This window comes from Aequorivita sublithincola DSM 14238 (genome assembly GCF_000265385.1).
Lineage (GTDB): Bacteria > Bacteroidota > Bacteroidia > Flavobacteriales > Flavobacteriaceae > Aequorivita > Aequorivita sublithincola.
The window spans coordinates 275,001-505,686 of the sequence record NC_018013.1; the positions used below are offsets into that span (position 1 = coordinate 275,001).

General features: G+C 36.3%; 233 protein-coding genes, 5 tRNA genes and 2 rRNA genes (2 of these 240 only partly in view). 132 read left to right on the forward strand and 108 right to left on the reverse strand.

Annotation, left to right across the window (positions count from 1 at the left end):
* From AEQSU_RS01305 to AEQSU_RS01320, 4 genes are all read right to left on the reverse strand, one after another.
* A 23S ribosomal RNA gene (locus AEQSU_RS01305) occupies nt 1-210 on the reverse strand; it reaches 2,626 nt to the left of the window's first position.
* A 230-nt stretch (nt 211-440) separates the two neighbouring features.
* Nucleotides 441-517 (reverse strand) — tRNA-Ala (locus AEQSU_RS01310).
* A gap of 179 nt (nt 518-696) precedes the next feature.
* A tRNA-Ile gene (locus AEQSU_RS01315) sits at nt 697-770 on the reverse strand.
* Nucleotides 771-934: 164 nt separating this feature from the next.
* Nucleotides 935-2,458, reverse strand: a 16S ribosomal RNA gene (locus AEQSU_RS01320).
* Together the 16S and 23S rRNA genes with 2 tRNA genes alongside form the textbook arrangement of a ribosomal RNA operon.
* 728 nt (nt 2,459-3,186) lie before the next feature.
* Between AEQSU_RS01320 and thrS the strand changes: the two genes are divergently transcribed.
* The 5 genes from thrS to AEQSU_RS16040 all read left to right on the forward strand — a co-directional run bounded on the left by thrS (nt 3,187) and on the right by AEQSU_RS16040 (nt 7,563).
* A complete protein-coding gene (thrS, locus tag AEQSU_RS01325) occupies nt 3,187-5,133 on the forward strand; it encodes a threonine--tRNA ligase (RefSeq protein WP_014781049.1) in 1,947 nt (648 codons plus the stop codon).
* A 58-nt stretch (nt 5,134-5,191) separates the two neighbouring features.
* The gene (gene infC, locus AEQSU_RS01330; RefSeq protein ID WP_083834425.1) at nt 5,192-5,704 is read left to right on the forward strand and encodes a translation initiation factor IF-3; all 513 of its coding nucleotides are present in this window, start codon (nt 5,192-5,194) and stop codon (nt 5,702-5,704) included.
* Between the two features lie 139 nt (nt 5,705-5,843).
* A complete protein-coding gene (gene rpmI, locus AEQSU_RS01335) occupies nt 5,844-6,041 on the forward strand; it encodes a 50S ribosomal protein L35 (RefSeq protein ID WP_014781051.1) in 198 nt (65 codons plus the stop codon).
* 120 nt (nt 6,042-6,161) lie between these two features.
* Nucleotides 6,162-6,506, forward strand: a complete 345-nt coding sequence (rplT, locus tag AEQSU_RS01340) for a 50S ribosomal protein L20 (RefSeq protein ID WP_014781052.1) — start codon at nt 6,162-6,164, stop codon at nt 6,504-6,506.
* 109 nt (nt 6,507-6,615) lie between these two features.
* Nucleotides 6,616-7,563 (forward strand): OmpA family protein, encoded by a 948-nt coding sequence (locus AEQSU_RS16040; RefSeq protein WP_014781053.1) that lies wholly within the window; start codon nt 6,616-6,618, stop codon nt 7,561-7,563.
* On the opposite strand, the gene AEQSU_RS01355 is transcribed toward AEQSU_RS16040, so the two are convergent.
* From AEQSU_RS01355 to tgt, 6 genes are all read right to left on the reverse strand, one after another.
* On the reverse strand, nt 7,560-8,819 hold the full coding sequence (locus AEQSU_RS01355; protein WP_014781054.1) for a hypothetical protein: 1,260 nt from the start codon (nt 8,817-8,819) through the stop codon (nt 7,560-7,562). The two genes, AEQSU_RS16040 and AEQSU_RS01355, sit on opposite strands and share 4 nt — an antisense overlap.
* 46 nt (nt 8,820-8,865) lie before the next feature.
* A complete protein-coding gene (dnaB, locus tag AEQSU_RS01360) occupies nt 8,866-10,422 on the reverse strand; it encodes a replicative DNA helicase (RefSeq protein ID WP_014781055.1) in 1,557 nt (518 codons plus the stop codon).
* Nucleotides 10,423-10,590: 168 nt separating this feature from the next.
* Nucleotides 10,591-11,544, reverse strand: a complete 954-nt coding sequence (locus AEQSU_RS01365) for an acetyl-CoA carboxylase carboxyltransferase subunit alpha (protein ID WP_014781056.1) — start codon at nt 11,542-11,544, stop codon at nt 10,591-10,593.
* A gap of 51 nt (nt 11,545-11,595) precedes the next feature.
* Complete coding sequence (locus AEQSU_RS01370) at nt 11,596-12,498, reverse strand: DMT family transporter (RefSeq protein WP_014781057.1); 903 nt, start codon at nt 12,496-12,498, stop codon at nt 11,596-11,598.
* Nucleotides 12,485-13,564 (reverse strand): LptF/LptG family permease, encoded by a 1,080-nt coding sequence (locus AEQSU_RS01375; RefSeq protein WP_014781058.1) that lies wholly within the window; start codon nt 13,562-13,564, stop codon nt 12,485-12,487. The genes AEQSU_RS01370 and AEQSU_RS01375 overlap by 14 nt, the downstream gene beginning before the upstream one ends.
* Nucleotides 13,565-13,566: 2 nt before the next feature.
* Entirely contained in the window at nt 13,567-14,697 is a 1,131-nt protein-coding gene (gene tgt, locus AEQSU_RS01380) for a tRNA guanosine(34) transglycosylase Tgt (RefSeq protein ID WP_014781059.1), read from the reverse strand.
* Nucleotides 14,698-14,939: 242 nt separating this feature from the next.
* Between tgt and AEQSU_RS01385 the strand changes: the two genes are divergently transcribed.
* Entirely contained in the window at nt 14,940-15,785 is an 846-nt protein-coding gene (locus tag AEQSU_RS01385) for a transketolase (RefSeq protein WP_014781060.1), read from the forward strand.
* A gap of 17 nt (nt 15,786-15,802) precedes the next feature.
* Nucleotides 15,803-16,756 carry a transketolase family protein gene (locus AEQSU_RS01390; RefSeq protein ID WP_014781061.1) on the forward strand — a complete coding sequence of 318 codons (954 nt, stop codon included), beginning with the start codon at nt 15,803-15,805 and terminating at the stop codon, nt 16,754-16,756.
* 84 nt (nt 16,757-16,840) lie between these two features.
* On the opposite strand, the gene AEQSU_RS01395 is transcribed toward AEQSU_RS01390, so the two are convergent.
* Nucleotides 16,841-17,758 (reverse strand): FKBP-type peptidyl-prolyl cis-trans isomerase, encoded by a 918-nt coding sequence (locus tag AEQSU_RS01395; RefSeq protein ID WP_245529099.1) that lies wholly within the window; start codon nt 17,756-17,758, stop codon nt 16,841-16,843.
* A gap of 76 nt (nt 17,759-17,834) precedes the next feature.
* Here AEQSU_RS01395 and AEQSU_RS01400 point away from each other — a divergent pair, with 76 nt between their 5' ends.
* The gene (locus AEQSU_RS01400) at nt 17,835-18,221 is read left to right on the forward strand and encodes an RNA-binding S4 domain-containing protein (RefSeq protein WP_014781063.1); all 387 of its coding nucleotides are present in this window, start codon (nt 17,835-17,837) and stop codon (nt 18,219-18,221) included.
* Nucleotides 18,222-18,248: 27 nt separating this feature from the next.
* The gene (locus tag AEQSU_RS01405) at nt 18,249-18,752 is read left to right on the forward strand and encodes a phosphoribosyltransferase family protein (RefSeq protein WP_014781064.1); all 504 of its coding nucleotides are present in this window, start codon (nt 18,249-18,251) and stop codon (nt 18,750-18,752) included.
* On the opposite strand, the gene AEQSU_RS01410 is transcribed toward AEQSU_RS01405, so the two are convergent.
* On the reverse strand, nt 18,744-19,265 hold the full coding sequence (locus tag AEQSU_RS01410; protein WP_014781065.1) for a shikimate kinase: 522 nt from the start codon (nt 19,263-19,265) through the stop codon (nt 18,744-18,746). The genes AEQSU_RS01405 and AEQSU_RS01410 overlap by 9 nt on opposite strands.
* 226 nt (nt 19,266-19,491) lie before the next feature.
* Between AEQSU_RS01410 and AEQSU_RS01415 the strand changes: the two genes are divergently transcribed.
* From AEQSU_RS01415 to AEQSU_RS16045, 8 genes are all read left to right on the forward strand, one after another.
* Nucleotides 19,492-19,564: transfer RNA gene (locus tag AEQSU_RS01415), tRNA-Lys, on the forward strand.
* An 82-nt stretch (nt 19,565-19,646) separates the two neighbouring features.
* Nucleotides 19,647-19,729, forward strand: a tRNA-Leu gene (locus tag AEQSU_RS01420).
* A gap of 116 nt (nt 19,730-19,845) precedes the next feature.
* Nucleotides 19,846-20,748: a MerR family transcriptional regulator gene (locus AEQSU_RS01425; protein ID WP_014781066.1), complete on the forward strand. Its 903-nt coding sequence runs from the start codon at nt 19,846-19,848 to the stop codon at nt 20,746-20,748.
* A 143-nt stretch (nt 20,749-20,891) separates the two neighbouring features.
* Entirely contained in the window at nt 20,892-22,358 is a 1,467-nt protein-coding gene (locus tag AEQSU_RS01430; RefSeq protein WP_014781067.1) for a phytoene desaturase family protein, read from the forward strand.
* Complete coding sequence (locus AEQSU_RS01435) at nt 22,355-23,197, forward strand: phytoene/squalene synthase family protein (RefSeq protein WP_014781068.1); 843 nt, start codon at nt 22,355-22,357, stop codon at nt 23,195-23,197. Before AEQSU_RS01430 ends, AEQSU_RS01435 begins: the two co-directional genes overlap by 4 nt.
* Before the next feature lie 99 nt (nt 23,198-23,296).
* Nucleotides 23,297-23,746, forward strand: a complete 450-nt coding sequence (locus tag AEQSU_RS01440) for a sterol desaturase family protein (protein WP_014781069.1) — start codon at nt 23,297-23,299, stop codon at nt 23,744-23,746.
* Nucleotides 23,747-23,749: 3 nt separating this feature from the next.
* Nucleotides 23,750-24,445, forward strand: coding sequence for a lycopene cyclase domain-containing protein (locus AEQSU_RS01445; protein WP_014781070.1), 696 nt, complete (start codon nt 23,750-23,752; stop codon nt 24,443-24,445).
* Nucleotides 24,446-24,495: 50 nt separating this feature from the next.
* A complete protein-coding gene (locus tag AEQSU_RS16045; protein WP_014781071.1) occupies nt 24,496-24,990 on the forward strand; it encodes a hypothetical protein in 495 nt (164 codons plus the stop codon).
* Nucleotides 24,991-25,041: 51 nt separating this feature from the next.
* Here the strand turns inward: AEQSU_RS16045 and AEQSU_RS01455 are convergent, their stop codons facing one another.
* From AEQSU_RS01455 to AEQSU_RS01480, 6 genes are all read right to left on the reverse strand, one after another.
* Complete coding sequence (locus AEQSU_RS01455) at nt 25,042-25,602, reverse strand: TlpA family protein disulfide reductase (protein WP_014781072.1); 561 nt, start codon at nt 25,600-25,602, stop codon at nt 25,042-25,044.
* A 91-nt stretch (nt 25,603-25,693) separates the two neighbouring features.
* Nucleotides 25,694-27,958, reverse strand: coding sequence for an aconitate hydratase (locus AEQSU_RS01460; protein WP_014781073.1), 2,265 nt, complete (start codon nt 27,956-27,958; stop codon nt 25,694-25,696).
* Between the two features lie 211 nt (nt 27,959-28,169).
* Nucleotides 28,170-29,123, reverse strand: a complete 954-nt coding sequence (locus tag AEQSU_RS01465; RefSeq protein WP_014781074.1) for an AAA family ATPase — start codon at nt 29,121-29,123, stop codon at nt 28,170-28,172.
* 13 nt (nt 29,124-29,136) lie between these two features.
* On the reverse strand, nt 29,137-30,573 hold the full coding sequence (locus AEQSU_RS01470; protein WP_245529101.1) for a peptidylprolyl isomerase: 1,437 nt from the start codon (nt 30,571-30,573) through the stop codon (nt 29,137-29,139).
* The gene (locus AEQSU_RS01475) at nt 30,566-31,423 is read right to left on the reverse strand and encodes a hypothetical protein (protein WP_014781076.1); all 858 of its coding nucleotides are present in this window, start codon (nt 31,421-31,423) and stop codon (nt 30,566-30,568) included. The genes AEQSU_RS01470 and AEQSU_RS01475 overlap by 8 nt, the downstream gene beginning before the upstream one ends.
* On the reverse strand, nt 31,420-33,375 hold the full coding sequence (locus tag AEQSU_RS01480; protein ID WP_014781077.1) for a peptidylprolyl isomerase: 1,956 nt from the start codon (nt 33,373-33,375) through the stop codon (nt 31,420-31,422). The genes AEQSU_RS01475 and AEQSU_RS01480 overlap by 4 nt, the downstream gene beginning before the upstream one ends.
* A 209-nt stretch (nt 33,376-33,584) precedes the next feature.
* On the opposite strand from AEQSU_RS01480, the gene AEQSU_RS01485 reads away from it, so the two are divergent.
* The 3 genes from AEQSU_RS01485 to AEQSU_RS01495 all read left to right on the forward strand — a co-directional run bounded on the left by AEQSU_RS01485 (nt 33,585) and on the right by AEQSU_RS01495 (nt 34,993).
* Nucleotides 33,585-33,827, forward strand: coding sequence for a hypothetical protein (locus tag AEQSU_RS01485; RefSeq protein ID WP_014781078.1), 243 nt, complete (start codon nt 33,585-33,587; stop codon nt 33,825-33,827).
* Nucleotides 33,828-33,917: 90 nt separating this feature from the next.
* Nucleotides 33,918-34,433: an OmpH/Skp family outer membrane protein gene (locus AEQSU_RS01490; protein ID WP_014781079.1), complete on the forward strand. Its 516-nt coding sequence runs from the start codon at nt 33,918-33,920 to the stop codon at nt 34,431-34,433.
* Nucleotides 34,434-34,579: 146 nt separating this feature from the next.
* Nucleotides 34,580-34,993, forward strand: a complete 414-nt coding sequence (locus AEQSU_RS01495) for a hypothetical protein (protein ID WP_014781080.1) — start codon at nt 34,580-34,582, stop codon at nt 34,991-34,993.
* An 80-nt stretch (nt 34,994-35,073) separates the two neighbouring features.
* On the opposite strand, the gene guaB is transcribed toward AEQSU_RS01495, so the two are convergent.
* The 6 genes from guaB to AEQSU_RS01525 all read right to left on the reverse strand — a co-directional run bounded on the left by guaB (nt 35,074) and on the right by AEQSU_RS01525 (nt 41,390).
* Entirely contained in the window at nt 35,074-36,546 is a 1,473-nt protein-coding gene (guaB, locus tag AEQSU_RS01500) for an IMP dehydrogenase (protein ID WP_014781081.1), read from the reverse strand.
* A gap of 121 nt (nt 36,547-36,667) precedes the next feature.
* Complete coding sequence (locus AEQSU_RS01505) at nt 36,668-37,150, reverse strand: heme-binding domain-containing protein (protein ID WP_157429238.1); 483 nt, start codon at nt 37,148-37,150, stop codon at nt 36,668-36,670.
* Complete coding sequence (locus AEQSU_RS01510; protein ID WP_014781083.1) at nt 37,150-38,688, reverse strand: bifunctional metallophosphatase/5'-nucleotidase; 1,539 nt, start codon at nt 38,686-38,688, stop codon at nt 37,150-37,152. The genes AEQSU_RS01505 and AEQSU_RS01510 overlap by 1 nt, the downstream gene beginning before the upstream one ends.
* Nucleotides 38,689-39,552: a hydroxymethylglutaryl-CoA lyase gene (locus AEQSU_RS01515; RefSeq protein WP_014781084.1), complete on the reverse strand. Its 864-nt coding sequence runs from the start codon at nt 39,550-39,552 to the stop codon at nt 38,689-38,691.
* Nucleotides 39,553-39,613: 61 nt separating this feature from the next.
* Nucleotides 39,614-40,228, reverse strand: a complete 615-nt coding sequence (locus AEQSU_RS01520) for a LysE family translocator (RefSeq protein WP_014781085.1) — start codon at nt 40,226-40,228, stop codon at nt 39,614-39,616.
* A 106-nt stretch (nt 40,229-40,334) separates the two neighbouring features.
* A complete protein-coding gene (locus tag AEQSU_RS01525) occupies nt 40,335-41,390 on the reverse strand; it encodes a quinone-dependent dihydroorotate dehydrogenase (RefSeq protein WP_014781086.1) in 1,056 nt (351 codons plus the stop codon).
* Between the two features lie 167 nt (nt 41,391-41,557).
* Between AEQSU_RS01525 and AEQSU_RS01530 the strand changes: the two genes are divergently transcribed.
* The 4 genes from AEQSU_RS01530 (at nt 41,558) to pepT (ending at nt 43,410) form a co-directional block, all read left to right on the forward strand.
* On the forward strand, nt 41,558-41,824 hold the full coding sequence (locus tag AEQSU_RS01530; protein WP_280956334.1) for a nucleotidyltransferase family protein: 267 nt from the start codon (nt 41,558-41,560) through the stop codon (nt 41,822-41,824).
* Nucleotides 41,814-41,987: a HepT-like ribonuclease domain-containing protein gene (locus AEQSU_RS16975; RefSeq protein WP_014781088.1), complete on the forward strand. Its 174-nt coding sequence runs from the start codon at nt 41,814-41,816 to the stop codon at nt 41,985-41,987. Before AEQSU_RS01530 ends, AEQSU_RS16975 begins: the two co-directional genes overlap by 11 nt.
* Before the next feature lie 77 nt (nt 41,988-42,064).
* Nucleotides 42,065-42,151 (forward strand): ribonuclease HepT family protein, encoded by an 87-nt coding sequence (locus AEQSU_RS16980; protein ID WP_280956335.1) that lies wholly within the window; start codon nt 42,065-42,067, stop codon nt 42,149-42,151.
* Nucleotides 42,148-43,410 (forward strand): peptidase T, encoded by a 1,263-nt coding sequence (pepT, locus tag AEQSU_RS01535; RefSeq protein WP_014781089.1) that lies wholly within the window; start codon nt 42,148-42,150, stop codon nt 43,408-43,410. The genes AEQSU_RS16980 and pepT overlap by 4 nt, the downstream gene beginning before the upstream one ends.
* A gap of 101 nt (nt 43,411-43,511) precedes the next feature.
* Here the strand turns inward: pepT and yajC are convergent, their stop codons facing one another.
* The 4 genes from yajC to AEQSU_RS01555 all read right to left on the reverse strand — a co-directional run bounded on the left by yajC (nt 43,512) and on the right by AEQSU_RS01555 (nt 46,495).
* Nucleotides 43,512-43,802, reverse strand: a complete 291-nt coding sequence (gene yajC, locus AEQSU_RS01540; RefSeq protein WP_014781090.1) for a preprotein translocase subunit YajC — start codon at nt 43,800-43,802, stop codon at nt 43,512-43,514.
* A gap of 45 nt (nt 43,803-43,847) precedes the next feature.
* Nucleotides 43,848-44,312 carry a DUF1573 domain-containing protein gene (locus AEQSU_RS01545; RefSeq protein ID WP_014781091.1) on the reverse strand — a complete coding sequence of 155 codons (465 nt, stop codon included), beginning with the start codon at nt 44,310-44,312 and terminating at the stop codon, nt 43,848-43,850.
* Between the two features lie 53 nt (nt 44,313-44,365).
* The gene (nusB, locus tag AEQSU_RS01550) at nt 44,366-45,310 is read right to left on the reverse strand and encodes a transcription antitermination factor NusB (protein ID WP_014781092.1); all 945 of its coding nucleotides are present in this window, start codon (nt 45,308-45,310) and stop codon (nt 44,366-44,368) included.
* An 87-nt stretch (nt 45,311-45,397) separates the two neighbouring features.
* Nucleotides 45,398-46,495: a Glu/Leu/Phe/Val family dehydrogenase gene (locus AEQSU_RS01555; protein WP_014781093.1), complete on the reverse strand. Its 1,098-nt coding sequence runs from the start codon at nt 46,493-46,495 to the stop codon at nt 45,398-45,400.
* Between the two features lie 250 nt (nt 46,496-46,745).
* On the opposite strand from AEQSU_RS01555, the gene AEQSU_RS01565 reads away from it, so the two are divergent.
* From AEQSU_RS01565 to AEQSU_RS01590, 6 genes are all read left to right on the forward strand, one after another.
* Nucleotides 46,746-48,503 carry an ABC transporter ATP-binding protein gene (locus tag AEQSU_RS01565; protein ID WP_014781095.1) on the forward strand — a complete coding sequence of 586 codons (1,758 nt, stop codon included), beginning with the start codon at nt 46,746-46,748 and terminating at the stop codon, nt 48,501-48,503.
* A gap of 65 nt (nt 48,504-48,568) precedes the next feature.
* Nucleotides 48,569-48,964, forward strand: coding sequence for a PUR family DNA/RNA-binding protein (locus tag AEQSU_RS01570; protein ID WP_014781096.1), 396 nt, complete (start codon nt 48,569-48,571; stop codon nt 48,962-48,964).
* A gap of 182 nt (nt 48,965-49,146) precedes the next feature.
* Nucleotides 49,147-50,739: a phytoene desaturase family protein gene (locus tag AEQSU_RS01575; protein ID WP_014781097.1), complete on the forward strand. Its 1,593-nt coding sequence runs from the start codon at nt 49,147-49,149 to the stop codon at nt 50,737-50,739.
* A gap of 145 nt (nt 50,740-50,884) precedes the next feature.
* A complete protein-coding gene (locus AEQSU_RS01580; protein ID WP_014781098.1) occupies nt 50,885-53,290 on the forward strand; it encodes a DUF2339 domain-containing protein in 2,406 nt (801 codons plus the stop codon).
* Nucleotides 53,274-54,503 carry a DUF3999 family protein gene (locus tag AEQSU_RS01585; RefSeq protein WP_014781099.1) on the forward strand — a complete coding sequence of 410 codons (1,230 nt, stop codon included), beginning with the start codon at nt 53,274-53,276 and terminating at the stop codon, nt 54,501-54,503. Before AEQSU_RS01580 ends, AEQSU_RS01585 begins: the two co-directional genes overlap by 17 nt.
* Before the next feature lie 261 nt (nt 54,504-54,764).
* Nucleotides 54,765-56,381 (forward strand): SulP family inorganic anion transporter, encoded by a 1,617-nt coding sequence (locus AEQSU_RS01590; RefSeq protein WP_014781100.1) that lies wholly within the window; start codon nt 54,765-54,767, stop codon nt 56,379-56,381.
* 3 nt (nt 56,382-56,384) lie between these two features.
* Here the strand turns inward: AEQSU_RS01590 and AEQSU_RS01595 are convergent, their stop codons facing one another.
* From AEQSU_RS01595 to AEQSU_RS01605, 3 genes are all read right to left on the reverse strand, one after another.
* Nucleotides 56,385-56,894, reverse strand: a complete 510-nt coding sequence (locus tag AEQSU_RS01595) for a DUF6265 family protein (protein ID WP_052309008.1) — start codon at nt 56,892-56,894, stop codon at nt 56,385-56,387.
* A gap of 186 nt (nt 56,895-57,080) precedes the next feature.
* Nucleotides 57,081-57,419 (reverse strand): tRNA-binding protein, encoded by a 339-nt coding sequence (locus tag AEQSU_RS01600; RefSeq protein WP_014781102.1) that lies wholly within the window; start codon nt 57,417-57,419, stop codon nt 57,081-57,083.
* A complete protein-coding gene (locus AEQSU_RS01605; RefSeq protein ID WP_014781103.1) occupies nt 57,409-57,720 on the reverse strand; it encodes a hypothetical protein in 312 nt (103 codons plus the stop codon). The genes AEQSU_RS01600 and AEQSU_RS01605 overlap by 11 nt, the downstream gene beginning before the upstream one ends.
* A 176-nt stretch (nt 57,721-57,896) precedes the next feature.
* On the opposite strand from AEQSU_RS01605, the gene AEQSU_RS01610 reads away from it, so the two are divergent.
* A complete protein-coding gene (locus tag AEQSU_RS01610; protein ID WP_014781104.1) occupies nt 57,897-58,454 on the forward strand; it encodes a thioredoxin family protein in 558 nt (185 codons plus the stop codon).
* Between the two features lie 61 nt (nt 58,455-58,515).
* Here the strand turns inward: AEQSU_RS01610 and AEQSU_RS01615 are convergent, their stop codons facing one another.
* Nucleotides 58,516-59,052, reverse strand: coding sequence for a YfiT family bacillithiol transferase (locus AEQSU_RS01615; protein WP_014781105.1), 537 nt, complete (start codon nt 59,050-59,052; stop codon nt 58,516-58,518).
* 89 nt (nt 59,053-59,141) lie between these two features.
* Nucleotides 59,142-60,074: a peptidylprolyl isomerase gene (locus AEQSU_RS01620; protein WP_014781106.1), complete on the reverse strand. Its 933-nt coding sequence runs from the start codon at nt 60,072-60,074 to the stop codon at nt 59,142-59,144.
* Nucleotides 60,075-60,344: 270 nt separating this feature from the next.
* Between AEQSU_RS01620 and AEQSU_RS01625 the strand changes: the two genes are divergently transcribed.
* The 20 genes from AEQSU_RS01625 (at nt 60,345) to rlmF (ending at nt 80,304) form a co-directional block, all read left to right on the forward strand.
* On the forward strand, nt 60,345-61,301 hold the full coding sequence (locus AEQSU_RS01625) for a DUF6602 domain-containing protein (RefSeq protein WP_014781107.1): 957 nt from the start codon (nt 60,345-60,347) through the stop codon (nt 61,299-61,301).
* Nucleotides 61,302-61,400: 99 nt separating this feature from the next.
* A complete protein-coding gene (locus tag AEQSU_RS01630) occupies nt 61,401-61,721 on the forward strand; it encodes a hypothetical protein (RefSeq protein WP_014781108.1) in 321 nt (106 codons plus the stop codon).
* A gap of 46 nt (nt 61,722-61,767) precedes the next feature.
* Nucleotides 61,768-62,283 (forward strand): hypothetical protein, encoded by a 516-nt coding sequence (locus AEQSU_RS01635; RefSeq protein ID WP_014781109.1) that lies wholly within the window; start codon nt 61,768-61,770, stop codon nt 62,281-62,283.
* Between the two features lie 293 nt (nt 62,284-62,576).
* The gene (locus AEQSU_RS01640) at nt 62,577-63,011 is read left to right on the forward strand and encodes an SRPBCC family protein (protein ID WP_014781110.1); all 435 of its coding nucleotides are present in this window, start codon (nt 62,577-62,579) and stop codon (nt 63,009-63,011) included.
* A 187-nt stretch (nt 63,012-63,198) separates the two neighbouring features.
* Entirely contained in the window at nt 63,199-64,095 is an 897-nt protein-coding gene (locus AEQSU_RS01645) for an ABC transporter ATP-binding protein (protein WP_014781111.1), read from the forward strand.
* A 5-nt stretch (nt 64,096-64,100) separates the two neighbouring features.
* Nucleotides 64,101-64,937, forward strand: coding sequence for an ABC transporter permease (locus tag AEQSU_RS01650; RefSeq protein WP_014781112.1), 837 nt, complete (start codon nt 64,101-64,103; stop codon nt 64,935-64,937).
* A 227-nt stretch (nt 64,938-65,164) separates the two neighbouring features.
* Nucleotides 65,165-67,588, forward strand: coding sequence for a T9SS type B sorting domain-containing protein (locus AEQSU_RS16050; protein WP_157429239.1), 2,424 nt, complete (start codon nt 65,165-65,167; stop codon nt 67,586-67,588).
* Nucleotides 67,589-67,742: 154 nt separating this feature from the next.
* The gene (locus AEQSU_RS01665) at nt 67,743-69,581 is read left to right on the forward strand and encodes an ABC transporter ATP-binding protein (protein WP_014781114.1); all 1,839 of its coding nucleotides are present in this window, start codon (nt 67,743-67,745) and stop codon (nt 69,579-69,581) included.
* Between the two features lie 61 nt (nt 69,582-69,642).
* Nucleotides 69,643-70,461, forward strand: a complete 819-nt coding sequence (locus AEQSU_RS01670) for a GTPase (protein ID WP_014781115.1) — start codon at nt 69,643-69,645, stop codon at nt 70,459-70,461.
* Nucleotides 70,458-70,910: a hypothetical protein gene (locus AEQSU_RS01675; RefSeq protein ID WP_014781116.1), complete on the forward strand. Its 453-nt coding sequence runs from the start codon at nt 70,458-70,460 to the stop codon at nt 70,908-70,910. The genes AEQSU_RS01670 and AEQSU_RS01675 overlap by 4 nt, the downstream gene beginning before the upstream one ends.
* A gap of 196 nt (nt 70,911-71,106) precedes the next feature.
* On the forward strand, nt 71,107-71,601 hold the full coding sequence (locus AEQSU_RS01680) for a hypothetical protein (protein ID WP_014781117.1): 495 nt from the start codon (nt 71,107-71,109) through the stop codon (nt 71,599-71,601).
* A 307-nt stretch (nt 71,602-71,908) separates the two neighbouring features.
* Nucleotides 71,909-72,652: a 5'-methylthioadenosine/adenosylhomocysteine nucleosidase gene (locus tag AEQSU_RS01685; protein ID WP_014781118.1), complete on the forward strand. Its 744-nt coding sequence runs from the start codon at nt 71,909-71,911 to the stop codon at nt 72,650-72,652.
* 129 nt (nt 72,653-72,781) lie between these two features.
* Nucleotides 72,782-73,288 carry a cupin domain-containing protein gene (locus tag AEQSU_RS01690; RefSeq protein ID WP_014781119.1) on the forward strand — a complete coding sequence of 169 codons (507 nt, stop codon included), beginning with the start codon at nt 72,782-72,784 and terminating at the stop codon, nt 73,286-73,288.
* Between the two features lie 147 nt (nt 73,289-73,435).
* Nucleotides 73,436-73,774 (forward strand): type II toxin-antitoxin system RelE/ParE family toxin, encoded by a 339-nt coding sequence (locus AEQSU_RS01695; RefSeq protein ID WP_014781120.1) that lies wholly within the window; start codon nt 73,436-73,438, stop codon nt 73,772-73,774.
* Nucleotides 73,774-74,064, forward strand: a complete 291-nt coding sequence (locus AEQSU_RS01700; RefSeq protein ID WP_014781121.1) for a helix-turn-helix domain-containing protein — start codon at nt 73,774-73,776, stop codon at nt 74,062-74,064. The genes AEQSU_RS01695 and AEQSU_RS01700 overlap by 1 nt, the downstream gene beginning before the upstream one ends.
* Nucleotides 74,065-74,156: 92 nt before the next feature.
* Nucleotides 74,157-74,789, forward strand: coding sequence for a class I SAM-dependent DNA methyltransferase (locus AEQSU_RS01705; RefSeq protein WP_014781122.1), 633 nt, complete (start codon nt 74,157-74,159; stop codon nt 74,787-74,789).
* A gap of 114 nt (nt 74,790-74,903) precedes the next feature.
* On the forward strand, nt 74,904-76,013 hold the full coding sequence (locus tag AEQSU_RS01710) for a helix-turn-helix domain-containing protein (protein ID WP_014781123.1): 1,110 nt from the start codon (nt 74,904-74,906) through the stop codon (nt 76,011-76,013).
* Between the two features lie 142 nt (nt 76,014-76,155).
* The gene (locus AEQSU_RS01715) at nt 76,156-78,537 is read left to right on the forward strand and encodes a TonB-dependent receptor domain-containing protein (RefSeq protein ID WP_014781124.1); all 2,382 of its coding nucleotides are present in this window, start codon (nt 76,156-76,158) and stop codon (nt 78,535-78,537) included.
* A gap of 122 nt (nt 78,538-78,659) precedes the next feature.
* Complete coding sequence (locus AEQSU_RS01720; protein WP_014781125.1) at nt 78,660-79,400, forward strand: AAA family ATPase; 741 nt, start codon at nt 78,660-78,662, stop codon at nt 79,398-79,400.
* 58 nt (nt 79,401-79,458) lie between these two features.
* Nucleotides 79,459-80,304: a 23S rRNA (adenine(1618)-N(6))-methyltransferase RlmF gene (rlmF, locus tag AEQSU_RS01725; protein WP_014781126.1), complete on the forward strand. Its 846-nt coding sequence runs from the start codon at nt 79,459-79,461 to the stop codon at nt 80,302-80,304.
* 26 nt (nt 80,305-80,330) lie between these two features.
* Here the strand turns inward: rlmF and AEQSU_RS01730 are convergent, their stop codons facing one another.
* The gene (locus AEQSU_RS01730) at nt 80,331-80,663 is read right to left on the reverse strand and encodes a hypothetical protein (RefSeq protein ID WP_014781127.1); all 333 of its coding nucleotides are present in this window, start codon (nt 80,661-80,663) and stop codon (nt 80,331-80,333) included.
* A 108-nt stretch (nt 80,664-80,771) separates the two neighbouring features.
* Here AEQSU_RS01730 and AEQSU_RS01735 point away from each other — a divergent pair, with 108 nt between their 5' ends.
* Nucleotides 80,772-81,578, forward strand: coding sequence for a DUF1853 family protein (locus AEQSU_RS01735; RefSeq protein ID WP_014781128.1), 807 nt, complete (start codon nt 80,772-80,774; stop codon nt 81,576-81,578).
* A 102-nt stretch (nt 81,579-81,680) separates the two neighbouring features.
* On the opposite strand, the gene AEQSU_RS01740 is transcribed toward AEQSU_RS01735, so the two are convergent.
* The 8 genes from AEQSU_RS01740 to AEQSU_RS01775 all read right to left on the reverse strand — a co-directional run bounded on the left by AEQSU_RS01740 (nt 81,681) and on the right by AEQSU_RS01775 (nt 90,531).
* Nucleotides 81,681-83,072: a M20/M25/M40 family metallo-hydrolase gene (locus AEQSU_RS01740; protein ID WP_014781129.1), complete on the reverse strand. Its 1,392-nt coding sequence runs from the start codon at nt 83,070-83,072 to the stop codon at nt 81,681-81,683.
* A gap of 50 nt (nt 83,073-83,122) precedes the next feature.
* On the reverse strand, nt 83,123-84,001 hold the full coding sequence (locus AEQSU_RS01745; RefSeq protein WP_014781130.1) for a PPK2 family polyphosphate kinase: 879 nt from the start codon (nt 83,999-84,001) through the stop codon (nt 83,123-83,125).
* 85 nt (nt 84,002-84,086) lie between these two features.
* Nucleotides 84,087-85,250, reverse strand: coding sequence for a sigma-54-dependent transcriptional regulator (locus AEQSU_RS01750; RefSeq protein WP_014781131.1), 1,164 nt, complete (start codon nt 85,248-85,250; stop codon nt 84,087-84,089).
* Nucleotides 85,251-86,168 (reverse strand): hypothetical protein, encoded by a 918-nt coding sequence (locus AEQSU_RS01755; protein ID WP_245529105.1) that lies wholly within the window; start codon nt 86,166-86,168, stop codon nt 85,251-85,253.
* A 64-nt stretch (nt 86,169-86,232) separates the two neighbouring features.
* Entirely contained in the window at nt 86,233-87,540 is a 1,308-nt protein-coding gene (locus AEQSU_RS01760; RefSeq protein WP_014781133.1) for an ABC transporter permease, read from the reverse strand.
* Nucleotides 87,541-87,546: 6 nt separating this feature from the next.
* Complete coding sequence (locus AEQSU_RS01765; RefSeq protein ID WP_014781134.1) at nt 87,547-88,473, reverse strand: ABC transporter ATP-binding protein; 927 nt, start codon at nt 88,471-88,473, stop codon at nt 87,547-87,549.
* A gap of 339 nt (nt 88,474-88,812) precedes the next feature.
* Nucleotides 88,813-89,934 carry a molecular chaperone DnaJ gene (gene dnaJ / locus AEQSU_RS01770; RefSeq protein WP_014781135.1) on the reverse strand — a complete coding sequence of 374 codons (1,122 nt, stop codon included), beginning with the start codon at nt 89,932-89,934 and terminating at the stop codon, nt 88,813-88,815.
* Nucleotides 89,935-89,937: 3 nt separating this feature from the next.
* On the reverse strand, nt 89,938-90,531 hold the full coding sequence (locus AEQSU_RS01775) for a nucleotide exchange factor GrpE (RefSeq protein WP_014781136.1): 594 nt from the start codon (nt 90,529-90,531) through the stop codon (nt 89,938-89,940).
* Nucleotides 90,532-90,636: 105 nt separating this feature from the next.
* On the opposite strand from AEQSU_RS01775, the gene AEQSU_RS01780 reads away from it, so the two are divergent.
* Nucleotides 90,637-91,290: a YceI family protein gene (locus tag AEQSU_RS01780; protein ID WP_042491547.1), complete on the forward strand. Its 654-nt coding sequence runs from the start codon at nt 90,637-90,639 to the stop codon at nt 91,288-91,290.
* A 51-nt stretch (nt 91,291-91,341) separates the two neighbouring features.
* Here AEQSU_RS01780 and AEQSU_RS01785 read toward each other — a convergent pair whose 3' ends face one another.
* From AEQSU_RS01785 to AEQSU_RS01795, 3 genes are all read right to left on the reverse strand, one after another.
* Entirely contained in the window at nt 91,342-92,250 is a 909-nt protein-coding gene (locus AEQSU_RS01785) for a TIGR01777 family oxidoreductase (RefSeq protein ID WP_014781138.1), read from the reverse strand.
* Nucleotides 92,251-92,454: 204 nt separating this feature from the next.
* Nucleotides 92,455-93,126 (reverse strand): tRNA (5-methylaminomethyl-2-thiouridine)(34)-methyltransferase MnmC2, encoded by a 672-nt coding sequence (gene mnmC2 / locus AEQSU_RS01790; RefSeq protein ID WP_014781139.1) that lies wholly within the window; start codon nt 93,124-93,126, stop codon nt 92,455-92,457.
* 6 nt (nt 93,127-93,132) lie between these two features.
* Complete coding sequence (locus AEQSU_RS01795) at nt 93,133-93,648, reverse strand: DUF4920 domain-containing protein (protein WP_014781140.1); 516 nt, start codon at nt 93,646-93,648, stop codon at nt 93,133-93,135.
* Between the two features lie 112 nt (nt 93,649-93,760).
* On the opposite strand from AEQSU_RS01795, the gene AEQSU_RS01800 reads away from it, so the two are divergent.
* Nucleotides 93,761-94,831 (forward strand): branched-chain amino acid aminotransferase, encoded by a 1,071-nt coding sequence (locus tag AEQSU_RS01800; protein WP_014781141.1) that lies wholly within the window; start codon nt 93,761-93,763, stop codon nt 94,829-94,831.
* A gap of 89 nt (nt 94,832-94,920) precedes the next feature.
* On the opposite strand, the gene AEQSU_RS01805 is transcribed toward AEQSU_RS01800, so the two are convergent.
* Nucleotides 94,921-95,307 carry a pyrophosphohydrolase domain-containing protein gene (locus AEQSU_RS01805; RefSeq protein ID WP_014781142.1) on the reverse strand — a complete coding sequence of 129 codons (387 nt, stop codon included), beginning with the start codon at nt 95,305-95,307 and terminating at the stop codon, nt 94,921-94,923.
* 142 nt (nt 95,308-95,449) lie between these two features.
* Here AEQSU_RS01805 and AEQSU_RS01810 point away from each other — a divergent pair, with 142 nt between their 5' ends.
* The 11 genes from AEQSU_RS01810 (at nt 95,450) to AEQSU_RS01860 (ending at nt 105,100) form a co-directional block, all read left to right on the forward strand.
* Nucleotides 95,450-95,638 (forward strand): hypothetical protein, encoded by a 189-nt coding sequence (locus AEQSU_RS01810; protein WP_014781143.1) that lies wholly within the window; start codon nt 95,450-95,452, stop codon nt 95,636-95,638.
* An 824-nt stretch (nt 95,639-96,462) separates the two neighbouring features.
* Nucleotides 96,463-96,687, forward strand: a complete 225-nt coding sequence (locus AEQSU_RS01815; protein WP_052309010.1) for a response regulator transcription factor — start codon at nt 96,463-96,465, stop codon at nt 96,685-96,687.
* 319 nt (nt 96,688-97,006) lie between these two features.
* On the forward strand, nt 97,007-97,390 hold the full coding sequence (locus tag AEQSU_RS01820; protein WP_014781144.1) for a response regulator transcription factor: 384 nt from the start codon (nt 97,007-97,009) through the stop codon (nt 97,388-97,390).
* A gap of 77 nt (nt 97,391-97,467) precedes the next feature.
* Nucleotides 97,468-98,181, forward strand: coding sequence for a hypothetical protein (locus tag AEQSU_RS01825; RefSeq protein ID WP_014781145.1), 714 nt, complete (start codon nt 97,468-97,470; stop codon nt 98,179-98,181).
* A 19-nt stretch (nt 98,182-98,200) separates the two neighbouring features.
* Nucleotides 98,201-98,857, forward strand: a complete 657-nt coding sequence (locus AEQSU_RS01830) for a hypothetical protein (RefSeq protein ID WP_014781146.1) — start codon at nt 98,201-98,203, stop codon at nt 98,855-98,857.
* A gap of 12 nt (nt 98,858-98,869) precedes the next feature.
* The gene (locus AEQSU_RS01835) at nt 98,870-100,324 is read left to right on the forward strand and encodes a C1 family peptidase (RefSeq protein ID WP_014781147.1); all 1,455 of its coding nucleotides are present in this window, start codon (nt 98,870-98,872) and stop codon (nt 100,322-100,324) included.
* Entirely contained in the window at nt 100,324-100,848 is a 525-nt protein-coding gene (locus AEQSU_RS01840) for a hypothetical protein (RefSeq protein ID WP_014781148.1), read from the forward strand. The genes AEQSU_RS01835 and AEQSU_RS01840 overlap by 1 nt, the downstream gene beginning before the upstream one ends.
* A gap of 10 nt (nt 100,849-100,858) precedes the next feature.
* Entirely contained in the window at nt 100,859-102,427 is a 1,569-nt protein-coding gene (locus AEQSU_RS01845; RefSeq protein WP_014781149.1) for a sel1 repeat family protein, read from the forward strand.
* A gap of 27 nt (nt 102,428-102,454) precedes the next feature.
* Entirely contained in the window at nt 102,455-103,174 is a 720-nt protein-coding gene (locus tag AEQSU_RS01850) for an ion transporter (RefSeq protein ID WP_245529108.1), read from the forward strand.
* On the forward strand, nt 103,164-104,339 hold the full coding sequence (locus tag AEQSU_RS01855; protein WP_014781151.1) for a CHASE2 domain-containing protein: 1,176 nt from the start codon (nt 103,164-103,166) through the stop codon (nt 104,337-104,339). The genes AEQSU_RS01850 and AEQSU_RS01855 overlap by 11 nt, the downstream gene beginning before the upstream one ends.
* Nucleotides 104,312-105,100: a hypothetical protein gene (locus AEQSU_RS01860; protein WP_014781152.1), complete on the forward strand. Its 789-nt coding sequence runs from the start codon at nt 104,312-104,314 to the stop codon at nt 105,098-105,100. Before AEQSU_RS01855 ends, AEQSU_RS01860 begins: the two co-directional genes overlap by 28 nt.
* A 75-nt stretch (nt 105,101-105,175) precedes the next feature.
* On the opposite strand, the gene AEQSU_RS01865 is transcribed toward AEQSU_RS01860, so the two are convergent.
* On the reverse strand, nt 105,176-107,215 hold the full coding sequence (locus AEQSU_RS01865) for a dipeptidyl-peptidase 3 family protein (RefSeq protein WP_014781153.1): 2,040 nt from the start codon (nt 107,213-107,215) through the stop codon (nt 105,176-105,178).
* 153 nt (nt 107,216-107,368) lie between these two features.
* Between AEQSU_RS01865 and AEQSU_RS01870 the strand changes: the two genes are divergently transcribed.
* Complete coding sequence (locus tag AEQSU_RS01870; RefSeq protein WP_014781154.1) at nt 107,369-108,424, forward strand: SRPBCC family protein; 1,056 nt, start codon at nt 107,369-107,371, stop codon at nt 108,422-108,424.
* Nucleotides 108,425-108,796, forward strand: coding sequence for a fluoride efflux transporter CrcB (gene crcB / locus AEQSU_RS01875; RefSeq protein ID WP_014781155.1), 372 nt, complete (start codon nt 108,425-108,427; stop codon nt 108,794-108,796).
* Here the strand turns inward: crcB and AEQSU_RS01880 are convergent.
* The gene (locus AEQSU_RS01880; RefSeq protein WP_014781156.1) at nt 108,793-109,398 is read right to left on the reverse strand and encodes a DUF1684 domain-containing protein; all 606 of its coding nucleotides are present in this window, start codon (nt 109,396-109,398) and stop codon (nt 108,793-108,795) included. The genes crcB and AEQSU_RS01880 overlap by 4 nt on opposite strands.
* A 74-nt stretch (nt 109,399-109,472) precedes the next feature.
* On the opposite strand from AEQSU_RS01880, the gene AEQSU_RS16055 reads away from it, so the two are divergent.
* Nucleotides 109,473-110,183: a hypothetical protein gene (locus AEQSU_RS16055; protein ID WP_014781157.1), complete on the forward strand. Its 711-nt coding sequence runs from the start codon at nt 109,473-109,475 to the stop codon at nt 110,181-110,183.
* A 214-nt stretch (nt 110,184-110,397) separates the two neighbouring features.
* A complete protein-coding gene (locus AEQSU_RS01890) occupies nt 110,398-111,627 on the forward strand; it encodes an MDR family MFS transporter (protein ID WP_014781158.1) in 1,230 nt (409 codons plus the stop codon).
* A gap of 295 nt (nt 111,628-111,922) precedes the next feature.
* Here the strand turns inward: AEQSU_RS01890 and AEQSU_RS01900 are convergent, their stop codons facing one another.
* Nucleotides 111,923-112,366, reverse strand: a complete 444-nt coding sequence (locus tag AEQSU_RS01900; RefSeq protein WP_014781160.1) for an Lrp/AsnC family transcriptional regulator — start codon at nt 112,364-112,366, stop codon at nt 111,923-111,925.
* Between the two features lie 118 nt (nt 112,367-112,484).
* Here AEQSU_RS01900 and AEQSU_RS01905 point away from each other — a divergent pair, with 118 nt between their 5' ends.
* Both AEQSU_RS01905 and AEQSU_RS01910 read left to right on the forward strand, forming a co-directional pair.
* The gene (locus AEQSU_RS01905; protein ID WP_014781161.1) at nt 112,485-112,880 is read left to right on the forward strand and encodes a hypothetical protein; all 396 of its coding nucleotides are present in this window, start codon (nt 112,485-112,487) and stop codon (nt 112,878-112,880) included.
* Nucleotides 112,881-112,953: 73 nt separating this feature from the next.
* A complete protein-coding gene (locus tag AEQSU_RS01910) occupies nt 112,954-113,565 on the forward strand; it encodes a hypothetical protein (RefSeq protein WP_014781162.1) in 612 nt (203 codons plus the stop codon).
* Here AEQSU_RS01910 and AEQSU_RS01915 read toward each other — a convergent pair whose 3' ends face one another.
* The 3 genes from AEQSU_RS01915 to AEQSU_RS01925 form a co-directional block, all read right to left on the reverse strand.
* Nucleotides 113,566-114,024 carry an RES family NAD+ phosphorylase gene (locus AEQSU_RS01915; protein ID WP_014781163.1) on the reverse strand — a complete coding sequence of 153 codons (459 nt, stop codon included), beginning with the start codon at nt 114,022-114,024 and terminating at the stop codon, nt 113,566-113,568.
* 2 nt (nt 114,025-114,026) lie between these two features.
* The gene (gene parS, locus AEQSU_RS01920) at nt 114,027-114,530 is read right to left on the reverse strand and encodes a type II RES/Xre toxin-antitoxin system antitoxin (RefSeq protein ID WP_014781164.1); all 504 of its coding nucleotides are present in this window, start codon (nt 114,528-114,530) and stop codon (nt 114,027-114,029) included.
* Nucleotides 114,531-114,591: 61 nt separating this feature from the next.
* Entirely contained in the window at nt 114,592-118,014 is a 3,423-nt protein-coding gene (locus tag AEQSU_RS01925; RefSeq protein ID WP_014781165.1) for a methylmalonyl-CoA mutase family protein, read from the reverse strand.
* Nucleotides 118,015-118,178: 164 nt separating this feature from the next.
* Here AEQSU_RS01925 and AEQSU_RS01930 point away from each other — a divergent pair, with 164 nt between their 5' ends.
* The 5 genes from AEQSU_RS01930 (at nt 118,179) to AEQSU_RS17060 (ending at nt 122,592) form a co-directional block, all read left to right on the forward strand.
* Nucleotides 118,179-119,114, forward strand: a complete 936-nt coding sequence (locus tag AEQSU_RS01930) for a T9SS type A sorting domain-containing protein (protein ID WP_014781166.1) — start codon at nt 118,179-118,181, stop codon at nt 119,112-119,114.
* Nucleotides 119,115-119,388: 274 nt separating this feature from the next.
* Complete coding sequence (locus tag AEQSU_RS01935; protein ID WP_014781167.1) at nt 119,389-120,336, forward strand: T9SS type A sorting domain-containing protein; 948 nt, start codon at nt 119,389-119,391, stop codon at nt 120,334-120,336.
* A gap of 214 nt (nt 120,337-120,550) precedes the next feature.
* Nucleotides 120,551-121,480, forward strand: a complete 930-nt coding sequence (locus AEQSU_RS01940) for a T9SS type A sorting domain-containing protein (protein ID WP_014781168.1) — start codon at nt 120,551-120,553, stop codon at nt 121,478-121,480.
* A gap of 85 nt (nt 121,481-121,565) precedes the next feature.
* Nucleotides 121,566-122,285 (forward strand): DUF4197 domain-containing protein, encoded by a 720-nt coding sequence (locus AEQSU_RS01945; RefSeq protein ID WP_014781169.1) that lies wholly within the window; start codon nt 121,566-121,568, stop codon nt 122,283-122,285.
* Between the two features lie 124 nt (nt 122,286-122,409).
* Complete coding sequence (locus tag AEQSU_RS17060) at nt 122,410-122,592, forward strand: Lacal_2735 family protein (RefSeq protein WP_014781170.1); 183 nt, start codon at nt 122,410-122,412, stop codon at nt 122,590-122,592.
* 4 nt (nt 122,593-122,596) lie between these two features.
* Here AEQSU_RS17060 and AEQSU_RS01955 read toward each other — a convergent pair whose 3' ends face one another.
* The 12 genes from AEQSU_RS01955 to AEQSU_RS02010 all read right to left on the reverse strand — a co-directional run bounded on the left by AEQSU_RS01955 (nt 122,597) and on the right by AEQSU_RS02010 (nt 136,883).
* The gene (locus AEQSU_RS01955; RefSeq protein ID WP_014781171.1) at nt 122,597-123,370 is read right to left on the reverse strand and encodes an ABC transporter substrate-binding protein; all 774 of its coding nucleotides are present in this window, start codon (nt 123,368-123,370) and stop codon (nt 122,597-122,599) included.
* Nucleotides 123,357-124,178, reverse strand: a complete 822-nt coding sequence (gene pyrF / locus AEQSU_RS01960) for an orotidine-5'-phosphate decarboxylase (protein WP_014781172.1) — start codon at nt 124,176-124,178, stop codon at nt 123,357-123,359. Before pyrF ends, AEQSU_RS01955 begins: the two co-directional genes overlap by 14 nt.
* 147 nt (nt 124,179-124,325) lie before the next feature.
* Nucleotides 124,326-125,402: a peptide chain release factor 1 gene (prfA, locus tag AEQSU_RS01965; protein ID WP_014781173.1), complete on the reverse strand. Its 1,077-nt coding sequence runs from the start codon at nt 125,400-125,402 to the stop codon at nt 124,326-124,328.
* Nucleotides 125,403-125,473: 71 nt separating this feature from the next.
* A complete protein-coding gene (locus AEQSU_RS01970) occupies nt 125,474-126,652 on the reverse strand; it encodes an AIR synthase related protein (protein WP_014781174.1) in 1,179 nt (392 codons plus the stop codon).
* 80 nt (nt 126,653-126,732) lie between these two features.
* Nucleotides 126,733-128,262: a carboxypeptidase regulatory-like domain-containing protein gene (locus AEQSU_RS01975; protein ID WP_014781175.1), complete on the reverse strand. Its 1,530-nt coding sequence runs from the start codon at nt 128,260-128,262 to the stop codon at nt 126,733-126,735.
* Nucleotides 128,263-128,277: 15 nt separating this feature from the next.
* Nucleotides 128,278-129,660 (reverse strand): CsgG/HfaB family protein, encoded by a 1,383-nt coding sequence (locus AEQSU_RS01980; protein WP_014781176.1) that lies wholly within the window; start codon nt 129,658-129,660, stop codon nt 128,278-128,280.
* Nucleotides 129,661-129,669: 9 nt separating this feature from the next.
* A complete protein-coding gene (locus AEQSU_RS01985) occupies nt 129,670-130,080 on the reverse strand; it encodes a curli production assembly/transport component CsgF (protein ID WP_014781177.1) in 411 nt (136 codons plus the stop codon).
* Between the two features lies 1 nt (nt 130,081).
* Nucleotides 130,082-130,882, reverse strand: coding sequence for a CsgE family curli-type amyloid fiber assembly protein (locus AEQSU_RS01990; protein ID WP_014781178.1), 801 nt, complete (start codon nt 130,880-130,882; stop codon nt 130,082-130,084).
* A complete protein-coding gene (locus AEQSU_RS01995; RefSeq protein WP_014781179.1) occupies nt 130,883-131,428 on the reverse strand; it encodes a hypothetical protein in 546 nt (181 codons plus the stop codon).
* Nucleotides 131,429-131,633: 205 nt separating this feature from the next.
* A complete protein-coding gene (locus AEQSU_RS02000) occupies nt 131,634-132,863 on the reverse strand; it encodes a curlin associated repeat-containing protein (RefSeq protein WP_014781181.1) in 1,230 nt (409 codons plus the stop codon).
* Between the two features lie 746 nt (nt 132,864-133,609).
* Nucleotides 133,610-135,796, reverse strand: coding sequence for a glutamine synthetase III family protein (locus AEQSU_RS02005; RefSeq protein ID WP_014781182.1), 2,187 nt, complete (start codon nt 135,794-135,796; stop codon nt 133,610-133,612).
* A gap of 133 nt (nt 135,797-135,929) precedes the next feature.
* On the reverse strand, nt 135,930-136,883 hold the full coding sequence (locus AEQSU_RS02010; protein WP_014781183.1) for a calcium/sodium antiporter: 954 nt from the start codon (nt 136,881-136,883) through the stop codon (nt 135,930-135,932).
* A gap of 144 nt (nt 136,884-137,027) precedes the next feature.
* Between AEQSU_RS02010 and AEQSU_RS02015 the strand changes: the two genes are divergently transcribed.
* Both AEQSU_RS02015 and AEQSU_RS02020 read left to right on the forward strand, forming a co-directional pair.
* Nucleotides 137,028-137,909: a hypothetical protein gene (locus AEQSU_RS02015; protein WP_014781184.1), complete on the forward strand. Its 882-nt coding sequence runs from the start codon at nt 137,028-137,030 to the stop codon at nt 137,907-137,909.
* Between the two features lie 66 nt (nt 137,910-137,975).
* On the forward strand, nt 137,976-138,128 hold the full coding sequence (locus tag AEQSU_RS02020; RefSeq protein WP_014781185.1) for a hypothetical protein: 153 nt from the start codon (nt 137,976-137,978) through the stop codon (nt 138,126-138,128).
* Here AEQSU_RS02020 and AEQSU_RS02025 read toward each other — a convergent pair.
* Entirely contained in the window at nt 138,125-138,637 is a 513-nt protein-coding gene (locus tag AEQSU_RS02025; RefSeq protein WP_014781186.1) for an adenine phosphoribosyltransferase, read from the reverse strand. The genes AEQSU_RS02020 and AEQSU_RS02025 overlap by 4 nt on opposite strands.
* Before the next feature lie 72 nt (nt 138,638-138,709).
* On the opposite strand from AEQSU_RS02025, the gene AEQSU_RS02030 reads away from it, so the two are divergent.
* Both AEQSU_RS02030 and AEQSU_RS16755 read left to right on the forward strand, forming a co-directional pair.
* A tRNA-Arg gene (locus AEQSU_RS02030) sits at nt 138,710-138,783 on the forward strand.
* A 100-nt stretch (nt 138,784-138,883) separates the two neighbouring features.
* Nucleotides 138,884-139,042 (forward strand): hypothetical protein, encoded by a 159-nt coding sequence (locus AEQSU_RS16755; protein WP_014781187.1) that lies wholly within the window; start codon nt 138,884-138,886, stop codon nt 139,040-139,042.
* Here the strand turns inward: AEQSU_RS16755 and AEQSU_RS02035 are convergent.
* The 7 genes from AEQSU_RS02035 to AEQSU_RS02065 form a co-directional block, all read right to left on the reverse strand.
* Entirely contained in the window at nt 139,039-139,314 is a 276-nt protein-coding gene (locus tag AEQSU_RS02035) for an ATP-dependent Clp protease adaptor ClpS (protein WP_014781188.1), read from the reverse strand. The two genes, AEQSU_RS16755 and AEQSU_RS02035, sit on opposite strands and share 4 nt — an antisense overlap.
* A 56-nt stretch (nt 139,315-139,370) precedes the next feature.
* Nucleotides 139,371-140,204, reverse strand: coding sequence for a 50S ribosomal protein L11 methyltransferase (prmA, locus tag AEQSU_RS02040; protein WP_014781189.1), 834 nt, complete (start codon nt 140,202-140,204; stop codon nt 139,371-139,373).
* 81 nt (nt 140,205-140,285) lie between these two features.
* Nucleotides 140,286-141,035 (reverse strand): triose-phosphate isomerase, encoded by a 750-nt coding sequence (gene tpiA / locus AEQSU_RS02045; RefSeq protein ID WP_014781190.1) that lies wholly within the window; start codon nt 141,033-141,035, stop codon nt 140,286-140,288.
* Nucleotides 141,032-141,511 carry a TlpA family protein disulfide reductase gene (locus AEQSU_RS02050; protein ID WP_014781191.1) on the reverse strand — a complete coding sequence of 160 codons (480 nt, stop codon included), beginning with the start codon at nt 141,509-141,511 and terminating at the stop codon, nt 141,032-141,034. The genes tpiA and AEQSU_RS02050 overlap by 4 nt, the downstream gene beginning before the upstream one ends.
* Nucleotides 141,512-141,649: 138 nt before the next feature.
* Nucleotides 141,650-142,747 (reverse strand): ABC transporter permease, encoded by a 1,098-nt coding sequence (locus AEQSU_RS02055; protein ID WP_014781192.1) that lies wholly within the window; start codon nt 142,745-142,747, stop codon nt 141,650-141,652.
* Between the two features lie 5 nt (nt 142,748-142,752).
* Nucleotides 142,753-144,465, reverse strand: coding sequence for a BT_3928 family protein (locus AEQSU_RS02060; protein WP_014781193.1), 1,713 nt, complete (start codon nt 144,463-144,465; stop codon nt 142,753-142,755).
* Between the two features lie 17 nt (nt 144,466-144,482).
* Nucleotides 144,483-145,046 carry a DUF1599 domain-containing protein gene (locus AEQSU_RS02065; protein WP_014781194.1) on the reverse strand — a complete coding sequence of 188 codons (564 nt, stop codon included), beginning with the start codon at nt 145,044-145,046 and terminating at the stop codon, nt 144,483-144,485.
* A gap of 54 nt (nt 145,047-145,100) precedes the next feature.
* Here AEQSU_RS02065 and folP point away from each other — a divergent pair, with 54 nt between their 5' ends.
* Nucleotides 145,101-145,937, forward strand: coding sequence for a dihydropteroate synthase (gene folP / locus AEQSU_RS02070; RefSeq protein WP_014781195.1), 837 nt, complete (start codon nt 145,101-145,103; stop codon nt 145,935-145,937).
* Between the two features lie 117 nt (nt 145,938-146,054).
* The gene (locus tag AEQSU_RS02075) at nt 146,055-146,828 is read left to right on the forward strand and encodes a diadenylate cyclase (protein ID WP_014781196.1); all 774 of its coding nucleotides are present in this window, start codon (nt 146,055-146,057) and stop codon (nt 146,826-146,828) included.
* A gap of 3 nt (nt 146,829-146,831) precedes the next feature.
* On the opposite strand, the gene AEQSU_RS02080 is transcribed toward AEQSU_RS02075, so the two are convergent.
* Together AEQSU_RS02080 and truA are read right to left on the reverse strand one after the other, a co-directional pair.
* Nucleotides 146,832-148,598 (reverse strand): ABC transporter ATP-binding protein, encoded by a 1,767-nt coding sequence (locus AEQSU_RS02080; RefSeq protein WP_014781197.1) that lies wholly within the window; start codon nt 148,596-148,598, stop codon nt 146,832-146,834.
* A gap of 102 nt (nt 148,599-148,700) precedes the next feature.
* Nucleotides 148,701-149,450, reverse strand: coding sequence for a tRNA pseudouridine(38-40) synthase TruA (truA, locus tag AEQSU_RS02085; protein WP_157429240.1), 750 nt, complete (start codon nt 149,448-149,450; stop codon nt 148,701-148,703).
* Nucleotides 149,451-149,605: 155 nt separating this feature from the next.
* Here truA and AEQSU_RS02090 point away from each other — a divergent pair, with 155 nt between their 5' ends.
* Nucleotides 149,606-150,100, forward strand: coding sequence for a metallophosphoesterase family protein (locus tag AEQSU_RS02090; RefSeq protein WP_014781199.1), 495 nt, complete (start codon nt 149,606-149,608; stop codon nt 150,098-150,100).
* Nucleotides 150,101-150,339: 239 nt separating this feature from the next.
* Here the strand turns inward: AEQSU_RS02090 and AEQSU_RS02095 are convergent, their stop codons facing one another.
* Nucleotides 150,340-150,750, reverse strand: coding sequence for a DUF4293 domain-containing protein (locus AEQSU_RS02095; RefSeq protein WP_042491551.1), 411 nt, complete (start codon nt 150,748-150,750; stop codon nt 150,340-150,342).
* Nucleotides 150,751-150,952: 202 nt separating this feature from the next.
* Between AEQSU_RS02095 and rho the strand changes: the two genes are divergently transcribed.
* On the forward strand, nt 150,953-152,680 hold the full coding sequence (rho, locus tag AEQSU_RS02100; RefSeq protein ID WP_014781201.1) for a transcription termination factor Rho: 1,728 nt from the start codon (nt 150,953-150,955) through the stop codon (nt 152,678-152,680).
* Nucleotides 152,681-152,732: 52 nt separating this feature from the next.
* On the opposite strand, the gene AEQSU_RS02105 is transcribed toward rho, so the two are convergent.
* Both AEQSU_RS02105 and AEQSU_RS16060 read right to left on the reverse strand, forming a co-directional pair.
* Nucleotides 152,733-153,428, reverse strand: a complete 696-nt coding sequence (locus AEQSU_RS02105; RefSeq protein ID WP_014781202.1) for a LytR/AlgR family response regulator transcription factor — start codon at nt 153,426-153,428, stop codon at nt 152,733-152,735.
* On the reverse strand, nt 153,425-154,501 hold the full coding sequence (locus AEQSU_RS16060; RefSeq protein ID WP_014781203.1) for a sensor histidine kinase: 1,077 nt from the start codon (nt 154,499-154,501) through the stop codon (nt 153,425-153,427). Before AEQSU_RS16060 ends, AEQSU_RS02105 begins: the two co-directional genes overlap by 4 nt.
* Nucleotides 154,502-154,692: 191 nt before the next feature.
* Between AEQSU_RS16060 and AEQSU_RS02115 the strand changes: the two genes are divergently transcribed.
* Both AEQSU_RS02115 and AEQSU_RS02120 read left to right on the forward strand, forming a co-directional pair.
* On the forward strand, nt 154,693-155,946 hold the full coding sequence (locus AEQSU_RS02115) for a T9SS type A sorting domain-containing protein (protein ID WP_014781204.1): 1,254 nt from the start codon (nt 154,693-154,695) through the stop codon (nt 155,944-155,946).
* Between the two features lie 115 nt (nt 155,947-156,061).
* Entirely contained in the window at nt 156,062-157,816 is a 1,755-nt protein-coding gene (locus AEQSU_RS02120) for a M14 family metallopeptidase (RefSeq protein ID WP_042492239.1), read from the forward strand.
* On the opposite strand, the gene AEQSU_RS02125 is transcribed toward AEQSU_RS02120, so the two are convergent.
* A complete protein-coding gene (locus AEQSU_RS02125) occupies nt 157,778-158,407 on the reverse strand; it encodes an NUDIX hydrolase (RefSeq protein WP_014781206.1) in 630 nt (209 codons plus the stop codon). The genes AEQSU_RS02120 and AEQSU_RS02125 overlap by 39 nt on opposite strands.
* Nucleotides 158,408-158,414: 7 nt before the next feature.
* On the opposite strand from AEQSU_RS02125, the gene pyrE reads away from it, so the two are divergent.
* Together pyrE and AEQSU_RS02135 are read left to right on the forward strand one after the other, a co-directional pair.
* Nucleotides 158,415-159,056, forward strand: coding sequence for an orotate phosphoribosyltransferase (gene pyrE, locus AEQSU_RS02130; RefSeq protein WP_014781207.1), 642 nt, complete (start codon nt 158,415-158,417; stop codon nt 159,054-159,056).
* 108 nt (nt 159,057-159,164) lie between these two features.
* Nucleotides 159,165-159,557 (forward strand): hypothetical protein, encoded by a 393-nt coding sequence (locus AEQSU_RS02135; RefSeq protein WP_014781208.1) that lies wholly within the window; start codon nt 159,165-159,167, stop codon nt 159,555-159,557.
* 23 nt (nt 159,558-159,580) lie between these two features.
* On the opposite strand, the gene AEQSU_RS02140 is transcribed toward AEQSU_RS02135, so the two are convergent.
* A complete protein-coding gene (locus AEQSU_RS02140; protein ID WP_014781209.1) occupies nt 159,581-160,312 on the reverse strand; it encodes a biotin--[acetyl-CoA-carboxylase] ligase in 732 nt (243 codons plus the stop codon).
* Between the two features lie 90 nt (nt 160,313-160,402).
* Between AEQSU_RS02140 and rsfS the strand changes: the two genes are divergently transcribed.
* From rsfS to AEQSU_RS02170, 6 genes are all read left to right on the forward strand, one after another.
* Nucleotides 160,403-160,774, forward strand: a complete 372-nt coding sequence (gene rsfS, locus AEQSU_RS02145; protein WP_014781210.1) for a ribosome silencing factor — start codon at nt 160,403-160,405, stop codon at nt 160,772-160,774.
* A 15-nt stretch (nt 160,775-160,789) separates the two neighbouring features.
* A complete protein-coding gene (gene ftsH, locus AEQSU_RS02150) occupies nt 160,790-162,748 on the forward strand; it encodes an ATP-dependent zinc metalloprotease FtsH (protein WP_014781211.1) in 1,959 nt (652 codons plus the stop codon).
* Nucleotides 162,749-162,861: 113 nt separating this feature from the next.
* A complete protein-coding gene (locus AEQSU_RS02155; protein ID WP_014781212.1) occupies nt 162,862-163,473 on the forward strand; it encodes an LUD domain-containing protein in 612 nt (203 codons plus the stop codon).
* Nucleotide 163,474: 1 nt separating this feature from the next.
* The gene (locus AEQSU_RS02160) at nt 163,475-164,308 is read left to right on the forward strand and encodes a phosphatidate cytidylyltransferase (protein ID WP_042491552.1); all 834 of its coding nucleotides are present in this window, start codon (nt 163,475-163,477) and stop codon (nt 164,306-164,308) included.
* On the forward strand, nt 164,298-164,948 hold the full coding sequence (locus AEQSU_RS02165) for a phosphatidylserine decarboxylase family protein (protein ID WP_014781214.1): 651 nt from the start codon (nt 164,298-164,300) through the stop codon (nt 164,946-164,948). The genes AEQSU_RS02160 and AEQSU_RS02165 overlap by 11 nt, the downstream gene beginning before the upstream one ends.
* Nucleotides 164,948-165,214: an acyl-CoA-binding protein gene (locus AEQSU_RS02170; protein WP_014781215.1), complete on the forward strand. Its 267-nt coding sequence runs from the start codon at nt 164,948-164,950 to the stop codon at nt 165,212-165,214. The genes AEQSU_RS02165 and AEQSU_RS02170 overlap by 1 nt, the downstream gene beginning before the upstream one ends.
* On the opposite strand, the gene AEQSU_RS02175 is transcribed toward AEQSU_RS02170, so the two are convergent.
* The 3 genes from AEQSU_RS02175 to AEQSU_RS02185 form a co-directional block, all read right to left on the reverse strand.
* Nucleotides 165,215-165,457, reverse strand: coding sequence for a hypothetical protein (locus AEQSU_RS02175; RefSeq protein WP_014781216.1), 243 nt, complete (start codon nt 165,455-165,457; stop codon nt 165,215-165,217). It lies immediately after the preceding gene.
* A gap of 136 nt (nt 165,458-165,593) precedes the next feature.
* Nucleotides 165,594-166,037 (reverse strand): cytochrome c oxidase assembly factor Coa1 family protein, encoded by a 444-nt coding sequence (locus tag AEQSU_RS02180; RefSeq protein WP_014781217.1) that lies wholly within the window; start codon nt 166,035-166,037, stop codon nt 165,594-165,596.
* A 40-nt stretch (nt 166,038-166,077) separates the two neighbouring features.
* Entirely contained in the window at nt 166,078-168,708 is a 2,631-nt protein-coding gene (locus AEQSU_RS02185) for a valine--tRNA ligase (protein ID WP_014781218.1), read from the reverse strand.
* Between the two features lie 127 nt (nt 168,709-168,835).
* Here AEQSU_RS02185 and AEQSU_RS02190 point away from each other — a divergent pair, with 127 nt between their 5' ends.
* Nucleotides 168,836-169,231 carry a DUF1573 domain-containing protein gene (locus AEQSU_RS02190; RefSeq protein ID WP_014781219.1) on the forward strand — a complete coding sequence of 132 codons (396 nt, stop codon included), beginning with the start codon at nt 168,836-168,838 and terminating at the stop codon, nt 169,229-169,231.
* A gap of 54 nt (nt 169,232-169,285) precedes the next feature.
* Here the strand turns inward: AEQSU_RS02190 and AEQSU_RS02195 are convergent, their stop codons facing one another.
* On the reverse strand, nt 169,286-170,614 hold the full coding sequence (locus AEQSU_RS02195; protein WP_014781220.1) for an aspartyl protease family protein: 1,329 nt from the start codon (nt 170,612-170,614) through the stop codon (nt 169,286-169,288).
* A 113-nt stretch (nt 170,615-170,727) separates the two neighbouring features.
* Here AEQSU_RS02195 and AEQSU_RS02200 point away from each other — a divergent pair, with 113 nt between their 5' ends.
* Entirely contained in the window at nt 170,728-171,918 is a 1,191-nt protein-coding gene (locus tag AEQSU_RS02200; RefSeq protein WP_014781221.1) for a pyridoxal phosphate-dependent aminotransferase, read from the forward strand.
* Nucleotides 171,918-172,931, forward strand: a complete 1,014-nt coding sequence (gene murB / locus AEQSU_RS02205) for a UDP-N-acetylmuramate dehydrogenase (RefSeq protein ID WP_014781222.1) — start codon at nt 171,918-171,920, stop codon at nt 172,929-172,931. Before AEQSU_RS02200 ends, murB begins: the two co-directional genes overlap by 1 nt.
* On the opposite strand, the gene AEQSU_RS16065 is transcribed toward murB, so the two are convergent.
* Nucleotides 172,928-173,554, reverse strand: a complete 627-nt coding sequence (locus AEQSU_RS16065) for a fasciclin domain-containing protein (RefSeq protein ID WP_014781223.1) — start codon at nt 173,552-173,554, stop codon at nt 172,928-172,930. The genes murB and AEQSU_RS16065 overlap by 4 nt on opposite strands.
* Before the next feature lie 90 nt (nt 173,555-173,644).
* On the opposite strand from AEQSU_RS16065, the gene AEQSU_RS02215 reads away from it, so the two are divergent.
* The 6 genes from AEQSU_RS02215 to AEQSU_RS02240 all read left to right on the forward strand — a co-directional run bounded on the left by AEQSU_RS02215 (nt 173,645) and on the right by AEQSU_RS02240 (nt 179,844).
* Nucleotides 173,645-173,869: a hypothetical protein gene (locus tag AEQSU_RS02215; RefSeq protein ID WP_014781224.1), complete on the forward strand. Its 225-nt coding sequence runs from the start codon at nt 173,645-173,647 to the stop codon at nt 173,867-173,869.
* A gap of 49 nt (nt 173,870-173,918) precedes the next feature.
* Nucleotides 173,919-175,013, forward strand: coding sequence for a glycosyltransferase (locus AEQSU_RS02220; RefSeq protein ID WP_014781225.1), 1,095 nt, complete (start codon nt 173,919-173,921; stop codon nt 175,011-175,013).
* Entirely contained in the window at nt 175,004-175,570 is a 567-nt protein-coding gene (locus AEQSU_RS02225) for an RNA polymerase sigma factor (protein ID WP_014781226.1), read from the forward strand. The genes AEQSU_RS02220 and AEQSU_RS02225 overlap by 10 nt, the downstream gene beginning before the upstream one ends.
* A 125-nt stretch (nt 175,571-175,695) precedes the next feature.
* The gene (gene lipA, locus AEQSU_RS02230; RefSeq protein ID WP_014781227.1) at nt 175,696-176,571 is read left to right on the forward strand and encodes a lipoyl synthase; all 876 of its coding nucleotides are present in this window, start codon (nt 175,696-175,698) and stop codon (nt 176,569-176,571) included.
* Between the two features lie 11 nt (nt 176,572-176,582).
* Nucleotides 176,583-177,581, forward strand: coding sequence for a type I glyceraldehyde-3-phosphate dehydrogenase (gap, locus tag AEQSU_RS02235; RefSeq protein ID WP_014781228.1), 999 nt, complete (start codon nt 176,583-176,585; stop codon nt 177,579-177,581).
* 145 nt (nt 177,582-177,726) lie between these two features.
* Nucleotides 177,727-179,844, forward strand: coding sequence for a response regulator (locus AEQSU_RS02240; protein WP_052309011.1), 2,118 nt, complete (start codon nt 177,727-177,729; stop codon nt 179,842-179,844).
* A 15-nt stretch (nt 179,845-179,859) separates the two neighbouring features.
* On the opposite strand, the gene lpxK is transcribed toward AEQSU_RS02240, so the two are convergent.
* A complete protein-coding gene (gene lpxK / locus AEQSU_RS02245) occupies nt 179,860-180,867 on the reverse strand; it encodes a tetraacyldisaccharide 4'-kinase (protein WP_014781230.1) in 1,008 nt (335 codons plus the stop codon).
* A 104-nt stretch (nt 180,868-180,971) separates the two neighbouring features.
* Here lpxK and AEQSU_RS02250 point away from each other — a divergent pair, with 104 nt between their 5' ends.
* From AEQSU_RS02250 to msrA, 3 genes are all read left to right on the forward strand, one after another.
* Nucleotides 180,972-182,066, forward strand: coding sequence for a Nif3-like dinuclear metal center hexameric protein (locus AEQSU_RS02250; protein ID WP_014781231.1), 1,095 nt, complete (start codon nt 180,972-180,974; stop codon nt 182,064-182,066).
* Nucleotides 182,067-182,069: 3 nt separating this feature from the next.
* Nucleotides 182,070-182,852 carry a zinc ribbon domain-containing protein gene (locus AEQSU_RS02255; protein WP_014781232.1) on the forward strand — a complete coding sequence of 261 codons (783 nt, stop codon included), beginning with the start codon at nt 182,070-182,072 and terminating at the stop codon, nt 182,850-182,852.
* A gap of 110 nt (nt 182,853-182,962) precedes the next feature.
* The gene (msrA, locus tag AEQSU_RS02260) at nt 182,963-183,634 is read left to right on the forward strand and encodes a peptide-methionine (S)-S-oxide reductase MsrA (RefSeq protein ID WP_014781233.1); all 672 of its coding nucleotides are present in this window, start codon (nt 182,963-182,965) and stop codon (nt 183,632-183,634) included.
* A 73-nt stretch (nt 183,635-183,707) separates the two neighbouring features.
* On the opposite strand, the gene AEQSU_RS02265 is transcribed toward msrA, so the two are convergent.
* Entirely contained in the window at nt 183,708-184,508 is an 801-nt protein-coding gene (locus AEQSU_RS02265) for a class I SAM-dependent methyltransferase (RefSeq protein WP_014781234.1), read from the reverse strand.
* A 152-nt stretch (nt 184,509-184,660) separates the two neighbouring features.
* On the opposite strand from AEQSU_RS02265, the gene AEQSU_RS16575 reads away from it, so the two are divergent.
* Both AEQSU_RS16575 and AEQSU_RS16985 read left to right on the forward strand, forming a co-directional pair.
* Nucleotides 184,661-184,819 (forward strand): lmo0937 family membrane protein, encoded by a 159-nt coding sequence (locus AEQSU_RS16575; protein ID WP_014781235.1) that lies wholly within the window; start codon nt 184,661-184,663, stop codon nt 184,817-184,819.
* Between the two features lie 38 nt (nt 184,820-184,857).
* Complete coding sequence (locus AEQSU_RS16985; protein WP_014781236.1) at nt 184,858-184,989, forward strand: hypothetical protein; 132 nt, start codon at nt 184,858-184,860, stop codon at nt 184,987-184,989.
* A gap of 60 nt (nt 184,990-185,049) precedes the next feature.
* Here AEQSU_RS16985 and AEQSU_RS02275 read toward each other — a convergent pair whose 3' ends face one another.
* Both AEQSU_RS02275 and AEQSU_RS02280 read right to left on the reverse strand, forming a co-directional pair.
* Nucleotides 185,050-185,325 (reverse strand): GNAT family N-acetyltransferase, encoded by a 276-nt coding sequence (locus AEQSU_RS02275; protein WP_014781237.1) that lies wholly within the window; start codon nt 185,323-185,325, stop codon nt 185,050-185,052.
* Nucleotides 185,326-185,441: 116 nt separating this feature from the next.
* Complete coding sequence (locus tag AEQSU_RS02280; RefSeq protein ID WP_014781238.1) at nt 185,442-185,870, reverse strand: (4Fe-4S)-binding protein; 429 nt, start codon at nt 185,868-185,870, stop codon at nt 185,442-185,444.
* Nucleotides 185,871-185,937: 67 nt separating this feature from the next.
* On the opposite strand from AEQSU_RS02280, the gene AEQSU_RS02285 reads away from it, so the two are divergent.
* From AEQSU_RS02285 to AEQSU_RS02330, 10 genes are all read left to right on the forward strand, one after another.
* Entirely contained in the window at nt 185,938-186,636 is a 699-nt protein-coding gene (locus tag AEQSU_RS02285; protein WP_014781239.1) for a hypothetical protein, read from the forward strand.
* Between the two features lie 42 nt (nt 186,637-186,678).
* Nucleotides 186,679-187,944 (forward strand): kynureninase, encoded by a 1,266-nt coding sequence (kynU, locus tag AEQSU_RS02290; protein WP_014781240.1) that lies wholly within the window; start codon nt 186,679-186,681, stop codon nt 187,942-187,944.
* Between the two features lie 94 nt (nt 187,945-188,038).
* Nucleotides 188,039-189,445: an FAD-dependent oxidoreductase gene (locus tag AEQSU_RS02295; RefSeq protein ID WP_014781241.1), complete on the forward strand. Its 1,407-nt coding sequence runs from the start codon at nt 188,039-188,041 to the stop codon at nt 189,443-189,445.
* Between the two features lie 11 nt (nt 189,446-189,456).
* Nucleotides 189,457-189,891 (forward strand): RidA family protein, encoded by a 435-nt coding sequence (locus tag AEQSU_RS02300; RefSeq protein ID WP_014781242.1) that lies wholly within the window; start codon nt 189,457-189,459, stop codon nt 189,889-189,891.
* Nucleotides 189,892-189,970: 79 nt separating this feature from the next.
* Nucleotides 189,971-191,413, forward strand: coding sequence for an aldehyde dehydrogenase (locus AEQSU_RS02305; protein WP_014781243.1), 1,443 nt, complete (start codon nt 189,971-189,973; stop codon nt 191,411-191,413).
* Between the two features lie 78 nt (nt 191,414-191,491).
* Nucleotides 191,492-192,277 (forward strand): SDR family oxidoreductase, encoded by a 786-nt coding sequence (locus AEQSU_RS02310; protein ID WP_014781244.1) that lies wholly within the window; start codon nt 191,492-191,494, stop codon nt 192,275-192,277.
* Nucleotides 192,278-192,452: 175 nt separating this feature from the next.
* Nucleotides 192,453-193,538, forward strand: coding sequence for an amidohydrolase family protein (locus tag AEQSU_RS02315; protein WP_014781245.1), 1,086 nt, complete (start codon nt 192,453-192,455; stop codon nt 193,536-193,538).
* On the forward strand, nt 193,538-194,674 hold the full coding sequence (locus AEQSU_RS02320; protein WP_014781246.1) for a hypothetical protein: 1,137 nt from the start codon (nt 193,538-193,540) through the stop codon (nt 194,672-194,674). The genes AEQSU_RS02315 and AEQSU_RS02320 overlap by 1 nt, the downstream gene beginning before the upstream one ends.
* A 117-nt stretch (nt 194,675-194,791) precedes the next feature.
* Nucleotides 194,792-196,348: a peptide MFS transporter gene (locus AEQSU_RS02325; protein ID WP_014781247.1), complete on the forward strand. Its 1,557-nt coding sequence runs from the start codon at nt 194,792-194,794 to the stop codon at nt 196,346-196,348.
* Between the two features lie 10 nt (nt 196,349-196,358).
* The gene (locus AEQSU_RS02330; RefSeq protein ID WP_014781248.1) at nt 196,359-197,000 is read left to right on the forward strand and encodes an O-methyltransferase; all 642 of its coding nucleotides are present in this window, start codon (nt 196,359-196,361) and stop codon (nt 196,998-197,000) included.
* On the opposite strand, the gene AEQSU_RS02335 is transcribed toward AEQSU_RS02330, so the two are convergent.
* From AEQSU_RS02335 to AEQSU_RS02365, 7 genes are all read right to left on the reverse strand, one after another.
* Nucleotides 196,977-197,555, reverse strand: a complete 579-nt coding sequence (locus AEQSU_RS02335; protein ID WP_014781249.1) for a phosphatase PAP2 family protein — start codon at nt 197,553-197,555, stop codon at nt 196,977-196,979. The genes AEQSU_RS02330 and AEQSU_RS02335 overlap by 24 nt on opposite strands.
* Nucleotides 197,556-197,843 carry a Sec-independent protein translocase subunit TatA/TatB gene (locus AEQSU_RS02340; RefSeq protein ID WP_014781250.1) on the reverse strand — a complete coding sequence of 96 codons (288 nt, stop codon included), beginning with the start codon at nt 197,841-197,843 and terminating at the stop codon, nt 197,556-197,558. It lies immediately after the preceding gene.
* A gap of 130 nt (nt 197,844-197,973) precedes the next feature.
* Nucleotides 197,974-200,274 (reverse strand): M1 family metallopeptidase, encoded by a 2,301-nt coding sequence (locus AEQSU_RS02345; RefSeq protein WP_014781251.1) that lies wholly within the window; start codon nt 200,272-200,274, stop codon nt 197,974-197,976.
* A gap of 42 nt (nt 200,275-200,316) precedes the next feature.
* Entirely contained in the window at nt 200,317-200,820 is a 504-nt protein-coding gene (locus tag AEQSU_RS02350) for a DUF6702 family protein (RefSeq protein WP_014781252.1), read from the reverse strand.
* A 59-nt stretch (nt 200,821-200,879) separates the two neighbouring features.
* Entirely contained in the window at nt 200,880-201,653 is a 774-nt protein-coding gene (locus AEQSU_RS16070) for a hypothetical protein (RefSeq protein WP_014781253.1), read from the reverse strand.
* On the reverse strand, nt 201,646-202,464 hold the full coding sequence (locus AEQSU_RS16075; protein WP_014781254.1) for a carboxypeptidase-like regulatory domain-containing protein: 819 nt from the start codon (nt 202,462-202,464) through the stop codon (nt 201,646-201,648). Before AEQSU_RS16075 ends, AEQSU_RS16070 begins: the two co-directional genes overlap by 8 nt.
* 71 nt (nt 202,465-202,535) lie before the next feature.
* Nucleotides 202,536-203,903: a T9SS type A sorting domain-containing protein gene (locus tag AEQSU_RS02365; RefSeq protein WP_014781255.1), complete on the reverse strand. Its 1,368-nt coding sequence runs from the start codon at nt 203,901-203,903 to the stop codon at nt 202,536-202,538.
* Between the two features lie 252 nt (nt 203,904-204,155).
* Here AEQSU_RS02365 and pepE point away from each other — a divergent pair, with 252 nt between their 5' ends.
* On the forward strand, nt 204,156-204,860 hold the full coding sequence (pepE, locus tag AEQSU_RS02370; protein ID WP_014781256.1) for a dipeptidase PepE: 705 nt from the start codon (nt 204,156-204,158) through the stop codon (nt 204,858-204,860).
* A 44-nt stretch (nt 204,861-204,904) separates the two neighbouring features.
* On the opposite strand, the gene AEQSU_RS02375 is transcribed toward pepE, so the two are convergent.
* Together AEQSU_RS02375 and AEQSU_RS02380 are read right to left on the reverse strand one after the other, a co-directional pair.
* A complete protein-coding gene (locus AEQSU_RS02375) occupies nt 204,905-205,342 on the reverse strand; it encodes a GNAT family N-acetyltransferase (RefSeq protein ID WP_014781257.1) in 438 nt (145 codons plus the stop codon).
* Nucleotides 205,342-206,910 carry a T9SS type A sorting domain-containing protein gene (locus AEQSU_RS02380; RefSeq protein ID WP_014781258.1) on the reverse strand — a complete coding sequence of 523 codons (1,569 nt, stop codon included), beginning with the start codon at nt 206,908-206,910 and terminating at the stop codon, nt 205,342-205,344. The genes AEQSU_RS02375 and AEQSU_RS02380 overlap by 1 nt, the downstream gene beginning before the upstream one ends.
* Before the next feature lie 169 nt (nt 206,911-207,079).
* Between AEQSU_RS02380 and AEQSU_RS02385 the strand changes: the two genes are divergently transcribed.
* From AEQSU_RS02385 to AEQSU_RS02410, 6 genes are all read left to right on the forward strand, one after another.
* Nucleotides 207,080-207,823, forward strand: a complete 744-nt coding sequence (locus tag AEQSU_RS02385) for a M15 family metallopeptidase (protein WP_014781259.1) — start codon at nt 207,080-207,082, stop codon at nt 207,821-207,823.
* Nucleotides 207,824-207,964: 141 nt separating this feature from the next.
* The gene (gene gpmI, locus AEQSU_RS02390) at nt 207,965-209,482 is read left to right on the forward strand and encodes a 2,3-bisphosphoglycerate-independent phosphoglycerate mutase (RefSeq protein ID WP_014781260.1); all 1,518 of its coding nucleotides are present in this window, start codon (nt 207,965-207,967) and stop codon (nt 209,480-209,482) included.
* 4 nt (nt 209,483-209,486) lie between these two features.
* On the forward strand, nt 209,487-210,077 hold the full coding sequence (locus tag AEQSU_RS02395) for a thioredoxin family protein (RefSeq protein ID WP_014781261.1): 591 nt from the start codon (nt 209,487-209,489) through the stop codon (nt 210,075-210,077).
* Between the two features lie 51 nt (nt 210,078-210,128).
* Nucleotides 210,129-210,536, forward strand: a complete 408-nt coding sequence (locus AEQSU_RS02400; protein WP_014781262.1) for a BT0820 family HAD-type phosphatase — start codon at nt 210,129-210,131, stop codon at nt 210,534-210,536.
* Between the two features lie 4 nt (nt 210,537-210,540).
* On the forward strand, nt 210,541-211,347 hold the full coding sequence (gene map, locus AEQSU_RS02405; RefSeq protein ID WP_014781263.1) for a type I methionyl aminopeptidase: 807 nt from the start codon (nt 210,541-210,543) through the stop codon (nt 211,345-211,347).
* Between the two features lie 77 nt (nt 211,348-211,424).
* Nucleotides 211,425-212,189: a class I SAM-dependent methyltransferase gene (locus AEQSU_RS02410; protein ID WP_014781264.1), complete on the forward strand. Its 765-nt coding sequence runs from the start codon at nt 211,425-211,427 to the stop codon at nt 212,187-212,189.
* Here AEQSU_RS02410 and AEQSU_RS02415 read toward each other — a convergent pair.
* The 8 genes from AEQSU_RS02415 to AEQSU_RS02450 form a co-directional block, all read right to left on the reverse strand.
* On the reverse strand, nt 212,178-213,194 hold the full coding sequence (locus AEQSU_RS02415; RefSeq protein WP_014781265.1) for an FAD:protein FMN transferase: 1,017 nt from the start codon (nt 213,192-213,194) through the stop codon (nt 212,178-212,180). The two genes, AEQSU_RS02410 and AEQSU_RS02415, sit on opposite strands and share 12 nt — an antisense overlap.
* Before the next feature lie 95 nt (nt 213,195-213,289).
* On the reverse strand, nt 213,290-213,652 hold the full coding sequence (locus AEQSU_RS02420; protein ID WP_014781266.1) for a hypothetical protein: 363 nt from the start codon (nt 213,650-213,652) through the stop codon (nt 213,290-213,292).
* A gap of 93 nt (nt 213,653-213,745) precedes the next feature.
* Nucleotides 213,746-215,056, reverse strand: coding sequence for an NADH:ubiquinone reductase (Na(+)-transporting) subunit F (gene nqrF / locus AEQSU_RS02425; protein WP_014781267.1), 1,311 nt, complete (start codon nt 215,054-215,056; stop codon nt 213,746-213,748).
* 1 nt (nt 215,057) lies between these two features.
* Complete coding sequence (gene nqrE / locus AEQSU_RS02430) at nt 215,058-215,810, reverse strand: NADH:ubiquinone reductase (Na(+)-transporting) subunit E (RefSeq protein WP_014781268.1); 753 nt, start codon at nt 215,808-215,810, stop codon at nt 215,058-215,060.
* Between the two features lie 78 nt (nt 215,811-215,888).
* Nucleotides 215,889-216,533 carry an NADH:ubiquinone reductase (Na(+)-transporting) subunit D gene (locus tag AEQSU_RS02435; RefSeq protein ID WP_014781269.1) on the reverse strand — a complete coding sequence of 215 codons (645 nt, stop codon included), beginning with the start codon at nt 216,531-216,533 and terminating at the stop codon, nt 215,889-215,891.
* A 41-nt stretch (nt 216,534-216,574) separates the two neighbouring features.
* Nucleotides 216,575-217,378, reverse strand: coding sequence for a Na(+)-translocating NADH-quinone reductase subunit C (locus AEQSU_RS02440; protein ID WP_014781270.1), 804 nt, complete (start codon nt 217,376-217,378; stop codon nt 216,575-216,577).
* Between the two features lie 2 nt (nt 217,379-217,380).
* Entirely contained in the window at nt 217,381-218,580 is a 1,200-nt protein-coding gene (locus tag AEQSU_RS02445; RefSeq protein ID WP_014781271.1) for an NADH:ubiquinone reductase (Na(+)-transporting) subunit B, read from the reverse strand.
* 5 nt (nt 218,581-218,585) lie between these two features.
* Nucleotides 218,586-219,938: a Na(+)-translocating NADH-quinone reductase subunit A gene (locus AEQSU_RS02450; RefSeq protein ID WP_014781272.1), complete on the reverse strand. Its 1,353-nt coding sequence runs from the start codon at nt 219,936-219,938 to the stop codon at nt 218,586-218,588.
* A 442-nt stretch (nt 219,939-220,380) separates the two neighbouring features.
* Here AEQSU_RS02450 and AEQSU_RS02455 point away from each other — a divergent pair, with 442 nt between their 5' ends.
* From AEQSU_RS02455 to apaG, 4 genes are all read left to right on the forward strand, one after another.
* Nucleotides 220,381-220,869, forward strand: a complete 489-nt coding sequence (locus AEQSU_RS02455) for a tetratricopeptide repeat protein (protein WP_014781274.1) — start codon at nt 220,381-220,383, stop codon at nt 220,867-220,869.
* Nucleotides 220,870-221,053: 184 nt separating this feature from the next.
* Nucleotides 221,054-222,307 (forward strand): type IX secretion system plug protein, encoded by a 1,254-nt coding sequence (locus tag AEQSU_RS02460; protein ID WP_014781275.1) that lies wholly within the window; start codon nt 221,054-221,056, stop codon nt 222,305-222,307.
* 45 nt (nt 222,308-222,352) lie between these two features.
* On the forward strand, nt 222,353-223,444 hold the full coding sequence (locus AEQSU_RS02465) for a DUF3667 domain-containing protein (protein ID WP_014781276.1): 1,092 nt from the start codon (nt 222,353-222,355) through the stop codon (nt 223,442-223,444).
* 1 nt (nt 223,445) lies between these two features.
* A complete protein-coding gene (gene apaG / locus AEQSU_RS02470; RefSeq protein ID WP_014781277.1) occupies nt 223,446-223,832 on the forward strand; it encodes a Co2+/Mg2+ efflux protein ApaG in 387 nt (128 codons plus the stop codon).
* 99 nt (nt 223,833-223,931) lie between these two features.
* Here apaG and AEQSU_RS02475 read toward each other — a convergent pair whose 3' ends face one another.
* The gene (locus AEQSU_RS02475; RefSeq protein ID WP_014781278.1) at nt 223,932-224,639 is read right to left on the reverse strand and encodes an NRDE family protein; all 708 of its coding nucleotides are present in this window, start codon (nt 224,637-224,639) and stop codon (nt 223,932-223,934) included.
* 179 nt (nt 224,640-224,818) lie between these two features.
* On the opposite strand from AEQSU_RS02475, the gene pruA reads away from it, so the two are divergent.
* Complete coding sequence (pruA, locus tag AEQSU_RS02480) at nt 224,819-226,444, forward strand: L-glutamate gamma-semialdehyde dehydrogenase (RefSeq protein WP_014781279.1); 1,626 nt, start codon at nt 224,819-224,821, stop codon at nt 226,442-226,444.
* A 77-nt stretch (nt 226,445-226,521) separates the two neighbouring features.
* On the opposite strand, the gene AEQSU_RS02485 is transcribed toward pruA, so the two are convergent.
* Nucleotides 226,522-227,829, reverse strand: coding sequence for an Omp28-related outer membrane protein (locus AEQSU_RS02485; RefSeq protein WP_014781280.1), 1,308 nt, complete (start codon nt 227,827-227,829; stop codon nt 226,522-226,524).
* A gap of 164 nt (nt 227,830-227,993) precedes the next feature.
* Here AEQSU_RS02485 and AEQSU_RS02490 point away from each other — a divergent pair, with 164 nt between their 5' ends.
* Nucleotides 227,994-228,482 carry a TlpA family protein disulfide reductase gene (locus tag AEQSU_RS02490; RefSeq protein ID WP_014781281.1) on the forward strand — a complete coding sequence of 163 codons (489 nt, stop codon included), beginning with the start codon at nt 227,994-227,996 and terminating at the stop codon, nt 228,480-228,482.
* 25 nt (nt 228,483-228,507) lie between these two features.
* On the forward strand, nt 228,508-230,169 hold the full coding sequence (locus AEQSU_RS02495; RefSeq protein ID WP_014781282.1) for a DUF6029 family protein: 1,662 nt from the start codon (nt 228,508-228,510) through the stop codon (nt 230,167-230,169).
* A gap of 79 nt (nt 230,170-230,248) precedes the next feature.
* On the opposite strand, the gene AEQSU_RS02500 is transcribed toward AEQSU_RS02495, so the two are convergent.
* On the reverse strand, nt 230,249-230,686 hold the 3' portion of the coding sequence (locus AEQSU_RS02500; RefSeq protein ID WP_014781283.1) for a T9SS type A sorting domain-containing protein. Its footprint extends 297 nt past the window's final position; only the last 438 of its 735 coding nucleotides appear in the window; the start codon falls outside the window, past its right edge; it ends in the stop codon at nt 230,249-230,251.

Here is a 230,686-nt window from a genome sequence, read left to right on the forward strand (position 1 = left end):
TGTTTTCTCTTCCTCCGGGTACTTAGATGTTTCAGTTCCCCGGGTTTGCCTCCTTGCGGATAATACATCTTCAATGTACTGGGTTGCCCCATTCGGATACCTGCGGATCAATTTGTATGTGCCAATCCCCGCAGCTTTTCGCAGCTTATCACGTCCTTCTTCGCCTCTGAGAGCCTAGGCATTCCCCATACGCCCTTATTTTGCTTATTGTACTTTTTGCTCTTTTAATGAGTTATTCAAATTTTCAGTATTCAGTATTCAGTGGTCAGTATTCAGTTTAAAAACTGCGTACTAATTACTTCGTACTGCGTACTTCTTTAATTATTACTTTTCTCGTATTCTTTGTTTCCAATATGTCAATGAACTGTCTGGACCTCCGCAATATTCACCGCAAGTATTATGAAATAACTCTTTGGTACTCGTATGTTGGATTCTGTCCGTGGTGGAGAATATCGGAGTCGAACCGATGACCTCCTGCGTGCAAGGCAGGCGCTCTAGCCAGCTGAGCTAATCCCCCATTTCTTTAGTTATGAGTTATTAGTTATGAGTTATGAGTATTTAAACTCGCAACAAACCCAACTTCTAAAATTTCCTTCAATATGTATTTAATGAACGTGTTTTGAATGTTTAAAGTGTAATGATTAATGTATAATACTGCTATTATTCATTCGACATTATTCCTTATTCATTCTTTTGTAGTCCCAGGCAGACTCGAACTGCCGACCTCTACATTATCAGTGTAGCGCTCTAACCAGCTGAGCTATGGGACTCTGTGAAAGTCTCCAATGTTCAGTGTTCAGTAATCAGTTTTGATATACCGAAGACTTAACCTGTTGACCATAATATTATAAAATTGACAGCTAAACCAAGCAAGACTCCTTTAATCCTTTATAAGAGTCTTCTCTTTGTTGAATATTCGGTCGTCTTTCTCTAGAAAGGAGGTGTTCCAGCCGCACCTTCCGGTACGGCTACCTTGTTACGACTTAGCCCTAGTTACCAGCTTCACCCTAGGCCGCTCCTTGCGGTGACGGACTTCAGGTGCTTCCAGCTTCCATGGCTTGACGGGCGGTGTGTACAAGGCCCGGGAACGTATTCACCGGATCATGGCTGATATCCGATTACTAGCGATTCCAGCTTCACGGAGTCGAGTTGCAGACTCCGATCCGAACTGAGACAGGTTTTGTGGATTCGCTCCTGCTCACGCAGTGGCTGCCCATTGTACCTGCCATTGTAGCACGTGTGTGGCCCAGGACGTAAGGGCCGTGATGATTTGACGTCATCCCCACCTTCCTCACAGTTTGCACTGGCAGTCTTGTTAGAGTTCCCGACATGACTCGCTGGCAACTAACAACAGGGGTTGCGCTCGTTATAGGACTTAACCTGACACCTCACGGCACGAGCTGACGACAACCATGCAGCACCTTGTAATCTGTCCGAAGAAAAGACTGTTTCCAATCCTGTCAGACTACATTTAAGCCCTGGTAAGGTTCCTCGCGTATCATCGAATTAAACCACATGCTCCACCGCTTGTGCGGGCCCCCGTCAATTCCTTTGAGTTTCATTCTTGCGAACGTACTCCCCAGGTGGGATACTTATCACTTTCGCTTGGCCACCCAGCACACCAATGTGTGCCGGACAGCTAGTATCCATCGTTTACGGCGTGGACTACCAGGGTATCTAATCCTGTTCGCTCCCCACGCTTTCGTCCATCAGCGTCAATACGTTGTTAGTGACCTGCCTTCGCAATCGGTATTCTATGTGATATCTAAGCATTTCACCGCTACACCACATATTCTAGCCACTTCACAACGATTCAAGACGACCAGTATCAATGGCAGTTCTACAGTTGAGCTGCAGAATTTCACCACTGACTTAGACGTCCGCCTACGGACCCTTTAAACCCAATGATTCCGGATAACGCTTGGATCCTCCGTATTACCGCGGCTGCTGGCACGGAGTTAGCCGATCCTTATTCGTACGGTACCGTCAAGCCGCTACACGTAGCGGTGTTTCTTCCCGTAAAAAAGCAGTTTACAACCCATAGGGCAGTCTTCCTGCACGCGGCATGGCTGGATCAGGCTCTCGCCCATTGTCCAATATTCCTCACTGCTGCCTCCCGTAGGAGTCTGGTCCGTGTCTCAGTACCAGTGTGGGGGATCCCCCTCTCAGGGCCCCTAACCATCGTTGCCTTGGTGTGCCGTTACCACACCAACTAGCTAATGGTACGCATGCTCATCTTATACCGATAAATCTTTACTATATATCAAATGCTCTCAATATAGACTATGGGGCATTAATCCAAGTTTCCCTGGGCTATTCCCCTGTATAAGGTAGATTGCATACGCGTTACTCACCCGTGCGCCGGTCTCAAAAGTGCAAGCACTTTCTACCCCTCGACTTGCATGTGTTAGGCCTGCCGCTAGCGTTCATCCTGAGCCAGGATCAAACTCTTCATCGTATAATCTTCAATAATATTGCGACCATACTTCAGTAAGAGCTCGACTCCCTCAAAAAAATCTCAGAAAATCTTACTTAGTTTAGTTTCTTTGTTGATCAACATTCTTTCGAATGTTAATCTACGCTGTCAATTTCAATATCTCAATGAACTTTTCCCTATACTAATACAGAGAGTCAATTTGTCGGTGCTACGGACTCGAACCGCTTCTATCACTACCATTTCACCATTTTTATGAACGCGCCTATCGCTAAGCGGGTGCAAATATAAAACTCTTTTTTAATCCCACAATACTTTTTGTGAAAATAATTGAAAATAATTTTAAAAGAACTTTTTCGCTTCCCTACAAACCATAGCTCGTATTCTAAGCGGGTGCAAATATAGAACCCTTTTCTATTCCAACAAACTTAATTTGAAGTTTTTTTGAAATAAATTTTGCACATTTTACTAACCCTTTGTTATTGCATTATTTAACCTGAAAAATAAATTTATATTTAAGTATACCTTAATATATAGGCTATTTTCAAGATTGTGACCGCGTTAAGGATTGAACGGCATGTTTGAGCTCTCCCAATGCGCTGAAAAAGCGCATTGGGAAGCGAGTAGTGAAAGCCTGACCAATAACCATTTTCGGTTATTGGGAACGCCCAAAAAATCATGATAATCCATTATCTGATTATTGCAAACTGCCGAAACTAATAGTATCTTTGCACCCTAAAATTTTTCAGTATATGATAGCCATTACCTTACCAGATGGAAGTGTAAAGCATTTTGATGCAGGAGTTACGCCTATGGATGTAGCCAAGAATATTAGCGAAGGTTTTGCTAGAAATGTAATTTCAGCATCCTTTAACGATACAACTATTGAATCTACCACCCCATTAATGGAAGACGGAAGTCTTGTACTATATACATGGAACAACGAGGAAGGTAAAAAAGCATTTTGGCATTCTTCCGCACATATTCTAGCCCAGGCTTTAGAGCAGTTATATCCTGGTATTAAATTGACCATTGGTCCAGCCATTGAAAACGGTTTTTATTATGATGTAGATTTCGGCGACAAGACTATCGCAGAAAAAGACTTAAAAGAGATTGAAGATAAAATGCTTGAGATTGCGCGAGGAAAGTTTGAATTTTCTTTGCGTGAATCTTCAAAAGCAGATGCTTTGGATTATTATAAAAAACAAGGCAACGAATATAAAGTAGAGCTGATTGAAAATCTAGAAGATGGAACAATCACTTTCTGCGATCATGATACGTTTACAGATTTATGTCGTGGCGGACATATTCCAAATACTGGAATTGTGAAAGCAATTAAGTTAATGAGCATTGCAGGTGCATATTGGCGCGGTGACGAAAAAAACAAGCAACTTACTCGTATCTACGGAATCAGCTTTCCCAAGCAAAAAGACCTAACCGAATATCTTGAATTATTAGAGCAAGCTAAACAACGTGACCATAGAAAACTTGGAAAGGAGCTAGAGCTTTTTACCTTTTCGCAGAAAGTTGGACAAGGCTTACCTCTTTGGCTACCAAAAGGAGCTGCTTTACGTGAAAGACTTGAAAATTTCCTAAAGAAAGCCCAGAAAAAAGCGGGTTATGAAATGGTAATTACGCCTCATATTGGTCAAAAAGAACTTTATGTTACTTCTGGCCACTATGCAAAATACGGAGCTGACAGTTTTCAAGCTATAAAAACTCCTAATGAAGGTGAAGAGTTTATGCTGAAACCAATGAACTGTCCACACCACTGCGAAATTTACAACAGCAAACCTTGGTCTTACAAAGATTTACCAAAGCGTTTTGCAGAATTTGGTACAGTTTACCGATACGAGCAAAGTGGCGAATTACACGGTTTGACTCGTGTTCGTGGATTTACTCAGGATGATGCACATATTTTTTGTACTCCAGATCAATTGGATGACGAATTTAAAAAAGTAATTGATCTTGTTTTATATGTTTTCGGATCTTTAGGTTTCGAAAATTTCTACACTCAAGTTTCATTACGTGATCCAGAAAAGCCTGAAAAGTATATAGGAAGTCTTGAAAACTGGGAAAAAGCCGAAAAAGCTATCATTAATGCCGCAGAATCAAAAGGACTCGACTATAAAATTGAATACGGTGAAGCCGCGTTCTATGGTCCAAAACTGGATTTTATGGTGAAAGATGCTCTTGGAAGAAGCTGGCAATTGGGAACAATTCAAGTAGATTACAACCTTCCTGAACGTTTCGAATTGGAGTACAAAGGGAGTGATAACGAGATGCACAGACCCGTTATGATTCACCGTGCGCCATTTGGTAGTATGGAACGTTTTGTGGCTATATTATTAGAACACACTGGCGGAAACTTTCCGCTTTGGTTGATGCCCGAACAAGTGAGTATCTTATCATTAAGTGAAAAATATGAAAAATACTCCCAAAAAGTTTTAGATTTGCTTGAAAATGACGAAATTCGCGCCCTTGTTGACAACAGGAATGAGACAATTGGCAAGAAAATTAGGGAGGCTGAAATGAACAAAATCCCATATATGCTGATTGTAGGAGAACAAGAAGAAAAAGATGGAACGGTTTCTGTACGTAAACACGGGGAAGGGGATTTAGGCACAATGACACTAAAAGCTTTTTCAGAATTGATTCAACAAGCAGTAAAAGCAGAATCAAAAGAATTTAATGTTTAATTAAAATATACTAGTCATAGCAATACGAAGAAAAAGAAGTAGAGGTCCCGCAAGGATAATTAAGGAAGATCAACACAGAATCAATGGAAAGATTCGTGTTGAAGAGGTACGCCTTGTAGGAGACAATGTTGAAATCGGGGTTTATCCCTTAAAAAGAGCACGTGAAATTGCTGAAGAGCAAGAACTCGATCTTGTTGAAATTTCACCAAATGCCAGCCCACCAGTTTGTAAAGTAATAGACTATAAAAAGTTTGTTTACGAACAGAAAAAACGTGAAAAAGTCCTAAAGGCTAAAGCAACCAAGGTTACCATTAAAGAAATCAGGTTCGGCCCAAATACAGATGATCACGATTACGAGTTTAAAAAGAAACACGGAGAAAAGTTTTTGCAGGAAGGTTCAAAATTGAAGGCATACGTTTTCTTTAAAGGACGTTCAATCATTTACAAAGACCAAGGTGAAATTTTACTCTTACGTCTTGCCCGAGATCTTGAAGAATTCGGAAAAGTGGAACAAATGCCAAAATTGGAAGGTAAGCGAATGATTATGTTCATTGCGCCTAAAAAAAAGTAGGCAGTAGCAGTGGTCAGTAGGCTCGGCGATTTATCGCGTGCCGTTCAGTAATCAAAATTGATTCAGATAAAAATACTTCAGATTTTAATTGAATTTGAAGTTTACAATAAAGCGAAATAATAAATAAAAAGTAGGAAACATGCCGAAACAAAAAACAAAATCTAGTGCCAAAAAGCGTTTTAAGCTTACAGGTACTGGAAAGATCAAAAGAAAGCATGCGTTTAAAAGCCACATCTTAACAAAGAAGAGCAAAAAACGTAAGCTAAAATTAACTCACGACGGTTTGGTACACCAAGCAGACGAGAGCAATGTGAAACAAATGCTTCGATTGAAGTAATTTCTTCACCGGTTAAAACAATTATTTAAACCCTGGAGTAGAGCCCAAAAAAAGTATTCAGTACTCAGTGATTAGTAATCAGTGTTTACGAATCGCCTGCTACAAAAAACAATTAAAATTATGCCAAGATCAGTAAATTCAGTTGCGAAGAGAGCCCGCAGAAAAAAGGTTCTTAAACAAGCCAAAGGTTACTTTGGAAGACGTAAAAACGTATGGACAGTTGCTAAAAACGCTGTGGATAAAGCAATGCTTTACTCATACCGTGACCGTCGTGCAAAAAAGAGAAATTTCAGATCCTTATGGATTACTCGTATCAACGCGGGTGCAAGACAGCATGGAATGTCTTATTCACAATTTATGGGAAGTTTAAAAGGTAGTGGAATCGAACTTAACCGAAAGGTTTTGGCAGATTTGGCTATGAACCACCCAGAGGCTTTTGCCGCAGTTGTAAAACAAGTAAAATAAGACACTAACAATATTATTTCGCCTAAAAACCGCTTCAGCAATGAGGCGGTTTTTTTATGTGAAAACTTCAAATAAAGTAGAATCAGTATCTTCGTTAAAAATAGAATGAATGTTCCGTTATAGTTTTCTTCTTTTAATAGTCTTTTCAATTTGGGGAAATTTCATTTTTGCTCAAAAAGGAACAGGGAAATTATATAGAGTTGATAGGTATGAATCTATCTATCTTCCCTTGGGGAAAATTTCATTTGCAGATTCATTAGTTGAATTCAAAGTTGGTTCACCTGCCTCAATTAAGAAGTACAGAGATAGCTTTCAATGTCTTCACGAACCGAATTATAAAAATTACCAAACCCCAAATTTTGTTTCGTTGGGTTGTGGGGGCTCTTTAACGGTGAAATTTATAGACAACGGTTTTATGAATCTTCCTGGTGACGACTTATACATTTTTGAAGTTGGACCATCACGAGAAGCTGCTAAAGTAGAAATTTCTCAAAACGGAACGGATTGGGTTTATGCCGGAAAAATAGCAGGCGGAAAATCGTCTATTGAACTTAGTAAAGCTGGAGTTGATGACGAAACAGTGTTCTATTTCCTTCGTATAACTGACATGAAAGAACTTTGCCGAAGCATTAGTGCGGGCGCAGATATTGATGCCATCGGCGCAATAAACAGCGTAATAAAATTAACTATAAGTGCAGACGTTCTTTTTGATGTTGCAAAATATGGTTTAAAGGAAACCGCCAAACAAACTCTAGATTCCTTGGTGAAAACCATCCAAAAAGTTGATAATGCAACTATTTTAATTGAAGGCCATACCGATAGCGATGGTGATGAAGCATCGAATATTCTACTTTCCCAAAACAGATGTGATTCAGTAAAAGATCGATTGATAGCAATTTTTGGAGCGTCTTCTCTATATGATTTTGAAACTAGAGCTTTGGGAGAAAGTAAACCAAGAGTTCCGAATGATAGTGATGCGAACAAACAATTGAACAGACGGGTGGAAATTACCGTTTTACCGCCAAAAGCTTATTACGAAAGTTTAAAGAACAATTAAGTTCTTTGCTTTTTCTTTTTTGCCGCAGGAAATAAAACGTTGTTCAAAATTAGTCGATATCCAGGAGATTTTGGATGTAAAGCCAATTCCGTTGGAGCGTCCCCTACTCTATGTTGGTAATCTTCCGGATCGTGACCACCGTAGAAAGTAAAGAATCCTTTTCCTTTAATTCCGTGAATGTAGCGAGCTTCTCCATTGGTTTTGTTTTCACCCATTACCAAAACATTGGCTTTAATTTCATCGGAATCAAAAGCTGTGGTTTGCCCCATAAAACCTTTTACTAATGAAGTATGGTTTTGGCAAAGCATTGTTGGTATTGGATCCCACTTGGCAGAATAATCCATTAATGTGAAATAATCAGATTCTTTAGAAACCTTTCGCTTTTCAGTCATATCAATGCTGGAAAACTCATAAACCATCGGGCTTCGTTCTAGAATGAAATCTTTAAAAGCAAAAGTTTTATTGTAATCTATTTTGCTTTGGTAGTTCGGTTCACTTGGATCGCCGTCAAACATGGGTTCGCAAATATCAAGTCCTGCAGCAGAAAGAGCTATGTCAAAACTATCCGTTGCGCTACACATTGCAAACATAAATCCTCCGCCAATTACGTAATCGCGAATCTTTTCGGCAACCGCCAGTTTTTCATCGGAAACTTTGTTGAAGCCTAATTTTGTTGCAAGAGCTTCAGCCTTATTTTTTTCTTCAATATACCAAGGCGCGGAACGATATGCACGGTAAAATTTTCCGTATTGACCAGTAAAATCTTCGTGGTGCAAGTGAAGCCAATCGTAAAGAATCAATTGATCGCCCAAAACTTCTTCATCATAAATAACGGTGTAGGGAATTTCGGCATAGGTCAAAACCATTGTAACTGCATCATCCCACGGAAGGTTTCCTTTTGGAGAATACACTGCAACTTTTGGTGCTTTTTCAAGAACTACAGCATCCATGTTTTTGGAAGGACTGCTAATATCGGTAAGAATCTGTTCCGTTTTGCTATCGGAAATTACTTCAAATGAAACTCCGCGAATCTGACATTCTTTTTGGATTTCGGGAGAATCTGGCATCAAAAAAGAACCACCACGATAGTTGAGCAACCATTTCACTTTTTGTTGCTTCTCTAGCACCCAATACGTAATTCCGTAGGCTTTTAGATGTTCCTTTTGGCTTTCAGCATCCATCGGGATTAGGATGTAAGAAGCAGAAGCTTTTATTGAAAAAAGAAGTAAGAATATGATTATAATAAAACGTGTCATGGTACGAATATAACGACAATTTTTAAGCCAAAGTACTTACAGATTATTAAAACGGCACATCATTATCCTCTTCCACGGAAAAATCATCATTCATAGAACTTCCGAAGGCTTCGTTGGGAGAAGGTAGATTCTTAGTTTTAAAAGTATCGTCATTTGCTGCATCGTTCATTCTTGAATGAATTTCTGTTGGCATATTATCGTAATCTGCAAGGCTTTCGAATTTACCTAGATGACCGATGAACTTCAACCGTATTTCATCCAAACCACCATTACGGTGCTTGGCCACTATGAATTCTGCTTGTCCAGCGGTTGGAGTGTGTTCCTCATCATCCCACTCGTCAATTTTGTAGTATTCGGGACGATAAATAAACGAAACAATATCTGCATCCTGCTCAATTGCTCCAGATTCACGAAGATCTGAAAGCAACGGTCGTTTGCTACCACCACGAGTTTCCACGGCACGTGAAAGTTGGGAAAGTGCAATTACTGGAATGCTCAATTCTTTAGCAAGCGCTTTCAAATTTCTGGAAATGGTAGAAATTTCTTGTTCACGGTTCCCTCCTTTTGAGCTTCCGCCGGCAGTCATCAATTGCAAATAATCTACAATTATAAGTTTAATACCGTGTTGTGAAGAAAGTCTTCTCGCTTTTGCTCGTAAATCGAATATTGATAATGAGGGAGAATCATCTATAAATAAAGGTGCTTTTTCTAATCCTTTTACTTTTACGTTTAGCTGTTCCCATTCGTGTTTTTCAAGATTCCCAGTTCTTAGTTTTTCTGAACTCAACTGGGTTTCTGATGAAATTAAACGCGTTATAAGTTGTACTGAGGACATTTCCAAAGAGAAAAACGCCACGGGAATATTATGTTCCACTGCAATATTTCGCGCCATTGAAAGCGTCAAGGCAGTTTTACCCATACCTGGACGAGCTGCGATAATTATTAAATCACTTGGCTGCCATCCAGAAGTTAGCTTATCTACTTTTGCGAATCCTGAAGGAATTCCTGAAAGTCCTTCTTTGTTCGCTATTTCTTCAATTCTTTTCTTTGCTTGAATTACAAGGTTCTGAGCAGTTTCAGAGGAACGCTTAATGTTTCCTTGCGTTACTTCATATAGTTTTGACTCCGCATTGTCCAAAAGGTCGAAAACATCTGTACTTTCATTATAGGAATCTTCAATTATTTCGTTTGAAATCTTTATCAAACTTCTTTGAATGTATTTCTGAAGAATGATGCGTGCATGGAACTCAATATGTGCTGAAGAAGACACTTTTTGGGTCAATTGTATCAAATAAAACTCACCTCCAACTAATTCTATTTTGCCTTGTTTCTTAAGTTGAGCAGAAACGGTTAATAAGTCCACTGGTTGACTGTCCTCAAACAGTTTATGAATGGCTTCAAAGATGTGTTGATGGGCTTGTTTGTAGAAAACTTCAGGATGTAGGATATCTATTACTTCATCTACTCCCTTCTTATCAATCATCAAAGCACCGAGAACAACTTCCTCTAAATCAATGGCTTGCGGTGGTATTTTACCTTTTTCAAGCGATATGACCGGCGTAGAGCGAGTTGAAAAACTGGTTTGAGATTTAATTTTTTCCATTAAGCGAAAATATATAAAATGTTAAGAGGAAGAGTTGGTTTTGTGAGTTGCGATGTTAACCAGTCATCAACAATTGAACTGTTAATAACTCCAAAATATTGTTGATAACCGCTAAAAAAATCCGAGGCTCCCACCTCGGATTTTTCTAAAGATAAGCTATGGTTAGTTTTAACTTTTAAACTCGCCCATTTCTAAATATTTTTCCATCCTCTTTTTTACAAGATCGGTTGGGGATAACATTTTTAATTCCTTATAAGTCTTTTCAATTGCGCCTGCAACGGTTGTAAAAGTTTTCTCACGATTGCTATGTGCTCCGCCCAAAGGTTCTTTTACTATTTCGTCTATCAAGGTTAATTTTTTCATATCCTTGGCTGTAAGTTTTAAGGCTTCGGCAGCTTGTTCTTTAAATTCCCAGCTTCGCCATAAAATTGAAGAACAGCTTTCTGGAGAAATTACCGAATACCAAGTATTTTCAAGCATCAATACTTTATCGCCAACGCCTATTCCTAATGCGCCGCCACTTGCACCTTCACCAATAATGATTACAATAATTGGCACTTTTAGGCGTGTCATTTCAAGAATGTTTCGGGCAATGGCTTCACCTTGTCCGCGCTCTTCAGCTTCTAACCCTGGGAATGCCCCAGGAGTATCTACGAAGCAAACTACGGGCACATTGAATTTTTCCGCAGATTTCATCAAGCGCAATGCTTTTCTATATCCTTCAGGATTTGCCATCCCGAAGTTTCTAAACTGGCGTGTTTTAGTGTTGTAACCCTTCTGTTGGCCTACGAACATATAACTTTGATTGCCGATTTTTCCGAGGCCACCAACCATTGCTTTGTCGTCTTTAAACCCGCGATCACCGTGAAGTTCAAGGAAAGATTCGCCACAAATAGCGTTAATATAATCCATGGTGTATGGACGGTCTGGATGACGGGAAAGTTGCACGCGCTGCCAAGGAGTAAGGTTTTTATATATATCCTTTTTGGTGTCGTTTAGTTTCTTTTCTAGCTGTTTGCAGGTGTTTGATACGTCTACATCGCTTTCAGTACCAATGAGACAGGCTTTTTCAAATTGCTCCTGCAATTCTTTTATAGGGAGTTCAAAATCAAGATATTCCATAATAATTTCCTTCGTTTTATAAAGGTTGGTTTACAAAGATAAAATTTTGTTTTAGGTGTTGGTCAATCTTCTGCGTTTTCTTTCTTGTGTAATTTTAATAATTCCGTTTGCAATTACAGTTGCAAGAATAATCAAAGCACCATAATAAAATTGTGGGCTCATATTTTCAGAATCTCCTAAAATAATGAGCGCCAAAATGATACCATAAACCGGTTCCATATTTATAGTAAGCATTACTGTGTAAGGACTTATCCATTTCATAACATGGATGGAAGCTATAAACGCATAGGCCGTGCAAGCCGAAGCCAAAATAGCAAGATATATCCAATCGTGTGCAGAAACCGTGAAAAATTCTGTTGTGAATTTTCCTGCAAAAGCTAAATAAATACTTATTCCAATTACACCGAACATCAATTCATAAAAGGAAATAGCCGAAGCTTTGTGCTTCAAAACAAACTTTCCGTTGATTACTGAAAAAAGCGCACTCAAAAATGCTGAAATAAGTGCTAAAATAATTCCTATTGAGTTTGAAGAATCCACATCAAAAATAACGTAAAGTCCTGCTATTACTACTAATCCGAATAACACTTCGTATAAAATTATTTTTCTTCCGTAAAGAAGTGGTTCCAAAAGTGAAGCGAAAAATGCTCCTGTGGAAAGCACGGCGAGTGTTACTGATACATTTGAAGCCTTTATTGCTCCAAAAAACGTAAGCCAATGCAGTGCGATTATTATTCCCGCCAAGGCGAAACCGCTCAAAGTTTTTAATGAAAACTTCAATTTCTCCTTTCTAAACTTCAGAAAAACAAAAATTATGATTGTTGCCAAAAGCATTCTATACCAAACCAGCGGAATGGCTTCCAAGGAAATCAACGCACCCAAAACGGCAGTAAACCCCCAGATGAAAACTATAAAATGTAGATGTAAGTAATTTAGGAGCTTATCGTTTCGCATTTCGTAAAAGATAGATTGCTAAAATTGCGAACACGAAATTAGGGAACCAAGTGGCTATAAAAGGTGAAAAATCACTTTGCTCGGCCATAGTTCCAAAAATTTTATCGAAAAATATAAAAACCATTCCAATACTTATACCAATGGCTAGGTTTACCCCCATTCCGCCGCGTCGTTTTACGGAGGAAACCGCAACAGCAATAATGGTTAAAATATATGCCGAAACCGGTAAGCTCCAGCGTTTGTAACGCACCACTTCATACCTATTAATATAAGAAGAACCGCGCGCCTTTTCCTTTTTGATAAAATCGTTTAATTCCGAGAAATTCAACGTTTCCGCAATGTAAGTTACGGGCGTTAGATCTTCCATCGTAAAACCGAAAACGGTGTCTAGTTTGTTCTTGGTTTCAAGTATATCTGCGGTTTCGCCAATTTTTCGTTTGTTATAATTGGTTAATGTATAGGTGCTGTCTTCATCGTTGTATTTTATTTGTCCAGCGGAAATTTTATAGGTCATTTTGTTTCCTTCAAAATGTTCCAAAGTGAAGTTGCTACCTATTTTTTCTTGTACATTAAAATAACTCACATAAATGTAATCGTTGTCGTTTATCTGTGTATAAACGTTGCTTTGGTCCCTATCCTGCTTTCCTTTCTTAAGATAATCGTAAGCAAATTCATTGAAACCTTTGCTGGCTTTTGGCGCCAAATACATACTGAAAATAAGTGCCGAAATGCAGACAATAGTTGCTCCAATAAGGTATGGCCGAAGAAAACGGTAATACGAAACGCCAGAACTCAAAAAAGCAATTACCTCAGTATTATTAGCCAATTTTGAAGTAAACCAAATAACTGAAAGAAAAAGAAACAACGGAAAAAGTAGGTTCGCAAAGTAGATTGTGAAATTATAGAGATAAATCATTACCTCTGAAAAAGGAACTTCGTTATCTAAAATTTTGTCAATCTTTTCTGCTAGGTGAACGGTAATTCCAATAGGTATGAACAGCAATAACAGGAGCGAAAAAGTGCCCAAATATTTCTTTAATATGTATCTGTCCAGTATGCTGAGCATCGTTATAATCTTTGATCTAGTTTTTTAACCATGCCGTTTTTCCATTGGGCAAAATCACCCGTTAAGATATGTTTTCTGGCTTCACGAACCAACCATAAATAGAACCCTAAGTTGTGAATTGTAGCTATTTGCCTTCCCAACATTTCGTTCACGGTAAATAAATGACGAAGATAGGCCTTGTTATAATCTGTATCTACCCAAGTAATTCCCATTGGGTCAATAGCTGAAAGATCTGCTTCCCACTTTTTGTTTTTGATATTGATAATTCCTTCGGAAGTAAAAAGCATTCCATTTCTACCATTTCGAGTTGGCATTACGCAGTCGAACATATCAATCCCCAGAGCGATGTTTTCCAGAATATTTATTGGAGTACCAACACCCATTAAATAGCGCGGCTTTTCTTTTGGAAGAATAGCAGTTACTATTTCAGTCATTTCATACATTTCCTCAGCTGGTTCGCCAACTGAAAGTCCGCCAATGGCGTTTCCTTCTGCGCCAACGGAAGCAATGTATTCTGCAGATTGTTTCCGAAGATCTTTATAAGTGCTTCCTTGAACAATCGGGAAAAAAGTTTGGTCATAACCATACTTCAAAGGCGTTTTTTCCAAATGTTTTATGCAGCGATCCAACCAACGATGCGTCATATGCATCGAGCGTTTTGCGTAATTGTATTCGCACGGATATGGCGCACATTCGTCAAAAGCCATAATAATGTCTGCACCAATGGTGCGTTGGATTTCCATTACATTTTCAGGTGTGAAAAAGTGATAACTACCGTCAATATGACTTTTGAATTTAACACCTTCCTCCTTAATCTTCCTATTTGCCGAAAGCGAATACACTTGATAACCGCCACTATCCGTCAAAATATTACGATCCCAATTCATAAATTTATGAAGTCCGCCGGCTTTTTCAAGCACCGCCATTTGTGGTCGCAGATATAAATGATAAGTATTTCCAAGAATTACATCTGGGTTAATGTCTTCTTTCAATTCGCGCTGATGCACTCCTTTTACGGTGCCAACGGTACCAACAGGCATAAATATTGGAGTTTCAATCACTCCGTGATCTGTAGTTATTGTTCCAGCACGAGCATTGCTTTGTAAATCTGTTGCTTCTAATTTAAACTGCATTCAGCATTTTTTATTGAGGGGGCAAAGATAACAGTTATTAAATTCCAAATCCCAAATTCCAAATGACAAAATTTCATTACGGGTGCTCGATGACGGATGACGGATGAAAACTTCCATCATCCGTCATCAATCATCCAGCTCCTATGTTAACAAAACATTGAAATCGTTAATAAAAGCAAACGCTTCAGCTTTGTAAGGCTCATTGAATACCTTACTTTTGACACTGAAAATTAAAACACATTATGGCAGATTACAAAGCACTCGAAAATTTGGTAATTCAAGTCCGAAGAGATATTTTAAGACAAGTACATAAAGTAAATTCTGGGCATCCCGGAGGTTCTTTGGGTTGTACCGAATTTTTTGTTGCATTATACAATGAATTGATGGAACGCAACGAAAATTTCACAATGGATGGCAAAGATGAAGACCTCTTTTTCCTTTCCAACGGACATATCTCTCCTGTATTTTATAGTGTTTTGGCACGAGCAGGCTATTTTCCAGTGGAAGAATTGAATACTTTCCGCCTTTTAAATTCACGTTTGCAAGGACATCCAACAACTCACGAAGGTTTGCCTGGCATTCGCATTGCGTCGGGTTCTTTGGGGCAGGGTATTTCAGCTTCAATTGGAGCGGCTCTTGCTAAAAAACTGAACAAAGACAAGCACATTATTTACACACTTTGTGGCGATGGCGAATTGCAAGAAGGCCAAAACTGGGAAGCAATTATGTATGCCGCTGGAAATAATGTGGACAATTTGATTGTTACCATAGATCTAAACGGTCAGCAAATTGACGGTTCTACAAAGAATGTACTTCCTTTAGGAAATGTAAAAGCGAAATTTGAAGCTTTTGGCTGGGATGTGATGGATATTGAAAAAGGAAACGATTTAAAAGCCATTATTGCTGGAATGAAGAAAGCCAAGGAAAAAACTGGCAACGGAAAACCAGTTTGTGTTTTGCTTCATACGGTAATGGGTAACGGCGTAGATTTTATGATGCACACGCACGACTGGCACGGAAAAGCTCCGAATGACCAACAGTTGGAAGAAGCACTTTCACAAAATCCTGTAACCTTGGGAGATTATTAAAATTGAAAACATTTCAGATGAAAAAATATACAGATACAGGCAAAAAAGATACACGTTCAGGTTTCGGCGACGGACTTACCGAACTTGGAAAGAAAAATAAAAATGTAGTTGCTCTCTGCGCAGATTTAACTGGCTCGCTTAAAATGGACGATTTCAAAGAAAATTATCCAGAGCGATTCTTTCAAATTGGTATTGCAGAAGCGAATATGATTGGTATTGCAGCCGGAATGACCATTGGCGGAAAAATTCCATTTACGGGAACTTTCGCAAACTTTTCCACCGGAAGGGTTTATGACCAAATTCGTCAAAGTGTTGCTTACAGTGGGAAAAACGTAAAAATTTGCGCATCCCACGCTGGTATTACCTTAGGTGAAGATGGTGCAACACATCAAATTCTTGAAGATCTTGGGTTGATGAAAATGCTACCAGGAATGACGGTAATCAATACTTGCGATTACAATCAAACCAAAGCAGCAACCATTGCCATCGCAGATTTTGAAGGTCCAGTTTATCTTCGCTTTGGAAGACCGAAAGTGGCAAACTTCACTCCTGCCGACCAAAATTTTCAAATAGGAAAAGCGGTTCAATTGCAAGAAGGAACTGACGTTACAATAATCGCCACTGGCCATCTAGTTTGGGAAGCGTTGCAAGCTGCAGAAACTTTAAACGAAAACGGAATCACCGCAGATGTAATAAACATTCACACCATAAAACCTTTGGATGATGAAGCAATCTTGAAAAGCGTTAAAAAAACAGGTTGTGTCGTTACCGCTGAAGAACACAATTTCCTTGGTGGTTTAGGTGAAAGTGTAGCACGTGTTCTTTCTACCCAACATCCTGCTCCGCAAGAATTCATAGCCACACAAGACACTTTTGGCGAATCTGGAACTCCAGAACAATTGATGGATAAATATGGCTTGAACGCTGCAGCTATTGTGAATGCTGCTAAAAAAGTAATTGCAAGAAAATAAAAAGCTGAATTAAAAATTCTTTATAAATTGAAAAGCCCCGTTCAGATTGAACGGGGCTTTCTTTATATTGCAAAATTGTATTTTCTAAATTGTTGGATCTAAATAATCTGGAGTGCCGTTTCCGTTTTTATCTGGATAATTAACCACACCGTTTATTATTTCAATCTCGTCTTTTGTAAGTCTTCCATCTCCGTCATCATCAGTATCTAAATAATTAGGAACACCATTGCCGTCTGTATCATCGTCAAACAAATAACCATTTCCGTTTAGGTCTTCAAGGTAGGAATCTATTCCATCGTCGTCGTGATCTGCAACTTCTACACCGAATAATTCAAAAGAAAAAACAAGTTGTTCATAAGCTTTCAAATTACCAACAGGTGGATATTGAAAATACGCCAATCCCGAAGGTACAAATACGGCTCCAATACCATAGTTTTCAAAAGTCAAAGTACCGTCAGGGTTAGACATCACATTAGTTGCTCCTCTAAATTGAATCATAGCTTGCTGCAAACCTCGAATTATACCTGCACTCATATTTGAATCTACTAAATTGAAACGAACAGGGGTTACGGCACTATCAAACAAATCAAGGTTTAAAAGTCTTCCATCATAGGTATTTGTTGTGTAATCTGAAAAATGAGGTTTCTCTCCTCCTCCTTCACGAACTACTAAATAGTAAAGCGTATATTCAACAGATTTGTCAACTAAATCTGTCACCTTTAAAAAATCAACCTGATCCATTAAAGGGATAATGTCTGTATTACCTTTAGGAATAGTATCAAACCTCAATTTAAAGTTTTCTGGGTCGTTTTCAAATTCAGTATAATTATAAAAGTGTGTAGCCAGAAAATCTTCAATCTCAGTTTGTGCTATTGCGGCTTCTTCTCCACGATCGTGAGGTGGAGGTCCAACCGGACCATCGTTATCATCCTTTTTACACGAAACCGTAACAATAAGCAATGTTACTAATAAAGCTACTCCGTATTTAATTTTTATCATCATCAATTTTTTGTGGGCGCAAGATACAATTTTCAGTTATTTTTGTATTATACATTAACGTAGTTTTTAGGATAATTGTATGAGGATTGATAAATATTTGTGGTGCATTCGGTATCAAAAAACCAGAAATATCGCGACCCAGACCTGTAAAAAAGGTTCGGTGCGTATAAATGGGGACATAGTGAAACCTTCCCGAGATGTTTATCCTGGTGATGTTATCACACTTCGGAAGGAACAGATAAATTATCAAATAGAAGTTTTAGATATACCCCCGAGCCGCGTTGGGGCCAAGCTTGTTGATCTTTACCGAAAAGACAAAACTCCTAAAGAAGCGTTTGAAACAAATGAATTGCTTCAATATTCCAAAACATATTACAGGAAAAAAGGCGTAGGCAGACCCACCAAAAAAGACCGAAGAGATATTGACGATTTTAAGGAATCTCCAGAAGATGAAAACGAAGGTTAATAACTATATTTGAAAAAAAAGCAGCAGATGCAGGAAATAAACACAGTTATTCTAGACAAAACACAGATAGCTCACAAGATAAAACGGATTGCCTACCAAATTTACGAAACCAATGTAGATGAAAAGGAGGTTGTGATTGCAGGAATTGTGAACAATGGTTTTCTCTTTGCTAAAAAGCTAAAAACTGAGTTGGAAAAAATTTCGCCTATTAAAGCAGTGCTTTGCGAAGTAATCGTCGACAAAAAAGATCCAACCAATCCGATCACAACTTCTTTGAAAAAAGAAGATTATACCAATAAATCCCTTCTGTTAGTAGATGACGTGCTTCATTCTGGAACTACATTAATTTATGGCGTCAAACATTTTCTTGAAGTTCCGCTAAAACAGTTTAAAACCGCCGTACTTGTAGATAGAAACCATAAAAAATTTCCAATAAAGGCGGACTTTAAAGGAATTTCTCTTTCCACGTCACTTAATGAAAATGTTACTGTGATTTTTGAAAAGAATAATGATAGAGCGGTTTTAGAATAGTTTCAAAAGAATTTTCTCAACAGTTTTCACAATTTTTTCAGAGCCAACATCAATTATCATTTCTGATTGATTATAATAGAATCCTCTTTCGAAAAGATGTTTTCTTATAAAATCATTTAGGTCTTCTTCCGTTTTAAGATGTGTTAGTAAAGGCCTATTTTCCTTTTCTGAAAATAAGCGCATTGTTAAAACCTCCAATGGTGTTTTTAAATATACAGTTACCACATCGTCCTGTTCTAATATAAAATCCATCGAATCTCCGTAACACGGCGTACCTCCGCCAGTTGCCAAAACAAAGGCTTCTGATTGTGTTAGTATTTTTTTTAAAACTCTATTTTCCACTTTTCTGAAATAGATCTCTCCCTTTTCAGAAAAAATCTTGGAGATCGAAATGCCTTCATTCTTCTCAATTTCGGCATCCATATCTTTAAATGGAATCTTCAAAACTTCAGCAAGCTTATTTCCTACTGAAGATTTTCCACTTCCCATATATCCTATTAAGACGATTTTCATAATTCAAAGTACAGATTTTTAATCTGAAGGAGCAAGTTGCTTGTTGAATTTTAAAGAATTTATATGCAAAATCACATTTTAAAACAAAAAATGCATCTGTGAACCCCTGTCTGTCAATAGGTTTGAATTTTTATCAAATTTATTTGATTTTCGTTTTGAAAAATAAATATAATGATAGTATATTTGCACCCGCCTACCGATAAGGCGGGCAAGCATTAATACGGAAGACCTGGTAGCTCAGTTGGTAGAGCACCTCCCTTTTAAGGAGGTGGTCCTGGGTTCGAGCCCCAGCCAGGTCACAAAAAAAAAGTTAAGCCCACGGTTTAACTTTTTTTTATTTAAGGCAAATTTTTATAAATCGCTTCAAATAAATAAGTATCCACCCGGGTGCTGGAATTGGTAGACAGGCATGGTTGAGGGCCATGTGTCCTCAGGACGTGTGGGTTCAAGTCCCATTCCGGGTACAGAGTTTGTCTTTCAAGTAATAGGTTATAAAATTGTTTAGAGAATAAGTATTTCTTTTAAACAGTTTTTACTTCTTTTTTAGTACTTTAACCCAATATTTTTAAAACATTTCTTCGTGGTTAAAACACATTTTGGAATTAAGGATCTTGAAAACCTATCTAACGTTAAGGCTCATACCATACGTATTTGGGAGAAACGCTACAATCTTCTTGAGCCAGATAGAACCGACACTAACATTAGAAAATACGATTTAGATAACTTAAAAAAGTTATTGAACATCACGTATTTATATAACGCCGGTCATAAAATTTCTAAACTTGCGAGCCTAGATTCAACACAAATTCAGCAGTTGATTAGAGAAAATATCACTGATTTAGATTCTGAATACATGCTAAATGTGTTTAAATCTGCGATGTTCGAATTTGATGGAAAGCTTTTTGACAACACTCTTGAAAAAATGTTGGAAAAAAAATCATTGCGAGAAGTTTTTTCAGAAGTATTTGTACCATTGCTCAATGAAATGGGCATTTTATGGCATTCTGGCACCCTTGATCCCTCGCACGAACATTTCATTTCAGAAAAAATAAAACACTCAATAATTCAACAGACTAATTTTCTTGAAAAATCGAACAAAAAGAATATTTCAAAAAATTATGTATTGTATCTTCCATTTGAAGAAGTTCATGAAATCGGGTTGTTGTTCGCAAATTACGAACTTCTCGCTTCGGGCTTCAATACAATATATCTAGGCCCAAATATTCCGCAAGAAAGCCTGACTAATATACTCCAAACCAAAAGCGAAGTCGTTTTTATTACCTTTTTTACGGTAAGACCGGAGCATGACAAATTGGAGAATTATCTAATCGATTTTGAGAATAATATGTGTTCAAAAGCTCCTTGTGAATTATGGATTTTAGGACGTAGAGCTGAAAAAAGCACCAAACACTTCAAAAACATCAAATTCTTCAATGATTTGCAAATGTTTACAAATCAAATTGAAAAACTATCGGAAGATTAATTATTTAAAGGGTTGCGATAAACATTGTTATCTTTTTAAAATCCTTCACAATAATTGAAATTATAAAAATTCGCTTGGAAGAATAAAATAATTGCACAGTATATTCTATTTTGTTTAAATAAATTGTAATTTTGTTAAACAGTATGAAAAAAAACATTGCGATTATTGGTTCAGGTTTTTCGTCACTTGCAGCTTCTTGTTATTTGGCTCAAGCGGGACATTTGGTTACTATTTACGAAAAAAACCAGACCATTGGCGGTAGAGCTAGGCAATTCAAAAAAGATGGATTCACATTTGATATGGGCCCAACTTGGTATTGGATGCCTGATGTTTTTGAACGTTTTTTTGCAGACTTCGGAAAAGATCCTTCTGACTATTACGAGCTGAAGAAACTGAATCCAGCATATCGTGTTTATTTTGGAACTAATGATTATATAACTATTGAAGACACGCTCGAAAAAATTAGCGTCGCCTTTGAAAAGGAGGAACCTGGGAGTTCCGCAAAACTTAAAGAATTTATGGCGCAAGCTATGGATAATTATAATATTGCCATTAAAGATTTGGTTTATAGACCAGGCGTGTCACCTTTGGAACTGGTTTCAATCAAAACAATGGGAAAAATCGGGCAGTTTTTTAGCACCGTAAGTAAGGACGTTCGGAGGGAATTTAAAAACCAAAAACTTATATCCATTCTTGAATTTCCTGTTTTGTTTTTGGGTGCAAAACCTTCCAAAACACCTGCTTTTTATAGTTTTATGAATTTTGCAGATTTTGGTCTTGGAACATTTCACCCAAAAAAAGGAATGTATTCCGTAATTGATGGAATGAAAGAGCTTGCGGAGGAATTGGGCGTGACCATCAAAACCAATGAAAACATTGAGAAAATTGTTGTTGAGAATGGGAGGGCTTCAGCACTTATTATAAATGGTGAAAAAACAACCACAGATGTTGTTTTAAGCGGTGCGGATTATCATCACACTGAAACTCTGCTAGATCAAAAATTCCGTCAATATTCTGAAAGTTATTGGCAAAAGAAAACCTTCGCCCCTTCTGCCCTACTTTTTTATGTGGGTTTTGATAAAAAAATTGAAAATGTAGATCATCATACATTATTCTTTGATGTAGATTTTGAGAAACATTCCGAAGAAATTTATGACATTCCTCAATGGCCAGAAGAACCCTTGTTTTATGCAAGCTTTCCTTCAAAAACAGATGAGAACGTTTCACCTAATGGCAAAGAAGCAGGGATTTTCTTAATTCCATTAGCACCAGGTTTGGATGACATTCCCGAAATACGCGAAGAATATTTTGAGAAAATTATGAATCGTTTTGAGAAAATCACCAACCAAGAAGTCAAAAAATACGTTATATTTAAAGAATCATTTTGTATAAACGATTTCGTTTCAGACTACAATAGTTATAAAGGAAATGCTTACGGATTGGCAAATACCTTGATGCAAACTGCTTTCTTAAGACCAAAACTGAAAAGCGGAAAAGTAGAAAATCTATTTTTTACAGGACAGCTCACTGTTCCTGGCCCAGGAGTACCTCCAGCATTAATTTCAGGAAAATTAGTCGCCGGTTTAATCGAAAAAGAAAACAAAATTTGAAAGAACTTTTTGACATAGTATCTGAAGCTTGCAGCAAAAAAGTGACTGAAACATACAGCACTTCCTTTTCGCTAGCAACGCGCATGCTGGGCCCCACAATCCGTCAGGATATTTATAACATATATGGGTTTGTGCGGTTTGCAGACGAAATAGTAGATTCTTTTCACGATTATAATAAAGAGCTCCTTTTCAACAGATTTCAAAATGCTTTGGAAGAAGCTTTGCAGGATCACATTAGCCTAAACCCAATCCTAAATTCGTTTCAAGCTACAGTTTATAAATACAATATTGACAAGAAATTGATTGATACATTTATGGACAGTATGCGATTGGATTTAACCAAAAGCACCTATTCCACAACCGAAGAATTCAACGACTATATCTACGGATCAGCCGATGTAGTGGGTTTGATGTGCCTTAAGGTTTTTGTTAAAGGCGATTCCGAAAAATATAACGAGCTAAAAGACTCTGCAATGAATCTTGGCTCAGCTTTTCAAAAAGTGAATTTTCTACGTGATTTAAAAGAAGACTATGAAAATTTGAGCAGAACCTATTTTCCGAACACTAATTTGGAATCCCTCGATGAAATTTCAAAACAAAAAATAATAGCCGAGATTGAAGCAAATTTCAGTAAAGGATATAATGGAATTCTACTTTTACCACACGAAGCAAAGCTCGGTGTTTTTATTGCATACAGGTATTACAAACGACTCTTAAAAAAATTGCAACAAACCCCTGCAATTGAAATAAAAAATGCTCGAATCCGAGTTCCAAATATTGAAAAAATTGGACTTTTAACGAGGAGCTATGTCAAATATCAGCTAAATTTGGTCAAATGAAGGAAGACGGATGCTCGGTGACCGATGATGGAGACTAGATTAAATGATGAATCCATTTTAACAAATCCTGAATCACCAATTAACGATTAACAAATAAAAATGACAACAGTTCTTTGGATATTAATTTTCATAACCACTTTTTGCATTATGGAATTTATGGCGTGGTTTACGCATAAATATATTATGCATGGTTTCCTGTGGAAACTTCACAAAGACCATCACCACAAAGATCACGGCAGTTGGTGGGAACGCAACGATTACTTTTTTATTTTTTATGCATTGGTTAGTATCAGTTGTTTTGTAGGCTGGAGTTATTACAGCTTCTGGGCTGGATTACCTATAGGTTTGGGAATTTTTGCATATGGATTGGCCTATTTTTTTGTGCACGACATATTTATACATCAGCGTTTTAAAATGTTCCGAAATGCTAATAATTGGTATGCCAAAGGAATTAGACGAGCACATAAAATGCATCATAAACACTTAGGAAAAGACGAAGGCGAATGTTTCGGAATGCTCTTTCCTCCTCTAAAATACTTCAAAAAATAAGTTATGTGGCATCTGTATTTTTTGCTGGATATAGCTTCACTTAGCGTTCCTTTCCTATTCAGTTTTCATCCAAAATTGAAGTTTTACAAACTGTGGAAATATTTTTTCCCAGCTACATTTATAATGATGGCTTTTTTTATTCCTTGGGACATTATTTTTACGCAACAGGGATTCTGGGGCTTCAATGATAAATATCTTTCAGGAATAAAACTAGCAAACCTTCCTTTGGAAGAATGGCTTTTCTTTATCTGTATTCCCTACGCGTGTCTTTTCACGATTTATGCTTTTAAAAATTTACTTCCAAAGTTTTCCTTTTCAAATAAAATTACAGCCATAGTTTACTTCTCGTTACAAACAATTTTGATAGTAACGCTTTTATATTCTTACGATCGTTGGTACACAGCAATCAATTTCGGATATGCAATCGTGCTTCTGGCATTGGTCTATAACTATAAACGCGACGCATTAAACGTTTTCTTTCCTGTATTTCTAATTCTTTTAGTTCCCTTTTTTATCGTTAACGGTTTCCTTACAGGCAGCTGGATTCACGAACAGGTGGTATGGTATAATGATGCTGAAAACTTAGGAATCAGAATTGGAACAGTTCCCATTGAGGACAGTATTTACGCCCTCACGATGCTACTTACAATTTTTGTTTTGATGGAAAAATTCAAAGAGAGAAATCAAGTTTCCAGCTAAATTTATTCCGTACATTTATAGTGATATTATTACATTAAATGAACATTTATATGGATTTAACACAAATAAAACTTGTATTAGAAATTGTCGGAATAATTGTAACCATTCTTGGTGTACCCGTTGCAATCTATGTGTTTTTGGCTGAAAAGAAACGAGAACGTTTAGATCGTGAAAATGGTACTTATTCAACTCTTGACGATAGATATATCGAATTCTTAAAAATTTGTTTAGATCACAGTGAATTGAACATTTACGAAATGGATCAAAAGAAACCAAAGAATTTTACAGATGATCAAATTTCCCAAAGAAAAATAATAATTGAAATCCTAATTTGTCTTTTTGAGCGTGCATATTTAATGTATTCCGACCAGGAAGATGCTATTAAAAAGAGGCAATGGTCTGGATGGAATACCTATATGCAGAATTGGATGGAAAATAAACAATTTAGAGTTTTATGGATAAATTATTTCAACACACAATATGACAGCCAGTTTCTAGCACATATGAATAAATTATATCATAATTCTCAAGGTGGAATAAGTTAAAACAAAACTCAAATCCTTTTAGAATAATTGAAATAGTATTTAATAAAATTGTTATTCTTTAAGCAGCTCATCTAAAAGCTTATGCATTTTTTCACTGTTCCAATCTGCCGCACCCTCTTCATTTATAATTATTTCTCCAGTCTTTGAAATTAAATAAGTAGTTGGAAGTGCTTGCGAATGAAGCGCTTCGGGAGCATCAAAAATTTGTCTAAAAACTGGCAAGGTGTAATCTTGTTTCTCCATAAAAGATTGAATCTTCTCAGCTTTCTCAGAAGTTACAAAATAGAAATCTACTTTGTCACCGTAAGAATCATATAGTTTTTGAAAAGAAGGCATTTCAGCAACACACGGCGGACACCAAGTAGCCCAAAAGTTTACAATGGTTACCTTTCCTTCAGATTGTGAAAAACTTACTTCTTCGGAATTTAATTTCAGTAAACTCCAATTGTAATCTTTTAAAGATTCACGATTAGTTTCCGCAGTTTCTGAAGGCGAAAAGGAAACCAATCGTTGCACAAAAACCTGAATTGGCATTCGGGTTTGCGGGAAAATAAGCAAAGCTATAAAGGCAAAAAATAGAATGTTGCTCCAATGTTTCTTTAAAAAATTCATTGTTTTTTTTGGTATAAAAAAACCTAACAGGTTAGATTGCTTCATTCTTCGCAATCACACCTGTTAGGTTTAAACATTTTTTCAATTAGAATTAAGCGTTCTGCTTCTTAATCAAATTTAAAGCCGAACCTTCATGATACCACTTTATTTGCGCATCATTATAGGTATGGTTTGTTTTGATAATGTCTTTGCTTCCGTCTGCGTGAACTACTTCAAGAGTCAACGGTTTGTTTTCAGCAAAGTCAGCAATATCTACAAAGTTGAAGGTATCGTCTTCCTGAATCAAATCGTAATCTGCTTCGTTTGCAAACGTTAATCCTAACATTCCTTGTTTTTTAAGGTTTGTTTCGTGGATTCTAGCGAATGATTTCACCAAAACTGCTGCTACACCCAAGAATCTTGGTTGCATTGCTGCGTGTTCACGAGAAGAACCTTCACCGTAATTATGGTCGCCCACAACTATTGTTTTTATCCCTTTGGCTTTGTATTCGCGTTGTACATCTGGCACTCCGCCGTATTCACCTGTAAATTGATTTTTTACGAAGTTTGTCTTCTTGTTGAAAGCATTAATAGCTCCAATTAAAGTATTGTTTGAAATATTGTCTAAATGCCCACGGTAACGTAACCAAGGTCCAGCCATTGAAATATGGTCTGTGGTACATTTTCCGAAAGCTTTTATCAATAATTTTACACCTTGCAATTCAGAATCCTTTATTGGAAGAAAAGGCTCCAATAATTCAAGACGTTCGCTGTCATTAGCAACTTTAACATCTACAGAACTGCCGTCTTCTTTTGGTGCTAAATAACCATTGTCATCAACTTCAAAACCTTTTGGGGGTAATTCCAATCCAACTGGCTCGTCGAGCTTTACTTCAACTCCGTCTTCGTTTATTAGAGTGTCATTCATCGGATCGAAATCTAAACGGCCCGAAATTGCGATTGCGGCAACCATTTCTGGAGAGCCTACAAAAGCGTGTGTATTTGGGTTTCCATCAGCGCGCTTTGAAAAGTTTCTGTTGAAAGAATGCACAATTGTGTTCTTTTCGTCACCTTTTCTATCACTTCGGTCCCACTGACCAATACAAGGTCCGCAAGCATTTGTGAATATTGTAGCGCCAAGGTTTTCAAAAACATTCAACAATCCATCACGTTGTGCCGTAAAACGAATTTGTTCTGAACCAGGGTTTATTCCAAAGTCACTTTTAGGAACCAATTTTTTATCGATTGCCTGTTGGGCTATTGAAGCGGCCCTCGTTAAATCTTCATAAGAAGAGTTTGTACAGCTTCCAATCAAGCCCCAATCTACTTTTATTGGCCAATCATTTTTCTTAGCTTTTTCACCTAACTCACCAACTGGAGTTGCTAAATCTGGAGTGAAAGGACCGTTTAAATGTGGACGAAGCGTATTCAAATCTATTTCTATAACTTGATCGAAATACTTTTCTGGGTTTTCATAAACTTCATCATCGCCTGTTAAATACGGTCTAATTTTATTTGCCTCATCTGCAATGTCTTCACGATCTGTAGCCCTTAGGAAACGTTCCATTGAATCGTCATACCCAAAAGTTGAAGTTGTCGCGCCAATTTCGGCACCCATGTTACAAATAGTTCCTTTTCCTGTACAAGAAAGGTTTTTTGCACCAGGTCCAAAATATTCTACAATAGCTCCTGTTCCACCTTTTACGGTTAGAATTCCAGCTACTTTCAAAATAACATCTTTTGAAGCGGTCCAGCCGTTTAATTCACCTGTTAATTTCACACCGATTAGCTTTGGAAACTTTAATTCCCAAGCCATTCCGGCCATCACATCAACAGCATCCGCACCACCAACTCCAATTGCAACCATTCCCAAACCACCTGCGTTTACAGTGTGACTATCGGTCCCAATCATCATTCCACCTGGGAAAGCATAGTTTTCTAAAACAACTTGGTGGATAATTCCCGCTCCTGGTCTCCAAAAGCCGATTCCGTATTTGTTTGAAACAGATTCTAAGAAATCAAAAACTTCGTTGCTTGTTTCATTAGCGCGTTTCAAATCTGGAACGGCGCCTTGTTTTGCTTGAATTAAGTGATCACAATGCACAGTTGTAGGCACTGCAACGGTTTTCTTACCAGCTTGCATAAATTGAAGTAAGGCCATCTGTGCTGTTGCATCTTGGCAAGCAATTCTATCTGGAGCAAAATCCACATAATCTTTTCCGCGTTGGAAAGCTTTGTTGGGATTGCCATCCCAAAGGTGGGAGTATAATATTTTTTCGGAAAGTGTAAGTGGTTTTCCAGTGATTTCACGTGCTTTATCAACACGTTCTGTCATCTGGGCGTAAACCTTTTTAATCATATCAATATCAAATGCCATAGTTGTATTTTTTGTAGTTGCGAAATTACAAAAAATATACAATAACTAAAAAATATATAATGGAATTGCTTATTTAATGAATATACTTCATTAAATATTAAATAGCATTGACTATAATTGCCGATACTGCAATATTAGATAGATAATATTAAGAATTTCTAATTATTAGAATTCGAATATCTTTAGAATTTGAAAAGAAAGAGTAAATTATTTAGTACAAGCCTTTGATTATATCCTCTATACTCAAGCCTTCAGCTTCGGCTTTGTAGTTTTTAATCATTCGGTGTCTGAGTATTCCGATTGCTGCTTTTTGAACATCTTCAATATCTGGAGAAAATTTCCCGTGAAGCGCGGCATTCGTTTTTGCCGCCAAAATTAAGTTCTGAGAAGCTCTTGGTCCTGCACCCCAATCAATATAATTTTTCACAATATCTGTGGCAGTAGAACTATTGGGTCGTGTTTTTCCAACTAAAGTAACAGCGAATTCCACAACGTTATCTGCTACAGGAATTCTTCTTATTAATTGTTGAAAATCAATAATTTCTTGAGAAGTAAACAGCGCGTTTACCTTTTGGGTTTCGCATGCAGTAGTTTGTTTTACTACTTCCACTTCTTCCGCAAATGAAGGATATTCTAAATTGATGGCGAACATGAAACGATCCAACTGTGCTTCTGGCAAAGGATAAGTTCCCTCCTGCTCAATTGGGTTTTGAGTAGCTAGTACAAAATAGGGTAAATCTAATTTGTAATTGTGTCCAGCAACGGTTACAGAGCGTTCTTGCATCGCTTCTAAAAGTGCGGCTTGCGTTTTTGGTGGCGTACGGTTTATCTCATCTGCAAGAATTATATTGGCGAAGATTGGGCCTTTTATGAATTTGAACTCTCGGTCTTTATCCAGAATTTCAGAGCCTAAAATATCACTCGGCATCAAATCTGGCGTAAACTGAATTCTTTTAAATTTTAAGCCAAGTGCTTCCGCAACAGTATTTACCAACAGGGTTTTTGCAAGGCCGGGAACACCAATCAGCAAAGCGTGACCTCCAGAAAAGATGGCAAGTAAAACTTGCTCCACCACTTCATCTTGACCTACTATTACTTTTTTTATTTCCTGCCTAAGGGCATTGTATTTTGAAACCAGTTGTGTTACCGCTGCTACGTCTGACATATTTTATTCACTATTATTTTTTCATCCAATTTCCAGCAAAATCACAACCTTGATAATCTTGATTTATACTAATATAAGTGTCTTTTATTTTATCGTTCTGCCATTTGTTAATAGTCTTAAACTGCTTTTCGCGAAGCGCCAATTGTTTAATACGTTCGTAATCTTTGGTATAATCTGCTTTGTGTTCTTCATACTTTTTGGTAACTGTAAGTATTTTTAAACTGCTTTTTCCGGTACGGTCACGGTCTGTAAATACTTTTGAAACTTCGCTTTCGTTCAAATTGTAAACTTGCGCACTAAGGGTTGGATCCATTTTAGTAAGATCGAATTTAGTATCGAAAGAAATCGGGTTTATCAATTGTCCACCATTATTTCGGGTTTCTTTGTCGTCTGAATTTTTTCTGGCAGCTTCTGCAAAAGTTATTTCTCCTGCTTCAATTTTAGCTTTTAAATCATCAATCTTTTTCTGAGCGGCATCTATTGATTGCTGTGAAACTTCTGGAAACATTAGAATGTGGCGCACGTCTACTTCTTGTCCGCGTATTTTTTCAACATAAAGAATATGATACCCAAATTCAGTTTCAAAAGGTTCGCTTATTTCGCCTTCCAAAAGTGAAAACGCTTGATCCTTAAATTCTTTAGCCCAAGGGGAATCTCTCTTCACACCGAGATAAAGCCCTCCTTTGGAATTCGAACCAGGATCTTTGGAATATAAAACCGCTTTGGTGGCAAAACTGGCGCCGTTGTCAATAATATCTGCGCGCATTGCGTTAAGTTTTGCAACAACCTCATCTTTTGCTTGCTGGGTAATTTCTGGATCCACCACTATTTGAGCGATTTCAATTTCAGCTCCAAAAACGGGGCGCTCCTCTTCTGGAATGGAGAAGAAAAATGTTCTTACCTCTTCTGGAGTAACTTCTACTTTTTCAATTACTTTCTGCTGCATCAAATTTGCCAGCTTTATGCTTTTGTTGACTTCAAAAAGCTCAGTTCTAAGTTGCGCCATATTGTCTTTTCTATAATATGCCGCTACTTTTTCTTCGCTTCCTAGTTCGCTAATCATATACTGCATTTGCTGGTCTATCATTCCGTTGATTTCAGCATCTGGAACCATAAGACTATCCTGTTTTGCTTGATGGGCGTAGAGTTTATCTTCCATCAATTTACCCATCAACTGGCAACGGGTTATATCTTCAATAGATATTCCTTGTGATTGCATTTCAACATAGGCCTTGTCTATATCACTGTCAAGAATTACGTATTCTCCCACCACTGCGCTTACGCCTTCGGCCTTGTATCTTTTGAAAGGTTTCAAAGTGTCGCGCTTCATTACTTGTTGTACTACTAAGGAATCATTGCTTTTTACAACGCCTGTACTGTCTGGCTCCAACACAACTTGGGCCTGCATTATTGCAGTGGAAAATAATAATACCAATAAAAACTTATTCATTTTTATAGATTTCAAAATTGTTTGTTTCAATAGCATCTTTTGTAATATCTGTTTCTAATTTTTTTATGAGTTCAAGCTTTCTTTTGTTCAAAATGATTTGTTTCAAAGTAGGCTTGACGTATGAAAACGGTGCTGTATCATTGGGATTGAGCACGTTTTCAATTTTGACCAAATATACTCCTAATGAATCTTGCAACTGTGCAAAATTGGATTTTTTTAACACTTGCTCGTTACTGCCTTTTAATACTGGCAGTGCATTGAGCAAAACATCTTTTTTAACCCAAACGGAATCATTAAAATTTGAAGAAATAAATTGATAGTTCTGACTGTTCAGCGATTTTCTATCTTTTTCGTTATATCTGTTCAGTTTTTCTTTTAAAGGTGAAAGTCCTTCATAATTTAGAGGAATCTGGACATAACGAAGCTTAACAAGTAAATCCCGCTGCTTGAAGTTTTCTTTGTTATCGTTGTAATAGGTTTGATATTCCTGATCTGAAATAACGCTGTCAATCTGTTTACCTACAATTACGTTTTTATAGGCATCGGTAAGCAGATCCGTTTTATATTCCTGAACTAGTTTATCAAATTGTTCTAACTTATCAGGAGTTAGATTTATTTTTGCCTGATCTATGAGCAATTGCTGGGTTGCCCAACGGTTTATGTAATTGTTTACAATGAGCGTGCTGTCTTCAGGCGAAGTGTTTTCAGAAATCAATTTTGCAATGTCCGAAGTATATAAATAGTTATTATTTACACGGGCAATTGCGTCTTGAGTGGTTTCCTGCTTAAAATAATCACAGGAAATAAAAACGCTACAGCATACTATTATATATAGAAAATACTTTATCACTTAAGTTGTTTCTTGACGTGTTTTAAGGTTTTTTTGTTAACCTCTACGTCGTATTTTTTATGAAGGCTTTCCATCCACGATTTTTCAAGATCGTTTTGGTAGTTACTCAATACTTTTCCTTTTACATCTTCCAACGATTTTGGTCCAGGCGCAATTATTTCGTTTACGTTCACCACTACAAATGAGTCGTGGCTTGGGTAAATTTTTGAAACTCCTTTCTTAATTTCAAAATTCTCTGGCAGCTCGCGTTGGTCAATTTCAAAAACGCCGGGAGTGATTATTACATTTACTTTAGCATCTGAATTTAAAGTCGTTTTAATCTCTTCTGAAGTTTTTCCTTCGCCCAACATTTTAAGAACTTGTTGCGCAAGTGCTTCTGAAGTAGCTGCATAAATATCTGCATCTACACGTTGTTTCCATTGATAGTCTTGTTTGGACTTATTGTAATATTCCTGAATGCCAATAGAATCATTTTTGCCTTTTTGCCAAATGTTTTTGTCCATTACATCAAAAATCAAAAGACCATCACGGTATTCGTTAAGGATTGCAGCATAGTCTTCATTTTCAAACTCAAGTCTTTCTTTGAAATAATCCTTTAGTTCATTAGTTTCAAACTCATCATAAAAATCAACTAAAAGCGATTCCTTCAATTTGTATGGTCGTGTGCTTTTTTGACGTTCTGTAATATATTTTGCGAAATCTGAATAGGTTGCTTTTTTATCACCTATAGTAAAAAGAACTTTATCATCATTAGATGATATTGGAGTCATTTCCCACTTTCTTTTTAAGATATCATCACCAAGATAAGTATCAAAAAAAGGCAAGTAGCTAGCTTCTTTTTTAAAGCCATATTTTTCCTTTATTTTTTTATTTGTAGCGCTCGTTACTATTTTGGAACGTTCGCCTTCGTTTACTTTTTTCTCCAACTCTTCTCTTTGCTGGTCAAAAGATTCCATCGGCAATTTTTCATCCAAACGAATAATATGCCAGCCAAAATCTGTCTTTACAGGTTTGCTTATATCTCCTATATTTTTAAGATTATAAGCAGCATCTTCAAATTCTGGGGCACGAAGGTCTCCTTTTGTAAAAGGCTTCAATTTACCTCCCAATACTGCAGAATTTTTATCGTCAGAAAATTGTTTGGCAAGGCTTTCAAAGTTCTCTCCTTGTTTTAGCATTGCAGCTATTTCATTGATTCGCTCTTCTGGGTTGAAGTCACGCGCTCCTTTTTTATCAGATATCATAATATGCGATACTTCTACTTTTGGTTGACGAGCTCTTTTGTCGTTAACCTTTATTATATGGTATCCAAAACTGGTGCGTACTATTGGAGAGATTTCGCCCACTTTCGTTTTATAAGCAGCGCTTTCAAACGGATAAACCATAGAAAACACTGAAAAATAACCTAGATCACCACCTCGTTCTTTAGCGCCTGGCTCTTCCGAATATAATTTTGCAAGCTTTGAGAAATCTTCACCTTTCAGTGCTCTTTCACGAATACCCTTTATTTTATTGTAGGCTGCCAATGTATCTTGCGGCAACGCTTCATAATCTGCACGAATCAAAATATGGGAAGCATCTATATCTTCCTTACCTCGTTCGTAAGCTTCTTTGGCAAGTTCTTCAGCAACCTTATCTTCAAAAAGATAGTTTCTTGAAAGCTGGTCTCTGTATTTTGAAAACTCTTTTGTATAATCGGCAGTTTTGTCTAAACCTTGTTCTTTGGCTTCTGCTATTTTCAACTTATAATCAATAAAAAGTTGGAGGTAGCCATCAATATCTTTTTGAGATTCATCTTGAACCAAATCAAGGTTTTTACTGTAAACCCGCTCAAATTCATTTGCATAAACGGGCTTCCCGTCTATGGTCATTAATACTTCTTTTTTATTTTGCGCAAAAACAGTTGTGGCGCTCAAAAAGGCCAAAAGGCATAGGGAAAGAAAATTTTTCATCTTAATTGAATATTTATTTTTAATGAAGCGTGGCAAAAATAACAAAAAGCTTCGGGAACTAACGTCCGAAAGGCAAACGAATTTAATATAAATATAGTGTTTGGAGTTTTTTAAAATATTCTTAAATCTTGTAACTTGCCGAAACTTCCAAAAACACTGAAAATAATCACTTTTTAAAATGAAATCATTACCCTCACAATTATACATAAATGACTGAAAGAATAAAACTTATCTGGGACTTCCGCGGGCCAAATGCAAAGCACATTGCAAAACATCACACTAAACATTTAGATGAATTTGCACAGGCAGAAAATTTAAAAGACAGCTTCACAGGCCAAGAAGAAATGACACCAATGCACCATATTGCCTTTATGGTGGTTGAAAAAGCTTTGATGAATACCTTAAGAGAAAGATTGAAACCAACTCGTGGCCAAATTTACGACGAAGTATGAACATAATTTTTATGAACACAACAAATAACTGGTCTAATATTTGCAATATTTATAGTAATATTGCGCTCTGAATATTTAAAAACACACAAAATGAAATTTTTAAAAATCGCGATTTTCTTTATTGGTCTTTCAACCTTCGCCCAAGGAAAAGTTGGCGCAGTGGACATTGACTATATTCTTTCCAATATGCCAGAACTAACTTCTGTTCAAAAGGAATTGGACACTTACGGAAAACAATTGGACACAGACCTTAATAAAAAAGTCACCGAATACAAAAGACTTGCTGAGGAATATAAAACAGGCGAAGCCACTTTTACCGCAGAGCAGAAAAAAGCAAAGCAAACCGCATTGCTTACTTTGGAAAACGACATTCAGAAGTTCCAGCAAAACGGTTCACAACTGATGGAAATTAAAAAGCAAGAAGCTTTAAAACCACTTTATCAAAAAATTGGAGTGGCTTTGGAAACAGTAGCGAAAGCACAAAACTATACCCAAGTGATGCAAACATCACAGGATATGGTTTATTTAGACCCAAATTATGATCTTACAGTCCCAATTATACAGGAACTTGGAATTACTATAACTCCAGAAATGGAAGGAAAATAAATTAGTTATTTCTTTTGAAAACGATAAAACGTGGAGCATTTTGCTTCACGTTTTTTTTGTTCCCTACATTTTGAAATAAATTATATTTGATAAATTTCAGAATTTTTGAACACAGATATTATTCATTAAAAAAATTAAAATTATAAATGTCTGAAAAAATTATTGAACTTATTCTACAGAATCCATCAGGCTTTGAAACTGAAAAAATCATAATCAATAATCGTAATTATGAAGTTTCCTATGAATGGAAAAGAAGAATAAATATAGAAATAAAACCAGCGCAACAGTTATTTCAAGATATTGCCATTAGTGAAATTGAAAAAAATAATTTTATGATTTTTATTACCCGTTCTCCCAGCTATAGTTTGCGCGGAACAAGAACAGCACTTACCGAAAATTTACTTTCCAATAAATACACGCCAGCCCTCCTAAGTTTTCCAGCTTCAAAAATTAGTTGTGAAAATAATCAAGTTTCTTATACTGCGAAGCTGAGAAAAAAGAATAGTGACCAACTGATAAAAATCGTAAACTACTTTGAAGCTTTAATTAGAACGCTATAAAGAATCACAAACTTCTTCAAAATAAAAAAAGCATTAGAAAAATTCCAGTGCTTTTTAAACGTTCAAACAAAATTATACTGTTATCTACTATAATTCGGCGATTCGTTTGTAATGGTAACATCGTGCGGATGACTCTCATTAATACCTGATGCTGTTATTTTTACAAACTGGCCAGTTTCTTTTAAGGTTTCAATATCCTTGGCGCCACAATAGCCCATTCCCGCGCGAAGTCCGCCGATAAATTGAGTCATACTTTCAACCAATTCACCTTTGTACGGTACGCGACCCACGATTCCTTCGGGAACCAATTTTTTAATGTCGTCTTCAACATCCTGAAAATAACGATCTTTAGAACCTTCCTTCATAGCTTCAACCGAGCCCATTCCTCTGTAAGATTTATATTTTCTTCCTTCATAAATAATAGTGTGTCCAGGAGATTCCTTAGTTCCAGCCAATAATGAACCGAGCATAACACAATCCGCTCCAGCTGCAATTGCTTTTGGGATGTCGCCAGTGTAACGAATTCCACCATCAGCAATAACGGGAACTCCGCTTCCTTTTAAGGCAGCTGCAACTTCCAACACCGCTGAAAATTGTGGAAAACCAACGCCTGCAACTACTCGGGTGGTACAGATGGAACCTGGTCCAATACCCACTTTTACTGCATCGGCTCCAGCTTCAACTAAATAAATTGCGGCAGCGGCAGTGGCTATATTTCCAACAATTACGTCAAGGTTTGGAAATTTTTCTTTCACTTTTTTCAAAACATCTACAACGCCTTTTGTGTGGCCGTGGGCTGTGTCAATAATCACTGCATCAACCTGCGCGTTTACCAAAGCTTCCGCTCTTTCTAATGCATCCGGAGTTACTCCAAGTGCTGCGGCTACGCAAAGTCTTCCATATTTATCTTTATTGGCAATGGGTTTCTGCGTTAGTTTTGTAATATCTCTAAAGGTAATAAGGCCAAGAAGTTTTCCTTGGTCGCTTACTACGGGTAGTTTTTCAATTTTATTTTTCTGAAGAATTATTTCGGCCTCCTTTAAAGAGGTGCCTTGCGCTACGGTAACTAAATTTTCTGAAGTCATTACTTCGCTCAAAGGACGTTTTAAATCTTTTTCAAAACGAAGATCGCGGTTGGTAACAATTCCTATTAGCTTTCCATTATTATCTGTGATTGGGATTCCACCTATACTGTATTCGCGCATTGTTTTTTGTGCGTCACCAACGGTATTTTCCTTATGAAGCGTAATTGGATCTATAATCATTCCGCTTTCGGCACGTTTTACTTTTCGCACTTCGGCAGCCTGCTGCTCAATGCTCATGTTTTTATGAAGCACGCCAATACCGCCTTCGCGAGCAATGGCAATAGCCATAGCACTTTCGGTAACGGTATCCATTGCTGCGGAAACAATAGGAACGTTCAATGTAATATTTCGTGAAAATTTGGTGGCGATAGAAACTTCGCGTGGTAAAACTTCGGAATAGGCGGGTACTAAAAGTACGTCGTCGTAAGTAAGGCCCTCTCCTAGAATTTTGTTGTCGTGTGCGGTCATTGCAATTAAATTAACTTCCGAAAGAATTGCGAAAGTGGTTATGGATTAATTGCGTGCAAATGTACTATAAAATCTTTAGTTATTTTTTCTAAAGCCGTTAAACTTACATCGAACAAAAACTTTATCTTGAAGAAACCTCCAACTGATGCTTATATTGAAGTCTAACCAGTCCTGCCCATTGAAGTAGCAATTTCCTATCGTCTTCAGAAATATTGCCGTGAACAAAGGCGTAAGATCTTAGTGGCATTTCTTCATTTTCTACCATTTCAACTAGTTCTTCAAGCTTGTGTTCTTTCTTTTTAACGGTGTACTCTGACCAAGCGGAAACATTAAAATGTTTTTTTCCATCTATAATATGATCATTAAGCCAAAGTGAGAATGGCGCTAATTCGGCATACCAAGGATAACGGGTTTGATTGCTATGACAATCGTAACAGCTTTCCTTTAAAATTGATGCTACTTGTTCAGAAGGTTTGGTTTCAGCTTCAAAAGCAGCAACACTTTTATAACCATCGTTATTTTTTTCCGGACGTATAAACTGAATGGCCACTAATGCAGCCAGTCCCAAAACAAGTAAAATCTTTACACCTTTTTTAATCATCATTATTTTTTCAGCGAATTTAAATAGAAAATGATTGCTTTCCGAATATCTGAAGCAGTTTCAGATTCTTTTGGTGTATAAATTTTGATAATATCTTTATTTTCAGGCGTTAGAAATGGGATGTCTAATCCTTTAAGCAAAAAGTCACTGATTGCTATGGAATACTTTCTGTTATCCAATATTATATTTCCATTGGTAGACCAAGATCCATCAGAATCCTGAGAAAAGTTGAAACGTTGTAAATATGCTCCAGTTCCACTCTGATTATTTCCGTAATTGAGAATTTCAGTTAGCAGCCTCCCTTTTAAATCCATTCTCAAAACAGTCCCACCAAAGGGTAATACTCTAAAAATATCCGTACTAGTTATATCGCCCACCAATCTGTCATCTATTCTTATCGATCCACCATTCACAATAGCCCCATCTATCTTATCATTATATGAATAAGCCATAGAACGAGCTATTATTTCGCCTAAATTGGTTTGCTTGCTACGGTTTGCTTTATCTGTGCCATCCAAAGGAGTGCTCGCGTGATAAATAACTTCATTGGGATTTTCAACTACTTCTTTTAGTTTTTGGTCCAATAGCTCTGTCCATTTATTGACAACGCGCTCTACTTTAGCTGAAGAGGCAATTTTATCAGTAACCATCATTAATTCAGAATTAATATGAAGGTACTTGGTGCGCAAATTATAGATAAGAGTATGTACATAGATACTTTTTGCATTAGCATCTGCTTTGGCGATAATAGTTCTACCTTCTTTTTCTAGCATGTTATAATGCTCGTGGCCTCCCATTATTAATGGAAGAGAACGATTTTGTCTTGCTATTTCCATGTCCTCTTCAACAGCGACGTGTGTTAATCCTACAACAAAATCTGATTTTTGAATAGCCAAATCATATGCGCGTTTAGCATTCTCGTATATATCGCCATAATACACGTAATCTTTTGGGTTAGAAGGTAAGGTAACACCAAATACCCCAAATTTCATTTTATTACCATCTGCATCAATAGCATTAAAAGTGGAGAAATCTGAAGTGGGAACGTTGGAATAATCCCATTTTGTACTAAAAGGTAAAATCCCTTTTTCTGTTACGTGACGCACATTTGCAGTAGTCCAAGTAAAATTTGATTCGTTCAACCTATTTTGTAACTCCTTTTCACTCAGGTCAAACTCATGATTTCCGAATGTAACAAGATCTATTTGCATAGCGTTTAACACTTCAATCATTTGCTTACCGTTGATCCGTTCCCCATCTACTTTCAGTGTACCTAGCAAGGAAGGGTTTAAAAAATCTCCAGCCATAAACAAATAGGTGTTTGGAAACTTTTCCTTAATAGAATCACGGATATGTGCCACGCGTGCGAGCCCACCGTATTCTCCGCCATTTAAAGACGCTATTTCATAAACATCGTTCATTTGAACAAACTTAAGTGTCACTGCACCTGCCCCTTTTATTGGGTCTTCGGGAGCGAATTGAAGTATTTCGCAACTGGAAAAAAAACATCCCGCAATAGCTAAAAGTAAAAATTTTCTCATCTAATGATATTTGGTAAAGATTTTTGTTGCTTCGTTGTGCGCGCTTTCAAAAGACATTGGGTTAATGTTGCACGAAATTTTTTCAGCAGTAAAATAGCTAAGCATTTTTTCGGTGGGCATATTTCCAGTTAATTCGTCTTTTGCCATTGGGCAACCTCCAAAACCTTGTATAGCACCATCGAATCTTCGGCAGCCCGCTTTATAGGCCGCATCTACTTTTTCGTGCCAAGCATTTGGAGTGGTGTGCAAATGCGCACCAAACTCTATGTGGGGATATTTGGGTATCAAGTTACTAAATAAATATGAAATAATATCAGGGGTCGACGAACCTACAGTATCGCTCAAGGAAAGAATCTTTACTCCCATTGCAGAAAGTTTCTCCGTCCACTCACCTACTATTTCCACATTCCACGGGTCACCGTATGGATTCCCGAAGCCCATGGAAAGATACGCAACTACTTCTTTATTATTTTTATGAGCTAAATTTAAAATTTCCTGAAGCAATACTAAAGACTCTGCAATGGTTTTGTGCGTGTTCCGCATTTGGAAGTTTTCTGAAATTGAAAACGGGTAGCCTAAATAATCAATTTCTGGATGTTTTACAGCATCTTCCGCACCGCGAAGGTTTGCAATAATAGCAAGCAATTTACTATTTGTAGCGGAAAGATCCAGTTTTGAAAGTACTTCTGCGGTGTCCTGCATTTGTGGAATTGCTTTTGGCGAGACGAAACTTCCAAAATCAATTGTGTCAAAACCACAGCGCAAAAGTGACTGCAAATACTGCACTTTTTGCTCGGTGGGAATCCATTCTTTGATGCCTTGCATAGCATCGCGCGGACATTCTATTATTTTTACTTGCTGCATTGCTTCAAATATATGAATTCCTACGCAGGCAGGAATCTTTCAGTTTTAAAAAATTTAAAAATTAGGGTAGTAAAATAAAGACCGCAATCCCCACAAAAACCAATATCTGCAACCATTTTAGAACAGCACCCATACTTTTCCATTCCAGAAGTAAGCCTGAAATTCTACCAGCAGCCATTGCAATTATACTAAAGATTATAAAAGAAAGTATCATAAAAGTTATTCCCAAAATATAGAATTGGGCAACAGTATTTCCATCCTTATCCCAAAGAAAACCTGGAAAAAACGCCAAAAAGAAAATCATCACTTTTGGATTTAGCAAGTTCATTATAACTCCTGTTTTAAAAAGCTCTGAGTATGATTTTTTCGGAGCATTTTCAGTTAATGAAATGTGTTCATCACTTTTATAAACTTTGTAAGCTAAGTAAAGTAAATAACAAGCGCCCAAAACTTTAATTCCGTAGAAAATTTCTTCAGAAGCGGTAATTATCGCAGAAACACCAAAAGCCAAAAGTGTGGTGTGGACAATGCAACCACTTATAAGTCCCGCCGTTGTGGCGATTCCACTTTTAGTGCCATTTACTAACGATTGCGTTAACACATAAATATTGTCTGGTCCCGGAAAAATAGCAAGGGCTAAAGTGGCGATTGAAAAAGAAAATAGGGTTTCAATCATAAAAAAAGACGTAAGACCGCTGCGCTATAAGACTTAAGATATAAGACTCTCAATTTATTGAATTTAGGGTATATAGTTAATGTCATTTTTAGTTCTAAAAATTGTACTATGTCTTAGGTCTTAACGTCCTATGTCTCTTCAATATCGCTTTGTTAATATCCTTTATCAAACCCGGGCCTTCATAAATAAAACCTGTATAAAGTTGTACCAAACTTGCGCCAGCGTCCAGTTTTTCTAGAGCGTCTTCTGCAGAATGGATTCCACCAACACCGATTATTGGAAACGCTTTGTTGCTTTTTTCAGAAAGAAAACGAATTACTTCAGTGGTTCTTTTATTTAAAGGTTTTCCACTTAATCCGCCTGTTTCCTTTTTGTTTTCAGAAGTAATTCCTTCACGAGAAATAGTTGTGTTGGTTGCTATTACGCCGTCAATCTTTGTAGTGCCAACGATTTCAATAATATCTAAAAGTTGTTCATCCGTTAAATCTGGAGCAATTTTTAGTAGAATTGGTTTGCGCTTTTCTTTTGAATTATTTAAATTTTGAAGGGTTTGCAATAAATCCGTCAAAGGCTTTTTTTCCTGCAAATCACGTAAATTTGGTGTGTTGGGAGAACTTACATTAACCACAAAATAATCTACATAATCAAACAGTGCTTCAAAACAAATTACATAATCTTTTACAGCTTCTTCATTTGGAGTTACTTTGTTTTTGCCGATGTTTCCGCCGATTAAAACCCTTCGACTGCGCTCAGAGTGACAATTTGCTTTCAACCTTTCAACGGCCTCTTCTACTCCGCCATTATTAAAACCCATTCGGTTTATAATTGCAGAATCTTCCTTCAAACGAAACAATCGTGGTTTTTCGTTACCAGCTTGTGGTTTTGGGGTAACGGTTCCTATTTCAATGAAGCCAAATCCAAAATTTGAAAGCTCTTTGTAAAGCTTCGCATCTTTATCAAAACCTGCTGCAATCCCCACTGAATTTGGAAATTTCAATCCAAAAAATTCGCGCTCTAGTTTAGAGTTTTCCACTTTGTAGATACTTCGAAAAATACTTCCGAAACCCATTTTATGAAAAAAACGAATCATTGAAAAAGTAAAGTGATGAATTTTCTCAGGGTCAAAACTGAAAAAGATAGGACGAATGATGGTTTTGTACATGGGTGAAAAATGTTTGGCAAAAATACCACTAAAGGCATAATTATCTAATAAATAGCATCAAATATTATCTATTCCCAAAATACAGAGAGCTTAAAATATTTAGTAACTTTGAACCAAGAATAAATGATGAATCCTGTTCTAAATACATATAAAAAAATATTGCAGAAATTTGCAAATCTCTTCGTATAAAGCGAATGTATATGTTTGGCTCTATGGCAAAAAACACATACACTAACGACAGCGACATTGATTTGCTAATCTCTTTTGAAGACAATATTTCCGCAGAGGAGTATTCTGAAAACTATTTTTCATTACACCATAAACTCCGAGAATTGCTTAAAAGAGAAATAGAAATTGTTACTGAAAGAAGCCTTTCTAACCCTTATTTTATCAAAAAAGTCAATAATGAAAAACTATTGATTTATGAAAGATGAAATAAAAAAGTCTCTGCTAGATATTAAAATATCCATTGAATCGATTTTTGAATATATTCAAGACGTTGACACATTAGAAAAATATCAGAACAACAAATTAATAAGAAGAGCTGTTGAAAGAGAAATTGAAATTATTGGCGAAGCAACAAATAGAATTTTTTAAAAAAACCCGATTTCAAAATTGAAAATGCCCGCTAAATTGTAGATATACGAAACTGGGTAATCCACGTTTATGACAATGTGGACGAAATAATTATTTGGGGAGTACTGACAACCCATTTACCAAAATTGCAAAAAGAAATAGAAAAATTATTAAAAGAGTTATGATTGAAAAACAACACATTATTGACCGCTTTAAAAGTTACGTAATCATAGACACGGAAAGTGACCCAAACAGCGATGCAACACCGAGTACCGAAAAACAATGGAATCTTGCCAATAAACTTGCAGAAGAACTGAAGCAAATTGGAATGGAAGATGTAACCCTTGACGAAAACGCCTATATTATGGCCACTTTGCCTTCCAACGTTTCACATCCTGTTCCTGTAATTGGCTTTGTTTCACATTTTGATACTTCCCCAGATTTTACGGGAGCGAATGTAAAACCACAGATTTTCGAAAATTACGATGGAAAGGATATAGTTCTAAACAAGGAACAGAACATCATTCTTTCGCCAGATTACTTTGAAGATTTGTTGCTTTATAAAGGCCAAACCATAATCACAACCGATGGAAAAACGCTTTTGGGTGCCGATGACAAAGCTGGAATTACTGAAATAGTTTCCGCAATGGAATACCTTATAAATCATCCTGAAATTAAACACGGAAAAATTCGAGTAGGTTTTACACCCGATGAAGAAATTGGGCGTGGTGCGCACAAATTTGATGTAAAGAAATTTGGAGCGGAATGGGCATATACTATGGACGGCAGCCAAGTTGGCGAACTGGAATACGAAAACTTCAACGCAGCGGGCGCAGTCGTTACCGTTAAAGGAAAAATTGTACATCCCGGTTCTGCAAAAGGAAAAATGATTAACAGTATGTATATTGCTACAGACTACATAAATTCATTACCAAGACTTGAAACGCCAGAACATACTGAAGGTCGCGAAGGATTTTTTCACCTACACGGTTTTAAAGGCTCCGTTGATGAAACTAAACTTCAATACATAATCCGCGATCACGATAAAAAGCATTTTGAGGCGCGAAAAGCTATGATGCAAAGATTGGCAGATGATCTTAACGAACAACAAGAAATGGAGGTTGTAACCGTTGAAATAAAAGACCAATATTTCAACATGCGCGAAAAAATTGAACCAGTAATGCATATTGTAAAAATTGCAAAACAAGCAATGGAAGAAGCAGGAATAGAGGCAATCATAAAACCAATTCGAGGTGGAACTGATGGTTCGCAGTTAAGCTTTATGGGACTTCCCTGCCCAAATATTTTTGCAGGAGGCCACAATTTCCATGGAAGATATGAATTTGTTCCGGTTGAAAGTATGCAGAAGGCTGTAGAAGTAATCGTTAATATTGCAAAAATTACTGCTTTGGATATTTCTAAGTTTAAGAAAGAAGAAGAATAAGAAAAAAAATATCAAAAAAAAGAAGCACCAAATTCCAAAATAAAACTCCCTCAACTATAATAATAGTGAGGGAGTTCTTATTTAAAAAAGGAACAATTTATTTATTTCTTTTCAATTAAAGGAGCATTAAGTTTTGCTGTTCTTTCCATTGAAATGGCAGATCTTTCAAACTTTATTTTTCCGGCACCGCATTCAATAATACATGTACCATCATCGTTAAGCTCCAATACTCTACCGTGCAATCCGCCATTAGTAATCACTTTATCGCCTTTTTTTAGTTGAGCGGTAAACTGTTTTTCCTGTTTGGCTTTCTTCATTTGCGGACGTATCAAGAATAGATACATCACCGCAACTAGTAATAATATAGGTAAAAAACTTTGTATTTGTTCCATAGCAATTTTTAGAAATCCAATTAATTATTTGGATATTGATTTTTTTTATTGAACTGCTGCACCACCTGCTTTAGGAGTTACGAAAGCTTTTATAGTTAAAGTTTCTGTACCTTCTTTTGTATTGGTTGTAAGTGTAACAGTCTTACTAACTTGGTTTTGACCACTACCGTTGAATTTTACTAACATATCACCTGTAGCTCCTGGAGCAACTGGTTCTTTAGTGTATTCTGGAATAGTACAACCGCAGCTACTTTTAGCATTTACGATCATCAAAGGCGCATCGCCAGTGTTTTTGAATTTAAAAACGTGCTCAACATTTGTTCCTTGGTCGATAGTTCCAAAATCGAACTGACTTTCTTCAAAAGTGATTGCGGCGAATTTTCCGGATTCTGCGTCACGTGCTTCCGCAGTGGCAACGTTTTCTTCATTTACTTTGTCTGCTGCATTGTCTTTACAAGAAGAAAAGGCAAAAACAGATAGTATTGCTACTATTAAAACTGATTTTTTCATGATGTTTAAATTTTTATGTTTTTAGCACGGCAAAAATAGGGATTTTTTTGCTTCTATTGAAGTCCTCGTCCAATTTTATTAAGCTTGCCTCCTTCTTCAAATTCTTTGACAATTTTATCTAAAATACCATTAACGAAAATGCTACTTTTAGGGGTTGAATATTCTTTGGAAACTTCCAAATATTCATTAATAGTTGCGCGAACTGGTATTGATGGAAAATATAAAAACTCGGCAATTCCCATCTTTAGGATTATTAAATCTACATCGGCAATACGATCTTGATCCCAGTTTGGAGTTTTTCCTTCTATTTGTGCGTTTAGTTTATCTTCATTCAGAATAACCTTTCTAAAAAGTTGAAGCGCATATTCGCGATCTTCATCATTTTTATAAAGATTAGGAACCAAAAGTGAAGATGCATTTTTTTCTGAAAGTTTTCCCAGCATTTTCATAATAGCGGTATTCACTATCGGAAAATCATCAACCCACGTTAGGCGTTTGTCTTCAATGTATTCATAGAGTTTGTCATTGGGAGCAATAACTTCTTTGAAGGTTTTCAGAATAAAATCTTGATCTTCTTTAAAAGTCGTTTCTATTTTTGAAAGATAGGTTTCGTACCATTCCGTTTTGCGTAATTCGTTGAAAATGATGTTAACATATTCGCCATCCAACTGCCAGTAATTGAGTTTTTTCTTTTCTATAATTTCAGAAAAAGTGGAATTAGTAGCTATTACTTGAAGTAACTTGTTTTCAATAAAAGTACGTGATGGATTTTTTTCAATGGCCGTGGCTAAATGCTTCTTTTGGGACTTTGTAAGAAAACTCTCCGCTTGTTCTTGTATAGCTAAAAGCAACTGTATTAGTACTAAATACAAATCCTGCATTTGGTCAATACTGTGGTGCAAAAATTTTTCCTGCACATCAATACTTGGGTTCTCACTTTGATTGTATGCGTAAACGGACTGCAAAACTTTTACTCGGATATGTCTTCTTGTAAGCATATATTTTTGAAAGAACGGTTTTTAAAGAAACAACGCACAAGAAAATTCTTGTGCGTTGCAAAGATAGTATTTTAAGAAAAAGATAATCTATTTTTCGTTTTTTCTTGCATCAATTCTAGCTTGAGCAATATTGAACGCAGCTTGATAGGTTGTAATATTGTCCGTATCAGCTTTTTTCAAAATCTCTAAGGTGGTGTTGTAAATGTTTTCTGTCTTGCGAATTATCTCCTTACGGTCATAGTTTTCAAGTTCTGCGTAAACATTTATAATTCCGCCAGCATTTATTAAAAAGTCTGGAGCGTAAACAATTCCTTTATCCCGCAGCATTTGTCCGTGCTTCTTCTCTTCAGCCAATTGGTTATTCGCCGCACCAGCTATTATTTTTGCATTCAATTGTTTTATGGTAATATCATTGATGGTAGCACCCAAAGCGCAAGGCGCATAGATATCCATTTTTTCTGCGTAAAGATTGCTTCCGCCATAAATTTCTACGCCGTATTTGTCGCGTACTTCTTCCAAACGCTCTTGGTTGATGTCTGAAATATAAACTTTGGCGCCTTCGTTACTAAGATTTTCAACCAAAGCTTCACCTACGTTTCCAATTCCTTGAACGTAAATCACTTTATCTTCAAGAATATCGCTTCCAAATTTATATTTTGCAGCTGCCTTCATTCCCATAAAAACACCATAAGCTGTAATTGGAGAAGGATTTCCTGCACCACCTTTAGATTCTGAAATTCCAGTAACATAAGGAGTAACCGTTCTTACCAAATCCATATCTGAAGTTGCCATTCCAACATCTTCAGCGGTTATATATTTTCCGTTTAAGGAGTGAACAAACTCGCCAAACTTCAACATAAGCTCAGGAGTTTTTTGAGTTTTGGCATCACCAATTAAAACAGCTTTACCGCCGCCAAGGTTCAAACCTGTTATTGCGCTCTTGTAGGTCATTCCGCGTGAAAGACGCAGTACATCATTCAGGGCTTCCCATTCGCTGGTGTAATTCCACATTCTGGTACCGCCCAAAGCTGGTCCCAAAACGGTATTGTGAATACCAATTATTGCTTTTAAACCAGTATCTTTGTCGTTGCAAAACACAATTTGCTCGTGATCGTCAAAGGACATTTGCCCAAAAACGGGGTCCATTTTATGTAGTTCGTTTGTATTGATTACCTCAGTTACCATAGCTTTAATAATTATTTTGTTCATCTTCTAAAAAGACGATGCAAAAGTAATTGATTGTTATTGATTTTGCAATACAAGGGGTGTTAATTCAAGAATTGTTGAAAAAAACATAGCGCTTTGACTATTTTTAAATTCGACCTTTGTGATTATAAAATTTTTTAATGCCAAATGCGTTTCAATAAAATTTTGAAGATTTAACTTTATATAAGGATGCGCAATAAATCGCGAGCCTACCATTGATTTCTTAAAAATGAAAGAATTAAAATACCTCAATAAATATTTTCTAAAATACAAAGGCCGCCTCTTATTAGGTGTTTTTATAACCATAATTGCTACCGCCTTTAAGCTGGTAGTACCAATGAAAGTTGGTGATTCTGTTACAGCAGTGAAACAATATCTGAACGGACAAATAACAGATATTGCCATTGTGAAGCACGAACTTCTCATTAATATTCTTTTACTTTTAGGAGCAGCTTTGCTTTCCGCATTGTTCACTTTTATGATGCGGCAAACCTTTATTGTGGTTTCTCGCTATGTGGAATACGACCTTAAAAACGAAATTTTTCAGCATTACGAAAAACTATCACTCGGTTTCTATAAACAAAACCGAACAGGCGATTTGATGAACCGTATTAGCGAAGATGTTTCCAAAGTGCGGATGTACGTTGGGCCAGCGTTAATGTACAGCATTACAACCGTTACGCTTTTTATTGTGGTTGTGAGCTATATGTTTTACAAAGCTCCTACGCTCACTTTATATGCAATTGCGCCGCTGCCAATTCTTTCATTAGCTATTTATAAATTGAGTGTTCTCATAAACCAACGCACCACGATTGTGCAGCAATATCTTTCAAAACTTACCACTTTTACACAGGAAAGTTTTAGCGGAATAGCAGTAATAAAAGCCTACGGAATTGAACCCAGAACCAATGCAAATTTTGAAGAACTAGCCGAAGGCAGCAAAGTTAAAAACATCGATTTGGCTAAAGTCCAAGCCTTGTTTTTTCCGCTAATGATGCTGCTGATTGGTGTGAGCAACATCCTTGTTATTTACATTGGCGGCACACGATACATAAGTGGTGAAATTGCAGAATTTGGAACCATTGTAGAATTTTTGATTTATGTAAATATGCTCACTTGGCCTGTTGCCGTAGTGGGTTGGGTAACTTCTATGGTTCAACAAGCCGAAGCTTCACAGAAACGTATTAACGAGTTTTTAAAAACGGAACCTTCCATCCAGAATTTAGTGGAGGTTAGTACTCCTGTTCAAGGAAACATCGAATTCAACAACCTAACATTTACCTATCCAGATACAGGAATCACGGCACTTAAAGATGTTTCATTCACTGTAAAACCAGGCGAAACTTTGGCTATTGTTGGAAATACAGGTTCTGGAAAATCTACGATTCTTGAATTAATCGGCAGACTTTATGACGTTGAAGAAGGAATGTTAACAATTGATGAAACCCCAATAAGAAATCTAAACCTGGAAGATTTACGCCACAGCATTGGTTATGTACCGCAGGATGCCTTTCTTTTCAGCGATTCCCTTCGAAATAATATTCGTTTTGGAAAAGAAGACGCTTCGGAAGAAGAAGTGATTGAAGCTGCAAAAAACGCAGCAGTTCACAAAAACATTATCGGGTTTACGAATGGTTATGACACTATATTGGGCGAACGCGGAATTACTTTGAGCGGCGGACAAAAACAACGGGTTTCCATTGCAAGAGCAATTATTAAAGACCCAAAAATACTTCTTTTTGATGATTGTCTTTCCGCAGTAGATACTGAAACGGAAGAGGAAATACTTCAGAATCTCAGCAAAATTTCAAAAGAAAAAACCACGATAATTGTGAGTCACAGGATTTCTTCAGCAAAGAATGCAACTAAGATTATCGTTCTGAATGAAGGAAAAATAATCCAGCAAGGTTCTCACAATGAATTAGTAAATGCCGAAGGTTATTATAAGGAACTATACGCAAAGCAACTTTTAGAAAAAGAAATGTAAATTTACTTTGGTTGGTTTGGATTTTTTTTAGATTTTTGGCTACACCTAAGCAAAAAACAGGAATTATGAGTGATAATTATACGATGGAGCAAGAAGAAATTTTTTCAAAAGTAATGCGTGCTGGAAGACGCACATACTTTTTTGATGTAAGGTCTACAAAAGCAGGAGATTTTTACCTTACCATTACGGAGAGCAAAAAATTTACGAATGATGATGGTTCCTACCATTACAAAAAGCACAAAATCTACCTTTATAAAGAAGACTTCAGTGAATTCAAAGATACTTTGGATGAAATGATAAACTATGTAATCGACGAAAAAGGCGAAGAAGTAATAAGCGAACGCCACCAAAAAGATTACAAAAAAGAAAGCGATGAAATGCCAATGGCAGCAGAGCCAACTTCAGAAAACGTAACAACAGATACAAGCAGTTTTACTGATATAGAGTTTGACGATATATAGGTGACAAGTGTTTGATGACGGATGACAGATGTTTGAAATTCGTCAACTTTACAAAAAAGTTTCTTTTAAAATTTTACCGGCGCAGTAGCAACTGTTGCCGGTTTTTTATTTTCCGAAACAACAGAAGCTCAAATACTTTGCTTATTTTCAATCCCTGAAATCCACAACTACAAATTCTTTCAATGGTAAAAAAATTATACCAACCTTATAAGCCAAATTTAGACTTTTCAGGATTGGACCATATTGTGATTGGTAGTGGAATGGGTGGCCTTACCGTCGCCACTTGGCTTGCAAAGGCTGGAAAAAAGGTTGCTATTTTTGAACGTCATTTCGTTCCTGGTGGATTTACTCATAGTTTTAGACGGAAAGACGGTTTTCAATGGGACGTTGGCGTTCACTATGTTGGTAATATGGCGGAGGACTCATCGCTTCGTGATTTTTTCAACTTTTTGACTGATGGAAAACTGGAATGGGAGTCTATGGGCGAAGTGTATGATGTTGCAAATATTGATGGTGAAGAATATGTTTTTAAAGCTGGAAAGGAAAATTTCAGAAAGCAAATGATTGTCTATTTTCCAGAGGAAGAAAAAGCAATTGATGCCTATTTAAAACTGCTTACGAAAACCAGCAAACGCGCCAGTGCTTTCTATTTTGAAAAAGTTTTTGAACCTTGGTTTAGTAAGTCCGTTGGATGGATTTTTAGAAAAAGATATTCGAAGTTTTCACAAAGAACAACTTATGAAGTTTTAAGTGAAATAACCCAAAACAAACGATTGATTTCTGTGTTGTGCGCACAATGCGGCAACTACGGGCTTTCCCCTAAAAACAGCAGTTTCGGTGCTCACGCGATGGTTATTGGCCACTTTTTGGAAGGTGGTTATTACCCAATTGGCGGTGCCGACAAAATTTGCGAAAAAACGCTTGAAGTTTTTACAGCAAACGGCGGGAAGATTTATATAAACGCCGATGTTACTAAAATTGTAACTGAAAACAATCGCGTTCAAGGAATTCAAATAGACGAAAAATTCATCCCTTGTAAAAGTGTGATAAGCAACATTGGAGTAAATAATACTTTCAATCATTTACTTTCGGAAGCAGATAGAAATAGGTGCGATTTCAGTTTAAAAAATGTGAAACCTGCAAGCGCGCATATCTGTTTATATCTCGGTTTGAATAAATCCAGTGAAACATTAAATCTTCCGAAGCATAATTTTTGGTATTACAAACATGAAAATATAGATGAAATTTTTGACGAAGCTACTTTGGAAAATGCTCCAGAAAATTTCGCTTATATCTCCTTCCCTTCCGCAAAAGATCCAAACTGGGAAATTAAAAATCCTGGAACGGCTACAATTCAGGCCATTTCCGTGGCAAATATGGAATGGTTTGAAGACTTTAAAGATTCAAACTGGATGAAACGCGGTAATGAATATTTATTCCTTAAAAAGAATTTCGAAACTGAAATGCTAAAGGTTTTATACAAATTCTACCCACAGATTGAAGGAACTATCATTGCTTCCGAAGTTTCAACTCCACTTTCCACCGAAAATTTCACCAATTATAAAAGTGGCGAAATTTACGGGTTGGCACATTCCCCAGAACGTTTTACACTTCCTTTTTTAAGACCAAAAACGAAAATAAAAGGACTGTTTTTAGCAGGACAAGACATAACTCTTGTAGGCGTTGCAGGAGCTATGCTTTCAGGTTTGCTTTGTGCAACAGCCATTTTGAAAATGGGCTCGTGGAAAATTTTCAAAGAAATACGCAACCAATAAAAAATAGATTGATTTCATATTTCAGAAATTTGACAAGTTTATTTTCGAAATAGCAAAAACAAAAAATTCTACAACCGAAACTATATTTTCCTATCTTTCAACGCTAATACGCTTTTAGGAAACCTTTAATAAAAGCAATTATTTTATGGATAATCATTCTGAAAATTTAAAGGCACTAAATGAAAAACTGGAGCTGCTGCTTAAAAAACAGGAGCTTTTTTCAAGGGAAATTTGGGATATCAAGGAGCAACTTCAAAACTTAAACGTGAAAGCTAGCAAAGCGATTCAGCAGCCAATTGAGCAACCACGTAAGCCTGAAAATGAAATTATAATTAAGAAAGTTGATTCCGTAGAGCAAGTGACGGAATTACCAGAATACATTTTGGAGGAAGCTGTCATTCCGCCTTTAACTTCGACTTCAACTTCATATTCATCTTCAACTTCGACTTCGACCCCAACGCCACGCTTCACCAAAAAAAAGAAGTCAGATCTCGAAAAATTTATTGGTGAAAACCTTATCAATAAAATTGGAATCCTCATCACGATTATTGGTGTTACCATTGGCGCAAAATACACCATTGAAAATGATCTTATAAGCCCGTTAACACGAATTATTCTAGGTTATTTAGTTGGCTTGGGCTTGCTGGGTTTCGGAATAAAGCTGAAAGCAAAGTACAAAAGTTTCAGCGCAGTTTTAGTTAGCGGCGCGATGGTGATTATGTATTCTATTACGTTTTCGGCCTATTCTTTTTATGAACTGATTCCGCAAACCTTTGCTTTTTTACTGATGCTGGTTTTTACAGTTTTCACAGTCGTTGCAGCTTTAAATTACAACCATTCCATCATTGCACATTTAGGTTTAGTGGGCGCTTACGCGGTTCCGTTTTTATTGAGCAACGATTCTGGCAGGGTGGAAATTTTGTTCAGTTACATAGCGATTATAAATATTGGGATCCTTATAATTTCCTTTAAAAAATATTGGAAATCAATATATTACTCTGCCTTTTTCTTCACTTGGGCTATTTATTTATCTTGGTACCTTTTTTCTTATGAATCTGAAAATTTCACGCTTGCATTTCTATTTTTCACAATTTTCTTTGTCATTTTTTATTGCACCTTTCTAGCCTATAAATTAATCAAAAAAGAGAAATTTAATATTGGTGATATCATTTTGCTGTTGGCAAATTCCTTCATTTTTTATGGTGTGGGTTATTCGCTGCTTTCAGATTATAAAAATGGCGAAGAACTTCTAGGACTTTTCACCTTATCAAATGCAATTATCCATTTTGCCGTAAGCGTTTATATCTACAAGCAAAAACTGGCAGATAGAAACTTCTTCAACCTTATTGCCGGCTTGGTTTTGGTTTTTATAACATTGGCTGTTCCAGTGCAATTGGATGGCAATTGGGTAACAATAGTTTGGGCTGGAGAAGCTACTTTATTGTTTTGGATTGGAAGAACAAAAGCAGTTCCCGTTTACGAAAAACTTTCATACATTTTAATGGTACTCGCCTTAATCAGCTTGGCTCAAGATTGGATGGATTATTCACCTTATAACGCTTTAGGCGAAGAAAGTGCGTTTACCCCAATTTTCAATCTTAGGTTTTTAACGGGTGTTTTGTTTCTCGCGGCTTTCGGATTTATTAATTATCTTTTGATGAATACGAAGTTTCCTTCACCGTTTAAAAAAGGAGGATTCTTCCAAATGCTGATTTCCATTATTATTCCGACAATATTCATTTTAGTACTTTACAATTGCTTTTGTCTTGAAATTGCGGACTATTGGAACACAAAATACAGCGCTTCCTATTTAGAAATAAATGGCGCCAATGATTCGTACCCCAACTATTTCCAAAACGAGGATTACCACAATTTTAAGGTTGTCTGGATTTACATTTATTCGTTATTATTTATAGCAGCTCTTTCCATTTTCAATATTAAAAAACTAAAAAATAAGATTCTTGGTTATGCGCTAGTCGTGGTAAGTGCCTTCGCTTTTTTGCTGTTTTTTACCGAAGGAATTTTTGCTCTTAGCGATTTAAGAGAAACCTATATTGACAACACAGCATCAGAATATTACACTCACGGGATTTTCAATATATTGATCCGTTACATTGCAATACTTAGCGCGCTGGCCTTGGTTTTTGCAGGTTGGCTTTCAGTGAGAACTGGTGTTTTGAAAAACGGACTTCAAACCCCATTCACTATTTTGACGCATATAATTTTTCTTGCAATTTTGAGTAGCGAACTCATTGCTTGGATGGATCTTGCAGGCTCAACACAATCCTATAAACTAGGCTTGAGCATTCTTTGGGGATTGTATGCTTTACTGCTCATTATCATTGGTATTTGGAAGTGCAAACCATCGCTGCGCATTATGGCTATTGTACTATTTGGGTTTACGTTACTAAAACTTTTCCTTTACGATATTTCAGATATGTCAACGATTTCGAAAACAATTGTTTTCGTTATTTTAGGCGTGCTGCTTTTGATAATTTCATTTTTATATAATAAGTTTAAAACTAAAATTACCAATGATGTGGAAGAATAAATCCTTACTTTTTATATTTCTTTTTATTGCCGAAATTTCTTTCGCGCAGCTAAACACCTATAATTATTCCAGAGAAATAAAAGGAGTTTCAGAAACTTGGCATTCCATAGAATTGCCTGATGAAGTTTTTGGAAAAGTTTCTAATGATTTGAATGATTTCAGAATCTATGGAATTACAGAAAAAGACACCATTGAAGTCCCGTATTTACTAAAGATAGCTTCGGAAAAGCAAACGGAGAAAAATATAGCCTTCAAGTTGCTGAATTCTTCAAAAAAAGAAAACACCTATTTCTTCACTTTTGAAATTTCTTCGGAAAAAACCATCAACGAGATTCAACTGAATTTTAAACAAGAAAATTTCAACTGGTTGGTCAATTTAGAAGGAAGTCAGGATAATTCTGAATGGTTTTCAATTGTTGAAGATTACAGAATTCTCTCCATAAAAAATGAGCAGACGGACTATCAATTTACGAATGTAAAATTTCCGCCAGCTAAATATAAGTACTTAAGATTTCAAATTAAAGCAGCTGAGAAACCTGAGCTACTAACGGCACAGACAAGTTTAAGCAACTTTGATTTGCCAAATTATAAAACATATTCCGTTGAAAATTTTTCAGTTTCAGAGGATAAAAATTTAAAAAAGACAATTTTAGATATCAATTTTTCAGAAGGCTTGCCGTTGAGTTTAATCTCGCTAAAAATTAAAGAATCGGTTGACTATTACCGTCCTGTAACCATAAAATACTTGGCAGACAGCATTAAAACTGAAAAGGGTTGGCGGTGTAATTATACTACTTTGGAGACAAGCGTACTCAGTTCTTTAGAGAATAATGATCTCTATTTTTACAGTACAATTACAAAAAAGCTGCGGATAGAAATTGAGAATTTTGACAATCGACCCTTAAAAATTGAAGGCGTAACCGCAAAAGGTTACGAACATACATTGATTGCCCGTTTTACGGAGCCAGCAATTTATTATTTGGTTTATGGAAATCCCAGAGCCAACAAGCCGAATTATGATATATCAAAATTTACTGAAAACATTCCGCCAAACATTTCCGCAGTAAATCTTTCTGAAGAAAAAATAATCGACAAAAACGAACTTCCGAAACGTTCCCCGCTTTTTGAAAATAAACTTTGGTTGTGGCTAATTATGGGAGTTATCATCGCGCTTTTGGGTTGGTTTACTATTAAAATGATGAAGAAAAGTTAGGCTTCGGTACTAATTTCTATTTCCGCTATTCGCGGATTAGAAATTCACTCAGCCACCTTTATGACCATCGATCGATTAATATTTTGGATTTGGAATTTGTTTTTTAGAATTTTTGTTCCAATTTCAAAACCTATTTAGTCTTACATCTTATGTCCTATAGCGAAGCGATCTTAAGCCCCTGCCTGCTGGCAGGCAGGTTTCAGCAAAGCGGTCTTGACTCTATTTTGAAAACCCTATCTTTGCCGCCTTTAAAAAAACAAAATGCTCGCAAAATATCTATTATCCTTCACGCAAAACCCTAAAAATGATATACTTTCTGGGCTCACCGTAGCTTTGGCGTTAGTACCAGAAGCAGTTGCCTTTGCTTTCGTTGCAGGTATTGATCCATTGGTTGGATTGTACGGTGCCTTCATTATGGGGATTGTAACTGCTTTGTTTGGTGGTCGCCCAGGAATGATTTCTGGTGCAACTGGAGCAATGGCGGTGGTAATGGTGCATTTAATTCAACAAGGTAACGAAGTTGGATTGGCTCTGGCAGAACCCGTTAAATATCTTGGCTTACAATGGCTTTTTATAACGCTTCTGTTTGTTGGCGCCATTCAAATTATGGCTGGCGTTCTTAAACTTGGAAAATTTGTTAGGCTTATTCCGCATCCAGTAATGATGGGCTTTGTGAATGGTTTGGCAATCGTAATTTTCCTTTCTCAATTAGGATTATTTAAAGAAAGCCGCGGTACAGTTCCGCAGTGGCTCACAGGTCTTGACCTTTGGGTTATGCTTGCTTTAGTAGGATTAACAATGGGTATTATGTTTGGATTGCCAAAACTTACCAAAAAAATTCCAGCGGCATTAATCGCCATTATAGTAGTAGCGGGAATAACCATTTTCGGAAATCTTGATGTTAGCACTGTTGGTTCTTTTATCCGTGATGGTGGTGGAAAGGGATTGGAAGGTTCGCTTCCTGTATTCCAAACCCAGATTTTTGGGTTTTTAGATACATTGAATGGCCATTGGGATTTAATACTTTCAACAGCATTTTTATTGGCTGCCGTTGGTTTAATTGAATCTTTAATGACCCTAAATTTAATAGATGAAATGACCGAAACGCGCGGAAGCGGAAATAGAGAATGTGTAGCGCAAGGTGGCGCAAATATTTTGAACGGTTTATTTGGAGGAATGGGCGGTTGCGCAATGATTGGACAATCCATCATTAACGTAAGTTCTGGCGGTCGTGGAAGACTTTCTGGTGCAACGGCAGCAATTGCATTGTTGTGTTTCGTTTTGTTCGGTGCTCCTTTAATTGAACAAATACCGATTGCGGCGCTTGTTGGCGTAATGTTTATGGTAGTTATCGGTACTTTTGCTTGGAGTAGCTTTAGGATTCTTCATAAAATACCTTTGGCAGATGCCATTGTTTTGATTACAGTTTCCGCAGTTACCGTTTGGCAGGATTTAGCAATTGCAGTGTTTGTAGGAGTTATTATGAGCGCCTTGGTTTTTGCTTGGAAAAGTGCTACAAAAATTCGTGCAAGAAAAAGAATTAAAGAAGACGGAACAAAGGTTTATGAAATTTGGGGACCGCTTTTCTTTGGTTCAACTACTACTTTTAATAGTAAATTTGATGTTTCAACTGATCCAAATTCAATAGAAATTGATTTTATAGAATCAAAAATCTCAGACCATTCTGGAGTTGAAGCGGTTCGAAATATCGCCAATAAATATCTTGATAGCGGTAAACAAATTAAGCTAACTCACCTCAGCCCAGATTGTAAATTGCTTCTACTAAAATGGAACCCTGAATTTGAAACTATTATTGAAGATTCTATTGAAGATCCGCGCTATTATGTGGTTACGGATACTTTGGATGCGGAGGCATAATTATCAATTTTTTCTAGAGAATGTGAAATCAACTTTTTTTGCTTCACCAGCTACGTTTCCTTCAATCCAGGCGTGAAGTGAATCCTTTACTGGATTTGTATAAATAATTCTTTGGGGGAAATCGTGATTTTTGTTTTCAAAGGTAAATTGTCCTTTTTCCGAAGAAATCAATTTAAAAGTAACTGGTTTTGAATCTTCTTGATTTGCGGTTGCAGCGGTTAATTGCAAATCATCTGCTTTTTGTTCCAAAGCCATAGTTTCAGCGAAAACAACTTCGCCGTTTGCTTCTACAAAACTATAAGCGGTATAAGTACTGTCATTTTCTTTGGACCAAGTTTCTTGTGAAAAGGATTCTTCAGATTCATTAGTCCACGTTCCTAATAACCACTGAAGTTGGTCTATTTTTTCGAAATTTTTAGTTGAGATTTCTGTTTCAACTTTTTCTGCTTCGGAATTGTTTTTACAGGAATTCAACAATAAAGAAAGAATTATTAAAAGAAAATACTTTTTCATAAAGATTAGGCTTTGGAATACGAAGGTATCAAAAAAAGGTTTTGACAATAATAGTTCTTTATTGATTCAGTTGAATTTGGAAAGAAATAAATTTTTCCTCTGTGATCCCGATAGCTATTGGGACTGTGGAATAGCTATAATACAGAGGTTCACAGAGGAAACACAGAAAACCACAACGTTTATGGGTTATAAAATTCTCAGACCATTCTGAACTTCTTTTCCAGGTTGCAAGAGTGTTACGTTTTTTCCTTCCACAGCACCCAAAACAAGACATTCACTCATAAAATTAGCGATTTGTTTCTTTGGAAAATTTACAACAGCAACAACTTGTTTACCTACTAATTCTTCTTTCGAATAAAGTAAAGTGATCTGAGCCGAAGTTTTGCGCTGCCCTGTGTCACTTCCAAAATCTATTAGAAGTTGGTAAGAAGGATTTCTGGCTTCGGGAAAATCGTTGACTTCAATAATAGTTCCCACTCGCATTTCGACCTTTTCAAAATCAGACCAAGAAAGATCATTCGTCATGGTGTAATTTCAATTTTTGAATCATTTCTGGAGAGATCTCGCCTTGATCGGCGCCGTAAGCATCAACTAGTAAACCCTTTTTTCCATCTTGGGTTTCAATTAAATAAAGAATAGTATTATCGCCAGGATTTGTCATTCCTTCAAAACGATAAAACTTTACAACTTCTAACTCGCCCGCTTTCCATTGTTTTTTAAGGTTTTTTGATTCTATGCCTTCTGCCACAAGATTGAAATCTTCGATAAAGCCTTCTTTTTGTAAATCTGCAATTGCTATTGAAAGTGATGAATATGAGTTTTTCATAATAGTTGGTTTTGTTTTTAAAGTTAATGGAGATATTGTTTACTGACAAAATTTTTAAAAAAGTTTAAGAGTTGAGGAGTTTAAAAGTTTTTAAGTCTCCGTATCAATACCTCAATAACCATTCGAAAATCGTAACTTTAGACCATTATTTACAACAAATATAGAAAAGAAGAAAAATGGCCGACACAGAATCTACAATGCTTTCATTAGGAACCAAAGCACCCGATTTTACACTAATTGACGCAGTTACCAATAATGCTGTTTCGCTAAAAGATGTCCGTGGTAAAAAAGGAACTGTGGTTATGTTTATCTGCAATCATTGTCCTTTTGTAAAACATGTTAATGATGAAATTGTTCGTCTTTGTAATGATTACAGAGTAATTGGTTTTGGTTTTGTAGCCATAAATAGTAATAATGCTATAAAATATCCAGAAGATTCTCCCGCTGAAATGTGGCGAACAGCTCAAAAGCTCAGCTATCCTTTTCCATATTTACATGATGAAACCCAAGAGGTAGCAAAAGCTTATGATGCAGCCTGCACCCCAGATTTCTATCTTTTTGATGATGAACTTAAATTAGTTTATCGCGGACAATTAGACGATAGCCGTCCTGGAAATAGAATTCCCGTAAATGGCCGTGATCTTCGTGAAGCTCTGGATAATATTCTAAACAATAACCCTCAGCGGAAAGATCAAAAACCTAGTCTTGGGTGTGGTATTAAGTGGAAAGAGTGAGTTTGTGAATTCGTTAATTTGGGATTCGTTAATTCGAAGTAACGAATCCCAAATTAACGAACTACTTCCACCCTTCTCTTTTCATCAAATTCTCAATGTGTGCATAATGGTGGTTGCTGTGCCAAGCATAACTTCCTATTGTTTCTTGAAGGGTATAATTTCGTTCTCTTGGTGGATGATGAAATTCTTTCAACAGTTGCTCTTCTGATAATCCCTTCAATAAATAAACCCATTTTGCGTGAAAAGCGCTTATTGCAGCTAAAGACAATTCAATTGGTGCATTTTTAGCGTCAGCCGTTTCTGCCCACGCTTTTTCATCATACACTTTTATTACTGGTGTTTCTTCCGTCAAAGCCCATTTAAAACGTGTATAGGCGTTATGATGGCTATCATATATGTGATGAATTGTTTGCCGCACCGTCCAACCTTCTGGTCTATAAGGTGTATTCAATTGCACTTCGGAAAGGTTGCTCACCAAATTATTTAATCTATTTGGAAAATATTTCAAAATAGAAATCCAAGCTTCCAGAATTTCAGCAGTAATGTTTGAAGGACAATCGAATTTACCGATTGGGTACTTAAGTTTTTCTATATTCATTTAATTTTTGGGGATTCGTTAATTCGGGATTCGGTATTCGAATTAACAAATCCCGAATAACTAATAACTATAATGTATTGCTTAATCCCTTATTTTACGTCCATCAATTCAACATCAAAAATCAAAGTAGCATTTGGAGGAATAACGCCACCAGCGCCACGCTCGCCATACCCTAGATGACTCGGAATCACAAAACGAGCCTTATCACCTACTTGCAATAACGCTACACCTTCGTCCCAACCCGAAATTACTTGCCCAACGCCCAATTGAAAATCGATTGGCTCTTTTCTTTTGTAAGATGAATCAAACTCAGTTCCATCTGTTAATGCACCTTTGTAGTGTACAGAAACAGTCTTTCCTTTTTCAGCTTTTTTACCGCTTCCTTTTTGGATTATTTTATAAAGAAGTCCGCTATCGGTTCTATCAAAACCTTCTGAAACTTTCTTTAATTCTGCTTCCTGCGCTTCCTTCATTTTTGAAATGCGCTGTTCTCTTTCACCAGTAAAACTTCTGAAAGCTTCAACAGCGTTCCAATTTTTAGCTTCTTCGCCTACACGAATAATTTCAACCTTTTTCATTGTATCGCCTTGCGCGACGCTATCAACAACATCTTGTCCTTCAACAACATTTCCAAAAACGGTGTGTTTATTGTCCAACCAAGGTGTAGCAACGTGAGTAATAAAAAACTGACTTCCGTTACTCGCTGGACCAGAGTTTGCCATAGAAAGCACACCCGGGGTATCGTGACGAAGGTCTTGATGAAACTCATCTTCAAAATCATAACCCGGTCCGCCAGAACCTGTTCCTTTTGGATCGCCGCCTTGAATCATAAAATCTGGAAGCACTCGGTGAAATTTCAAACCGTCGTAATAAGGCGTTCCTTGTGGTTTTGCTTTATTTTCTAAATTTCCTTCAGCCAAAGCAACAAAGTTTCCAACCGTTCCAGGAGTTTTGTCGTGTGTAAGTTTTATAAGGATTTCTCCCTTTTCAGTAGTTATTTTCGCGTAAATTCCGTCTTGCATTGTGTGTGTTTTTAAATTGAAGTGCAAAGGTAATAAAATACGAAGTATGAAGTGGGAAATACGAAGTTGGAAGTTTTAAAATTGGAGCCAAGAATCAAGAGCTAATAGGGACGAACGATGAGATATTTGCGATGAGGGGTTTGAAAGGGGTAAATTTGTATATTTGAAGTTAAGGATATAATTTGAATAAATGCAACAGTTGTATTTATCCGCATGTTATGCCCAAGCTAACGAAAACTCTAACAAACCAGAAACACTATTTAATTTTCAATGAAAAATAATTATGGACAACATGGATGGAAAGAATTTCATCGCAACCGAAAAGACATTCTAGAAGAGTTTGATAAAATACTTGAACTAATCGAAAACCGTCCTGTTAAAGTTGCTCATGGAATTGGTGTAGAAGCATCTTTAAGAAAATGGTTAGCTGAATTTCTTCCAAAAAAATTCGGCGTAACATCGGGCTATATAATACCAAATTTATACGATGATAGTGGTAAAATATATCATTACGATATAATCATTTATAATAAACTAGACTCACCTATACTTTGGGTTGAGGGGAATCAAGATGATAGCGAACAAGGAAAATATAGAGCAATTCCTGCAAAATACATTTTAGCGGTATATGAGGTAAAATCAAGATTAAACAAGGAAAATGTAACTGATTCAATTAATAAATTAAATCAAACATCTAATTTCAAGGAGCAATTAAACCCTTTGTACCATTGCGGTATGATTTTCATTGACCTTAAATTAAAACACAACAATGATGAACTGATTATTAAAAAGCTATTTAAAGGGAATGAAATTTTTGGATTTACTGGAGGCACTGTGTTAAGATTTGAAGGAGACGAAACTTGTACTGGCTTAATAGATTTACATCAATTGGATCCAAAGGAAAAACCTGATAGTACAGAAATAAAAGTAAAACTCAAGCCATTAGCAAAACCAATTGATGAGTTAGGAATTTATTACAACGAAGAAGATAATTTAACCTTAGATGAGCAATTTGCAGGTATTAAATTAGTAAAAACCAGTGAAAACACTTGGTCTTTTACAAAAACTTATGGGACAATGTATGGAACAGATATCCTATCTATAAACTTGTCATGGTCAAGAAGTCATTTTGCTGATTTTTGCATTAAGCTTTTGAGTTCTTTAGAAGGTATTGCTTTTAATGACAAAAATCGTCCAAGTTTTGGACAAATATTTGATACTGCCTAAAGAAAGAAAACCAAGTTACAAAGTGCGAAAAAAGAAAAAGGAAAACCCTTTTTAAAAATTAAAGCTTATGATGGAGATGAAAAGGACAAACAATTAAAATTGTCGCAAGAGGGAAAAACTGGAATAATTTCATTCTGGCTTAGAACGGAAAATCCAGGAGATTATGACGTGATAATTTCTGATGATTATTTTAAAAATAAATTAACATTACCCAAAGGGAAATATGCCATGAAGGAAGTTTCATTTAGGTTAGAATTAAAAAATGAAAAAGTGAAGCTTGAAAACTTCATTAAGAAAAAGTTTACAATACCATATCGTTTAGTTTACTATATCGAAAGTAAGGATGATTCTATAAAAGATTTTATAGCTATAGAACAGGAAGCGGAATTTAAAGATGGTAAATTCATATTTAAGAATTAAAAGCCAGGGCATAACAACGTTGTAGAGCATTAAAAAACTTCCAGAAGTGATTGAATTTTTAATTGGATTAAGGCAATATACAGTTTACCTAATTTTTGGATTGTTTGTGATTGGTTTTATTTCCATTGGTCTTTTATTTAAACCTAGATACAGAAAAAAAGGACTAATCGGAATAGGACTTCTTTTCATCACAGGTTTTTCAATTCTTGGAATGAACTTTATTATAGCAAGTGCTATACGCTTTGAAATAGAGGAAAGAGCAGAAAGTGCTATGAAGACTAATTCAAAAATATTTATCAATGGTCAAGAAACGAATGTGGACTCTGAGCAATTTTTAACTGATTTGTCAAAGATAAATGGTTGGTATTTCACCAAAAAATCTCATCCCGAAACGAAGTACGTGATTAATGTTATTTCGGAAATAGACACCTTGGACATCGTTCTAAAAAGGGACTCCAAAAATGCGGAGGAATACTGGACCTATTTGCCAAAATATAAATACGAGCTAGAATTGGACTTGCTAGAAACTAAAGTGTTAAACGGAATATCTGGAGAAAAATAACACTCTACAACAAAACCTATAAGTAATATGGACTTAGGTTCCTATCTGAAGGGTCTGAGCGTATTTATGAACACCGCCAAATCTTTTGGATTTGGCTTTTGCCGAAAATGATAAAGCAAAACAAAAAGATTTGGCTAATCGCGTGGGGGAAATATAACGGCGCGTTTGCCACGCACTACTCATAGCTAAACCGTTCTAATGCATTAAAGAAAAATATTGAAAGAAAAATAAAACGGACACTATTCTAATAGTAACAATAAAGATAAAACGGAATAAAACGTAAAATTGAAAATATGAAACCAATAAATAATTCCGCTCCAGTTAAAGCCGAAAAATCGATTATTATAAATTCAGACATTGACAAAGTATGGCAAATATTGACCGATATCGACAATTGGTCTAATTGGAATTCTGACATTTCTAAATCAAAAATTAATGGCGAAATCCGAAAAGCTCAAACGTTTGATTGGAAAACGGGAGGCACAAAACTTCACTCTGAAATCCATACTTATAATCCGAAAAATAAATTTGGTTGGACAGGAAAAGTTTTAGGTGTTTATGCTATTCACAATTGGAATTTAACTGAAACAGAAAATGGAACTACGGTTTTGGTAGCAGAAAGTATGGAGGGATTTTTAGCCAAATTATTTAGGAAATCATTTCAAAAAACACTTGAAAACGGAATGACCAATTGGCTTGAATTAATGAAAAAAGAATGTGAGAAATAATGCACCTCATCAAAGTAATGTGGTAAAAACCAACTTAGGCCGTATATAAAACAGTTACTATTTATTTTAAATAATTTCCCCATCCCTAGTCGCTCTTCGCTAATCCCTTTCAAAAATTTGTAACAAACCCCCAACCCATTCGTCATACAAACAACCTCCCGAAGCTATCGGGACCAAAACCAATCTCGTGGAAAACATTCTCACAATAAACAATCTTACCAAGAAATTTGGCTCGCTAACAGCCGTGGATAATCTTTCCTTTTCAATTGAAAGAGGCAACGTTTACGGTATTCTCGGACCGAATGGAAGTGGAAAAAGCACAACTTTAGGAATCGTTCTAAATGTAGTAAACAAAACTGCTGGCAACTTTCAGTGGTTTAATGGCAACATTGACACCCACAACGCTTTAAAGAAAGTAGGCGCCATCATTGAACGCCCCAACTTTTACCCGTATATGACGGCGTTTCAAAACCTGCAATTGGTTTGTAAAATAAAAGAAGTTTCCGAAGTAAAAATTACTGAAAAGTTACAGCTCGTTGGTTTGATTGACCGAAAGGATAGTAAATTCAGCACCTTTTCATTAGGTATGAAACAACGTTTGGCAATCGCTTCGGCATTGCTCAACGATCCTGAAATATTGATACTTGACGAACCTACAAACGGTTTGGACCCACAAGGAATTCATCAAATTCGAGAAATTATTAAAACCATTGCTTCAAAAGGAACAACCATTTTACTGGCTTCGCATTTGTTAGATGAAGTTGAAAAAGTGTGTACGCACGTAGTTATTCTTCGGAAAGGAGTTAGTCTTTATTCTGGCAGCGTGGACGGGATGAACGCCAGTCACGGTTTCCTCACGATGCAGAGTAATAATATGGACTTGCTTCAAAATGCTGTGGAAGGAAATTCCACTTTTGGAACGGTAAAACGAGAAGGTGATTATTTAATAGCCTACCTCAACATACCAATGGATGCTTCAGAAGTAAACAAACTTCTTTTTGAAAAAGGCATTACCCTTTCGCACCTTGTGAAACGCAAGGAAAGCCTTGAAGAACAATTCCTTGAACTAACCAAACAAAACTAATCACGATGCTACGATTATTAAATATAGAACTGCAAAAGCTGCGTTATAACCGTTCGGCAAAGGTTATTTCAATCATTTATTTCGTGCTTATTACCTTCATCGCACTTATCGCTTCCATAGAATTTAACTTTGGAAATATTCACTTTCGCGTGGCGGATCAAGGGATTTTCAACTTTCCGTATATCTGGCATTTTACCACTTATATGGCGGCCATTTTAAAATTATTTTTGGCCATCGTGATTGTGTCAATGATGAGTAATGAATACAGTTACCGCACCTTAAAACAAAACCTAATTGACGGCTTAAGCAAGCGGGAATTTGTGCTTTCAAAGTTTCTCACTGTACTACTTTTTGCCTCTATTTCAACGATATTCATATTTTTAGTATCACTGATTTTAGGTTTAAGTTTTTCAGATTATAATGAAATCAGCATCATTTTTAGCGATATGGAATACATTGGCGCCTATTTCATAAAACTCGTTGCATTTTTCTCTTTCTGCCTTTTTCTTGGCGTTTTGGTGAAGCGTTCTGCCTTTGCCCTCGGCTTTCTATTTGTTTGGCAGATAGTGGAATGGCTTCTTTATGGCTTGATGAAATGGCAGTTTTTTAAAGGTACAGAAATCGCGGATAATGTTGCTCAGTTCTTTCCTTTAAATGCAATGGCAAACCTCATCAAAGAACCTTTAAGCCGCTTGGGAGCTATTCAATCTGCCGCAAACCAGTTGGGAGAAAATTTCACAAAAGACTATCACGTTACTTGGCTTAATGTTTTGATTGTTTTAGTCTGGACGGCTCTTTTTGTCTACTGGGCCTACGCCATTCTTAAGAAAAGAGACCTTTAAAAAGCAAATCTTCTCTTCATATTTTTTCTCTGCGATACCCATAGCTATCGGGACTGCGACTCTCTGTGTGACTCTGCGTAATAACTATAACGCAGAGTTGCGCTGAGGAAACACAGGGATACACAGAGATACACAGAGAACTTAGTTTTATAAAAACCTATCTTCTTAAAACAATAGAGCGTCATTTTTAAGTATATTTAGCGAACAATCAACTATTGGTTTTTCTTTTGAAGCATTCAATTTTCATACTTTTTCTGTTCTTTTCCTCTGTGGTTTTTTCACAGGATATTGCGCTGTACAAACAATTCAACGGGCATTACGACTATCTCGCTTTCGGAAACACCTTAAATACTGAAGAAAACGGACAAGGCGGTCAATGTTTCATTCTTACCAGCAGTAGCGCCAATTTTCAGTTACAATCTAATCAACAAGTAGTTGCGGCTTATCTTTATTGGGCAGGTTCTGGTCCTGGAGATTTTGATGTAACTTTTAATCAAGTTCCTATAACTGCCGAACGCACTTTCAATGTTATTTATAATAGTGGTCAGGATTATATATATTTTTCCGCCTTTGCAGATATTACCCAACAAATCAAAAACACTGGAAATGGCAACTATACACTTTCAGATTTAGACCTCACGCAAGTTATTCCTGAATATTGCAGTCCGCCGGGTTCGGGGACAAATTTTGGCGGTTGGGCAGTCACCGTGGTTTATGAAGATGCAACCCTTCCCAGTAACCAAGTGAATGTTTTTGACGGTCTGGAAAGCGTTAACCGAAACAACCAAACCTTAGATATTACCTTGAACAATCTTATGGTTTTAGACACTCAAGGCGCCAAAATCGGTTTCCTTGCTTGGGAAGGCGATCGCGGCATTTCAGTAAATGAAACGCTTCGTATTAATGGCAATATTCTTAGCAATCCACCCTTAAATCCTGCGGATAATGCCTTCAATGGCACCAATAGTTTTACGGGAAGTGATGTGCTTTACAATATGGATATTGACGTGTATCCTATTTCAAATTATATAAACACGGGCGATACTTCAGCTACCATTCAACTTACCAGCGGACAGGATTTCGTGATGGTAAACAACATCATCACCGTTCTAAACACTGAATTGCCCGATGCAACCATTTCCATAGATAAAGTAATTGGCGACACAGAATGCGGCAATCGAGAACTTACGGTAGATTACACGGTTTATAATTTGAATAGCACAGATATTTTACCTGCAAAAACGCCCATCGCTTTTTATGCAAATGAAACTTTAGTAGCCCAAATTGAAACAGTTGCTGCTATAGCTATTGATGGGCAGGAAAGCGGAAGTATTACGTTCACAATTCCCACTAATATTGAAGCAGATTTTATTCTGAAAGTCGTAGTTGACGATACCGGCAACGGAACCGGAATTGTTAACGAAACAAACGAAGAAAACAACGAAGCCGAAACCTCAATTCATTTACTTGTAAACCCTATCATCAAAGGACTTCACAATCTGGAAACCTGCGACATTATTGGGGAAGAGATTTTTGATTTAACCGAGGCTACTTCACAAATAGAGCCGATTTACACATTGAGTTTTCATCTTTCAGAAGTAGAAGCTCAGAACAATTTAAACCCAATTCTCAACCCTGAAACCTTTAAAAATACTGAAAATCCACAGACTATTTTCATCCGCGTTTCAAACCCAGATTGTTTTTTGATAGCTAGTTTTACGGTGGAAGTTCTCCCTTGCCCTTTGCCTGATGCCACGATTGTAATTCCTGAAATTTCCGCTTGCCGCGACCGGGTTTTATTGCTTCCGTTTACGGTTTATAACTTGGAAGCCACCGCTCCGCTTCCTGCAAATACTTCGATAGCTTTTTATGCGGAAGGAGTTTTAATTGGTCTTTCAAAAACACAAAACAGTATTCCAATCGGCGAAAGTGAAATTGGTGAAATAGCACTGCTTTTATCTGAAAGTCTACCCGATACTTTTTCAATAACCGTTGTGGTGGATGATGACGGCAACGGCATTGGTTCTGTAGAAGAATTGCTTGAAGACAACAATACATTTACGCAAATCATTTCATTTGAAAGCATCCCTCCCATTCCCAATTTGCCAAATCTTTTGGAGTGCGAAAAAGGTTTTGAAAAAGCTATTTTCGACTTAACGGTACAAGACGATTTAATTCGCACTGCGCAGGATGATGTAGTGCAATATTTCACAACTTCGGAAGATGCTTTACAAAATACCAACCCAATCTCCAATCCTTCAGAATTCGAAAACGACACAAATCCTCAGACGATTTATGTGCGACTGGAAAACGAAATCTGCTTTACCACAGCTTCTTTTCAATTGACTACGGAAAAGTGCGCGCCCTTTATTCCACAAGGTTTTTCACCGAACAATGATGGCATCAACGATACTTTTGAAATTAGCAACCTGCTAAACATTTACGAAAACTTCGAACTAAGCATCTACTCCCGCAACGGGAATCTAATCCATACCGCCCACAACGCCGATGGTTTTTGGAACGGCGTAGCAACAAAAGGACTTCTCTTTAGAGGTGAAACCGTGCCGGTAGGAACGTATTATTATGTTTTGGCACTTAACGACCCTAAATATCCAGAGCCTTTTATTGGGTGGGTTTATGTGAATTATTAAGGAGGAATTATAGTTCAATAAGAGAATTGTAAAAACATAAATTCCGCAAGCAGATAGTTCATAGCTTTTTTAGAATAGCTTTATCTTTGAATTAAAAAATTATGATTTATGGCTTCTGTACTCATAACTCACAACTCCGAACTCATAACCAGAAATGCCCAGACCCCAACCAAAATCGATCACCGATAAAGAAAAGAAAACCAGCGTCAAGGATTCTTTTAAAGCCTTAAAAACCATCCCGCGTTTTTTTAGGGAAATATACCGTAGCAGCCCAAAACTGTTTTTACTAAACGCTTTCAGTAGGCTTATCAATGCTTTCACGCCTGTAGTAATCCTTTGGGTAGGAAAAATGATTATTGATGAAATAATCCTTCAAGTTTCGCTGCCAAACAAAGATTTCACCACGCTTTGGAATTACGTTATCATCGAATTTTCCGTCGCCGTACTTTCAGATTTGTTGGGAAGATTAATAAACTTAACCGACGGACTTTTGGGCGATTTATACTCCAATATGTCTTCGGAAAAAATAATTCGGAAAACCGCCGAACTGACAATTGCGCAATTGGAAGACCCAGAGTTTTACGACAAACTGGAACGCGCCCGAACCCAAACCAATAGTCGTGTAGATTTAATGAGTAACGCTTTGGGACAGGCAGAAAGCCTTATTTCGATGATTTCCCTGATTGCAGGATTGGTTTATTTTGAACCTATTCTGATACTAATTCTTATCGTCAGTATCATTCCTTCTTTTATAAATGAAGCCAAATTCAGCAGTACGCGCTATTCGTTGGCTCGTAGTTGGACTGCCGAACGCCGCGAGCTGGATTACCTCCGCTTCATTGGCGCCAACAACCAAACCGCCAAGGAAATAAAGCTTTTCGGCCTGACCGATTTTATTGCGGAACGCTTTAAAAATCTATCAACTGATTATTACCTCATCAACAAAAAACTGTCGCTCAAGCAGAGTTTTTATGGTTCGCTATTTAATATTTTGGGCGTGCTTAGTTATTACGGCGCCTACGTTTATATAATTCTAAGGGTGCTTACCGGATTTATTACTATTGGAGAACTAACTTTTCTTTCTGGTTCGTTTAATCGCTTGCGTGCCAACTTGCAGGGTTTCTTTTCGCGCTTCACCCGTATTTCCGAGAGCGCGCTTTATCTGAAAGATTATTTCGATTTTATAGATTTAACTGTCGAGCAGACTTCCGAAGCAAAAACCCCTATGCCCAAAACCATAACCCAAGGTTTTCAGGTTAACGATCTGCATTTTGCTTATGCCGGCAGCGAAACCGAAGTTCTAAAAGGTGTAACCTTCAAACTAGACGCTGGCGAAAAAATGGCTTTCGTAGGACAAAACGGCGCGGGCAAGACCACGCTTATAAAACTCTTCCTCCGTTTTTACGAACCCACGCAGGGCGAAATCCTGTTGGACGGCATCAACATAGACAAATTTGATGTGGACGCCTACCGAAAACGTTTTGGCGTAATCTTTCAGGACTTTTTTAAATACGAGTTTACCCTGCGCGAAAACATAGCCGTGGGCAATATAGACGAAGTACAAAACGACGAAGTAATAAGCTACGCCGCCAGTAAAAGTCTTGCCGAACAGGTAGTGAACGAAATGGCATACGGCCTAGAACAACGCTTAGGCAGAAGGTTTTACAAAGGCACCGAATTGAGCGGCGGTCAATGGCAAAAAGTCGCACTGGCACGCGCCTATATGAAGGATGCAGACATTATGGTGCTGGACGAACCCACCAGCGCGCTGGATGCCCAAGCAGAGTTTGATGTTTTTGAACGCTTTATAGCCCTCACCAAAGGCAAGACCAGCATTATTATTAGCCACCGCTTTAGCACCGTACGTATGGCAGACCGTATTTTGGTATTGCAAAACGGTCAAGTGCTGGAGCTGGGCACGCACGAACAGTTAATGAAAAACCCAAAATTGTATGCGGATTTGTTTAAGTTGCAGGCGGCGGGGTATCAGTAGGATTTTTCTTTGTGAAGAATAAAGTTGCATATTTGTAATTATTTAATAAAAGGAATTATATATGGGACTATTTAAAAGAAAATGGAATATGTTTTTCCATAATTTGAAAGAATATTCCCTATTTATCTCCATAATATTTCCAATAGGTCTAGCTCTCTTAATTTGGGGTTATACTACCGAAGAAAATTATTCGAGTACCTTAGTTTTAATTGGCTATATCCTTATGATTTTTTCAATAATTATAACTCTATATAAATCTTGGCCAGAGAAAAAAATTGAAACTAAAAAAATATTAGGGGATACTATAACATTAGAAACTTTAAACTTTTTAATTCCATCTGTTTCCAAAATTGGTATCGTAGGTCCTTCTAGTGTTGGAAAAACTACATTAACAGAAAATATTACACAATCCTCATATTCAAAGGTTAGAACTCAAATTACGGCTGCTATTATATGTAGCACAAGAAAATACCCAATCAAATATTTTGCATTAATTGATGGTCCAGGTAATAATACACCCGAACAATTTAATATTATAAAAAATTCAGAAATATTAATAATATTAATGGATCACAATAGTTCAGATGATTCTAAAGAATTTCAACAAAATCGACTACAAGAAATTTCTAATTTAAATAATCAATTCAGAAATTTACTTAATCAAGAGAAACTTAAATTAAAACAAGTTCACTTACTTTTGAACAAAAGAGATCTCTGGGTTAATGAGAAAGAAGAAAAAAGAGAAATTTTAAATAATTGGTTTATTGAGGAAGTTAATCGTTGGAATACGGGTAGTTTTGCGAATTATGTTACCTCTGATTGTTATTCTAATCGAATTAATAGCGATTTAAATGAATTAATAAAAAATTTAAAAATATGAAATTACCAATAATAATAGAATCACCAAATTTTCAATTTGCTATAGTTGGCCCTACAGGTATTAATGAAGGTGTAATTGTGAAAAGCAATCAATCTAATAATGATTTAATAGGTTATGCGAATTTGATTTATACAAACAATGAAATTGCTGGCCAAAGATTTAATTATGGTAATAGTGGTTATTATCATTGTTGGAGTGATTATATTTCATTCTATTTCGATAAGTCTCAAGTTAATGTAGAAAATCGTCAATTTAAAGTTTTAACCGTTTGGAGTGAAAAAAATTCTTATTCTAATATAAATTCAGAAATTGAAAAATTAATTAATAGAATAATTTTTGATATATATAAACTTGCTTTTGATGAAAACCTTACTTCTGAAACAAAAATAAACAATATTAGTTGGTTAATTTCTCCAATAATATTTTTAGGTTCACAGTCTAATAGATAGAATTAAATGTGACTTAATTCACTAAAAACATTTTTATGAATTTTGAAAGATATTTATTGCCTTCAATACGCTAACGCACTTTTGTATAGCGTGTCCATAAAAATGAAGAAGAAACTGTAAGTTTCAGTAAATCAATTATACTATTATATTCAGCATTATAAGTGTTGAATTTAAGCTTATATACAATGAGTATATTATGAAAGATAACAAAGACATAATTTTGGAGTTCCTCTCAAAAAATAGAAATCAAGAATACAATCAAAGAGGTCTAAAAGAAGAACTATTCCCCGCATTAAATGAAGATATCGTAAAGGATTTGTTATATCAAATAATTAAATATAAATCCAATTTACTTAATGTCTTTAACGAAACTAATCTTGGAGTTTTATTTGTGCAATATACGGGTTTGGTTGACAGCTTTCTTTTAAATGGCGGTTTTACTAAAATAGAAACAGATTTAAAAATTGAAGGCGGTATTCTACAGCAAAAAGAGAGTTTAGAAATTGAAAATTTAGAGTTGGAAAATGCCAATATGAAATATCAAGAATCTATTAGGGAAAAAGAAGAACAGATTCGTAATCTAAATAAAGATAATCTAAGATTAAATAATTGGGATATTCGATTTCGTTGGTTCATTGCTATAATAACATTTATAATTGGATTCATAATAAATTTTATATTGAACAGATAAAATTCCCCCCGCTAGCGCGAGCGTCCCGCTCGTGAATATATTTAATTATTTACAACACCAATCTTGAAAGAACCAATAATTCAAATTAAACAAAAAAGACTTCCTCGATAGCCCACGTTTACAAAGTGTACCCACAAACCTGCTCAACAGACTATAAATCTCGCCAAATTCAAAGTACACATTGCAAACAAGCACAAGCAAAAAAACTACACGGTAAAATAGCTAATTACTATATAGAATAAATTTTTGGCTTGTTGTTTCTGAAATTAAAATTCAATCTTTACAGAAATAATAAATTCAAAAAGATATGCGAATTGGAATAATGAGCGCGATGAATGAAGAAATTCAATCTTTGATAGACTCTGTTGAATCCCCAAAAGTTAAAACCCTTGGAAATAGGAAATATTATCATGGAAAGCTATGGAACCACGAAACTGTGTTGGTGTTCTCGCGTTGGGGCAAAGTGGCATCTGCCTCAACAGCTGCAACATTAATACTAAAATACAATGTAGATTTAATACTTTTTACGGGCGTTGCCGGCGCAATAGACAAATCGTTAAATATTGGAGATATTGTTGTGGGAGATCATTTTTACCAACACGATATGGACGCAAGACCATTTTTTGAGAAGTTTGAAATCCCCCTTATCGGAAGCTCCTTTTTCTCTTCGAACAAAGAAGTAAATATAAAACTGAAAGCAGCTGCAGAATCCTTTTTGGCTTCTAACGAAATAAGCAATGAGATTAAAACCAAGTTTGATATTAAAGCACCCAAAGTGATTATAGGCACTATTGCCAGCGGCGATAAATTTGTTTCAAGCACTGCGGAATCCAATGCCATCAAAACCGCGCTACCGAAGGTTATGTGCGTAGAAATGGAAGGAGCAGCAGTTGCTCAGGTTTGTTCAGAATATGAGATTCCTTATGGTATAATCCGTACAATCTCAGACAGTGCAAACCATACTGCCGATATTGATTTCTTACTGTTTACAAAGGAAATAGCCAATAAATATTCCATAGGCATTATAAAAAATTTTCTTACCCTCAAATAGTTAAGACTTCTATGAAAATTACGAATTTCCATAGGTATGGAAACTTATAGACTTTATTTTCAGTATATAATTATTAAATTAGTAGCTTAACCGGACAACAACTCAAAACTGTTTACAAAATTAGTGAGAATGACAAATTCAATAGAAAAAATAATAAGTCAATTAGAATTGCAGCCACATCCCGAAGGTGGTTACTTTAAAGAAACCTACAGAAGTAACGGAGAAATTAAAAAAGATAGTTTAGACAAGGCATACAATGGTACAAGAAGTTACTCAACTTGCATCTATTTTCTGTTGACCTCAGCTAATTTTTCAGCTTTTCACAGGGTAAAACAAGATGAAATTTGGCATTTTTATGATGGTTCGCCCATACGTTTACATATTATTTCAGAAGCTGGCCTCCACACTAAGCATCTTATTGGTCGCGATTTCAACAATGGCGAAACCCCTCAACTTATTGTTCCAGGCGGCTGTTGGTTTGCTGCTGAAGTAATAAATGAAGACGCCTATTCATTAGTTGGCTGTACGGTAGCTCCCGGATTTAGTTTTGAGGACTTTGAGCTTAAATCCAAAAAAGATCTCGTTGCCCTATTTCCTGATAATGAAGAAATAATTTCAAGATTAACACATCATTGAAATAACATCGGTAACAAACTGACCGATAAATAGCAATCTTTGGCACGAGCATTCTGCTATTTTTCTAGCCAATGTCTAGCACTAAAAAAGTTTACAGTTATGGAAACTTCACTATCTTTGTAATGGTTTAAATTGAATCTTCTGAAAATGATAAAACGTTATGAAACAATATTATTAGAAGAAGCATTTGAATTTATCCAAAAACAGAATTCAAAATCCAGAAATAAAATTCTTCAAAATATAAGAAGAGCCGAGCAACATTCAGACCCTAAATTCTTCAAAAAATTAAACGACAATATTTGGGAATTTAGAACTCTATATGCTGGTATTCAATTTAGATTATTAGCTTTTTGGGATAAAGAAAATAAAAGCAATACCCTTGTTATTGCAACTCACGGAATTATAAAGAAAACCAGCAAAATGGATAAAAAAGAAATTGAAAAAGCAGAAAATATTAGAACAAGCTATTTTAAAAATAAGAAGTAATGAAAAACTATAAATTAAGCGAAGCCGAAGACATTTTAATAGGAGAAAAAGGCACAAAAGAACGGGACGAATATGAGTTTGAATTAAAGCTTGAACTCATTGGCGATATGATAAAAACCGCCCGAAAAAAAAGAAACCTAACCCAAGAACAGTTGGGTGAATTGGTAGGCGTAAAGAAAGCCCAAATCTCAAGGCTTGAAAACAGCACCGGCAATGTAACTTTTGAAACCGTTATGAAAATCCTCGATGCCCTCGGAGCTAAATTAAATTTTAAGCTTCAACTTCAATAAAACTGAAGTTGAAGTTGAAAACTTGAGAATAAAATGTAAATTGAAGTCAAAAAGCACTATCTAAACTAGCAATTACCCACTTCAACAAAACAATGGACAAGTATCAAGAAACATTCAATACGTGGAATAAAATAGCAGAAGCCTACCAAGATAGGTTTATGAATTTAGACCTGTATAATGAAACCTACGACGCATTTCTTGATTTACTGAATAAAAAAAACGCCACGGTTTTGGATTTGGGTTGCGGCCCCGGAAACATCACCAAATACCTTTTATCAAAGAATGCAGCTTTAAAAATAAAAGGAATAGACATTTCAGAAAACATGGTTGAACTGGCTAGAAAAAACAACCCATTAGCTGCTTTTGAAGTGTTGGACAGCCGTGAAATAGATAGTTTAACTGAAAAATTCGACGCTATTGTTTGTGGGTTTTGTATTCCTTATTTGTCGCAATCCGATTGTGTAAAACTGATTGCCGACTGCAAAAATTCACTTAACAAAGCTGGAGTATTATATTTAAGTTTTGTTGCGGGAGATTATAAAAATTCTGGGTTTATATCTGGATCCAGCGGAGATAAAGTCTATTTTCAGTATCATAATTTAGATAATTTGAAAAAAGAACTAAAAGCCAACTCATTTGAAACAAAAGAAATATTTTTAAAAAAATATACAAAAGCTGACGGTGTTGAAGAAAAGCACACAATTATACTATTGAAAAAACAATGAGCAAACTAAGGGTACTTTCAATCTAAGTTTCGCGATTTTCAACGGAAGCTTTTCAAAATCCCAAAACAAAACTCCTTTTTAAAACTTATATTTGAAATCAATTTTAAAAAAGGGATGGAAGTAAACGCATTAACAATTACAGCAATCGTTTCGTGCGTTATTAGTGTTCTCCTTGCTGTATTTTTACTATCCGTAAAGTCTAAAAATAGTATTAGTAATAAGCTTTTCGCAACCTTTTTAATTTTAAGCGCTATAGATTTAAGCGGTTGGTTTCAATACTTATACCTCCCCGGATTGTCCAGCTTTGGAATGGCGAAAAGTTTGCTTTCATTTCTACAAATGCCCTTTTTTTACTTTTATGTCTTGTCTGTCTGTTATTCAGATTTTAAGTTAAAACCAAAACATTTACTACACGCAATTCCTTTCGTAATTGCGAATTTAGTTATGACTCCAAGGTTTTATGCGTTAGACAGAGATAGTAAATACGCGCTTTTTGAAAATTACAATCGTATTTGGGAAATTATTTATATCCATATTTCTATTGAATTACAATTCATCATTTACATTGCTTTAGTTTTTGTTATTCTAAACAGATATAAAAAAGTATACCAGCAAAATTTTTCCGAAGCAAGCTCAAAAGCATTTGACTGGCTATTTCAATTTACTTTGGCCTCTGCAATAATTCATAGCGTTGTTCTTTTAAAAAATATTTTAAAATACACCGATGCAGAAAAAACATTTGATTCCGTTCAGCTTTTGGTAAGTGTTTTGGCGTTAATTATAATCTGTTGGTACGTTTTCAAAGCCTTAAAATATCCAGAATTGTTTAATGGTATAAATTCCAAAACGGAATTAGTTCCAGTTTCTATTACTAAAGAAGTCTCTGTAAATCCCAAGGAAATTGAGCTATTAACTTCTTATATGCAAACAAAAAAGCCATATTTAAATCCGTCACTTTCCATCCGGAATTTAGCGGAAGAACTAAAAATGAATCCTAGAGATTTATCTATTCTGATCAATCAAAGGTTGAATCAGCATTTCTTCGACTTTGTAAATGAATATCGCATAAAAGAAGCAATGGATATTTTGAGCGACTCGAGTAAAAAGGAGTTTACCATCTTGGAAATTTTATATGAAGTGGGTTTTAATTCTAAATCTTCCTTCAATACTGCCTTTAAAAAGCACACCGGAAAAACACCCACTGAATTTAGAAAAGACACTTAAAACCAATGTGTTAACGTAAAGTCGAACGCTGGTAAAATAAAGTCGAACTCATTTTTTAATTATAAATGAGTTCGACTTTACGTTTTCGGTCGTGTAAAATCTATTGCTATCGGACTTTTGTTTCATCAAAAAAATACTAAAGATGAAAACAAAAATGAAAACAATCGCCTTTTTAATCCTACTGCTAATTCCAACAATATTTTATGCGCAAACAATCACAGGAAAAGTGATGGATAACGCAGCTACAGTTCCTTTTGCAAATATTACCGTTACAAATAATGACGAAATAATTACAGGTACAATAACAGACGACAATGGTTTATTTACCCTGAAAATAGTTCCGGGAAACTATATATTAACAATCAGTTTTATTGGCTATACAAATGTGGAAAAAGCGATTTCAGTAGAAAAAGACATTGATTTAGGTACAATTATTTTACAGGAAGATGCCGAATCTTTAAACGAAATTGTTCTTAAAGTTGAAAAGAGAAGTATAGAGCGCAAGATTGACAGATTGGTTTTTAATGTGGAACAAAGTATTGCGGCAACCGGAGGAAATGGATTGGATGTTCTAAAAATTACGCCTGGCGTTCAGGTGCAAAATGGAGTTGTAGAAATTCTTGGCAAAGGTGCGACTCAAATATTGATTAATGGTAGAATTTCTCCATTGCAAGGTGATGAACTGGCTAGTTTTTTAAGTGGAATTTCAGCAAGCGACATTCAAAAAATAGAGGTAATTACAAATCCGTCAGCAAAATATGAAGCTTCCGGCAATGGCGGGTTGATCAATATAATTCTCAAAAAAGGAGTTCAGGATTCTTGGAAAAATTCTACAACAATTTCCTATAATCAAAACCGATATAATTTTACAACCATCAGCAATAATTTCTTCTATAATAAGAGAGATATTTCTTTTTCGGGAAGTTTAAACGCTACCAAAGGAAGTTTTGAAAATGCAGAAGGTATTTTAATAGATTACCCCACGAACAATTGGGATATTGATGTGGATTCTGAAATAGGAAAAGACCAGTTTTCTGGACATTTTTTAGTTGATTATGCCCTTTCTCCAAAAACCACTTTCGGTTTGCAATACTTAGGAAACTTGACAAAGCCGACAATAGAGGGAACAACGACTTCCAAAATCTTTGATAATGATAATAATTTACAAAAAACACTTATAAATCAGGGCGATAATATTGTGGATAATAAAAACCATAGCTTAAATTTTCACGCAATTACGCAATTGGATTCCATAGGGAAAAGCATTTCTTTTGACGTAGATTATTTTACCTTCAATTCAGAAAATAGTCGCGATTATTTCACGGAAGAATTTGATGTTTTCGATGTTTCGCAAGGCATTAACGATGCCGCCTTAAATATCGCGAATCAAGAAATAGAGAATTTCAGTTCGAAAATTGATGTAGATTTTATGCTTGGAAAAATCAATCTATCTTATGGAATAAAGGCAAGTTTCACCAACACTAAAAGTGATGTATTGTATTATAAAACGCTTTCTGGATCGGCAATCTTAGATCAAAACAGATCGAATGAATTCAAATATGCTGAAAATGTTTTAGCTGGATATATTTCTGGAAATGCCAATATTAGCGAAAAATTAAAAGTTCAGTTTGGTTTGCGTTTGGAAGACACAAAAACGAAAGGAATCAATGCAGAAATGGATCAAGAAACCATAAATAAATACACGAAGCTCTTCCCCACCCTTTATTTTGCGTATGCTCAAAATGATGACAGTAATTTCAGGTTTTCGTACGGAAAAAGAATTAGCAGACCAAATTTTAGAAACTTAAACCCGTTTCGTTTTTATATAAACACGAATAGCTACAGTGTTGGAAATCCGTTTTTACAGCCTTCATTTTCAGATAATTTTGAATTTTCACATTTATACAAAAAGAAGTTGAATTCGAGCATTTTCCTAAATATTACAAAAGATGGCTCGGGAACGGTTTTCACTTCCGATGCAGAAAATCAAAATCAAATAATTACCCGAGAAAACTATTACAATCAATACAATTATGGTATTACAGAAAGTTTTTCCTTCAATAAATTGAAATGGTTTAAAAGTGAAAACAGCATCAACGTTTTAGGTTATTACACAAAATTCACCAAAAATTTTGGCACAACTCCAAAAAATGGACTTCAGCTTTATGTTACTTCAAATAACACATTTTCTTTAAGTGAAAAAACCAAATTACAGCTAAATTCATATTACAGTTCACAACATAATAGAGGACTATTTAGTGTTGGCGAAATGTTCGATTTGTCTTTTGGAGTACAACATAACTTTAAAGAAAACTTGAAAATGTCTTTACTATTTAGTGATATTTTTAATACTGCAAGTTTAAAAGATTATATATCTACAGTAAACGGAATTGAGCAAAATTACAGCCAGGATCTAAGTTCTAGAAATTTAAGAATTTCCCTTTCTTACGATTTTGGAAACAAAAAAGTAAACGTGAAAAATAGAAATTTCGGAAATGACGATGAACAAAAAAGAAGTAATTAGTGAAACAAGTTTTTAATATTTTTGTGAATCTCAATCCTCCAAAATCCCAATATTTAAAACCTGTAAATCCATTAATCGTCCAAAAAGCTTCCCTATTTTTGCAAACTTAAAGTTAGACGCAAATGGCACTATCAGATTTTATACTCAATTCCAACGAAGCGACTATTGGCTTGGATGAAATCCATTTTAGCGAAGTGAACAAAAATGCTCTAAACCAATTGCTGAAGGAGTTTAAGCACCTCACCATTTTAAACCAATACAAACTTCCTGTTGACAATAAAATTTTCCTATTTGGCCACACAGGTTGCGGAAAAACGACCACTGCCAAAGCCATTGCACAGGCTTTAAACAAAAAGATAATTATTCTATATCTAGGAAATATCGTTTCTTCTCGTTTGGGTGAAACCGCCAAAAACATCACCGAAGTCTTTAAAAAAGCAATGCGAGAAAACGCAGTTTTGCTTTTAGATGAATTTGATTCCATCGGAAAACTTCGGGACCACGACGATAAAGATTCCGCCGAGATGAAACGCTTGGTAAACACGGTAATCCAATTGATTGATGAACTTCACAATGACACGCTTTTGATTGCCGCCACAAACCATTCCAGCGTTATTGATACTGCTTTATTAAGAAGATTTCAATTGAAATTAAAGTTTGAATTGCCAAACCAAAAGCAATTGGATGGTTATTATAATTCACTTTTAGAGCAATTTCCAGAAGAATTCAGCAATGTAGAACGGGTTTATAATATTTCGTATGCCGAAGCAAAGGACATCACATTTAGAGCGGTAAAAAATGCTATAATTTCAATTGAAGAAACCAAAACACAGCCTAAAGTTCACGAAAATTTGGAACAATAACTTAAAACTGGAAAGACTCTTGCTGATTAAAGTATCTTTACGTTCCTAAAAACAACTCGTGCATCCAAAAAACCCCTTCAACAAAGACTATAATTTCGACAATCTTATAGCCGCACATCCGCCGCTAAAAACCTTCGTTTTTGAAAATGAACACGGTAATAAAACCGTAAAGTTCGCCAATCACGAAGCCGTAAAAGCGTTGAACACTGCCTTGCTACGAGCACATTACGGAATAACCTATTGGAACATTCCCGAAGACAATCTCTGTCCACCAATTCCTGGAAGGTTGGATTATTTGTTGCACATCGCAGATTTAACAAACAAAACCGAAATTCATTTGTTAGATGTCGGTACGGGTGCAAACCTCATCTACCCTATCTTGGCAAACCGTCATTTCAACTGGAAATGCACCGCTACCGAAGTAAATTTAGATTCGCTAAGCAATGCAAAGGAAATAATCGATAAAAACCCAGATTTAAAGGATATTGAATTACGACATCAACAATTCAAAAGTCATATTTTGGAACACATCATTCAACCAACAGATGTTTTTAATGTGGTTGTTTGCAATCCGCCATTCTTCAAAAACCGCACCGATGCTGAGCAAAGCAACCGCCGAAAATTCAAAAATTTAGAATTAAGTGAAGAAAGCACCAAGAATTTCGGAGGCTTGAGCAACGAGCTTTGGTACAAAGGTGGCGAAGTAGCATTCATCCAAAAGATGGCTGAAGAAAGCGTCCAATTTAAAGACCAAGCGCAATGGTTTACGGCTATCGTTTCACAAAATGACAACCTAAAAAAACTTAAAAGGGCAATAAATAAAACAAAACCCACTGAAGTAAGAATAGTTGAAATGGAACAGGGTAATAAGCAAAGCAGGTTTATTGCCTGGACTTTTCAATAAATCCACGTCTATCCTCTACCAACTAACTACTTTCTCTTCCTAAAAATATAACTCATCCAAACGGGATCATTATCATCAGAAACCACAGATTGGCGGTCCAAAAACTCCCAATCGTGAGCGTTCATATAATTGAGCAAGGTGGAAGTTTCTTCAATATCCTCAATTTCATCAATGGAAATGTTTTCTCCTTTTAAAGAAGCTTGTTCCTCCACTTTTATACGCTTCACCTTCCCGCGATTGTTGGCTTTTTGAACTACAATGATTTCAAGAAAATTGTACTTGGTTATTTCTTGGCAATAGCCTTCCACAGCAAACAAAAAGCAAAGAATAACTACTGAAAATGTGATACGTTTTTTCATGTTTTTAAATTTTAATGAAAAATACAATTATAATTTCGGGTAGCAAAAGGAGTTTTCGTAAACAAACCTGCTTCAACAAAAATCCTTTAATTTTGAGTTTTCATCAATATGCAATCAAAGGCAACAACTTTATTACAATATTTCAAAAATTCACCCGATTTAAAAATTAATTCGGAAGCATATCCTTTTGAAAATTTTAAGTTTTCAGATGAAAAAATTACTGAAAGTGAATTTGTTTTTCCGAAGAATTCAGTCCTCGGAATGCAAGCCGAAGCATGTTTTGAAGCATATTTAAAACAATCGAAAAACTATGAATTGTTGGCTGCAAATATTCAGATTAATGGTGAAATAGAAACTTTGGGCGAACTGGATTATATAGTTCGAAATCTCAAAACCGAAGAAATTGTTCACATAGAATTGGCCTGCAAGTTCTATTTATACGAGCAAAACGCCGACACTTCCGAAGAAGAAAAATGGATTGGCCCCAATAGAAAAGACACGCTATTTGACAAGTTGGAAAAGCTTAAGTTGAAACAATTTCCGTTGCTTTATAAAGACGAAACAATCCAAAAGTTGCAAACGCTCCACATCGAAATTCCAACTTCACAGCAATTATGTTTGAAAACCTTTTTATTTCTTCCGAAGAAAATGTCTGCTGAAAAATTTCCAAAGGCTTTTCACGATTGTATCGTTGGCTATTACATAAACTCAAGCCATTTTGAAAAAGATGAAACTGCTCTCTACGCAATTCCAAACAAAAAAGAATGGCTTCTACCAATTGATGAAATGAACAATTGGCACACTTTTTCAGAAACAAAACAATTGATTGAAACACAACTAAAAATAAAAAAGTCCCCTTTAATCTATAAAAAAACGCCCCATAACATAGAGCGTTTCTTTATAATTTGGTGGTAAACAATTCTAAATTCAGAATTCAGAATTATTTAAAATTGAAGAAAACGAATTATAGTATTAACGTCAAACTGCTATTGCCAACTGCTACTGAACCCTGATAACTCATTTCACCCCGTGCATATCTATTAAATACATCAAGCTGGCCATAGTTGCAGCTCCAAGTTCCAACTCGCGCTTGTTTACTTGATCGAACGTATCATTTTCTGAATGGTGAATGTCAAAATAGCGTTGTGAATCTGGTTGCAATCCAGCGAGAACAGTAATATTTTCTTTCATCGGACGAATATCTGCACCGCTATAACCTTCATCAAATAAATGAATTAAGTAAGGTCTAAAAAGTGGTTCCCAAGAGCGGATTTGTTGAGCGTTTGCAGCGTCGGTTTCAAGAGAGAATCCACGAGGTGTATAGCCGCCACTATCACTTTCTAAAGCGAAAACGTGTTTTTCATTTTTTCGTTTGGCTTCTTCGGCATATTTTAATCCGCCGCGAAGGCCGTTTTCTTCATTCATAAATAATACAACGCGAATGGTGTTTTTTGGCTTGTAGTTTAGCTTCTTGAATAGTCTTAAAACTTCCATACTTTGCACGCAGCCTGCGCCATCGTCTTGTGCGCCATCTGCTAAATCCCAACTGTCCAAATGGCCGCCAACTACCATAAATTTATTTGGGAATTGGCTTCCAGTAATTTCGCCAATAACATTGTAAGAAGCTACATCGTCCCAAGTTTTACAGTTTTGTTTAAAATAAAACTTAAGATTTGGCTTCAACTTTAAAAGCGTGCTAAGATATTCAGCGCCGTTGGTACTAATGGCCGCTGCAGGAATTCGTTGGTTGGCTGGAGCGTCGCCATAACTCATTGCGCCAGTATGTGGCGAATCGTCCATTTTGAGAGACAACGAACGCACCAAAACGCCTATCGCACCATATTTAGCAGCTTGTTCCGCCCCAGAATAACGCTGATTTGAAGCGCCTCCGTAGGCAGAACCTGTATGAATTAAATCTGCTTGCATTGGTCTGTTGAAGAAAACAATTTTTCCTTCAATTTTTTCTTTGCCTAATTTTTCCAATTCTTCAAAATTCTGAACTTCCACAACTTCAGCTTTGATGCCCAAGTTTGGAGTTGGCACCGAACCACCAAGTGCGCAAATGTTTGCTATCGTTTTTTCGCCTGCATCTCCTTCTATATATGCATATTCCTTAAAACCACGAGTCCATTTTGGAACCATTACGGGCTGTAGCCAAACTTTATCTAAACCAAGTTCTTTTAGTTCTGCTTCGGTATATTTTACGGCACTTTCGGCTTCAAAAGAACCCGAAAGTCTGCCGCCAATTTCGTTTGAAAGATAATCTAACCAATCATACGCTTTTCCATCGGTCAAGGCTGAATTATAAATCTTTTTCAGCATAATGGAATCCTGAACGGCGTTTTGTGAAATGCTTATAGTTGAAAAAAGCAGAAAGAAAATTAAGGTAGGGATTGGAAAGTTTTTCATTGAACTATTTTTAAAATGAATTGGTAATGAATGGATTCGCGAGGACTAAATTAATCATTTTTAAGTCGTTCGCGATATTCTGAAATCTTGGCTTTTATATCGTCATCCAATTCTGGTTCTTTAATGTCTTTGTATTTTTTGAGTTCTTGCAGCATAATTTCTGCGACAATAACACGAGCCGTTCTTTTATCGTCTGAAGGTATAAGATACCAAGGAGCGTTTGGTTTTGAAGTATGGTTTATCGCGTCTTCGTAACACTTTTGGTATTCGCTCCAAAGTTCGCGCTCGTCCAAATCTCCTGGAGAAAATTTCCAGTTTTTATCCGGTTTGTCCAAACGACGGAGTTGACGGTGCTTTTGTTCGTCTTTACTTAAGTTTAAAAAGAATTTGAAGATAATGGTTCCATTCTGCTGAATTGTCCTCTCAAAATCATTGATTTGTTGAAAACGTTTGTTCCAAAATTCATCGTCAATGTCTTCTAAACTGTTTACATCTGGCAAGTTTTCACCTAAAATATAATTTGGATGAACCCTTGTTACCAGTACGTTTTCATAATGCGTTCTATTGAAAACTCCAAATTTTCCGCGTTCGGGAAGTGCAATGTAATGTCTCCAAAGATAGTCGTGTCTTTTTTCTAAAGCTGTGGGAGTTTTGAAACTATGAACCACCACGCCACGCGCGTTAAAATCCTTAAAAACTTCACGAATTAAACTATCTTTTCCTGCAGTATCCATTCCTTGAAGGCATACCAAAACAGCATATTTGCCGTGGGCGTATAGTGTGTCTTGAAGTTTACCCAGCTTTTTGCGGGTGTCTTCTAATTGGTCCTCAAGTTCGTCTTTTGATGCATCTAGATCCCAAGTGGTTTTTGTACCATCTATTTTCAAGTTTTCAGAAACTTTGAAATCTTCTATTTTAACTTCTTTCATAATACTAATGCTAGTTTTTAAAATTAATTACGAAGCTTTTTAAGTCTGTCGAACTACTGAATACTGCCACTGAATAGTGATCACTTTATTTACTGGCAAATAATTTTACGTCTTCCACGCTAATTTCTTTTCCTCCAAGAATAATCATTCGTTCTACTACATTTCGCAATTCGCGGATGTTTCCCGTCCAATCGTATTCTTGTAATAATTTTATTGCTTTGTCTGAAAAATTCTTCTTTGCTGTTCCGTGTTCGCTGGAAATTTTTTCTGAAAAATATTCTACCAACAACGGTATATCATCACGACGGTCGTTTAATGACGGTACTTTTATAAGAATTACTGCCAGTCGATGGTACAAATCCTCCCGAAAACGACCTTCTTCTATTTCCTTTTTCAAGTTTTTATTGGTAGCGGTTATTACACGTACATCAACTTTTATGTCTTTGTCGCTCCCCACGCGTTGTACTTTGTTTTCCTGTAATGCTCGAAGTACTTTAGCTTGTGCGGAAAGGCTCATATCGCCCACTTCATCTAGAAAAATAGTTCCACCGTTTGCGGCTTCAAACTTACCCGCGCGATCTTTAATTGCTGAAGTAAACGCACCTTTTACGTGACCAAAAAGTTCGCTTTCAATCAACTCGCTTGGTATTGCGGCGCAGTTTACTTCTATCATTGGGCCGTTGCTGCGCTCGCTTTTTTGATGAAGCCAATGTGCCACTAATTCTTTTCCAGTTCCGTTGGGACCCGTAATCAAAACGCGGGCTTCGGTGGGCGCCACTTTTTCAATCATATCTTTTATCTTCTCTATTTCCAAAGACTCGCCTACCATTTCGTAGTTTTTGGAAACCTTCTTTTTAAGACGTGTGTTTTCAACAACCAACTCTTTCCGGTCTAAAGCAATACGGACGGTATTGAGTAAACGATTTAAATCTGGCGGTTTTGAAATATAATCAAAAGCGCCCATACGCATTGTGTTTACTGCAGTATCAAGATCTCCGTGGCCAGAAATCATAACCATTGGTATTTCAGGTTTTATCTTTTTTGTGGCTTCCAAAACTTCCACACCGTCCATTTTTGGCATTTTGATATCACAAAGCACAAGATCGAAATCTTCGTTTTTTATTATCTCCATACCAGCAAGACCGTCTTCAGCTTCAAAAACTTCGTAACCTTGGTTTTCTTCGGTAAGAATTTTTACCAAAACCCTTCTAATGGCTGCTTCGTCTTCTATAATAAGTATTCTATACATTTAATATTTGAATTTTAATCCTGCTCTAAAATAAGGCGAATTTTCGGTATTTATCTTATAAACCTTGTTACCATCGCCATCTTCCAAACGAAAATCTGTATAAACAGAATGTGCGGCATAACCATAAAACAACAAATGTTTGGTGAAAAAATGTTCGTAACCAAGACCCACCAACCCTAAAGTCATTTGGATGCTTTCTGCTACAGTACCATCTTCACCTTGATCTATAAGAGGCACAAAGTTTTGATGCAAGTTTGCATAAATATTGTCCAACGTGGCAAAAGCTTGAATTGCATCTTTATGCCCATCATTTAAATAATGCCTAATATTTGTTTTTGGAACCCCAAGGGTATACGTCCAATTGGGATGAAATTCTTTATAATAATTTATAAGCGGCAATGGGTAATTTCTTCCTGGAGTAGTGGAATAAGTAAGTCCCACAATTAAGCGATATGGTTTTTTGCCTTCTTCAGGATCTTTCTTTTTATCTTTAATGGCGTATGCTCCTACTTCATAAATATAATCATCGGTCTCTAAACTGCCATCAAAATCACTTTGAATTTTAATACCTGCCTTACCGCCAAAACGCCAGTCTTCAGTTTGCATCCACGTGTAGCCAACGTAAGCATCCATTTGCTGTGTTGAAGTTACCAAATTATTACCAAAAGAAATTACATCTAAATCATCCTTAATACTGATATCCACATAGCGATATTCAAAACCTACTACAAAGAAATTTTTCTTCTCTTTATTAATAGGAATAGGTGCCTGCACCAAGGCACGATAGCGATTTATAGAGTTGTCCGATTTTGAAAACGGAAGATTGAGATATTCTATACGCGCCAAATCTGTAGTTTGCGCAGACATGCCTAATGCAAAAAGCAAAAGTAACGATGTTAAAAAAACACTTCTTTTCATATTTTTCATTTTTTTTTAGATGTAATAAGCCGAATTCATAGCTTTAATCGGCATTGCAATTCCTTTAATATTTAAGCCATTTAAAAATTTCCTTATAGGTTGGTTTTTTGCCGTACATTAATATTCCTACGCGATAGATTTTGGCAGCAAACCACACCATTCCTATAAAAGTTCCAAAGAGAATTACTACCGAAACAATCTGTTGCCATATAGGTACACCAAAAGGAATACGCATTAACATTACAACAGGCGAAGTAAATGGAATATACGAGAATACCTGTGAAACGGTTCCGTGCGGATTATCCATAACTGTAAAAAAGCCTACATAAACTGCTAGAATGAGTGGCGTTAAAATAGGCATCATAAATTGTTGCGTGTCTGTTTCGCTATCAACGGCGGCGCCAACTGAAGCGTATAAAGATGCGTACAGCAAATAACCACCGACAAAGAAAAGGATAAACATTATAATTAAATTTGCGATTGGTAGATTGTTTATTTCCAACATAACATCTTGTAAAAGCTGTTGTGTGCCGCCATCTATACTATTTTCTATAACCTGCTGTGATGGAGAAGCCGCGGCGGGATCAATCCCAAAAATGGTGGTCACGGTGGTCATCAAAACCAATATTAAAACTATCCAAACCAAAACCTGTGAAATCCCTGCCAAAGTGGTTCCGAATATTTTCCCCAAAAGCAAAACTCGCGGTTTTACCGATGAAATGATAACTTCAATAACTCTGCTAGTTTTTTCTTCAATCACACTTCGCATTATCATATTGCCATAAATAATGATAAACATAAAAAGCAAATAACCCGCTGCAGCTCCAAATACAAGTTTCAGACCAGAACCTAATTTTGAGGTTTCCTTTCCTTTAAATGTTTCTTGATTGGCACTTATGTTTATGTGAAGGTTCTTAATTGTTTCAGAATCTATTCCAGCTTCTTTCAGCTTTAATGTATTCACTCTACTTTCCAACATTCTATTGATGTCACTCATCATTGAAAGCGATGGTGAATCTTCGGAATAAAAAGTAATTTTCTTTGAAAGATCTTCTAAATTTTCCGTTTTCGGAATGTATAATAATCCATAAAACTCATTGGTTTCCGCTTCCTTTTTTGCCTCATCCAAAGAAACATTTTGCAACATTTTGTACTGCGTATGTGGGGAACTTTTGAATTGATCTGCAAACAATCCACTTTCGTCCATTACCGAAATTGCACGAACCGTATCGCTATTCAAGCTTGATAAGTAAGCCACTAGCGCAAAAATTCCTGCAAAAATAAAGGGTGTTAAAAACGTCATTATAATGAACGACTTGTTGCGGACTTTAGTAAGGTATTCCCTTTTTATGATAAGCGGAAGATGGTTCATCGTGATTTAATTTTTTTGGATGGTTTCAATAAATATGTCGCTTGCAGATGGAATTACCTCCACAAAATGAGTTAGCTGCCCTTGCGAGGTCAAATAGCTTACAAAGTCGTTCGTTGAAACAGAATCTGGTACTTTTACTTTATACTGAAGTTCGTCGTTTATACTTTTGAAGGTTGCCGGAAAAATTTCAAACTGCTCCTTCAATAAAGCAGAGGTTGCCGCATGATTTGGCGTTATCAAACCAATTTCGAACATATTGCTTCGGTATTGGCGTTTTATATCTATCAATTTTCCGTCCAATATTTTGTTGGATTTATGAATTAGCGCAATGTGGTCGCACATTTCCTCTACAGATTCCATTCTATGAGTTGAGAAAATAACCGTTGCACCTTCATCACGAAGTTTTAGAATTTCATCTTTTATAAGGTTGGCGTTTATAGGATCAAAACCGCTGAAGGGTTCATCAAAAATTAGCAATTTTGGATTGTGAAGCACAGTAACCACAAACTGAATTTTCTGCGCCATCCCTTTAGAAAGCTCCTGAATTTTCTTGTCCCACCAATCTCCAATTTCCAAACGGTCAAACCAATATTTAAGCCGCGCTTTTGCTTCTTGTTTTGTAAGACCTTTTAGTTGCGCCAAGTAAAGTGCCTGCTCTCCTACTTTCATAGTTTTGTAGAGTCCGCGTTCTTCGGGTAAATATCCTATATATTGAATGTGATGCGGCTGAAGCGGTTCGCCATCCAAAATAATCGAGCCAGAATCGGGCATTGTTATTTGATTGATGATTCGGATTAAGGTCGTTTTTCCAGCGCCATTTGGCCCCAATAGTCCAAAAATGCTTCCTTTTTCTACTTCTATGGAAACGTTATTAAGCGCTGTATAATCACCGTAGACTTTGGAAACATTGTTAACCACTAAAAGTTTTTCCATAAATTTTGTTTGAAGTATGTAAATATATTGATTTGATAGGCGTGCTAGTGGAAAGAGGGCAAGATTTATGATTTTTTTAGAGAAAAGAAGAAAGAGGAAAGAAAAAAGACGGATGACGGGTGATGGATGATAGAAGACAGAAATCGTTGACAGTTGATAAAACAAAAAAAACTTTGAAAACTGGTGCGTATTCCCCCTTTGGGTTTAGGGATAAAAGCAAAACCCACCCAAGAAATTAATCTTGGGTGGGAAAAAAAATTGCTATGAAAAAGAAAAATTACCGCTTCTAAAGCGAAGCGACAATTCAAATATATGCATAATAATTAATTTAACGTTTGCTTAAGAGAACATATCTTTAACTTTTTCAAAAAATGACTTGTCTTCTTTTTCAGGTTTCGGCTGAAAGTGGTCGTCGTCACTCATTTTTTCGAAAAATTCTCTCTGTTCTTTTGAAAGGGATTTAGGAGTCCAAACATTTACATGAACCAGCAAATCACCATTTCCATACCCATTAATGCTAGGAATTCCTTTGTTGCGAAGTCTTAAAATTTTTCCGCTTTGAGCGCCATTTTCAATTTTAATGCGAACTTTTCCTGTAACAGTTTCTATTTCCTTCGAAGTTCCTAGCACCGCTTCAGATATGCTTATGTATAAATCATAATGAAGATTATCGCCTTCACGCTGAAGTGTTTCGTGTGGTTTCTCTTCAATGGCTACCAAGAGATCTCCAGGAATTCCGTTGCCTGGCGCATCGTTTCCTTTTCCAGAAACTTTAAGCTGCATACCATCCACAACGCCCGCTGGAATTTTGATTGAAACGGTTTCTTCGCTAACCAACATTCCTTCAGCATCTGCGTTTGCAGGTTTTGAATCTACAATCTGACCCAATCCACCACACGCACTACACGTGGCCGAAGTTTGCATACGCCCTAAAATTGTATTCTGAATTCGGGTTACTTGTCCGTGTCCATTACAAGTAGAACAGGTTTTATAAGTAGTTCCTTGGGCAAGTTTTTTACGTTTTACTTTTATCTTTTTATCTACGCCATTGGCTATTTCTTCCAAAGAAAGTTGCACGCGAATACGCAAGTTGCTTCCCTTTACAGTTCTGCGTCCTCCGCCTCCACCGAAGCCTCCTCCGCCAAAGCCGCCACCAAAAGCACCTCCAAAAATATCTCCAAACTGGCTGAAAATGTCGTCCATGTTCATTCCGCCGCCGCCGCCAAAACCACCGCCACCATCAAAAGCACGATGACCAAATTGGTCATAACGAGAACGTTTATTTGGGTCGCTGAGCACTTCATAAGCCTCCGCCGCCTTTTTAAACATCCCTTCAGCTTCGTGGTCGCCCGGGTTTTTATCTGGGTGATATTGAATCGCCTTTTTTCGGTATGCCTTTTTTATTTCGGCTGCCGAAGCGCTTTTAGAGATTTCTAAAATTTCGTAATAATCTTCCTTCATATTTTATTGTCCTATAACCACTTTTGGATAGCGGATTATTTTGTCGCCTAGAGTATATCCTTTTTCAACAACGTCTATAATTTTACCTTTTAGTTTCTTCTCAGGAGCTGGAATTTGTGTGATGGCTTCGTGCGAATCTGCATCAAAAGTATCACCAGGTTTAACCTCCATTAATTGCAATCCCTTTGCTTTAAGGGTTTCGCGTAATTTATTATTGATTAGCTCCACTCCTTTAAAGTGATTGTCGCCTTCCATTTTATCAATTTCCTTCAAGGCGCGTTCAAAATCGTCCAGAATTGGTAACATGGAAACCACGACATCTTCTCCAGCGGTTTTAAACATTTCCATGCGCTCGCGAGAAGTACGTTTTTTATAGTTTTCAAATTCAGCGAAAAGACGCAAATAGCGATCTTTTTCGCGTTCAAATTCGTTTTGCAATTCAGAAAGGGCGTCGGTTACGTTTTCTTCAGCAATTTCTTGTTCGTTTATTTCTGCATTTTCAAAGCCTTCATCTTGGAAGTTTTCTTCGAATTTATCGTTTTTGCTCATAATAGCGTTTCTTTCAATTTTTTCTGAAGGGAGCAAAAGTACTGCCATTTGTGCTAAATTGTCAAAATGTCACAGGGTTTAATTTAATAATTCTTTAAGAGTATTTATTTTGTTAACGCCTATGTTTGCACCTCGAAACAAAAACCAAAATTTATGAAATTTACATTTTTAAAAATTACTTTAATGGCTTTTATTACAGTAGGTACTTTTTCTTGCAAAAACACAGAAAAAGAAGCCGAAATGACTGCAGAAGAAGCTGCCGAAGCAACTGAAATGGCTACAGAATATACTGTAGATACTGCTGCATCGCAAATCATGTGGGAAGGCGCTAAACCAACAGGTAAGCATAACGGAACCATTAAACTTGCTTCTGGAACTATTCATCTTAACGAAGGGAAGGCTGAAGCTGGAAACTTTGTGATTGACATGAACACTATCAACGATGAAGATCTTGAAGGTGAGGATAAAGCAAATTTGGAAGCACATCTTAAAGGTACTGTTGAAGGAAAGGAAGGCGATTTTTTCCACGTTAAAGAATTTCCAACTGCAAAATTTGAAATGACAAGCATTGAGAACAACGTGGTAAAAGGAAACTTGACCATAAAAGATAAAACGAATGCTATTGAATTTCCTGCAACCGTAACTATGGAAGGCGACAAAATGATGATGAAAAGTGAAGCTTTTGAAATTGACAGAACCAAATGGGGCGTGAATTACGGATCAAAATCTGTATTCCCAAGCTTGGGTGATAAATTTATCAATGACATTATGATAATCACTGTTTCTTTGGTTGCTAACAAAGCGTAACTAAGAATAATATTATTTAGATAGGGAGGCAAATTTGCCTCCCTATTTTGTTTACAGTAAGTCCTGCAAAGCGTTTTCCAAGTTGTAAAACTTGAATTGATAACCTAATTGCTCAATTTTTTGGGAACTGACCAATTGTCCTTCCAAGACCAAAACGGACATTTCTCCCAACAAAAGTTTTAATGCGAAAGCTGGAATATTTGGCATCCATAGCGGATTGTCAAATTTAGCTGCAATCATCTTCGTCATCTTTTTATTTTGAACAGGGTTAGGAGCAACTGCGTTGTATTTTCCTTCTAATTGATTTTTAAGAAGAAAAAGGTAAATCCCTGCAATATCCTGAATGTGAATCCAAGATTGCCATTGTTCGCCGCTTCCTAATGGTGCTCCGACTCCAAGTTTGATGGGTTTTACTAATTTTGGTAAAGCGCCTTCTTCTTTCGCCAAAACAACACCAGTACGTACTTTACTAACTTCCATACCAGAATTTTTAAATTTTGCAGCTGCAGCTTCCCAAGCGACTACAACTTCTGCCAAAAAAGTATCGTCCACCTCGGTATCTTCTTCAGTGTAGAGTTTTGTTTTAGAGTTTGGATAAATACTCACACCGCTTGCAGTAATAAAATGTACAATGTTGTGATCTATATTTTGAAGAGTTTCATATAATAGATTTATAGTTTTTACTCTGCTATTAAGAATGACTTTTTTATATTTTTTTGTCCAGTGTTTGGATATGGAGGCACCTACCAAATTAACAATTGCGGTAACGTCCTTAAAAGCATTTAAATCTATTTCACCCTTCTTCGGATTCCAATAAAATCCTTTATAATTTTCTGAAGTTTCAATTTTTTCTTTGCTGGTTGTGAGGTAATTAACCGCAATTCCTTCACCATGACATTGCTTTATCAACTCACTCCCAATAAGCCCTGTAGCTCCTGTTATCAACACTTTCTTAATCATAAACCTAAATTTAGAACTTCAAAAGTGAACGGCAAAGGGTGTTAACGGAAGATTGTGAATTCGGTAATTCGGGATTCGGTTATTCGGGATTGGTGAATTCGGGATTGGTTGCGAGACCAGAAGAATTGTTATTTAGAAATTTTGAACATTAAACCTCGTTTTACTGTGATTGTGAACTGCGACTGCCAACTGTAACTGTGACTGCTAACTCTTTTTAGTCGCTCTCATCATTTCCTTTTTTCCGGGAGGGCCAGGAAGACGTTCTACAGTAAAACCTACGGCTTGCATTGCTCGGCGTGCGTTTCCGTTGGCGGCATAGGTTACCAAAACTCCATTGGGTTTTAAGGAATTGTACATTTTTTGAAATATCTCTTCGGTCCAAAGTTCGGGCTGTACACGAATTCCGAAGGCGTCAAAATAGATTAGATTGAAACTATTTTCAGCGTTTATTTCTGAAAAAAGCTGCTGGTTTTTTGTCAGTCGTAAATTTTCTGAAATGGAGTGGTTTTCTTCCCAAGTACTATTGTGAAGCTGTAAAAAAATTTCTTCAGATGCATTTAAAAGTGAAGCGTAATTAAGTGATTGAATTTCATCTAAACCTAATGGATATGCCTCTACGCCAGTATAGTTAATTATGAAATTACTTTTTTCAGCTTCTAAAAAAGTGAGAAAAGCATTCAAACCTGTTCCAAAACCAATTTCCATTATCGCAATTTCAGTGGATTCATTTTTTGCAACCCAATAATGAAGTCCTTCCTTTATAAAAACGTGAAGAGCTTCGGCTATTGCGCCGTGCTTGGAATGATATTGTTCATCCCATTCAGCAATATGCAAGGTATAAGAACCGTCGCCAGTTTTTAATAAAGTGCGTTTCAAAAAAAATTATTGTTTTTCTATTTCAGGAATAAGTACGCCATCGGCTTCAAAAGCAAGGGTACGCTTTGGCTCGGTGATAGCGGCTATTTCTTCTGCAGTTTTCCCACCATCTTCTGCGTAGTGGCGCTGGTCTTCAACGCTCATTTCTTCAACATAAGCCTTTCCGTTTACAATGATTTCTTGACCTGCAATATCTTTCGGCATAAAGAAACCGTAATCTTTAAAACGTACCATTGCTTCGTCATCGCCCATACCTACTTTCATCCAACAACCTTTTTTTTGGCAAACCTCTTTTACGTTCGTTGCAAATTTTAAATTTACAGTATCTCCAGGTTTAAGCGATTTGTATTTTTCTACAATTTCTTCTTTAGACAAAACGTTTTCATCAGTAATTTCGTCACCAAAAGTTTGATAGTTTATAGCGATTTCTTCAGCTTCCACAACAGTCTTTTCATCGGATTTTTCGTTTTTACAACTGAAAATGATTATTGAAAGTGCAAGTATGTAGAGAATATTTTTCATCTTAAAAAAATTTAATAAATTATTGATTAATACGTGATTGCAAGTTTAATAATTTTTTGAATTTTATATGGTCTAAATTTTCCCTATTTTTACAAAATAAACACTTAATTTAATGAATACTTCAGCCACGCAAAAAATGGATATACAAAAAGTTGAATCTTCCAGAATTGGACAAGTAGATTTTGACAATCTTACTTTTGGAAGCACCTTTAGCGACCATATGTTTGAGTGTGATTATAAAGATGGCGCTTGGCAAAACCCAACAATTAGGCCTTATGGAAATTTATCAATTTCTCCTGGAGCAAAAGTTTTTCATTATGGTCAAGCCGTTTTTGAAGGAATGAAAGCCTACAAGGACGACCAAGGGAAAATTTGGTTGTTTAGACCTGAAGAAAATTTTGAAAGAATAAATAAGTCTTCAAAAAGAATGGCGATTCCAGAATTTCCGCATGATCTTTTCTTTGAAGCTTTGACAACGTTGGTTAAAATGGACAAGGAATGGGTTAAATCTGGACTTGGCAATTCACTTTACATTCGTCCATTTGTAATGGCTACTCAAGTTGGTGTTTCTGCATCACCATCTACAGATTATAAGTTTATGATTTTGACGGCCCCTGCACAGGCCTATTATACAGGCGATGTGAAAGTTATTGTTGCAGATCATTACAGTCGTTCTGCCAACGGTGGCGTGGGTGCTGCAAAAGCCGCAGGAAACTATGGCGCACAGTTTTACCCAACCAATTTGGCACGCGAAAAAGGATTTCAACAAGTAATCTGGACAGACGATAGCGAGCACAAATATTTGGAAGAAGCTGGCACGATGAATGTGTTTTTCAGAATAAATGATACTTTACTAACCGCTCCTGTAAGCGATAGAATTTTGGACGGCGTAACACGAAAAAGTGTAATAGACTTAGCCAAACATAATAATATAGACGTTGACGTACGCCCAGTTTTAGTTTCAGAATTAGTTGAAGCCGCTAAAAACGGAAGTCTAAAAGAAATTTTCGGAGCTGGAACAGCCGCCGTAATTAGTCCTGTAAGTGCATTTAGCCATAAAGACGTGGTTTATGAACTTACCAAACCAGAAGACAGTTTTTCTACTCGTTTTAAGAAAGAACTAATGGATATTCAGCATAACATTGGTGAAGATCCATACGGGTGGAGGTTTGAAGTTTTGTGAAAAACAAAACTTAAATCCCAAAAACTACAAGAATCAAATTCCAAATAAAAAACAAATTCCAAATTCCAAAAGGTCTGACTTTTGGAGTTTTATTTCTCAAGTATCTCTTTAATTTTCGGTTTAAAATAATTTGGTCCTTTTAAAACCTTTCCGTCTTCTCGGTAAATTGGTTTTCCATCCTCACCTAATTTACTCATATTGCTTCGCTGAATTTCGTTGAAAACTTCTTCAATTTTATGCTGCATTCCGTGTTCAATTATGGTTCCGCAGAGAATGTAGAGCATATCGCCTAAGGCATCGGCAACCTCAACCAAGTCTTCGTTGTTGGCGGCTTCTAGGTATTCTTCATTTTCTTCGCGCATTAATTCATAACGCAAAAGGTTTTTATTGATTCCAAGTTTGGCAGTTGGGGTTTCATTCATTCCAAGACCAAAAGCTTTGTGAAATTCAGAAACTGCGGCGATTTTATTTTTCATAACAATTTTTTTTTACTAGACTTAAGGGAGGCAAGAACCAAGAATCAAGACAGTTTTGGGTGAATTTTAGGAATTGTTGTGTTTCATTTAAGTCTCGTTTCCTGTTTAATCTCTATTTTTACAGCCATAAAATTACAAAATTATGTTCACTACCGGCCAGTTGGTTTTTGCTATTATTGTTTTTGTTGCCTTCATCATTCTTATGGTTTTTAGTTATATGGGTGATAAGAAACTTCACAAAAAACAGTATAAAGGCAGTATTTGGGTATTGATTGGTTTTATAATTTTTGTGGGATTATTATTGGCTTTAAAATCTTATTTAAAGCATTAATTATTTCTTTGTTCTTAATTGAACATCAAACAAATAATAGGTTCTCTAAAATCTTCTCTTTAAATTAGAACAATTAAAGTGTTTTAGAAATAGTAAACATACCTCCTATTGGATGGGTTTTATTTTAAATATTTTGAAGATTTTCATTCACTGTACCAACAACCAAAACTAAAAACTTATGAAAAAATTAATCTCACTCTTTACACACTATTAATCGTAGTACTATTCCAAAGCTGTTATACTTCTCCCGAAATAAGTTGTGACGATTGCCAGAAAATATAACATACACAAATACCATCCCAAAATAGACCCGAGGATATAGTTTGAGTTTTTAATTCGTTTGAATGTAAGGTAAATGAGACTAGTGGCTCGCAATTTAAAATTAAGCCCGATATTTCAAAACGAATATGGTTTTTAATTAATAACAAGGAAATATTATTAGAAATATTACAATCTGGAACCAGCGATAGGCTTGTGATTAATCCTGCTCTAAAATCAATTGAATTATAGAAAGATAGTCTTTCAAATTATTTAAAAAATACAATCCAAAAGAAAGTTTTTACTCAATATATATTTACGATAAAAATTATTCAAAAGATGAAGCTGAAATTAAAAAGTAATAAATGATGATTTAAGCCAGTATGATTTCACGAATAATTATGATGAATGTCTCGATAGAATTGAAGAAGAAATACTTTAAAATCTAATCATACTTTTAAATTATCTCTGTGAGAACTCTCCATTAGAAGAGGTACTAAACGCTATAAAGGCCGTCGCAGAAGACAATACAATTTTCGACACTGCGATAGACCTTTCGTTTTTGGATGCGGATTCCCAATCTTCGGAGAAAAAACCAATTTTGTATAAAAGCGAGCGGGAAATATTGGAAATACATTGGCCAAGGAAAATCCACTAGCGAGATTGCTCAATTGCGCTTCACGGCAGTTTCCACCGCGGAAAAGCACCGAAAGAATATAATACACAAACTAGGACTTTCAAGTAAGGGAGAATTGTTTCGGTATGCTGTGGATAGAAAGTATAAATTTTAGATAATCTGCTTACAAACAAATTTTAAAAATACCCCCCAAAGGGTATTTTTTTTACTCAATCCCCACCCTATTTTTGTTTAGAACAATATTTGAGGAGGTCTTGTTCTCAAAAAAGGGCACAATTTCATTATTGTAGCCCTTTTTTATAATTACTTGATTTTCAAAAAATACCTAATAGCGGGTATTTTGAAAACTTCTACTAAAGGCTATGTTTACAATTAATAAAAACATTTAACCTTGAAAATAGCTTTTTACAAGTTGATACTGCAATATTTTAACTTAACCATAGATCAATTTCAGAAATACTATAAATTTAATTATGAATAATTTAATATACTTTTTAAATATCATTGACTCTAAATTTTCAGATGGTTCTAAACTGAAATATGAAGAAGCAATCAAAGTTATTAATGCAATACTTAGTGTTACTGAAGAAAAAACTTTGAAAAAAGAAACGGCTGACTTAGACAACCATGCTGAGAATACAAGATATAAGGAAGTATTATCCAAAAGAGAAATGCAAGTATTTGGATTAGTGGGAAGAGGGTTTACCACTTCAGTAATCGCTCACCAATTAAATATAAGTAATGCCACAGTTAGTACACACCGCAAAAATATCATAAAAAAATTATCTTTAAAAGGACAAGGAAAATTACAAACAGTTGCTTTCCTGTATGTAAAAAACGAAATACGCAAGGCCTAAAAATACCCACTAAAGGGTATTTCACATTCTAACTAGCTTTTCTAGTTTTGGCTAAACTTTAACAATTAACCGCACTTATGAAAAAAATCAACACATTTTTATCAATTGCTTTACTATGCACTAGTCTAGGTTTTGCACAAAATTTCGAAAGTCCAGACTCGGGTCCTAACCCACTAGACTCAAACAATAAAGAGCATGTTTATGACGTGCCTCAAGAAAAAGTGAAAACCTTCACAGAATATTCCATTGGAGTAATGTTTATGCCTATACCTCTTTATATAAACGAAATAAATGTAACCCAAAATGGAAAAACACAAGAACTCACTACCGGAGATAATATAGTAAATATGGGTTATGGCTTGGCATTTAACGCCGATTTTAATAGTTCTGGTTTCGGACCTGGCTTCTTTGCTTACGGGGCTATTATTGATGGTGATAATGTTCAGGCTTTTGACGTTTTCGGAGCTTTGAAGTGGGATTTTCCTTTGGGAAATAGACTTTCTACGAACTTTGAGTTTTCTCCAACGGCGGGAATTGGAAACATAGATTTGCAACAAAAAGAAAGTAAACTTAATTACGGAAGCTCGCTATACTTTTCAGGAGGGGCACGATTAACTTGGCGATTGAGTAATAGATTTTTTATTGGAGGTGACATATTACTCTCTCCTATCTTTTTTAATTCAGAAAAATTGCTTGGTCTAGAAGATGAAGATCCAAGCGTAGAGGAAGTTAAAATAAAATACAAATCGCCAGTAACAGTAAATTTTTCTGTACGAGTAAACCTAAACTAAGACTTAAAAATAGATAACCATGAAAAAATTATATATATTATTTTTCGCAATAAGCGCTTCATTATTTCTTAACTCCTGCGTGGAATCTGAGATTTCTTTCTTAGAATCTGCCGAAGAATTAGGGTTTACAGGTTCTACTGCTGATATTAAAAAATTCCTATCAGATGAAGCCTATAACAGTATCCTAGATTTAGGAATTCCGATAAATACGGGAGCCAATCCACCAGACGTTGAAGGAGCTTTCTTAATGAGCCCATATATTCTGGAGAAAACAAATATTGAAGACGATTTTGATATTGGCTATCGTTTCGCAGACAAGAAATGTTATTTTTCAAATCAAGATCTTGAAGAACTATCCATCGATTTTTTCAGTGAAACAATTAATGCAGATGGCGAAATTTTGAGTACAGAAACTGGATTGGAATCCTTCATTTCAGGATCTGGCAATAATTTTACCATTATAATAAAAATAAAAGGTAAAAGTCAAGGAAGTTCTGGTCCCGTTAATTTTATAAATGGATTAGCAATTTCAGGCACATTGACATCTGGAGGTATCAAAAACATGGAAAACGCATTTGTTGTAATTGAGAAAACCGGCGATATTGATGATGAATTTATAGACGTTGGTGAAGGCAGACTTATTGTAGATGGAGATAACTTTTCAGACAGACGATAAAAAACAGTTCCCATGAAATTAATCAACACAACACTTTTATTGTTTTTATTTAGCCTTAACCTGTGCTTCGCCCAACAGCAAGGCACAGGTTTGCTTTTTGATGAAGCAGGCTATGAAAGTATTCCAAAAAAAGCAAACAATGTATCATTTTTTGACGACTTGGCAGATATTCGTAGCGCTTCATTAAAACAGTATGTACCAACGGTAAAAAATCAAGGAGGATACAGCACTTGTTTGGGATGGTCTTCTGCGTATTATGGAAGGACAATTCTAGAAGCAAGACAACAAAATATAACCAACACTGCTGAAATTGATGAATTAGCCTTTTCGCCAATTTTCACGTACTTAATTGCAAAAGTTGAAGACGACAACTACAACTGTAATAAAGGAGCCTTTATACACAAAGGAGCGCAATCTCTAGTAGATGACGGCGCTCCCTATTTTAAAGAATATGCCGAAGCAGAATTGTGTGATGATGCAATTCCTGATAACGTTACACAAACCGCTTCACATAACAAAATCAAAGACTTCAGACGTTTAATTACGTTTGATGCACCAAGCCACGAAATTATAGACAACGTAAAACGCGCTTTGCACAACGGCAATCCTGTTATTGGTGGCTTTAAGGTTGAAAACGCATTGTTTGTAGCTAAGAATGTATATGTTCCAGACAACATTCCTACCAACAGCGGTCACGCTATGTGCGTTATTGGTTTTGATGATGAAAAATACGGAGGAGCCTTTGAAATTGTAAACAGTTGGGGAACCAATTGGGGCAATAACGGCTACATCTGGATGAAATATGACGACTTCGTAAACCTTTGCCAATACGCAGTAGAATTGATACCAAACCCAAAACCAGTAGATCAATTTAAAACATTGGCTGGCGAACTGCGGATTGAACTTAAAGGAGGAATGCCCATGGCAGTTGCAAAAGGCGATGGTACATTTAAAAAGAGCGTACTTGGTTGGCAAGATGTGGTAGAAGAAGAAGAAACAGACACAAAAACCATTGGGGATTACAAAACCGTCACTGCCTACCCAAAAGAAACTCGTTATAGAATGTATGCAAAAGTAGATCAACCTGCATATGTATATGTTTTTGGAGCAGACAGTAGTGGCGAGAATGGGGTTTTATTTCCTTTTGAAGAAAACATAAGCACCTACATAGACCACGAAGGTTCTGAGCTGGTTGTTCCTGGTGAAAAATATTTTTTCAGACTGAATAAGGATGTGGAATCAGATTATACCATAGTCATCTTTTCATTAGAAAAAATTGATTATAACGAAGTTTTACAAAAACTAAACACCTTAGAAGGAGAACTCACAGATAAGCTATATGTAATTTTCAATGATAAATTAATCCCGAAAGAAACCATGACACTTTCAGGAAATCAAATGAAATTTGATTCAAAATTCACAGAAGGGTCAGTGGCTATGTTGGTGTTAGATATTAAGCGTTCTTAATGAAAATAATTGTTGTTATAAGCATATTCACACTTCAACTCTTCTTGAGTTGCAAAACCGCAGATCTTGCAGCACAAGATTTGCCAGTAGGCCAGCAAGATGTAGTAAAAGAAGATGAAGAACCTAAGCAACAAAGTTTAATTTCAATTGAAGAATTAATAGGCAGTATAGATTTTAATGTTTTGGAACATTCAGACACTATGAAAGTGTCTAATATTAAATCTGTAGTAATTGAAGGAACTGAAGTCGAGTTTGGCAGAAAGCTAGAGCTAATTAAAGATTTTAAATTTGAAGATGACCAATTGTTAAACAATATTCTAAACAATGAAAATTATATTGAAGTTAAAGATGCAAATTTTCCATTCAACCCTACGCTTCAATTTCAATTAAACCATGAGGATCAACAACTATTGCTATTACTGGATGAAGAAACCGGTACTATAAGTTTTACGTCTGTTCAAGGTCAGACCGTATTAAAGATTGCTGAAACTTTAAAAGAGGAACTTATTGAATTAGCGAACTAAAATTAATATTATGATTAAAAAAGTACTCATTATTCTTTTTTGCCTTGCCACACCATTTGCGGGATTTACACAAAATTTCCAAGATATAGTGCAAGAAGCAGAATCTGAAGAAGAACTGGATGAAATCTGCAAATCTGCCTCTTTGGGCTTTATGAATACACCTCGAGATATTGAAGATGCCGTAAATGCAATTTTAAAAACTGCTGCCGGAATAAAAGATATAAGCAACGCATCATTTGTTTTAAAGGATTGTAGCCAGATAAATAATGCAATCGCCAAGATTCTAAAAGACAAAAACGGAAACGACGTGCGCTACATTTTGTATGATCCCAATTTAATACAGGATATTATAAATAGAACCAACAACTCCTGGTCTGCAAAATTTGTTTTAGCTCATGAAATTGGCCACCACCTTTTGGGTCACAGTCTCAATAATGGTTCTAGTTCCCATGAGTATGAACTGAGTGCTGACTATTGGGCGGGAAGAGCCTTAAGTTTACTTGGAGCCACCGAGGAAGAAACTATTTCGGCCACCGCAATTCTGCCAGAAAGAGCATCCGCATCACACCCAGCAAGAGTAGACAGAATTGACAAAGCCAAAGAAGGATGGAATTCGGTAGAAAAAACACGTATAATTAAAGTCAGCGATAAAGATATTGATGAAGTTGGTAAAACAATGGTTAATGAAGTCAATACTCTATTGAAAGAAAGTTACAACTCTTTAACTCCAGATGATTTTAGCAATAACCTTCAAGCCTTGGACTATGCTAGAACTAAATACTACAAAGCATACACAGAAGATATACGTTATCTTGAGGCAATTTGTCTTACAGGAATGAAAGAGCAGGAAAGAGCTGAAAGTGCCTATATTAATTATTTAAGTATTGAGAATCTTAGTGACAACGGTAGGATAAAACAGATAGTTTCCTTATATATAGATACTGGTACAACCAAGTCTGCTTTCTTCCAAAATCCAGAGGTTTTATTTCAGATGAGTAAAGAATGTTATGCTAAAAATAAATATGACAAAGCAATAATTTTTGGAAATCAATTTCAGCAATTCAATATTTCAGACAAAAATGATAGCCGAATTTCTGAAGTGAACAAGTTAATTGGAATGAGTGAATACAAAAGAATCATGAATCAAAAAGAGATTGATGATCGTATACAGGAAGAAGAACTTCGAAAAAAAGAAGAATTACGAAAAAAGGAAGCAGATAAAAAAAGAGAAGCTTTAGAAGAAAAAATATCCAAAGAGAATGAAGCGGCTGAAAGAAAAGCGAGAGCAGAAGAAAGAAGAATAACTGAAGAAAAAGCAAGAAGAGAAGCTGCAAAAATCAACCATATTTCTGAAGGCGATAATTACTTCTTCAAAGATAATTTCCCTGAAGCTTTTGAGCACTACATTATAGCAGCCAGAGAAGGAAATGCCTACGCACAGGAAAAAGTTGCTTGGATGCTATTCAAAGGAAAAGGAATAAGCAAAAATAAGAGCCTCGCCTTAGATTGGTGGAGAAAAGCCGCTAAACAAGGCAATATAGACGCTATAAATATCCTAACCCGTTTAGGCGAATGGTAACTTTCTGAAGATAAACAACCAATATAAGTGAGTAGATTAAAAGAAATGATAATCAATATTAATTCTACTTGGGGTAGAAGGTTTGATATATTTATTCAGATTTTAATACTACTTTCTTTAATAAGTCTCTTTTTTGAAACACTACCAAATTTAGATTCACGGGCAAATCAATTTCTAATTTATTTTGAGCGGTTTTGCATCATAGTTTTTACTATTGAATACATTCTTAGAGTACTTTATGCAGAAAATAAACTTAAATATATTTATAGCTTTTACGGAATCATTGATCTTTTAGCAATCTTTCCTTTTTATATTTCCTTAGGGGCAGATTTAAGAAGCGTTCGGGTTTTCAGGATTTTTCGTCTATTTAGAATATTTAAACTGGTTCGCTACAATTCAGCACTTAATCACTTTAAAAAAGCAGCCACCGAAGCACGGGAAGAAATTCTACTTTTCTTAATGATTACTGCTATCTTATTATACTTAGCTGCAACCGGCATCTATTTCTTTGAACACGAAGCCCAGCCGGAAAAATTCTCTTCAGTTTTTGAAAGTCTTTGGTGGGCAATTTCCACATTAACAACTGTAGGCTATGGAGATGTTTATCCCATTACAATTGGAGGTAAAATATTTACATTCTGCATCCTCATTGTAGGACTAGGAATTGTTACAATTCCAGCAGGCATAGTGGCCTCAGCGCTTTCAAGAACTGCAAACAAGAAGAAGTCTGAGAAAAATGAAGACTAAAAAACAATTACTTTTTCGCGATGCTTTTCTCTGTTTAGTAATGGCGTTGTTCTTTATTTCTGCAATTTCATATATGGTTTTAAACCTTTCCATTTTTAATCCATTTACAGGAGCCTTCAAAGATTTTAGTTTTTTAGATTTATATTATTCTGAAAAAATGGCACCTTTAAAACCTACCAACAATATCATTTTGGTAAACGTGGAACATGCGGACCGCTTTCAAATTCAAGAATTATTGGTCAAAATTCAAGAACAAAAGCCGAAGGTGATTGGAATGGATATTATTTTTAAAGAACAAAAAGATTCGTTTGTAGATTCATTGTTGCAGGAACAACTAACCAAACCCAATGTAATCACAGCAAAAGCTTATTTAGATGATACTTGGGATTACAATTTTTTTAACCGCCAAAAAGTTGAAAAATCAGGCTACACTAATCTAAACTTTAATTCCACCGAAAATGTAATCCGTAAATTTCAAGGATATAAATCTATAAACGACACACTACAAGCTTCTTTGGCAACCACTTTAGTAAGCTTTTACAAAGGAAGTTCTTGGCCTTCTGAAAAAATTCGTAAAAAACTAAAAGATGAAAACACCATAAATTTTGTGGGAAACATGGATTCTTTTATGACCCTTTCATTAGAGGAATGTATGATGGCTGAAGAAATTCCAGGAATGAAAGATAAAATAGTTCTCCTCGGATATTTGGGAAATCCTCACGGAAGTGCAACGGATATAGAAGACAAATTTTTCACACCTCTTAATGCTAAAAGCGCAGGCAAGAGTCCGCCAGATATGTTTGGTGTTGTGATTCATGCAAATATTATACAGATGATGCTGACTGACACTTATTTTACTGCTGTTCCCAAATGGGTAAGTATTATATGCGCTATTATTTTAGCCTATTTCGGCCTTGTTTTTTTTATGTGGTATAACCGAAAGAGCTCTGCCAGTTATACCTTAATTAAAAAAATATCCCAGCTTGCAATTACAGTAATGCTCTTATGGTTTTCGTTATGGCTATATAAAAACAAAGTTGTTTTTTCACCAGAAATTGTAATTGCGTTTTTAATAATAAGTGTAGAATTTATTGGATTATACATATTAATTTCAAAAAAACTAAATACTAAATATAAATGGAAAAGTTTCTTCTTTTACGATTAGCTTGTATTCTTTTATTACTGCCTTCAATGGTGAACGCCCAAGAATATGCAGTTTTTAAAACTACGGGGACCCCTAACCTTTCCGAGGGTTCTAATACGTTGCCCATTTCAAAAGGTATTCTTTTAAAAACTGGAAAAGTGGAACTTAAAAATGATGATACCTTAATTCTGATTAACAATTTTGGTGAAGTCTTTGAAATAGATTCTCCTGGAAGTTATGCAGTTATTGATTTTGAAAATCACAAAAAGGAAAGCTCAAAAGAAAATTTTTCAAGTCAATATTTTTCCTACGTCTGGAAACAGATAAATAAAAAGGAAGCTACTCAAAATCATACAGGAAATGTATATCGAGACGCATTAATTGATGTGCTAGTAACGCCGTTAGATAGCACTTCAATATTCAAAAATGATGTGACTTTTTCATGGCAATCTAATAAAAAAGATGAGCAATATTATTTCTTCTTGAAAAACAACGAAACCAATACAGTTTCAAAAATAAAAGTAGGTTGCAATAGCTTAACGCTCTATGTGGGAAGTAATTTACTTGAAAAAGGCAACACCTACTATTGGGGTGTCGCCACCACGGAATATCCAGACTTTACAAGAATCAAAATGAATCAGTTGAATTACTTAAATAGTGAGCAATTTGAAACTAAAAAAGAAGAATTTAATGAACTGACGGAGTCTTTAACAGAAATTGGTTTGACTAAAACAGAAATTTCAGAACAGCTATGTCAGTACAATAAGTTTTGTCTCAATTAAAACTAGATAGCAAATTTTTCACATAAAAAAAGCCCCAGAATAAACTGGAGCTTTTCTATTAAAAATACTTAAAGCTTAATTCACCGCAGGCAAATTGCTATAATTTTTAGAATAAAACATCATCTGTTCCGCAAACGTTTTTGGTTGCTCAATTGTGAAACTTTCAATCTCATTATTGTCGTCCATTTTAGGAACTAATACAGGATTCACAAAACCACTATAAGGTGGTGAAGTAAACTGCTTGTTGCGTTCCAAGATTTCTTTGTGAAGGTTTTGATCTACTTTTACGCCGTAGGTTTCAACTAAATGTTCAACTGCTGCGTAATCGCCTTCGCTCTTGATTCGTTGCGTTTCACGAAGAAGTTGACCGAAAAGATCGTGCAATTTTTCATAATCGTTGATGTTGTAATACGTCTTTCCGTCGCGTGTAATTTTTTCAATTACGTTGTCTTTTTTGCCGTGCTCATAAACCCAAGCAGAAACCCATTGACGGTTTCGCATGTGTGCTTCTTCAACGTCATCACCAATGTTTAAGCGAATCAATTGTGTCATTAAACCGTTACGGATGTAGCCGTCATAGGCCGCCATTCCTACTTTTTTCCAATCATCAACCAAACCAAGTTCCTGTAGTTTTGGATTGTATAAATAGTAAAGACCAACCAAATCCGCGCGGCCTTCTTCTAAAGTAGAAGCATAGTTTTTCAAAGTTTCTTTAGTTTCGCCAACGCCAGGATTTAATTGTCCAGAAGCGTGACCAATCACCTCGTGAAGCGCCGTGTGAAGTTTATCTGCAACCTGACCATACTTTTCTTCTAGTTCTTCTTCTTCAGGATCGTTTACAAACTCTTTCAATCTACCTGTATTTCCAGCATTATTATATGCTTCAATAATATTTCCAAGGGAAACAGATTTACTACCCACAGAGGCACGAATCCAGTTTGCATTTGGAAGGTTTACACCAATTGGTGTACTTGGGGAAGAATCGCCAGCTTCACCAGCAACGTTTACAACTTTATAAGTTACACCAACAACATTTTTCTTTTTGTGCTCTGGCATTAAAGGTGAATTATCCTCAAACCACTGTGCGTTTTCTGAAAGCACCGCCATTTTTTCGGACATATCAAAATCGTTTATTTGAATTACAGATTCATAAGAACCTCTGTAACCCAATGGATCATTATAAACTTCAATAAAACTGTTTATATAGTCTATATTTCCTGCAGTTGCGCCAGTCCAAGCTACGTTGTAGTCATCCCAAGTTTGAAGATCGCCTGTTTTGTAGTATTGAATCAAGAGACCAAGGGCATCACCTTGAGCCTGATTTTCAGCAGCGCCTTGTGCTTTTTCAAGCCATTCTATTATTTTATCAATTGCAGCTCCATAAAGTCCGCCAGATTTGTAAACTCTTTCCGTAAGAACTCCATTTTCTTTAACCAGTTGCGAGTTTAAACCATATGAAAGTGGTTTTTTAGGATCTGGAGAATTCTTTTTTGAATAGAAATTTTCAACATCTTTATTGGTAACATCAGGACCGTAAAAGTTAACGGCACTTTCCAAAACATTGTCAACGCCCTTAGCTTGGTTTACCTTTTTAGAATCTTTATCGTTGAAAAGCACATCAAAAGCTTCGCCTTCCAAAGTAGTATTGGTATCGGTTAGAAGTTGTTTTAAATAGTCCGAAGAAAAATCCGGCTTCATTTTATCGTTGGAATAATGATGGTGAATACCATTGCTAAACCAAACTCTTTTCAAATAAGTTTCAAAATTTTTCCAGTCTTCAGTAGTTTTATCACCTTCATAATTGGTGTAAACGTTTTCCAAAGCCTTTCTTATCGTTAGGTTATAACGGTAATTTTGGTCCCACATAATGTCTCTACCCGCCAAACCAGCTTGGGTAAGATAGTACACAAGTTTTTGTTCTTTCAGAGTAAGTTTTTCCCAACCTGGAATTTGATAACGCAAAACTTTTATGTCGCTAAACTGCTCCACATTATAATCAAATTCAGTGGATTGTAATGTTTCCACTTGTGCCACATCTTTGTCCTCCTTGTTTTCCTTACAAGAAAAAAACAACAAACCGCACATTGCCATCGCAATAAAAAAGGTGTTCTTCATTTTAAAAAAAGTTTATGATTTCCGCAAATGTACTAAAATAATTTCCGCTATATTATAATGAATAATTCTGCAATAATTTTGTAGGACTTGGATTTCAATAGCATCCATGAAATTTCATTACCTTAGCAACGCCAATTAACACCACTTAAACTGATGAAAATTTTAAAATACTTACTTTTTCTTATTCTTCTAATAATAATAGGTAGCGCCATATATTTCGGAACAAAAGACGGAACGTATGATGTTCAGGATTCTATAACAATTATGGCTCCACCAGAAGTTGTTTTCAACAAAGTGAATGATTATAAAAGCTGGGAAACTTGGGGTCCTTGGAAAAAAGAAGATCCTTCTATTACTTTTACTTATGCCGAAAAAACTTCAGGCGAAGGTGCCTCTTACTCTTGGGATGGCGATATGAGCGGGTCAATGACAACTACTAAAGTAATTCCGAATAAAGAAATAGAACAAGATTTAACCCTAGTCACTCCCGCTGGTGAAAGACACCCAAAAGTGTATTGGAACTTTGAAGAAGTAGATGGCGGAACAAAAGTAACTTGGGGAATGAAGGGCGAACATACATTGATTGATAAAGCATATTATTCTTTCAGCGGAATGGATTTTAACGCCCAAATGCACAAAATGAACAAAGAAGGCCTTGAAGGAATTGCTCTAGAAGTGGCCGAAGATATGAAACAGTACTCCATAAACGTAGATGGCGTTACCCAATATGGCGGCGGTTATTATATGTACACAACTTCTGTTGCAAAACAGGAAGAAGTGGACCAGAAAACGGAACCAATGATGAATATGGTTATAGATTTTGTTAAGACTAACAATCTAAATATGGCAGGCAAACCGTTTACGCTTTATAATTCAATAGACAATGCCAACAACACCGTTATCTTTTCAACTGGTGTTCCTGTAAAAGAAAAAGTGGTTACACCAGAAGGCAGTCCTGTGGTTTGCGGATTTATGGAACCTGTTTCCGCAGTGAAAATTTCATTAAAAGGAAATTACAAACACATTTCTGAAGCCTATTCTAAAGGTGAAAAGTATATAGTTCAAAACAGCCTACAAAAAGATCCTGAGGGAAAAATGTTTGAAGTATATATTACCGATCCTGAAGCAACTCCAAATCCAGCAGATTGGTTAACGGAGATTTATATACCAATAATCACTTCACCAGAACCAGTTGAAGAAGGAATTTAAATGAAACAGTTAGTATTAGTATTTATTGGCGGTGGTTTTGGGAGTACTTTAAGATACCTCCTTTCCAGCTATCTAAATGATTATGAAAATGGCGTGCCTTATGGAACACTTGCTGCGAATGTATTAGGAAGTTTATTAATTGGAATTATTCTCGGCCTAGCATTAAAAAACGAAACACTTTCCCAAAATACGGTCTTGTTTTTAGCTACAGGTTTTTGTGGTGGCTTTACCACTTTCTCGACTTTTGCTTATGAAAATCATCTTTTTTTAAGAGCAGGAGATTTTATGTCGTTCGCACTTTATACGTTTGGAAGTTTCGTGCTTGGTTTTGCAATGGTTTTTTTCGGAATGTGGTTGGTGAAGTTTTTTTAATGCTTTCCAAAATCTTTTACACCCGCTTCAATTCTAATTAAAAGATCGTTTTCTTTTGGCGGAATTGGACACGAAAATCGCGGACTATAAGCGCAATACGGATTATATGCTTTGTTGAAATCAATAACTAAAGTATCATCTTCAGGAATGCGTTGATCCAAAAATCTGCCGCCGCCATAGGAACCATCTCCACTCGTTAAATCTGTAAAAGGAAGAAATAGGTAATCTTCATATCCTGGCTCGTCATAAGGTTCGGTGCTTTTAAAAATATTCAAAACAAAATCCTTTCCTTCTAAACTGAAATGCGCTTCGCCATATTTCACATATTCGGGCGTTCTGGATGTTGTGGTTGGCATTAAAAACGGCTTTTCGTTTGGAGTGAGAACAAGGTTAGCTTTCACAATAAATTTTTCATCAAATGGATAAAACTCCAAACCTTTGAAGTTTTTGAAATCGGCTGGTTCCAAAATCGTAGTCTCGGGATTGCTGAATTCTTCGTTTAATTCAATTTGAGCTGCTTCGCTATCGGAAACCAACGTTTCATCTTGAGCAAAAATTGAATAAGAAAATAATAGTATTGAGAAAAGAAGTAGCGTCTTCATATAATGGTTTTCAGTAAAAGTAGAAAACAATTTCAAACTTCACATTTATTTCTATTTTTGAAAAAAAATAAATTATGACGAAATTTCTCCTCTATACACTTTTTATTTGTCTTACTGCGTCTTCTCTTTTTGCACAACATATTAAGTTGGACAAAAAAGAAATGGCTTTTTTAGCAACTCAAGAAAAAGTAAATGTAGTTTTCACTTATGAAGGCCTTCGTTTCAATGCAGATACTCTTACTGAGCCTCAATTCGTGAATTATATAAAAGAAAAGATTGAAAACAAGCTTGATGCTAAGGAAGCTTTGGATTGGGAGAAACGTTATTTCAACGCAAAAGACTCCATTTATCCTAAGATTTTTGCTACGGCTTTAAATAACCGCATAAAAAATTATGATCACCCAATTGAATTTGTTGTTGATGACGACTCGGTATTTTACACAATGAAAGTGCAAACAGACTGGATGTATTTTGGATATGATGTGGGAATTGCAAAACAACCTGCCAAAGCAAACTTGAAAATCACTTTTTTTGAAACTTCAAACCCAGAAAATATTATTGCAAAAATTGATGTTGACAGAGCTGAAGGATTTAATGTTGTTGGGAACTTATCTTTTAACACCGAAGTTCCGTTAAGTACAACTGGTATTTCATCAACAAATTGGCTTAAAAAATTTTTAGAAGCCAATGAAGATTATCCAAGACCAAGCCTCCTTAGAATGGGAAATATGTACGACAAAGCTGCCGTAAGATTTGGGATGACTTTAAAAAGAGTAATAGATTAGCAACTAAAAAAATTATTCAACAATCTTTTTTTACTACATTTGATTTCAAATTAAACAAAAAATGAAAAATAGATCATACATCTATCAATCCATCCAGATTGTTTATAGAACGAAATGGCCGCGATGTATGTATTGATAATATAGATATAAATTTATTCAATATAAAAACGTCCCGGCTGTAACCGGGACGTTTTACTTTTAAGGATAACTAACAATGAAAAAAATATACACCAACTACATAGCAAACTTTCGGGGACTCTCTCGGGAAATCTGGCTATTGGCGTTGGTGACCTTCATAAATCGGGCTGGGGCGATGGTTATTCCATTCCTTTCATTATACCTTATTAATGTTGAAGGATTTACGTTGCCACAAGTAGGTTGGATTATGTCTTGCTTTGGATTAGGTTCTTTAGTTGGAACTTATATTGGCGGCAAATTAACTGATACAATCGGTTTTTATAAAGTGATTTTAGCAAGTCTATTTATGGGTGGAGTTGGGTTTGTTTTACTTCAGTTTATTGATACATTTTATGGATTTTGCATCGGTATCTTTATCCTTACTTTAATGGCAGATGCCGCCAGACCTGCAATCTATGTTGCGGCAGATACTTATAGCAAGCCTGGAAATACCACACGTAGCATCACGCTGATCCGTCTGGCAATAAATCTGGGTTTCTCTATTGGACCATTGGTGGGCGGATTAATTATTGCGCATATTAATTACACCTCACTTTTTTGGATTGATGGAATGACCTGCATAGCGGCATCGCTCGGAGTTTTCCTGCTTTTGAAACCGAAAAAACAAAAAGATACTAAGGCCGAAAAAGAAATAATTATAAAAGAAGGAGTTCCGCCCTATCTCAACAAACTTTACATCATGTTCTTTCTGATTATGGTTGCAAACAGTTTAGCGTTTGTTCAATATTTTTCGGTGATGCCTGTGTATTATGAAAAAGCGCATTTCCTTTCAGAAGACCTTATTGGCTGGCTAATGTTTATAAACGGCGCAACGATAGTCGTTTTTGAAATGCCGCTTATTGCTTGGTTGGACCGAAAGAAAATTTCGAAAACAATGGCAACTTTTTGGGGTATTTTCTTTTTGGGAATTAGTTTTATGGTTTTGAATTTCACCAGTTGGAGCGGTGTTTTAGTAATTGCAATGTTTTTAATGACTTTAGGCGAGATGATAGGTTTCCCATTTTCAAACTCCCTTGCATTAGAGATGGCTCCAAAAGGAAGAAAGGGTAGTTATATGGCTTTTTACAGTATGAGTTTCAGCATAGCGCATTTAATTGGGCATAATGGCGGGATGAATATGGTAAACAATTTTGGCTATTTCAATACTTGGAATGTTATTACCATTTTCCTTTTGGTTGTAGCTTGCTTTACCATTTGGCTATATTTCCTATTGAAAAAATCTGAAAGCCAAAAAAAAGTGACCTAACCTTTAGATTCGGAGTTTTTCTTAATTCTTCGGTTTTTCCGGCTAACTATAACTGCGTCTAAACAAGAAATCATAAGTCCGATTCCGGCAAATAGACAAATAAGTCTAACAAAAAAAGCTCCTGGAAAATCCAAACCAGTAAAACCTAGGATTCCAGAAACAAGAGTAACGATTAAAAAATGAATAGTATATTTTTTCATATAGTTCTAAATAAATTGATTCTTTTAAAAATACTTCGAAAGAAGTATTACTATTCATAAAAATAATCCAATTATCACTTTTTTAACATGTAGTTTTATTTCAACTGTTTCAAAGCATTATTTTTAACCACGTGCGAAAGCACGATTTGGGTTTTTGTTTCGCCATAAATAATAAGTTGGTCTATAAAAGCTTCTAAATGTTTTTGATTTTTCAACACTACTTCCATCACAATGTTTTCGTTTCCGGTGATGCGGTAGCAATTCAAAACCTCATCGTAGGTTTTCACAATTTCAAGGAAAGGTTTCAACTTTCCCATAAAAGCACGAAGCGTAATTATGGCTTTAAATTGATAACCTGCCTCAAAAGGTGAAACAACCGAAAAGTAACCATTGATAATCCCAGAATCTTCCATCTTTTTGATGCGTTCTGAAACCGCTGGCGAACTAACTCCAACCTGTCTGCCTATTTCCGTATTGGCTTGGCGAGCATTTTTTTGAAGGCAATTTAGGATTTTCCAATTTAAAGAGTCTATACTCATATTAAAGAATAAATGATAAATTAACTTATTGTTTAAAGCAAATATACAGATTTGCTTTAATATCAATTGTGAAAAATCAATACTTGTAACTAAATTTGAAACACTCAAAAAAAAAGAAATGTCATCCTATTTGTTTGAAAACAATCCTCATTCTGCTATTTATAAAAAATCCTTAGAGATTTTCTCTTTAAGTAGAAATATTACGAGCTATCTGAGCCATGATCTTTCAAACCTTCAAAATAATGGAAAGGAAGATCCAAATATTTATTTTAGTGGTGATATTGTGCAACAATCAGTTTCATTAGGTCCGCAAATACTGAAGGCAGAAAGCCAGCTCTTTTCTGAAGAAAAACACAAGTATGCAGCTTCCGTAATGCGTCTTTCAAACTTACTCTACAAAAATTGTGAACGCTTGGAAAGAGTGAACAGCAATGGCAAAGACTTTCTTCCGTTACTTCGTAAAGAACTGAAAAAGTTTAGAAAACTTCAACACACTTGGAGGTTGACTCTCTAATTTTCATTTTTTTTTTCGTTTCTTTAATTAAAGTTCAATTACTACATTTGTGATATAACTTAGCACAAAATATATGTTTGATGACGAAGAAAATTTCGACCCAATGAAGCGTTACAATCGCATTCGCCAGATGCCCATCTTTTTAAAGGCTGAAGAAATTGCAGAGTTAGTACGTCATCTTGTGAAATCTGTTGAAAATACAGATATAAAATTTAAGCGAAAAGGCGAAAAAGAAATGTTGGAGCACAACCTAAATTATTTGATGGAAAATTCTATGATTATTACAGCTAAAATAGCAGGTGCAGAAGGCGTAGAAATCTATGATCTCAAAATGGAAAATGCTGCCATAATTCGGAAAGCAGCACGTGAACTTATTACGGATGCACGCGGCATTCAAATGCACGGTTTTAAAGACACTGAATATCTAGATTTGCTAAGGAAAGAAGTGGAAGAATTCCGAATTCTTTTTGCCGAATGGGTAAAAACATTTGATCCGTGGGATTATATCATTGACCGCTGGGGGCTTTTCAACCCGCCAGGTGTAAACTATGACGATCACGACCCTGAGGACGATATTCCCTTCTATCCAAATGATCTTCCAGATAAATTTTTTGGAGATCTAGATGATGATGATTTTGAAGAAGATTGGGAGGATTTTATGGAAGATGACGATTCAGAAGAATAGTTAACGTAACAATCTTGGATCAAAATCCATTTTTCCAGTCCTAATAATTTTCAATTTTGCAAAGTCTTTATGTGAAGGGTTTACCAAAATATTATTGTCTTGATGCATCACGGCAGAAGGAACCTTCATTGCCAAGCTCTCCTTCTTCTTTAACCAACTAGATCCCAAAGTTTGTAATTTATTAACGGCTTCTTCCGAACTCCATTTAGATTCAATAAAATCAATAGATTGTATAATTTTTATGGTTGAATCGGGAATTTCGACTTCAATAAAAGAATAATCCAAAGGAATTCCTGCATAATCTACGTGTACAATAATTTCTAGTAAACATAAAGAAAGATTCTCAGCGAAGTAAACCACTGCATCTCCAACCCTATTCCATCTTCCACCATATAACCTAGCTCCTTCGCCTGACAGATCATCTATATATTGTGTTCTTGTTATTCGGTATATTCTCACAACTATGAAGGAATTCCGTGAGCTATACGGCCAATAATATTATTGACATACTGAATACCAAATCTTGTATCTAAAAAATCTAAAGGAGCTTGACCATTAAAGATATAGGGTGTAGAATGTATCCATTTCCTAAAATTTTCAAGTGTTCCAAAAACGTCAATACCATTTGAAACCACTTCTGCAATCTCAAAAAGCTGCTCGGTGCTTGATACGGTTAAAAGATCATCATCTGCTTTACGTTGCAGAGTACGATGAGAGATATGCAAAAGATCACTCAATCTGTCCATGGAAATATCCAGTACTTCACAGACGGAATAAGCCACACTTTTGGGTAAACCTTTTCTGGTAATAGTTATAAGATCTATATCGCTATTTACTACTTGACCAACTTGACCAACACCTCCTAAGACACCAACAATTCTGTCAAAAGGATTATCTATTAGATAAAAAACTTCTGGTTCTGTAACTAAATTTACATCTGTATGGGTTTTATTATTTTTCATCATCACGACATTTGACACAAAAATACGTATTTTTGTCGTGTCTTAAAAACATTTCCCCACATTTTTACATATTTCGTCTATATTGACCCCCAACTTCGAACAGGGCTTCAGTTATTTGGCCCAATGAGCACACTTTTGTGGCTTCCATTAGTTCTTCAAATATGTTTTCATTGTGTATGGCTGCTGCTTTCACTTTTTCAATAGAAGCATTGGAGCTATCACTAAACATTTTATGAAGATTTTGAAGCGTTTGGATCTGCACTTGTTTTTCTTCTTCGGTTGCGCGTATTACTTCTGCCGGTAGCACTGTTGGCGAACCTTTGCTACTTAAAAAAGTATTCACCCCAATAATTGGAAATTCTCCATTGTGCTTCAACGTTTCATAATAAAGACTTTCTTCTTGAATTTTACTACGTTGATACATTGTTTCCATCGCTCCCAAAACGCCTCCACGTTCCGTAATGCTATCAAATTCCTTTAGAACCGCTTCTTCTACAAGATCCGTCAATTCTTCAATAATGAAAGATCCTTGAATTGGATTCTCGTTTTTGGCAAGGCCAAGTTCTTTATTTATAATTAACTGAATTGCCATAGCACGACGCACGCTTTCTTCAGTAGGCGTAGTAATCGCTTCATCATACGCATTGGTATGCAGCGAATTACAATTATCGTAAATAGCGTACAAAGCCTGAAGCGTGGTTCGAATATCATTAAAATCAATCTCTTGGGCGTGTAAAGAACGTCCTGAAGTCTGAATATGATATTTCAACATTTGCGCTCTTGGGTTTGCACCATACTTTTCTTTCATTGCCTTCGCCCAAATTTTACGGGCAACTCTTCCAATTACAGCATATTCAGGATCTATACCATTGCTGAAAAAGAAAGAAAGATTCGGGCCAAACTCGTTAATGTCCATTCCGCGACTTAAATAGTATTCTACATAAGTGAAACCATTGGAAAGTGTAAACGCCAATTGCGTTATTGGATTCGCGCCAGCTTCTGCAATATGATAACCACTAATTGAAACCGAATAAAAATTTCTAACTTTTTTCTCAATAAAAAATTCCTGAACATCGCCCATTAGCCGCAGTGCAAATTCTGTTGAAAATATACAGGTGTTCTGAGCTTGATCCTCTTTCAAAATATCCGCTTGAACTGTTCCGCGAACTTGTTGCAAGGTTTCGTATTTAATTTTGTTGTAAACATCCGCATCCAAAACTTGATCGCCAGTTACTCCTAGAAGCATCAAACCTAGGCCATTATTGCTTTCAGGTAATTCTCCGTGATACCTTGGACGTTCAATACCATTCTTTTTATAGATTTCGGCAATTCGTTTTTCGATTTCATTTTCGATTTCGTTTTCAATAATATACTTTTCACAGTTTTGATCGATTGCTGTGTTCATAAAGAAACCCAAAAGCATTGGCGCGGGTCCGTTGATAGTCATGCTAACTGAAGTCATCGGGTGGCTTAAATCAAAACCAGAATAAAGTTTTTTGGCATCGTCCAAACAACAGATGGAAACTCCTGCATTTCCAATTTTTCCGTAGATATCGGGTCGAAGATCTGGATCATTTCCGTATAAAGTAACACTATCAAAAGCAGTGGAAAGGCGTTTTGCCGGTAAACCCATACTTACATAATGAAAACGACGATTGGTGCGTTCTGGTCCACCTTCGCCAGCAAACATTCTAGCAGGATCTTCTCCTGTTCTTTTAAAAGGATAAAGCCCTGAAGTATATGGAAATTCCCCCGGAACGTTTTCTTGTAAAGTCCATTTCAAAATATCGCCCCAGGCTTGATATTTGGGTAAAGAAACCTTTGGAATCTGCGAATGTGAAAGCGATTCGGTATGTGTGTCAATATTTATTTCCTTTCCACGAACTTTAAAACTGTAAACTGGATTTTTGTATTTGTTTACTTTTTCGTCCCAACCTGTAATTATTTCCCAGTTATATGGATCTAGATTTAACTTTTCACGGTCAAACTCAGCAAGCAACAATTTCAATAAATCTTTATTTTTCTCTGAATTGACAATCGATTCAGAAACAAGTCCCGCTTTATCAAGTTCTGGTTTCTTCCCAGAAATAGATTCCATTGCCTTAAAAAATCCATAAAGTTTCTGCGCAACTTCGGCTTGGTCTAAAGCCCGTTTGTCATAACCTCTATTATTTTCTGAAATTTCTGAAAGATAGCGTGTACGTGAAGGTGGAATTACAAAAATCTTTTCCTCCATTTCTTGAACATGAAAATCACTCTTAAGTTCAATATCTGTCTTTTCATTGATTTTTTCCATCACAGCCCTGTAGAGCTTGTTCATTCCAGGATCATTGAATTGCGACGCAATTGTACCATAAACCGGCAGTTCGTCTTGAGGGGTTTCCCACAAATGATGATTGCGTACGTATTGTTTTTTCACGTCGCGAAGGGCATCTAAGGATCCGCGTTTGTCAAATTTGTTTATTGCTACCAAATCTGCAAAATCAAGCATGTCAATTTTTTCAAGCTGAGTTGCCGCACCAAATTCTGGAGTCATAACATATAGTGATACATCGCTATGCTCTAAAATTTCGGTGTCGCTCTGCCCTATTCCAGAAGTTTCAAGAATTATAATATCGTATGCTGCAGCTTTTAAAACCTGAACGGCTTCTGCCACGTATTTTGAAAGCGCAAGATTACTTTGGCGTGTGGCCAAACTTCGCATATAAACTCTTGGCGAGTTGATAGCATTCATCCTAATACGATCACCCAATAATGCACCTCCAGTCTTTCTTTTTGAAGGATCTACGGAAACAATTCCAATGGTTTTTTCAGGAAAATCTATTAAAAATCTTCGTACCAGTTCATCTACCAAAGAAGATTTTCCCGACCCGCCAGTTCCAGTTATTCCTAGAACAGGTGTGGTGTTCTTTTTATTTTTAATGTGAATTTGATCGAGTGTTTCTTTAGCAACCTCTGGGAAGTTTTCCGCGGAAGAAATAATTCGAGCGATAGCTCCATTCTCCTTATTTGAAAGTTTTTCAAGTTCGCCATTCAACTTATCGCCGATTGCAAAGTCCGATTGTTCAACCAAATCATTTATCATTCCTTGAAGTCCTAGTGATCTTCCGTCATCCGGTGCGTAAATACGAGTAATACCATAATCCATCAAATCTTTTATCTCCGATGGAAGAATCACGCCGCCGCCGCCGCCAAATATTTTTATATGGCCGGCACCTTTTTCCTGCAGCAAATCATACATATATTTAAAATACTCATTATGCCCACCTTGATAGGAAGTCATTGCTATAGCATTTGCATCTTCCTGAATAGCCGTATTAACAACCTCTTCCACGCTTCTGTCGTGACCTAAGTGAATCACTTCTACACCAGTTGATTGTATAATACGGCGCATAATATTTATTGCAGCATCGTGCCCATCAAAAAGGGAGGCTGCGGTTACAATGCGTACTTTATGTTTTGGCTTATAAGGAGTTATCTGTTGCATAATATGACCTAGAGATTAGTTTTAAGTGCAAATTTACTTAAAAGGTAACGAACACAACACTTTCGAACAATAATGATGGAATAAATATTTTCAAAAAATGTTGCATTGATTTAATATTTTCGTATCTTGCATCATCAATATTAAACAATTAAAAATATAACATTATGAAAAAAATTTACTTTTTAGCACTTGCTCTAGGTGCATTTAGCTTTTCGTCTTACGCTCAACAAGAGTTAACAGACGATTTTGAATCTTACACTTTAGACCCTATATCGGCTCAATCTCCTCATTGGAGAGACTGGTCTGGTGTTGACGGTGGTGGTGACGACGGTAACGTTGTTGATGATGAAGCAAATTCTGGCTTACAATCTGTAAGAATTACAGGAAATGGTCTTACTGATTTAATTTTATTGGTTCCTTCTGCTCCAATCAACGGTGTTTACACAATTCAATTTCAAGCGTTTATTCCTGCTGGAAAATCAGGTTACTTTAACATGCAAGCTGCTCTTACTCCAGAAGGAACAGAGTGGGTACAAGCATTGATGGGTGGTAACGTTTACTTTAACTGTGATGGTTCTACTCCAGGTCTTGGTGGTGTTACTGGCGTTATTGATTGTTCCGCTTTTAATCAGCAATTTACTTTTCCAGAGGACCAGTGGTTTAAAGTTGACTGTGTTTATGATATCGACGCTCAAGCTTGGGATATGTACATAGATGATGTTCAGTTCGTTTTTGCTGAGCCATTTGCTTTTGGTGCACAAGTATTTATTGAATTGGCTGGTTTAGATTTTTACTCTGCAAGCCCTAACAATGATATGTTTATTGACGATGTGGTTCTTTACAAAGGAACAATTGGTACTGAAGACTTTACTGCTAACAAATTCTCAGTATATCCAAACCCAGTAAAAGATATGTTGAACATCAAATCTACTACTGCTGTTGATAACGTAACTGTTTATGATATCTTAGGAAAAGTTGTTCTTCAGGAAAATCCTGGAAAGATTTCTCCAGCTATCAACATGAGCGGTCTTGCTTCTGGTTCTTACTTAGTTAAAGTAACTATCGGAAACTCTTCTAAAACTGTAAAAGTTCTTAAATAAGACTTTATAAAATCTTTTTACTAAAAGGTCCTTCAAATTTGAAGGACCTTTTTTTTATATCACATTTGGGTTATTAAAACAAAACACAACCCTAGGTTCATCTCCTGACGCATAGCTTTTTATAGAATACTAGATTATTAATTAAATCAAAATATAGCTCACATATTGATCAAGCCTATTTAGTTAATTATTTATTTTTTTATAAAAAGCAATTAGTTGGCGCAATAACTTTGTATATTGCGGCACAAATAAAAAATAATTAAAAATTTACATTATGAAAAAAACTTACGTTTTAGCACTCCTTTTAGTTGCATTTACTTTTTCGTCTTACGCCCAAGTTGAATTAACTGATGATTTTGAATCTTATACTTTAGATCCAATTTCTGCTCAAGCTCCACAATGGAGACCATGGTCCGGTGTTGATGGCGGCGCTGATGATGCTAACGTTGTTGATGACGAAGCTAATTCTGGATTACAATCTGTGTTAATTCCAGGAAACGTCCTTACTGACCTTATTTTATTAGTTCCATCTGCTCCAACTAGCGGTATGTACACAATACAATTTCAAGCTTTTATTCCAACAGGAAAATCAGGTTACTTTAATATGCAAGCTGCATTAACCCCAGAAGGAACTGCTTGGAACCAAGCTTTGATGGGTGGTAACGTTTTCTTTAACTGTGACGGTGCTTCAGGTGGTTTAGGTACTATCGATGAAAGTCCAGCAGGACAAGAATGTACTATTTCTGCAGCAAGCTTTGCTTATCCAGAAGATCAGTGGTTTAAAGTTGACTGTGTTTATGACCTAGACGCACAGACTTGGGATATGTACATTGATGATATCCAATTCTTTTTTGCACAGCCTTTTGCCTTTAACACACAAGTGTTTATTGAATTAGCTGGTCTTGATTTCTACTCAGCAAGTGCAAACAACCAAATGTTTATTGACGATGTAGTTATGGGTCCAAATATTACTGCAGGTACAAATGATGTTGAAGCAAACAAATTTTCAGTATATCCAAACCCAGTAAAAGATATGTTGAACATTAAATCTGTTAGCGCAATTGATAACGTTACTGTTTATGATATCTTAGGAAAAGTTGTTCTTCAAGAAAATCCTGGAAAAATTTCTCCAGCTATCAACATGAGCGGTCTTGCTTCTGGTTCTTACTTAGTTAAAGTAACTATTGGAAACACTTCTAAAACAGTTAAGGTTCTTAAATAAAACACTTAAAAAATCTCTATTACCAAAAAGGCTCTTCAAAACTGAAGAGCCTTTTTTTATTTAATGGATAGCTCTATTTCTTCTGCTGAATCATAAATTCAACAAATGCTTAAACAAAATATGACTAGAATAATGTATTATTAACAAAGTTAAATTGAAGTAATATTTTTCGTATCTTAATATCTCAATATTAAACAATTAAAAATTGAATGTTATGATAAAAAAATACCTTATCGCACTTCTTTTAGGTGTATTCACCTTTTCATCTTACGCTCAATATGAACTTTTTGATGATTTTGAATTTTACAATATAGGCCCAATTTCTGTACAAGCTCCCCATTGGAGAGCTTGGTCTGGCGATAATGGTGGCTTAGATGATGCTATTGTTCTAGATGTGGAATATTTTTCCGGTTTACAGTCTCTTTATATAGAAGGTTTAACCGACATATTATTATTAATTCAATCTACACCAACATCTAATGTTTACGCAGTTCAATTTAATCTATTGATTCCTGGAGGAAAATCTGGGTATTTTAATATGCAAGCTGCCAGCACTAAAGATGGAATTCCATGGAACGGATCATTGATGGGTGGCAATGTTTTCTTTAACTGCGACGGTGCTAGCCCAGGTTTCGGTATTGTTTCAGGAGTAAATGACTGTACTGCTTTTGACCAATCATTTTCGTTTCCAGAAGACCAATGGTTTAAAGTTGATTGTATTTATAACCTAGATGCCCAAACTTGGGATATGTATATTGATGATATCAAAGTTATAATTAATCAGCCTTTCGCTTTTGGGTCTCAAGTATTTGTTGAATTAGCAGCGATTGAGTTCGCCTCAATAAGTGTTAATAATCAAATGTATATTGATGATGTAGTACTGGGTAATCCCCAAATAGGAGTGGATGATTTTACTGCGAACAAATTCTCTGTATATCCAAACCCAGTAAAAGACATGTTGAGCATTAAATCTGCCAATGCTGTTGACAATGTAACTGTTTATGATATCTTAGGAAAAGTAGTTCTTCAGGAAAATCCTGAGAAAATTTCTCCAGCTATCAACATGAGCGGTCTTGCTTCTGGTTCTTACTTAGTTAAAGTAACTATAGGGAACAACTCAAAAACAGTGAAGATTCTTAAATAATGAATTTTAAAAATCTTTTTTACTAAAAGGCTCTTCAATATCGAGGAGCCTTTTTTATATTTGGAAAAACAAAAATCCAAAACCTATGTGGGTCAAAAAAATATTCCTAATCTGTTCAATATTTACTTTAATTTCTTGCGCTGAACTTCAGCAAGTAGTAAATACACTTCCCACACAAACTGGAGTTGGTATCGGTATGGATCCAACTATGATCGCAAGTGGATTACGCCAAGCCTTAGATTTAGGTATAGACAAACAAGTAACCAAGCTTACTCAAAGGGATGGTTTTTATGGTAATCAATTAGTGAAAATTTTGTTACCCCAAGAATTACAGAAAGTAGATCAGACCCTTCGTGACATTGGTTTGGGTAGTTTGGCTGATGAAGGTATTAAAGCTCTGAATAGAGCAGCTGAAGACGCCGTAAAACAAGCTACGCCTATATTTGTAAGCGCAGTAAAAGATATAACCTTTAACGATGCAAAAACCATACTTTTAGGTCCAGACAACGCAGCTACAAATTATTTGCAACAACGAACTAACACCGCCCTATATTCGAAATTTAATCCCGTTATTAAAAAATCTTTTTCAAAAGTTGGTGCTGATCAAATTTGGAGCAATATAATTACTAAATATAATTCAGTGCCGTTTGTTACCAAGGTAAATACAGATCTTACGGATTACGTTACCAATGAAGCATTAAGCGGTGTATATAAAATGATTAGTGTTGAAGAAAAAGACATCCGAAATAATATCTCGTCGCGAACTACCTCATTGCTAAGACAAGTTTTCGCACTTCAGGATTAAGAAATACTATGAATATTAACATAAGACTCGTGAATTTCATAAGTTTTATGATAGCCTTAACCAAGCATTAATACAACCTTTCCTTTTCCAAAGGTATCTTTGTCCTACAGATAACAGTAGAAAAATGATAAGTTGGTTTAGAAGAAAATCCAAGGTTGAAATACTTAAAGAAAAGTATACCTCTTTAATGAGACGTTCTTTTGAAATGTCTATAAAGGATTCCGCAAAAAGCGAAAGATTACATAGCCAAGCCGACAAACTTTTCAGAGAAATCCAATATCTTTCACTTAGACATATTGAAAATTAATTTCTCAGTGAATTGTTTTAAAATAGTCGAAAGCATTTATTAAACGAGTTCCATACCAACTGAAATATTCTCCATCTACCAATTTCACCTCAACATCAATTTTGTTTCGTATTTCTGAAATATGCTCCTCTTTGAATGGATAAGGTTCGGATGATAATAATACTACTTCCACACTTTTCAAATCTTCCCAATTCACCTCGGGATAACGAGAATTTTCTTCAGAAATAAAGTTTTCAAAATTATTTAGCGTTAAAAGCGAATCAATAAATGTATCTTTTCCCGCAGCCATAAACGGGCTTTTCCAGATTAGATAAAGAACTCTTTTCGATGGGAAATCATTCATATACATTTTGAAATCGGCTAATTCCAAATGAATTTTTGAAATTATTTGTGAAGCTTTTTCGGTAATTTCAAAAATAATCCCAAGCTTTTCAATCATTTCCAGACAATCTGGAATCGTTGAAATATCACTCACCCAAACAGGGGCGATTTCTTCTAACTGAAGCACCATTTCTTCTGTATTCTCTTCTTTATTGCAAACTATAAAGTCTGGATTAAGCGCTCTTATTTTATTGAAATTGACTTTTTTGGTTCCTCCAACAATGGTCTTTTCCTTTCGCAAATCTGTTGGATTAATGCAGAATTTAGTAATCCCCACAATACTATCTCTCAAGCCAAGATCAACCAACAATTCCGTTTGAGACGGAACTAGCGAGACTATTCGTGAAGGAATTTTGGTAAGGTTTATTTTTCTATTAAGTTGATCAATGAACTCCATCGAGAATAGCTTTCATTTCAAACTGAATCTTTTTCGCTTCACCAGCTGCAGCTTCTGCAAAATCATCGTTCTTGGAAGCATAAATAATTCCTCGTGAAGAATTCACAAGCAAGCCAATATTGGAATTCAACCCATATTTACAAACATCTCTCAAATTTCCGCCTTGCGCTCCAATTCCAGGAACCAATAAAAAACTATCAGGAATTATTTTACGAATATCCGTAAAGTATTCAGCTTTAGTAGCTCCAACAACATACATTAAATTTTCACTATTTTTCCACTGTTTTGAAGTTTCTAAAACCTGTTTATAAAGTTCTTGTTCGCCAACTTTTTTAGTTTGAAAATCATAAGCACCTTCATTAGAGGTTAACGCCAACAAAATGGTATGTTTATTTTCGAAGGCAAGAAAAGGTTCAATAGAATCCTTCCCCATATAAGGCGCAACGGTTATAGAATCAAACCCCAAATCTTCAAAAAAGGCTTTTGCGTAGCGCGAAGAAGTGTTCCCAATATCGCCTCGTTTTGCATCAGCAATGGTGAAAATTTCAGGATAGTTTTCGTTTAAATAGTTTATGGTTTTTTCTAAGGACTTCCACCCTTTTATTCCGTAGGCTTCATAAAAAGCCGTATTGGGTTTATAGGCAACTGCAAATTGATGGGTTGCATCAATAATCGCCTTATTAAAAGAAAAAATTGGATCTTCTTCTTTCAAAAAAAATGCTGGAATTTTTTCAAGATCAACGTCGAGTCCAACGCAAAGAAAGGAATTCTTTTTTCTAATTTCTGAAATTAGTTGATTGGTTGTCATGATAAATTCAATTTAATTCTGTCTGAAGTTTTATAAAACGTAAGACTGTAAGACATAAGACGTAGGACTATTTCTGCTCACTAAAAGTATTACAATTTAATTATCATTTTGTCCTACGTCCTAAGTCCCACCGTCCTAAATCATTACTTAAAACGTTTCGCCTGTTTCCTTTAACTTTTCAGTATTACTAACCAATTGCAACTCATCTATTATTTCCTGAACATCGCCATTCATAATATTTCCTAAGTTGTAAAGCGTAAAGTTAATTCGGTGATCCGTAACACGTCCTTGTGAATAATTGTAGGTTCTAATCTTTGCGCTACGGTCTCCACTGGTTACCATAGAGCCACGTTTTAGGGCATCTTCAGCCTGTTTTTTCGCCAGCTCCATATCATATAAACGAGAACGAAGCACTTTAAATGCCTTCTCTTTGTTCTTATGCTGCGATTTTTGATCTTGACACTGCGCCACCAATCCAGTAGGCACGTGCGTAAGTCGCACCGCAGAATAGGTAGTGTTCACAGACTGTCCTCCAGGTCCTGAAGAACAAAAGAAATCCACACGAACATCTTTTGGATTAATTTCAATATCAAAATCCTCGGCTTCTGGAAAAACCATCACGGTTGCAGCGCTGGTATGCACTCGCCCTTGCGTTTCAGTTTGCGGAACCCTTTGCACACGGTGAACGCCTGCTTCAAATTTTAAAGTTCCATAAACGTCGTCTCCTTCAATTTCAAATTGAATTTCTTTAAAGCCGCCGCTAGTTCCTTCATTTAAATCTATTACGTTGGTTTTCCAACCCCTACCTTCACAGTATTTTGTATACATTCTAAAAAGGTCACCTGCAAAAATACTGGCTTCATCACCACCTGTTCCTGCTCTAATCTCCATAACGGCATTCTTAGCATCTTCGGGATCTTTGGGAACTAAAAGAAATTTTATTTCATCTTCTAAAATTGGCAAACGGGTATTTGCTTCATCTTGCTGTAGCTTTGCCATTTCAACCATTTCGGCATCGCTTCCGTCAGAAATCAGTTCTTCGGCCTCAGTAATATTATCCGTAAGTTCTAGATATTCTGCACGCTTGTCCATCAAAATTCTTAAATCTTTGTACTCTTTATTCAACTGAATATAGCGCTTTTGGTCGCTCATAATATCTGGTTGAATTATAAGGTCGCTCACCTCGTCAAAACGTTGTTTTATTATTTGAAGCCTTTCTAACATATAGATTTTATAATGGGTGCAAATTTACAATTTTTTAAAGGAACTATTTTTGACTGTAAAGAGATATTCAGTTAATAAATGAACTCTCCATAAGCCGACCTAATTGTAAGCTTCTTTTTATCAGAAGCTTCCACCCTACCAACAATTTGCGCATCAACCTCAAAAAATTTAGAAATTTCAATAATGGTTGCCGCAATTTCCTCAGGAACATAAAGTTCCATTCTATGACCCATATTGAATACTTGATACATTTCCTTCCAATCTGTTTTGCTTTCAGATTGAATCAGTTTGAAAAGTGGCGGAACTTCAAAAAGATTGTCTTTTATGATATGGAGGTTTTCAACAAAATGAAGAACTTTTGTCTGAGCACCACCACTGCAGTGTACCATTCCGTGAATTTCTTTATTGCTGAATTGCAACAAGATTTCCTTAATGATAGGCGCATACGTCCGAGTAGGCGAAAGCACGAGTTTTCCAGCATTCAAAGGACTATCTTCAACAGAATCCTGCAGTTTTTTTGAACCTGAATAAACCAATTCTTCTGGAACCGAGGCATCAAAACTTTCAGGATATTTTTTGGCGAGTCGCTTTTCAAAAACATCGTGTCTTGCGGAGGTCAATCCATTGCTGCCCATACCACCGTTATATTCCTTTTCGTAAGTAGCTTGGCCAAAAGATGCTAAACCAACTATAACATCACCAGGCTTTATATTTGCGTTGTCAATAACTTCACTGCGTTTCATTCTGGCTGTTACGGTGGAATCTACTATGATGGTTCTAACAAGATCACCTACATCTGCGGTTTCACCACCTGTGGAATGGATTGTAACGCCAAAACTTTTAAGTTCGGCTATAAGTTCTTCCGAACCATTTATAATTGCTGAAATAACTTCGCCAGGAATACGATTTTTGTTTCGTCCAATGGTGGAGGAAAGCATAATATTGTCTACCGCTCCCACGCAAAGAAGGTCGTCAATGTTCATTATTAGTGCATCTTGAGCAATACCTTTCCAAACAGATAGGTCTCCTGTTTCTTTCCAGTATGTGTAAGCCAGTGAAGATTTCGTGCCCGCTCCATCGGCGTGCATTATCAAGCAATAGTCATCATTACCGGTTAAATGATCGGGAACAATTTTGCAGAATGCCTTCGGAAAAAGACCCTTATCAACATTCTTGATAGCGTTGTGCACATCTTCCTTACCTGCCGATACGCCTCGTTGTGCGTATCGTTTTGAAATCTCTTTACTCATTAGATATTGTTAAGCCGCAAAAGTACGGATTAAAAAAAAGCCCACAAAGGTGGGCTTTTAAGGTTTTCAATATTTTTTGCTTATTCCCAATCGGGCATAAAGGCATTTGTAAATAATAGCCGATCATTTTGCGTTTGACCAAAAGTATAGGAATAAATATCAGGAATGGCATTGGTATTACTCTTTACTCTTGTAAATATCACCCCACCTTCTGAAGGAGAAAATCTTGCGTCTAAATCATTTTCACCCAATATAACATCAGTTTCTAACTGCGCTGGTGGATTTCCGCTTCCTATGGTGTAATAAAAAATGCGGCTCTCAGAAATTCTATAGGAGGAATTTTGGTCTCCACTTAAATCATGTGTATAGATTACATTAATCCCATTTGAAGAAATATCAATTCCACCCGCTGCTCCATTTACATTTTCAAGGATTATTGTCTCTTCTGAGTCTGGATTAAGTCGTGCGGTATATATACGCACTCCATATCCATTTGGGTTATTTGTTTTTAATAAAACTAAATCGTCATCAAACTCTGGAACAGCAACTTCTGAGATAAAAGCACCATCGCTTGTTGTGTACTCCAATTTAAACCCACTACCATCAGAATTTATTGAATACAATTTGTCAAAATAGGGATAATAAAGTTTGCTGTCATTTTGCGCCCAAGTAAAATCCAATTCTTCAGTTCGGAAACCTGCCAATGGTCTTTGCGAAGTAATTTGTTTTACATCGGTTCCGTCATATTTCATTGTAAAAATATTCGTATTGCCTCCAGAGTTCCGCAAAAAAGCTATCCGTTTTAGAAGGTTACTCTTTCGAGGCCTAAAACTATTTGTATTATCACTTGTAAGTTGTAGCACATTAAAATCTGGGTCTGGTTGCTGTCCGTTCCCCGGATCCATATCTTCGGCTCCAGAATATATAACCAAATTATCATTTTTTTTCTTAACAAAAAGAAATGGGTTGTCAGGTAGCGTAAGTGTCTTAAATTCACTAATAATTGAACTTACAGGGTCGTTATTATTGTCCGAAACTGTTACCTGCCAAAAATATTTAGTTGCCAACTGAAGATTACTAACCGTATAGGTGGTGTCCTTACCCACTTCAAAAATTTGCATCTCGTTAGTCGATCCATTTCTTAAATCTAAAGTGCAAGTAAGTTCATCTCCTTCGGGATCAGAAGATTCCCAAGTGAATATTACTTCAAGTGGTAACTCCTCTGCTCCGTCTTCTGGTGTTACTAACGTAGGTGCTAAAGGTGGAAGGTTTTTAGTAGTTGTGACACTCAGCTCAAATGACACCTTCGACAAGACACCCTCAATAACGGCAGTAGATTCAAATCCAGCTGTATATCCAGCCAGCTCAGCTTGAACAGAATAGTCGTCAACTAATATATCATTCATCCTGAAGTTACCCAAACTATCAGAAAATACGGTTGTAGATGCTGGACTGGTTGTGATTTTTACATTTTCCAAAGCTTTACCCGTAAGTTTATCGGTAACCTTTCCCGAAATATTTCCTGTGAGCACCACATCTATAGTATCTTCGCTACACCCAAAGTTGATTAGGAAGAAACTCGCAAAAACTAAGTATATATATTTTTTCATCTGATCTATATTGAATTATAGTTTAAAATAATAATTGAGGCCCAGTCCAAAATTATAATAAAAATCGTTTCGTTTTCCCTGAACAGCTTTTTCAAGTTTATCAGTGAAAACAAGGTTGTGCTCCCCAAACAGTTTTACTCCTATTTTTTTTGAAATATAATATTCCAGACCTACCCCATACTGTACTTTAAAAAAGGGCTCACCAGTATCGAAAACATTCTCATTTCTAGGATCTAAAAGAGCTATTATAACCCCAGAACCGGCATAAATAAATGGTGTAAACTTGTCATTGGGTAATAATGCAAACTCACCATTTATATCGGCGCTTGCAAACACATTTCTATATTGCCTGCCATTATCAATCCTGAAAACAGATGCTTTTAAATTTGCATTGAAAAAGCGTCCAAAACGCCTTTGGTATTCCAGACGTGCCAAAAATCCTACATCCTGCGTGCTATAATCATTATCGGGTAAATTGCCTCCCAATGATATTGACAGTGCATTTTGCGCTTCCCGCCCCACTTGCAATCTATCAAAGAGTAATGTGGATTCATCTTTTTCCTTTTCCGCAAGATAGTCTGTCACTAATTGATCATTTACTTCTTTTCCACCTTGCGAGCTCCAAAACTGTTTTTGAATACCTTCGATTATAAGATCACGCACCGCTTTTTCTATGGCATCTTTCATAGCTATTTGAACAGGCTCATTTTGTGTGACACCAGTCTCCGCTTCCAATAATTTTTGAAATTTAACAAAGCGAAAAAAACTGGCATCAATTGCTTGCGAAAGAATTGTTTTTGAAACATATACCGTTTTCAAAATTTCTCCATTGCTGGTTGAAACCGCCCGCAAATAAACGGTTATTCTATCCTGTCTATATTTTGCTGATCCTCCCACACCAAAATAACGCGCTCCTATCCCACCAGTAATAATGTTAGTATCGTAAGAGATTACACCACCCTCCAAAATTAGCCCAGCATATAAAAGTGGTGGTAGTGGCGGCTCATCAGGGTTTAAGTTTTTTATATATTCCTTCTTAGTGTTGCGAATAATATTACGCTCAGTAGATAGGTTGCTCAAATTTTCCCGTTCAATGGGAATAAACCATCCCGAATCTTCCAAGGCTTTTATTAACATTGTTGTTCCTCCTTGAGAAATAGCCGTGCTGAAGGTACTGCCGCTTTCAACAGCTTTATACTGCCCTGTTTGGTCACTAAAATTATAGACTGCGACTTCCAAAGGCTGAGCCGCTTGTGGCAGATCCAAAAGGGGTTGGGTAGATTTAGAAAATTCTCCAGTGCGGGAAGCCTCTTGATACAATGGTGGATTAAAAAAGGCTCCACAGGAAGAAAATAATAAGACTCCAATCAAGGAAATTGTTCTGAAAAATATCTTCATGAAATAAATTTAATTTGGGATTATAACTTGTGTTTCCTCGCCAGTGGAGATATCTAATATATTTATTACCAATCCTTCATCAGATTGAAAAATTTCAATATTTAAGCTGCCAAAAGTATAAGTTCCTTCTTGACTAAAATCAATTCCACCAAATTGTTGCTGGAGTAGTCCCCTCGAAATTTGACTCAACAATTGCTTATTCAGTTGGTCTCCAAACTTTTCCAGTTCAGAACGCTGATCCCTTTGATTGGCGGGGGCGGTAAAGCTATTTTGGGAAGTGGCTGAACTTAGTAGCCAGTTATAATTGAAGGTATCTCCTCCAAAAGCAGGGTTCAACGGTTTATAAGAAAACTGTTGAGCGAAACCCGCAGTTCCAATAAATAACAATACAGTTATAGAAAGTAGTTTAAATATCTTCATCTCAATATTGGGTTAAGGTGTTATCTTTTTGTTTTTGAAGTTGTTGAAGATACGCAATGCATCTGTCTAATGCCGTCTTAGCCATACTCTGTAAATAAGATTTTTTAGGTTGCGAAAAAAATTGCCACAATAATTGGTCGTCTATTTTTACAGAAATCCTTGTGCTTCGCATCCTTCCTGGAACTTCATCAATCACTATGTTTTTTATTGTCTGTATTCCACGATTATAATATTCTGAATAAAAATATTTATAAAAATCACGTCCCGCTTTGGTCAAGGCATTTTCCACCACCAGACCATTCATTATATAACCATCTTGAGGAGCTGCCTGATCCTGACTTATAGCCTCTTCTTGAGGAGAAAGTTTGTCTTTAATTATTTCCTGATATCCCTTTTCTGAACTTAACTCAATACGGTCCTGCCCTACGGGTTTGTCGTCACTGTCATATAACATGAGCACCAGCGTAATTTTTCCTTCAGTATTGTAATTTACGGTTACTGTGGAGAGCACTTTTTTTTCATTCCCCTTCAAAAAGAAAAGATCAGATTGGTTGCTTCTAGTAACGTTATTGTTGGCATCCGTTTGATAAAGACTGAAATCATATTTAAGATCAATATCCGTCGGGGTAATGTTTTCCGCGGACGCGGCAAAGGTGAAGAATTCACTGTTCTTTTTTACAAGAATCTTACTAACATACTCTTTATTGTAGAATTGCGCATTCACACCGAAGGTTATGAAAAGCGTAATTACGGCTAAGAGATAATTTTTTATTTTATCAATATGTGTTTGAAAACGGTTCATTTAGTAAAAACTTCTCACTATTATTGTAGGCGAGGCTTCCGTTTGTCTAAATTTTAACGATTTGGTAAGCTCGTTTACACCTTCGCGCTCAAAGTTTAGATTACTCCCGTTCTGAATAAGATCCAAGGAAATATCGGCATCTGGATTGTTTACAAAATCCCTAATACGGTTGTTATTACCATTTTGTATAAGATCTGTCACAGCTGTATTAGCGGTATAATCTAAATTAGTATTGTTATAATCTCCATTTTGGAGAAGATTTATTTCGCTAGCATTAGTATTGGTTACAATTCTAGAAGTATTGAAATCACCTATTTGGCGAACATATACGGAATTCCCCTGAATAAGTGCATTTTTAGGGTTGGGCGCAGTTATAATCCCCAAGTTTGTCAGCATTTCGGGTGAAACATTTTCACCTTGTATAATATTTTTGTCGCCATTGGTATTATTGTCCTCTGGTTTGTAGGTTTGGCCAGAAATCGTCGGTATAAAAAAGGCCGAGAGCAAGATACCAAATATTACATTTTTTATTGTTGTCTTCATCATTTGCATTTTTAAGTTACCTCTACGCAAGTCTGGATGCTGTAAAAATCTCTTTCTAAAAGTATCCTTGCCTGTGCCGCTAAAACAAAATTATTACTAATAGCGGTTTTACACATGCTTGCTCTAAAGATATTAATTTTTATTAGAAAGGAGGGCATAAACTGCCCTCCTTTTTCATTTTAAATAAGTGTATTAAACTTAGAGTGGCTTAGCAACCCTGACATGGAGCTCCTATTACAACATCTGGTAATGAAGGAGGACACTCTAATTGAACTGGATCTGGGAAGAAACAGTGTTCAGCATCAGCAGCCCAATCACCACCTGGACCTAATTGTAATACATCTGCCATGTTACCATTACCATTTTGGTAAATACCAGCAGTATGACCTAAACCTCCTTGAGATTTTTGAACTAACAACGCTTGGTTAGCATTACCATCTTGTGAGATAACACCATAATTGTCATCATCTTGGTAGCTAGCAGCTAAGTTTCCATTTCCAGAAAATTGTCCCAAGTACATAGTATTGTTGTCACCAATTTGTCTTGAATAACCCTTACCATTAGTTCCATACTGTCCAAAAGAAACATAGTTATCATCTCCTGTTTGATCAATACGTCCGTAGTTATCAGCACCGGTCTGAGCTTTAAAGATCTCATTGCGATCTCCATTTTGGTTATCTTCTGAATAGTTACTATCTCCAGTTTGGTAAACAAGATTATTTATGTTACCGTTTCCAATTTGTATTTGTAAAGCTTCACCATTGGTTCCAGATTGATTTAAATTAGCAGTGTTACCATCTCCAAGTTGGGATTGTTCTGCTATATTTTCAGAACCTGATTGTGTAGCGGACAAGGTGTTGTTATTACCATCTTGTTCTGCCGTACTGCAGTTTTCTTCACCTGTTTGGTTGATATTAGCAACATTATTAACAGCGTTATAATTAAGAAGACTTTGCAGCACTAACGATTTGTTTTCACTACCATCTTGAGTAATGTTTACTGTACCATCTGTACCATCTTGATGTGTACGAGCTTCGTTTTCATCTCCATCTTGCGTTAATGTAGCAACACTATTTGAACCTCCGTGTTGTTCTACTCTTGCTTTATTGTCTTCACTAGCGGTATTGTTTGTACCTTGGTAGATAAAAGATGATGCATTAGTTGGAGGCGTGAATTGAGCTTGATCTACATAAGCCTGGTTGTTAGTACCTAGCTGATCAATAGTAGAAGAATTATCGTCTCCTCGTTGATATACCATAGCACGGTGTGAGCCATCGCCACCACCATTAGCTTGATCAATAGTAGAGATCAACCTCTGACCTGCTTGTCTAACATACACTCTCTGGTCGTCGCCAGTTTGCGTAGAATTCGAGGTGTTTTGTGCAAATGCAAAACCACCAATCATTAGCGCTACAGCGCCTAAAATTACTTTTTTCATAATGTAAAGATTTAAAGATTAATATTTGGTTAAAAAAAATTCAGTTTTGAACAAGGAATTGCATCCTTGGATAATGAATAAACCATATTAAAATGATCTATTGATATTAAGGGGATATGTTTTAAAATGTATTTAAAATACATTATAGATAAAAGGGATACTTTTAAGACGAACCAGATTGATTAAAAACCAAAAGATTCTTTTACTAAGGGGATAGATTTGTTTTTTAACACTTCTTGAGGAGATGTGCTTATGATATTGCTATCACAATTACAATTCAAAGATGCAACAAAATATCTTAACACACAACTCGTTAGCAGGCCAATGCACTAAAAAGGGGGAAATCCCCCTTTTAAAAAAGGGTTTTCCCTAACAGTCAAACTTGATTTATCAGACAAAAAACTAAAAAATATCGATGAAATGCATAAAAATTGACTTTAACATAATATGTTAAATTTTTGTTAAAAAAATTTATGTTTCAATGATAATAAAATTTTGCGATGTTAAAACTTGGAGTATCTGTTCTTTAGAAACATTTCAGATTTACATTTATCTTTCTAGCACAACTAATGAATAAAAAAAGTATGGGGCGTTTTTAAAAATGCCCCACACTTTTTTTACTTAAAGGAACTGTTCCTTGTATTACTTATAAAATACTTAGTTCTGGGTTGCCTAAATACACAAAAAGCCGTCCAAATATAATTTGGACGGCTCAATTATCTGAAAGATTAAAAATATTTTAATATTTATTTCGTGAAAAGCAGCTCACGATACTTAGTTAGTGGCCAAAGTTCATCGTCCACAAGCAATTCTAACTTATCACAGTGATAACGAATTACTTGGAAAAATGGTTTCACTTCATCGCAATATGAAAACGCACGTTTTTCTCCATCTTCAATCTTATTTGCTTTTTTGCGGGCGTCAATCATATCTGTAATTCCTTTATTGATTTTTGCTATGTGCTCGCTAATCTCCTCTATTAAATGCATCTGTTCGGTAGAGAATTTTTTAAAATCAGCTCCATAGATGTTTTTTAAGCCTTGAACGTTTTCAATTAAAATATTTTGGTAACGTATCGCCGTAGGAATTACATGATTGCGAGCAATATCGCCCAATATACGTCCCTCAATCTGAATTCGCAGTGCGTAGTCCTCCACTTCTATTTCGTGACGCGCCTCCAGCTCAACCTTGCTCATAATGCCAAGGCCTTCAAAAAGGGCGATGGTTTTCTTTGAAACTTTAGCCTTTAAAGCCTCTGGAGTTGTTTTATGATTGCTTAAGCCACGCTTTTTAGCTTCCTTTTCCCAAGCTTCACCATAGCCATCACCTTCAAAACGAATTCTTTTGGAATCCTTTATATATTCCTTTAAAACATTGAAGATGGCATCATCCTTCTTCATCTTCTTCTCTTTAATAAGAGCGTCCACTTCAGTTTTAAAATCAATAAGCTGTCTTGCCACAATGGCGTTTAGCACAGTCATCGGGTTTGCACAGTTGGCGGTAGAACCCACAGCGCGAAACTCAAACTTATTTCCTGTAAAGGCAAAAGGCGAAGTACGATTGCGGTCTGTATTGTCCAATAAAATTTCCGGAATTTTACCTACAACATTAAGTTTTAGATCAGTTTTTTCTTGTGGAGATAGTTTGCCGCTGGTAACTTTTTCAAGTTCATCCAATACACTTGTAAGCTGGGAACCAATAAATGCTGAGATAATTGCTGGTGGAGCTTCGTTGGCGCCCAAACGGTGATCGTTACTTGCACTGGCAATAGAAGCGCGAAGCAATTCTTCATGATCGTTGACTGCCTTTAAGGTATTTATGAAAAAAGTCAAAAACTGAAGGTTCTTCATTGGGGTGCTTCCAGGACCTAATAGATTTACACCAGTATTTGTAGCCAAAGACCAATTGTTATGCTTTCCGCTTCCGTTTACGTTTGCAAAAGGCTTCTCGTGGAATAGCACTTTAAAGTTATGCTTTTGTGCAATTTTGTGCATTAAGTCCATTAATAAGGAGTTGTGATCCACGGCCAAATTTGTTTCTTCAAAAATAGGAGCCAATTCAAATTGGTTCGGCGCTACTTCGTTGTGGCGTGTTTTCACAGGAATTCCTAAAAGCATGCATTCTGTTTCAAGATGGCGCATAAAATTTAGCACTCGCGCTGGTATGGAACCAAAGTAATGGTCATCCAATTGTTGTCCTTTTGCTGAAGAATGCCCCAATAGTGTTCTTCCCGCCAAGGAAATATCTGGCCGTGATGCTGCCAAAGCGCTGTCAACCAAAAAGTATTCTTGCTCCCAGCCCAAGGTTGCAATCACTTTTGTAACGTTTTTATCAAAATATTTTGCCACAGCAGTTGCTGCACTGTCAACGCTTTGAAGTGCTCGCAATAAAGGAGTTTTATAATCTAGCGCTTCTCCAGTATAAGCAACAAAGACGGTTGGAATACAGAGGGTGGTTCCATAAATAAATGCTGGGGAAGTTGGATCCCAAGCAGTGTAGCCACGTGCCTCAAAGGTGTTTCGAATTCCACCATTTGGAAAACTAGACGCGTCAGATTCTTGTTGCACTAATTGTTCACCGCCAAATTTTTCGATTGCGTGCCCATTTTCCATTGTTTCAAAAAAGGCATCGTGCTTTTCTGCAGTTGCTCCCGTTAATGGCTGAAACCAGTGCGTATAATGCGTCGCACCTTTTGCAATTGCCCATTCCTTCATTCCTGTAGAGATATGGTCTGCAATATGACGTTCAATTTTAGAGCCATTTTCCACAGCATCCATTACACTCTTAAAAGAATCTTTGGTAAGATACTGCCGCATAGCAGCTTCATTAAAAACGTTTTTTCCGAAGATCTCGGAACGTCTTTCTGGTTCAGTAACAGGAATAGGAACTCTATTATAGGTTTCCTTAATTGCATGAAATCTTAGCGTTGGCATAATATGTTTTTAGGGTTTGACAGCGCAAAAGTATAAAAAACATAATCACACCCCCTAAATTTCATATTAAATTTATACAAATAATGAATTAAGTTATAAACACCCCCTAAATATTAGGGGATAAAAGAATAAACTAGCTATTTATGGTAAGTGCAATAAAAATAGCATAGGCAATAAATAGAAATATTCCTCTCTTTCTGCCCAATTCAAATTTCTTGGGAAGAAATGCTAATGGAACTAAGATAGCGGCAAAACCAATCATCCAAAAAATATCATTTGTCAACACTTCAGGGCTTTTTACTGCAATGGGTTGGATAATTGCAGTAATACCCAATACTGAAGAAATATTAAATATGTTTGAACCTATTAGATTTCCAAGTGAAATTGCCTTTTCCTTTTTGAGCGCGGCGATTACCGAAGCAGCCAACTCTGGAACACTAGTACCCACAGCAATCATAGTTACGGCAATTACGCGTTCGCTAATGCCAAAGCCTTCCGCTAAGGACACGGCACCGCTTACTAAGAGTTCGCTACCTCCATAAAGGGCAAGACCGCCGATTAACAACCAAACAATTATTTTGAAATTAGAAGTTTTCGACAATCCTTCATCAATACTGTCGTCAACAGGCTCGCTACCTCTTTGGTTTTTGGCCCTCTTAATCAATATGTATAAATAAACAGCCAATACAAGTAACAATGCCACTCCTTCTGAACGGGAAATTTGCAGGCCGCTCTTCAAAATAAAATAGAGCCCTACGGAAAGCAACATCATTACGGGCCAATTAAGCTTATAAAAATCTTTATCAATAGCCAAGGGAGAAATTATTGCTGTAATACCTAGCACCAAACCTATATTTGCAATGTTTGAGCCTATTACGTTGCCGAGGGAGATATCAGAAAAGCCGTTAAGCGCAGCCTGTAAACTAACCAAAAGCTCTGGTGCCGAAGTGGCAAATGACACAACGGTAAGCCCAATTACCATTTTTGAAAGATGGAGTTTAAATGAAAGCGCTACGGAAGAACGAACCAAGAACTCTCCCCCAACCACCAACAAAACCAAACCTAAAAAAAGCAGTAAATAATCCATTGAAATATAATTGCCCGCGAAGATACTAAATGCCAAAAGGAAATAATCGTATATTTGTTACTATCCCCAAAATTTTAATCTATTAAAACTACAATCCTTTTTTGGACTAATGTTTGATTTAAAGTATTTATAAAAACCAATATTATGGGAACACTCAAACAACTTTCACTTTTTTGTATTCTGATTTTTAGCGCCTTCGGGCTTTCTTCCTTTACATCGAAGAATTTAGTAGTGAAAATTTTAGAAACCGATTTGATGATAGAAAAACAAATTACGGTGACGATTACCAAAAACACGACGCTGGAAGAACTTGAAAAAATCAAAAAACAAATGGTAGATGAAGGATTGCAGTTTAATTATTCAGATGTAAATTACAATGAGAATAATGAAATTATTTCTATTTCTATTTATTATAAGGACGCAAATAACAACTCGGGAAACTATAGCGTAAGCAGCAAAAACCCTATAAATGATATTGCAATAATTTCTGAAGGAGGCAGGATTTCCGTTACAAGTGTTGGCAGCTCAAACCAATCTTTTATAAGCCAAGGAAGTGGGGTAGAAAATTCTAAAAATGCTGAAAAGTCCTATGAAGAACACAAACAGCGTATGAAGGAAAGAAGCGACCAAATGGAAATGGAAATGGAAGAACGGATGCAGGCAATGAAGGAAAGACAAGCTGAAATGAGAAATAATATGCAACAACGAAGGGATAGTATTAGGATGTTGCAACAGCACCAAATTAAAAGCGCTACCGCTTTTAATGGAAATTCGAACCTGATCACCAAAAGCAGTACCGATTTAGAATTAGTGGAACTTCAAAAAATTTACAAAGCTGAAAACATTTCCTTTTCGTACAACGATTTAAAACGTAATGACAATAACGAAATAACGCATATTTCCATAACCATAGACAACCAGAACGGTTCAGTCTCTACTTCAACATTTGGAAATGAGGAAGAAACCATTAAGAATATTTCAATTGCAGTAGATAAACAGCATACGATTATGAGAAGTGTGGAATAGGTTTTAACTTCTTTTTAAAAAATATTAATTTCAAAAAAGTTAACCTCAACAGTAAATTATAATTAGATGAAAAAGAAATTCTTTCAGTTTCTGGCGAAGACTAACAAGAAAATTTTGCCAAGCTTCTCAAAAGAAGGAGTTGATTTAGCAAAGGCCTCAAAATTTCAGTTGGCACTGTTTGCATATAAATTATGGGTAACAAAAAATTCTTTGGACTAATATTTCAGCAATGATTTTACTGGGTGATTTTGCAATTTCTTAATTCCGTTCAAAAACTCAAGTTCAATTAAAAAATTACATTGGACAATCTCGCCTCCCAATTTTTCTATTAAATTGCAAGCTGCCCTTGCCGTACCGCCTGTAGCCAGAACGTCGTCGTGCAGCAGTACCCGCTCTCTTTTTTTAATGGCATCTTCATGAATTTCGAGCGCGTCCATACCATATTCTAATTGATACGGTTCCTTTAAGGTGCTGTATGGAAGTTTTCCTGGCTTGCGGATTGGCACAAAACCTGCGTTCAATTTTTGTGCAAGTAGTGTTCCGAAGAAAAACCCTCTAGATTCAATACCTACAACTTTATCAATTTTTGAATCTCCAACCATTGCAACCAATTGCTGCAAGCAAAAACTGACGGCATCCTTGTTTGCCAACAAGGGTGTAATGTCTTTAAAATGAACCCCTTCTTTTGGAAAATTTTCAACATTTCGAATATATTCAGATAAATTCATTTTTTAAGGTTTTAATTTGTCTTGCAATTTAAAAAGAAATATATTTGCAACCGCTAAAAGCGAAATTAAATTGGCCTTGTGGCGCAACTGAATAGCGCACCTGATTACGGCTCAGGAGGTTCCAAGTTTGAATCTTGGCAAGGTCACATAGAAAAAACCACGTTGTAAAAAAACGTGGTTTTTTTATGCCCGAAAGTTCGCCGCAATCGCTTTTTTTGACTAATTTGGATTCTTAAAATAAAGAGAATGACCAAGATCGTAAAAGACGCAGATAACAAAAAAGAAAAAGATTATATCCTTCAAGACAATAAAAAAACCCGCTTTGGTGCAGGTTTTATAATTGCTGTGTTAATATTATTAATTGTCGGAGTAATTATTTCCGGACTATATTTTGAATGGTTTTAGACTATTTCTGCACTCAATCCAGCTTCTAACAGCATAGAGCATCGGGGTTTTAATTCGTCAAAATCACCTGTTTTTACAGTGCATTTTCCTTTATAATGAACAATGATGGAACACTGCTCAGCCTGTTCTGGCGTATGTTCGCAAGCGAAGATTAGGCTATTTATTACGTGGTCAAACGTGTTTACATCGTCATTGTAAAGCACGATTTCATTTTGGTTGCTTTCCTTTTCTACGACCGATACATCTTCTTGAATTTTTTCCTTGGTACTCAAAACGTGTTATTGTTAATTCGTTAATTTGGGATTTGTTTATTTGGCAATCGTAAATACTAAATTACAAATTTTGCTGCAACCCATCTATTTTTCTCTTTGTTTTCAACGAAAGTGAAACCTAAATTATTGCAAGTTTCTGTGATTGTTGGCAGATCTTCAATGTAAAAACCGCTCAAATAAAGCTCTCCGCCATCATTTAAACTATTTCTATAGGTTTCCATATCATTCAAAAGAATGTTTCTGTTGATGTTCGCAATAATCACATTATATTTTCGGCCTGAAAGCAAGGATGCATCACCCAGAAAAACGGAAATATCCTCACAATTATTTCTCTGAATGTTTTCCAATGAATTTTCAACACACCAATCGTCAATATCAATAGCGTCCAATTTTGAAGCGCCGCGCATTTCAGCTAAAATAGCTAAGACGGCAGTTCCACAGCCAATATCTAATACAGTTTTTCCTTCAAAATCATTTTCCAAAATAAATTGGAGCATCATAAAAGTGGTTTCATGATGACCTGTTCCGAAGGACATTTTGGGTTCTATTACGATTTCATATTCGAAATTCCTCTTTGGGTGAAATGGCGCACGAACGGTACATTTTCCATCAACTTCAATTGGGTCAAAATTCTTCTCCCATTCCTCATTCCAATTCACTTGTTCTATTTCAGAAGAAGTATATTTAATCTTAAACTCTTCAGAATCAAGAATATTGACATCTTCCAAAATAGTTTCGTTCCATTCGTCCTTTTGAATATAAGCGGTGACGCCTACTTCCGTTTCTACAAAACTTTCAAAACCTGCGTAACCCAATTCAGCAATCAGAATTTCAGTTCCTGGTTGGAGTGGGGTCACTTTAAAATCGTATTCTATATAAATATGCGACATAATAATTTAATTATTAGACCCAAAACTTAAGCGAAACAAGATGTTTGCTTTATCCTGTATCCCTTTAGTCCTGTTTCTTTTTTAAAAAGAATTTACAATATTCATAAAACTTTCCACCTTTAGCGCAGCTCCTCCAATAAGGCCTCCGTCAACGTCAGCTTGTCCGAAAATTTCAGTCGCATTATCTGGCTTTACACTTCCGCCGTAAAGGATTGAAACGTTAATGGCAATATTCTTTGAATAGTTTTCCGCAATAGTTTTCCGGATGAATTTGTGCATTTCCTGCGCTTGCTCGGGGGTTGCTGTTTCGCCGGTTCCAATTGCCCAAACTGGCTCATAAGCAATAACTAAGTTTTCCCAAGATTTATCTGATACGTGGAAAAGTCCTTCCATTAGTTGCTTTTTTATTAGTTCAAAATGGTTTCCGTTTTTTCTATCATAAATCTCTTCACCTATGCAGAAAATAACGGTCATCTCATTTTCGAGTGCGGTATTCACTTTTTCTGCAAGAACAGCGCTATCTTCATTAAAAAAAGCGCGGCGTTCACTATGGCCTACAATAACGGTTTCGACTCCAACACTTTTTAGCATTTTAGCAGAAATCTCTCCTGTAAAAGCACCTTCCTTGCTTTGGTGCATATTTTGAGCTACAACCGTTACTGGATGCTCATGTAACGATTTGAATGCCTGATTTAAACTGGTAAATGGCGGCGCAATCATTACGATTACATTTTCTGGGAAAACCTGCTTTTTCAGTTCGACCAGAAATAGCTCGGTTTCGGCCAAATCATTGTTCATTTTCCAGTTTCCTGCTACTATTTTTTTTCTCATTTCAATTCTTTTAAAAGATTTTCATCATTTGTTTCAATGGCTTTGTAAAGGCTTATTTCTCCTTCAGGATTTACCACCATATATCTGGGAATCCAATCTAAATCTATCGAAGAACAGAACGCACCTTTCCAACCCGAAGGTATAAAATAATTTTCGCCAACAACGCCGTATTTTTCAATTCCGTGCTTCCAACTTTCCATTTCCTTATCTAACGACAAAAACAAAAATACAACTTCAGAATTTTCTTCGCGAAGCTTTTGCACCTTTGGCATTCCGGCGATACAATCTTTACACCAGCTCGCCCAAATGTCTATGAAAACCGTTTTGCCTTTGTATTGCCGAAGTACTTCGGAAAGGGTTATTTCTTTGTTGTTTTCTGATAGAAAAACATCGTTTAAAGCGGCTTCAGTAAAGGTTTTTTGCTGTGCTTGGGCGAAGGTGATGGATAAGAAGAGGAAGACGAATATTGTTTTCATAAAATTTTATTTTTAAACAGCTTGAGATACTTAATATCTGGTTATCGCACTTGATAATTCACATCTTGTGCAGCACGCGATATTTACATTTAGTTATGGCGCGCGATAAATCGCGCGCCAACTTTAAACTGAACACTGCTACTGCCTACTAATTTTCGGGTCTAGCCAACCGTAAATAATATCTACAAAAATATTGATTATTATAAACAATGTGGCGATTACTATTACCGCTCCCATAATTATTGGTAAATCCAATGTATTTAAGGCGTTTACAATTTCTTTGCCCAAACCATTCCAGCCAAAAATAAATTCTACGAAAACTGCTCCAGCGAGCATGCTAGCAAACCATCCTGAAATTGCTGTAACAACAGGGTTTAGTGAATTTTTCAGAGCGTGTCTTTTTATAATTTGATAAAAAGACAACCCTTTTGCTTTTGCGGTACGAATGTAATCTTGGTTTAAAACCTCAAGCAACGAATTTCGCATTAACTGGCTAACGACAGCCAATGGTCGAATTCCTAAAACTATGGCTGGAAGTATCAAATTTTTCCACTGAATATATTTTCCGTTGCCAAAATCATCTACTTCATATAAGCTTCCCGTCATATTCAAATTGGTGTATTTGTGAAGCATAAAACCGAAAATCCAGGCAAAAATAATGGCGCTAAAAAACGAAGGAACACTCATTCCCAAAGTGCTTACCAATTGTATCATTTTATCAACAAAACCATCTTTGAATAGTACTGAAATAATTCCCAAGAAAACACCGATAAAAATTGCAATTACAATCGCCGAAACTGCCAGTATAACCGTGTTTGGAAGAGTTTCTGCAATTACTTCACTCACTTCTTTTCCATTCTTTTGAAATGATTCACGCAAATAAGGCGTTTTTAAAACTAGAGTAGTGTTTCCTACTGAAAACAAATCTGTTGCATTGTATTTTCCCTGCCTGCCGGCAGGCACGGCTTCAGCAAGAAACGTGTAATCGTCTGGGTTTTTACTGTGGAAGGAAACTGGAGACAAATCATTCAAATATCTTAAATATTGCACGTAAACTGGCTGATCAAAACCATATTTCTTTTTTACTACGGCAAGCTGCTCTGCAGTTTCATTTTGACCGAGCATCATTCGTGCTGGATCGCCTGGAAGTATCGTAAACAAAAGAAAAATCACAGTTACAACCCCAAACAGCGTTAACAACGCATAACCCAATTTTTGAAGGATGTAAATTGCCACGTTTCTTAGTTTATTTGGTCCATTATGCGCGTTTCATAAACAAAATCTTTTCCGAAAAGAATTTTTGCATAATCTTCAACTGTTTCTTCAAAACCTGCGTCTTTTCTTCTTTGATTGACGGTTTCGGGATTGTCTATTGGCCAAATGAAAGAACCTCTAGCATCGTCATAACTCATTCCCTGAGTGCCGTAAATTTGCGGTTTTCCTTCCATCATCAAATAGCGATCTTCCATCATTGCGGCTGAAGTTTTTGGAATTTCACCAGCTTCAGCAGCTTTCTTCACCAAGGGTAAATAAAGTGGTATTTTATCTGGATTGTGCTGCAAAACATTCCAAGCAACGAGACTGGATTCTTCGCCAACAACGGACTTGCCAGGATATCCATTCTGAAGAAAATACCTCTCAACAAAAACCATATTTACACTGTCCAAAACACGTTGCATTTGCGAAAGATCTCCGCTGTACTCAGCTTCCGAAAGACCCATACTTTCACCCAGTTTTTTTCTTTCCTCTAAAGATTGAGTCTGCATCAACATTCGGTATTTTTGATCTAAAGCTCCAATACTATCTAAACGTTGCTTTATTGAAAGATCCAGTTTCGGCTTTGCATTTTCAACCGCTGGAAGCTCTAATTTACTGGCATCATTCCAGTGAAGTTTTTGTTTGATGGTTCCATTATCAAGCTCCAAAATTCCTGGATTGCTACGAACGATGGTTTTCAAAGTAGTTTCGTCACAGAAATAAAACTTGAAATTCAACTTGTATTCCTCCGTCAAAGCTTCGGTCATTTCTTGAGAAGAAGCCGAAAGACCAATCACATTATAACCATTTTTCAAAGCTTTATCGGTAATTTCCTTAATAGGAATGTAACCGTCCTTCTCAGTATTACCTAGACTATAAGCAATTATAACAACTAAATTTTCTTCATCTAAAAATTGTGCTGTGTAATCTTCGCCATCCCTTTCCATCGTAAAATCGTGAATTGGTGGTTCGTAGCCAGCTTGAATCATTTCGGTTTCAGTGCTTATTAATTCACCGTCAACCTTCGGATAATCGCCGTTTGTGGTTATTACTTTTTCTTCGCCATTTATATTGAATTTCCACTTATATTCATAAATCGGGCTTGGAGCGCCTTCGGGAACGGTCATTCCATCTTTGATGTTTGCACCAATTTTATACGGACGGAAATCGATTATTGGAAGATGGATCAATACAAAATAGGTTATCCCAAGGCAAGCCACAAAAGATGCGAAAATGATAATGCTGCGCGTTCCTTTTGTGAAAAAAGGCTGGATATATTTACTTCCAAAGAAAAGAATCAATATTAAAACCAGCAACACAATATCCTTGCTAAAAGATTCCCAAGGGGTTAGTTTTATAGCATCTCCAAAGCATCCACAATCAGTCACTTTGTTGAAAAATGCTGAATAAAAAGTCAAGAATGTGAAAAAGATAATCATCAACAACAAAGCCCAAAGTGTCGCTTTTTTTAGATAACCTAACAACAACGCTACACCAACTAAGACTTCAAAAATCACTAAGAATATAGCGATTAATAAAGCATAAGGAACCAAAAACCAGAGGTCCAAAACTTCTGGCGCGAAGTAATCTTTCAGCTTAAACGAAAACCCCACTGGGTCGTTCAACTTAATCAATCCGCTGATTATGAAAAGTACGCCAACAATTATTCGAGATATTCCAACTAGTAATTTCATCATTCTATGTTCTAAATTCTTTATTCTATACTCTTTTTATCTTCCTTTCTTTCTTCCAAATGAATAAGTGCAAAAACCGCATAATTAATTATATCCTGATAATTCGCATCAATTCCTTCTGAAACCAGTGTTTTACCACTGTTGTTTTCAATTTGCTTTACGCGCAGTAGCTTTTGAAGAATCAAATCTGTTAAAGAGCTAACCCGCATATCTCGCCACGCCTCACCATAATCGTGGTTTTTATCCATCATTAATTGCTTGGTTTTGGCAACGTGCTCATCGTAAAGTTGGGTCGCAACCTCCAAAGAAAGGTCTGGTTGCTCTACGACTCCTTTTTCAATTTGAATTAAAGCCATCACAGAATAATTTACAATGCCGATAAATTCGCTCGTTTCATCTTCGGCAATTTTTTGTTCAGCATTTTTCTGCAAACCGCGAATGCGTTGTGCTTTTATGAAAATTTGGTCGGTCAATGACGGAAGTCGAAGTATTCGCCACGCACTTCCATAATCATGCATTTTATTGATAAACAGCTCTCTGCATTTTTCAATCTGGTCATTATATTGATTTGAAGTGTCTGCCATTAGCGATTTGTAAGATTTTGCGTAAATTTCGGGTAAATATATCAATTTAAAAAATTGCAGACCCTTAATTGCCGCGGCAACCTTATAGACCTTTCTGTCCCAAAAGTGATGGGCATTATTAATGTTACGTCCGATTCATTTTATGACGGTGGAAAAACTTTTTCTGATAAAAATATTTTGAAGCAAGCTGAAGAAATGCTTTCCGAGGGCGCTACATTTCTAGATATTGGCGGTTATAGCACAAGACCGAATGCTGATGAAATTTCTGAAAGTGAAGAAATTAGAAGAGTTGTTGAAGCCGTAGAAATTATTTTGAAGAATTTTCCCGAAGCATTAATTTCTGTGGACACCTTTAGAAGTGAAGTTGCAAAAAAAGCTGTGGAAGCTGGCGCTGCGATGGTAAACGATGTTTCGGGCGGAATTCTAGATTCTGAAATGTTCAAAACCGTTGCAAAACTTAAAGTCCCGTACATTTTGATGCATACGCGAGGAACTCCCAAAACAATGACGAAACTCACCGATTACAAAAACGTAACGATGGAAGTTTTAAAGGATTTAGCTGAAAAAATCGCACTCGCCAGAGCAGAAGGAATCAACAATATTATTGCAGATCCAGGTTTTGGTTTTGCAAAAACACGCGAACAAAGTTTTCAACTTTTGAGTAATCTTGAACTTTTTCAAAGTCTGGATGTACCTATTTTAGCTGGCGTTTCGCGAAAATCCTTTATTTATAAAACATTGGAAACTTCAGTAGGAAATGCTTTGAATGGCACCACTTCACTTAACACAATTGCTCTTTTGAAAGGTGCTTCAATTTTAAGAGTTCACGACGTTAAGGAAGCCGTGGAATGTGTAAAACTATGGTGTGAGATTAGCGGAATTAGGGATTAGGAGTCCGCAAATATTTTAGAATTTGAGATTTCAAAATTTAAAGATTGAGCCTTTAATTTTGAATTTTGAATTTTGAACCTTGAATTTTTAAACTACTTTTACAAAAAACGCACACCCTTGGATTTTCTCGACATTCGAATTTTAGATATAGTAGATATAGTGCTGGTTGCATTCCTCCTCTATTATCTCTATAATTTGGTAAAAGGCACTGTGGCAATAAATATTTTGATTGGTATTATTATTGTTTACGGCATTTACGTCGTTACTCAGCTTCTTGAAATGGAACTGTTAAGCAAAATTCTTGGTGGATTTTTGGGCGTTGGTATGTTTGCGTTAGTCGTAGTTTTTCAGCCTGAAATTCGAAAATTTCTTTTGATGTTAGGCTCTACAAATTTCAACGCGCGGCGTAGATTTTTGAAGCAATTTAAATTTTCTGGAAACGATTCTGGTCTTAAAACCAATCTTGAAGGAATAATGGCAGCTTGCAAGAAAATGGCAAGTACAAATACAGGAGCCCTTATTGTACTGCAACGCAACAATAGCCTTGATTTTGTTAAAAACACTGGAGATGAAATGAATCTTGAAGTAAACCAGCCTATTATTGAAAGCGTCTTCTTTAAAAACAGTCCGCTGCACGATGGTGCAATGATTATTGAGGAAAATAGAATTACCGCTACTCGTGTTATTTTACCAGTTTCAAATGACAAAAAAATACCGCTACGCTTCGGATTAAGACATCGCGCTGCCGCTGGAATTACTGAAAAAACTGATGCTATTTGCTTAGTGGTCTCCGAAGAAAACGGCCAAATTTCTTATTTTAAAGATGGTGATTTTGTGCTTTATGAAAACACTGATGAATTATTTAAAATGTTGAAAAAAGATTTGAGTTAAAAATTAAATCGCTTCTTCCTCCATAAATTGAACTTCGTAAAGATTTCTGTAAAAACCGTTTTCAAGCTTCAGCAATTCTTTGTGCGTTCCTTCTTCCACAATTTTTCCAGCATCCATCACAATAATTTTATCAGCTTTTTTTATAGTTGCCAAACGGTGAGCTATAACTATGGACGTTCGGTCTTTGGTAATCTTATCTGTAGCTAATTGTATCAATTCTTCAGAATAAGTATCTACGGAAGAAGTTGCTTCATCCAAAACCAAAATACTCGGTTTGCTTACATACGCACGCAAAAATGAAATGAGTTGCCGCTGCCCAGAAGACAGCATACTGCCGCGTTCTTTTACATTATAATGATAACCTTCAGGAAGTGATTTAATAAATTTATGAACCCCAATTTCTTTAGCTGCCGCAATAACTTCTTCTTCGGAAATGTTAGGATTGTTAAGTGTTATATTATTCAAAATGGAATCTGCGAAGAGGAAAACATCCTGCAAAACCACTGCGATTTGACTTCTAATTGAAGCCAATTTATAATCTTTTAGAGAAATTCCATCAATCAGAATATCACCGCTGTTTATTTCGTAAAAACGGTTCAACAGATTGATGATTGTACTTTTCCCTGCTCCAGTTGCTCCTACAATCGCAACGGTTTCGCCTGGATTTGCTTTAAATGAAATCCCACGAATTACCTCTTCATTCTCATTATAACCAAAATGAACGTTTTTGAATTCAATTTCGCCTTTCGTACTAGCATAATCAACAGTTCCCGTATCCGGAATGTGCGATTTAGTATCTAGAATTCCAAAAACACGATTTGCCGCAACCATTCCCATTTGGAGGGTATTGAACTTATCTGCAATCTGCCGTAATGGCCTAAAAAGCATTTCGGCATATTGAATAAAAGCCGTGATAATACCAAGAGTAACCAGACCACCACCAATTACGTTCAAACCACCATACCAAACAACCAAACCTGTGGCTACGGCTCCCGTAGTTTCTGCAATTGGGAAGAAAATAGAGTTATACCAAACTGTTTTTATCCAAGCCTTTCTATGGTCTTTGTTTATTTCTTGAAAACGTTCATATTCAGTTTTTTCGCGAGTGAAAATCTGAACTATTTTCATTCCTGTTATTCGTTCTTGAACAAAGGTATTTAGGTTGGCTACTTGGTTCCGAACGTCTTCAAAAGCGACTTTCATTGCCTTTTGAAAAACTCGAGTAGCATATAATATGAAAGGTAAAACGATGAAAACTATTAAAGACAACTTCCAACTTTGATAAAGCATAAACCCAGCAATTACTAGCATTTTTAGTAAATCGCTAATAATCATAAAAAGTCCTTCGCTAAAAATACTGGAAATGGTTTCCACGTCGTTCACCGCTCTGGTTGTTAATCTACCAACAGCGCTTTTATCAAAATACTTCATTTTGAAACTCATCATCAATCTGAAGAGTTGTTGGCGCATATCGCGGATTACACTTTGGCCTAGCCAATTGGTGTAAAAAATAAAGGCAAATTGAAAAATAACTTCCAAAAAAAGCACGACCACCATCAAGATGATGTATTTCATAAACCCATCACCATCCTTAGGAACCATAGAATTGTCTATGGCCAATTGCAAAAGATAAGGCCGCAAGACAGCAAGCCCAGACATTATGATTGCTGCAAAAGCTACAAAATAAAAGATGCCACGATATGGCTTTGTGAAAGCTAATAATCGCTTAAAAAGCTTAAAATCGAATGCGTTACCTGAGGTTTCTGACACTGTTATTTGTTAATCGTTAATTCGTTAATTGGTGATTCGTTAATTCGAGATTTGTTCATACTGTCATTGAGAGCGCAGCGAAACTATCTAATCAAGCTATCCCTACTCTTCTAAAAATATACTTTTTGGATAAAAAACTTTCGTCAAATACAATCCGTGGGCAGGTGCCGATGCTCCTGCTGCTTCCCTGCTTTTACCCTTTAATATTTCTTTGAAATCTTCCAAAGAAGTTTTCTCGTAACCCACATTTAAAAGCGTTCCAACAATTGCACGAACCATATTTCGCAAAAATCGGTCAGCGGCGATTGTAAAAATAAGGGTATTATTTTTGGTTTCCCAATGTGCTTTCACGATTGTACAATTGTACGTTTTTACATCGGTTTTTGAGCGTGAAAAGCATTGAAAATCTTTATGATGCAATAGCATTTCTGCTGCCTGATTCATCAATTCTACATTTGGCGGATTGTGAATTTGAAAAGCAAAATCTTCTGAAAAAGGATCTTTTCCGAGTGAAATAATATATTCATATTCTCTTTCCACAGCATGAAAACGAGCGTGCGCATCTTCCTTTACATTAAAAATATTTTTTACTGAAATATCTTTCGGAAGAAAAGAATTTATTCTGAAAATAAGTGCTTCTTTGTTTTCAATTTCTTCAAAATCAAAGTGTGCAAAAAGTTGTTTGGCGTGCACGCCTGTATCGGTTCTTCCAGCTCCAGTGAGTTTTATTTCCTTCCGAAATAAGGTTGAAAGCGTTTCTTCCAAAACCTGTTGTACGCTCAATTGCTCTGGCTGGCGTTGCCATCCAAAGTAGTTTTTGCCGTTGTAGGCTATTTCAATAAAATATCGCAATTTGTTTTTTTTCGGAATCGACAAAATTACAATTTACTTTAAAGAGTTTAGAAGTTTAGGAGTTTAAAAATTTAGGAGCCTGACGCAGAGTTGCCTTTTTATTGAGACAAAACCAAAATATTAAATAACTTCGCTGCACAGTAAAATAATCTATTTTGAAAAAAATTCTGCTCTTAAGCGACACGCATAGTTATATAGACGAAAAAATCCTGAAATACGTCAAAGAAGCTGACGAAGTGTGGCATGCTGGCGATATTGGCGATCTTGCAGTAACAGATACCATCAAAAAGCTAAAACCTTTGCGGGCGGTTTATGGAAATATTGACAACACGGAAGCTAGGATGGAATTTCCGCTTCACAACCGTTTTATGTGTGAAAACGTTGACGTTTGGATAACACACATTGGCGGCTATCCTGGAAAGTACAATCCTTCAATTCGAAAAGAAATTTATGCTAATCCTCCGAAAATTTTCATTTGTGGCCATTCACATATTTTAAAAGTAATGCCAGATAAAACCACGGGATTACTTCATATGAACCCTGGCGCAGTTGGAAAACATGGTTTTCAGAAAGTGCGAACGATGCTAAGATTTGAGATTGATGGCGAAAAAATTCAGAATCTGGAAGTTATTGAATTTGGGAATCGCTGATTTGGGATTCGTTGATTTGTTAATTCGTTAATTCGTTAATTCGAGATTAGGGATTAGGGATTAGGGATTCGGTAATTTGGAGTTTTGAAAATTGGAATTTGGGGATTTGTTTGGTCCCGATAGCTATCGGGCTGTTTTTTGAAAATTGAAATTTTGGGGTTTTTTGTTTTGGAACAAAACCAAAAAACCCCCGAAGTTGGCATACTCCGAGGGTCTTGCACTAATATACCAAGATCGGTTTATCGTAAACGATCAACAGATTTTACGAGGTCCTCATCCCTTTTTATGGCCTTATTTGCCAGCACTAAAAACACGATAGAAATGATGGGAAAAAGCACCCCAATACCCTTCTCTGAAACAATTGTTTCTCCGGATAAAGTTAGCAACCTGTAAACGAAAACTCCCAGTAATACAAAGTTTGATATGATGTTTAAACGGTTAAGCACAAACTGTAACTGCCGTTTTTTGAAACTTAAAATTGAAATAATAGCCAACGCAATGGAAACAAATATCAACCCAAAGATTAAAGGTTCATTGCGATCCATTATTATGGAACCATCTTTACCTAAAACATTGGGAAACCACATAAATAAAGATCCCATTATTAAAACGGAAATAAACAAATAGATGGTTTGAATGCGTTGAATCATATTGTAAAAACTCAATTGAGCTGCAAAAATACGCTATCTTTTTAAAAAAAATAACAGTACTTTTTAATTTATTATTGTATCATTGCAGTATCTATTCGTAACCAACTCAATCAAGGTTACTTAGTCTTCTAATAAATTTTTCAACGTACTTACCTTCTCGAAAGGAACTAATAGTATCAACTTAAACTACAGTATTTTCTACATGTTTGAAATTTCAGATTTAAAAAACAAAAAGCTGCCTGAACTTCAGGATATTGCAAAAGAACTTAATGTGCCTAAATATCGCACACAAAAAAAATTGGACTTGGTCTATCAAATTCTTGACTACCAAGCCGCAAATCCTAAAGCCGTAAAAGCTGTTCTAAAGGCAGAAGAAACTTCTTCTGAAGCAAAAAAACCAGAAACTCCTACTGCTGCAAAAGCTACTACGTCTTCAAAAGACAGTAAGGATAAGGATGAAAAGCCACGTCCGCCAAGGAATGAAAATCGGAACAAAAAGCCACAACCACCAAAACCGAATCGTCCTAAAAAAGATGATGACGACAAAAAAGGGAGTGACGATAAAGATTCTAAAGACGACAAACGTTCTAACGATAAAAGAGACGATAAAAAACCTCAGCATTCCAAGTCTAATTCCAATGATTCGGATAACAGACAGAAAAACCAACGCAACGACAATCACAATTCTGACAACCGCCAAAAGCACCAAAATAGCAAGCAGAAAGATGGTAACGTGCAAGAAAACAGAACTCAGGACAACAGAAATAACGGTAATAAAGACTCCCGCAATCGATACAGAGAACCAGATTATGAGTTTGATGGCATAATTGAAAGCGAAGGCGTTTTAGACATTATGCAAGATGGCTACGGCTTTTTGCGTTCTAGTGACTACAACTATCTTTCTTCTCCTGATGATATTTATGTTTCTCAATCACAAATTCGTCTTTTCGGTTTAAAAACTGGAGACACTGTATTAGGTGAAGTACGCCCACCAAAAGAAGGTGAAAAATATTTCCCATTAATTAAGGTGAATAAAATAAACGGTCTAAACCCAAATGTGGTTCGCGATCGTATTTCATTCGAACACTTAACGCCGCTTTTCCCGCAAGAAAAATTCAACCTTGCTGATAAGCAGAGTACTATTTCTACGAGAATAATGGATCTTTTTACTCCTATTGGAAAAGGACAACGTGGAATGATTGTGTCTCAACCTAAAACGGGTAAGACCATGTTGCTGAAGGATATTGCAAACGCAATAGCCGCAAACCATCCAGAAGTTTATCAAATAGTTCTTTTAATTGATGAACGCCCTGAAGAAGTTACCGATATGCAACGTAATGTACGTGGCGAAGTAGTTGCTTCAACTTTTGATAAAGAAGCTACGGAACACGTTCGTGTTGCAAATCTTGTTATTGACAAAGCAAAAAGATTGGTAGAATGTGGTCACGATGTGGTTATTCTTCTAGATTCCATAACCCGTTTGGCACGTGCTTACAACACTGTTCAGCCTGCCAGTGGTAAAATATTGAGTGGTGGTGTGGATGCGAATGCGCTTCACAAACCAAAACGTTTCTTTGGTGCTGCCCGTAATATTGAAAACGGTGGGTCATTGACTATCATTGCTACCGCACTTACAGAAACTGGCTCTAAAATGGACGAAGTTATTTTTGAAGAATTTAAAGGAACTGGAAACATGGAGCTTCAATTGGATAGAAAAATTTCTAATAGAAGAATTTTCCCAGCTATTGACCTTACTTCTTCAAGTACTCGTAGAGACGACTTATTACTTGATGAAACTACACTTCAACGTATGTGGGTGCTGCGAAAATACCTTGCAGACATGAATCCTGTAGAAGCAATGGAGTTCATTAACGATCGTATTAAACAGACTAAAAACAACGAAGAGTTTTTGATTTCGATGAACGGATAAAAATTCTTTAATATTTAAAAAAATCCCCGGAAGCTCTGGTTTTCGGGGATTTTTATTTAATGCCCAAAGCCGAATGCACATCGTTCTTATAACTTCTGCCAATAGGTAATCGTTTTCCACGTATTTCAATTTCTTGCGCATCCACAAGGTCTATTTTCGGTTTTGCTACGATATAGGAACGATGAATGCGAAGAAATGAATCAGGCAACTGTTTTTCTAGCTCACTGATTGCTATTCGCGTTTGAATAACATTGGATTCGGTCACGATTTTTACATTTTCTCGTTGACTTTCAATATATATAATTGACTGAAAAGCAATGCGCGCCTTCTTTTTATTTACCGTAAAGAATAATCCGTCGTTTATAATTTCTACTGTTGGAAGAATTTCTTTATTTGTTTGATTTGCAGATTTTTGAACAGCAACCATAAAACGACAAAATTCAATGGGTTTTAACAAATAATCCAATACATTATAATCATAACTTTTAAGCGCAAATTCTTGATAAGCCGTAGTAATGATAACCATTGGCGGGTTTTTCAATGTGCTCAAAAATTCCAAACCTTTCAATTTTGGTAGATGGATATCAAGAAAAATTAAATCGATCTTCTTTTCGTTTAAAATCTTCATTGCTGCAAGAGCATCGGTACAAGTTTTTTCCAATTTTAAAAAAGGAACTTGGCTGATAAAATCGACCATTATATCCATTGCCAATGGCTCATCTTCAACTACAATACATTTAATTATCATACTTTTTGAATTAAATTGAGTGAAAGTTCAGCAATGAATTTTTGGTTTTCCTTTTTCGTTTGAAGCGTAAAATCTTGATACATCAACTCCAATTGACGATTTAAATTTTTTAAACCAATTCCTTCTTCTTCATCATTAATAACGCTGGGCTCGAATGAGTTTTCAACTTTAAAATACAATTCATTTTTAACGAGTTTCAATTCAATAAATATGAAAGAATTGGTCGTAGATTGGCTTGCGCCATGTTTAAAAGCATTTTCAACAAAAGGAGTTAAAATGTTTGGCATTATTTGCGCGTTCAAATCGTCCAATTCGTGTTTAAAATCAATTTTAAGTCTTTCATCGTAGCGTATTTTATGCAACTCAATATAATCTTTTAAAAAATCCAATTCTTTTTCAATAGTTATGGATTGATGTTTCGTTTCATACATCACAAACCTTAGAAGTTTTGAAAGTTTAATCACAACTTCGGGAGTTTTATCAGACTTTTTTCGCGCTAAAGAATAGATATTATTCAATGTATTAAATAGAAAATGTGGGTTGATTTGAGATTTCAGCAGACTTAATTCGGTTTTCAGTTTTTCCTTTACTAACAATTGTTCTCTTTCGCGAAGTCTTTGACCGTTGGACATCTGTTTTAGCGCAATGGCCAGACAGGCAATAAAAACCTTATCCATAAAAGAATTTACGATTCCCTGATAGCCAAATATTTCAACAATATCTAAGCCTTTATAAAGAGTTGTTAAAAACAGATAAACCACTATGAGTTGCGCCAGAATACTGAACAAAATAAGTGTTGTACTAAGCGAAAAAATCAATTTATATCGATTGGGTTTTTCAACGGAATATTTTGAAAGAAAATGAAACATCACATAAACCATCGGCAACTTGATTGCCAAAAGGATTATAGTTTCGGTTAAAAAGGAAATTTTGAAAGCTTCCCAAACCGAAAGTTGGTATTGATTTAACATCCATAAAAAGTCTGTATAGACTTCAAATGAATGATACGCCAACCAAAAGAAAACGTGTCTTACCCATCTTTTTTGCATCGCATAAAAATACGGTTTTGGCATTAATTTTTAAGGAATTGCTACAAACAACCTGTTTTTGTACACCAATGACATTTTTCGATACTCTTTGGCAATTAATGACAATTCGTAAACTTACAAATGTTATTCATTGATGATGGTGATATGTCTGCAACGGCTTGAAATTAGAGCCTTTCAAATGAATTAATTTTAGTCGAATTCTAAACCAAATCATTATGAAAAAACTTCTAACATTTTCCGTATTTCTTTTACTCGCAGCACCAAATTTAATCGCCCAATGGAGCGCAGGTGCCGATATTCCTGAACGAATACGCGCTGGGCAAACCATAGGTTATAGTAATGCTGGCGATGGCTATCTTTTTATGGTTTCTGGACGAAATCAAGCAGGTATTATTACGCCGATTACGCAACGTTATCAATTGAGTTCAAACACTTGGTCTAATGTTTCGCCACCACCTACTCAGCTTTTGGGTGGTTCTATTGCGATTTTGAAGGACACGATTTACACTATTGGCGGACTTTTGACTACTCCTGGGAATGCTATTAAAAAGGTACGTAAATATAATATAGCTTCAAATTCTTGGTCCGATGCCGCAGATTTTCCCAAAACCATTGTTGATGCGAGAGCCGTTGCTTATCAGGATAGTTTGATATATGTAGTTGGCGGCTACCAAAATAAAACTTATTTATATAATAGTAATTACAACCGCTGGCGTGAAGCTACGCCAATCTTGCCTCTAGGCAGCAGTTTAGCCTGGGGCGGTTTTGCGATTCACAGTAACAAACTGGTTTATATAGGTGGCAGCGATGCGTTTATGTCTAACAATTATTGGAATACAGTTCGCGTTGGAACCATTGATGCAAACGACCGTTCCATAATTACTTGGGAAGAAAAAACACCATTTCCAGGTCAAACCCGAACTTTTTTTGAAGCACAAACCTGGCGCGATGGTGTAATTATGACGGGCGGTAGCACCGACAATACTTTTAATACTTTTTCTGATGAAACCTATTTTTACAATCCAGACACTAATGTTTGGACACAATTATCATCAAAACCAACAGCCTGGGTAACGGGAAATAGTGCTTCGGTTTTTATTGGTAATATTTCAAAATTGATTTGTGCTTCTGGGTTTCAAACAGAATATCTTTTCGAAACAGAGATTTTTTCACAGGAGGGGAGCCTCTCTATAAACGATTATTCGACAAATGAATGTGGGTTGGAAAATTTTAAAATTTCAAAAAAAGACACAATAACACTTAGCTTTTGTCTTAACGAAGATGGCTCTTTAAATATAGAAATTAGAGATATCCAAGGCCGAATTATAAAGAAAACAGAACCGAATATAAACACTGCGGGCAAATATTCAATTTCTTTGGAAGGATTAAATGTTGCAAATGGAACTTATTTCTGCACAATTTCGCAGAATGGAAATTCTAAAACGAAAAGGATGTTGGTTTCAAATTAGTGAAAAAGTCTCTTTGTTTGATTTAGTGCGCTACAATTTAGCGCACTATTTTTTTATAGACATTTCGTTTACATTTAAAAATAGAGATTTATATATCTTTGATAAAAACTATTTTATGAAGCAAGTTTTAGCAATTCTCTGTTGGTCATTTTTTTTATTTACAACTGTGGCAACCTCTCAAAAAAACAACGATTTAATCATAACTTTTGAATCTTCAAAAGGTTTAAAAACGGCAACTTATGAAGAAGTCATTTCATATTATTTGGCTTTGGAAAAGAAATTTTCCTCAATAGCTGTTTATGAAGTTGGACAGACAGATAGTGGCTTTCCATTACATTTGATAGTTTTTGACCCTAGTAATACGAAGCGGGAGATTTCAAAAGAAACCTTCTCAAAAAACGGAAAAAATCTATTACTCATAAACAACGGAATCCATCCTGGTGAGCCAGACGGAATAGATGCATCAATGCTACTTTTTCGTGATTTTGCCGAAAAGAAAATACCATCTCCAAAAAACACAATTATTGCTACAATTCCAGTTTATAATATTGGTGGAGCGTTAAATAGAAATAGTACAAGCCGTACGAATCAAAACGGACCTGAAGAATACGGTTTCCGAGGAAACGCAAGAAATTATGATTTGAACCGTGATTTTATAAAAAACGACACTAAAAACGCCAGAGCTTTTGCTGAAATTTTTCATTGGCTGAATCCTGATTTGTTTATAGACAATCATGTTAGCAATGGCGCGGACTATCAATATATTCTTACCCATCTTTTTACGCAGCACAACAAATTAGGAGGCGAATTAGGGAAGTATCTACATACTTCATTTATGCCACAGATTGAAGATTCGCTTCATCAAAAAAACTGGGATATTACTCCTTACGTAAACGTTTTCAACCGAGTGCCAGAAAAAGGTTTTTCGCAGTTTATGGATTCGCCACGTTACGCAAGCGGTTACACAACATTGTTCAATACATTGGGATTAACAGTTGAAACCCATATGCTAAAACCCTATAAGCAAAGAGTTCAAGGCACATATAAACTAATGAAAACCTTTATAAATATCGCCGATGCGGATGCTTCAAAAATTAAAACGCTACGCAAAAATTCGTTTGAAAAATACAAAGTATGTAGCTACTACCCTCTCTCTTGGGAAGTAGATTCGTCAAAAACTTCAATACTTAATTTTAAAGGTTTTGAAGGGAAAATGATACCGAGCAAAATTACCGGAGCCGAACGCTTAAAGTATTATCGAGATAAGCCTTTCACAAAAGATGTTACTTATTACAATTATTTTAAAGCGATGGATTCTGTCTCAGTTCCTTCCGCTTATATTGTTCCAAAAGGATATTGGAACATTATTGACCTTTTGAAATTTAATAAAATTGAATTCGCAGAAATTCAAAAAGACACAATAATTGCTGCGGAAGTTTACAGAATAAAAAGTTTTGAAACCGTGAAGAATCCGTTTGAAGGCCACTATCTTCATTATAAAACTGAAGTAACAACAAACAAAGAAAATGTTTCAGTAAAAAAAGGAGATATTTTAGTAAAAACCCAACAACAAGGAGTCCGTTATCTATTGGAAACATTGGAACCATCCGCTCCTGATTCTTTTTTCAATTGGAACTTTTTCGACGCAATTCTTCAACAAAAAGAAGGTTTCTCACCTTACATTTGGGAAGATATGGCTGAAAAATTTCTAAATGAGAATCCTGAAATCAAAAAAGAATTTGAAACCAAAAAGCAAAATGAGCCTAATTTTGCAAAAAACTGGTATTTACAGTTGGACTGGATTCACAAACAATCGCCTAATTACGAAAAATCACACCTCCGTTATCCTATCGTTCGGGTGGGTGGTTAGATATTCCTTTGGGAAAAGTAGTTTTATGTTTTCGTAAGAGTCTTGTAGCGCCGTCTGCGATTTTTCAAAATTCTTCCACTTCACTTTTTTAATTCCTTCTTGTGCTTCAGGGATCAACGGACCGTCATAGTCGCTGAACATTTCGTACCAATAAGTTATTTTCAATCGGAACTTATCGTTCCTTTTAAAAACGTGATACGTTTTCATAATGAAATCACGAATTTCAAGGTCCTTCACGCCAGTTTCTTCAACAACTTCACGAATGGCGGCTTCTTGGTAGGTTTCTCCTTTTTCAACTTTTCCTTTTGGAAGGTCCCATTTTTTGTTTCTTCGAATAAAAAGAATCTCCTTTTTACTGTTGTAAACCAGTCCGCCAGCGGCTTCAACTACTTTTATTTTCTTCCGAAGAAAACGTTCCAATTTTTCTGCATTTTTGTGATATAAGTTCACGTAAAGCAGTTCGCCGTTGTTTATTTTCTTTACCAATTTCTTAAAACGAGCCTGTTTTAAAGGAATGGTAGTGTAGTGCTCCCCAATATTTTCTTCAGTAGAAAGAATTATAGGAATATCTTTTACAAAAACTTTATACATTTGTACAATGATATTAAACAAAGAAACGGCGCAAAAAACCGCTGCCTTGCTATTGCAAATTAATGCAATTAAATTGCAACCACAAAACCCTTTTACTTGGGCATCGGGATGGAAATCTCCCATTTACTGTGATAATCGCGTTACGCTTTCCTATCCAACCATACGAAATTACATTCGTGAAAACCTCTCAAAACAAATTGAAGAAATCTACGGAAAGCCCGAAATGATTGCGGGTGTGGCTACAGGAGCCATTGGTATTGGGGCATTAGTGGCAGACTATTTGAACGTTCCTTTTTGCTATGTGCGCCCAGAAGCAAAAGGACACGGACGCCAAAATAAAATTGAAGGACATTTAGAAAAAAATACCAACGTAATTGTTGTTGAAGACCTCATAAGTACAGGTAAAAGTAGCCTGATGGCTGTTGAATCAATAAAAGAAGCAAATGCGAATGTGAAGGGAATGGTAGCTATTTTCAGTTACGGTTTTAATACTGCGGAAGAAAATTTTAAGAATGCAAATGTTACTTTGAACACGTTAAGCAATTATGAAATGTTGCTAGAGGAGGCGGAAAAATCTAAATATATTAATGCTGAAGAAGCCACGTTGCTTTCTGAATGGCAAGAGAATCCTGCAATATGGGGGCAATAAGTGTTCAGTCTCAGTGTTCAGTCTCAGTAAACTAAACTCATCGACTTCTCAACTCATAAACTCATCAACTTTTAAACTTTTAAACTTTTAAACCCATAAACTTTTCAAATGAAACTAAACAGCAAAAAAGTAACCGTTCAAAAATCACCCGCAGACCTTTGTGATTATTTGGCAGATGTAAAGAATTTTGAAACCTTAATGCCTGAGAACATCAGCAAATTTGAGGTTATTAGAGAAAACGCTTTTGTTTTCGCATTGAAAGGAATGCCAGAAATTGCCTTGGAAGTAAAAGAAGTTGTAAAACCAAATAAGGTAGTTTTAGGAGCAATAAGCGACAAAATTCCATTCTCATTAACGGGAAATATTGAGGAAGTTTCTGAAAATACTTCAACCGTAGAATTACTTTTTGAAGGTGAATTCAACACTATGATGGCGATGATGGTGAAAGGACCGATTTCAAAATTTATTGAAACGCTGGCGTCAAATTTGGAGCAGGTTTAAGGTTTTCGATTTCACTTTCAATTTCAATATACCATTTTCACTTCCTTCAGCTGAAACTGCTGCAGCAAACCATTTTCAGTTTCAACCAAAAGCGCTCCTATTTCGGAAACGCCTTTTATAATTCCGTTGAAATTTAATCCTTGCGGAGTCTCAAAAACTGAAATCAATTCCTTTCGGAATAAGTTGTCTTCATAAATCGCTTTAATTTCAATGAAATCATCTATCGAAAGATTTTGCAAATTTTTAAAAACAATTTCTAAAACTGAATGAAACACTTCGTCTAACTGAAAAGTTCTTCCTGTTTCAAGTTTCATAGAACTTGCTTGTGGTAAATTTGGAAAATTGGTTTCATTCACATTGAGACCAATTCCAATAACTGAATACTTTACAAGACTGCCTTCCAGCACGTTTTCAATTAAAATCCCGCCAATTTTCTTATTGTCTGACAATATGTCGTTAGGCCATTTTATTGAAACATCAGGAATATTAAGGCTTTTTAGCGCTTCTGAAATAGCCAAAGAAACCGCCATAGAGATCATAAATTGTTTATCAATCTCAACCGCTTCAAACCTCTTAAATATACTGAAGGTAAGGCTTTGCCCTTCCCTAGACAACCATCCGTTACCCATTTGTCCACGACCAGAAAGTTGGTGGTTTGTATGTACCACAGTTTCATCAGGCAGTTCCGTTTCCTTCACCAACCGTTTTAAGTAGGTATTGGTGGAATCAGTGGCACTAAGTTTGATTATCTTCAAAACAGAAAATTAAGTTTAGTATTACGTTATTAAAGGCTTCAAGAAACAAAAAAGTAATAACTTTGCGGCCAAAGAAAAGAAAAATAATTAATGCAGAAAAAACAAGCAGGAACAGATCAACTTATTGCCGAAATAATAAGAGGAATTGAAGATGTAAAAGGGCAGGATATAGAAATTCTAGACCTTCGAGAAATAGAAAATACAGTTTGCGACTATTTTATAATATGCAATGGTACTAGTAACACACAAGTAAACGCCATTGTGAACTCCGTTAGAAGATCCGTAAGTAAAGCTTTAAAAGAAAATCCGTGGCACGTTGAAGGCAGCGACAACTCGGAGTGGATTCTTATGGACTACGTGCACGTAGTTGTTCACGTTTTTCAAAAGCATATTCGCGAGTTTTATGATATTGAAGGACTTTGGGGCGATGCAAAATCGGTTAAAATAGAAACAACAAACTAAAAAGAAAACAGCCACATGGCCGAAGAAAATAAAAGTAAAAAGAAGAACGAATCAAAGAAGCCTAAACCAACTTACTATTGGATTTATGGAGCAATAATTTTATTGTTTTTAGGGCTTCAGATTTTTGGCGGTGGCAGTTGGTCACAACCTGCAAAGACCAATCAAGCTAAGTTTGAGGAGTTTCTGAAATCTGGCGACGTAGAGAAAGTAGATATAATCAACAAAAAGATTGCAAAGGTTTACTTAACTCCAGACGCTAAAAAGAAAACGATTCACGCTAAAAAAGATAAGCTTCCATCCTTTATGGAAGCAGGTCCTAATGATCCTGATTATCAATTCGAATTTGGTGATCTTCAACTTTTTCAAAAGGATTTTCAAGAAATAAAAGCAGAAAACAATTTACCAGCAACCTTAAACTTTGACACAGAGAACAACGTTTGGGGCGATATATTGATGGGCATCTTGCCTTTCGTAATCATTATTGGTATCTGGATTTTTATAATGCGGAAAATGTCTTCAGGCGCCGGTGGCGGTCCAGGTGGGCAACTTTTCAACATAGGAAAATCTAAAGCAAAACTTTTTGACGAAAAAACTGATGTAAAGACTTCTTTTAAAGATGTCGCAGGTTTAGAAGGTGCAAAAGAAGAAGTTCAGGAAATTGTAGATTTCTTGAAACAACCTGAAAAATATACTGCTTTGGGTGGTAAAATACCTAAGGGAGCATTACTTGTAGGCCCTCCTGGAACAGGTAAAACTCTTTTAGCAAAAGCTGTTGCGGGTGAAGCTAAAGTTCCATTCTTCTCTCTTTCGGGTTCAGATTTTGTTGAAATGTTTGTGGGTGTGGGAGCTTCTCGTGTTCGTGACCTTTTCAAACAAGCGAAAGACAAATCACCAGCAATTATTTTTATTGATGAAATTGACGCTATTGGTCGTGCCCGTGGGAAAAACAATTTCTCTGGAAGTAATGATGAACGTGAAAATACCTTAAACCAACTTCTTACCGAGATGGACGGTTTCGGCACCAATACAAACGTAATTGTAATTGCCGCAACTAACCGAGCAGATGTTCTTGATAAAGCTTTGATGCGTGCCGGTCGTTTTGACAGACAGATATATGTAGATCTTCCAGACGTTCGCGAACGTAAAGAAATATTTGAAGTGCATTTGCGCCCAATTAAAAAAGATGAAGGTTTAGACACCGATTTTCTTGCAAAACAAACCCCAGGGTTTTCTGGAGCAGATATTGCAAATGTCTGTAATGAAGCAGCATTGATTGCGGCTCGTTTTGGAAAAAAATCAGTTGGTAAGCAAGATTTCCTAGATGCTGTTGATAGAATTGTTGGTGGTCTTGAAAAGAAAAACAAAATAATGACCGTAGCCGAAAAACGCGCCATTGCTTTCCACGAAGCAGGTCACGCTACTGTAAGCTGGATGCTTGAGCACGCTGCGCCACTAGTGAAAGTCACTATTGTACCTCGTGGACAGTCTTTAGGTGCCGCTTGGTATTTGCCAGAAGAACGTCTTATTATCCATCCAGAACAAATGCTGGACGAAATGTGTGCAGCCCTTGGTGGTCGTGCCGCAGAAAAGGTAATATTTAACCGTATTTCTACAGGAGCATTGAGCGATTTAGAAAAAGTGACCAAACAAGCTCGTGCTATGGTTACCATTTATGGATTAAACGATAAAATTGGAAACCTTACGTATTACGACAGCAGCGGACAGTCTGAATACAATTTCAGCAAGCCTTACAGTGAAAAAACGGCTGAACTAATAGACAAGGAAATCTCTGCGCTTATTGAAAGTCAATACGATCGTGCTGTTAAGCTTTTGGAAGACAACAAAGATAAATTGACCGAGTTGGCGAACGTGCTTTTAGAAAAAGAAGTGATTTTTAAGGATAACCTCCAAAAAATATTTGGTGATCGTCCTTTCGCAATACCAGAAGAAGTATCAAGAGAGGCGACAACATAAAGTTGCCTCTTTGAATTTCGATTTGAAACTTTGTTTTTTTGCTAACATAACTTAAATATAGATTTTATATATTTGAAGTTTAACGCAAATATGAACTCCTCAATTCATTATTAATGAGTCTACTTAAAAGACTTTTAAATCCTAACTACAAGTCGGACGAAAAGGCCAAACAAGCCGATAAAGCCGACCGAAGCAGTTATTTCCCAGAACAGAAACTCCCTATAGACGAAAAATTCACCTTTAATTTCAAAAATAACGGTGGTAAATTTATTTATTGTGAAGATTGGGAGGACATCTCTGAGGCGTTTGATAATATAATGCTCGAAAACGATTGGTATGAACAGAATGTGTTTTGTGTGAACGAAATGCTAACTAAGAAATTTGATGGCTTCAATCTTAACTTCACAAAAAATACAGATTCAAAATTCTTTTTCTCAACTTGTGAATCCTTGGTTTCAACCAATGGTTCCATTTTATTGTCTTCAAACCAAATAAAGGAAAAAAAGTTAAGCGAACTTCCTTCAAACTTTATCATTTTTGCCACCACAAGTCAAATTGTAGAAACTATTAGCGAAGGTTTGCGCAAGATAAAAAATCAAAGCACTGGTTACATTCCTAGCAACATTACTACCATTCAAGACTTTGAAACCGAAAAAGAAAAGGATTTTATGAGTTATGGAAGTAGCGCAAAAAACCTATATTTGTTGCTACTGGAAGACTTATAATATGAAGGAAATTCTCGTACGAACCCTCTCGGGCGTATTATACATTTCGATCATCATTTTTGCAATGTTCACCTCGCGCGAGTGGTTTATGGGGCTCTTCTTTGTACTCGCTATTATTACTCTTAGCGAATTTCTAAAACTTGTACATCTCACCAGTTATATAGCTTATTTCCTGCTTGCCGCTTCCTTTTATTTTTTGAGTTACGAAGTATTTGCAACTAATGCAGTTTATCTCCTATTGATTCTAAGTGGTTTTGTAAACCTATTTCTATTGAAAGATGTGCTTTGGACAAGCAAAATCCCGATGTTTGAAAAGAAGAAATACATCACCGTTATGTTCTACATCATTAGCGGCTTCGTATTTCTAACCTTAATACCTGTTATGAATATTGATGGCAGATTTATGCCAGAAATAATAGTTGCGGTTTTCGTGTTAATTTGGAGCAACGATACCTTTGCCTACCTCATCGGTTCCAAATTTGGAAAACATAAATTGTTAGAACGAATTTCACCCAAAAAGACCATAGAAGGTTTTGTTGGTGGTTTGTTGGGTGCTCTTTTGGCGGGATTTGTTATCTTTAAAGTTTTAGAAAATTATAGCCCATTGGATGCCGAAAAGTATCCGCTATGGGTTTGGATTGTGATGGCTATAATCGTTGCTATTTTTGGAACAATTGGCGATTTGATTCAATCAAAGTTTAAAAGACAGGCTGGAGTTAAAGACAGTGGTATCATTATGCCCGGACACGGAGGATTGTATGACCGACTGGATAGTATTATTTACGCTAGTCCTTTTGTATATGCATTTTTATTAATTGTTGACAATGTTTCATAAAGAAGGTTTCAAAATTATTTTTATAGCGCTGGTCATTGTTATCGGGCTTAGTCTTTTAGCAAATGTATTTGTTGAAAACCCTACTATTCGCGGCGGTGTTATTATTTCACTTATAATACTTTTGCTCTTGGTTTTGCAGTTCTTTAGAAATCCGAAGCGCAACTTTTTAGTGAGTCCAGAACAAGTGCTTTCCTCTGTTGATGGAAAAGTTGTGGTTATTGAAGAAGTTTTTGAAAAGGAATATTTCAACGAAAAAAGATTACAGGTTTCCGTTTTTATGAGCCCGATAAACGTACACATAACTCGATATCCAGTAGCCGGAAAAGTAGTTTATAGCAAATACCACCCAGGAAAATTCTTGGTGGCTTGGCATCCAAAATCTTCTGAAGAAAACGAACGTACAACTGTTGTAGTTAAAAATGAAGCTTTTGGAGACGTATTGTTTAGACAGATTGCTGGAGCTTTGGCGAAGCGAATTGTGAATTATGCTGAAGTGAACCAAGAAGTAGAACAAGCCTCAGATAGCGGATTCATTAAATTTGGGTCGCGAGTAGATATTTACCTTCCATTAGATGCCAAAGTAAAAGTGACACTCAACCAAAAAGTAAAAGGAGGAATTTCAATTATAGCTGAAAAATAATGACTTCAGAAGAGCTTGATATAGCCTTTCAAAATGCCGTGAAAAGCATAAACGAACACACGGAACCCTTTCCTGCTGATGTTTTGTTGCGCTTATATGCTTATTTCAAGAGAGCTACAAATGCAGACCACACACGGGCTGGCGGAAAGCCGCATATTTCTGCTTTCAAAACCAACGCACTTTTTCAAACACGCGGACTTACTAGCGATGAGGCTAAACAACTCTACATTGAGTCAGTAACCCAATACTTTTTATATCGAAAATAATTAGGCCTGTTGTGCCTTGTTAAATTTTATTTCGTATTCCTCAATAGCTTCTCTAATTTTATCAACGTTTTCTGAAGCCCTTTCATGAGCGGCTTCCATAGCTTCTTCTAAATCCTTATCTGGATACTGAAAAAGATCTGTGATTACGTGATTAATCTTGTCAATAATACTTTTTTGACTGTTCTTAATATCTTCTAGTTTATGAAGCATCGCTTCCATCTCATTATACTTTCCTTGATCCATGATTATTTTGTTTTGGAACAAGATACTGGCAAAAGAGCTTCAGAAATTAGAAATTAACCTTGCTTTAAAACTAATTTAAGATAGTTTTATAAAATCAGAGGTTGAAAGTTTCAAATGTTTATAGAAAGAAGATTTATTAGTCTAAGAATATTTCAATGGTTTGCTTTTTTTCTGGTGGCGTTTTTATTCGAATTTGAATTTTCTTATAGCTCCAAGCATCATTTATAAGATTGGCAACAATATCTATCATCGCTTTTCCTTTAGATCCAACAACACGAATTGACGAGTTAAACGTTGTATTGTTATTAGAATACACTACTTGTCCCTCTACAATCGCAAGTTTATCAATTGGTTGAATCTCTCCTATCAATTCCAAAACTCGTTGATCTGCATTCGCCTTTTCAATTGCATTTTTGTAAAGTTCTGGATCCGCATAGGCCTGAACTAAATCTGCACTAATTCCATCCATTCCTGAAGAAAAGAAAATTCCAATGGAAATCAATAGTATTCCGCTCGCAATTATAAACCATTTCCAATTCCGTTGCCACAAACTTTTTTGTTCAATCAGTTCGTTATTCATGGAGCTAAAGTTTATGATTAATAGAAATGGTTTTAAAGATTTATTTCAATCCAGCCAAACTCGCCTTTAAAGTTTCGATTTTAGCCAAAGCATCCGCTTCCTTCTGTTTTTCCAATGCTACAACTTGTTCTGGCGCACCGCTTACGAAACGTTCGTTTTTCAATTTTCCTTGAACACTTCTTAAGAAACCTTCAGTGTATTTTAGTTCTTCGGAAAGCTTTGCTATTTCTTCTTCAACGTTTATGGCGCCAGCAATTGGGATAAAATATTCGTTGCTTTTTACGCGGAAAGTAAGTGCACCATCAAGCTTTTCAGTAATGTAATTCAATTCTGAAACATTGCCTAATTTAGAGATTACCGCATCAAATTCTTTTGAAGCCTTGTCGTTATTAAGCACAGAAAGTTCGATTGTATCTTTAAAAGAAATGTTCTTCTCTTTACGAATAGTTCTAATTCCAGAAATTACTTCGGAAGCAAATTCAAAATCTTTAATAATTTTTTCATCATACGCCTCAGGTTTTGGCCATTCAGAAATTATTAAAGCTTCTGAAATATCGCGCTGCGTGATGTGTTGCCAGATTTCTTCAGAAATAAAAGGCACGAAAGGATGCAATACTTTTAAGTTATCTTCTAAAACTGAAATAACTTCGAGACAAGTTTTTTCGGAAATCTTTTCGCCGAAGGGTGGTTTTACCATTTCCAGCAACCAAGAACAAAAATCGTCCCAAACCAATTTATAGGTCGACATTAAAGCGTCGCTGATTCGATACTTGCTGTAATGATCTTCTATTTCGGCAAGCGTCTTTTGGAATTTACTTTTGTACCATTGAAGCGCGATGATATCACTTTGAGATTGTTCTTTTTCAGTATCAACTTCCCAGCCATCAATCAAACGATAGGCATTCCAAATTTTATTTACGAAACCACTTCCTTGTTTGCAAAGGTCTTCATCAAACATTAAATCATTTCCTGCGGGCGAGCTTAATAACATACCAACTCGCACGCCATCTGCGCCGTAAACGTCCATTAAATCTATAGGATCTGGAGAATTCCCCAATGATTTACTCATCTTTCTGCGTTGCTTGTCGCGAACGATTCCTGTTAAGTACACATTGGTAAATGGTTTTTCGTTTCTGTATTCGTAACCCGCTATAATCATTCTTGCTACCCAGAAAAATAATATTTCGGGAGCTGTAACAAGGTCGTTTGTTGGATAGTAATAATTTATTTCTTTATTGTCCGGCTCCAAAATTCCGTTGAAAACGCTGATTGGCCATAACCACGAGGAGAACCAAGTGTCTAGTGCGTCTGGGTCTTGTTTTAAGTCGGTGGTCTGTAGTTGGTAGTTGGTAGTTTTTTCTTTTGCCAACTTTAATGCTTCTTCAATATTCTCGGCAACTACGAAATCTTCCTTTCCATCGCCATAGAAATAAGCTGGAATTTGCTGTCCCCACCACAGTTGACGGGAGATGTTCCAGTCACGCACATTTTCCATCCAGTGGCGGTAGGTGTTTACGAACTTTTCAGGAACTAGGTTTACATCTTTTTCCAGAACGGCATCCAAAGCTGGCTGGGCAAGATCCTTCATTTTAAGAAACCATTGATCGCTCAATTTTGGTTCTATAACCGCTCCAGTTCTTTCACTTGTCCCAACCTTGTGCATATGGGTTTCAATTTTTGAAACCACTCCCATTTCTTCAAGTTCTTTCACAATTTCCTTACGGACTACGAAACGATCTTTTCCTTCGTAATGAAGACCGAAACTATTTAAAGTTCCGTCATCATTCAAAATATCTATAATTTCAAGATTGTGTTTGTCGCCAAGTGCTTTGTCGTTTTCATCGTGAGCGGGCGTTACTTTTAAACAACCTGTTCCGAATTCAATATCTACATATTCGTCTTCAATGATAGGAATAACGCGATTGCAAACAGGAACGATTGCTTTTTTGCCACGAAGATGAACAAAGCGTTCATCATTTGGGTTTATACATATTGCAGTATCGCCAAGAATAGTTTCAGGCCGTGTGGTGGCAATGGTTAAAGTATCATTGCTACCTTCAATTTTATAGTTTAAATAATAAAGATTGCCTTGTTTTTCTTCGTGAATCACTTCTTCATCAGAAAGCGTGGTCTGGGCTTGTGGATCCCAGTTTACCATTCGGTAGCCGCGATAGATGTTTCCTTTTTTATATAAATCCACAAAAACTTTTATCACGGAGGCAGACATTTCATCATCCATCGTGAATTTGGTGCGTTCCCAATCGCAGGAAGCCCCAAGTTTCTTCAGCTGTTCTAAAATTATCCCACCGTGTTTGTGAGTCCATTCCCAAGCGTGTTCTAGAAATTCTTCACGTGAGAGCTTTGTTTTATCAATACCATCGGCTTTCAACTTTGCAACAACTTTTGCTTCGGTAGCAATAGAAGCGTGATCGGTTCCAGGAACCCAGCAAGCATTGAAACCCTGCAATCGTGCACGACGAATCAAAACATCTTGCAATGTATTGTTCAGCATATGCCCCATATGTAGCACTCCAGTAACGTTGGGCGGTGGAATGACGATGGTGTATGGCGTCCGTTCATCCACTTCAGAATGGAAATATTTATTCTCCATCCAGTAGCTATACCACTTGTTTTCAATCTGTTTCGTGTTATATTTTGCCTCTAAAGCCATACTTTGGTCTGGTATTTGTACAATGAGTTGCAAAAGTAAATATATCTACAGGATAATGAAAGGAATAAGTTATTTTGCAGAATGTTTAAAAGTTCAATATCTTTACAATTATTAAAAAAACAAAATCATGAAAAAACTAGCTCTTATAGCTCTTGTTGCCTTTATCGGTTTTTCCGCTAATGCACAGCAAGCAAAAATTAGTTTCAAAACAGATACCGTGGATTACGGCTCTATCGCAAAAGGTAGTGACGGCGTTCGTGTATTTGAGTTCACTAACACTGGAGATGCTCCCCTTATTATTAGCGATGTAAAATCCAGCTGTGGTTGTACTGTACCAAAAAAACCAGACGGTCCTATTGCTCCTGGAGCAACCAGCTCCATCGAGGTTAAGTATGATACCAATCGTGTTGGTCCAATCAGAAAAACTGTAACTGTTTATTCTAACGCTAGCGAACCTATGGTAGCCTTAAAAATTAAAGGTGAAGTAATGAGTGACTCTAGCAGTGTTTTAGAAAAAAGCTAAAAACTTTACTTCTTAAAAAATCCGGCTGAAGCTATTGTTTCAGACGGATTTTTTTTAGAAAACATTTTTAAGATAGAATTTTACTCTATTCTTAAACTCTCCTCTTTTAACTTCCATCGAAATTCTTTTACCTTCATCAGTTGAGAATATTTCAACTAATTGATACAGCTTATATTGATAACAAGGTTTTCCGTTAATGCTGAGTATTTCATCGTCTTTCTCAATTCCCGCCAAAGCCGCTGGTGAACCTTCGCGAACATCAGCCACAACATATTTTGGAACCAAGGAAAAATGAACTTCCGTAGTTATGGACACGCTATTCCTAATAAAACTATCATATTCATTAGATTTATTAGAATTCACAGCTGCCTGACTCTCCTTTTTCACCAGTTCCATTCCTTGGTGCTCAATGGTTAATCCACTCATATTATAGTTGAAAGGATCATTGAATTTATTGTTCTTCTTAAAACGGACTAATTTGTTTCCATAATCAAACGTAACGGTAAATCTGCTTAAAAAACCACCGCCCACGCTACCGTCCCGATCTTGATAATAACGCGCTTTTAAAATCGCATCTTCTTCTGGAAAAGAAGTATTCACATCTTTCAAATGATAATTACCCAAAATTACATCTGGAATTCGGGTTCGTTTGCCGAAAATATTTCCGCTAAGACCAAGACCCAAAAAATCTTTAAAATAATTTTTAGGAGCTTCTTTAATAAAATCGAAATCATCAAAAAGCCAAATCACATCGCTAGAACCTGAATCTACAAGTAGTTTCACTTCTTCTCGTCTTTCTTCAGAAACAACCTTTAAAGAAATATAAGGTTTGCTTCCCACAAAATTGAGTGGTAAATCTTCACATTTTCTACAAGGTTTTAGCGGATATTTTTTAGGATCATAAACAGTAATGACTTTTGAAGAATAATTAATTTTTACAATGAAGTTTTGAAAAAATTCATTCCCTAAAATACCGTGAATCGGAATGCCCATTCGTGGTGAAAAATTAAGCGAACTATCAAAAATTATGTAGAGATCATGATCCCTATCAAAGACATCGCCAACTCGTATAGTATTGTTTAAACTTTTTAATGCTTCAACAGTTCCTCCTGCACCCAAACCTTGCAATTGTACTGGAGAAGTATTCCGAAGTTGAACACTGTCCGCAGCTTCCAAACTGAAAAGAATAGTAGATTTTACACCCGTATCAAGAATAAACGAAAGCGGTGTACCGTTAACATCAACTTCAATAATCGGCAAATTGTTCACCAACTGAAAAGGAATGCGATCCTTCTTTCTATTGTTTTGCAATAAAAAGCTAGACTGCGCCATCAATGAAGCAGAAAAGCCTAAAAGTAATAACAAAACGAGGGATTTATACAAAGTTTAAAGGTCTATTTTAAAAACACTTGAAGTTATAAAAAAAAGTTGAATGTTTGTCTGGGCACTATGGAATTATAAATATATTTTGCAACTTTGCTACAAACAAATTCACTATGCCAACAGTTTCAAACAAAGGGAAAAACATGCCGGAATCACCAATCCGCAAACTGGTTCCCTACGCCGAAAAAGCCTATAAAGCTAACAAAACCGTTTATCACTTAAACATTGGTCAACCCGATATTAAATCGCCAGAAATAGCAATGGAAGCTGTGGCACACCATAATTTGGAGATTCTTGCTTATACTCGTTCTGAAGGTTCGCTGGAATACCGTGAAAAAATTGCAAAATATTATCACCAAAACAACATTCCAGTTGAAGCAAATGATATAATCGTAACCACTGGTGGAAGTGAAGCACTTCTTTTTGCTATGGGAAGTATTGCAGACGTTGACGATGAAATAATTATTCCCGAACCATTTTATGCAAACTACAACGGTTTTGCAACCGCTTCTGGCGTAAAAATTGTTCCCGTTATTTCCAATATTGAAGACAATTTTGCCTTGCCTCCTATTTCAGAATTTGAAAAGCTTATTACTCCAAAAACTAAGGCTATTCTTATCTGTAACCCTGGAAATCCAACTGGTTATCTTTACTCCAAAGAAGAAATACAGACTTTAGCGGAAATTGTAAAAAAGCATGATTTGTTTTTGGTTGCAGATGAAGTTTACAGAGAATTTACTTATGATGGCTATAAACATTACTCAATTCTTGAAGAAGAAAGTATGGCTGAAAACGGAATCATAATCGATTCTGTTTCAAAAAGATACAGTATGTGTGGCGCGCGAATTGGTTGTTTGGTTTCAAAAAATAAACAAGTTATTAAAACCGCATTAAAATTTGCACAAGCTCGCTTGAGTCCGCCAACTTTTGCGCAGATAGCTAGTGAGGCAGCTTTGCAAACCCCGCAAAGTTATTTTGACGAAGTAATCACCGAATATCAAGACAGAAGAAACACTTTGGTTGCTGCTTTAAAGGCCATTCCTGGCGTAAAAGTGGGCGAGCCAAAAGGTGCTTTTTATTGCATTGTGGAACTTCCTGTTAAAAACAGTGATGCTTTTGCACAGTGGCTTTTGGAAGACTTTGACGACAATGGCGAAACCATTATGGTTGCTCCTGCTGCAGGTTTCTATTCTAGCTCTGGTGTTGGGTTGAACCAAGTTCGAATTGCCTATGTTTTGAAAAAAGAAAGCCTTGTTCGGGCAGTAGAAATCCTAAAAATTGCGCTTCAAAAATACAAGGATTAATGCTTGTTGAAGAAAACAAATCGCTTAAAAACTACAATACTTTTGGAATAGATTGCAACGCGCGCTATTTTGTTTCAGTTGAAACAATAGCAGAATTAAAGCAAGGGCTTTTTAAAAAACCTTCCGAAGCACTTTTCATCCTTGGTGGCGGTAGCAATATGTTGCTTACAGGAAATTTGGACGCGTTTGTGCTTCATATAAATTTAAAAGGAATTGAAATCTTAAAAGAAACCGAAACCGAAGTTTTTGTAAAAGCAATGGCTGGCGAAAATTGGCATGACTTTGTTCAATATTGCATACTGAATGATTTTGGTGGTTTAGAAAATCTTTCGTTAATCCCCGGAAATGTTGGTACAGCGCCAATTCAAAACATTGGTGCTTATGGTGTCGAGTTAAAAGATACTTTCGAAAGTTGCAATACCGTTGAAATCGAAACTTTAAACGAAAGAGCATTCACAAAAGACGAATGTGCTTTTGAGTACCGAAATTCAATCTTCAAAAATGAAGCGAAGGGAAAATACATTATTACAAGTGTAATCTTCAAACTGACAAAAAAAGATCACAAAACCAGTATTTCTTACGGTGATATTCAGAAGAATTTAGCTGAAAGAAATATTCAAAATCCAACAATAAAAGATATTTCTGAGGCAGTAATTGCCATCCGACAGGCAAAACTTCCAGACCCGAAAGTGTTGGGAAATAGCGGCAGTTTCTTCAAAAACCCGGTAGTAGATTCTGAAACTTTTCAAGAGTTTAGAAGGAATTTTCCCGAAGCACCATTTTATGAACTTTCACCTACAGGATTTAAAATTCCAGCAGGTTGGTTGATTGAAAAAGCAGGATTTAAAGGCCAACGTTTTGGTGATGCAGGCGTACATAAAAACCAAGCCTTAGTTTTGGTCAATTACGGAAACGCAACAGGAGCAGAAATTTGGCAACTAGCCATGACCGTGCAAAAAAAGGTCAGAGAAATGACTGGAATTTTTATTGAACCTGAAGTAAACGTTTTTTAGTTCGCGTTAAACACGCTATCAACAATGTAAACTACTCCGTTGGAACCTTCAACACTACCTTTTATAATTTTTGCAGTAACGCCTTCTCCATCAGAAACAATAATATCATCACCAGATTTTGTGGCGATTAAGGTAATACCAGCTAAGGTTTTCAGTTTTGCTTTTCCACTTTTGTTGATGGTTTGCAAAAGTGTTGCTCTATCCAATTTTCCTGTGACAATGTGAGATTTCAACAATTCTTCAAGTTTTGCTATGTTCTCAGGGTTTGAAAGAAAGGTTTTCTTTTCAGTAGTTAAAGATGCTAGCGCCGCAGTTGTAGGCCCAAAAACTGTAAATGGTCCTTCTTCCTTAGAAAGCTGATTCGCCAAATCTGCCGTTACAAGATAACTTGCAAACTTTTTTAATTGTGGTTCGTTCATTATGCGAGCCATTGCGCTTGTCAACATTGCAATATCTTCAGATGTTAAATCCTTTTTAGGTGCGCGTTTCACTGGCGGCTTCTGAATAGTATCTATTACCGCACTGTCAGCTTCTATTTTTTTAGCTTCTTGTGTCTCGTTTTTACATGAAAACGTGAGTAAAGTAAACATTGAAAGAAATAGAAAAATGAATAGTTTTTGCATTGTTAATATATTTAAAATGGAGGCTAAAAATACTTAAATTCCGAGCGAAACAAGTAGAAAGATTGTATTTTTGTAGTCAAATTTAAACAGATGAAACTTTTACTTATCACCCTAGCATTATTATTACTTGCAGTAGCAGGAATCGCAATAAAACTTTGGGCAAAGAAGGACGGAAAATTTGCTGGAACCTGTGCTAGTCAAAGCCCTTTTTTAAACAAAGAAGGAGCGTCTTGTGGCTTCTGCGGAAAAACTCCAGACCAGTTTGAAAATTGCGCAGAAGACAGTCACAAACTGGAAGCGTCCAACAGCAAATAAATTCCAAAATCCATCCCGATAGCTATCGGGACTACAATCGTAAATATTTATGGTGCTACTTTACGTTTTCGGCGCTGTTGCGTTGATTAACTGCATTTATTTCCTCTTCTTCTCGAAACTTGCTTTTTTAAAAACTGCAGAAAAAAGTTCTTCAGAAAAATATCCAGTTTCCCTTATAGTTTGTGCCAAAAATGAAGCTGAAAATCTTCAAAAAAACATTCCACTTTGGCAACAACAAGATTATCCAAACTTTGAAATCATACTCATAAACGATGCTTCAATTGACGAAACATTGAAAGTGATGAAAGGTTTTGCTGAAAATGATCCACGCATCCAGATTGTTGATGTAAAAAACAACGAGGCATTTTGGGCAAACAAAAAATATGCACTGACTTTAGGTATTAAACGCGCAAAAAATTCACGCCTCGTTTTTACAGATGCCGATTGTTACCCAGCTTCTTCAGAATGGTTGGCAACAATGTCCGCTAAATTCTCCGATGAAAAACAATTAGTTTTGGGTTATGGAGCTTATGAAAAAAGTCCCGGATTTTTAAACAAAATGATCCGTTTTGAAACTTTGATGACAGCGGTTCAGTATTTTTCTTATGCTAAAACTGGAAACCCTTATATGGGTGTTGGTCGTAATTTGGCCTATACAAGCAATCTTTATTATGAAAATAAAGGTTTTATGAGCCATATAAAAATTCCTTCTGGCGATGATGATCTTTTTGTAAATGAAGCCGCAACTTCTCAAAACGTTGAAATTTGTGTGGAACCAGAAGCTTTCACCTATTCATTTCCGAAGAAAAAGAAGAAGAAATGGCTCATTCAGAAAAAAAGACATTATTCTACCGCAAAACTTTATAAGCCAAAACATCGGTTTCTTTTGGCGGTCTATTACGGTTGTAATTTTTTGTTTTGGTTGTTGGCACCCATAAGTTTACTAACAAATTTTTGGGCTTTTGGCTTAGGAATTATTATAATTAGAATTGCTTTTCAGTACATTATTATTGGCAATGCCGCTAAAAAACTTAAGGAAAATGACTTGGTTCCACTCATTCCTTTTTATGAATTGTTTTTAGTTTTCACTCAATTAAGTATCTTTATTTCCAACAAAGGCGAAAAAAACTCGCGATGGAAATAACTTCAGAAGAAATATACCACCAGATAGAAAAAGCAAAAAAAGGAAAGCAGGAAGCTTTTAAATTTCTGTTGGACTTTTATTGGAATGAAGTCTTTGGTTTTCAACTGAAAAGAGTTCGCAATGAATACGAAGCAGAAGATATTACTATTGAAACTTTCGCCAAAGCCTTCGACAAAATTGAAACTTTTGACGAAAATTATACTTTCTCTACTTGGCTTGTTACTATTTCAAAAAACATTCAAATAGACAAAACGCGTAAAAAAAATGCATCTATTTATTCCAACACAACAGACACTTCTAACGAGCAAGTTCAGAAAATACCAGACCACTCGCCCACTCCTGAAGATAAGCTGATTAAAGAGCAGAATCTGGCAGAATTGTTGCGATACATAAAGCAGCTCAAACCTCATTATCAAGAAGTAATAAACCTTCGTTTTTTCCATGAAATGAGCTATAACGAAATTTCGGAAACGTTGGAAGAGCCTTTGAACAACGTAAAAGTGAGATTGCTTCGGGCCCGCAAACTTCTCGCTGAAATTATTATAAAGAAGGAATAAAACCTAAAAAACAAACTCCAAATTCCAAAGAGCCAAAGAATAAGTTTCATCTATTTCTTCTTTTTTCTTTCTTCTCTTTTCTTTACTCAATTATAGCGCTTCATTTTTGTACTTTTGTTAACCTTATGAGCATAGAAACTTTGGAAATTCAAAAACCCGCACCAAAACCGAAATGGTTACGTGTAAAACTACCCACCGGAAAAAAATACACAGAACTTCGTGGTTTGGTAGATAAATATAAACTGAATACGATTTGCACTTCTGGAAGTTGCCCAAATATGGGCGAATGTTGGGGCGAAGGCACAGCAACTTTTATGATTCTTGGCAATATTTGTACCCGTTCCTGCGGTTTTTGCGGTGTAAAAACTGGAAGACCAGAAACAGTAGCTTGGGACGAACCCGAAAAAGTGGCGCGCTCCATAAAAATCATGAACATTAAACACGCGGTTGTAACTTCCGTAGATCGAGACGATTTAAAGGATATGGGCTCCATAATGTGGGCAGAAACCGTAAAAGCAATCCGAAGAATGAATCCCGAAACTACTTTGGAAACCTTGATTCCAGATTTTCAAGGAAACACGCGAAATATAGATCGAATAATCGCGGTAAAGCCTGAAGTGATTAGTCACAATATGGAAACCGTAAAAAGGTTAACACGTGAAGTTCGGATTCAAGCGAAGTATGAAAGAAGTTTGGAAGTTTTAAATTATTTAAAACAGTCTGGCGTACAACGTACAAAAACTGGGATTATGCTCGGTTTGGGCGAAAGAGAAGATGAAGTTTTGCAAACGATGCAGGATTTAAAAAATGTTGGACTGAATATTTTAACCATCGGTCAATATTTGCAACCTTCAAAAAAGCACTTACCAGTTAAGGAATTTATTACTCCAGAACAATTCAAAAAATATGAAACAATCGGTTTAGATCTTGGTTTTCGTCACGTGGAAAGCGGTGCTTTGGTACGTTCTTCATACAAGGCTCAAAAACATCTTACCTTATAAATACTACTAAAATGGAAGGCAAAACAACTGTTGGCATTAATGGTTTTGGTCGCATTGGCCGTAATCTTTTCAGGTTATTAATTAACCATCCTTCCATAGAAGTTGTTGCTGTAAATGATTTAGCAGATGCAAAAACATTAAGTCATCTTTTAAAGTATGACAGTATTCACGGGGTTTTAAAAGAAGAAATATCACATTCAGAAAATGAAATTACCGTTGCTGGAAAAAAGGTAAAATTTTCTTCGGAAAAAAATATTGAAGACATCCGTTGGGGAAATATTGACCTAGTTATTGAATGCACAGGCAAATTCAAAAGTAAAAAGCAACTAGAAAACCATTTAAAAAACGGAGCCAAAAAAGTAATTCTATCAGTTCCGCCTTTGGATGATGATATAAAAACGGTTGTTCTTGGGGTGAACGATTCAATTCTAGAATCAACGGATTTAATTATTTCCAATGCTTCTTGTACCACGAACAATGCCGCACCAATGCTGAAAATAATCAATGAACTTTGCGGTATTGAACAGGCTTACATCACAACAATTCATTCCTACACCACAGATCAAAGCCTTCACGATCAGCCACACCGCGACTTACGCCGTGCCCGTGCTGCTGGCCAATCCATCGTTCCCACGACCACAGGTGCAGCAAAAGCTTTAACCAAAATATTTCCGGAACTTTCCAATGTTATTGGCGGTTGTGGCATCCGTGTACCGGTTCCGAACGGCTCGTTGACAGACGTTACCCTTAATGTAAAGAAGGAGGTTTCGATTGAAGAAATAAATAATGCTTTCAAAAAAGCTTCCGAAACTTCCCTAAAAGGAATACTTGAATACATCGAAGACCCTATAGTCTCCATAGATATTGTGGGCAACCCACATTCTTGTATTTTTGATGCGGAAATGACTTCAGTAATTGGTAAAATGGTAAAAATAATTGGGTGGTATGACAATGAAATAGGCTATTCATCTAGAATTATCAATTTAATTGAAAGAATTTCGGCTAAATAGCTATATTTATTATCTTTCTTAAACATACCTCATGAATTCAGACATTTCGAAATTCAGATTTCTCGTGCCGTTGTTCTTGTGCATACTGTTTTCGAATAATTCTTATTCAATCCAAGTTCATGACACAATTGTCTTAATAAAACAGTTGCAATATAGGGCTACGAAAGCACTGGAAAAAGAAGATTTCATTGAAGCTGTAAAAAGTTTGAATGACGCACATAAGCTAACCATTCTCCCCAGATACAAAACCTATAAACCCGATGTTGAACTCAGCACTGCTAAACTTTATTACAATTTGGAATATTATGACAAAGCAGAGATACAGGTTCAAGAGGCCATTAAAAACGCAAAAATCTATCGAAATCAATACAAAATTGCTGAGGGTTATAATCTTTATGCCATAATACTTATAGCATCTAGGGAATACTCAAAATCGAACTTATATTTATCCAAAGCAGATTCAATATCTGCAATACTCGGTGATAAAAATATTAAAACAAACACGAACTTCGGCCACGGTCTTCTATCGCTTCATACTGGCAAGTATGCTGATGCTATAGAAGATTTAAAATCTGCTGCAAAATACTTTAAAGAACAGTCCTTAAGCTACCAAGAAACAGCTGCATATAGCAATCTGGCTGATGCACTTTCGCTAATAAGTCCAAAAGACTATCCAAAACCAATCGCTGAAGCCAAACAATTTTTAAGTTTAGCTATAGAAACTGCATCTTCACAAGGTTTCTCAAAATTTTTGATTGAAAAGCACCGCATTAATTCACAAATTTTAATTGCTGAAAAGAAAGAAAAATTGGCTGAAGATGAGCTAAATTATTATTTCAGTCAAAAAGATTCACTGCACCAAAATCATTTAAAAGCAATTGAAAGCGGCATTCAGTCTGAATCGGCAATTGGAGATTTAAAAGGAACAATTGCCAGTCAGGAGCAAAATATTAAAAAACAAGAAAAATCAATTTTTTTAGGAAAACTTATAGGCTGGCTAAGTATTGCTTTGATATTAATACTATCATTATTAACGCTTTCACTATACAAGAACAATAAATTACGGGCTAATGCAAACGCACTTTTAAAAGAAAAAAATACAGAACTACAGGAAGCAAAGGAAAAAGCGGAAAAAGCATCACGTGCCAAAGCGCAATTTCTTTCAACAATAACTCATGAGCTACGAACACCTATATATACAGTCACTGGATTAACCCATTTGCTTTTGATGGAAGACCCAAAACCCGAACAAAATGAACATCTCAGTTCTCTTAAATTTTCGGGAGAATATTTACTTTCACTTATCAACAATATTCTTGACCTTAACAAGCTTGAAGCTAGCAAGGTAGAAATTGAAAAAATCCCCTTTCTTTTAAAAAGGCGAATTGATAGTGTGCTTATTGCGCTGAAAGAATCGATTGAATTAAAAAACAACACCATACATTATGAATATGACAATACCTTACCAGATAAAGTAATAGGTGATTCGCTAAAATTAACCCAAGTTCTTATTAACCTTATAAGCAATTCAATCAAATTTACGGATAACGGAGATATTTCTGTTCGTGTAAAAACCGTTGAAAAAAGAGCAAGACAGATAGAAATTCGTTTTGAAATTGAAGATAACGGTATTGGAATTTCCATGAAAAAGCAGAAATCCATTTTTGAATCCTTTACACAAGGTTCACTTCAAATTAATCGAAAATATGGCGGAACAGGCCTTGGTTTATCGATTGTTAAAAATCTTTTGGAACTTATGGGTAGCGAAATATTCCTAGAAAGTGAACTAGGCAAAGGTTCTAAGTTTTGGTTCAATATAAGTTATGAAATTTCAGAAAACGAGGAAAAACAAAAAGAAATAAATGAAATAGAAGTAATTATTGAGAACGATATATTTGAGAATAAATCTGTCCTAATAGTAGAGGATAACAAGATTAATCAAATGATAACCAAAAAAATCCTTGAGAGAAAAAAAATGATTTGTACAGTGGTAGATAACGGCGCCGAAGCAATAAAACAGGTTCAACAAGGAGACTTTAGTGTAATATTAATGGACATTTATATGCCAGGAATAAGTGGTATTGAGGCCACTAAAAAAATTCGAGAGTTCAATAATATTGTACCTATTATCGCCTTATCTGCCGTTACAATTGAAGAAAATTTAGCAGATTTTTACAAGGCTGGTTTTAATGAATTCATCCCAAAACCTTTCAACACAGAAGAGTTTTTCAAGAAAATACAAAACGTACTGAACAGTAATTAACAATAGTTGAAATAATTAATCTTTTAATTTTACTCCTCGTAATATTCTATTTTTGAAGTCTTCCTCTCCATCCTTCAAAATTTCTGTTCTAATAGGTAAATAATAAATTTCCACTGAATTGGTAATACTTTGCAACCTCATAAAATCTTTTTCAGTTGTTAGAATCAATTGATGGTTCTTAAGTTTCTCTATTTCTGAAGTTGTGAAATTATGATGATCTGGAAAAGACTTTTCTTCAAATTTCAATCCTTTTTTCTTCAAAAAAGAAACCAATGGTTTTGGATTTGCAATTCCTGTAACTAAAAGAAATTCTTTATCCATCAAATAATCAAGTGATTTTACTTCCTTAGCATTCATAATCTCAGCGCTGTAACCAATCTTCGAAAAATAAATTTGTTGATGTGGTTTCGGATTCAACTTTTGTTTTATCGCTTCAATTTTTGATTCATCAATATTTTCAGGACATTTTGTAACCACAATTATGTTTGCTCGTTTTGCGCCGAACTTAGGCTCACGAAGGTTCCCCGCTGGAAGCATACAATCATTGCAATACAAACTATCAAAAGAAGTGAGTAAAATATTCAATGAAGCCTTTACCTTTCTATGTTGAAAAGCATCGTCTAGCAAAATAACATCTACCATATTTTTGAGCTTTTCAATTCCCGTTTGACGTTCCTCGCAAACGGCTACAGTGATATTAGGATATTTCTTTTTAAACTGAAGAGGTTCGTCGCCTACTTTTTCAACTGAACTATTTGCTAAAACCTCTAAAAAACCTGTTGTTTTCCTCTTGTAACCACGACTCAAAACGGCAATTTTGTGATCTTCTTTCAGAAAAGAAACCAGAAACTCAATCATTGGCGATTTTCCGGTTCCGCCAGTGGAGAGATTTCCAACGCAAATTACTGGAAGATCATAAGACTTGCTTTTTAGCCAACCTTTGTTGTACATCACATTGCGAAGCGCCGTAATGCCGCCATACAGCAATGAAAAAGGAAATAATAACTTCCGCAGAAAATTCATCTAACGAAAGTACTAATTCCGCTGAAAACTGTTATTACTTTAAACTGAAAATAGAAGTCCGTAAAAATTCAGCAAACTGTTATCTTTACTGAAAATGTAAAAAAATGAAGGTAAAAGAAGTCATTTCGCTACTTGAAGAACTAGCTCCACTCGCCTATTCCGAAGATTTTGATAATACAGGATTGCTAGTTGGCGATGCAAATGCAACTGTTTCGGGAATATTGGTAACGTTAGATACTTTGGAAAATGTTGTAGATGAAGCCATTGAAAATAATTGCAACCTCATTGTGAGTTTTCATCCTATTGTATTTTCGGGACTGAAGAAAATCACTGGAAAAACCTACGTTGAGCGTGTAGTCCAAAAAGCAATAAAGCACGACATAGCCATATTTTCAAACCACACGGCGCTTGATAATTCGTGGAATGGCGTGAATGCTATGATTTGTGAAAAACTGGGCCTTAAGAATCGTAAAGTATTAATTCCTCAAAACGAAACCATAAAAAAACTCATCACTTTTGTTCCTTCAAAAGATGCTGAAAACGTTCAGAACGCACTTTTTGCCGCTGGCGCTGGAAACATTGGCAATTATGAAAATTGCAGCTTTAACATTGAAGGTAAAGGTAGTTTTAAAGGAAATGACGCTTCAAGTCCGGTAATAGGAAAAAAAGGAGAAATTCATTTTGAAGAAGAAACTCAGATTGGGATTACGTTTGCGAAACATCTTCAAAATAACATTCTGAAAGCACTATTTGAATCTCATCCCTATGAAGAAGTTGCTTATGAAATTACCACACTCGAAAACCAAAACCAACATTTGGGGATGGGAATGATTGGCGAATTTGATAAAGCTATAGATGAAAAAGAGTTTTTACAATTTCTAAAAAGAACGATGAAAACCGATTGCGTTCGTCATTCAGCATTGCTAGAAAAGCCAATAAAAAAAGTTGCAGTGCTTGGCGGAAGCGGAAGTTTTGCCATTGAAGTCGCAAAAAACGCGAGTGCAGATGCTTTTATTTCGGCAGATTTTAAGTATCACGACTTCTTCAAGGCAGAAAACACGGTGCTTCTGGCGGATATTGGTCATTATGAAAGTGAACAATTCACAAAAGAGCTTTTACATTCTTTCCTTAAGAAAAAAATCACTAATTTTGCAGTCCTTTTATCACAAACAAATACCAATCCTATTAGCTATTTATAATTTATGGCAACAAAAACAGAAATTACTGTTGAAGAGAAGTTAAGAGCCCTTTACGATCTACAACTTATTGACTCAAGAATTGATGAAATTAGAAACGTTCGTGGCGAACTTCCATTGGAAGTTGAAGATCTTGAAGACGAAGTGGCAGGAATGAATACCCGTCTTGAAAAACTGAAAGCAGATCTTGAAGTTATTGAAGACCAAATCAAGGAAAAAAAGAACAGTATTGAAGAGTCTAAAACACTCATCAAAAAATACACAACACAACAGGATAACGTTCGCAATAACCGCGAATACAATTCTTTAAGCAAAGAAGTTGAATTCCAAGAACTTGAAATACAGCTTGCTGAAAAGAATATCAAAGAATTCCGTGCGCAAATAGAGCAAAAAACGCAAGTTATAGAAGACACTAAAGGTCGTTTTGATGAACGTTCCGAGCACTTGAAACACAAACAAAGCGAGCTTAATGAAATCTTGAAAGAAACCGAAAAGGAAGAGCAAACCCTTATTAAGGAATCTGAAAAATTTGAAACTCAAATTGAAGCGCGTCTTATAAAAGCATATAAAAGAATCCGAACCAATGTAAAAAATGGTTTAGCGGTTGTAGCTGTAGAGCGTGGCGCTTCTGGTGGATCTTTCTTTACCATTCCACCACAAGTGCAGATGGAAATTGCAAGTCGCAAAAAAATAATTACTGACGAGCACAGCGGTCGTATTTTGGTAGATCCAGATCTTGCAAACGAAGAACGTGAGAAGATGGAATCTATGTTTACGAAGCTTAAGTAAACAAATAAACCCAATTATAACAAAGCCTTCACATAAAGTGAGGGCTTTTTTTTATATTGATTGCAAGGTTTTGACTTTATTTAAGACCAACTCTACAAAAAATAATCAAAATGAAAAAGATCGCAATTTTAGTATGTAGCATTTTCCTTCTCTCACTTCAAGGAGCGTGCAAACCTTCAAACGAAACAAATAAAGAAGCCGAAGCAATAGCTCAAAAAGAGCAAGCACCCGTTCAAACCGAAGCTATAAATGGATTGAAAAAAGCATATTTTGCTAGTGGTTGTTTTTGGTGTTTGGAAGCTGTTTACGAAAGCGTAGAAGGTGTTAAAGAAGCAATTTCTGGCTATAGCGGTGGAAAAGAGCAAAACCCAACGTACGAAAATCACGGAGATCACGCTGAAGCTCTAGAAGTAATTTACGATCCAGAAGTTATAAGTTTTAAACAATTGGTGGATGTGTATTTCGGTTCACAAAACATAACTCAAGTAAACGGTCAAGGACCAGATCGTGGCACTTCATACCGTTCTATTATTTTTTATCAAAACGATGAGGAAAAGAAAATTATTGATGAAAAAGTCGCGGCTTTAAACAAACAACTAGATGGAGAAGTAGTTGCTGCGCAAATCATGCCCTTTCAAAAATTTTGGGACGCGGAAAACTATCATCAGAATTATGAAAAAAAACATCCAGAAAACCCTTATATCCAGAATGTTTCCATTCCGAGAATAAATAAGTTTAAACAAAAATTTCCTGAGTTGTTGAAGAAAAACCAAGAACACTAATTACTACTTCCCCAATTATAAACCTAACAGCGTCATTGCGATCCCGATAGCAATCGGGATCGCAATGACGCTGTTAGGTTTTTTTAGTGGCTTTCACTTCAAAAATCAAAGGGTATAATTTGCTTTGCAGTTCAAACATTCCATCCGCCGTCTTTAACAGTTCTGGAAAAATATAATAAGGCGAAGCATCATATTCCCTAAGATATTCAATATGAAGCCCAGCTTCAGAAAGCGCCGTTATCACTTCCCCTAAACTGTGATTCCAACCATATTCTTTGCTTATCATTTTCGAATCCTTATTGGCATAAGTTCCGTCATATTCTTCATAAATAGCCTCTTCTTGAGCATAGCCATATTTCATAACGGGTGGTGAAACAGTATAATCAAACATCCAAGCTATAGGATGAAATTCAACAATATAAAAGAATCCACCTGGCTTCAATCTTTCTGAAATCATCTTTGCCCAAGGCTTTAAATTTGGCAACCAACCAATGGTTCCATAGCTTGTGAACACAATATCAAACTTTTCTGAAATAAACTGTGAAGTATCTAGAACATTACAACAAACAAATTTCGCGTCAAGATTTAATTCACCGTTCAACTGTGTCGCAAGTTTTATTCCTTCATCAGAAATATCTACTCCTGTGCATTTAGCTCCCAGACGACTAAAACTAAAAGTATCTTGCCCAAAATGGCATTGAAGATGAAGTAAACTTTTCCCAGAAACATCTCCCAGTGCTTTTAGTTCATACGAATTCAATGAAGATTTCCCTTTTTTGAAAGTAGCCAAATCATAGAATTCACTGTCTGCGTGAATTGCCACTTTAGCATTCCAAGTCTCTCGATTTGTGTCAAACTCATTATTAAATTTCATAAATTATCATTTAGATAAAAATAAAAAAATTAGCTCTAAAGCCACAATCTCTAACAATTTTGATTATTTGTAATCAAATCGTTTGAAATGATTGAAACATTAACACTTTTGTTGTAAATTTAAAAAATACTAACTTCAAAAATTATTACTTTATGGGCGACATTATTTGGTTAATCGTAGTTCTCCTTATTATAGGATGGCTCGTAGGTTATTTCGGTTTCGGTGAAGCCGTTGGTAGTCTAATTCACATTTTATTGGTTTTGGCTATTATTGGTATTCTGTACCGATTGGCAACTGGCCGTAGACCATAATTATTTTAAACTAAATTAACACTAAACAACAAATCAAGATGAAAAAAGTATTTCTAATTTTATTTGCTGCCGGTTTAATGAGTACTGGCTTTACAAGTTGTCGCGAAAAGAAAACTGTGGGCGACAAAATAGAAGATGTTGCAGACGACATTGAAGATGCAGTAGATTAATTTTAATTTCCAAAATTTATTAAAAGCCCTTTCAATTTTTTTGAAAGGGCTTTTCAGTTGTTATTTTTCTGCAAGTATAGATTTCCATTCAGGGTGTTTGTCTATATAACTTTTTATGAAAGAACACTTGGGTATTACTTTCAAACCGCGAAGTTCGATCTCCAATAAAGCTTTTTCGGTCATTTCGCCCGCCACTCCTTGCCCTGCAAGCTCTTTGGGAACCTCGGTATGATTTAATGATAAAATACCTGGCAAAACAGAGTATTCAATAATTGCTTTATGACCATCAATTGTGGTCTCGAATCTGTTTTGTTCTTTGTTATCAATTATTCGCATGCTAATAAGGATTTTTGAGGTTAAAGACTTATAAAACTACAAATAATAATTGAGCTGTCTTTTCATAATTACCATTTACAAATTTATTACCGCAGTTCTTCTTTATTTTGAAATAACTATTCCCAAGAATGTTGTTTATGTGCTCCGTCACAAAATGGTTTTTTGGCACTATCGCCACAACGACAAAATGCTGTGACTTTTGATTTTTGCTCTTCATAACCATGGTCATAAGTTACCGAAAGGGTGCTATAAACCATTAAAGGACCATTTTTAACAATCTCAACTTTAGTATTTTCAGCGCTATTTTCTGAAGGGTTTTCAACATTCCCAGTAGCATTCATAAAATAACTTAAGGCGCCACTATGGCAATTGCCAACAGTTTTAATGATTTTTTCAGTTGAAGAATTTTCAGTTTGTATCCATGGTTTTTCTTTAGGTTTAAAAACTTCAGGTAAACCATGCACGCAGTTTGCGGAATGTATGGAAAGAGTAGGTTTCCAAACTGCTGTAAGTTCGCCGTTCGTGTATTTTATCGCTTTTTCCATATTATAAATTTACAAAAAATATGAAAGCACTGTTGGTTTGAGTATTTTTACTTAAAATAATTAAATTATGAAAAGAATATTTTACATCTCCCTTATTGCAATTACATTAATTTCCTGTAACAATAAAAATTCTAAAAAAACTGAAATTGAACCTTTAATTTCCGAAGAAAAATTAACAACCGCTGAAAAAATAGCCAACGCCAACGGTAATGAAAACTGGAAAGACGTTTCAGAAATAGCGTTCACTTTCAACGTAGATCGTGGTGAAAATCATTTTGATCGATCTTGGATTTGGAAGCCTAAAACGGGAGATATCTCATCAATTTCTTCTGAAGGTATCTCTGAAAATTACAACCGCTCAACAATGGACAGCTTAACTAAGCAAACCGATGCCGGATTTATTAACGACAAATACTGGCTATTGGCTCCTTTTCAGCTTGTTTGGGATGCAGGCACCACTTTTTCAGAAAAAGAAAATGTTGAAGCTCCAATTTCAAAGGAAACATTAAATCAACTTACCATTGTCTATAAAAATGAAGGAGGCTATACTCCTGGCGATGCTTATGATTTTTTCTACGATAAAAACTTCAAAATAAAAGAGTGGATTTATAGAAAAGGAAACGCCGAAGAACCTTCAATGATAACAACTTGGGAAGATTATGAAAACTTCAACGGACTTGAAATAGCCAAAACGCATAAAGACAGTACGGGTAATTTCAAATTGTATTTTACAAATATTTCAGTTAAAAAAGAAGCTAAAAATTAATTGCTATTTTTGTGAAAAGCTGAAAAAACACAACCTACACGAATGTTCCAAAACAATATAGAATACGCTAGAAAACAAGATGCCGAGGATTCCTTAGCTTCATTCAGAAATAAATTTCACATTCCAAAAAACGATTTTGGGGAAGAAATGGTTTATCTCTGCGGAAATTCCCTCGGATTACAACCAAAAATTACTTCAGAATATATTCAGGAAGTCTTAAATGATTGGGCAAAGTTTGGAGTTGAAGGTCACACCGAAGCAAAAAATGCTTGGCTTCCGTACCACGAATTTTTAGCCGAAAATATGGCGAAAATCGTTGGCGCGAAACCTTCGGAAGTTGTTGTGATGAACACTTTAACTACCAATCTTCATTTAATGATGGTTTCGTTTTACCAACCCACAAAAACGAAATATAAAATTGTGGTGGAAAGTGATGCTTTCCCGAGTGATAAATACGCTGTGGAAAGTCAGTTGAAGTTTCACGGAGTAGATATAAAAGATGCTCTAATTCTCTGGAAACCCAGAAAGGGCGAAGAACTCTGCCGTTTTGAAGATTTAGAAGAAATAATGAAACAACACGGAAACGAGATTGCTTTATTAATGATTGGAAGCACCAATTATTACACAGGCCAATCTTTTCCGCTGAAAAAAATTACCGAACTCGGTCATAAATATAAGTGTATGGTTGGTTTTGATTTGGCGCACGGCGCAGGAAATATTCAACCAAATCTTCACGAAACCGGAGCCGATTTCGCCGTTTGGTGCACCTATAAGTATTTAAACAGCGGCCCTGGAAGTTTGGGCGGATGTTTTGTTCACGAACGCCACGCCAACAACGAAAAATTAAACCGTTTTGCAGGTTGGTGGGGACATAACAAAAAAACGCGTTTCAATATGCGAAAAGATTTTGATGCGCTTCCTGGTGCTGAAGGCTGGCAATTAAGCAATCCACCAATACTTTCAATGGCTGCAATTAGAGCTTCTTTAGACACTTTTGCAGAAGCTGGTTTCGAAAACATTCGGAAGAAATCTGAAAAACTTACAGGTTATTTAGAGTTTCTATTGGACGAAATGAAAAACGAAGCCATCAACGTAATTACACCTAGAAACCCTGAGGAACGCGGTTGTCAGCTTTCAATACAAGTGAAAAATGCTGACAAAAGATTACATACAAAACTAACCGAAGCTGGCGTAATCAGCGATTGGCGCGAGCCAGACGTAATTCGTATTGCTCCTGCCCCACTTTATAATAGTTTTGAAGATGTTTTTAAGTTTTCTGAAAAGCTGAAAGAAGTATTGAAAAAATGACATAAGACTCATTCACATAGGATGTAGGACTAATAATCTGCAATATTTGTCCTACGTCCTAAATCCTACCGTCTTATGTCCAAAAAAATAAAATATGAGTAAAAACCAAAATATCCTAATCATCGGCGCTGGCCTCTGCGGAAGCCTTCTTGCTTTACGAATGGCACAACGCGGCTTTCAAGTAACTTTGGTTGAAAAACGACCCGATTTACGAAAAATCATACAAGACGCTGGACGTTCTATAAATCTAGCTTTAAGTGATCGCGGTTTACGCGGCTTACGTATAGCAGGCGTTGAAGAAGCTGCAAAAAAACTCTGCATCCCAATGAACGGGCGAATGATTCACGATAAGGCTGGTAACACTTTTCTAAGTCCTTATAGCGGTAGAAAAAATGAATATATAAACTCAGTTTCTCGTCCTGGTTTGAACATGCTTTTGTTAGACGAAGCAGAAAAAATGCCTAACGTAAAAATCATTTTCAACCATGCTTGCGAAAATGTGGATTTGGAAAATGCTTCAGCTGTTTTTAAAGAATTTAATTCCGATAAGGAGATAACCATTTCTGCAGATGTAATTTTTGGAACCGACGGCGCAGGCTCTGCGGTTCGTAAAAATATGTATGAAAACCACAAATTTCTCTTTAGCTTTTCGCAACAATGGCTTGGTCACGGCTATAAAGAACTCGAAATTCCAGCTGCTGAAAATAACGGTTACAGAACTTATAAAAACGCTTTACATATTTGGCCTCGAGGTGAAGATATGTTGATTGCACTACCAAATTTGGACGGAAGTTTTACCGTAACACTTTTTCTACCTTATGAAAACAACGACTATTGTTTCGCCAATTTGACAACGCCAGAAATGGTTCACGAATATTTCAACAAAGAATATCCAGATGTGGTCGAAATGATTCCAAACCTTTCAGAAGAATTTTTCAACAACCCAATCGGCCCGCTCGGAACCGTAAAATGTTCCCCTTGGAATAGCTTCGGAAAAGTGCTATTGCTGGGCGATGCCGCACACGCAATAGTTCCTTTTTATGGGCAAGGAATGAACGCTTCCTTTGAAGACGTTGTGGTTTTTGATGAAATTCTCGAGAAATATGCTTCGGAAGAAAACATTAATTGGAACACAATTTTAAAGGAATACGAGTCGAAGCGAATAAATGACACAGACGCAATTGCAGATTTAGCGGTAGATAATTTCCACGAAATGAAAGAGCACACCGCTATGGAAATCTTTCAAAATAAAAGAAAGCTAGAAACCGCTTTTGAAGCCGAATTTCCTGAAGAATATTACAGCAAATATTCTTTGGTTACCTTTAAAGAATCAATAAGTTACTCCGAAGCAATGAAACGCGGAAGAGCTCAGGACAAAGCAATTTTGAATCTTTTGGATGATGGGAAACTCACAGAAGAAATGTCTTTAAAAGAAAAACTAGAGCTAGTAAAAAAAGAAACCCAAGCCATTCTTCACGATGATGAAGTGGCGTTTGGATAAAACATAAAATTATGAGTAACAAAAGCAGATTAGTAGAAGGAAAAGCTACGCCAAGAGGCGCATATCCGCACATTAAGCGTGCAGGAGATTTTTTATTTGTTAGTGGAACGAGTTCACGTTTGCCCGACAATACTATTGCGGGCGTGAATAAAATTGACGAAATGGGCACAATGCATTTCGATATTAAGGAACAAACGCGAGCCGTTCTAGAAAACATAAAAGATTACCTAGCCACTGAAGGCGCTACGATGGCAGATATTGTGGACGTAACCAGCTTTTTGGTAAATATGAATGATTTTGGAGGTTACAACCAAGTGTATTCAGAATATTTTAATAAGGAAACGGGTCCAGCTAGAACTACTGTTGCAGTGCATCAATTGCCACATCCGCAGTTGATAGTTGAGATTAAGGCGATGGCTTATTTTCCAGTTAAGGGAAATAAGTAACAGTTGGCAATAACAGTAATCAGTAAAAATAAGACCTAACAGGTTCTTAAAACCTGTTAGGTCTGAAACAAAATTTATATTGAAAATCCTAAACTACATAAACGGCGAATACGTTGAACCACTTTCAAAAAAATGGTTGGATAACTATAATCCGTCCAACGGCGAAGTGTATTCCCAAATAGCTAATTCAAATCAAGAAGATATTGAAAGTGCATACCAAGCCGCAAAAGAGGCTTTCCCAAAATGGAGTAATACAACCATCGACGAACGGAGCCGCATTCTTCTGAAAATCGCAGATTTAATCGAAGAAAAGTTAGTCGATTTGGCTGAAGCAGAAACAAAAGACAACGGCAAACCACTTAGTTTAGCATTGTCCGTTGACATTCCGAGAGCATCTTCAAACTTTCGGTTTTTTGGAAATGCAATCACCCAATTTTCAAGTGAAGCTCACGAAAGTATAGGTTTAAATACTATGAATTTTACCTTGCGCCAACCTATTGGGGTTGTGGGCTGTATTTCACCTTGGAATCTTCCACTTTATTTATTTTCTTGGAAAATCGCTCCAGCAATCGCCGCCGGAAACTGCGTTATTGCAAAACCCAGCGAAGTTACTCCAATGACCGCTTTTCTTTTAGGCGAAATCTGCACCGAAGCAGGTTTGCCAAAAGGTGTTTTGAATATTGTTCACGGCACGGGACCTTCTGCCGGCCAATCTATTGTTGCACATAAAAACATTAAAGCAATTTCCTTTACCGGCGGAACAAAAACCGGCGAACACATTGCTCGAACTGCCGCTCCAATGTTCAAAAAACTATCGTTGGAACTAGGTGGAAAAAACCCAAACCTCATCTTCGCAGATTGCGATTATGATAAAATGCTCGCAGTTACGGTTCGTTCTTCCTTCGCAAACCAAGGCCAAATCTGCCTTTGCGGAAGTAGAATTTTTGTTGAAAAACCGATTTTCGAAAAATTCAAAAAAGATTTTGTTGAAAAGGTAAAGCAACTGAAAATCGGAAATCCGTTTGATGCTGAAACGAATATTGGAGCTTTAGTTTCCAAACCTCATCTCGAAAAAGTAGAATCATATATTAAAATTGCCGAAAAGGAAGGTGGTAAAATACTGTACGGAGGAAATCGAGTAACAGTAAAAGATTTAGAAAACGGTTATTATTTAGAGCCAACAATTATCGAAGTTTTTGACGATCAATGTCGTGTAAATCAAGAAGAAATTTTCGGCCCAGTTGTTACAATTATGTCTTTTGAAACTGAAGAAGAAGTATTGCAAATGGCTAATTCGGTTAAATATGGCTTATCTTCCACACTTTGGACAACCGATTTAAACCGCACAATGAGAATTTCAAAAGAAATTGAAGCGGGAATAGTTTGGGTAAACACTTGGCTAAACCGTGATTTACGAACTCCCTTCGGCGGAATGAAAGACAGCGGCGTGGGTCGTGAAGGCGGATTTGAAGCACTTCGGTTTTTTACTGAGACGAAGAATGTGTGTATAAAATACGATTGAAAACGAAACTCAAATCGAAAACGAATACTGAATACTGAATACTGAATACTGAATACTGAATACTGAATACTAAAAAATATGAATTTAGACTTAACAGATAAAAACGCCCTAGTCTGCGGCAGTACCGCAGGAATTGGAAAAGCAACTGCAATTAAACTTGCCAAACTTGGAGCAACCATAACTTTGGTGGCTCGCGATCAAGAAAAGTTGAAGGAAACATTAATAGAACTTCCTCACGACAAAGGCCAAAAACACAACTATTTTGTAGCAGATTTCACCAATCCACAACAGTTAAAGGACAAAGTGGAAGTCGCGGTTTCCAACAAAATTTTTCACATTTTGGTGAATAATACAGGTGGTCCAAAAGGCGGCCCGATCTTTTCAGCAGGAACTGACGAATTTGAAAAAGCATTTTCAATGCACGTAGTTTGCAACCAAATTTTGGCACAAGCCGTAGTTCCTGGAATGAAGGAGGCTGATTACGGAAGGATAATAAATATAATATCAACTTCAGTAAAACAACCAATTGACGGACTTGGTGTAAGCAACACCATTCGTGGGGCAGTTGCCAGTTGGAGCAAAACAATGGCTAATGAATTGGGACAGTATGGAATTACCGTAAACAACGTATTGCCAGGTTTTACAGCGACAGATAGATTGGAAGATATTGTTGGCAACGCTGCAAAACGGATGGATAAAACCGAAAAAGAAGCTAGCGATTTTATGAAAAACTTAGTTCCCGCAAAACGCTTTGCGCAACCTGGCGAAATTGCAAATGCTGTGGCATTTTTGGCTAGTGAAGCTGCAAGCTACATCAACGGAATTAATCTTCCAGTTGATGGTGGTCGCACCAAAAGCCTTTAATTAACTCTTCCAGCGTTTGAAACGCTGGAAGAGTTGAATCCTGACCTACAAGGTTTTTCCAACCTTGTAGGTCTAAACCCTAGAAGTTTGTAACTTTAGCTTCCGAAAAATTATTAATTAAACGAGACCCCTGCCGAAGTTTATCCTGAGCGAAGTCGATGGGCAAATAAAGAATATGAAACGAAAACTACGCATTAACGGCCATTCGCACCTACTTCCTTATCCTGAGGAAATACCTCAGTTTATGCAGGACAAAGAAATTTTCTGGGTAGATAAAGACCGAAAATTTATGCTTCAAAAAGATTGGAGCCGTCCGGTTACGGATTCTAGTTTTTTTTTGGATGAAAAGTTGGAATGGATGGAGCGTTTCAAAATAGATCACGCCGTGGTTTTGAACCTTTCACAATTATACGGAAACGGTTTACGTGTTGAAGAAATGAAGCAGGCGTTGCGTTTTCAAAATGATTTTAACGCAAAAGTGCAACACGAAAACCCTTCAAAATTTACTTGTGGGTTTGTGGTGCATCCAGGATTTGTAAGAGGAGCGGTTTGGGAAATGGAACGTTGTGTAGAAGAATTAGGTCTTCAATTATTGTGTTTACCAACACATTATATGGATACGATTGGAACGTGGCGTTGTATTTTTGATGAAGAAAATGAGCCTATTTTTGAGTTGGCTTCAAAATATAATCTGGCAGTTGAAATCCATCCTTACGATGGAGAAAAATTCATCAAACTTGAAAATACAGCTTGGCGCTTTCATCTAATCTGGATGTTGGCGCAATGTGCAGATGCCTATCACTTCTTAACATTGAACGGTTACGCAGATAAATATCCAAATATGCGAACCTGTTTTGCACACGGCGGACAATTGGCACAAATAAATTTAGGAAGAAGAATACAAGGTTTTGATGGCCGTCCAGATCTTTTTGAAGGGAAAACACATCCTAGAAAATCCGTTGGACATAAAAATATCTTTTTCGATACGCTACTCCACGATACTGGCGGACTGGAATTATTGGTAAGAAATCAAGGATCCAAACAAATACTTATGGGCTTGGATGATCCATATCCACTTGGTGAAATGGAAAGTGCAGTGCAATCTTCCTATCCTGGGAAAATTCTGGATCTGGCTGTGGAACGAAAAATTTTAACTCCAGATCAGTGTGATGCTATTTGGGATGATAACGTAATTCAATGGCTTTGTGGCGATGACCAAGATGCCAAAGACAAATTAGTTAAAAGAATCCTCGGCGAATAATGACTGAAGTAGCCAAGTTTTATATCCTTTCGCACATTTGTATCGCCTTTCTTGGTGGCGTTTTGCTGCTTGCACTTTGGTTTAACATTCGGGCTCGTTTCAGCCAACTTTTAGAGGAGGACGATTCGCAGAAAAGAGTTGATAAAGGTCTTCTTTATCTAAGTTTCGCAATGTTTATTTGGGTGCTCTCGGGTTGCTGGATTTATGGCGGAACTGTGTTTAATTACACTGAAACGCAAGGCTATCATATTGCTGTAAATCTTTTCTCCATTGTAAATAATATGTTTTTGTTGTTGGCGCTGTTCTACTTTTATTATGCACCAGGTTTTATTTATCACAATAAAAAAAACATCAAGAAAATAGTTGTTGTAATTGTTTGCACTTCAATTTTGACCTTTGTATTACCCATCATTTTAAAAGAAAATAATGTGGTAAATGGTGTACGCATTAGCAGTATTCCAGATTTAGTGCTCTCTGCTTTTCTTTGCTATTTATTGGGTGTTTCCTTCTACAGAACCTTTGTTTATAGAGGCTTAAAGATTATTGGTTATATTTCGGTTTTGGTTATACTATTGATTTTCGTTTCTCAGATTTCTGAAGTATTTTTAACTTTCGGAGATGATTTCAGTAATAATTTTATTAAAATAATCGCCAAAACATCATTGATTTCTATCTTTTTGGTTTTGGCTACAACTTGGGTTATTAAACTTGCAAGCACCCCAAAACCTAATGAAATTACTATTCAATTTATAGATTGGAGTGTTTTAAAACTGAATATTCCCACCAAAAATATCTACGATCAAACTATTGATTTTGGTTCAAAAACGACGCAATATAAAAATCTGTTGAAATTTGCCATCCGCAGAAAATTTGCTGAAGGTGATTCTCAAACAATTCCTGTAAGTCTTGGTGGCGAAATAAAAAATCAAACCTATCTCACTCGAATTATTGAAAACATAAATGATATTCTTCAGCTAGATGATTCGCAAAAACTGGACAGACGCGATCTTTTTACCTTTATTGGTGAAAGTAAATACAGATTAAGAATAGTTCCAAACAACATTTCCATAGATAAAATTCTATTAGAAGAATTCTCCGAAAGCGCTGAAAACAAAGATTACAAAGCATTTTTGTAATTCCTTGTAACCACATTCACAATTACCCACATTCCACTATTTTTTAATATAATTTAAAACAGATAATTTTTCAGTTTGTAATCTGTTTTACATTGCTCCAAATTAAAAAATCTAACTATGAGCAATGTAATTTCCGAGGTAGATCAACCTCAACTTTTCGGTCACCCAAAAGGACTTCTTTATCTATTTTTCGCCGAATTATGGGAACGTTTTTCCTTTTATGGAATGCGTGCTCTTTTGGTGCTTTATATGACCAAACACCTTTTATATGATGACGATATCGCGTTTGGCGTTTACGCAGCTTATATGTCTCTGGTTTACGTTACGCCGATGATTGGTGGCATTCTAGCCGATAAAATTTTGGGTTATCGAAAAGCAATTATTCTTGGTGGAATTTTAATGGTTTTCGGGCATTTTTTCCTTTCTATTGAAATGCCAGTTTTCTTTTATGGATCACTGGGTTTGATAATTGTGGGTAACGGATTTTTTAAACCAAACATTTCTTCTTTTGTTGGTGAATTATATGCTCAAGGTGATTCAAGACGGGATTCGGGGTTTACTATTTTTTACTTAGGAATAAATCTAGGCGCCGCTATTGCGCCGCTTTTTTGCGCTTGGGTCGCGATTAAATACGGCTGGCATTACGGTTTTGTTTTGGCAGGAATTGGAATGGTCGCCGGTCTTCTGGTTTTTAGAAGTGGTTTGAAAAATAATGTCTTCGGAAATAAAGGCCACGTACCAAATCAGCAGGTTTACGACACTAAATCATTTGGGTTAAATCGAGGAAAATTGATCGTTTTGGTTGCAATCGCTTCCGTTGCAGTTTTTGCGACACTTGTTCGCTTTAATGAATTTGAAGGATATTTAGTTTGGATTGTCTCCGGATTCTTGGTTTTTTACATTGGTTATATTCTTTCAAAAGTCACTTCAAAAGAAAGGAAACGATTGCTGGTTGCAGTTTATTTTACAATTCTATACACACTTTTCGCAGCAATTTTTGAGCAGGCAGGAAGTTCCTTGACTCTTTTTGCAGATAGAAATGTGAATCTGGTTGGAATGGATGCTGCAGGAACCAATAGTATAAACGCAGGTTTTATCATACTCTTCGCCATTCCATTTTCAATGCTTTGGACTTATTTAAGTAGAAGAAAAATCAATCCGAATTCCGCTGTAAAATTTGGTCTCGGATTGCTATTTCTTGGTTTAGGATTTATCGTTTTCGCGCTTTCTGCACACAGCGTTGATGATTTTGCAAAAACTTCTATGAGCTATTTGGTAATCGGTTATATGGTTTTGACCGTTGGAGAATTGTTCCTCTCTCCCATCGGACTTTCAAAAATGACGGAGCTTTCGCCTTTAAAATATGTTGCCTTTATAATGGGCGTTTGGTTTTCAGCTAATTTCTACGGACATTTTTTCGCTGGAAAAATTGCAAAACTAACTACAGTTTCAGACGGAAGTACAAATATTTTCTCTGAAGGAATCTTCGGAAAAATCACGGAATACATCACAGGATTAACGCCACAAATAGCTTCTGAGCAGAGCGATAGTTTTCAGCAACTGTTTTCCTATGTTTCGGTGTATGCAAGTTTTGGGGTAATTAGTGTGATTGTGGGTATATTTGCAATACTTATTTCACCAATCATTAAAAAGATGATGGTCGGAATTCACTAAAAATTTTACAATGGATTTTCTTCCTGAAAAATTAAACGATTACGTTGAAAAAAATTCGCAGCCTGAGCCAGAATTACTTCAAAAACTAAACCGTGAAACTTGGCAAAAAATGATTGCTCCAAGAATGTTGAGCGGACATTTACAGGGACGGGTTTTGAGTATGCTTTCAAAATTGATTCAGCCAAAAAACATTTTGGAAATTGGAACTTACACAGGATATTCTGCATTGTGTTTAGCCGAAGGAATGCAAGAAAACAGTGAACTTCATACAATAGATATCAACGAAGAATTGTTCGATTTCCAACGGAAATATTTTGATGAATCTCCTTTTGGAAAGCAGATTTTTCAGCATTTAGGGAATGCTTTAGAAATCATTCCGAAGCTAGAAAAAACCTTCGATTTGGTTTTTATTGATGCAGATAAAAGTAACTATCCAAACTATCTGGAAATCATTCTTCCGAAGTTAAAAAAAGGTTCTGTAATCTTAAGCGACAATGTGCTATGGAGCGGAAAAGTTGTTGAAAAATTGAAAGAAGACGATTTGGATACAAAAGCACTTCTAAAATATAACGAGGCTTTGAATAATCATCCTAAACTGGAAACGGTTCTGCTTCCTATTCGCGATGGACTAACTATTTCGAGGGTTCGGTAAACTGGTTTTTTCCAAAGTTTTACGGCAAAAATAGTAAAGGATGAAAGCGAAGACCGTTCCCACCAAAGCTCCAACAAAAATATCACTTGGATAATGCACGCCTACGTAAATTCGGCTCATTACAAAAATTAGCGGCCAGAGGTATGCTAAATAAATCCATTTTGTGAATTTCCGGAGCGCCAAAACCATAAATGTTGTCACAGAAAAGCTTGAAGAAGCGTGGCCAGAAAAGAAACTATAATTGGAAGGTTTTTGAAGAATCCGGATTAGTTCTGCAAAAGCTTCCACATTATTAGGTCGCAAACGCGCCACATAATCTTTCACAATGGAAGTAAACAAAAAAGTTACGGCGAACGTTACAATTAAAAAAAAACATACAATGACGGCTTTTCTACCTCTGTAATAATAAAATATAAGAAGAAAGAAAAAAATGAAGAGTGGCGTCCAACTATCAATTTTTGTGACGTAAAGCCAAAAGCCATCGAAGCGTTCAATACCCAAACTGTTTAGGTAAACAAAAAGTTCCCTATCCCAGTGTTTTAGGGTTTCTAGCATTTAGAATTTTCGTTTTATGGGGCCTGTAACCTCATCTACGTTTTCTTTTACTTTGTCAATTTGTTTACGAACGTCTTTGGTAATATCAATATCAATTCCTTGCTTTTCGGCACCTTTGGTTATTTCAGATTTAATATCGTTGGTGGCGTCTTTTACTTGTCGCATAGCCTTCCCCAAACCTCTAGCAATATCTGGCACTTTGTCTGCACCAAAAACTAATAGCACGATGAACATTATGAAACCTATTTCGGCTCCGCTAATGAATAGAAAAATTGCTTGTGAAATCATTGTGCAAATATACTTTCTATAATTCGGAATTTGGAATTCAGAATTCAGAATTTATTAAATGTTATATCAATCTTAACTAAAAAGTCTTTCAACACTATTTGAAGAAAGACTTTTCAAGTTTATTTATGAATTAATTTTTATTAGTTTTCTCCTTAAACTTCTCAAAAGCCCCTAATTGTTTACGTTTTGGCCAGCTGTTGTTTGAAGTGTCAATATCTGCGGTTTCTTCATCTGGATCTAGTTGTATTTTAGTAATTTCCATTTCTGAGGCAACTACTTTTCCAACTGATTGGTCATTTTTTCGCCACACTTCGGCGGGATAGGTTACTTTTTCTGAACTTCCGTCGCTATAAGTATACTGAACGATTATCGGCATTGGAATACCTCCTGGTTTATCAAAAGTAACTTTGTAGAAAAAGTTTGGACGTTTCATCTTCGATCTTTCTTCCGCAGGAATGTTGTCCATAATATATTCATTCAGTGTTTTAACGTCTTCTAGTTTTGCGTTGCGCATGCTTTCTTCAAAATCTTCGCTATCTTCTTCAACTAAATATACCATTGGCGGCAAATCACTTTCCGAAATTCCGCGGGCAGCAATCATTTCTTTCACTTCCTTGTTCATTTTTGAAGTAACATAGAACTTTTTAACATCCTTCACCCCAATATCAACATAGTCTGTGGTGTAAAACCATTCTCTCCAATACCAATCCAAATCTACTGCCGAGGCATCTTCCATCGTTCTGAAAAAATCTTCTGGCGTTGGGTGCTTGAACATCCAGCGGTGTGCGTAGGTTTTAAAAGCGAAGTCGAAAAGTTCACGCCCCATAATGGTTTCACGAAGAATATTTAAAGCTGTCGCGGGTTTTGCGTATGCATTGGCTCCAAAATTATAGGTGTTTAGACCTTTCGTCATAATTGGTGCCAACTGACCTTGATCGCCAGCCATATAATCCACAATGTTTTTTGCAGGACCGCGGCGGGAAGGATATTGTTTGTTTGGCGCGATTGCATCTGGGTGTTCTTCAGCAAAATCCTGCTCGGCAACATATTGTGTAAACGTATTTAAACCTTCATCCATCCAGGTCCATTGGCGTTCGTCGCTATTTACAATCATTGGGAAATAGTTGTGACCCACTTCGTGAATAATCACGCTAATCATCCCAAATTTTGTGCGGTCGCTAATAGTTCCATCCTTATCCGGACGCCCGTGATTCCAGCAAATCATTGGGTATTCCATTCCTTGATTTTTCGCACTTACTGAAATTGCTTTTGGGTACGGATAATCAAAAGTCATTCTAGAATAGGTTTTTAAAGTACTCGCGACGGCTCTTGTAGACCAATCTTCCCAAAGCGGATTAGATTCTGGTGGATAAAGTGAAACTGCCATTACAGAACCACTGCCCATTTTTACAGCCATCATATCCCAAATATATTTACGTGAAGTAGCGAAGGCGTAATCACGCACGTTTTCTGCTTTAAATTTCCAGGTTCTTTTTGCTGTTGAAAAGTTCTTTGAAGCAGCTTCGGCTTCAGCTTGAGTTACAATTACAACAGGTTTAACGAAAGATTTTTGAGCGGCTTCGTAACGGCTCATCATATCTTTAGTAAAAATTTCTTTTCTATTTTGAAGACTTCCAGTTGCATCCATTATATGATCTGCCGGAACAGTAATATTCACTTCAAAATTTCCGAATGGAAGCGCAAACTCATCACGACCCCAAAACTGACTGTTTTGCCATCCTTCCACATCATTATAAACCGCCATTCTTGGGTAGAATTGTGCAATTACATAACCGCGATTTCCGTCTTCAAAAGTTTCATATCCGCTACGAGCGCGATCTACCACGTGATCGTTTATGTTGTACCACCATTTAATGGAGAAGACAAATTTTTCACCTGGCTTTAAAGTCTTCGGCATATCTACACGCATCATGGTTTGGTTGATTGTGTGTTTTAGCGGACTGCCATTGGCATCTTTCACTTCCATAATTTTGAAACCACCATCAAAACCAGCGTCCATATAATTTTGGGCAAAACTGCCAGCCATATCTGCCGGAGCAATATTTGAAGGCTCAATCAATGGCGATTTAGAATCTTTTGCTCTTTTGTTTTGATCCAATTGCACCCAAAGGTATTCTAGTGGATCGGGCGAATTGTTGCTATATGTAATGGTTTCATTACCAGTAATCTTCTTGTTAGTATCATCCAACTCAATGTCCATTTTATAATCCGCTTGTTGCTGGTAATAGCTTGGACCTGGCGCGCCACTTGCCGTACGAAACATGTTTGGTGTTGAAAATTCTTCGTACAGTTGCTTAAAACGGTTGGTATTATAGTGTCCAGGATCGCGTTTTGTGGTTTCTTCTTGAGCTGAAACTGATACAGATACAAGGAATAGCGTGGTTAGGAATAGGGAGTTGAGTAATCGCATAATGATTAAGAAGTTTTTAAAATAATTAGGTTTGGCAAGATATTAATTAAAATCCAATTTGCCTTTAGGTTCGTCTTTGTCAAGTATTAAACTTCGGCGATTTTTTGGAGTTTTTAGGTGAATTATATTCTGTTGTTCAGGAAATAAATCCATCAGCACTTTATTTTCAATTTCAATGGTTTTTATATCTTTTACGTTTTTTACTTCAATATAAGCCACTACCATATCTGTGTCATATTCCTTACCTATATAATTTAATTGAACAGGTTTTCCGTTTACTTTAATATTTATTTTTTGAAGGATGTACTTTTTTAAATCTTCATCGGCAGCTTCAGTTTCCTTTTTGGTGTCGAGTGAAATTGAAGGGTCAAAACGCTGTTGAAGCGCATCTTCAATATCATCAATAAAAATTTTGGTGATTATTTGAAGTGAACTCTTCTCCTTAACGTATTCAATCTTTGTGATGCTTACATAAAACTTATGCGCCGGAGTAGCTGAAACCATTGGAATAAGCAGCAAGAAAAGAAAAATTCTAAAAATTTTCATTGTTAAAATATTAATTAATGAAGTATTTGGTCGAGACTGTAAAGAAGTCTTACAAATATCTATTCTTTAAACTCTTCGGCAATACGTTCTGCGTAAATCTTCGCCTTTTCATCCAATATAAATAATACGCTTCCGTAGTGTTCCATTTTGAAATCACTTTCAATGGTAGTGGTTTCGGCACAAAAAAGAAGAAAATCATATACCCGATTTTCGGGAATATTGAATGTTGAAATGAAAAATGGAAGGGTATAATAGTCTAGCATTTGGGCTATGTTATTATTTTCATATTCCCACTTACGACGGGTTTTTAGTTCTTTGTAATAGCCTGAAAGATGTTTATATAAGGCTTCTATATCAATGGAAACAGGTGTTATTGTGAAATATAAGGGTACAATTTTTTCCCTAGGAACTCCTTTAAAACCTGGAATGCCCACGTCATCAAAATTGATTGGTTTTTCGGTTTTTATTTTTTTAAGGTCTACGGAAATATTCCCTGAAAGATTTGGTTTTATAAAAACGTCGTCCAACTCATTTACCATTTCCGAGAGATTTACGGTAATTACGCCTTTTTCAAAAACAGCTTCGGTAACCACTATTTTTTCGGGCATATATTTTATGGAGGAAAAAAGCAAGGTGTCCAAAGGATTCGCCTTTATGCTGAAATGGCCGTTTTCGTTGGTAATTGTGCTGAAACGTGAAGAAATATTTAATACGTGAATACCTTCAATATCAACTTCGTTCGTAATTTTTCCTTGTAATGATTTTTCCTGTGCCGAAAGTTGGACTATTCCGAAGAAGCAAAAAAGTAAAATATAGAAGTTGATTTTACTCACCCCGTTCTTTATATTCCTTACTTTTTTTCATAAGAAATTCCATCAACTGCATTTCGTTTTTGGGTTTTAGTAAATCTTGATCCATGCCATTTTCTTGGGCGAAGAAAAGGAAATCTACAGCTTTATCTTCGGGAATGTCAAAATTCGCAGTAATGAATTCTTGACTAAAACGCTCTTGAATATTATTACTTAATAGACTCTGATTTTGCTGCTTTTCAACTATTGTAATTTTCTTTCCTTGGGGGAAAAGTAATTGGCCCACGCCACCCAAAACCGCTAAAAAATCTACTCCATTCCTCAATGAATTGCCATGAAGTGCTTCTTCTGCAGCATTACCAGAAACCGCGGTTATTTCGTCTGGCTCAAATTGATAACCATATTCTAGGTTGTAATAGCCAAGATCCCAATCTTTTGTAATATTATAAGTAGGAATTTTTTTAACGTCTACAGTTATATTTCCCGAAAGATCGTAAGGTCTAACTACTACTTCCTCCAATTGATTAATGGCAGGATTTAAGAAAATATTCATCAGCTTTCGAGTAATAACGGCTTTGTCCACGACCACGGTAAAGGATTGATATTGAAGGGCGGTTATTTGAATGCGATCGTTTTCGGCTATTTCAATTTCAAAAGCACCATCGGCATTGGTGATGGTTCCTTTTTGTGAGGAAATATTATAAACGGAAATGCCTTCGGCATCCTCATCTTGCGGAACATAAATTTTTCCAGCAACTTTGGTTCGGTCAACGTCCTGCGCAAAAAGTGCGGGGGAAGCGGCGATAAATAGTAGAAGAAGTAGTTTTTTTGTCATTCACTAAAAATACGGATTTGTTTTGTTAGGGAAAAGGTAAAGTTTTAAAAGAAACACGTTAAAGTTAAAATCTACTCTTTAAGTATTTTTATTGTGAAAATATTATTTAGTGTTTGCAGCTTTAAGAAATAAATACCATTTGAAAAATTGCTTAAATCTATATTTGTTACCGCTCCCTTCTCGCGTAAAACTTGCCTCCCCAAGGCATCATATAAATAAATGCTATCTAGCAGAATATCTCTTTTTGGGGTAATAGTTAAAATATCTTTTACAGGATTGGGGTAAACGGAAAAGCTTTCAGAATAATTTTCTTGGGTGCTCAAAATAGTCAAGTTTTTATACCAAGCTATTTTATCATCTGTGATTGAAGCTGAAATAACGTCTAAATCAGTATCTCCATCCAAATCTGCAATAAAAACCCAAACGGGACCATCCGCATTTACAGTGATAATTTTCTCGGAGCTAAAGTTACCTAGACCATCAATATTTTCAAACCAACCTATAGTGTTGTTGCCTGGTATTGCAGCAGTAATATCTAAATCTCCGTCTTTATCAATATCACCAACTTGTACAAGACGTACGGTAGGAGAAAGAGTAGTAACAATTTTTTCAATCCCAAAATTTCCCAATCCATCCATATTTTCATACCAAACTATTTTACCATCACCAAAAATGGCCGCAATCACATCCTTATCGCCATCACCATCAATATCTGCTGCCCTTACGGAAATTACACCATTAGCATTGTTATTAATTACTTTTAGCGGTCCAAAACTTCCCAATCCGTCCAAATTTTCAAACCAAATCACACGGTCGTCGGCTGTAGACGCAGCAATCACATCCATATCGCCATCACCATCAAGGTCTTCTGCATACACATCGCGGGTGCTCAAGGCACTATTGGTAAGTAATTTTTGTGGGCCAAAGACCCCAAGACCATCCGTATTTTCATACCAAGCTATTTTATTGTCAAGAAAAGATGCCGAAAGTATATCAAAATCTCCGTCTCCATCAATATCTGAAGCGTGAAGACCAATGGCTCCATCAGCTGCGGATGTTATGAGACGCTGCGTACCGAATGTACCCAATCCATCAAGATTCTCGAACCATACCACTTTATCTTGTGGGCCTGAAACTGCAACTACATCCATGTCTCCATCACCATCAATATCTACCGCAATTACCGTTGTTGTTTCCTGTAAATTTGATGTTATTATTCTTTGGGAACCAAAATTTCCTAGTCCATCTTCATTTTGATACCAAGCTATTTTATTCTCTCCTGAAATAGCACACACAATATCTTTACGGTCATCGCCATCTATATCTGTTGAATAAATACTCCAAGGATTACCATTTATTACATCAATTATTTGTTGTGAGCCAAATTGGCCATAGCAAAAAATATTCGCTGAAAGAAATATGAAAATTAGAAGCTTCATAGTTTGTTATTGCCGTTTAAATTAATTTCCCTCTTTGAAAATTACTGTCTCTTCGTTAGTGCCATCTTGATAATTTTCCTCGATTTTATACAAACCATTGGGCATTTTTCAATTAAATTTGGGTTGTTATATTTCTTTGGAATCTGCAGGAATTAAGAGTATTTGTATATTAGATAAAATAATTTCTAGGTAAGATAATTTAAAATATCCTAATTCTCTTACTAAATTTACGATTCATAAAATCCACTTTTAATGAAAAACCTAATAATAGCAAGCACCAGCACCGTTTACGGAGGCGAATATCTAGACTATCTAACCGAAGAAATGTCCGAACTTTTTAAGGACACTGAAGAAGTCATCTTTATCCCCTACGCGCGTCCCGGCGGCATCAGCCACGATGAATACACTGCAAAAGCCTCAAAAGCTTTCGATAAAATTGGTAAAAAATTAGTTGGATTGCACACTTTCAACAATCCTGTAGAAGCTTTAAAAAACGCCAAAGGAGCGTTTACTGGTGGTGGAAATACTTTTGTTTTAGTAAACTCTCTTTACCGTTTGGAACTTATGCAACCGCTTCGTGAAGCTATTTTTAACGGTTTGCCCTATATGGGAACTAGTGCCGGCAGCAATATTTGCGGTGTCTCTATGCAGACGACTAATGATATGCCTATTATTTATCCACCTTCGTTTAAAACTTTGGGTGTAATTCCTTTCAACCTCAACCCACACTATTTGGATCCTGAACCCAACAGTAAACATATGGGTGAAACCCGTGAAACCCGTATTGCGGAATTTCATACGCTGAACACGGTTCCAGTTGTTGGGCTACGTGAAGGAAGTTGGCTACGAGTAAAAGGTGATGAAATTATTCTGAAAGGTGAATTGAAAGCCCGTGTTTTTGAACAAGGAAAAAATCCTTATGAAGTTGAAACGGGTACGGAATTTTCAAATTTCTGAAAATTTAGTCTCATGTATTTAAGTGAGGCGATTTTATGTCTTTTTTAAAGTTCTTTTACAAAATGATACCCCTTCGCCACAAAACCCTGATTATAAAAAAATTTGTGTGACGGAAAGTTATGTACATAACTATTTAGCTCAACCCAATTACAGGATTTTTTCTTGGCGTAATCACTTACAAATTCGACCATCATTTTACCAATTCCGTGGCTTCTGTATTCATCACTAATAATAACGTGATCCATTTCTACACTTTTCCCTGCATAATGTCGGGTCTGGAACCAGAGCCCGCAAATACCTATTAATTTTTCAGCATCAAAAACACCCAAACATTCGTAGTGTTGTTGGACCATTTCAAGTAAACGCTCTTTTATAAGTTCTTCGGAAACGGTATAATTCCCAAGTTTTTGCAACATTGGAATAATACTCAAGATTTCCGAAGAAGGAATGATTTTAATAACAATTTTATTTTCCGACGTCATTATTCAACCACAATCATTTTAAGGGTTTTGGACGTTCCATTAACCGTCAGTTTGCAAAAATAGCTTCCTTCTGCAAGATTCATTTCGTCTATATTCATTGGAATTATATACTTTCCGTAACCTTTGGTTTCATTATTCATCACAGTATAAACCTTTCTTCCTTGAACATCAAATAGATCAATGCTCACCTGAGATTCTTCATGAAGCTTAAAGGAAACATAGCTTAAATCACTAGCTGGATTTGGGTATTGCATTACGTTCTCAACTTGCGCAGCACCATTTCCAGCAAATAGAATTGGCGATGGAGTTACATCTGTCCAAACACTTAACTGACTTCCGCTAAGCCTAGTCCAGATTGGTCTAACTACGTTGTTATGAACTGTTATATTCGTGTAATCTCCAAAGAAAACTCCTGAATTTGGAGTAAACGGAGATTCGCTAATTCGTTTGTTGGTTATTGTAGTTCCACCGTCTTCTGAATAGGCAAGGTAAACGTCGGTTTTATTGTCTGTATATTCTCTTCTATCATAAAACACAAAAAACAGATTGCCGTTAGTTTGGTCTATATCCATCCACGTGAAAAATTGTTGCTTTCCTGCGGGGTCGTCGTTTACTCGTGTTGGCGCGCTCCAAGTATTTCCACCATCGGTAGATTTACTCATAAAAACATCGGTATCGTTTGCGCCATTTCGTTGATCGCTCCAGTTTACATAAATAGTTCCGTGATTTGGACCGCCACTAAGATCACATTTTGTTATTGGTAAACCGTTAGCGCGGCTAATTCCAGGAATTCCATAGTCCCATCCTGTTGGCATTGGATCAATCTTAATTTCTTCAGATAACCAAGTGTCTCCTTGATCTAAGGATTTATTGAAAACAAGACCGTTTGGACCTGCCCAAGCCACATAAATCTCACCATTTGGACCAACTGCTGGTACAGCTCCTTCAGTGGTATCGTCTTCATCTACGCAATTTCCGTCAACGCTATTAATCTTTTTTGGAGCGGACCAGGTTTGACCTCTATCGGTCGATTTTGAAAATAGAATAATTGATTTATCATTGGGATTGCTACTTCCGTAATCGTCAAACTGCGTCCAGGTTACATATATATTGTTATTATTTCTGTCAACAACGCTCCATTGCTTGTCTTGCGCCTTGGTACCGTTCAGACCAGTAAAAGTACCGCTGCTCCAATTATTGCCGTTGTCTGTAGATTTTTGGCAAACAATCCTGTCAATCCAGTTGCCGCTTGAAGGATTTGAAAGATGGAAATAGTAAAAATTACCGTCCGTATCCACATCAAACGAAGGATCTCCCCACACGCCATAACTAGAAGTCATTGTCTGTTCACTCCATGTGAGGCCGCCATCGCTACTGTTATAGACATTATTCAAGTTTGCACCTGCAACAAGAATGTCCGTATTTAACGGATTCATTAATATTGAGGGTTCGTTCGGGGAATGATTGTTGGTAATCATAACGTTTTGGGCAGTTACGGGAGTAACAGCCATCCCGATAGCTATTGGGATAGAAAACAACAAAATTGTTGATAGGTTCTTGGTTATCATACTATTTCATATTTAAAAAAGATTAGTAAATGTATAAAATAGTTTGGTTTTCTTCGGAAGAAAAATGCTTTGAATTCCTAAAATTGAATTAAAAAAGAAAGCAGAAACCAACTACTAAATTATTTTTGACGAATTTAGTAAACTCTAAACAATAGTATTTTCAAAATAAATGAAACGCAACGAATTCATCAAAATATCAAGTATTACAGGATTAAGTTTAGCAATATTTCCGCAGTTATCTTTTAAAAATTTCTCTGAGGAATTCACCCGAAACCAATTAATAGGAAAGGGAAACCCAGATATTGTGGGCGATAGCTACACTTCAAAAATGCACAAAACCGCAAAGGCCGCATTCAATAAAATGAAATCCGCTGCCGCCAAAGAAAATATAAATATTGAAGTGGTTTCCGCCTACCGAAGCTTTCAGCGGCAAAAAGAAATTTTTGAAGGGAAATACAAACGTTTCACTTCCGAAGGACTTTCACCAGAAAAAGCAATCAAAAAAATCATAGAATATTCCACTATTCCCGGTACTTCGCGCCATCATTGGGGAACGGATTTAGACATTATTGACGCAAACGCGCCACGTCCAGCAAACGTTTTGATGCCTGAAAATTTTCACGGCACCGGCGTATTTTGCAAACTGAAAACTTGGTTGAATGAAAATGCTTCAAAATTCGACTTTTACGAAGTTTACACAGACAACGGCAACCGCAAAGGTTTTAAATATGAGCCGTGGCATTTCAGCTACGCACCAGTTTCAATCCCGATGCTGAAAGAATACAAAGAAAGGATCAATGTAAAAAAGATGCTTTCCGAAGAAAAAATTATGGGCAACGAACATTTTTCTGAAGCATTCGTTTCAAAATATGTGAAGGAAAATATTTTAGATATTAATCCGAAGTTGCTTTAAATGATTTAAGGTTTAAGGTTTAAAATTGTGGATTCCTTAAATTCAAACTCATCAACTTTTAAACTCTTAAACTTAAAGTCCAACAACCCTTTGTATCTTTGTATAACCTTGAATTTTGAATCTTAAATTTTGAATCCTCCAATGAACAAGAAAGTCCTTTTAATGATCCTAGATGGCTGGGGAGTTACGCAAGATCCTTCCGTTTCCGCCGTTGCACAGGCAGATACGCCTTTTATAGATTCACTTTATAAAAAATATCCGCACGCGCAATTGCTCACTCACGGAATGAACGTTGGGCTTCCCGAAGGTCAAATGGGCAACAGCGAAGTGGGACATATGAATTTGGGAGCTGGCAGAATTGTATATCAAGATCTAGCAAAAATTAATATGGCTGTTGAAAATGGTACGTTGCGCAACGAACCAGAACTACAAAAAGCTTTCGATTACGCAAAAAGTCACAATAAAAACGTACACTTTTTAGGCCTTGTTTCCAATGGTGGCGTGCATTCTCATATTGAGCATTTAAAAGGTTTAATTACCGCTGCTGACGAAAGTGGTTTGAAAAATATATTCGTTCACGCTTTTACAGATGGTCGCGATGTAGACCCACATTCTGGGAAGGGTTTTATTGAAGATTTGCAAAATTCTTTGGAGAAAACAGGCGGAAAACTAGCTTCAATCATTGGTCGATATTATGCAATGGATCGTGATAGACGTTGGGAACGCGTAAAAAAAGCGTATGATTTATTAGTATTCGGAAAAGGGAAACCCTCTAAAAATGCATTACAAAGTATTGAAGAAAGTTACGCCGAAGGAATTACCGACGAATTCATCGAACCGATTGTAATGACAACTACTAAAGGCAAACCAGTTGCAACCATTGAAAAAGATGACGTTGTGATTTTCTTCAACTTTAGAACCGATCGTGGCAGACAAATTACTGAAGTTTTAACTCAAAAAAATCACGAAACTTTTGAGATGAAAACGCTTCCGTTATATTTCGTGACACTTACGAACTATGACGATTCCTTTGAAAACATCCACGTAATCTACAATAAAGAAAATCTACACGATACTTTAGGCGAAATTTTAGAAAAGAACGGAAAAAAGCAAATCCGCATTGCTGAAACTGAAAAATATCCGCACGTAACTTTCTTCTTTTCTGGAGGAAGAGAAGTTCCTTTTGAGGGGGAAAAACGAATTCTTTGCCCATCGCCCACAGTCGCCACTTATGATCTTAAACCTGAAATGAGCGCTTACGATCTTCGGGATATGATTCTTCCAGAAATTGAAAATGAAACTGCTGATTTCATTTGCCTAAATTTCGCAAACCCAGATATGGTAGGACATACAGGTGTTTTTAAAGCAGCTGTTATTGCTTGCGAAACGGTAGATAATTGTGCTCAAGCCATTGTTGAACAAGCCTTAGAAAGTCATTATGTAACAATTATAATTGCAGACCATGGTAATAGTGAAAAAATGATAAACCCTGACGGTTCGCCAAACACGGCTCACACGATCAATCCTGTTCCAATAATAATAGTTGACAACGAAATTAAAACAGTTAAAAACGGAATATTGGGCGATATTGCTCCAACTATTCTTGCTATTTTAGGCGTTGAGAAGCCTGAGATAATGACACAACATTCCTTAATTTAATCATATGAAAAAAATAATCCTAATACTTTCAATAATCGCTTTATCAGCCTGCAATTCTTCAAAAGAAAAAAATAAAGTTGAAAAGAAAACTTCCACAGAAATGATATCCGAAAACTCAAAAGAAAAAATAAACGACACCGTTCCCTACGAAGATTCTGTAATGCTTCTAGGAAAAGCTAACCGAAAAGGTCTCCAAATGGACGCTTTCAAAAGCTGGTTCAACCCAGGCTATCAAGATTATAGCGTAGATTCTGTAACACTCGAAAAACTGAAACCATTTTTGAAAGATGTTACTATCACAGTCTTTATGGGTACTTGGTGCGAAGATAGCCAACGCGAAACGCCACATCTCTATAAAATTTTAGATGACGCAAAGTTTGATGAATCTAAACTAACTTTAATAACCACTTCAGACGAAAAAACCACTCCTCAAAGTTTTGAAAAAGGAAAAAACATAACCAACGTTCCCACCATAATCTTCTACAAAAACGATAAGGAATTGGGCAGAATCGTGGAATACCCTATTGAAAGCCTTGAAAAAGACATGCTCGCTATTTTAAGTGGAAAAGAATACAAACACGCTTACGCAGAATAAAACTTTAGCATCGGTATAATTCTTTGTAATTTTGCGGTTTGAAAATTTAAAATGATTAGAGAAACCCTAACTATTGCTGTAGATTTTGATGGAACCATCGTTGAAGATGAATATCCGAGCATTGGCCGTCCCATTATTTTTGCTTTTGAAACAATAAAAAAACTGCAGGACGAAGGTCATAGACTCATTCTATGGACCTACCGAAAAGGTCGTGCCTTGGAAGAAGCTGTAAAATTCTGCAATGAAAATGGAATTGTTTTTTATGCGGTAAATAAAAGTTTTCCTGAGGAAGAATTTGACGGTTCGTATAGCCGAAAAATAAATGCCGACGTTTTTATAGACGATCGTAATATTGGAGGTCTTAAAAGTTGGGGCGAAATCTATCAACAATTAATAGGCGAACTTACTCCCACAAAAACCAAAACACAGAAAAAAGGATTTTTCTCCTTTTTAAAATAGCAGTATGATAATCCCAAAAACAAGAGAAGAAATTGAATTGATGCGCGAAAGTGCTTTGGTGGTATCCCGTACTTTAGGAATGCTCGCTAAAGAAATGAAACCAGGTGCTACGACCAATCAGCTAAATAAAATGGCGGAAGATTACATTCGTAGTCAAGACGCAATTCCAGGATTTCTTGGACTTTATGGTTGCCCTTCCACCCTATTAACGAGTGTAAATGAAGCGGTTGTTCACGGTTTGCCAACTGATGTTCCTTTGAAGGAAGGCGATATTGTTGCAATAGATTGTGGTGCCATCAAAAATAGTTTTTATGGCGATCACGCTTATACTTTTGAAGTTGGCGAAGTTTCTGCTGAAACTAAAAAGCTTTTGAAAATTACGAAAGAGTCACTTTACATAGGTATCCGAGAATTTAAAGCTGGGAACCGCGTTGGCGATGTTGGGTTTGCAATTCAAAACTATTGCGAAGCGCAAGGTTATGGCGTGGTTCGCGAACTTGTTGGCCACGGTTTAGGTAGAAAAATGCACGAAGATCCCGAAATGCCAAACTATGGCCGCCGCGGTCGCGGCAAGAAATTTGTTGAAGGAATGACCATTGCATTGGAACCAATGATAAATTTGGGAACCTACAAAGTGAAACAATTGAGCGACGGCTGGACCATCGTAACTCAAGACGGGCAACCCAGTGCACACTATGAGCACAACATAGCTTTAGTAAACGGAAAACCGGAATTGCTTTCTACGTTTGATTATGTTTATGAAGCGTTGGGGATTGTGAGTGATGAAGAGAAAGAATTCAGAAATATATAAACTTTGCGACCTTTACGCCTTTGCGGTGAAATATTTAACGCAGAGTCGCAGAGAACGCAGAGTTCAATCCATAAACTTTGTTCAAAAAAATCCTAAATACCATCCCACGTCCCTTACTCATAAGATTGAGTATTATTAGCAGACCCATACTCGCTTTTTTTCTGAAGGGAAATAAATACACAGACCCAATTGATGGGAAATCTTATAAAAAATTTCTTCCGTATGGTTATGAGGTGGTTCGTGAAAATGTGCTTTCGCCGGGAACGCTTTCTTTGGAAAGACACAGATTGTTTTGGCTTTATCTTCAAAATGAAACAGGCTTCTTCACAGAAAATCTGAAAGTACTGCACTTTGCTCCTGAGCAAGCGTTTTATAAGAAATTCAGGAAAATGAAAAATCTGGATTACACTACAACCGACCTGAATTCGCCAATTGCAGATGTGAAGGCAGATATTTGCAAGCTTCCTTTTAACGGCAATGAATTCGACTTTATAATCTGTAACCACGTTCTGGAACACATTCCAGATGATACCAAGGCAATGCAAGAAATTTATCGTGTTTTGGCTCCTGGCGGTACGGCAATCCTACAAGTTCCCTACAAAGCAGATTTAGAAAAAACGTTTGAAGACAACTCTATCACCGACCCAAAAGAACGCGCAAAAATCTTCGGACAGTACGATCATGTTCGGGTTTATGGAATGGATTATTTCAGCAAACTGGAAAGCATCGGGTTTACCGTTGATGCCGCTGATTATACAAAAATACTTTCTTCGGAAGAAGTTGAGAAATACAGATTACCAAAAGGTGAATTAATTCCTGTTTGTAAAAAATTAGTTTCCTAAACGCTTCTTAAAACCGTCCGTCACAAAGACTTGATGATTGTTTAAAGAATCGTTGAAGGTTAAATAAGCTTCTACATCTGGAAGATTTTTCAATAATTCTTTTGATTTTTCCAATCCCAAAGCCATAAACGAAGTTGCATAGGCATCAGCCACACCGCAAGTTGGAGCTATAACGGTAGAACTTGTAACATCGCTCATTTCTGCGGAACCAGTTAGAGGATTCAATGTATGAACATATTTTTTGCCAGAAGCAGAATCAATTCTAAACTTTCGGTAATTACCTGAAGAAGCCATCCCAACATTTTTTAGCTTTACGGTTGCTTCAAAACTTCTATCTTCCAATTCAGAATCTACAGTTTCAACTCCAACTACCCAATCTTGGTTTTTAACGAGGTTTTCACCTTTGGTAAGAATTTCACCACCCAATTCAATTAAATAATTTGTTACACCTTTAGATTCTAGATAACGACCTAGACAATCTATTCCGAAGCCTTTTGCAACGGCATTAAAGTCGAAATAGATCTGTGGATATTCTTTGGAAATAGTTCCGTCGCTGTTAATTTTCACTTTATGAAAACCTACAAATTGCATTAAAGAATCTAAGGTTTTTTCATCAATTTCTTTCAGTGGTTTTACATCGCCAAAACCGTAGGCATTGCGCAATATGCCTATTGTTGGGTCAAAATACCCGTTTGTTTTTTTGTTTACTTCTTCAGAAATTTTAAATACTTCCCTAAAAATTGAATCAACAACTATGGTGGAATCGCCTCTATTCACTTTTGAAATATCACTTTCAGGAATATACGTGCTCACGGAATGGTTTACGACATCAATAACGGAATCCAACCCTTTTTTGAAATCAATGTTCTTTTCTGAATAAAACTGAATGTTATAAGTTGTGCCGAAAGCTTCGCCTTGAAGATATATTGGTTCGGGTTTATTGTTTCCACATGAAAATAAAAGAAACAGAAAAGAGAAAGCAAGGCATTTCAGAAATTCAGTCATAGGATTATATTTAACCGCAACGGTAGCAATCCTGATAGCTATCGGGATTCGCAAAGTTCACGAAGGAATAATTATAAAATAACAATTTTCAGGTCTTAAAGAATTTCTTGTAAGCCTTTATAAACTAAAGTGTAATCTTCGTCTTTTAAAACTGGTTTGCCGTAGTCACTTCCGTGGCCCAAACCAACGCCAGCGTAATAGGTTTTGGCTTCAAACTTATCTGCGTGTTCTTTAATTACATTCATCAGAACAGGATCGTAAGCTTGTGCATCTTGCGGATAGGAAACAGCGCGCACAATTACAAAGTGAAGCACTTTACTCTTCAAAGCCACGAACTGCGGATCTGTTTTCAATTTTGAATTGACTCCCAGAAATTCATAACCATCGGCTTCCAATTGTTTTCCAACGATATTCATCGCAAGGTTGTGGAGTTCCTGTTTGGTTAATTTTTCGCCCATAAGTGATTTCAAAATTACAAATATTTTTAACCAGATGTAAAAAACCGCTTCAAAAAATTATGAAGCGGTTTTTACAACGTATCCTATAAAAATCTATCCCCCAAAATCATCAAAACGAATATTTTCGTCAGGAATTCCGAAGTCTTCGCCCATCTTTTGAACGGCTTGATTCATTAATGGTGGGCCACAGAAATATAATTCTATATCTTCAGGTGTGTCGTGAAGATTTAAGTAGTTATCAATCACAACTTGGTGAATGAAGCCTACAAAGCCATCACCAGCTTCATCGTTTATGTCTTTTTTCACTTTCCAATTGTCTTCTTCCGCAGGCTCACTTAAGGCCAAATAGAATTTGAAGTTTGGAAATTCACGTTCTAGTTCATTAAAGTGTTCCAAATAGAACAATTCTCTTTTTGAACGACCACCATACCAATAAGTTACTTTTCTACCAGTTTTTAAGGTTTTGAAAAGATGGTACAAGTGAGAACGCATCGGTGCCATTCCGGCTCCACCACCAACGTAAAGCATTTCTGCTTCGGAAGGGTTTATGAAGAATTCACCATAGGGACCAGAGATAACAACTTTATCACCTTTCTTACAGTTGAAAATATATGAAGAAGCGATTCCCGGATTAACAGTCATCCATCCTCCTTTTGCACGATCAAATGGTGGCGTAGCAATACGCACGTTTAGCATAATCTCGCGTCCTTCTGCTGGATAAGAAGCCATAGAGTAGGCTCTTTCTGCAGTTTCATTGTTTTTCATTACCAATGGCCAAAGTTTGAATTTGTCCCACTCTTCTTGAAATTTGTCTGGTCTTTCGTGTTCTTCAGGATGGGCAGTGATGTCCATATCTTCGAACTTTACTTCGCAAGGTGGGATTTCAATTTGAATATATCCACCAGCTTTGTAGTTCATATCCTCAGGGATTTCAACAACGAATTCTTTAATAAACGATGCAACGTTGTAGTTTCTAACTACGGTCGCGTCCCATTTTTTAATTCCGAAGACTTCCTCCGGAATGTGGATGTTCATATCCTGCTTCACTTTTACTTGGCAGGAAAGACGAACACCATCTTTTAATTCCTTACGTGTGAAGTGTGGCGTTTCAGTTGGCAATGCTTCACCACCACCAGAAATAACGTGACATTCACATTGAATACAAGTTCCACCACCACCACAGGCAGATGGAAGGAATATTTTTTCGGCGCTTAAAGTAGAAAGCAAGGAGCCGCCAGATGGAACTTCAATAACTTTCTCTTCATTGATCGTAATTTTCACAGGGCCAGATGGAGCCAATTTTTCTTTGGTAAACAACAATAGTGCAACCAATAAAAGTGTCAAAATCAAAAGGGCGATGACTGTTACTGTTATAACTCCAAGAGTGCTTATTTCTAAAAACATATTATTGCTTCGTTAAAGTTGAAACTTCTGATAGCGAAACCGCAGGAGCAGTTTCTTCTGTATTTTCTTGTTGGATCTGTTCTGTTTTCGCTCCAATATTTGATGGATCTGAATCTAATGCTGGTTTCTTTTCGTCACCTCCTGTTAGCATTCCTCCAAAACTCATAAAACCTATCGCCATTAAGCCTGTGATGATAAAAGTAATTCCTAAACCACGTAAAGGTGCGGGAACGTTTGAATATCGTATTTTTTCGCGAATGGCAGCAATGGCCAAAATAGCTAAGAACCATCCAATACCTGAACTAAAACCATAATTAAGAGCCAAGCCTAAGGTTGGAATATCTCTAGACTGCATAAATAACGATCCTCCCAAAATTGCACAGTTTACGGCAATAAGTGGAAGAAAGATACCTAGTGAATTGTAAAGTGATGGTGAAAATTTTTCAACCACTATCTCTACCAACTGCACCATTGTTGCGATGGTTGCGATGAAAAGAATAAAGGAAAGAAATCCTAAATTATAATCTGCATATTCTGGTCCTAACCATACCAAAGCACCATCTTTCAAAAGATATTGATCCAAAAGCCAGTTGATTGGTACGGTTACCGTCAATACGAAGATTACGGCAGCACCAAGGCCAACAGCGGTTGTAACTTTTTTGGAAACAGCAAGATAAGAGCACATTCCAAGGAAAGTGGCAAATATCATATTGTCTATAAAGATCGATTTAAAAAATAACTCTATGTGTTCCATTTTTTATAAGTATTCAGTAAACAATGGCAATTTTCAGTATGCTGATTGCCTACTGATATTGCAAACTGCGACTATTTTTTATTCTTCTATTAAAGTCTTATTTCTTGAACGTTGTACCCAAATGATAATTCCAATAACAATCAGAGCCATTGGCGAAAGCAACATAAATCCGTTATTTTCATATCCAAAAGCATAAAGACCAGTTTTAGCGATAGGGTCTCCCAAAACTTTGAAACCCAAAAGTGTTCCAGAACCTAAAAGCTCACGGAAGAAACCTACGATTATCAAAATAAGGCCATACCCTGCGGCATTTCCAATTCCGTCAAGAAAAGAACGCCAAGGTTTGTTTGCTAAGGCGAATGCTTCAAAACGCCCCATAATGATACAGTTTGTAATGATTAGACCAATGAAAACTGAAAGTTGTTTGCTCAATTCATAAGCAAAAGCTTTTAGCACTTGATCTACAATAATTACCAATGCGGCTACAATAATTAGTTGTGCTATAATCCTGATTTTTCCTGGAATAACATTTCGTAAAAGCGAAATAACAACGTTTCCTACTCCTAATACAACCATTACTGAAAGCGCCATCACAATGGAAGCTTTTAATTGCGCAGTAATTGCCAACGCAGAACAAATACCCAAAACTTGAATGGTAATAGGGTTATTGTCTGCTAAAGGATCTAGAATTAATCTGCTGTCTTTTTTTGAAAGTAAAGCCATTTTTCTTAAATTTTTTATGTTATAAAAACAACTGTCTTATATTATTGAATTGAATCAGAAACTTCGATTGTATCCGTTGTTTCAATCTTTTCTGCTCCTTTTAATTTCTCCAAGTATGGAATGTAACGAGCTATGTCTTTTCTAATCATATCTGTTACTCCATTTCCGGTAATTGTTGCCCCCGCAAGAGCATCTACTTTTTGATCGTCCTTTCTTTCGTTCAAAGGATCGTTATTTCCTTTTGCTACGGTTATACCTACAAAAGCATCGCCGTTCATAATTTGTTCGCCTTGAAAATCATCCATAAAGAAACGTTCCTTAATATTGGCTCCAAGACCAGGAGTTTCTCCTTTGTGATCAAAGAACACACCTTCAACAACGAAATCCTTATCAAGAGAAACAAAGCCCCAAATTGCATCCCAAAGACCTTTTCCGCGCATTGGAATTATATAATAGGTTTTACCATCTTTTTCGCCAATAAACAAAGGAAGACGTCGTTTATAATTTTGGTCGTCGTTTGCGTGTGTCTCTTCCTTTTTAATATCAATCAAATAAGCATTTTCATCTTCAGTGGCTTCATCGCCTTGAATAACCAATTGCTTTTTTATATATTTATGAAAAGCAGCTTCAACTTCTTTTGTAGGAATAAATGTTACACTTCCAGTTCCTTCATTATCGTCAACACCCATTGCATAAAGAATGTTCTGTTGTTTTTCGAAGCGTTCGTTTTCTGAAATCTTTCCGCGCAATCCTTGTGCAATCCCGGCTAAAAGACTTCCTACCACTAATACCATTATTACTGCAAACAGTATTGTATATGAATTTTTATCAGTAAACTTTGCCATTATTACGCTGCTTTAACTTTTAAACGTTTCATCCTCTTCTTAATATTTCCTTGAATCACATAATGATCTATCGTGGGTGCAAATACATTCAACAATAATATTGAAAGCATAAATCCTTCGGGATATGCAGGGTTGAAAACCCGTATCATAATACCCATGAACCCAATTAGGAAACCGTAAATCCATTTCCCTTTATTGGTCTGCGAAGCAGTTACCGGATCTGTTGCCATATAAACAATTGCAAAAGCGGCGCTTCCTATTATTAAATGCTGCCAAAAGGGTTCACTCATTAATCCATAGAATTTGCTACCATCCTCTATCCAGCCCTGATCCACAATACCGTTAAATATCAATCCCATAGCAAGCGCTCCTAAAACTGCGGAAAGCATGATCCGCCAGCTACCAATTTTTGTGAATATTAAAAACAAAGCTCCAATAATTATTAGGAATGTTGAGGTTTCGCCAACGGAACCTGGTATAAAGCCCCAGAACATATCCCAAACACTGTAAACGGGATGACTGTTGGCTGCTAAAGTTCCTAAAATGGTCTCTCCGGAAATTGCATCAGGCTGTCCTGCCATTGCTTGTGCTCCTTCCACCCAAACCTTATCCCCACTCATCCAAGTTGGATAGGCGAAGAATAAAAAGGCACGAATAGTAAGTGCAGGATTTAATATATTCATTCCAGTACCACCAAAAACTTCTTTCCCGATAATAACTCCGAAGATTACCGCAACAGTAAGCATCCAAAGTGGAATATCAATAGGAACAATAAGTGGCACAAGCATTCCCGTTACCAAATATCCTTCTTCTACTTCGTGTTTTTTAATGATGGCGAAAATAAATTCTACCCCAAGACCAACTCCGTATGAAATAATTACCAACGGCAAAACCTTCCATGCCCCCAAGATAAAGTTATCCCAAGTGAAGAAATTTCCTAAAGGATCTAACCTTAAAGCATTGTCTATAGCTGCATAATGCTGATAACCTGCATTGAATATTCCAAAAATTAAACAAGGAATAAGCGCCATGATTACCGTGTTCATCGTACGCTTCAAATCATCTACAACACGAACGTGCGCGCCAGAATGCGTCGTTTCATTCGGCGTATATAAAAAGGTGTGAAGTGCGTTGAACGCAGGAGCCATTTTGGTGCCTTTGTACTTTTCCTTTAGCTTATGTAAATTCTGTTTCAATCCCATAGCGACTATCCTATTTCTTTATACATTAAATCAAGACCGTTCCTGATAATTTGTTGGTGTGGCTGCTTGCTCACGCAAATAAATTCGGTAAGCGAAAAATCTTCTGGAGCCACTTCATACATTCCCAAAGCTTCCATTTGATCCAAGTCTTGGACCATACACGCTTTTAGAATTTGCATTGGATATATATCTAGCGGAAATACTTCTTCATAGCTACCCGTTACCACAAAATTACGGTGTTCACCATTGGTATTGGTGTCCAAATCGTATTTTTTGTTTGGCGTTAACCACGAAAATGTAAGTGCTCTTGAAGTTGAAATTTTATTGAAAACTGGCTTGTTCCAGCCAAATAATTCATAATCATCACCCTCAGGAATCACGGTCACTGTGTTGTTATAATAACCCAAATGTCCTTTTGGAGAAATCTTTTTCCCTGTAAGCACATCGCCACTAATCACGCGAACGTTTTCGTCTTTAAGACCAGAATCATACAAAAACGTTGAAGCCTCTGCCCCGATTCTAGTTTTATAATATTTTGGAGTTTTTATTTCAGAACCAGAAAGTGCGATAATGCGTTCTGGATTAAATTTTCCTGTTAGTAGCAATTCACCAATAATAACAAGATCCTGTGGCGCAATGGTCCAAACAATCTCGTTTTTATTTACAGGTGCTATTTTGTTTATCTGTGTCCCCACATTTCCAGCCGGGTGTGGTCCAGAAATAGTGTGAAGCGAAATATCTCTTAAACCTTTAAAAGGTGAACTTCCGCTTTTGCCAACCCCAACGTGAACCTGCCCTTTGGTAAGTTTGCTAAGTGCGGTTATAGCAGCTTGTAGTTCTTTTTCTTTTCCGTGAAGCGAAAAATCATAATCGTTTGCCAATGGCGCACTGCTAAAAGCAGAAATAAAAATATCTCTTGGCTCTTGATCCGTATAAGCAATCACCGCATAAGGGCGTTGCATAATGAACGGCCAGCATCCAGACTCCAATAAGCGAGCTTTTATAGCCTCAGCACTTGAAGAATCTGGGCTTAAAATGCCAAAATCCTTAAAGGTGTCTTGTGGATCTGCTTCAATGATAATTTCTTTGATTACACGTTTTGCGCCACGTTCAATTGTGGTAAGTGTGCCGCTAACAGGTGAAACAAACTTTAGCAGTTCGTCACTTTTCGAGTAGAAAATGGTATCACCAGCTTGAACTTTTCCACCTTCCCGAACCACCATTTTTGGGGTAATAAGATGAAAGTCGGAAGGTCTAATTGCGAAGGTTCTGGATCGAGGAGCGCTAGATAGCGTTTTCTCGGCTTCACCCTGTAATTTAATGGTAAGACCTTTTTTAATTTTAATGTCTTTGGACATAAATATGGATATTAATAATGCCTTTTTTACACCCTATTGCCCCTCAAAACAAATGCGGGGGGAATAAGGGCGTGCAAATTTATAAATTAAATACACCATTGCACAACAAAAGGGTATAATTTTCTGTGTTAAAAAGGAATGGCTGTGTATTTTAAAACGTTTATAAATTACGGGGTTGATTATTTTGAAAAATCTTGCTTTGGAGTTTTGAATAAAAGTGTTAATCTTGTTGAACTAAAGTCAACAAAGAACTCTTCACAACTCATATTATCCTCTGAAACTTAAAACAGTAAAATACATAGCCATCATTTTTATAGTAGCATTTGTATTAAATGTTATTGGCGGTATCGGTCTAAACATCTGGGGGCTTTCATCTATTTTTGAAGCTAACAACAGTTCTACTCTAACTGAAATAGAGCGCTTACATTACCAAAAAGAAAAAATGCTTCGCGATTATTACAACCCACTTGTGGATAGTCTTCTTGACGCAAACCCAAAAGTTGCAATAGCCTATATAGACAGTGTTTTAATTAGATATCCATACGAATATCAAATGGCTCTAAAAAAAGGTGTGGGATATTATAGAATTGATTCTATAGAAAAAGCTATCTTCTTTTTTGAGAAAGCAATGGAAATGCGCGATGAAGAATATCCACAGGCACTTCAATATAAAGCTTGGGCATTGTCTGATCTTAAAAAATATGACGAGGCAATTATTCAATTTGAAAAAGCTTCAAAACTATCAAACGGTTACGAAAACGAACTGTATATCGCAGAAACCTATGAGTTAAAAGAAAACACCAAAGAAGCTATCAAATACTACAAACTCTTCCTTTCAAATCTTGAATCCTTAAATTCAAACCTTCAATATTGGGAGAAAATTAGAGACGTTAAAAAGAAAATCGCTGCATTAGAACTACTGAAAAAATAACGAAAACTAATTTTAAAACAGATTACCAACACTTCACTTCCTAAATGTTTACTCTATATATCCTTTACAAATCCACCACTAACGCCAAAGCTTTGGTTCATATAACACAAACCAACATCACATTTCTAAACCCACTATCTCAAAAGGCACAAAATTTGTTATCTTAGCTTTTTAAACCAACATCATGTTAAAAACACTTTCTGCAACCCTTCTTTTATTGCTAACCTCCTTCCCTATCTTCTCCCAAATCGTGGAAAAAATAGAACCTTCATATATAAGCACCATACAATTTCGTGGCGCTACAGACCAAAGCCAATTGCCTATTATCAATTTAGGCAACCGTGTTCAGCTATCTTTTGATGCGCTCAATGGCGAAGAAGAAGATTACTATTACACCATAACCCACTACAATTTTGATTGGTCACCAAGTGATCTTTCCAAAAGTGAATACTTGGATGGTTTTGATGAAGTTCGGATTCAGAACTACCAAAACTCCTTGAATACACTCCAAATTTTTTCGCATTATGAGCTTACTATCCCAAACCGTGACACTCGCGCAATAGAAAAAAGCGGTAACTACCTGCTCAGTATCTTTAATAGCGATAATGAACTTGTATTTACCAGAAAATTTTTGGTTGTTGAAAACATTGCCAGCGTTGCTGTAGAAATAAAACGAGCCCGAAACTTGAAAGTGATTAATGAAAAGCAAGTGGTTCAGTTTAGCATAAATTCGCCAAACTTATTGTTAATAAACCCAAAGCAAACGGTGAAAACTCTCGTGCTCCAAAATAGCAACCTAAAAGCTGCAATCACAGATTTGGTTCCGCAATATACAATGGGCAACGAGCTGATCTACAAATACGATACTGAAGCCTATTTTGGTGGTGGTAATGAATTTCTTGCTTTTGACAATAAAGACGAACGTTCTGCCACCAACGGCGTTCGCTACATTGAACTTACGGATGTTTATGAAAACTTTCTCTACACAAACATTCCGAGGTATGACAGACCTTATACATACAACCCAGACATAAACGGAAATTTTGTGGTTCGTAATGTTGATGCCCAAAATCAAGACATTGAAGCGGAATATGTGCGCATGCACTTTAATCTACAATATTATAACGATTTAGGCGATAAGGAACTTCACATTTATGGCAATTTCAACAATTGGACCATAGATGGGAGCACTTATATGAAATACGACGAAAAAAGTGATACTTTCCGAAACTCCCGTCTTTTTAAACAAGGATATTACAACTATAAATATGTAGTAGTAAACCGTGATGGAAGCATAGACGAAGGCGCAGTAGGCGGTGATTTTTGGCAAACGGAAAACGATTATACAGTAGTGGTTTATTTTCGTGATTTAGGCGCTAGATACGATCGTATTATAGGCATAGGCGGCGCGAACTCTACGAATATCACCAATAATTAATCTCTTCTATCTGACTAGAAACTGAAATAATCTTCAAGTATTTTAATGGTACGGAAAAGTAAAAAAAGCAAAATCTCCAGCAGCAGAAAATCACTGCAATATCGTGGAACCAAATGCTTGAACTGTGAACATCCGCTTGATAAAAGCGATTTATATTGCCCAAATTGTTCTCAACTTAATAGTGACAAACAACTTTCAGCCAAAGATTTTTTCGGAGAATTTTTAAGCAGCATCTTCGTTTACGATTCTCGATTGCGAAAAACGCTGAATAATCTTCTATTCCGTCCAGGAAAAATTACAAGAAATTACGTAGATGGACAAAGATTAAAATATGCCAACCCTTTTCGGTTCTTTTTGAGTGTGTCTATCATCTATTTTTTAGCAACTGGATTGATTAATTTTTTCACTCCAAATGAAGAAATTGTTAGTAGAAACTCTGAACCAATAAGCGGATTTAATGCAATGATGGATTCTATTTCTGCAAATACATCAAGAACAATTAAGTACGCAGATTCCATCGGAAAGGAAAAGTCTAAGGAACCTTTGAAGTATTATTCAGATAAAGAGCTAGACGCTATGTCTTTCACGGAAAGTTATAACGAACGGTTTTCGCTATACAATGATTTTTATGAAAAGTACAAAATAAAAAACCCTGTAATTGCCTTGGACAGTTTACATCACAGAAATACGGCACTCAATAGATGGGTTTATTCCAAAAACTCAACTGTGGAAAAGATTAGTGAAAATCCTACGGAATTCGCGCAATTTTTACTCACCAAAATACCTTTTTTTCTTTTCTTCTTTGCACCACTATTTGCCCTGTTTTTTTGGTTGATTTACTCTTGGAAAAAATATACCTATATGGAGCATATGGTTTTCATCTTTCATATATTTAGTTTCATATTTTTAGCTTTGCTCATAGCTATAATACCGGACACACTAATTGGGAATAAGTTTTTCATCAGTTGCTTCTTTCTTTTTATTGGTCCATTTTATTTCTATAAAGCTTTGCGAAATTTTTATCATCAAAGCAGGGCGCTAACTTTATTAAAATTTGTATTTTTAAGCACTGTATTCGTAATAGGATTAACTTTTGCCGCAACAATTTTTGTGGTAGCAAGTGTAGCAATTTATTAAAATGGTTCAACAAGTAACACAAGGAATTAAAATTTCGGTAAAAACCGAATTTGATGGCACGTTTTACAAAAATCGTAAAATGCAGTATGCCTTTGCCTACAACATTACTATTGAAAACCAAAGCAAAGACACGGTGCAGCTAACTTCTCGTAGCTGGAAAATAAAAGATTCTCTCAACAATACTGAAATTGTAGAAGGCGAAGGCGTAATAGGCCAAAAACCGATACTGCTACCAGGAGAAAAACATAGTTACACCAGTGGCTGTCTTTTATTCTCTCCTTTTGGAGCAATGAAAGGTCATTATAATATGGTAAACTTTGCGACTACCCGAAAGTTTAGGGTTTCAATTCCGCTTTTTAATTTGAGTGCGCCTTTTTCAATGAATTAAAAACCTCTAACCCGTCCTCGTGGGTAATTTCAAACTCCTTTATATTTATTATTGACAGATTATAATTATCAATAATCTAGCGCGCGATGAATCGCGTGCCTACCTTAATACAGAATTACTAATCACTTGCTTCTGCAAATCTTCATAACGCATTTCAACAATTTCTTTCTTTCTAACAATTTGGGTAATGCTTTTGGTTTTTATAAAACCTCGGTCCATTATTAAGTTACTGTTCAAATCACCTTCGCCAGCTGTTTTATGAAATTGAAGTAATTCTTCTTGGGAAGGTTTTATAGTTTCAAACAAGAATTTAGAAAACCATTTTTCACGCTTTTCCTTAATATTGGTTGGGTACAATGGTGAAGAAGACCAGATTTGCGGCGCCAAAGGTTCTTCAGAAAAATGATAGTCCGAACCATCCCAAACCAATTGAAACAATTGTACTTCAGATTTCCATTCAACTAAAATTGCTGTAAAAGGTTCTATTCCGTTGAAATCGTAGTTTTTAACTTCACTTTTTAAATCCATACATTTCAGCAAATCTTTTACAACTAGCCCTCTACTTTTTCGATAAAAAGGTTTTCGCTCGTGAGCAACAAAACCGCCATTCATTAAAGTTACCGCTCTTTTCATTTCGCTAACACCAATCCAAGTTCCTCCTGCAACGCCATCCTTCGGATAAGGCAATTGCACGCCATCTTCTTCATATATTTTCGGTGGAAAAGTTTCGCGTCCCGGAGCTTCATCTCGGTTTGAAGTCAGTATAAAATCGTTATTTGATTTTGGAATAAACGTTACGGTACACATTTTTAAAAAAGTATTCAGTGTTCAGTGTTCAGTAAAACTAGGAAATAAAGTGAGTTCTTGTTATAAAAAACAAACAGATATTAATTTTTCTATTCCCAAAACTGCCTACTGCTACTGAACACTGATCACTAAAAAAATTGTACCTTTGCAATCTTCATAAATATAAAAATAAAACAGTTATGGGAAATGGATTTTTTGAAGTGCCAATCGCCGTAAATGAGCCTATTAAAAGCTACGCGCCAGGCTCTCCGGAACGCGAAGAAGTACTTAATACTTACAGAGAAATGTACAAGGCAAAAATAGAAGTGCCTTTATTTATTAATGGAAAAGAGGTTAAAACTAAAGAAACCGCTACTATGTCTCCGCCGCACGACCATAAACACGTGTTGGGAACTTACTATAAAGCTACCAAAAAAAATGTAGAGGAAGCAATTTCGACTGCATTGGAAGCCAGAAAAAAATGGTCTGTAATGCCTTGGGAACAACGTGCTGGAATTTTTCTTCGTGCTGCGGAATTACTTGCAGGTCCATATAGAGCAAAAATAAACGCGGCTACAATGCTTGGCCAGTCTAAAAATATTTATCAAGCCGAAATTGATTCAGCTTGTGAACTTATTGATTTCTTAAGATTCAACGTTCAGTATATGACCGAAATATATGCAGAGCAGCCAAAATCTACTTCTGCAGCTTGGAACCGCATTGAATACAGACCTTTGGAAGGATTTATTTATGCAATTACACCTTTCAACTTTACAGCTATCGCCGGAAACCTTCCTGCAAGTGCTGCGATGATGGGCAACGTAGTTGTTTGGAAACCAAGTAATACGCAAGTTTATTCCGCAAAAGTAATTATGGATGTTTTCCGTGAAGCGGGCGTTCCTGCTGGCGTTATCAATATGGTAATGGGAGATGCTGCTATGATTTCTGACACGCTTATGGCGAGTCCAGATTTTAGTGGCGTTCACTTTACTGGTTCAACAGGAGTTTTTCAAGGAATTTGGAAGAAAATTGGCGACAATATTACAAACTATAAAACCTACCCACGTATCGTAGGTGAAACTGGTGGGAAAGATTTTATTGTTGCGCACAAAACCTCAAACCCAAAACAAGTTGCCACTGCAATGGCGCGTGGCGCTTTTGAATTTCAAGGACAAAAATGTAGCGCGGCCAGCCGTTGCTATATTTCAAAAAGTATCTGGGAGGAAGTAAAAACAAATCTAGTTGACGATATCCGTTCCTTTAAAATGGGAACTCCAGAAGATATGGGCAACTTTATTACTGCAGTTATTAGCGAAAGTTCTTTTGACAAACTAGCAAAATATATTGATGCTGCCAAAAAAGATAAAAACGTTGAAATTATTGCTGGTGGAAATTATGACAAGAGCAAAGGGTACTTTATTGAACCTACTGTAATCGTGGTGAAAGATCCTAAATACACAACGATGTGTGATGAACTTTTTGGCCCTGTATTGACCGTCTATGTTTATGACGATAAAAAGTGGGAAGAAACTTTGCAACTAGTTGATGAAACTAGCGAATACGCTTTAACTGGAGCTGTTTTTAGTGAAGACAGATATGCTTTGGAAGAAGCCGTAAAAGCGCTTGAAAACGCAGCAGGTAACTTCTACATTAACGACAAACCAACTGGAGCCGTTGTAGGCCAACAACCTTTTGGAGGGGCTCGTGCAAGTGGAACTAATGACAAAGCAGGAAGCAAGCAAAACCTATACCGATGGATTTCTCCTAGAATGGTGAAGGAAACTTTTGTTTCACCTACAGATTATAGATATCCGTTCTTAGGATAATCTTTTGATTGAAATCATAAAAAAACCCATTCTGAATTATTTCAGAATGGGTTTTTAAGTTTTAGTAAACCTGTATATTAATAATACGTTTTATTTTCTCCTATCACAGCATGCTGCGAATTCTTCGCCGTATCGTCTGCTTTTACAACCATAACCACAAAACTTAGGTTTGCAGCGTTGTATTCAGCTGGAATTGCAAAAGTATAGGTCTTTTTATATTCTTCATAAGCCGTCGTTTGTGGAATATTATCTCCAAAAAGTCCAGAAAGTGAATTACGCAATGCATCATTGTGAACAAAATCTTTAATTGGATCTCCCTTTCCAAAATAAGGACTCTTAGGGTTTTTCGTGAAATAATTGGCCTGATCTTGAATTATACCGCTTTCTAATAAATATACTACCAACTTATCTCCTGTTTCCGATCCATTTTTGTAAACTACTTTTGCATCTACAGTAAGAGTAGAACCAACAACGCGTGAATTTATAGCAATGGAAAGATCTGTTTCTAAACCAGCCATACTCGTTACAAGATCATAATCATAAATAAGTGTTGGAGAATTCCAAGGCGTAGTTCTATTTAGCTCAGTTTGCGGAAAAGCATCTGGCACATTAAATCTTGCTTGAAGATCATTAACTTGTGAAAAATTCATAATGTCAACAACAGATCCCGATTCATGAATTGCAAGTACCGAAACGTGATCGGTCAATGACTGAATAGAGTCCATTGCCACCAAAGCTTTTAAGCAGAAACCACACCATACACCTGTGTAATCTTCCAAAACTACATTTCTTTTCGGGATATATACGGTAAAGTTTTTCAAGGAAGTGGTAAGTGTTTCACCATTAACTATATATTCTGCATATACTTCGAAAGCTGCTTCTGTTGAAGAGGAATATGTAAATCCTGAAATTGGAGCTCCATTTACATAAAATGTAGCATCAGCTGCAGTGTTATTTCCATCGGAATCGAGCAAACCGAAAGTAATGGTTTGGTTATTCATAGCTCTTGTAACATCAATAGTAAGTGCGCGTTGAGACTCTGCTATAACTTCAAAGTTTAGAACGTTACTTGTAGCAGTACCATAAATAGCTTTTACGACAAAAGTTCCTACTTCTGAAAAAGTATAAGACGAGCCCAGTATTTCAGCATCGTTCACATATAATTTTGCATTTGAAGTATAGTCCGCTCCATCACTACCAGAAATTATAAAATTAACTTGTTCATTTACTGATAATACTTCTGTAGCATTGGTACCAGCATCACTCGCAAGAGTAATAGCAAGGGTTTCAGTTGGAGCCCCAAGTGGATCTTCTTTTTTGCTACAACCAACAATGGCTATAAAAGCAAAAAGAAATAAAATTTTGAAATAGGGATAAGTTCGCATAATAACAGATAGTTAAATAAAATTTATTGGCTAATATAACCCATTTATGAAAACAGGCACGGTTTTGGAATGTTAAATCCATAACTTTCAGCAATACAAAGTTAAGTATTTATTAAAAAAAACTTAATATTGCTATTCATTAATAAATAATAAAATTTTCTTGGATGAAAAAATTACTTCCCCTTTTGTTCGTATTGGTAGCTTTCAGCGCCATTTCTCAAAATGATTTACCAAAAATAGATATGACTACCTTGGATGGTCAACCAATCAATTCAAGTGAATTATCTACTGATGACAATGTAATTGTTGTATCCCTTTGGGCCACGTGGTGTGTTCCATGTATTAAAGAGTTAGATGCCATCAGCGAAATTTATCCAGATTGGCAGGCAGAAACCAATGTAAAACTATACGCTGTGTCTATTGATGATAGCCGTGGAGTGAAACGCGTAAAACCAATGGTAAACGGAAAAGGCTGGGAATACACAGTCCTTTTAGACACCAATAATGACTTTAAACGTGCCGTAGGTGCCGCTACAGTGCCACTTACACTTTTGGTTAAAAACAATCAGATTGTTTACAGACATTCAGGTTATAGCCCAGGTGCGGAATATGAACTTTATGAAAAAATAAAGGAATTCTCAGCAGCGAACTAAAAAATTTACCAACCAAACCTCTACCATGAAAAAACTTATTTTTGGAGCCTTTATGCTTATTGGCATCCTCTCCTATTCGCAAGACAACGGCTACTTTTTTGGTGGTCTTGAGTCAAACTCCCAATGGCTCGTTCCAGATGAAAACACAGATTTTGAAGCACCAGAAGATCGCTTTAGAGCTAATAATTATTTACAATTAAATTATTCCCTAGGAAAATTTACCGCAGGACTCCAATATGAATCATACCTTCCCTCTGTTTTATTGGGATATTCTCCTACTTGGGAAAACAAAAACGGAGTTGGCACCTATTATTTAAATTATAAAAATGAAACCCTTGATGTTACTGGAGGTTATTTTTATGAGCAATTTGGAAGTGGTTTAATTCTTAGAACTTGGGAAGATCGCCAGTTAGGGATTAATAATGCTATTAAGGGTCTTCGCGTTAAGTTTACACCTACTGAAAATCTTGGTCTTACTGGGATTTACGGGCAAATTAGAAATGGTTTTGACGTTTCAGAAGGTGTTATGCAAGGGCTTGATGCTAACGCAGATCTAAGCGGTCTTTTAAATTTTGACGCGGTGGATTTAAAACTTGGAGCAAGCTATGTAGGTCGCTATCAATCAAACGGTTCTAATGACTCAATACCCGCAAATATAAATGCGTATTCAGCAAGACTGGATTTTGTTGCAAATAATTTTTATGGAGGTATTGAAGCAATAACCAAAGATCCGGACGTATTAATAAATGAAGGTGAGGTAACTTCTCCGCAACTTTTTGATGGGACTGCACTTCAAGTAAATTTAGGGTATGCGCAAAAAGGACTGGGAATAAATACCACTTTTAGAAGATTGGAAAACTTCAGTTTTTATGCAGATCGTTATGCCGAAGGAAACGTTTACAATGAACAAATTGTAAACTACGTACCGGCGTTAACAAAACAACATGACTATTTATTGTCTAATATATATGTATACAGCGCCCAACCACGTTTGCTTTTTGATGATACCGAAGAAAGAGCTGGAGAAGTGGGTGGCCAAGCAGATGTTTATTATTCATTTCCTAAAGAATCAGCCTTGGGAAAAATTGGAACTAAAATAGCTGCAAATGCTTCTTATTGGGCAGGTTTGGAAGCTACCTTTAATGAAGTAGACCAAACATACGACCAAAAATTTATTGGTAAAGGCCCACGTTATTTCCGTGATTTAAACATTGAGGTAAAAAACCGCTGGTCTTCAAAATGGAGTTCAGTTGCTACATATCAAGATGTAATTATAGATAAAGGTGCTTCCGAAGGTGGTCCACTGGGAGTTCAAGGAGACATCAGAGCTCATATTGGAGTACTTGAAGGAACCCGTCGTTTTGAAAACGGAAAAGCATTGCGCATAGAACTGCAACATCTTTTCATAGATAAAGGCAGAAAGAATATTGATAGAGGAAATTGGGCGGCTGGCGTATTGGAGTACAACTTTAACTCAGCATTCACACTATATGCAGCAGACGCTTGGAACTATGAAGGTGAAGGAAAAATTCACTATTACAGCTTTGGAGGAAGTTATTCCAAAGGTCCAGCTCGTTTCGCAATGAACTATGGGCGCCAACGCGGAGGTTTAATTTGTGTGGGTGGTGTTTGTAGATATGTTCCTGAAAATACTGGCTTAACTGCTAATCTTGTAGTAACTTTCTAAAGAACACATTTTCCATAAAACATAAAAAATGCCCTGAAGAAAACTTCGGGGCATTTTTTATAAAAGGATTTATTTATTGTTATTGAACAATAATCTTTGTAGTCTGAATCGCTCCTTTTTCATTACTGAATTTTAGGATATAAGCTTGAGAACTTAGATCAGAAACGTTAACTGTTTGGCGACCTGCCTGAAAATTAGCTTGTTTAACAACGCGACCTTGCAAATCATAAACCAACATATTAACTGGTTCTTTCACGTCCAAAGCCAATTCATTGGAAACAACTGTAGAAAGAACAGTTAAGTTAACCTTGCTGTTTTCATTTACTCCCAAAGTTGGATTATAACGATAGATAAAAGTTAATGGAGTTCCTACTTCAGTTACTCCGTCAGCTTCATATTGGTGGAATGCAAATGTATAACTAATCACATCCACTCCATTACCTCCATCAATATTCAAAAAATGGTTTCCATAACCTGAATCTTCACCTACCGCAATAGGAAAAACTTCTGGTATAAA

What these genes read in the sequence shown, in the direction of transcription:
- AEQSU_RS01705 (WP_014781122.1), top strand. Translation starts at nt 74,157, where the DNA reads ATGGACAAGTATCAAGAAACATTCAATACGTGGAATAAAATAGCAGAA.
- AEQSU_RS02010 (WP_014781183.1), bottom strand. Translation starts at nt 136,883, where the DNA reads ATGGATTATTTACTGCTTTTTTTAGGTTTGGTTTTGTTGGTGGTTGGG.
- AEQSU_RS01400 (WP_014781063.1), top strand. Translation starts at nt 17,835, where the DNA reads ATGAGGATTGATAAATATTTGTGGTGCATTCGGTATCAAAAAACCAGA.
- AEQSU_RS01710 (WP_014781123.1), top strand. Translation starts at nt 74,904, where the DNA reads ATGGAAGTAAACGCATTAACAATTACAGCAATCGTTTCGTGCGTTATT.
- AEQSU_RS01870 (WP_014781154.1), top strand. Translation starts at nt 107,369, where the DNA reads ATGAAAATTTTAAAATACTTACTTTTTCTTATTCTTCTAATAATAATA.
- AEQSU_RS02310 (WP_014781244.1), top strand. Translation starts at nt 191,492, where the DNA reads ATGAATTTAGACTTAACAGATAAAAACGCCCTAGTCTGCGGCAGTACC.
- AEQSU_RS01970 (WP_014781174.1), bottom strand. Translation starts at nt 126,652, where the DNA reads ATGAGTAAAGAGATTTCAAAACGATACGCACAACGAGGCGTATCGGCA.
- AEQSU_RS02385 (WP_014781259.1), top strand. Translation starts at nt 207,080, where the DNA reads ATGAAACGCAACGAATTCATCAAAATATCAAGTATTACAGGATTAAGT.
- parS (WP_014781164.1), bottom strand. Translation starts at nt 114,530, where the DNA reads ATGATGAAAAATAATAAAACCCATACAGATGTAAATTTAGTTACAGAA.
- AEQSU_RS02495 (WP_014781282.1), top strand. Translation starts at nt 228,508, where the DNA reads ATGAAAAAACTTATTTTTGGAGCCTTTATGCTTATTGGCATCCTCTCC.
- rplT (WP_014781052.1), top strand. Translation starts at nt 6,162, where the DNA reads ATGCCAAGATCAGTAAATTCAGTTGCGAAGAGAGCCCGCAGAAAAAAG.
- AEQSU_RS02455 (WP_014781274.1), top strand. Translation starts at nt 220,381, where the DNA reads ATGCTTCGCGATTATTACAACCCACTTGTGGATAGTCTTCTTGACGCA.
- gpmI (WP_014781260.1), top strand. Translation starts at nt 207,965, where the DNA reads ATGAACAAGAAAGTCCTTTTAATGATCCTAGATGGCTGGGGAGTTACG.
- AEQSU_RS17060 (WP_014781170.1), top strand. Translation starts at nt 122,410, where the DNA reads ATGATAAGTTGGTTTAGAAGAAAATCCAAGGTTGAAATACTTAAAGAA.
- AEQSU_RS01365 (WP_014781056.1), bottom strand. Translation starts at nt 11,544, where the DNA reads ATGGAATATCTTGATTTTGAACTCCCTATAAAAGAATTGCAGGAGCAA.
- AEQSU_RS02115 (WP_014781204.1), top strand. Translation starts at nt 154,693, where the DNA reads ATGAAAAAACTTCTAACATTTTCCGTATTTCTTTTACTCGCAGCACCA.
- AEQSU_RS01760 (WP_014781133.1), bottom strand. Translation starts at nt 87,540, where the DNA reads ATGAACCATCTTCCGCTTATCATAAAAAGGGAATACCTTACTAAAGTC.
- AEQSU_RS01385 (WP_014781060.1), top strand. Translation starts at nt 14,940, where the DNA reads ATGGCAGATTACAAAGCACTCGAAAATTTGGTAATTCAAGTCCGAAGA.
- AEQSU_RS01605 (WP_014781103.1), bottom strand. Translation starts at nt 57,720, where the DNA reads ATGAAAAACTCATATTCATCACTTTCAATAGCAATTGCAGATTTACAA.
- AEQSU_RS01815 (WP_052309010.1), top strand. Translation starts at nt 96,463, where the DNA reads ATGCGGATTCCCAATCTTCGGAGAAAAAACCAATTTTGTATAAAAGCG.
- AEQSU_RS02135 (WP_014781208.1), top strand. Translation starts at nt 159,165, where the DNA reads ATGAAACTAAACAGCAAAAAAGTAACCGTTCAAAAATCACCCGCAGAC.
- AEQSU_RS01460 (WP_014781073.1), bottom strand. Translation starts at nt 27,958, where the DNA reads ATGGCATTTGATATTGATATGATTAAAAAGGTTTACGCCCAGATGACA.
- AEQSU_RS01995 (WP_014781179.1), bottom strand. Translation starts at nt 131,428, where the DNA reads ATGATGAAGACAACAATAAAAAATGTAATATTTGGTATCTTGCTCTCG.
- AEQSU_RS01505 (WP_157429238.1), bottom strand. Translation starts at nt 37,150, where the DNA reads ATGATGATTAAAAAAGGTGTAAAGATTTTACTTGTTTTGGGACTGGCT.
- AEQSU_RS01980 (WP_014781176.1), bottom strand. Translation starts at nt 129,660, where the DNA reads ATGAAGATATTTTTCAGAACAATTTCCTTGATTGGAGTCTTATTATTT.
- AEQSU_RS02170 (WP_014781215.1), top strand. Translation starts at nt 164,948, where the DNA reads ATGACTTCAGAAGAGCTTGATATAGCCTTTCAAAATGCCGTGAAAAGC.
- AEQSU_RS16755 (WP_014781187.1), top strand. Translation starts at nt 138,884, where the DNA reads ATGACCAAGATCGTAAAAGACGCAGATAACAAAAAAGAAAAAGATTAT.
- AEQSU_RS01780 (WP_042491547.1), top strand. Translation starts at nt 90,637, where the DNA reads ATGAAATTTACATTTTTAAAAATTACTTTAATGGCTTTTATTACAGTA.
- AEQSU_RS02315 (WP_014781245.1), top strand. Translation starts at nt 192,453, where the DNA reads ATGAAACGAAAACTACGCATTAACGGCCATTCGCACCTACTTCCTTAT.
- AEQSU_RS01610 (WP_014781104.1), top strand. Translation starts at nt 57,897, where the DNA reads ATGGCCGACACAGAATCTACAATGCTTTCATTAGGAACCAAAGCACCC.
- AEQSU_RS01445 (WP_014781070.1), top strand. Translation starts at nt 23,750, where the DNA reads ATGTGGCATCTGTATTTTTTGCTGGATATAGCTTCACTTAGCGTTCCT.
- AEQSU_RS02415 (WP_014781265.1), bottom strand. Translation starts at nt 213,194, where the DNA reads ATGACTGAATTTCTGAAATGCCTTGCTTTCTCTTTTCTGTTTCTTTTA.
- AEQSU_RS01485 (WP_014781078.1), top strand. Translation starts at nt 33,585, where the DNA reads ATGACTGAAAGAATAAAACTTATCTGGGACTTCCGCGGGCCAAATGCA.
- rho (WP_014781201.1), top strand. Translation starts at nt 150,953, where the DNA reads ATGTTTGAAATTTCAGATTTAAAAAACAAAAAGCTGCCTGAACTTCAG.
- AEQSU_RS01695 (WP_014781120.1), top strand. Translation starts at nt 73,436, where the DNA reads ATGATAAAACGTTATGAAACAATATTATTAGAAGAAGCATTTGAATTT.
- AEQSU_RS02005 (WP_014781182.1), bottom strand. Translation starts at nt 135,796, where the DNA reads ATGCCAACGCTAAGATTTCATGCAATTAAGGAAACCTATAATAGAGTT.
- AEQSU_RS02225 (WP_014781226.1), top strand. Translation starts at nt 175,004, where the DNA reads ATGGAAATAACTTCAGAAGAAATATACCACCAGATAGAAAAAGCAAAA.
- AEQSU_RS02375 (WP_014781257.1), bottom strand. Translation starts at nt 205,342, where the DNA reads ATGACGTCGGAAAATAAAATTGTTATTAAAATCATTCCTTCTTCGGAA.
- AEQSU_RS01845 (WP_014781149.1), top strand. Translation starts at nt 100,859, where the DNA reads ATGATTAAAAAAGTACTCATTATTCTTTTTTGCCTTGCCACACCATTT.
- AEQSU_RS01955 (WP_014781171.1), bottom strand. Translation starts at nt 123,370, where the DNA reads ATGGAGTTCATTGATCAACTTAATAGAAAAATAAACCTTACCAAAATT.
- AEQSU_RS01890 (WP_014781158.1), top strand. Translation starts at nt 110,398, where the DNA reads ATGAAAAAAATATACACCAACTACATAGCAAACTTTCGGGGACTCTCT.
- AEQSU_RS01765 (WP_014781134.1), bottom strand. Translation starts at nt 88,473, where the DNA reads ATGGAAAAACTTTTAGTGGTTAACAATGTTTCCAAAGTCTACGGTGAT.
- AEQSU_RS01405 (WP_014781064.1), top strand. Translation starts at nt 18,249, where the DNA reads ATGCAGGAAATAAACACAGTTATTCTAGACAAAACACAGATAGCTCAC.
- AEQSU_RS16060 (WP_014781203.1), bottom strand. Translation starts at nt 154,501, where the DNA reads ATGCCAAAACCGTATTTTTATGCGATGCAAAAAAGATGGGTAAGACAC.
- AEQSU_RS02020 (WP_014781185.1), top strand. Translation starts at nt 137,976, where the DNA reads ATGAAAAAGAAATTCTTTCAGTTTCTGGCGAAGACTAACAAGAAAATT.
- AEQSU_RS01865 (WP_014781153.1), bottom strand. Translation starts at nt 107,215, where the DNA reads ATGAAGAACACCTTTTTTATTGCGATGGCAATGTGCGGTTTGTTGTTT.
- AEQSU_RS02275 (WP_014781237.1), bottom strand. Translation starts at nt 185,325, where the DNA reads ATGCGAATAATTGATAACAAAGAACAAAACAGATTCGAGACCACAATT.
- AEQSU_RS02165 (WP_014781214.1), top strand. Translation starts at nt 164,298, where the DNA reads ATGTTTCATAAAGAAGGTTTCAAAATTATTTTTATAGCGCTGGTCATT.
- prmA (WP_014781189.1), bottom strand. Translation starts at nt 140,204, where the DNA reads ATGTCGCATATTTATATAGAATACGATTTTAAAGTGACCCCACTCCAA.
- AEQSU_RS01395 (WP_245529099.1), bottom strand. Translation starts at nt 17,758, where the DNA reads ATGATGATAAAAATTAAATACGGAGTAGCTTTATTAGTAACATTGCTT.
- AEQSU_RS02065 (WP_014781194.1), bottom strand. Translation starts at nt 145,046, where the DNA reads ATGGCAGACACTTCAAATCAATATAATGACCAGATTGAAAAATGCAGA.
- AEQSU_RS01935 (WP_014781167.1), top strand. Translation starts at nt 119,389, where the DNA reads ATGAAAAAAACTTACGTTTTAGCACTCCTTTTAGTTGCATTTACTTTT.
- AEQSU_RS01735 (WP_014781128.1), top strand. Translation starts at nt 80,772, where the DNA reads ATGCAATCAAAGGCAACAACTTTATTACAATATTTCAAAAATTCACCC.
- AEQSU_RS02125 (WP_014781206.1), bottom strand. Translation starts at nt 158,407, where the DNA reads ATGTATAAAGTTTTTGTAAAAGATATTCCTATAATTCTTTCTACTGAA.
- AEQSU_RS02175 (WP_014781216.1), bottom strand. Translation starts at nt 165,457, where the DNA reads ATGGATCAAGGAAAGTATAATGAGATGGAAGCGATGCTTCATAAACTA.
- AEQSU_RS01820 (WP_014781144.1), top strand. Translation starts at nt 97,007, where the DNA reads ATGAATAATTTAATATACTTTTTAAATATCATTGACTCTAAATTTTCA.
- lipA (WP_014781227.1), top strand. Translation starts at nt 175,696, where the DNA reads ATGAGCATAGAAACTTTGGAAATTCAAAAACCCGCACCAAAACCGAAA.
- AEQSU_RS01515 (WP_014781084.1), bottom strand. Translation starts at nt 39,552, where the DNA reads ATGCAGCAAGTAAAAATAATAGAATGTCCGCGCGATGCTATGCAAGGC.
- AEQSU_RS01555 (WP_014781093.1), bottom strand. Translation starts at nt 46,495, where the DNA reads ATGGTAACTGAGGTAATCAATACAAACGAACTACATAAAATGGACCCC.
- AEQSU_RS01830 (WP_014781146.1), top strand. Translation starts at nt 98,201, where the DNA reads ATGAAAAAATTATATATATTATTTTTCGCAATAAGCGCTTCATTATTT.
- AEQSU_RS01945 (WP_014781169.1), top strand. Translation starts at nt 121,566, where the DNA reads ATGTGGGTCAAAAAAATATTCCTAATCTGTTCAATATTTACTTTAATT.
- AEQSU_RS01740 (WP_014781129.1), bottom strand. Translation starts at nt 83,072, where the DNA reads ATGAAAAACTTTCCAATCCCTACCTTAATTTTCTTTCTGCTTTTTTCA.
- AEQSU_RS01900 (WP_014781160.1), bottom strand. Translation starts at nt 112,366, where the DNA reads ATGAGTATAGACTCTTTAAATTGGAAAATCCTAAATTGCCTTCAAAAA.
- nqrE (WP_014781268.1), bottom strand. Translation starts at nt 215,810, where the DNA reads ATGGAACACATAGAGTTATTTTTTAAATCGATCTTTATAGACAATATG.
- gap (WP_014781228.1), top strand. Translation starts at nt 176,583, where the DNA reads ATGGAAGGCAAAACAACTGTTGGCATTAATGGTTTTGGTCGCATTGGC.
- AEQSU_RS01975 (WP_014781175.1), bottom strand. Translation starts at nt 128,262, where the DNA reads ATGAAAAAATATATATACTTAGTTTTTGCGAGTTTCTTCCTAATCAAC.
- AEQSU_RS01795 (WP_014781140.1), bottom strand. Translation starts at nt 93,648, where the DNA reads ATGAAAAATATTCTCTACATACTTGCACTTTCAATAATCATTTTCAGT.
- crcB (WP_014781155.1), top strand. Translation starts at nt 108,425, where the DNA reads ATGAAACAGTTAGTATTAGTATTTATTGGCGGTGGTTTTGGGAGTACT.
- AEQSU_RS02295 (WP_014781241.1), top strand. Translation starts at nt 188,039, where the DNA reads ATGAGTAAAAACCAAAATATCCTAATCATCGGCGCTGGCCTCTGCGGA.
- AEQSU_RS02380 (WP_014781258.1), bottom strand. Translation starts at nt 206,910, where the DNA reads ATGATAACCAAGAACCTATCAACAATTTTGTTGTTTTCTATCCCAATA.
- AEQSU_RS01730 (WP_014781127.1), bottom strand. Translation starts at nt 80,663, where the DNA reads ATGAAAAAACGTATCACATTTTCAGTAGTTATTCTTTGCTTTTTGTTT.
- AEQSU_RS01680 (WP_014781117.1), top strand. Translation starts at nt 71,107, where the DNA reads ATGAAAGATAACAAAGACATAATTTTGGAGTTCCTCTCAAAAAATAGA.
- nusB (WP_014781092.1), bottom strand. Translation starts at nt 45,310, where the DNA reads ATGCTTACAAGAAGACATATCCGAGTAAAAGTTTTGCAGTCCGTTTAC.
- rpmI (WP_014781051.1), top strand. Translation starts at nt 5,844, where the DNA reads ATGCCGAAACAAAAAACAAAATCTAGTGCCAAAAAGCGTTTTAAGCTT.
- AEQSU_RS01990 (WP_014781178.1), bottom strand. Translation starts at nt 130,882, where the DNA reads ATGAACCGTTTTCAAACACATATTGATAAAATAAAAAATTATCTCTTA.
- AEQSU_RS16975 (WP_014781088.1), top strand. Translation starts at nt 41,814, where the DNA reads ATGAAAGATGAAATAAAAAAGTCTCTGCTAGATATTAAAATATCCATT.
- AEQSU_RS01625 (WP_014781107.1), top strand. Translation starts at nt 60,345, where the DNA reads ATGAAAAATAATTATGGACAACATGGATGGAAAGAATTTCATCGCAAC.
- AEQSU_RS01520 (WP_014781085.1), bottom strand. Translation starts at nt 40,228, where the DNA reads ATGATTGAAACCCTATTTTCTTTTTCAATCGCCACTTTAGCCCTTGCT.
- AEQSU_RS01615 (WP_014781105.1), bottom strand. Translation starts at nt 59,052, where the DNA reads ATGAATATAGAAAAACTTAAGTACCCAATCGGTAAATTCGATTGTCCT.
- AEQSU_RS16985 (WP_014781236.1), top strand. Translation starts at nt 184,858, where the DNA reads ATGAAAAAAGTATTTCTAATTTTATTTGCTGCCGGTTTAATGAGTACT.
- AEQSU_RS16040 (WP_014781053.1), top strand. Translation starts at nt 6,616, where the DNA reads ATGTTCCGTTATAGTTTTCTTCTTTTAATAGTCTTTTCAATTTGGGGA.
- AEQSU_RS02490 (WP_014781281.1), top strand. Translation starts at nt 227,994, where the DNA reads ATGAAAAAATTACTTCCCCTTTTGTTCGTATTGGTAGCTTTCAGCGCC.
- AEQSU_RS01640 (WP_014781110.1), top strand. Translation starts at nt 62,577, where the DNA reads ATGAAACCAATAAATAATTCCGCTCCAGTTAAAGCCGAAAAATCGATT.
- AEQSU_RS01370 (WP_014781057.1), bottom strand. Translation starts at nt 12,498, where the DNA reads ATGCGAAACGATAAGCTCCTAAATTACTTACATCTACATTTTATAGTT.
- AEQSU_RS01775 (WP_014781136.1), bottom strand. Translation starts at nt 90,531, where the DNA reads ATGGCAGTACTTTTGCTCCCTTCAGAAAAAATTGAAAGAAACGCTATT.
- AEQSU_RS01745 (WP_014781130.1), bottom strand. Translation starts at nt 84,001, where the DNA reads ATGAAAGAAGTTAAAATAGAAGATTTCAAAGTTTCTGAAAACTTGAAA.
- AEQSU_RS01375 (WP_014781058.1), bottom strand. Translation starts at nt 13,564, where the DNA reads ATGCTCAGCATACTGGACAGATACATATTAAAGAAATATTTGGGCACT.
- AEQSU_RS01430 (WP_014781067.1), top strand. Translation starts at nt 20,892, where the DNA reads ATGAAAAAAAACATTGCGATTATTGGTTCAGGTTTTTCGTCACTTGCA.
- dnaJ (WP_014781135.1), bottom strand. Translation starts at nt 89,934, where the DNA reads ATGAAGGAAGATTATTACGAAATTTTAGAAATCTCTAAAAGCGCTTCG.
- AEQSU_RS01690 (WP_014781119.1), top strand. Translation starts at nt 72,782, where the DNA reads ATGACAAATTCAATAGAAAAAATAATAAGTCAATTAGAATTGCAGCCA.
- AEQSU_RS02160 (WP_042491552.1), top strand. Translation starts at nt 163,475, where the DNA reads ATGAAGGAAATTCTCGTACGAACCCTCTCGGGCGTATTATACATTTCG.
- AEQSU_RS01570 (WP_014781096.1), top strand. Translation starts at nt 48,569, where the DNA reads ATGAGTGATAATTATACGATGGAGCAAGAAGAAATTTTTTCAAAAGTA.
- AEQSU_RS01545 (WP_014781091.1), bottom strand. Translation starts at nt 44,312, where the DNA reads ATGAAAAAATCAGTTTTAATAGTAGCAATACTATCTGTTTTTGCCTTT.
- AEQSU_RS16065 (WP_014781223.1), bottom strand. Translation starts at nt 173,554, where the DNA reads ATGCAAAAACTATTCATTTTTCTATTTCTTTCAATGTTTACTTTACTC.
- AEQSU_RS02050 (WP_014781191.1), bottom strand. Translation starts at nt 141,511, where the DNA reads ATGAAAACAATATTCGTCTTCCTCTTCTTATCCATCACCTTCGCCCAA.
- AEQSU_RS01620 (WP_014781106.1), bottom strand. Translation starts at nt 60,074, where the DNA reads ATGCAAGACGGAATTTACGCGAAAATAACTACTGAAAAGGGAGAAATC.
- AEQSU_RS01940 (WP_014781168.1), top strand. Translation starts at nt 120,551, where the DNA reads ATGATAAAAAAATACCTTATCGCACTTCTTTTAGGTGTATTCACCTTT.
- AEQSU_RS01390 (WP_014781061.1), top strand. Translation starts at nt 15,803, where the DNA reads ATGAAAAAATATACAGATACAGGCAAAAAAGATACACGTTCAGGTTTC.
- AEQSU_RS02365 (WP_014781255.1), bottom strand. Translation starts at nt 203,903, where the DNA reads ATGAAGCTTCTAATTTTCATATTTCTTTCAGCGAATATTTTTTGCTAT.
- AEQSU_RS01410 (WP_014781065.1), bottom strand. Translation starts at nt 19,265, where the DNA reads ATGAAAATCGTCTTAATAGGATATATGGGAAGTGGAAAATCTTCAGTA.
- msrA (WP_014781233.1), top strand. Translation starts at nt 182,963, where the DNA reads ATGAAAAAGATCGCAATTTTAGTATGTAGCATTTTCCTTCTCTCACTT.
- AEQSU_RS01930 (WP_014781166.1), top strand. Translation starts at nt 118,179, where the DNA reads ATGAAAAAAATTTACTTTTTAGCACTTGCTCTAGGTGCATTTAGCTTT.
- AEQSU_RS16575 (WP_014781235.1), top strand. Translation starts at nt 184,661, where the DNA reads ATGGGCGACATTATTTGGTTAATCGTAGTTCTCCTTATTATAGGATGG.
- AEQSU_RS01455 (WP_014781072.1), bottom strand. Translation starts at nt 25,602, where the DNA reads ATGAATTTTTTAAAGAAACATTGGAGCAACATTCTATTTTTTGCCTTT.
- AEQSU_RS01565 (WP_014781095.1), top strand. Translation starts at nt 46,746, where the DNA reads ATGAAAGAATTAAAATACCTCAATAAATATTTTCTAAAATACAAAGGC.
- AEQSU_RS02155 (WP_014781212.1), top strand. Translation starts at nt 162,862, where the DNA reads ATGAGTCTACTTAAAAGACTTTTAAATCCTAACTACAAGTCGGACGAA.
- AEQSU_RS01600 (WP_014781102.1), bottom strand. Translation starts at nt 57,419, where the DNA reads ATGACGAATGATCTTTCTTGGTCTGATTTTGAAAAGGTCGAAATGCGA.
- pepT (WP_014781089.1), top strand. Translation starts at nt 42,148, where the DNA reads ATGATTGAAAAACAACACATTATTGACCGCTTTAAAAGTTACGTAATC.
- AEQSU_RS02325 (WP_014781247.1), top strand. Translation starts at nt 194,792, where the DNA reads ATGAGCAATGTAATTTCCGAGGTAGATCAACCTCAACTTTTCGGTCAC.
- AEQSU_RS02400 (WP_014781262.1), top strand. Translation starts at nt 210,129, where the DNA reads ATGATTAGAGAAACCCTAACTATTGCTGTAGATTTTGATGGAACCATC.
- AEQSU_RS02015 (WP_014781184.1), top strand. Translation starts at nt 137,028, where the DNA reads ATGGGAACACTCAAACAACTTTCACTTTTTTGTATTCTGATTTTTAGC.
- AEQSU_RS02120 (WP_042492239.1), top strand. Translation starts at nt 156,062, where the DNA reads ATGAAGCAAGTTTTAGCAATTCTCTGTTGGTCATTTTTTTTATTTACA.
- rsfS (WP_014781210.1), top strand. Translation starts at nt 160,403, where the DNA reads ATGCAGAAAAAACAAGCAGGAACAGATCAACTTATTGCCGAAATAATA.
- AEQSU_RS01715 (WP_014781124.1), top strand. Translation starts at nt 76,156, where the DNA reads ATGAAAACAAAAATGAAAACAATCGCCTTTTTAATCCTACTGCTAATT.
- AEQSU_RS02255 (WP_014781232.1), top strand. Translation starts at nt 182,070, where the DNA reads ATGGCAACAAAAACAGAAATTACTGTTGAAGAGAAGTTAAGAGCCCTT.
- nqrF (WP_014781267.1), bottom strand. Translation starts at nt 215,056, where the DNA reads ATGTTTTTAGAAATAAGCACTCTTGGAGTTATAACAGTAACAGTCATC.
- AEQSU_RS02215 (WP_014781224.1), top strand. Translation starts at nt 173,645, where the DNA reads ATGAAACTTTTACTTATCACCCTAGCATTATTATTACTTGCAGTAGCA.
- AEQSU_RS02475 (WP_014781278.1), bottom strand. Translation starts at nt 224,639, where the DNA reads ATGTGTACCGTAACGTTTATTCCAAAATCAAATAACGATTTTATACTG.
- pyrF (WP_014781172.1), bottom strand. Translation starts at nt 124,178, where the DNA reads ATGACAACCAATCAACTAATTTCAGAAATTAGAAAAAAGAATTCCTTT.
- AEQSU_RS01675 (WP_014781116.1), top strand. Translation starts at nt 70,458, where the DNA reads ATGAAATTACCAATAATAATAGAATCACCAAATTTTCAATTTGCTATA.
- AEQSU_RS01840 (WP_014781148.1), top strand. Translation starts at nt 100,324, where the DNA reads ATGAAAATAATTGTTGTTATAAGCATATTCACACTTCAACTCTTCTTG.
- pepE (WP_014781256.1), top strand. Translation starts at nt 204,156, where the DNA reads ATGAAAAACCTAATAATAGCAAGCACCAGCACCGTTTACGGAGGCGAA.
- thrS (WP_014781049.1), top strand. Translation starts at nt 3,187, where the DNA reads ATGATAGCCATTACCTTACCAGATGGAAGTGTAAAGCATTTTGATGCA.
- murB (WP_014781222.1), top strand. Translation starts at nt 171,918, where the DNA reads ATGCTTGTTGAAGAAAACAAATCGCTTAAAAACTACAATACTTTTGGA.
- AEQSU_RS02265 (WP_014781234.1), bottom strand. Translation starts at nt 184,508, where the DNA reads ATGAAATTTAATAATGAGTTTGACACAAATCGAGAGACTTGGAATGCT.
- tpiA (WP_014781190.1), bottom strand. Translation starts at nt 141,035, where the DNA reads ATGAGAAAAAAAATAGTAGCAGGAAACTGGAAAATGAACAATGATTTG.
- lpxK (WP_014781230.1), bottom strand. Translation starts at nt 180,867, where the DNA reads ATGAATTTTCTGCGGAAGTTATTATTTCCTTTTTCATTGCTGTATGGC.
- AEQSU_RS01650 (WP_014781112.1), top strand. Translation starts at nt 64,101, where the DNA reads ATGCTACGATTATTAAATATAGAACTGCAAAAGCTGCGTTATAACCGT.
- AEQSU_RS01580 (WP_014781098.1), top strand. Translation starts at nt 50,885, where the DNA reads ATGGATAATCATTCTGAAAATTTAAAGGCACTAAATGAAAAACTGGAG.
- AEQSU_RS02340 (WP_014781250.1), bottom strand. Translation starts at nt 197,843, where the DNA reads ATGATTTCACAAGCAATTTTTCTATTCATTAGCGGAGCCGAAATAGGT.
- AEQSU_RS02435 (WP_014781269.1), bottom strand. Translation starts at nt 216,533, where the DNA reads ATGGCTTTACTTTCAAAAAAAGACAGCAGATTAATTCTAGATCCTTTA.
- AEQSU_RS01925 (WP_014781165.1), bottom strand. Translation starts at nt 118,014, where the DNA reads ATGCAACAGATAACTCCTTATAAGCCAAAACATAAAGTACGCATTGTA.
- AEQSU_RS02025 (WP_014781186.1), bottom strand. Translation starts at nt 138,637, where the DNA reads ATGAATTTATCTGAATATATTCGAAATGTTGAAAATTTTCCAAAAGAA.
- AEQSU_RS01470 (WP_245529101.1), bottom strand. Translation starts at nt 30,573, where the DNA reads ATGAATAAGTTTTTATTGGTATTATTATTTTCCACTGCAATAATGCAG.
- AEQSU_RS02220 (WP_014781225.1), top strand. Translation starts at nt 173,919, where the DNA reads ATGGTGCTACTTTACGTTTTCGGCGCTGTTGCGTTGATTAACTGCATT.
- map (WP_014781263.1), top strand. Translation starts at nt 210,541, where the DNA reads ATGATAATCCCAAAAACAAGAGAAGAAATTGAATTGATGCGCGAAAGT.
- AEQSU_RS02200 (WP_014781221.1), top strand. Translation starts at nt 170,728, where the DNA reads ATGCCAACAGTTTCAAACAAAGGGAAAAACATGCCGGAATCACCAATC.
- AEQSU_RS01880 (WP_014781156.1), bottom strand. Translation starts at nt 109,398, where the DNA reads ATGAAGACGCTACTTCTTTTCTCAATACTATTATTTTCTTATTCAATT.
- AEQSU_RS01670 (WP_014781115.1), top strand. Translation starts at nt 69,643, where the DNA reads ATGGGACTATTTAAAAGAAAATGGAATATGTTTTTCCATAATTTGAAA.
- AEQSU_RS01590 (WP_014781100.1), top strand. Translation starts at nt 54,765, where the DNA reads ATGCTCGCAAAATATCTATTATCCTTCACGCAAAACCCTAAAAATGAT.
- pyrE (WP_014781207.1), top strand. Translation starts at nt 158,415, where the DNA reads ATGATATTAAACAAAGAAACGGCGCAAAAAACCGCTGCCTTGCTATTG.
- AEQSU_RS02280 (WP_014781238.1), bottom strand. Translation starts at nt 185,870, where the DNA reads ATGGAAAAAGCGATAAAATACACGAACGGCGAACTTACAGCAGTTTGG.
- AEQSU_RS01910 (WP_014781162.1), top strand. Translation starts at nt 112,954, where the DNA reads ATGTTTGATGACGAAGAAAATTTCGACCCAATGAAGCGTTACAATCGC.
- AEQSU_RS01905 (WP_014781161.1), top strand. Translation starts at nt 112,485, where the DNA reads ATGTCATCCTATTTGTTTGAAAACAATCCTCATTCTGCTATTTATAAA.
- AEQSU_RS01510 (WP_014781083.1), bottom strand. Translation starts at nt 38,688, where the DNA reads ATGAGAAAATTTTTACTTTTAGCTATTGCGGGATGTTTTTTTTCCAGT.
- AEQSU_RS16055 (WP_014781157.1), top strand. Translation starts at nt 109,473, where the DNA reads ATGACGAAATTTCTCCTCTATACACTTTTTATTTGTCTTACTGCGTCT.
- yajC (WP_014781090.1), bottom strand. Translation starts at nt 43,802, where the DNA reads ATGGAACAAATACAAAGTTTTTTACCTATATTATTACTAGTTGCGGTG.
- AEQSU_RS01525 (WP_014781086.1), bottom strand. Translation starts at nt 41,390, where the DNA reads ATGTACAAAACCATCATTCGTCCTATCTTTTTCAGTTTTGACCCTGAG.
- AEQSU_RS01785 (WP_014781138.1), bottom strand. Translation starts at nt 92,250, where the DNA reads ATGATTAAGAAAGTGTTGATAACAGGAGCTACAGGGCTTATTGGGAGT.
- AEQSU_RS02250 (WP_014781231.1), top strand. Translation starts at nt 180,972, where the DNA reads ATGAAGGTAAAAGAAGTCATTTCGCTACTTGAAGAACTAGCTCCACTC.
- AEQSU_RS02345 (WP_014781251.1), bottom strand. Translation starts at nt 200,274, where the DNA reads ATGCGATTACTCAACTCCCTATTCCTAACCACGCTATTCCTTGTATCT.
- AEQSU_RS02190 (WP_014781219.1), top strand. Translation starts at nt 168,836, where the DNA reads ATGAAAAAACTAGCTCTTATAGCTCTTGTTGCCTTTATCGGTTTTTCC.
- AEQSU_RS02485 (WP_014781280.1), bottom strand. Translation starts at nt 227,829, where the DNA reads ATGCGAACTTATCCCTATTTCAAAATTTTATTTCTTTTTGCTTTTATA.
- AEQSU_RS02330 (WP_014781248.1), top strand. Translation starts at nt 196,359, where the DNA reads ATGGATTTTCTTCCTGAAAAATTAAACGATTACGTTGAAAAAAATTCG.
- AEQSU_RS02350 (WP_014781252.1), bottom strand. Translation starts at nt 200,820, where the DNA reads ATGAAAATTTTTAGAATTTTTCTTTTCTTGCTGCTTATTCCAATGGTT.
- AEQSU_RS02445 (WP_014781271.1), bottom strand. Translation starts at nt 218,580, where the DNA reads ATGGGATTGAAACAGAATTTACATAAGCTAAAGGAAAAGTACAAAGGC.
- AEQSU_RS01465 (WP_014781074.1), bottom strand. Translation starts at nt 29,123, where the DNA reads ATGTCAGACGTAGCAGCGGTAACACAACTGGTTTCAAAATACAATGCC.
- AEQSU_RS02460 (WP_014781275.1), top strand. Translation starts at nt 221,054, where the DNA reads ATGTTAAAAACACTTTCTGCAACCCTTCTTTTATTGCTAACCTCCTTC.
- AEQSU_RS01595 (WP_052309008.1), bottom strand. Translation starts at nt 56,894, where the DNA reads ATGAAAAAGTATTTTCTTTTAATAATTCTTTCTTTATTGTTGAATTCC.
- AEQSU_RS02420 (WP_014781266.1), bottom strand. Translation starts at nt 213,652, where the DNA reads ATGGGCGAAAAATTAACCAAACAGGAACTCCACAACCTTGCGATGAAT.
- AEQSU_RS02105 (WP_014781202.1), bottom strand. Translation starts at nt 153,428, where the DNA reads ATGATAATTAAATGTATTGTAGTTGAAGATGAGCCATTGGCAATGGAT.
- AEQSU_RS01860 (WP_014781152.1), top strand. Translation starts at nt 104,312, where the DNA reads ATGGAAAAGTTTCTTCTTTTACGATTAGCTTGTATTCTTTTATTACTG.
- AEQSU_RS01440 (WP_014781069.1), top strand. Translation starts at nt 23,297, where the DNA reads ATGACAACAGTTCTTTGGATATTAATTTTCATAACCACTTTTTGCATT.
- AEQSU_RS01700 (WP_014781121.1), top strand. Translation starts at nt 73,774, where the DNA reads ATGAAAAACTATAAATTAAGCGAAGCCGAAGACATTTTAATAGGAGAA.
- AEQSU_RS02185 (WP_014781218.1), bottom strand. Translation starts at nt 168,708, where the DNA reads ATGGCTTTAGAGGCAAAATATAACACGAAACAGATTGAAAACAAGTGG.
- AEQSU_RS01800 (WP_014781141.1), top strand. Translation starts at nt 93,761, where the DNA reads ATGAATACTTCAGCCACGCAAAAAATGGATATACAAAAAGTTGAATCT.
- tgt (WP_014781059.1), bottom strand. Translation starts at nt 14,697, where the DNA reads ATGCAGTTTAAATTAGAAGCAACAGATTTACAAAGCAATGCTCGTGCT.
- AEQSU_RS02000 (WP_014781181.1), bottom strand. Translation starts at nt 132,863, where the DNA reads ATGAAAAAAGTAATTTTAGGCGCTGTAGCGCTAATGATTGGTGGTTTT.
- AEQSU_RS02320 (WP_014781246.1), top strand. Translation starts at nt 193,538, where the DNA reads ATGACTGAAGTAGCCAAGTTTTATATCCTTTCGCACATTTGTATCGCC.
- AEQSU_RS02180 (WP_014781217.1), bottom strand. Translation starts at nt 166,037, where the DNA reads ATGAATAACGAACTGATTGAACAAAAAAGTTTGTGGCAACGGAATTGG.
- AEQSU_RS02395 (WP_014781261.1), top strand. Translation starts at nt 209,487, where the DNA reads ATGAAAAAAATAATCCTAATACTTTCAATAATCGCTTTATCAGCCTGC.
- AEQSU_RS16075 (WP_014781254.1), bottom strand. Translation starts at nt 202,464, where the DNA reads ATGACAAAAAAACTACTTCTTCTACTATTTATCGCCGCTTCCCCCGCA.
- apaG (WP_014781277.1), top strand. Translation starts at nt 223,446, where the DNA reads ATGGTTCAACAAGTAACACAAGGAATTAAAATTTCGGTAAAAACCGAA.
- AEQSU_RS02465 (WP_014781276.1), top strand. Translation starts at nt 222,353, where the DNA reads ATGGTACGGAAAAGTAAAAAAAGCAAAATCTCCAGCAGCAGAAAATCA.
- AEQSU_RS02060 (WP_014781193.1), bottom strand. Translation starts at nt 144,465, where the DNA reads ATGATGAAATTACTAGTTGGAATATCTCGAATAATTGTTGGCGTACTT.
- AEQSU_RS01810 (WP_014781143.1), top strand. Translation starts at nt 95,450, where the DNA reads ATGTTCACTACCGGCCAGTTGGTTTTTGCTATTATTGTTTTTGTTGCC.
- AEQSU_RS01855 (WP_014781151.1), top strand. Translation starts at nt 103,164, where the DNA reads ATGAAGACTAAAAAACAATTACTTTTTCGCGATGCTTTTCTCTGTTTA.
- AEQSU_RS02335 (WP_014781249.1), bottom strand. Translation starts at nt 197,555, where the DNA reads ATGCTAGAAACCCTAAAACACTGGGATAGGGAACTTTTTGTTTACCTA.
- AEQSU_RS01720 (WP_014781125.1), top strand. Translation starts at nt 78,660, where the DNA reads ATGGCACTATCAGATTTTATACTCAATTCCAACGAAGCGACTATTGGC.
- AEQSU_RS01480 (WP_014781077.1), bottom strand. Translation starts at nt 33,375, where the DNA reads ATGAAAAATTTTCTTTCCCTATGCCTTTTGGCCTTTTTGAGCGCCACA.
- AEQSU_RS02440 (WP_014781270.1), bottom strand. Translation starts at nt 217,378, where the DNA reads ATGGCAAAGTTTACTGATAAAAATTCATATACAATACTGTTTGCAGTA.
- AEQSU_RS01805 (WP_014781142.1), bottom strand. Translation starts at nt 95,307, where the DNA reads ATGAAAAATAAAATCGCCGCAGTTTCTGAATTTCACAAAGCTTTTGGT.
- AEQSU_RS01355 (WP_014781054.1), bottom strand. Translation starts at nt 8,819, where the DNA reads ATGACACGTTTTATTATAATCATATTCTTACTTCTTTTTTCAATAAAA.
- AEQSU_RS01835 (WP_014781147.1), top strand. Translation starts at nt 98,870, where the DNA reads ATGAAATTAATCAACACAACACTTTTATTGTTTTTATTTAGCCTTAAC.
- kynU (WP_014781240.1), top strand. Translation starts at nt 186,679, where the DNA reads ATGTTCCAAAACAATATAGAATACGCTAGAAAACAAGATGCCGAGGAT.
- AEQSU_RS02095 (WP_042491551.1), bottom strand. Translation starts at nt 150,750, where the DNA reads ATGATTCAACGCATTCAAACCATCTATTTGTTTATTTCCGTTTTAATA.
- AEQSU_RS02450 (WP_014781272.1), bottom strand. Translation starts at nt 219,938, where the DNA reads ATGTCCAAAGACATTAAAATTAAAAAAGGTCTTACCATTAAATTACAG.
- AEQSU_RS01575 (WP_014781097.1), top strand. Translation starts at nt 49,147, where the DNA reads ATGGTAAAAAAATTATACCAACCTTATAAGCCAAATTTAGACTTTTCA.
- AEQSU_RS16045 (WP_014781071.1), top strand. Translation starts at nt 24,496, where the DNA reads ATGGATTTAACACAAATAAAACTTGTATTAGAAATTGTCGGAATAATT.
- AEQSU_RS01825 (WP_014781145.1), top strand. Translation starts at nt 97,468, where the DNA reads ATGAAAAAAATCAACACATTTTTATCAATTGCTTTACTATGCACTAGT.
- guaB (WP_014781081.1), bottom strand. Translation starts at nt 36,546, where the DNA reads ATGACCGCACACGACAACAAAATTCTAGGAGAGGGCCTTACTTACGAC.
- AEQSU_RS02300 (WP_014781242.1), top strand. Translation starts at nt 189,457, where the DNA reads ATGAGTAACAAAAGCAGATTAGTAGAAGGAAAAGCTACGCCAAGAGGC.
- ftsH (WP_014781211.1), top strand. Translation starts at nt 160,790, where the DNA reads ATGGCCGAAGAAAATAAAAGTAAAAAGAAGAACGAATCAAAGAAGCCT.
- AEQSU_RS02285 (WP_014781239.1), top strand. Translation starts at nt 185,938, where the DNA reads ATGAAAAGAATATTTTACATCTCCCTTATTGCAATTACATTAATTTCC.
- AEQSU_RS01985 (WP_014781177.1), bottom strand. Translation starts at nt 130,080, where the DNA reads ATGAAGATATTTAAACTACTTTCTATAACTGTATTGTTATTTATTGGA.
- AEQSU_RS01750 (WP_014781131.1), bottom strand. Translation starts at nt 85,250, where the DNA reads ATGTATAGAATACTTATTATAGAAGACGAAGCAGCCATTAGAAGGGTT.
- dnaB (WP_014781055.1), bottom strand. Translation starts at nt 10,422, where the DNA reads ATGGAAAAAATTAAATCTCAAACCAGTTTTTCAACTCGCTCTACGCCG.
- AEQSU_RS01755 (WP_245529105.1), bottom strand. Translation starts at nt 86,168, where the DNA reads ATGAAAAGAAGTGTTTTTTTAACATCGTTACTTTTGCTTTTTGCATTA.
- AEQSU_RS01665 (WP_014781114.1), top strand. Translation starts at nt 67,743, where the DNA reads ATGCCCAGACCCCAACCAAAATCGATCACCGATAAAGAAAAGAAAACC.
- pruA (WP_014781279.1), top strand. Translation starts at nt 224,819, where the DNA reads ATGGGAAATGGATTTTTTGAAGTGCCAATCGCCGTAAATGAGCCTATT.
- AEQSU_RS01685 (WP_014781118.1), top strand. Translation starts at nt 71,909, where the DNA reads ATGCGAATTGGAATAATGAGCGCGATGAATGAAGAAATTCAATCTTTG.
- prfA (WP_014781173.1), bottom strand. Translation starts at nt 125,402, where the DNA reads ATGTTAGAAAGGCTTCAAATAATAAAACAACGTTTTGACGAGGTGAGC.
- AEQSU_RS01585 (WP_014781099.1), top strand. Translation starts at nt 53,274, where the DNA reads ATGATGTGGAAGAATAAATCCTTACTTTTTATATTTCTTTTTATTGCC.
- AEQSU_RS01495 (WP_014781080.1), top strand. Translation starts at nt 34,580, where the DNA reads ATGTCTGAAAAAATTATTGAACTTATTCTACAGAATCCATCAGGCTTT.
- AEQSU_RS01490 (WP_014781079.1), top strand. Translation starts at nt 33,918, where the DNA reads ATGAAATTTTTAAAAATCGCGATTTTCTTTATTGGTCTTTCAACCTTC.